Annotated in this window: 190 protein-coding genes, 22 pseudogenes and 2 riboswitches (1 of these 214 cut by a window edge); of the genes and pseudogenes, 116 read left to right on the plus strand and 96 right to left on the minus strand. The window is 63.8% G+C overall.

Annotated features, from left to right (window positions below):
* The 3 genes from AC1Q7H_RS06370 to AC1Q7H_RS06380 form a co-directional block, all read left to right on the plus strand.
* A partial coding sequence (locus AC1Q7H_RS06370) for a coiled-coil domain-containing protein (RefSeq protein WP_492381058.1) occupies positions 1-1,962 on the plus strand: 1,962 nt, incomplete at its 5' end.
* A complete protein-coding gene (locus AC1Q7H_RS06375) occupies positions 1,959-2,606 on the plus strand; it encodes an OmpA family protein (protein ID WP_013952165.1) in 648 nt (215 codons plus the stop codon). The genes AC1Q7H_RS06370 and AC1Q7H_RS06375, both read left to right, overlap by 4 nt.
* The gene (locus AC1Q7H_RS06380; protein ID WP_013952164.1) at positions 2,599-3,294 is read left to right on the plus strand and encodes a DUF2894 domain-containing protein; all 696 of its coding nucleotides are present in this window, start codon (positions 2,599-2,601) and stop codon (positions 3,292-3,294) included. The genes AC1Q7H_RS06375 and AC1Q7H_RS06380 overlap by 8 nt, the downstream gene beginning before the upstream one ends.
* A 16-nt stretch (positions 3,295-3,310) precedes the next feature.
* Here the strand turns inward: AC1Q7H_RS06380 and AC1Q7H_RS06385 are convergent, their stop codons facing one another.
* Complete coding sequence (locus tag AC1Q7H_RS06385; RefSeq protein ID WP_211979665.1) at positions 3,311-4,324, minus strand: zinc-dependent alcohol dehydrogenase family protein; 1,014 nt, start codon at positions 4,322-4,324, stop codon at positions 3,311-3,313.
* A 92-nt stretch (positions 4,325-4,416) separates the two neighbouring features.
* On the opposite strand from AC1Q7H_RS06385, the gene AC1Q7H_RS06390 reads away from it, so the two are divergent.
* Complete coding sequence (locus tag AC1Q7H_RS06390) at positions 4,417-5,337, plus strand: LysR family transcriptional regulator (protein WP_211979664.1); 921 nt, start codon at positions 4,417-4,419, stop codon at positions 5,335-5,337.
* Positions 5,338-5,359: 22 nt separating this feature from the next.
* Here the strand turns inward: AC1Q7H_RS06390 and AC1Q7H_RS06395 are convergent, their stop codons facing one another.
* A complete protein-coding gene (locus tag AC1Q7H_RS06395) occupies positions 5,360-6,214 on the minus strand; it encodes an amidohydrolase family protein (protein ID WP_211979663.1) in 855 nt (284 codons plus the stop codon).
* A gap of 125 nt (positions 6,215-6,339) precedes the next feature.
* Here AC1Q7H_RS06395 and AC1Q7H_RS06400 point away from each other — a divergent pair, with 125 nt between their 5' ends.
* The 3 genes from AC1Q7H_RS06400 (at position 6,340) to AC1Q7H_RS06410 (ending at position 9,147) form a co-directional block, all read left to right on the plus strand.
* Complete coding sequence (locus tag AC1Q7H_RS06400; protein ID WP_035828325.1) at positions 6,340-7,089, plus strand: GntR family transcriptional regulator; 750 nt, start codon at positions 6,340-6,342, stop codon at positions 7,087-7,089.
* A gap of 26 nt (positions 7,090-7,115) precedes the next feature.
* Positions 7,116-8,096: a tripartite tricarboxylate transporter substrate binding protein gene (locus AC1Q7H_RS06405; protein ID WP_013952159.1), complete on the plus strand. Its 981-nt coding sequence runs from the start codon at positions 7,116-7,118 to the stop codon at positions 8,094-8,096.
* 61 nt (positions 8,097-8,157) lie between these two features.
* A complete protein-coding gene (locus tag AC1Q7H_RS06410) occupies positions 8,158-9,147 on the plus strand; it encodes a Bug family tripartite tricarboxylate transporter substrate binding protein (protein ID WP_035828322.1) in 990 nt (329 codons plus the stop codon).
* A 25-nt stretch (positions 9,148-9,172) separates the two neighbouring features.
* On the opposite strand, the gene AC1Q7H_RS06415 is transcribed toward AC1Q7H_RS06410, so the two are convergent.
* The 3 genes from AC1Q7H_RS06415 to AC1Q7H_RS06425 are packed head-to-tail and all read right to left on the minus strand — an operon-like array spanning position 9,173 to position 13,249.
* The gene (locus tag AC1Q7H_RS06415) at positions 9,173-9,676 is read right to left on the minus strand and encodes a TlpA family protein disulfide reductase (protein ID WP_114136060.1); all 504 of its coding nucleotides are present in this window, start codon (positions 9,674-9,676) and stop codon (positions 9,173-9,175) included.
* Positions 9,673-10,893: a sialidase family protein gene (locus tag AC1Q7H_RS06420; RefSeq protein ID WP_211979662.1), complete on the minus strand. Its 1,221-nt coding sequence runs from the start codon at positions 10,891-10,893 to the stop codon at positions 9,673-9,675. The genes AC1Q7H_RS06415 and AC1Q7H_RS06420 overlap by 4 nt, the downstream gene beginning before the upstream one ends.
* A 25-nt stretch (positions 10,894-10,918) precedes the next feature.
* Positions 10,919-13,249 (minus strand): TonB-dependent receptor, encoded by a 2,331-nt coding sequence (locus AC1Q7H_RS06425; RefSeq protein WP_013952155.1) that lies wholly within the window; start codon positions 13,247-13,249, stop codon positions 10,919-10,921.
* Between the two features lie 156 nt (positions 13,250-13,405).
* Positions 13,406-13,504: riboswitch (glycine riboswitch) on the plus strand.
* A riboswitch (glycine riboswitch) is annotated at positions 13,505-13,623 on the plus strand.
* Between the two features lie 11 nt (positions 13,624-13,634).
* On the opposite strand from AC1Q7H_RS06425, the gene AC1Q7H_RS06430 reads away from it, so the two are divergent.
* Entirely contained in the window at positions 13,635-14,948 is a 1,314-nt protein-coding gene (locus tag AC1Q7H_RS06430; RefSeq protein WP_330995911.1) for a D-amino acid dehydrogenase, read from the plus strand.
* 79 nt (positions 14,949-15,027) lie between these two features.
* Here AC1Q7H_RS06430 and AC1Q7H_RS06435 read toward each other — a convergent pair whose 3' ends face one another.
* The 10 genes from AC1Q7H_RS06435 to AC1Q7H_RS06480 form a co-directional block, all read right to left on the minus strand.
* Positions 15,028-16,044 (minus strand): branched-chain amino acid ABC transporter permease, encoded by a 1,017-nt coding sequence (locus AC1Q7H_RS06435; protein ID WP_211979660.1) that lies wholly within the window; start codon positions 16,042-16,044, stop codon positions 15,028-15,030.
* Positions 16,044-16,928 carry a branched-chain amino acid ABC transporter permease gene (locus tag AC1Q7H_RS06440; RefSeq protein WP_013952152.1) on the minus strand — a complete coding sequence of 295 codons (885 nt, stop codon included), beginning with the start codon at positions 16,926-16,928 and terminating at the stop codon, positions 16,044-16,046. Before AC1Q7H_RS06440 ends, AC1Q7H_RS06435 begins: the two co-directional genes overlap by 1 nt.
* A gap of 10 nt (positions 16,929-16,938) precedes the next feature.
* Positions 16,939-17,664 carry an ABC transporter ATP-binding protein gene (locus AC1Q7H_RS06445; RefSeq protein WP_013952151.1) on the minus strand — a complete coding sequence of 242 codons (726 nt, stop codon included), beginning with the start codon at positions 17,662-17,664 and terminating at the stop codon, positions 16,939-16,941.
* A 17-nt stretch (positions 17,665-17,681) separates the two neighbouring features.
* Complete coding sequence (locus AC1Q7H_RS06450; protein WP_492378878.1) at positions 17,682-18,455, minus strand: ABC transporter ATP-binding protein; 774 nt, start codon at positions 18,453-18,455, stop codon at positions 17,682-17,684.
* Positions 18,456-18,504: 49 nt separating this feature from the next.
* Entirely contained in the window at positions 18,505-19,194 is a 690-nt protein-coding gene (locus AC1Q7H_RS06455) for a DUF2848 domain-containing protein (RefSeq protein ID WP_211979658.1), read from the minus strand.
* Between the two features lie 67 nt (positions 19,195-19,261).
* On the minus strand, positions 19,262-20,488 hold the full coding sequence (locus AC1Q7H_RS06460; RefSeq protein ID WP_211979657.1) for an ABC transporter substrate-binding protein: 1,227 nt from the start codon (positions 20,486-20,488) through the stop codon (positions 19,262-19,264).
* Positions 20,489-20,535: 47 nt separating this feature from the next.
* Positions 20,536-21,879: an amidase gene (locus AC1Q7H_RS06465; RefSeq protein ID WP_211979656.1), complete on the minus strand. Its 1,344-nt coding sequence runs from the start codon at positions 21,877-21,879 to the stop codon at positions 20,536-20,538.
* Between the two features lie 2 nt (positions 21,880-21,881).
* Positions 21,882-22,262, minus strand: a complete 381-nt coding sequence (locus AC1Q7H_RS06470; protein ID WP_010812510.1) for a cupin domain-containing protein — start codon at positions 22,260-22,262, stop codon at positions 21,882-21,884.
* Positions 22,263-22,307: 45 nt separating this feature from the next.
* Entirely contained in the window at positions 22,308-23,792 is a 1,485-nt protein-coding gene (locus tag AC1Q7H_RS06475; RefSeq protein ID WP_013952146.1) for a 4-hydroxyphenylacetate 3-hydroxylase family protein, read from the minus strand.
* A gap of 36 nt (positions 23,793-23,828) precedes the next feature.
* On the minus strand, positions 23,829-24,374 hold the full coding sequence (locus AC1Q7H_RS06480; protein WP_013952145.1) for a flavin reductase family protein: 546 nt from the start codon (positions 24,372-24,374) through the stop codon (positions 23,829-23,831).
* Positions 24,375-24,744: 370 nt separating this feature from the next.
* Between AC1Q7H_RS06480 and AC1Q7H_RS06485 the strand changes: the two genes are divergently transcribed.
* Positions 24,745-25,968 carry an IscS subfamily cysteine desulfurase gene (locus AC1Q7H_RS06485; protein WP_013952144.1) on the plus strand — a complete coding sequence of 408 codons (1,224 nt, stop codon included), beginning with the start codon at positions 24,745-24,747 and terminating at the stop codon, positions 25,966-25,968.
* Here AC1Q7H_RS06485 and AC1Q7H_RS06490 read toward each other — a convergent pair.
* On the minus strand, positions 25,965-26,507 hold the full coding sequence (locus tag AC1Q7H_RS06490; protein ID WP_211979655.1) for a MarR family winged helix-turn-helix transcriptional regulator: 543 nt from the start codon (positions 26,505-26,507) through the stop codon (positions 25,965-25,967). The genes AC1Q7H_RS06485 and AC1Q7H_RS06490 overlap by 4 nt on opposite strands.
* Before the next feature lie 111 nt (positions 26,508-26,618).
* Between AC1Q7H_RS06490 and AC1Q7H_RS06495 the strand changes: the two genes are divergently transcribed.
* Positions 26,619-27,200, plus strand: coding sequence for a nuclear transport factor 2 family protein (locus AC1Q7H_RS06495; protein ID WP_211979654.1), 582 nt, complete (start codon positions 26,619-26,621; stop codon positions 27,198-27,200).
* 192 nt (positions 27,201-27,392) lie between these two features.
* Here the strand turns inward: AC1Q7H_RS06495 and AC1Q7H_RS06500 are convergent, their stop codons facing one another.
* Entirely contained in the window at positions 27,393-28,625 is a 1,233-nt protein-coding gene (locus tag AC1Q7H_RS06500) for a CaiB/BaiF CoA transferase family protein (protein WP_492381059.1), read from the minus strand.
* 125 nt (positions 28,626-28,750) lie between these two features.
* On the opposite strand from AC1Q7H_RS06500, the gene AC1Q7H_RS06505 reads away from it, so the two are divergent.
* From AC1Q7H_RS06505 to AC1Q7H_RS06570, 14 genes are all read left to right on the plus strand, one after another.
* Positions 28,751-29,596, plus strand: coding sequence for an IclR family transcriptional regulator (locus AC1Q7H_RS06505; protein ID WP_013952140.1), 846 nt, complete (start codon positions 28,751-28,753; stop codon positions 29,594-29,596).
* Positions 29,597-29,719: 123 nt separating this feature from the next.
* The gene (locus AC1Q7H_RS06510; protein WP_211979653.1) at positions 29,720-30,718 is read left to right on the plus strand and encodes a Bug family tripartite tricarboxylate transporter substrate binding protein; all 999 of its coding nucleotides are present in this window, start codon (positions 29,720-29,722) and stop codon (positions 30,716-30,718) included.
* A gap of 41 nt (positions 30,719-30,759) precedes the next feature.
* Positions 30,760-31,938 carry an acyl-CoA dehydrogenase family protein gene (locus AC1Q7H_RS06515; protein ID WP_153954769.1) on the plus strand — a complete coding sequence of 393 codons (1,179 nt, stop codon included), beginning with the start codon at positions 30,760-30,762 and terminating at the stop codon, positions 31,936-31,938.
* Positions 31,939-32,822: 884 nt separating this feature from the next.
* Entirely contained in the window at positions 32,823-34,115 is a 1,293-nt protein-coding gene (gene cqsA, locus AC1Q7H_RS06520; RefSeq protein ID WP_492378876.1) for an alpha-hydroxyketone-type quorum-sensing autoinducer synthase, read from the plus strand.
* A gap of 8 nt (positions 34,116-34,123) precedes the next feature.
* Positions 34,124-35,446, plus strand: coding sequence for a sensor histidine kinase (locus tag AC1Q7H_RS06525; protein ID WP_013952136.1), 1,323 nt, complete (start codon positions 34,124-34,126; stop codon positions 35,444-35,446).
* Between the two features lie 290 nt (positions 35,447-35,736).
* Positions 35,737-36,762 (plus strand): acetamidase/formamidase family protein, encoded by a 1,026-nt coding sequence (locus AC1Q7H_RS06530; protein WP_013952135.1) that lies wholly within the window; start codon positions 35,737-35,739, stop codon positions 36,760-36,762.
* 32 nt (positions 36,763-36,794) lie between these two features.
* Positions 36,795-37,004: a XapX domain-containing protein gene (locus tag AC1Q7H_RS06535; RefSeq protein WP_010812532.1), complete on the plus strand. Its 210-nt coding sequence runs from the start codon at positions 36,795-36,797 to the stop codon at positions 37,002-37,004.
* 32 nt (positions 37,005-37,036) lie between these two features.
* Entirely contained in the window at positions 37,037-37,228 is a 192-nt protein-coding gene (locus AC1Q7H_RS06540; protein WP_013952134.1) for a DUF1427 family protein, read from the plus strand.
* A gap of 97 nt (positions 37,229-37,325) precedes the next feature.
* Positions 37,326-39,689, plus strand: coding sequence for an acetamidase/formamidase family protein (locus AC1Q7H_RS06545; RefSeq protein ID WP_492381060.1), 2,364 nt, complete (start codon positions 37,326-37,328; stop codon positions 39,687-39,689).
* A 316-nt stretch (positions 39,690-40,005) separates the two neighbouring features.
* Positions 40,006-41,355, plus strand: coding sequence for an IS110 family RNA-guided transposase (locus tag AC1Q7H_RS06550; protein ID WP_492381061.1), 1,350 nt, complete (start codon positions 40,006-40,008; stop codon positions 41,353-41,355).
* A gap of 134 nt (positions 41,356-41,489) precedes the next feature.
* Entirely contained in the window at positions 41,490-41,987 is a 498-nt protein-coding gene (locus tag AC1Q7H_RS06555; RefSeq protein ID WP_013952132.1) for a hypothetical protein, read from the plus strand.
* Positions 41,988-42,302: 315 nt separating this feature from the next.
* A complete protein-coding gene (locus tag AC1Q7H_RS06560) occupies positions 42,303-42,524 on the plus strand; it encodes a DUF1484 family protein (protein WP_211979649.1) in 222 nt (73 codons plus the stop codon).
* Positions 42,525-42,846: 322 nt separating this feature from the next.
* The gene (locus AC1Q7H_RS06565; protein ID WP_492381062.1) at positions 42,847-43,191 is read left to right on the plus strand and encodes a hypothetical protein; all 345 of its coding nucleotides are present in this window, start codon (positions 42,847-42,849) and stop codon (positions 43,189-43,191) included.
* A gap of 115 nt (positions 43,192-43,306) precedes the next feature.
* Entirely contained in the window at positions 43,307-43,915 is a 609-nt protein-coding gene (locus AC1Q7H_RS06570) for a hypothetical protein (protein WP_041228546.1), read from the plus strand.
* Here AC1Q7H_RS06570 and AC1Q7H_RS06575 read toward each other — a convergent pair.
* Positions 43,887-44,093 (minus strand): IS4 family transposase, encoded by a 207-nt coding sequence (locus AC1Q7H_RS06575; RefSeq protein ID WP_080569582.1) that lies wholly within the window; start codon positions 44,091-44,093, stop codon positions 43,887-43,889. The genes AC1Q7H_RS06570 and AC1Q7H_RS06575 overlap by 29 nt on opposite strands.
* Before the next feature lie 371 nt (positions 44,094-44,464).
* Here AC1Q7H_RS06575 and AC1Q7H_RS06580 point away from each other — a divergent pair.
* From AC1Q7H_RS06580 to AC1Q7H_RS06600, 5 genes and pseudogenes are all read left to right on the plus strand, one after another.
* Positions 44,465-45,912: pseudogene (locus AC1Q7H_RS06580) on the plus strand (IS1182 family transposase).
* Positions 45,913-46,331: 419 nt separating this feature from the next.
* A complete protein-coding gene (locus AC1Q7H_RS06585; protein ID WP_041228545.1) occupies positions 46,332-46,859 on the plus strand; it encodes a DUF3455 domain-containing protein in 528 nt (175 codons plus the stop codon).
* 304 nt (positions 46,860-47,163) lie between these two features.
* Positions 47,164-48,057, plus strand: coding sequence for an alpha/beta hydrolase (locus AC1Q7H_RS06590; protein ID WP_041228544.1), 894 nt, complete (start codon positions 47,164-47,166; stop codon positions 48,055-48,057).
* Positions 48,054-49,100, plus strand: coding sequence for an Ldh family oxidoreductase (locus AC1Q7H_RS06595; protein WP_013952122.1), 1,047 nt, complete (start codon positions 48,054-48,056; stop codon positions 49,098-49,100). The genes AC1Q7H_RS06590 and AC1Q7H_RS06595 overlap by 4 nt, the downstream gene beginning before the upstream one ends.
* A gap of 355 nt (positions 49,101-49,455) precedes the next feature.
* On the plus strand, positions 49,456-50,319 hold the full coding sequence (locus AC1Q7H_RS06600; protein WP_211979647.1) for an AraC family transcriptional regulator: 864 nt from the start codon (positions 49,456-49,458) through the stop codon (positions 50,317-50,319).
* Positions 50,320-50,351: 32 nt separating this feature from the next.
* Here AC1Q7H_RS06600 and AC1Q7H_RS06605 read toward each other — a convergent pair whose 3' ends face one another.
* The 3 genes from AC1Q7H_RS06605 to AC1Q7H_RS06615 all read right to left on the minus strand — a co-directional run bounded on the left by AC1Q7H_RS06605 (position 50,352) and on the right by AC1Q7H_RS06615 (position 53,288).
* A complete protein-coding gene (locus AC1Q7H_RS06605) occupies positions 50,352-51,488 on the minus strand; it encodes an acetamidase/formamidase family protein (RefSeq protein WP_013952120.1) in 1,137 nt (378 codons plus the stop codon).
* 70 nt (positions 51,489-51,558) lie between these two features.
* Entirely contained in the window at positions 51,559-52,209 is a 651-nt protein-coding gene (locus tag AC1Q7H_RS06610) for a c-type cytochrome (protein WP_249221167.1), read from the minus strand.
* A gap of 32 nt (positions 52,210-52,241) precedes the next feature.
* Complete coding sequence (locus tag AC1Q7H_RS06615; RefSeq protein WP_211979645.1) at positions 52,242-53,288, minus strand: Bug family tripartite tricarboxylate transporter substrate binding protein; 1,047 nt, start codon at positions 53,286-53,288, stop codon at positions 52,242-52,244.
* A 271-nt stretch (positions 53,289-53,559) separates the two neighbouring features.
* Here AC1Q7H_RS06615 and AC1Q7H_RS06620 point away from each other — a divergent pair, with 271 nt between their 5' ends.
* Positions 53,560-54,348, plus strand: a complete 789-nt coding sequence (locus tag AC1Q7H_RS06620; protein ID WP_211979644.1) for an alpha/beta fold hydrolase — start codon at positions 53,560-53,562, stop codon at positions 54,346-54,348.
* 98 nt (positions 54,349-54,446) lie between these two features.
* Here the strand turns inward: AC1Q7H_RS06620 and AC1Q7H_RS06625 are convergent, their stop codons facing one another.
* The 3 genes from AC1Q7H_RS06625 to AC1Q7H_RS06635 all read right to left on the minus strand — a co-directional run bounded on the left by AC1Q7H_RS06625 (position 54,447) and on the right by AC1Q7H_RS06635 (position 57,845).
* Positions 54,447-54,956: a GlcG/HbpS family heme-binding protein gene (locus AC1Q7H_RS06625; protein ID WP_211979643.1), complete on the minus strand. Its 510-nt coding sequence runs from the start codon at positions 54,954-54,956 to the stop codon at positions 54,447-54,449.
* Positions 54,957-55,041: 85 nt separating this feature from the next.
* Positions 55,042-56,094: a porin gene (locus AC1Q7H_RS06630; protein ID WP_042883042.1), complete on the minus strand. Its 1,053-nt coding sequence runs from the start codon at positions 56,092-56,094 to the stop codon at positions 55,042-55,044.
* Positions 56,095-56,900: 806 nt separating this feature from the next.
* Entirely contained in the window at positions 56,901-57,845 is a 945-nt protein-coding gene (locus AC1Q7H_RS06635) for a hypothetical protein (protein WP_211979642.1), read from the minus strand.
* Between the two features lie 432 nt (positions 57,846-58,277).
* Here AC1Q7H_RS06635 and AC1Q7H_RS06640 point away from each other — a divergent pair, with 432 nt between their 5' ends.
* Complete coding sequence (locus AC1Q7H_RS06640) at positions 58,278-62,285, plus strand: ATP-binding protein (protein WP_492379725.1); 4,008 nt, start codon at positions 58,278-58,280, stop codon at positions 62,283-62,285.
* 135 nt (positions 62,286-62,420) lie between these two features.
* Here AC1Q7H_RS06640 and AC1Q7H_RS06645 read toward each other — a convergent pair whose 3' ends face one another.
* Positions 62,421-62,783: a UTRA domain-containing protein gene (locus AC1Q7H_RS06645; RefSeq protein ID WP_249221165.1), complete on the minus strand. Its 363-nt coding sequence runs from the start codon at positions 62,781-62,783 to the stop codon at positions 62,421-62,423.
* 86 nt (positions 62,784-62,869) lie between these two features.
* Here AC1Q7H_RS06645 and AC1Q7H_RS06650 point away from each other — a divergent pair.
* The 3 genes and pseudogenes from AC1Q7H_RS06650 (at position 62,870) to AC1Q7H_RS06660 (ending at position 66,670) form a co-directional block, all read left to right on the plus strand.
* A pseudogene (locus tag AC1Q7H_RS06650) lies at positions 62,870-64,187 on the plus strand (class-II fumarase/aspartase family protein).
* A gap of 27 nt (positions 64,188-64,214) precedes the next feature.
* Positions 64,215-65,397 (plus strand): annotated as a pseudogene (locus AC1Q7H_RS06655) (cation:dicarboxylate symporter family transporter); the annotation flags it as partial.
* On the plus strand, positions 65,354-66,670 hold the full coding sequence (locus AC1Q7H_RS06660) for a sensor histidine kinase (protein ID WP_492381063.1): 1,317 nt from the start codon (positions 65,354-65,356) through the stop codon (positions 66,668-66,670). The pseudogene AC1Q7H_RS06655 and the gene AC1Q7H_RS06660, both read left to right, overlap by 44 nt.
* A 243-nt stretch (positions 66,671-66,913) precedes the next feature.
* On the opposite strand, the gene AC1Q7H_RS06665 is transcribed toward AC1Q7H_RS06660, so the two are convergent.
* Positions 66,914-67,483 carry a YdeI/OmpD-associated family protein gene (locus tag AC1Q7H_RS06665; protein ID WP_211979640.1) on the minus strand — a complete coding sequence of 190 codons (570 nt, stop codon included), beginning with the start codon at positions 67,481-67,483 and terminating at the stop codon, positions 66,914-66,916.
* A gap of 340 nt (positions 67,484-67,823) precedes the next feature.
* Between AC1Q7H_RS06665 and AC1Q7H_RS06670 the strand changes: the two are divergent.
* Positions 67,824-67,982: pseudogene (locus AC1Q7H_RS06670) on the plus strand (cupin domain-containing protein); the annotation flags it as partial.
* Positions 67,983-68,116: 134 nt separating this feature from the next.
* Here AC1Q7H_RS06670 and AC1Q7H_RS06675 read toward each other — a convergent pair.
* The 6 genes and pseudogenes from AC1Q7H_RS06675 to AC1Q7H_RS06700 all read right to left on the minus strand — a co-directional run.
* Positions 68,117-69,319, minus strand: a pseudogene (locus AC1Q7H_RS06675) (2-isopropylmalate synthase); the annotation flags it as partial.
* 26 nt (positions 69,320-69,345) lie between these two features.
* On the minus strand, positions 69,346-70,443 hold the full coding sequence (locus tag AC1Q7H_RS06680) for a Leu/Phe/Val dehydrogenase (protein WP_492381064.1): 1,098 nt from the start codon (positions 70,441-70,443) through the stop codon (positions 69,346-69,348).
* Positions 70,444-70,690: 247 nt separating this feature from the next.
* Positions 70,691-72,088, minus strand: coding sequence for a branched-chain amino acid transporter BcaP (gene bcaP / locus AC1Q7H_RS06685; RefSeq protein ID WP_211979639.1), 1,398 nt, complete (start codon positions 72,086-72,088; stop codon positions 70,691-70,693).
* 265 nt (positions 72,089-72,353) lie between these two features.
* Positions 72,354-73,448 (minus strand): branched-chain amino acid aminotransferase, encoded by a 1,095-nt coding sequence (locus tag AC1Q7H_RS06690; RefSeq protein ID WP_211979638.1) that lies wholly within the window; start codon positions 73,446-73,448, stop codon positions 72,354-72,356.
* A 183-nt stretch (positions 73,449-73,631) separates the two neighbouring features.
* The gene (locus AC1Q7H_RS06695) at positions 73,632-73,898 is read right to left on the minus strand and encodes a DUF6537 domain-containing protein (protein WP_013952103.1); all 267 of its coding nucleotides are present in this window, start codon (positions 73,896-73,898) and stop codon (positions 73,632-73,634) included.
* Between the two features lie 30 nt (positions 73,899-73,928).
* Positions 73,929-74,136 (minus strand): annotated as a pseudogene (locus AC1Q7H_RS06700) (hypothetical protein); the annotation flags it as partial.
* Positions 74,137-74,252: 116 nt separating this feature from the next.
* Between AC1Q7H_RS06700 and AC1Q7H_RS06705 the strand changes: the two are divergent.
* A complete protein-coding gene (locus AC1Q7H_RS06705) occupies positions 74,253-74,408 on the plus strand; it encodes a hypothetical protein (protein ID WP_211979637.1) in 156 nt (51 codons plus the stop codon).
* 310 nt (positions 74,409-74,718) lie between these two features.
* On the opposite strand, the gene AC1Q7H_RS06710 is transcribed toward AC1Q7H_RS06705, so the two are convergent.
* Entirely contained in the window at positions 74,719-75,489 is a 771-nt protein-coding gene (locus AC1Q7H_RS06710; RefSeq protein ID WP_492381065.1) for an IclR family transcriptional regulator, read from the minus strand.
* Between the two features lie 97 nt (positions 75,490-75,586).
* On the opposite strand from AC1Q7H_RS06710, the gene AC1Q7H_RS06715 reads away from it, so the two are divergent.
* The 5 genes from AC1Q7H_RS06715 (at position 75,587) to AC1Q7H_RS06735 (ending at position 80,220) form a co-directional block, all read left to right on the plus strand.
* Positions 75,587-76,567, plus strand: a complete 981-nt coding sequence (locus tag AC1Q7H_RS06715; RefSeq protein WP_211979635.1) for a Bug family tripartite tricarboxylate transporter substrate binding protein — start codon at positions 75,587-75,589, stop codon at positions 76,565-76,567.
* Between the two features lie 43 nt (positions 76,568-76,610).
* Positions 76,611-77,294, plus strand: a complete 684-nt coding sequence (locus AC1Q7H_RS06720) for an RraA family protein (protein ID WP_013952098.1) — start codon at positions 76,611-76,613, stop codon at positions 77,292-77,294.
* On the plus strand, positions 77,291-78,226 hold the full coding sequence (locus AC1Q7H_RS06725) for an NAD(P)-dependent oxidoreductase (protein WP_249678923.1): 936 nt from the start codon (positions 77,291-77,293) through the stop codon (positions 78,224-78,226). Before AC1Q7H_RS06720 ends, AC1Q7H_RS06725 begins: the two co-directional genes overlap by 4 nt.
* Before the next feature lie 92 nt (positions 78,227-78,318).
* The gene (locus AC1Q7H_RS06730) at positions 78,319-79,284 is read left to right on the plus strand and encodes a Bug family tripartite tricarboxylate transporter substrate binding protein (protein WP_211979633.1); all 966 of its coding nucleotides are present in this window, start codon (positions 78,319-78,321) and stop codon (positions 79,282-79,284) included.
* A 12-nt stretch (positions 79,285-79,296) separates the two neighbouring features.
* On the plus strand, positions 79,297-80,220 hold the full coding sequence (locus AC1Q7H_RS06735) for an SMP-30/gluconolactonase/LRE family protein (RefSeq protein ID WP_013952095.1): 924 nt from the start codon (positions 79,297-79,299) through the stop codon (positions 80,218-80,220).
* 98 nt (positions 80,221-80,318) lie between these two features.
* On the opposite strand, the gene AC1Q7H_RS06740 is transcribed toward AC1Q7H_RS06735, so the two are convergent.
* Positions 80,319-81,587 (minus strand): patatin-like phospholipase family protein, encoded by a 1,269-nt coding sequence (locus AC1Q7H_RS06740; protein WP_049800632.1) that lies wholly within the window; start codon positions 81,585-81,587, stop codon positions 80,319-80,321.
* 717 nt (positions 81,588-82,304) lie between these two features.
* On the opposite strand from AC1Q7H_RS06740, the gene AC1Q7H_RS06745 reads away from it, so the two are divergent.
* The 4 genes from AC1Q7H_RS06745 (at position 82,305) to AC1Q7H_RS06760 (ending at position 84,895) form a co-directional block, all read left to right on the plus strand.
* Positions 82,305-83,003 (plus strand): hydrolase, encoded by a 699-nt coding sequence (locus AC1Q7H_RS06745; protein ID WP_013952093.1) that lies wholly within the window; start codon positions 82,305-82,307, stop codon positions 83,001-83,003.
* 214 nt (positions 83,004-83,217) lie between these two features.
* On the plus strand, positions 83,218-83,946 hold the full coding sequence (locus AC1Q7H_RS06750) for a YoaK family protein (protein WP_013952092.1): 729 nt from the start codon (positions 83,218-83,220) through the stop codon (positions 83,944-83,946).
* Between the two features lie 12 nt (positions 83,947-83,958).
* The gene (locus AC1Q7H_RS06755; RefSeq protein ID WP_013952091.1) at positions 83,959-84,558 is read left to right on the plus strand and encodes a TMEM175 family protein; all 600 of its coding nucleotides are present in this window, start codon (positions 83,959-83,961) and stop codon (positions 84,556-84,558) included.
* Complete coding sequence (locus AC1Q7H_RS06760; protein WP_249221163.1) at positions 84,548-84,895, plus strand: phospholipase D-like domain-containing protein; 348 nt, start codon at positions 84,548-84,550, stop codon at positions 84,893-84,895. Before AC1Q7H_RS06755 ends, AC1Q7H_RS06760 begins: the two co-directional genes overlap by 11 nt.
* Positions 84,896-85,031: 136 nt before the next feature.
* Here AC1Q7H_RS06760 and AC1Q7H_RS06765 read toward each other — a convergent pair whose 3' ends face one another.
* Positions 85,032-85,526 carry an SgcJ/EcaC family oxidoreductase gene (locus tag AC1Q7H_RS06765; protein ID WP_013952089.1) on the minus strand — a complete coding sequence of 165 codons (495 nt, stop codon included), beginning with the start codon at positions 85,524-85,526 and terminating at the stop codon, positions 85,032-85,034.
* A gap of 540 nt (positions 85,527-86,066) precedes the next feature.
* Here AC1Q7H_RS06765 and AC1Q7H_RS06770 point away from each other — a divergent pair.
* The gene (locus AC1Q7H_RS06770; RefSeq protein WP_211979632.1) at positions 86,067-86,420 is read left to right on the plus strand and encodes a hypothetical protein; all 354 of its coding nucleotides are present in this window, start codon (positions 86,067-86,069) and stop codon (positions 86,418-86,420) included.
* 114 nt (positions 86,421-86,534) lie between these two features.
* On the opposite strand, the gene AC1Q7H_RS06775 is transcribed toward AC1Q7H_RS06770, so the two are convergent.
* The 4 genes and pseudogenes from AC1Q7H_RS06775 to AC1Q7H_RS06790 all read right to left on the minus strand — a co-directional run bounded on the left by AC1Q7H_RS06775 (position 86,535) and on the right by AC1Q7H_RS06790 (position 92,172).
* Positions 86,535-87,932 carry an efflux transporter outer membrane subunit gene (locus AC1Q7H_RS06775; protein WP_492381066.1) on the minus strand — a complete coding sequence of 466 codons (1,398 nt, stop codon included), beginning with the start codon at positions 87,930-87,932 and terminating at the stop codon, positions 86,535-86,537.
* Between the two features lie 4 nt (positions 87,933-87,936).
* Positions 87,937-89,681: pseudogene (locus AC1Q7H_RS06780) on the minus strand (efflux RND transporter permease subunit).
* A gap of 4 nt (positions 89,682-89,685) precedes the next feature.
* Positions 89,686-90,924 (minus strand): annotated as a pseudogene (locus AC1Q7H_RS06785) (efflux RND transporter periplasmic adaptor subunit).
* A gap of 54 nt (positions 90,925-90,978) precedes the next feature.
* Positions 90,979-92,172, minus strand: coding sequence for an MFS transporter (locus AC1Q7H_RS06790; RefSeq protein WP_013952082.1), 1,194 nt, complete (start codon positions 92,170-92,172; stop codon positions 90,979-90,981).
* Positions 92,173-92,342: 170 nt separating this feature from the next.
* On the opposite strand from AC1Q7H_RS06790, the gene AC1Q7H_RS06795 reads away from it, so the two are divergent.
* Positions 92,343-92,801, plus strand: coding sequence for a winged helix-turn-helix transcriptional regulator (locus AC1Q7H_RS06795; RefSeq protein WP_238553114.1), 459 nt, complete (start codon positions 92,343-92,345; stop codon positions 92,799-92,801).
* A 126-nt stretch (positions 92,802-92,927) separates the two neighbouring features.
* On the opposite strand, the gene AC1Q7H_RS06800 is transcribed toward AC1Q7H_RS06795, so the two are convergent.
* From AC1Q7H_RS06800 to AC1Q7H_RS06810, 3 genes are all read right to left on the minus strand, one after another.
* A complete protein-coding gene (locus AC1Q7H_RS06800) occupies positions 92,928-93,329 on the minus strand; it encodes a cupin domain-containing protein (RefSeq protein WP_211979629.1) in 402 nt (133 codons plus the stop codon).
* A gap of 107 nt (positions 93,330-93,436) precedes the next feature.
* Positions 93,437-94,417 carry an alpha/beta fold hydrolase gene (locus tag AC1Q7H_RS06805; RefSeq protein WP_249221162.1) on the minus strand — a complete coding sequence of 327 codons (981 nt, stop codon included), beginning with the start codon at positions 94,415-94,417 and terminating at the stop codon, positions 93,437-93,439.
* Positions 94,418-94,914: 497 nt separating this feature from the next.
* Positions 94,915-95,877 (minus strand): LysR family transcriptional regulator, encoded by a 963-nt coding sequence (locus AC1Q7H_RS06810; protein ID WP_211979627.1) that lies wholly within the window; start codon positions 95,875-95,877, stop codon positions 94,915-94,917.
* A gap of 161 nt (positions 95,878-96,038) precedes the next feature.
* On the opposite strand from AC1Q7H_RS06810, the gene AC1Q7H_RS06815 reads away from it, so the two are divergent.
* From AC1Q7H_RS06815 to AC1Q7H_RS06840, 6 genes are all read left to right on the plus strand, one after another.
* Positions 96,039-97,325: an MFS transporter gene (locus AC1Q7H_RS06815; RefSeq protein WP_211979626.1), complete on the plus strand. Its 1,287-nt coding sequence runs from the start codon at positions 96,039-96,041 to the stop codon at positions 97,323-97,325.
* Between the two features lie 12 nt (positions 97,326-97,337).
* Positions 97,338-98,087 (plus strand): creatininase family protein, encoded by a 750-nt coding sequence (locus AC1Q7H_RS06820; RefSeq protein ID WP_013952076.1) that lies wholly within the window; start codon positions 97,338-97,340, stop codon positions 98,085-98,087.
* 77 nt (positions 98,088-98,164) lie between these two features.
* Complete coding sequence (locus AC1Q7H_RS06825; RefSeq protein WP_041228535.1) at positions 98,165-98,629, plus strand: RidA family protein; 465 nt, start codon at positions 98,165-98,167, stop codon at positions 98,627-98,629.
* Positions 98,630-98,743: 114 nt separating this feature from the next.
* Entirely contained in the window at positions 98,744-100,018 is a 1,275-nt protein-coding gene (locus tag AC1Q7H_RS06830) for a M20 family metallo-hydrolase (RefSeq protein ID WP_211979624.1), read from the plus strand.
* 191 nt (positions 100,019-100,209) lie between these two features.
* The gene (locus tag AC1Q7H_RS06835; RefSeq protein ID WP_013952073.1) at positions 100,210-101,553 is read left to right on the plus strand and encodes an MFS transporter; all 1,344 of its coding nucleotides are present in this window, start codon (positions 100,210-100,212) and stop codon (positions 101,551-101,553) included.
* Between the two features lie 161 nt (positions 101,554-101,714).
* Positions 101,715-103,196, plus strand: a complete 1,482-nt coding sequence (locus tag AC1Q7H_RS06840) for an amidase (RefSeq protein WP_041228786.1) — start codon at positions 101,715-101,717, stop codon at positions 103,194-103,196.
* A 311-nt stretch (positions 103,197-103,507) separates the two neighbouring features.
* Here AC1Q7H_RS06840 and AC1Q7H_RS06845 read toward each other — a convergent pair whose 3' ends face one another.
* The gene (locus tag AC1Q7H_RS06845; protein WP_153954757.1) at positions 103,508-103,969 is read right to left on the minus strand and encodes a DUF6130 family protein; all 462 of its coding nucleotides are present in this window, start codon (positions 103,967-103,969) and stop codon (positions 103,508-103,510) included.
* Between the two features lie 242 nt (positions 103,970-104,211).
* Positions 104,212-104,700: pseudogene (locus AC1Q7H_RS06850) on the minus strand (IS3 family transposase); the annotation flags it as partial.
* Positions 104,701-104,975: 275 nt separating this feature from the next.
* Here AC1Q7H_RS06850 and AC1Q7H_RS06855 point away from each other — a divergent pair.
* A complete protein-coding gene (locus AC1Q7H_RS06855; protein WP_013952069.1) occupies positions 104,976-106,640 on the plus strand; it encodes an ABC-F family ATP-binding cassette domain-containing protein in 1,665 nt (554 codons plus the stop codon).
* A 33-nt stretch (positions 106,641-106,673) separates the two neighbouring features.
* On the opposite strand, the gene AC1Q7H_RS06860 is transcribed toward AC1Q7H_RS06855, so the two are convergent.
* The 4 genes from AC1Q7H_RS06860 to AC1Q7H_RS06875 form a co-directional block, all read right to left on the minus strand.
* Positions 106,674-107,555 (minus strand): NmrA family NAD(P)-binding protein, encoded by an 882-nt coding sequence (locus AC1Q7H_RS06860; RefSeq protein WP_492381067.1) that lies wholly within the window; start codon positions 107,553-107,555, stop codon positions 106,674-106,676.
* 34 nt (positions 107,556-107,589) lie between these two features.
* A complete protein-coding gene (locus AC1Q7H_RS06865) occupies positions 107,590-108,162 on the minus strand; it encodes a TetR/AcrR family transcriptional regulator (RefSeq protein ID WP_041228534.1) in 573 nt (190 codons plus the stop codon).
* Positions 108,163-108,393: 231 nt separating this feature from the next.
* Positions 108,394-108,957: a glutathione S-transferase family protein gene (locus AC1Q7H_RS06870; RefSeq protein ID WP_492381068.1), complete on the minus strand. Its 564-nt coding sequence runs from the start codon at positions 108,955-108,957 to the stop codon at positions 108,394-108,396.
* 249 nt (positions 108,958-109,206) lie between these two features.
* The gene (locus AC1Q7H_RS06875) at positions 109,207-110,094 is read right to left on the minus strand and encodes a LysR substrate-binding domain-containing protein (protein WP_041228532.1); all 888 of its coding nucleotides are present in this window, start codon (positions 110,092-110,094) and stop codon (positions 109,207-109,209) included.
* A 135-nt stretch (positions 110,095-110,229) separates the two neighbouring features.
* Between AC1Q7H_RS06875 and AC1Q7H_RS06880 the strand changes: the two genes are divergently transcribed.
* Positions 110,230-111,219: an SLAC1 anion channel family protein gene (locus AC1Q7H_RS06880; RefSeq protein WP_013952064.1), complete on the plus strand. Its 990-nt coding sequence runs from the start codon at positions 110,230-110,232 to the stop codon at positions 111,217-111,219.
* A gap of 21 nt (positions 111,220-111,240) precedes the next feature.
* On the opposite strand, the gene AC1Q7H_RS06885 is transcribed toward AC1Q7H_RS06880, so the two are convergent.
* Positions 111,241-112,509 (minus strand): MFS transporter, encoded by a 1,269-nt coding sequence (locus AC1Q7H_RS06885; protein WP_211979620.1) that lies wholly within the window; start codon positions 112,507-112,509, stop codon positions 111,241-111,243.
* A gap of 108 nt (positions 112,510-112,617) precedes the next feature.
* On the opposite strand from AC1Q7H_RS06885, the gene AC1Q7H_RS06890 reads away from it, so the two are divergent.
* The gene (locus AC1Q7H_RS06890) at positions 112,618-113,505 is read left to right on the plus strand and encodes a LysR substrate-binding domain-containing protein (RefSeq protein WP_211979619.1); all 888 of its coding nucleotides are present in this window, start codon (positions 112,618-112,620) and stop codon (positions 113,503-113,505) included.
* 105 nt (positions 113,506-113,610) lie between these two features.
* Here AC1Q7H_RS06890 and AC1Q7H_RS06895 read toward each other — a convergent pair whose 3' ends face one another.
* Positions 113,611-113,787, minus strand: coding sequence for a hypothetical protein (locus AC1Q7H_RS06895; RefSeq protein WP_211979618.1), 177 nt, complete (start codon positions 113,785-113,787; stop codon positions 113,611-113,613).
* A 127-nt stretch (positions 113,788-113,914) separates the two neighbouring features.
* Complete coding sequence (locus AC1Q7H_RS06900) at positions 113,915-114,799, minus strand: LysR family transcriptional regulator (RefSeq protein ID WP_013952059.1); 885 nt, start codon at positions 114,797-114,799, stop codon at positions 113,915-113,917.
* A 201-nt stretch (positions 114,800-115,000) separates the two neighbouring features.
* Between AC1Q7H_RS06900 and argC the strand changes: the two genes are divergently transcribed.
* Complete coding sequence (argC, locus tag AC1Q7H_RS06905; protein WP_211979617.1) at positions 115,001-115,954, plus strand: N-acetyl-gamma-glutamyl-phosphate reductase; 954 nt, start codon at positions 115,001-115,003, stop codon at positions 115,952-115,954.
* A 280-nt stretch (positions 115,955-116,234) separates the two neighbouring features.
* On the opposite strand, the gene AC1Q7H_RS06910 is transcribed toward argC, so the two are convergent.
* Both AC1Q7H_RS06910 and AC1Q7H_RS06915 read right to left on the minus strand, forming a co-directional pair.
* Positions 116,235-117,200, minus strand: coding sequence for a Bug family tripartite tricarboxylate transporter substrate binding protein (locus tag AC1Q7H_RS06910; protein WP_211979616.1), 966 nt, complete (start codon positions 117,198-117,200; stop codon positions 116,235-116,237).
* Positions 117,201-117,232: 32 nt separating this feature from the next.
* A complete protein-coding gene (locus tag AC1Q7H_RS06915; RefSeq protein WP_492381069.1) occupies positions 117,233-118,213 on the minus strand; it encodes an amidohydrolase family protein in 981 nt (326 codons plus the stop codon).
* 23 nt (positions 118,214-118,236) lie between these two features.
* Between AC1Q7H_RS06915 and AC1Q7H_RS06920 the strand changes: the two genes are divergently transcribed.
* Positions 118,237-118,431, plus strand: a complete 195-nt coding sequence (locus AC1Q7H_RS06920) for a hypothetical protein (protein ID WP_492380003.1) — start codon at positions 118,237-118,239, stop codon at positions 118,429-118,431.
* On the opposite strand, the pseudogene AC1Q7H_RS06925 reads toward AC1Q7H_RS06920, so the two are convergent.
* A pseudogene (locus tag AC1Q7H_RS06925) lies at positions 118,403-119,434 on the minus strand (IS110 family transposase); the annotation flags it as partial. The gene AC1Q7H_RS06920 and the pseudogene AC1Q7H_RS06925 overlap by 29 nt on opposite strands.
* Positions 119,435-119,585: 151 nt before the next feature.
* On the minus strand, positions 119,586-121,094 hold the full coding sequence (locus AC1Q7H_RS06930; RefSeq protein WP_492381070.1) for an integrase catalytic domain-containing protein: 1,509 nt from the start codon (positions 121,092-121,094) through the stop codon (positions 119,586-119,588).
* Between the two features lie 242 nt (positions 121,095-121,336).
* Here AC1Q7H_RS06930 and AC1Q7H_RS06935 point away from each other — a divergent pair.
* From AC1Q7H_RS06935 to AC1Q7H_RS06950, 4 genes and pseudogenes are all read left to right on the plus strand, one after another.
* Positions 121,337-121,846: pseudogene (locus AC1Q7H_RS06935) on the plus strand (IS21 family transposase); the annotation flags it as partial.
* 301 nt (positions 121,847-122,147) lie between these two features.
* Positions 122,148-122,729 (plus strand): annotated as a pseudogene (locus tag AC1Q7H_RS06940) (transposase); the annotation flags it as partial.
* Positions 122,730-123,002: 273 nt separating this feature from the next.
* Positions 123,003-123,269 (plus strand): PepSY domain-containing protein, encoded by a 267-nt coding sequence (locus AC1Q7H_RS06945; RefSeq protein ID WP_492380158.1) that lies wholly within the window; start codon positions 123,003-123,005, stop codon positions 123,267-123,269.
* A 25-nt stretch (positions 123,270-123,294) separates the two neighbouring features.
* A pseudogene (locus tag AC1Q7H_RS06950) lies at positions 123,295-123,810 on the plus strand (cytochrome b/b6 domain-containing protein); the annotation flags it as partial.
* 93 nt (positions 123,811-123,903) lie between these two features.
* Here the strand turns inward: AC1Q7H_RS06950 and AC1Q7H_RS06955 are convergent.
* On the minus strand, positions 123,904-124,842 hold the full coding sequence (locus AC1Q7H_RS06955; RefSeq protein WP_013952049.1) for a LysR substrate-binding domain-containing protein: 939 nt from the start codon (positions 124,840-124,842) through the stop codon (positions 123,904-123,906).
* Positions 124,843-124,991: 149 nt separating this feature from the next.
* On the opposite strand from AC1Q7H_RS06955, the gene AC1Q7H_RS06960 reads away from it, so the two are divergent.
* From AC1Q7H_RS06960 to AC1Q7H_RS06975, 4 genes are all read left to right on the plus strand, one after another.
* Positions 124,992-126,191, plus strand: a complete 1,200-nt coding sequence (locus AC1Q7H_RS06960) for a fumarylacetoacetate hydrolase family protein (protein ID WP_492380159.1) — start codon at positions 124,992-124,994, stop codon at positions 126,189-126,191.
* 133 nt (positions 126,192-126,324) lie between these two features.
* Positions 126,325-127,656, plus strand: a complete 1,332-nt coding sequence (locus AC1Q7H_RS06965) for an MFS transporter (RefSeq protein WP_211979613.1) — start codon at positions 126,325-126,327, stop codon at positions 127,654-127,656.
* A 35-nt stretch (positions 127,657-127,691) separates the two neighbouring features.
* Complete coding sequence (locus tag AC1Q7H_RS06970) at positions 127,692-129,296, plus strand: aldehyde dehydrogenase (NADP(+)) (RefSeq protein WP_492381071.1); 1,605 nt, start codon at positions 127,692-127,694, stop codon at positions 129,294-129,296.
* Positions 129,293-130,849, plus strand: coding sequence for a UxaA family hydrolase (locus AC1Q7H_RS06975; protein WP_211979611.1), 1,557 nt, complete (start codon positions 129,293-129,295; stop codon positions 130,847-130,849). The genes AC1Q7H_RS06970 and AC1Q7H_RS06975 overlap by 4 nt, the downstream gene beginning before the upstream one ends.
* Before the next feature lie 22 nt (positions 130,850-130,871).
* Here AC1Q7H_RS06975 and AC1Q7H_RS06980 read toward each other — a convergent pair whose 3' ends face one another.
* From AC1Q7H_RS06980 to AC1Q7H_RS06990, 3 genes are all read right to left on the minus strand, one after another.
* On the minus strand, positions 130,872-131,189 hold the full coding sequence (locus tag AC1Q7H_RS06980; RefSeq protein ID WP_492381072.1) for a cupredoxin domain-containing protein: 318 nt from the start codon (positions 131,187-131,189) through the stop codon (positions 130,872-130,874).
* 59 nt (positions 131,190-131,248) lie between these two features.
* Entirely contained in the window at positions 131,249-131,773 is a 525-nt protein-coding gene (locus AC1Q7H_RS06985; RefSeq protein ID WP_211979610.1) for a DUF4142 domain-containing protein, read from the minus strand.
* Between the two features lie 153 nt (positions 131,774-131,926).
* Complete coding sequence (locus AC1Q7H_RS06990) at positions 131,927-133,165, minus strand: NADH:flavin oxidoreductase/NADH oxidase family protein (RefSeq protein WP_492381103.1); 1,239 nt, start codon at positions 133,163-133,165, stop codon at positions 131,927-131,929.
* A gap of 78 nt (positions 133,166-133,243) precedes the next feature.
* Between AC1Q7H_RS06990 and AC1Q7H_RS06995 the strand changes: the two genes are divergently transcribed.
* The 3 genes and pseudogenes from AC1Q7H_RS06995 to AC1Q7H_RS07005 all read left to right on the plus strand — a co-directional run.
* The gene (locus AC1Q7H_RS06995) at positions 133,244-133,717 is read left to right on the plus strand and encodes a MerR family transcriptional regulator (RefSeq protein ID WP_013952041.1); all 474 of its coding nucleotides are present in this window, start codon (positions 133,244-133,246) and stop codon (positions 133,715-133,717) included.
* Between the two features lie 216 nt (positions 133,718-133,933).
* On the plus strand, positions 133,934-135,328 hold the full coding sequence (locus tag AC1Q7H_RS07000) for a hypothetical protein (protein ID WP_492381073.1): 1,395 nt from the start codon (positions 133,934-133,936) through the stop codon (positions 135,326-135,328).
* A 242-nt stretch (positions 135,329-135,570) separates the two neighbouring features.
* Positions 135,571-135,663 (plus strand): annotated as a pseudogene (locus tag AC1Q7H_RS07005) (twin-arginine translocation signal domain-containing protein); the annotation flags it as partial.
* Positions 135,664-135,864: 201 nt separating this feature from the next.
* Here AC1Q7H_RS07005 and AC1Q7H_RS07010 read toward each other — a convergent pair.
* A pseudogene (locus AC1Q7H_RS07010) lies at positions 135,865-136,626 on the minus strand (IS256 family transposase); the annotation flags it as partial.
* A 79-nt stretch (positions 136,627-136,705) separates the two neighbouring features.
* Between AC1Q7H_RS07010 and AC1Q7H_RS07015 the strand changes: the two are divergent.
* Together AC1Q7H_RS07015 and AC1Q7H_RS07020 are read left to right on the plus strand one after the other, a co-directional pair.
* Positions 136,706-136,990: a hypothetical protein gene (locus tag AC1Q7H_RS07015; RefSeq protein WP_319609819.1), complete on the plus strand. Its 285-nt coding sequence runs from the start codon at positions 136,706-136,708 to the stop codon at positions 136,988-136,990.
* A 174-nt stretch (positions 136,991-137,164) separates the two neighbouring features.
* Entirely contained in the window at positions 137,165-138,280 is a 1,116-nt protein-coding gene (locus AC1Q7H_RS07020; RefSeq protein ID WP_013952035.1) for a sensor histidine kinase, read from the plus strand.
* Positions 138,281-138,350: 70 nt separating this feature from the next.
* Here AC1Q7H_RS07020 and AC1Q7H_RS07025 read toward each other — a convergent pair whose 3' ends face one another.
* Positions 138,351-139,358, minus strand: a complete 1,008-nt coding sequence (locus AC1Q7H_RS07025; protein ID WP_492381074.1) for an AraC family transcriptional regulator ligand-binding domain-containing protein — start codon at positions 139,356-139,358, stop codon at positions 138,351-138,353.
* 251 nt (positions 139,359-139,609) lie between these two features.
* On the opposite strand from AC1Q7H_RS07025, the gene AC1Q7H_RS07030 reads away from it, so the two are divergent.
* The 5 genes and pseudogenes from AC1Q7H_RS07030 (at position 139,610) to AC1Q7H_RS07050 (ending at position 143,895) form a co-directional block, all read left to right on the plus strand.
* A complete protein-coding gene (locus tag AC1Q7H_RS07030; RefSeq protein WP_013952033.1) occupies positions 139,610-139,954 on the plus strand; it encodes a hypothetical protein in 345 nt (114 codons plus the stop codon).
* On the plus strand, positions 139,944-140,603 hold the full coding sequence (locus AC1Q7H_RS07035; RefSeq protein ID WP_211979609.1) for a Dabb family protein: 660 nt from the start codon (positions 139,944-139,946) through the stop codon (positions 140,601-140,603). The genes AC1Q7H_RS07030 and AC1Q7H_RS07035 overlap by 11 nt, the downstream gene beginning before the upstream one ends.
* Positions 140,600-141,475, plus strand: a complete 876-nt coding sequence (locus AC1Q7H_RS07040; RefSeq protein WP_013952031.1) for an SDR family NAD(P)-dependent oxidoreductase — start codon at positions 140,600-140,602, stop codon at positions 141,473-141,475. The genes AC1Q7H_RS07035 and AC1Q7H_RS07040 overlap by 4 nt, the downstream gene beginning before the upstream one ends.
* Positions 141,476-141,491: 16 nt before the next feature.
* Positions 141,492-142,484, plus strand: coding sequence for an NADP-dependent oxidoreductase (locus tag AC1Q7H_RS07045; RefSeq protein ID WP_041228527.1), 993 nt, complete (start codon positions 141,492-141,494; stop codon positions 142,482-142,484).
* 29 nt (positions 142,485-142,513) lie between these two features.
* Positions 142,514-143,895, plus strand: a pseudogene (locus AC1Q7H_RS07050) (DUF1329 domain-containing protein).
* Positions 143,896-144,137: 242 nt separating this feature from the next.
* Here AC1Q7H_RS07050 and AC1Q7H_RS07055 read toward each other — a convergent pair.
* Both AC1Q7H_RS07055 and AC1Q7H_RS07060 read right to left on the minus strand, forming a co-directional pair.
* Entirely contained in the window at positions 144,138-145,598 is a 1,461-nt protein-coding gene (locus AC1Q7H_RS07055) for a PQQ-dependent sugar dehydrogenase (RefSeq protein ID WP_492381075.1), read from the minus strand.
* 258 nt (positions 145,599-145,856) lie between these two features.
* A pseudogene (locus AC1Q7H_RS07060) lies at positions 145,857-146,478 on the minus strand (MFS transporter); the annotation flags it as partial.
* 2 nt (positions 146,479-146,480) lie between these two features.
* Here AC1Q7H_RS07060 and AC1Q7H_RS07065 point away from each other — a divergent pair.
* The 5 genes and pseudogenes from AC1Q7H_RS07065 to AC1Q7H_RS07085 all read left to right on the plus strand — a co-directional run.
* Positions 146,481-146,987: pseudogene (locus AC1Q7H_RS07065) on the plus strand (LysR substrate-binding domain-containing protein); the annotation flags it as partial.
* 324 nt (positions 146,988-147,311) lie between these two features.
* A complete protein-coding gene (locus tag AC1Q7H_RS07070; protein WP_013952025.1) occupies positions 147,312-147,740 on the plus strand; it encodes a VOC family protein in 429 nt (142 codons plus the stop codon).
* Between the two features lie 91 nt (positions 147,741-147,831).
* Positions 147,832-148,296 carry a YaiI/YqxD family protein gene (locus AC1Q7H_RS07075; protein WP_041228526.1) on the plus strand — a complete coding sequence of 155 codons (465 nt, stop codon included), beginning with the start codon at positions 147,832-147,834 and terminating at the stop codon, positions 148,294-148,296.
* Positions 148,297-148,334: 38 nt separating this feature from the next.
* A complete protein-coding gene (locus AC1Q7H_RS07080) occupies positions 148,335-148,919 on the plus strand; it encodes an FAD-binding oxidoreductase (protein ID WP_492381076.1) in 585 nt (194 codons plus the stop codon).
* Complete coding sequence (locus tag AC1Q7H_RS07085) at positions 148,801-149,160, plus strand: BBE domain-containing protein (RefSeq protein WP_249678751.1); 360 nt, start codon at positions 148,801-148,803, stop codon at positions 149,158-149,160. Before AC1Q7H_RS07080 ends, AC1Q7H_RS07085 begins: the two co-directional genes overlap by 119 nt.
* Position 149,161: 1 nt before the next feature.
* On the opposite strand, the gene AC1Q7H_RS07090 is transcribed toward AC1Q7H_RS07085, so the two are convergent.
* Both AC1Q7H_RS07090 and senA read right to left on the minus strand, forming a co-directional pair.
* The gene (locus tag AC1Q7H_RS07090; RefSeq protein ID WP_211979606.1) at positions 149,162-149,551 is read right to left on the minus strand and encodes a cupin domain-containing protein; all 390 of its coding nucleotides are present in this window, start codon (positions 149,549-149,551) and stop codon (positions 149,162-149,164) included.
* A gap of 261 nt (positions 149,552-149,812) precedes the next feature.
* Complete coding sequence (senA, locus tag AC1Q7H_RS07095; RefSeq protein ID WP_249221155.1) at positions 149,813-151,027, minus strand: selenoneine synthase SenA; 1,215 nt, start codon at positions 151,025-151,027, stop codon at positions 149,813-149,815.
* Between senA and senB the strand changes: the two genes are divergently transcribed.
* The 6 genes from senB to phnE are packed head-to-tail and all read left to right on the plus strand — an operon-like array spanning position 151,014 to position 156,377.
* Positions 151,014-152,009 carry a selenoneine biosynthesis selenosugar synthase SenB gene (gene senB / locus AC1Q7H_RS07100; RefSeq protein ID WP_013952021.1) on the plus strand — a complete coding sequence of 332 codons (996 nt, stop codon included), beginning with the start codon at positions 151,014-151,016 and terminating at the stop codon, positions 152,007-152,009. The two genes, senA and senB, sit on opposite strands and share 14 nt — an antisense overlap.
* Positions 152,006-153,079 carry a selenide, water dikinase SelD gene (selD, locus tag AC1Q7H_RS07105; protein ID WP_013952019.1) on the plus strand — a complete coding sequence of 358 codons (1,074 nt, stop codon included), beginning with the start codon at positions 152,006-152,008 and terminating at the stop codon, positions 153,077-153,079. Before senB ends, selD begins: the two co-directional genes overlap by 4 nt.
* Positions 153,063-153,914: a putative selenate ABC transporter substrate-binding protein gene (locus tag AC1Q7H_RS07110; RefSeq protein WP_013952018.1), complete on the plus strand. Its 852-nt coding sequence runs from the start codon at positions 153,063-153,065 to the stop codon at positions 153,912-153,914. The genes selD and AC1Q7H_RS07110 overlap by 17 nt, the downstream gene beginning before the upstream one ends.
* A 10-nt stretch (positions 153,915-153,924) precedes the next feature.
* Positions 153,925-154,767: a phosphonate ABC transporter ATP-binding protein gene (locus tag AC1Q7H_RS07115; RefSeq protein ID WP_211979605.1), complete on the plus strand. Its 843-nt coding sequence runs from the start codon at positions 153,925-153,927 to the stop codon at positions 154,765-154,767.
* Complete coding sequence (locus AC1Q7H_RS07120) at positions 154,764-155,585, plus strand: PhnE/PtxC family ABC transporter permease (protein ID WP_249221154.1); 822 nt, start codon at positions 154,764-154,766, stop codon at positions 155,583-155,585. Before AC1Q7H_RS07115 ends, AC1Q7H_RS07120 begins: the two co-directional genes overlap by 4 nt.
* 3 nt (positions 155,586-155,588) lie before the next feature.
* Positions 155,589-156,377, plus strand: coding sequence for a phosphonate ABC transporter, permease protein PhnE (phnE, locus tag AC1Q7H_RS07125; RefSeq protein WP_249221153.1), 789 nt, complete (start codon positions 155,589-155,591; stop codon positions 156,375-156,377).
* 162 nt (positions 156,378-156,539) lie between these two features.
* Here the strand turns inward: phnE and ilvD are convergent, their stop codons facing one another.
* Positions 156,540-158,399, minus strand: a complete 1,860-nt coding sequence (gene ilvD / locus AC1Q7H_RS07130) for a dihydroxy-acid dehydratase (protein ID WP_211979604.1) — start codon at positions 158,397-158,399, stop codon at positions 156,540-156,542.
* A gap of 224 nt (positions 158,400-158,623) precedes the next feature.
* On the opposite strand from ilvD, the gene AC1Q7H_RS07135 reads away from it, so the two are divergent.
* Both AC1Q7H_RS07135 and AC1Q7H_RS07140 read left to right on the plus strand, forming a co-directional pair.
* Positions 158,624-158,959: a DUF3175 domain-containing protein gene (locus tag AC1Q7H_RS07135; RefSeq protein WP_013952013.1), complete on the plus strand. Its 336-nt coding sequence runs from the start codon at positions 158,624-158,626 to the stop codon at positions 158,957-158,959.
* 85 nt (positions 158,960-159,044) lie between these two features.
* Complete coding sequence (locus AC1Q7H_RS07140) at positions 159,045-160,067, plus strand: class I fructose-bisphosphate aldolase (protein WP_211979603.1); 1,023 nt, start codon at positions 159,045-159,047, stop codon at positions 160,065-160,067.
* 14 nt (positions 160,068-160,081) lie between these two features.
* Here the strand turns inward: AC1Q7H_RS07140 and AC1Q7H_RS07145 are convergent, their stop codons facing one another.
* Positions 160,082-160,978, minus strand: coding sequence for a LysR family transcriptional regulator (locus AC1Q7H_RS07145; RefSeq protein ID WP_211979602.1), 897 nt, complete (start codon positions 160,976-160,978; stop codon positions 160,082-160,084).
* 114 nt (positions 160,979-161,092) lie between these two features.
* Between AC1Q7H_RS07145 and AC1Q7H_RS07150 the strand changes: the two genes are divergently transcribed.
* Both AC1Q7H_RS07150 and AC1Q7H_RS07155 read left to right on the plus strand, forming a co-directional pair.
* The gene (locus tag AC1Q7H_RS07150; RefSeq protein WP_211979601.1) at positions 161,093-162,064 is read left to right on the plus strand and encodes an NAD-dependent epimerase/dehydratase family protein; all 972 of its coding nucleotides are present in this window, start codon (positions 161,093-161,095) and stop codon (positions 162,062-162,064) included.
* A 221-nt stretch (positions 162,065-162,285) separates the two neighbouring features.
* Positions 162,286-162,984: an alpha/beta hydrolase gene (locus AC1Q7H_RS07155; RefSeq protein WP_153955751.1), complete on the plus strand. Its 699-nt coding sequence runs from the start codon at positions 162,286-162,288 to the stop codon at positions 162,982-162,984.
* Positions 162,985-163,365: 381 nt separating this feature from the next.
* Here the strand turns inward: AC1Q7H_RS07155 and AC1Q7H_RS07160 are convergent, their stop codons facing one another.
* The 4 genes from AC1Q7H_RS07160 to AC1Q7H_RS07175 are packed head-to-tail and all read right to left on the minus strand — an operon-like array spanning position 163,366 to position 166,852.
* Positions 163,366-164,751 (minus strand): efflux transporter outer membrane subunit, encoded by a 1,386-nt coding sequence (locus AC1Q7H_RS07160; protein WP_013952008.1) that lies wholly within the window; start codon positions 164,749-164,751, stop codon positions 163,366-163,368.
* Positions 164,752-164,795: 44 nt separating this feature from the next.
* Entirely contained in the window at positions 164,796-165,974 is a 1,179-nt protein-coding gene (locus AC1Q7H_RS07165; RefSeq protein WP_013952007.1) for an HlyD family secretion protein, read from the minus strand.
* Positions 165,975-166,469, minus strand: a complete 495-nt coding sequence (locus tag AC1Q7H_RS07170) for a DUF3302 domain-containing protein (protein WP_013952006.1) — start codon at positions 166,467-166,469, stop codon at positions 165,975-165,977.
* Positions 166,470-166,522: 53 nt separating this feature from the next.
* Entirely contained in the window at positions 166,523-166,852 is a 330-nt protein-coding gene (locus tag AC1Q7H_RS07175) for a hypothetical protein (RefSeq protein ID WP_041228524.1), read from the minus strand.
* Between the two features lie 268 nt (positions 166,853-167,120).
* Here AC1Q7H_RS07175 and AC1Q7H_RS07180 point away from each other — a divergent pair, with 268 nt between their 5' ends.
* Positions 167,121-167,567 (plus strand): hypothetical protein, encoded by a 447-nt coding sequence (locus AC1Q7H_RS07180; protein ID WP_211979599.1) that lies wholly within the window; start codon positions 167,121-167,123, stop codon positions 167,565-167,567.
* A 94-nt stretch (positions 167,568-167,661) separates the two neighbouring features.
* Here AC1Q7H_RS07180 and AC1Q7H_RS07185 read toward each other — a convergent pair whose 3' ends face one another.
* From AC1Q7H_RS07185 to AC1Q7H_RS07195, 3 genes are all read right to left on the minus strand, one after another.
* Positions 167,662-168,168 (minus strand): glycine zipper family protein, encoded by a 507-nt coding sequence (locus tag AC1Q7H_RS07185; protein ID WP_211979598.1) that lies wholly within the window; start codon positions 168,166-168,168, stop codon positions 167,662-167,664.
* A gap of 308 nt (positions 168,169-168,476) precedes the next feature.
* Complete coding sequence (locus AC1Q7H_RS07190; protein ID WP_492381077.1) at positions 168,477-171,395, minus strand: hybrid sensor histidine kinase/response regulator; 2,919 nt, start codon at positions 171,393-171,395, stop codon at positions 168,477-168,479.
* Positions 171,395-172,045 (minus strand): response regulator, encoded by a 651-nt coding sequence (locus AC1Q7H_RS07195; protein ID WP_211979597.1) that lies wholly within the window; start codon positions 172,043-172,045, stop codon positions 171,395-171,397. The genes AC1Q7H_RS07190 and AC1Q7H_RS07195 overlap by 1 nt, the downstream gene beginning before the upstream one ends.
* 524 nt (positions 172,046-172,569) lie before the next feature.
* On the opposite strand from AC1Q7H_RS07195, the pseudogene AC1Q7H_RS07200 reads away from it, so the two are divergent.
* A pseudogene (locus tag AC1Q7H_RS07200) lies at positions 172,570-173,036 on the plus strand (DUF1697 domain-containing protein).
* Positions 173,037-173,146: 110 nt separating this feature from the next.
* Here the strand turns inward: AC1Q7H_RS07200 and AC1Q7H_RS07205 are convergent.
* Positions 173,147-173,554, minus strand: coding sequence for a PPC domain-containing DNA-binding protein (locus tag AC1Q7H_RS07205; protein WP_013951999.1), 408 nt, complete (start codon positions 173,552-173,554; stop codon positions 173,147-173,149).
* 281 nt (positions 173,555-173,835) lie between these two features.
* Here AC1Q7H_RS07205 and AC1Q7H_RS07210 point away from each other — a divergent pair, with 281 nt between their 5' ends.
* Complete coding sequence (locus AC1Q7H_RS07210) at positions 173,836-174,414, plus strand: DNA-binding response regulator (protein WP_492381078.1); 579 nt, start codon at positions 173,836-173,838, stop codon at positions 174,412-174,414.
* A gap of 147 nt (positions 174,415-174,561) precedes the next feature.
* Here AC1Q7H_RS07210 and AC1Q7H_RS07215 read toward each other — a convergent pair whose 3' ends face one another.
* Positions 174,562-176,160, minus strand: a complete 1,599-nt coding sequence (locus AC1Q7H_RS07215) for a hypothetical protein (RefSeq protein ID WP_492381079.1) — start codon at positions 176,158-176,160, stop codon at positions 174,562-174,564.
* 267 nt (positions 176,161-176,427) lie between these two features.
* On the opposite strand from AC1Q7H_RS07215, the gene AC1Q7H_RS07220 reads away from it, so the two are divergent.
* Positions 176,428-177,546 carry a helix-turn-helix transcriptional regulator gene (locus AC1Q7H_RS07220; RefSeq protein WP_211979594.1) on the plus strand — a complete coding sequence of 373 codons (1,119 nt, stop codon included), beginning with the start codon at positions 176,428-176,430 and terminating at the stop codon, positions 177,544-177,546.
* A 133-nt stretch (positions 177,547-177,679) separates the two neighbouring features.
* On the opposite strand, the gene AC1Q7H_RS07225 is transcribed toward AC1Q7H_RS07220, so the two are convergent.
* The 4 genes from AC1Q7H_RS07225 to AC1Q7H_RS07240 are packed head-to-tail and all read right to left on the minus strand — an operon-like array spanning position 177,680 to position 181,970.
* The gene (locus tag AC1Q7H_RS07225; protein WP_211979593.1) at positions 177,680-177,868 is read right to left on the minus strand and encodes a hypothetical protein; all 189 of its coding nucleotides are present in this window, start codon (positions 177,866-177,868) and stop codon (positions 177,680-177,682) included.
* 57 nt (positions 177,869-177,925) lie between these two features.
* Entirely contained in the window at positions 177,926-180,199 is a 2,274-nt protein-coding gene (locus AC1Q7H_RS07230; protein WP_211979592.1) for a xanthine dehydrogenase family protein molybdopterin-binding subunit, read from the minus strand.
* Positions 180,199-180,687 (minus strand): (2Fe-2S)-binding protein, encoded by a 489-nt coding sequence (locus AC1Q7H_RS07235; RefSeq protein WP_492381080.1) that lies wholly within the window; start codon positions 180,685-180,687, stop codon positions 180,199-180,201. Before AC1Q7H_RS07235 ends, AC1Q7H_RS07230 begins: the two co-directional genes overlap by 1 nt.
* Entirely contained in the window at positions 180,684-181,970 is a 1,287-nt protein-coding gene (locus AC1Q7H_RS07240) for a c-type cytochrome (protein WP_211982241.1), read from the minus strand. The genes AC1Q7H_RS07235 and AC1Q7H_RS07240 overlap by 4 nt, the downstream gene beginning before the upstream one ends.
* A gap of 428 nt (positions 181,971-182,398) precedes the next feature.
* Here AC1Q7H_RS07240 and AC1Q7H_RS07245 point away from each other — a divergent pair.
* Positions 182,399-183,534 (plus strand): annotated as a pseudogene (locus tag AC1Q7H_RS07245) (FAD binding domain-containing protein).
* A 147-nt stretch (positions 183,535-183,681) separates the two neighbouring features.
* Here the strand turns inward: AC1Q7H_RS07245 and AC1Q7H_RS07250 are convergent.
* The gene (locus AC1Q7H_RS07250; protein WP_211979590.1) at positions 183,682-184,797 is read right to left on the minus strand and encodes an amidohydrolase family protein; all 1,116 of its coding nucleotides are present in this window, start codon (positions 184,795-184,797) and stop codon (positions 183,682-183,684) included.
* 407 nt (positions 184,798-185,204) lie between these two features.
* On the opposite strand from AC1Q7H_RS07250, the gene AC1Q7H_RS07255 reads away from it, so the two are divergent.
* The 8 genes from AC1Q7H_RS07255 (at position 185,205) to AC1Q7H_RS07290 (ending at position 198,337) form a co-directional block, all read left to right on the plus strand.
* Entirely contained in the window at positions 185,205-185,693 is a 489-nt protein-coding gene (locus AC1Q7H_RS07255) for a VOC family protein (RefSeq protein ID WP_211979589.1), read from the plus strand.
* 2 nt (positions 185,694-185,695) lie between these two features.
* On the plus strand, positions 185,696-186,919 hold the full coding sequence (locus AC1Q7H_RS07260; protein WP_211979588.1) for an FAD binding domain-containing protein: 1,224 nt from the start codon (positions 185,696-185,698) through the stop codon (positions 186,917-186,919).
* Between the two features lie 97 nt (positions 186,920-187,016).
* The gene (locus AC1Q7H_RS07265; RefSeq protein WP_211979587.1) at positions 187,017-187,379 is read left to right on the plus strand and encodes a DUF485 domain-containing protein; all 363 of its coding nucleotides are present in this window, start codon (positions 187,017-187,019) and stop codon (positions 187,377-187,379) included.
* Positions 187,376-189,007: a cation acetate symporter gene (locus AC1Q7H_RS07270; protein WP_211979586.1), complete on the plus strand. Its 1,632-nt coding sequence runs from the start codon at positions 187,376-187,378 to the stop codon at positions 189,005-189,007. The genes AC1Q7H_RS07265 and AC1Q7H_RS07270 overlap by 4 nt, the downstream gene beginning before the upstream one ends.
* A 165-nt stretch (positions 189,008-189,172) precedes the next feature.
* Positions 189,173-189,847 (plus strand): TetR/AcrR family transcriptional regulator, encoded by a 675-nt coding sequence (locus AC1Q7H_RS07275; protein ID WP_211979585.1) that lies wholly within the window; start codon positions 189,173-189,175, stop codon positions 189,845-189,847.
* 197 nt (positions 189,848-190,044) lie between these two features.
* Positions 190,045-190,968 carry a LysR family transcriptional regulator gene (locus AC1Q7H_RS07280; RefSeq protein ID WP_211979584.1) on the plus strand — a complete coding sequence of 308 codons (924 nt, stop codon included), beginning with the start codon at positions 190,045-190,047 and terminating at the stop codon, positions 190,966-190,968.
* A gap of 290 nt (positions 190,969-191,258) precedes the next feature.
* Entirely contained in the window at positions 191,259-192,371 is a 1,113-nt protein-coding gene (locus AC1Q7H_RS07285) for an alkene reductase (protein WP_211979583.1), read from the plus strand.
* Between the two features lie 467 nt (positions 192,372-192,838).
* Positions 192,839-198,337 carry a trifunctional serine/threonine-protein kinase/ATP-binding protein/sensor histidine kinase gene (locus AC1Q7H_RS07290; RefSeq protein ID WP_492381081.1) on the plus strand — a complete coding sequence of 1,833 codons (5,499 nt, stop codon included), beginning with the start codon at positions 192,839-192,841 and terminating at the stop codon, positions 198,335-198,337.
* Positions 198,338-198,358: 21 nt separating this feature from the next.
* On the opposite strand, the gene AC1Q7H_RS07295 is transcribed toward AC1Q7H_RS07290, so the two are convergent.
* Positions 198,359-198,967: a response regulator transcription factor gene (locus AC1Q7H_RS07295; protein WP_211982239.1), complete on the minus strand. Its 609-nt coding sequence runs from the start codon at positions 198,965-198,967 to the stop codon at positions 198,359-198,361.
* Between the two features lie 520 nt (positions 198,968-199,487).
* On the opposite strand from AC1Q7H_RS07295, the gene AC1Q7H_RS07300 reads away from it, so the two are divergent.
* From AC1Q7H_RS07300 to AC1Q7H_RS07335, 8 genes are all read left to right on the plus strand, one after another.
* The gene (locus tag AC1Q7H_RS07300; RefSeq protein ID WP_492381082.1) at positions 199,488-200,174 is read left to right on the plus strand and encodes a hydrolase; all 687 of its coding nucleotides are present in this window, start codon (positions 199,488-199,490) and stop codon (positions 200,172-200,174) included.
* Between the two features lie 117 nt (positions 200,175-200,291).
* Entirely contained in the window at positions 200,292-201,281 is a 990-nt protein-coding gene (locus tag AC1Q7H_RS07305; protein WP_013951983.1) for an alpha/beta fold hydrolase, read from the plus strand.
* A 6-nt stretch (positions 201,282-201,287) separates the two neighbouring features.
* Complete coding sequence (locus AC1Q7H_RS07310) at positions 201,288-203,234, plus strand: amidohydrolase (RefSeq protein ID WP_371827365.1); 1,947 nt, start codon at positions 201,288-201,290, stop codon at positions 203,232-203,234.
* 28 nt (positions 203,235-203,262) lie between these two features.
* Positions 203,263-203,697: a DoxX family protein gene (locus tag AC1Q7H_RS07315; protein ID WP_013951981.1), complete on the plus strand. Its 435-nt coding sequence runs from the start codon at positions 203,263-203,265 to the stop codon at positions 203,695-203,697.
* Positions 203,694-205,307, plus strand: a complete 1,614-nt coding sequence (locus AC1Q7H_RS07320; protein ID WP_211979580.1) for an MFS transporter — start codon at positions 203,694-203,696, stop codon at positions 205,305-205,307. Before AC1Q7H_RS07315 ends, AC1Q7H_RS07320 begins: the two co-directional genes overlap by 4 nt.
* A 37-nt stretch (positions 205,308-205,344) precedes the next feature.
* Complete coding sequence (locus tag AC1Q7H_RS07325; RefSeq protein WP_013951979.1) at positions 205,345-205,638, plus strand: XapX domain-containing protein; 294 nt, start codon at positions 205,345-205,347, stop codon at positions 205,636-205,638.
* 4 nt (positions 205,639-205,642) lie between these two features.
* Entirely contained in the window at positions 205,643-206,791 is a 1,149-nt protein-coding gene (locus tag AC1Q7H_RS07330; RefSeq protein WP_013951978.1) for a porin, read from the plus strand.
* Positions 206,792-206,824: 33 nt separating this feature from the next.
* Positions 206,825-207,553 carry a YoaK family protein gene (locus AC1Q7H_RS07335; RefSeq protein ID WP_492381083.1) on the plus strand — a complete coding sequence of 243 codons (729 nt, stop codon included), beginning with the start codon at positions 206,825-206,827 and terminating at the stop codon, positions 207,551-207,553.
* A 407-nt stretch (positions 207,554-207,960) separates the two neighbouring features.
* Here the strand turns inward: AC1Q7H_RS07335 and AC1Q7H_RS07340 are convergent, their stop codons facing one another.
* The gene (locus tag AC1Q7H_RS07340) at positions 207,961-209,085 is read right to left on the minus strand and encodes an IS110 family RNA-guided transposase (protein WP_211979578.1); all 1,125 of its coding nucleotides are present in this window, start codon (positions 209,083-209,085) and stop codon (positions 207,961-207,963) included.
* Positions 209,086-209,849: 764 nt separating this feature from the next.
* Between AC1Q7H_RS07340 and AC1Q7H_RS07345 the strand changes: the two genes are divergently transcribed.
* Positions 209,850-210,242, plus strand: a complete 393-nt coding sequence (locus tag AC1Q7H_RS07345) for a response regulator transcription factor (protein ID WP_041228523.1) — start codon at positions 209,850-209,852, stop codon at positions 210,240-210,242.
* Between the two features lie 72 nt (positions 210,243-210,314).
* On the opposite strand, the gene AC1Q7H_RS07350 is transcribed toward AC1Q7H_RS07345, so the two are convergent.
* Both AC1Q7H_RS07350 and AC1Q7H_RS07355 read right to left on the minus strand, forming a co-directional pair.
* A complete protein-coding gene (locus AC1Q7H_RS07350) occupies positions 210,315-211,025 on the minus strand; it encodes a response regulator transcription factor (RefSeq protein WP_211982237.1) in 711 nt (236 codons plus the stop codon).
* A gap of 209 nt (positions 211,026-211,234) precedes the next feature.
* Positions 211,235-212,155: an AraC family transcriptional regulator gene (locus AC1Q7H_RS07355; protein WP_041228522.1), complete on the minus strand. Its 921-nt coding sequence runs from the start codon at positions 212,153-212,155 to the stop codon at positions 211,235-211,237.
* Positions 212,156-212,536: 381 nt separating this feature from the next.
* Here AC1Q7H_RS07355 and AC1Q7H_RS07360 point away from each other — a divergent pair, with 381 nt between their 5' ends.
* The 3 genes from AC1Q7H_RS07360 (at position 212,537) to AC1Q7H_RS07370 (ending at position 214,672) form a co-directional block, all read left to right on the plus strand.
* Complete coding sequence (locus tag AC1Q7H_RS07360) at positions 212,537-212,776, plus strand: hypothetical protein (RefSeq protein WP_013951973.1); 240 nt, start codon at positions 212,537-212,539, stop codon at positions 212,774-212,776.
* Positions 212,777-213,386: 610 nt separating this feature from the next.
* A complete protein-coding gene (locus AC1Q7H_RS07365) occupies positions 213,387-214,085 on the plus strand; it encodes a hydrolase (RefSeq protein ID WP_013951972.1) in 699 nt (232 codons plus the stop codon).
* Between the two features lie 347 nt (positions 214,086-214,432).
* Positions 214,433-214,672, plus strand: a complete 240-nt coding sequence (locus AC1Q7H_RS07370; RefSeq protein WP_013951971.1) for a DUF2789 domain-containing protein — start codon at positions 214,433-214,435, stop codon at positions 214,670-214,672.
* 363 nt (positions 214,673-215,035) lie between these two features.
* Here AC1Q7H_RS07370 and AC1Q7H_RS07375 read toward each other — a convergent pair.
* The 11 genes and pseudogenes from AC1Q7H_RS07375 to flgE all read right to left on the minus strand — a co-directional run.
* Positions 215,036-215,341, minus strand: a pseudogene (locus tag AC1Q7H_RS07375) (SOS response-associated peptidase family protein); the annotation flags it as partial.
* A 1,134-nt stretch (positions 215,342-216,475) separates the two neighbouring features.
* Positions 216,476-216,919, minus strand: a complete 444-nt coding sequence (locus tag AC1Q7H_RS07380; RefSeq protein ID WP_041228519.1) for a GNAT family N-acetyltransferase — start codon at positions 216,917-216,919, stop codon at positions 216,476-216,478.
* 593 nt (positions 216,920-217,512) lie between these two features.
* Entirely contained in the window at positions 217,513-218,742 is a 1,230-nt protein-coding gene (gene flgL, locus AC1Q7H_RS07385) for a flagellar hook-associated protein FlgL (RefSeq protein ID WP_492381084.1), read from the minus strand.
* 46 nt (positions 218,743-218,788) lie between these two features.
* The gene (gene flgK, locus AC1Q7H_RS07390) at positions 218,789-220,714 is read right to left on the minus strand and encodes a flagellar hook-associated protein FlgK (protein WP_211979577.1); all 1,926 of its coding nucleotides are present in this window, start codon (positions 220,712-220,714) and stop codon (positions 218,789-218,791) included.
* Between the two features lie 256 nt (positions 220,715-220,970).
* Positions 220,971-221,926 (minus strand): annotated as a pseudogene (locus AC1Q7H_RS07395) (IS110 family RNA-guided transposase); the annotation flags it as partial.
* Between the two features lie 309 nt (positions 221,927-222,235).
* Positions 222,236-223,279, minus strand: a complete 1,044-nt coding sequence (gene flgJ, locus AC1Q7H_RS07400) for a flagellar assembly peptidoglycan hydrolase FlgJ (protein ID WP_211979576.1) — start codon at positions 223,277-223,279, stop codon at positions 222,236-222,238.
* A 2-nt stretch (positions 223,280-223,281) separates the two neighbouring features.
* Entirely contained in the window at positions 223,282-224,451 is a 1,170-nt protein-coding gene (locus AC1Q7H_RS07405) for a flagellar basal body P-ring protein FlgI (RefSeq protein WP_013951962.1), read from the minus strand.
* The gene (flgH, locus tag AC1Q7H_RS07410) at positions 224,435-225,133 is read right to left on the minus strand and encodes a flagellar basal body L-ring protein FlgH (RefSeq protein WP_153954580.1); all 699 of its coding nucleotides are present in this window, start codon (positions 225,131-225,133) and stop codon (positions 224,435-224,437) included. Before flgH ends, AC1Q7H_RS07405 begins: the two co-directional genes overlap by 17 nt.
* An 11-nt stretch (positions 225,134-225,144) precedes the next feature.
* Positions 225,145-225,930: a flagellar basal-body rod protein FlgG gene (flgG, locus tag AC1Q7H_RS07415; RefSeq protein ID WP_010812663.1), complete on the minus strand. Its 786-nt coding sequence runs from the start codon at positions 225,928-225,930 to the stop codon at positions 225,145-225,147.
* Between the two features lie 54 nt (positions 225,931-225,984).
* On the minus strand, positions 225,985-226,728 hold the full coding sequence (locus AC1Q7H_RS07420; RefSeq protein WP_013951960.1) for a flagellar basal body rod protein FlgF: 744 nt from the start codon (positions 226,726-226,728) through the stop codon (positions 225,985-225,987).
* Positions 226,729-226,754: 26 nt separating this feature from the next.
* A protein-coding gene (gene flgE, locus AC1Q7H_RS07425) for a flagellar hook protein FlgE (RefSeq protein ID WP_013951959.1) crosses the window boundary here: on the minus strand, positions 226,755-227,877 show its 3' portion. It continues 119 nt past the right edge of the window; the window shows 1,123 of its 1,242 coding nt (coding positions 120-1,242); its start codon lies beyond the right edge, outside the window; it ends in the stop codon at positions 226,755-226,757.

A 227,877-nucleotide genomic window follows, 5' to 3' on the forward strand; every position in this document is an offset into this window, starting at 1 on the left:
GACGAGATCAGCACGACGCTGGCGCAGAGCGTGCGCGAGATCTCGGCCCAGACCCAGGCGCATGCCAGCCAGACCCTTGCGGAGATCGACCGCTTGGTGCAAGCCGCTTCGGACGCGCCGAAGGCGGCCGTCGCGCTGCAGGCGGAACTGGCTTCGCGCGATGCACAGCGCTTCGCCGCCTGGACCGACACGCTCGGCACCATGACGGCCGCGTTGCGGCAGGAGTGGGAGCAACTGAACGCGCATACGGTAAGCCGCCAGGACGAGATCAGCACGACGCTGGCGCAGAGCGTGCGCGAGATCTCGGCCCAGACCCAGGCGCATGCCAGCCAGACCCTCGCGGAAATCGACCGCCTGGTGCAAGCCGCGTCGGACGCGCCGAAGGCGGCCGTCGCGCTGCAGGCGGAACTGGCTTCGCGCGATGCACAGCGCTTCGCCGCCTGGACCGACACGCTCGGCACCATGACGGCCGCGTTGCGGCAGGAGTGGGAGCAACTGAACGCGCATACGGTAAGCCGCCAGGACGAGATCAGCACGACGCTGGCGCAGAGCGTGCGCGAGATCTCGGCCCAGACCCAGGCGCATGCCAGCCAGACCCTCGCGGAAATCGACCGCCTGGTGCAAGCCGCGTCGGACGCGCCGAAGGCGGCCGTCGCGCTGCAGGCGGAACTGGCTTCGCGCGATGCACAGCGCTTCGCCGCCTGGACCGATACGCTCGGCACTATGACGGCCGCGTTGCGCCAGGAGTGGGAACAGCTGAACGCGCATACGGTAAGCCGCCAGGACGAGATCAGCACGACGCTGGCGCAGAGCGTGCGCGACATCTCGACCCAGACCCAGGCGCATGCCAGTCGCACCCTCGCTGAGATCGACCGTCTGGTGCAGGCTGCAGCGGACGCCCCGAAGGCGGCCGTTGCGCTGCAGGCCGAGCTGGCTGCGCGCGATGAACAGCGCTTTGCCAGCTGGACCGATACGCTCGGCACCATCGCCGCCACGCTGCGCCAGCAGTGGGAACAGGCCAGCACGCACGCCGCCACCCGCCAGCAGGAGATCTGCGAGGCGCTGGCGCAGACCGCGCGCGCGATCTCGACCGAGACGCAGGCGCATGCCAGCACCACCCTCGCCGAAATCGACCGCCTGGTGCAAGCCGCGGCCGAGGCACCCAAGGCCGCCACCACATTGCAGGCGGAACTGGCATCGCAGGACGCGCAACGCATGGCTGCCTGGACCGATACGCTCGGCACCATGGCCGCATCGCTGCGCCAGGAATGGGAACAGGCCAGCGCACACACCGTCAGCCGCCAGCAGGAAATCTGCGAGACGCTGGCCGTCACCGCGCGCGACATGGCAGCCCAGGCGCAGGCCCAGGCCACCGGCACCATCGCCGAAGTTGCCCACCTGATGCAGGCCGCATCCGAAGCGCCCAAGGCCGCCGCGGAGGTCATCGCGGAACTGCGCGAGAAGCTCACCGACGGCATGGCGCGCGACAACGCCATGCTGGAAGAACGCAGCCGCATGCTGGAAACGCTGGGCACGCTGCTCGATGCCGTGAATCATGCCTCCACTGAGCAGCGCAGCGTGGTCGACACCCTGGTCGCCACCACGGCGGACCTGCTGGACCGCGTCGGCACGCGCTTTACCGACAAGGTCGAATCCGAAACCGGCAAGCTCACCGACATCGCCGCGCAGGTCACCGGCAGCGCGGTCGAAGTCGCGAGCCTGGGCGAGGCCTTTGGCGTGGCGGTGCAGCTGTTCAGCGAATCCAACGGCAAGCTGATCGACCACCTGCAGCGCATCGAGGTCGCGCTGGACAAGTCGATGACGCGCAGCGACGAGCAACTGGCCTACTACGTGGCGCAGGCGCGCGAAGTCGTCGACCTGAGCATGCTGTCGCAAAAGCAGATCCTTGAGGACCTGCAGCAGCGCGCCGGCCAGCAAGCGCCCAGCGCAGAGGCGGCATGAGAGAGGACCTTGACGCCGGCGTTGAGCCGACCGTTCCCGCGTGGGCGGTCTTTGGCGACCTGATGTCGGTCCTGCTGGGCGCGTTCGTGCTGGTCCTGCTGGGGGTCATCGGCGTGCAGATGGAACTGTCGGCCAGGCTGGAAGCCGAGGTGAAGCAGCGGCAGGAGGAAGCACAGCGCCGCGAGACGCTGGAAAAGGCGCTGGCGGGGCCGCTGGCGGCCGGCCGCGTGACGCTGGTGAACGGGCGCATCGGCATCAGCGGCAACGTGCTGTTTGCGCTCAACTCAGACCAGCTGCAACCTGACGGCCGCGATCTGCTGAAAAGCCTGGCGCAACCGTTGTCAGCCTACCTGCGCAGCCGCGACGAGATCCTGATGGTGAGCGGCTTTACCGACGACCAGCAGGTGCGCGAAGGCAATCGCCGCTTTGCCGACAACTGGGAGCTGTCGGCGCAGCGCGCGCTGACCGTGACCCGCACCCTGATCGATGCCGGCATCCCGCCCACCTCGGTGTTCTCGGCCGCCTTCGGTTCGCAGCAGCCTGTGACACCGAATGCCGATGCCGAGGGCCGCGCGAAGAACCGGCGCGTGGAGATCTCGCCGGTGCCGCGCGTGACCGCGGGCACGGTGAAGCCGCATGGCTAGCCTCGACGTGGCAGCCGATATCCGCGCGCAACTGGACGCCTGGCAGGCCAGCGGCGCCGACCAGGCCGATCCCGTGCGCTTCCGCCTGATGGAGGCGCTGGCCCGTCGCTGCGCCGGACACAGTGGCGCGGTGCGGGGCTTGCTGGATGAGCGCCTGCGAGGTCTGGCCGCCGCGTATGCAGCCATCGTGCAGCGGTACACAGGCAACGATAGCGATATTGCCGATGGTGGCGCGCCGTCCACGCCAACGTCCAGCCCGACAGCCAGCGCGCTTGGCGCACTCGTGCACGACATCACCGCGCGCGCCAGGCCCGCCGTCGCGGTCGCCTCGAACGATGCACGGTCGCCCGCGCCGGTGCCGGCACACGCCCCCCAGTCCAACGCGCCGCTGGTCGATGCCCTGGCCGACTACTTCCGCGAAACCTGGGCCAGGGTCAGCGTCGAGCAGCACTTCCGCCTGTCGCTGGAACGCGTGCCGGAGAATGCCGGGCCGCTCAATACCGACCATCTCGTGCATCGTTCGCTGTCGCTGATGCGCGAGACCTCGCCGGAATACCTGCGGCATTTCCTGTCCTATGTCGAGGGCATGTCCTGGCTGGAGCAGTTGGGCGCAGCGGCGGCGGCCGAGAAAGAAGCGGCGCGCGCCGCCGCGGCCAAAAAGAGCGCGCGCGGCAAGGCTCGCAAATAGCAGTCCGGCCCGCGCCTCAGCGCAGCCGCACCACCACCTTGCCGAAGGCCCCGCGTTCCAGGTGGTCGAGCGCCGCGGGCAAGTCCCCGAAGTCATACTCGCGCTCGATCACCGGGCGCAGCCCCAGCCAGTCCACGGCACGCACCAGGTCCTGCAGCGCGCGCCGGTGCGACACGCCGATCCCCTGCACGGTCACGCGGCCATGCAGCACCGGATAGACGCTGGCGCGCAGCTCATCGCCCTGAAGGTTGCCGATCACCGAGATCCGGCCGCCCTGCGCCAGCGCGGCCAGCGACCGGCCGAAGTTGTCTCCGCCAGCCAGTTCCAGCATATGGTCGGCACCGCGGCCGCCGGTCAGCTCGCGCACGGCAGCCGGCCAGTCAGCGGTGCGGCCGCGATGGACGCCATGCGCCGCGCCCAGCTCCTGCACGCGCGCCAGCTTGTCGTCGCTGCCGGACACCACGATCACGCGCGCACCCTGTGCGCGGGCGATCTGCACGGCAAACAGGGCCACGCCGCCGGTGCCGATCACCACGACGGTGTCGCCGGGCCGCGTCACCGTGGCCTCGGCCAGGGCTTGCCAGGCCGTCAGGCCGGCGCAGGTCAGGGTGCTGGCCTGCGCGGCGTCGAGCGTGCGCGGGGCCGACATCAGCGAATCTTCTGCCAGCACCACGTACTCCGAAAGCATGCCGGGACCAGGCACGCCCAGCGGCATGCTGCGGCGCGGCTGAACGCCATCGAGCCAGCCGGTGAAGAAGGTGCTGATCACGGCGTCGCCAGGGGCAAAGTCGGCTACACCTTCGCCAATCGCCACCACCTCGCCGCGCATGTCCGACCCGGGAACCAGCGGCGGCTGCACGGGCATGCCCATGCCGTCCTGGATGATCAGCAGGTCGCGGTAGTTCAGGGCCACTGCATGGACCCGCACGAGCACCTCGCCGGGACCGGGCACGGGAATGGGCGCGTCGACGCGACGCAGGTTGTTGCGGCCGAAAGCGGACAGTTGCCAGCGTTGCATGGAGGACGTCATGGGGTACTCCGGTCTGTTGAAAACGGTGAACCCACTATACTGATTCCCTGACAGATCCATTGGGCAATCGATGTCCTTCCCATGTAGATCCTATGGAACCAATTACCCATGACCGGCTGGCCGGGATCTCCGCCTTCGTGGCCGCCGCGGAGGCCGGCAGCTTTGCCCAGGCCGCGGCGCGCCTGGGGCTGACGCGCTCGGCCATCGGCAAGGCCATCGCCCGGCTTGAGGCACGCGTCGGCACGCGCCTGTTCGTGCGCACCACGCGCAGCCTGGCGCTGACCGACGACGGCCAGGCCTTTTATGAACGCTGTGCCCAGGCGCTGGAAGACCTGGATGCCGCCCAGCTCATGCTCGAAGCCGGGCGCAGGGAAGCGGCCGGCCGGGTTCGCGTGAGCGCCCCGGTGGTGTTCGGCCGCCACCATGTGGCGCCGCTGCTGCTGGAGCTGGCGGACCGTCATCCGGAGTTGCGGCTGGAAGGGAATTTCACCGACCGGCTGGTCGACTTTGCTGACGACGGCATCGACCTGGCCATCCGCAGCGGACGCCTGCCGGACAGCGACATGCTGGTGGCACGTCCGCTGGGCATGCAGGCGATGGTGCTCTGCGCCGCGCCCGGGTACCTGCGCAAGCATGGCACGCCGGCCAGCATTGCCGACCTGGCCTCGCACCGCTGCCTCGTCTACATGCATGGCGGCGAGTCCGTGCCCTGGTCACTTGCCGGTCCCGACGGCAATATCGCGCGGCCGGAACTGGCGCACCGTCTCGGCTTTGACGATATCGACACCATCGCCGCCGCAGCCATACGTGGCGCGGGCCTGGTCAATGTCCCGTTGTGGCTGGTGCGGCAGCCGCTGGACCAGGGCACGCTGGTGCGCGTACTGCCGCAAGCCTCCGTCATCCGGACCCCGCTGCACCTGGTGTGGCCGCGCACCCGTTTCCTGCCGCACAAGCTGAGGGTGACGATCGATTTGCTGGTGGAGGCGATTCCCGGGGTGCTCGCGCTGGACTGACGCCGGCGGCGCAAGTCGCCCGCTATCCCTTCACCGCAAACCCGTACAACGCTGCGGCGTTGCGCCACCGGAGCGCAGCGGACAAGGCCGCGCCGGCCTCCTCGCTGTCACCGGACGCCCCTTGTCCCGGCCATGCGGCAAGCATCCGGCACTCGTCGACCCGAGCCGGCGCCTCGTGATTGGTCCATGGCCAGTCGCTGCCCCACAGCAAGCGGTCATCGCCCACGACTTCGCGCCATCGCTGCGCAAGCCCGTGCCAGTCCTGAGGGGATGCAAGCCGGTACGGCGCGCTGATCTTCACCCAGACCTGGCGGCGCGCGCGCACGGCAGTGGCCACGTCGAAGATCGCATCCGCGGTTCCTGCGGGGCCGGGCCGGCCAAAGTGGTCAAGCACGACCGGCGCGCCGGCATCGCCAAGGGCCGCGTCAAGCTGCGCCAGCACCATGGCGCCATCGCCGTTGCTGGTATGGAGTTCGACATGCCAGCCCAGCCCGGCGATCCGGGAGAACAGCCCGCGCCACGGCGCGGTGGCAATGCGCTGCCAGTCCGGATCGCCATACAGGTTCAGGCGGATGCCCCGCACGCCGGCGCCGTGCAATGTGGCCAGTTCCTGGTCCGTCACTTCCGGGTCGACCACCGCGACGCCGCGCAAGCGCCCGGGCATGGCCTGCAGCGCGGCCAGCAGCGCCGCATTGTCGGTGCCGAGAAAGCTGGGCTGCACCACTACCCCATACAGCTCTCCGAGTTCTGCAAGCCGGACGTGCCAGCCCTTCAGGTCGGCGGCATAGGGCGGCCGGTAGCGGGCCGATGGCGCGGCCACTCCGGCATCGAAGACGTGGAAGTGGGTATCCACCAGCGGCAATGCGCGCTTGCTCATCAGTCAGTCCCTCCGTGGCGCGGCTCAGTGGCGCGGGTATATCCGGATATGGCATCCGAACCCGCGTCAGTATTCTAGTCCTCTAGAGGACATCGGCATTGACATCAATTTAGCACGGGTTCGGCATGCCAGACAACGCGCTGCTCCAGACTACAACCACCGCCGCGGGCCTGAGCCGCTACGGCCAGATTGCGGCGGAACTGCAGGCAAGGATCGTTTCGGGCGCGTGGGCGCCCGGCAGCGCCATTCCTGCGGAAGGCGCGCTGGCCAAGGAGTTCGGCATCGCGCTGGGCACCATCCGGCAGGCCATCGCCGTGCTGGTCCAGCAGGGCCTGCTGGAGCGCGTGCAGGGCAAGGGCACCTTCGTGCGCAAGGGACTGAGCGGGGCCAGCCTGATGCGGTTTTTCCGCTTCGGCGGCGCCGATGGCGCGCCGGCGGTGCCGCGCTCGGAAATCCTGTCGTGCCGCGCCGTGCGCCTGGACAAGGCCATGGCAACCCGCTTCGGGCTGCCGACGGGTGCACGCGGGCTGGCAATTTCACGCCGCCGCTGGCTGGATGACACGCCCCGGCTGCTGGAATCGATCTGGCTGCCGCTGCCGCGCTGCGAGGCCCTGCAGCAACTCCCGCCGGTGCAATGGGGCGACCTGCTCTACCCGCTGCTGGGCAGCGCCTGCGGCATTACGGTCCATCGCGCCGTTGATGAAGTGACCTTCCGCACGCTAGCAGCAGACGAGGCCGCCTTGCTGGACTTGCCGGATGCGCACCCGTGCGCGGTCGTGACCCGGCATGCCTTCGACCTGGGCGGCAGCTGCATCGAATACCGGCTGACGCGGGGCGACGCCTTTGCCTTTCGCTATACCGCGGACGTCCGCTGACGGACCGCACCCGAGGAGACAGACCCATGCACGCACGCCACGCGATCGCCGCCACGATCGCTGCCATGATCACCACCACCACGCTGGTGCAGGCCGCCGACACCGCCGCGGCCTGGCCGGCACGCCCCATCACGATCGTGGTGACGTATCCGCCGGGCGGCGGCGCGGACCTGATGGCACGGCTGATCGCCCCGGGTCTCGGGCGCGAGCTGGGCCAGACCGTGATCGTCGAGAACCGCCCGGGTGCCGGTGGGCAGATCGGTGCAGCCTATGTCGCCAAGGCGGCGCCGGACGGCTACACGATGATGGTCGATGCCTCCTCGTATGCGGTGAATCCCAGCCTCTATCCGCGCCTGCCCTACGATCCGGACAAGGCCTTCCGGCCGGTCGGCGTGCTGGCGCGCTATCCCAATGTGCTGGTGGCCACGGCGAGCTTCCCTGCCAGCAAGGTCAGCGACGTCATGGCCATGGCCAGGCAAAAGCCAGGCTCGGTCGCCTTTGCGTCCTCGGGCAATGGCTCGGCGCAGCATCTGGCGGGCGTGCTGTTCGAGCAGCGCGCGGGAGTCGACCTACTGCATGTGCCCTACAAGGGCGGCGGCCCCGCCATGACCGATGTCATCGCCGGCCAGGTGCCGCTGTTCTTTGCCAACGTGGCGTCGAGCCTGCAGCACATCAAGGCCGGCAAGCTCAAGCCGCTGGCAGTGACCAGCCATGCCCGCACCCAGGCATTGCCGTCCGTGCCCACCATGCAGGAAGCCGGCGTGGCGAGCTACGAGGTCTATGAATGGAACGCGGCTTTCCTGCCCGCCGCAACGCCGGACCCGATCGCAGCGAAGCTCGCTGACGCCCTGCAGAAAGTCATGACCAGCCCCGAGATCCGGCAACGCGTGGCCGAGCTGGGCGGCGAGGTCGTGGCTGCGCCGCCAGCACAGGCACGGCAATTCATCGACGGGCAGACCCGGCTATGGGCCAAGGTCATCCGGGACGGCAACATCAAGCCCGAATAGCACCCGCCAGCACCGCCCCTGCCCCACCACGGCCCAGCTACAGAACCTTCAGGAGAAATACATGACCTCGATCAATCCCCTTCGCCGCCATCTGCTCAAGACCACCGCCGCGCTGGGCGCGTGCGCGCTGGCGCCAACGCTGGCGCGTGCCCAGGCCTGGCCGGCCAAGCCGATCCGGCTGGTGGTGCCGTTCGCGCCGGGCGGCAGCTCGGAGATCGTGGCGCGCTCCACCGCGGCGGAGCTGACCAAGCTGCTTGGCGTGTCAGTCTTCGTCGAGAACAAGCCCGGCGCGGCCGGCAATATCGCGATGGGCGAAGTCGCGCGCGCCGATGACAACCACACGCTGATCCTCGGCCATATCGGCACGCTGGCGGTCAATCCGTTTATCTTCCCGAAGCTGCCCTACGACCCCATCAAGGATTTCCGCGCGATCTCGCTGCTGTCGAAGGTGCCGAGCCTGTATGTGGTCCACCCCGACGTGCCCGCGAAGAACCTGAAGGAGTTCGTGGCGCTAGCCAAGAGCAAACCCGGCAAGCTGAACTACGGTTCGGCCGGCAACGGCAGCGCCGGCCACCTGGCCTTTGAATACCTGAAGGCCGCGACCGGCACCTTCATCACCCATGTGCCGTATCGCGGCAGCGGCCCGCAGATCACCGACCTGCTGTCGGGGCGGCTGGACGCGGCCGCCGTCGGCGCACCGGCGATCATCCAGTTCATCAAGGCCGGCAAGTTGCGCTGCATCGCCACCGGCACGACCCAGCGCATTCCCCAGCTGCCTGACGTGCCGACGGTTGCCGAACAAGGCTATCCCGGCTTCGAAATGACGCAATGGTATGGCCTGCTGGCACCGGCGTCTCTGCCCCAGGCGGCCGCCGACAAGCTGGCGGACGCCACCGTGAAAGCTGTGAAGAGCAAGTCGTCGGTCGAGCGCCTGAGCGCGGATGCGGCGATTGTGGTGGGCGACACGCCGGCGGAGTTCTCGCGCTTTATCGCGCAGGAACAGCAGCGTTGGAAGCCGATCATTGCGCGCGCGGGGATCAAGCCGGATTGAACGGGCAGCCGCTCCCGGCGCAGCCTCAGCCGGCGATGCCGGCCCAGCGCAGGTGCTTGCCCCAGTCGGCGTCGCTGATCACGCCGGACACGCCCTGCCGCTGGCCATCGGCGCGATAGAAGTAGGTGCGCGGCATCTCGCCCATCCAGTCCGGATCGACCGCATAGCGCAACCGCTCCTGCGGCTCGTGCCCGAACACCCACGCGTTGCGCGTCAGCCTGACGCGCTGGAGCAGTTGCTGCACCTGTGGCAGCGCGTCGGGGTTGTCCGTCGCCAGCGTGACGACGCGCAGGTCCCGGTGCTGCGCGCGCAGCTTGCCGATGGCGTCGAAGTTGCGCTTGCAATAGACGCAGTCGAGCGACCACACCACCAGCACAAAGGGCTTGCCCTGCTGGCTGGCTGCCAGCTGGGTGGCGCTGGCCGATGCGAACACGGCGACGCGCTCGGCCGGCGCACTGCCGGCATTGGCGGCAGTCATCGCCAGGGTCAGGACGGCAGCGGCGAGCAGCTTGCGGCGGGATGGCATCATGCGCCCTCCTTGCCCAGCGGGAACACCTGGAAGCCCTCGGCCTCGGTACGCCACAGCACGTAGGCGCGGCCCGCATGCTGCAGCAAGTGCGGCTGGTCCGAGTCGCGCTCCGTGCCGGCAAGCTTGCGCGTCTGCCAGGTCTTGCCGCCGTCTTGCGACAACATCGCCGACAGGCGTGTCTGCTGGCCGTCGAACGATTTCCAGGTCACCGCGATCTCGTTGTCCTTCAGCGCGACGATATCGGCATGCTGCGCGCGCGGGTCGTCCAGCGGGCGCTGTGCCAGCAGCTTGCCGTCCTTCCAGCGCCCCACCGAGACCGTGGGCTTGCCTTCGCGCACGTTGAACCAGACCATATGCACCGTGCCATCGGGCGCCACCGAAGCGCCGGGGCCGTGGTGCGGGCAGGCGTCGATGCGCCAGTCGTCGAAGGTGGCGCGCTGCATCGGCGTGGCCCTGCCGTCGGTGCCCAGCAGCGCCAGCGCGTGGTCGCGCGCGTTGGGCGGGAATACATGGCGCCACAGCGCCAGCATCTTGCCGTCAGGCGTGGGCGACAGCGCGATGCGGCAGCATTCGCACGACTGGTCGGCGATCTTGTAGTCGGCCTGGAAGGTCTTGCCCTGGTCGGCCGAGACCGCGTAGTAGACCGCGGCGCCGGCGTACGGCTGCTTGCGCGCCTCGGCGGCAACCACGTCGCGCTTGTCGATCCAGCTGACGAAGACGCGCCCGGCGTTGTCCACCGCGATGGCGTCGAAGCGGTGTGCGATCTGGTCGCGGTTGGCATGCACCGTCAGCGGTTCGGCAAAGGACTTGCCGCCATCGGTGGAGCGCGCAAAGCGGATAAAGCCGGTCCACGGCTTGGGCAGCGGCTGGGTCCAGGTGACGTAGATCTCGCCGTCGCGCCCCGCGGCCACCTTGGGCCGGCTTTCGTGATCGGCGGCAACCTGCTCCGGCACGCTGTTGACATGCTGCGCCGGCCCGAAGCTGCGGCCGTAGTCGGTCGATGCACGTACCGCGACGTAAGGGCCGTCCTTGTAGGCGACCCACAGCTTGCCCTCGCGATCGAAGGCCGCGCCGGTGCCCAGCTCGCTCATCTTCGCGGTCTTGGCCTGGCTGCCGTGGCCGGCGTGATCGCCGTGCGTTTGCGCGGTCGCGGCCAGCGCGGCGCCGGCCATCAGCCCGGCAACGATCAGACGGAAACTGGGGCAAACGCCTTGCATGGGTGTGGTCAGCCTGTTCACGTGCTCAGAAGGAAAGTTTCGCCTCGGCGTAGAACGTCCGGCCCGGATACGGGTGGTAGACGTAGTAGCGCTGGTCGGTGAGGTTGTCGATGCCAAGCCCGAGGCGCACGTTCTTCGCGGGCCTGTACGTCACCTTGACGTCAAAGGTCAGGAAGCTGCTGGTGCCGCCGAAGGTGTCGGGATTGACGTCGGAATTGTCGAGCGTATTGTACTGCCGCCCCGAATAGGTCATGGCCAGCGTGCCGGCCCAGGCCGGCGTGATGCGATAGGTTCCCATCAGGTTGGCCCGCCACTTGGGGATGCGGTAGAAGTACTTGCCCACCGAGGCCGGGTTGTTGGCGTTCTCAAGCGTCTTCGAATGGTTGTAGGCCCCGCTGGCCGACAGGTCAAAGCCGCTGACGAACACATCGCGCGCGTCATAGGCCAGCTCGATGCCGCGGGTGCGCACGCGGTCGACGTTCTGGAAACTGGTGACAGTCGGGAATACCGTGGTGTTGGTCTGGCTGACCAGGGCATCGCGGATATCGTCCTCATACACCGAGACCCGGAAGTACGACGAATCCAACGTGCGCTCGAAGGTCAAGTCCTTCGAGAACGACCGCTCTGGCCGCAGGTTGGGATCGTTGTTGATCAGCGCGGTCCCGGTGATGCGGCCCTGGAACAGCTCGCTGACAGTCGGGTAGCGATAGGCCTGGCCCAGCGACAACCGGCCCAGCCAGTCCTGCCCGAAGGCCTTCTCCAGCGCCAGCTTGGGCGACCAGTTGGATTCGCTGCGCACCGGGTAGCCGATATCCGCGCCGGGCTGGCTGCGGCTGCCGTCATAGGCACGCCAGTGTTCGTAGCGCACGCCGGGGATCAGCTTCCAGTCCTCGGCAAAGTACCAGGCGTCCTGCGCATACAGCGCCTGGGTCTCGGTCTTGCCGGCAAAGGCGTTGTTGAAGGCGGTGATGGTGGCCGCCTGCCAGTCCGAGGTGTTGTAGGTGGTGTTGCTCAGCCGGTAGTTGTCGTAGTGATAGCCGAACGTGACCCAGTGCCCGCCCTGCAGCTGCTGCGGGCGGTAGTCGGCCTTCAGGTCGAGCGTGCGCCAGCCGGTGCCGTCGCCATAGGTCACCGTGCCCGGCCCGCTGCCAACGGTGTTGGCGCTGCGGCTGATGTCCTTGCTGACGTCGAACAGCGACGCCACGCCCGAGAAATTCCAGCCGGTCTCGTTGCGCGTGCGCAGCGACAGGCCATAGAGCCAGCGCGCGTCCTCGCCATTGCTCGGGGCAAAGGCGTTGGCGGGAATCACATACTCGTAGCCGCCGATATTCACTGGACCGTTCGACACCACGTTGCCACTGGCATCGCGCAGGTAGCTGCCCGTGGCGCTGGAGCGGTCCTGTTGCCAGTAGGCGGCAGTGAACTGCGCCTGCAGGGTATTGGTGATGTCGTAGCCAAGCTTGAGCTTGAGCTGGTCCTGCACGGTATGCGTGACGCCCTCGCTGTTCACGCCCATCACCACGCGGTCGCGGCCGGTCTGGTCCTGGTCGAAGTGGGCGCCGGTGACCGGCTTGTCGGCGGAAGTGGCACGGGCCGTGGAGCGCGCCGCGGTATAGAAGCTCAGCGGCTGGCTCTTGCTGTCCTGCCGGTCCACGCTGACCAGCCACGAGAACGGGCCGACGCGGTCGCCCACATAGGCGTTGGCGTGGACCCCGTTGAAGTTGTCGTGCGTGCCGTACAGGCTGAAGCGCTGCGTGAACAGCTGCACGCTGGCATCGCCCTCGAACTTCTCCGGCGTGCGCGTGGTGATCAGCACCGTCGCACCCAGCGAGTTGCCGGGATACAGCGCCGAATACGGGCCGTACAGCACATCCATGCGCTCGATCTCAGCGCTGTTGACCAGCGACCAGCGCGGCGGGAAGCTGAAGTCCGATCCCAGCAGGTTGGACAGCAGCAGGCCGTCCGCATAGACCAGCCCCCGCGCCGACTGGCGCGAACTGGTGCTGCGCACCGAGATGATCGAGTTCATATCGCCGATGAAGCGCTTGCGTACGGCGAGGTTGGGCGCGTATTTGAGGGCGTCTTCCGTGTTCACCACATTGAAGTCGGCCATGCGGCGGCTGCTGATGCCGTAGGCCGGCGAGGGCGTGTTGGGCGGTATGGCCGGCGTCTCGCCGCGCTCCGACTTGGCCGAGACCACCACCTCCTGCAGCGGCTCGAGCGCGTCCACCACCTGGGCGGCGGCGACGGCGGGGCCCATCAGTACCGCCGAAACGGCCAGTGCAATGCGATTTTTCTTCACTGGAAAGCCTTGTTGTCGTCTTTTTTTTTGGCTCACTCCACCTGAGCGCAGCATACGGCGCTTCTCCCCGAGAGCGAGCGCTGACATTTTATGGGGCATGGGGACGCAGGCCGATGCGACATAGCGACGCGGGCGGCAGGCCGCCTAAGTGTTAACCCGCATATCCAACGTCGGACCTTGTCACTACATTGCCCCGATTGGCGTCAAGCCAATGTGATGCAGGGAGAGACTATCGCGGCGCCCGCCGCGCACAGCGCCGAAGGAGCAACCGCCCCGGAAACTCTCAGGCAAAAGGACCGGCATCACCAGTCAGTGCACTCTGAAGAATGCCGGACGCTATCGTCCGCCGGCATACCGAAGGAGCAAGCGTACCCCGCCCTGGCGGCCGGGTGTCGTGAATCTCTCAGGTCCAGAACAGAGGGGGCGTCCGCCACGCATATTGCGTCCGGGCTCCCACCATCGACGTTCCTGGAACCTGCAGATCATGAAATCAATCGCTGTCATCGGCGGTGGCATCACGGGTGTCACCACGGCCTACGCGCTGGCCCGGCGCGGATTCTCCGTCACGCTGTTCGAGCGGCACCGCTATGCCGCCATGGAGACCTCGTTCGCCAACGGCGGCCAGTTGTCGGCCTCCAACGCCGAGGTCTGGACCCACTGGTCGACCATCGTCAAGGGCATGAAATGGATGCTGCGCAACGACGCCCCGCTGCTACTCAATCCCCGGCCCAGCTGGCACAAGCTGTCCTGGTTCGCCGAGTTCATCGCCGCGATCCCCCACTACCGCCGTAACACCATCGAGACCGCGCGCCTGGCCATCGCCGCGCGTGAGCACCTGTTCGACTGGGCGGCGCAGGAAGGCATCGATTTCGACCTGAAGAAGGAAGGCATCCTCCATATCTACCGCGACAAGGCCGGCTTCGACCATGCCGGCCGGGTCTCAGCGCTGCTGGCGCAGGGCGGGCTGGAGCGCCGCGCCGTGACGCCCGAGGAGATGCGCGCGATCGAGCCGACGCTGGCCGGGTCCTACTATGGCGGCTATTTCACCGAGAGCGATTCCACCGGCGACATCCACAAGTTCACCAGCGGCCTGGCCGCGGCCATCGATCGGCTAGGCGTGCGCTGCCTGTACGGCCAGGACGTGCGGGCGGTGAAGACCGACGGCAGGCGCGCCACCGTGACCGTTCAGGACGGCGCCGACACGGCCAGCTCCACCTTCGACGGCGCCGTGATCTGCGCCGGCACCGCCAGCCGCGCACTGGCCGCGGGGCTGGGCGACCGCGTCAACATCTATCCGGTCAAGGGCTATTCGATCACGGTCAACCTGACCGATGAAGCCAGCCGCGCCGCGGCACCGGTGGTGAGCCTGCTCGACGACGAAACCAAGCTGGTCACCAGCCGCCTGGGCGACGACCGCTTCCGCGTGGCCGGCACTGCCGAGTTCAATGGCTACAACCGCGATATCCGCGCCGACCGCATCCGCCCGCTGGTGGAATGGGTGCAGCAGTGCTTCCCCGGCGTCAGCACGCGCAGCGTGGTGCCTTGGGCCGGGCTGCGGCCGATGATGCCGGATATGCTGCCGCGTGTGGGGCGCGGGCGGACGGCATGCATCTTCTACAACACCGGGCACGGGCACCTGGGGTGGACCTTGTCGGCGGTGACTGCGGATATGGTGGCGGGGATTGTCTACCAGCATCTCGGCGCGAAGCTGGCAGTCGCGCCGGGTGCGTCGCTGGCATTGGCCAAGGCCTGAGCCTGAACTTGCAGATGTTTTCCCCCCTCTCCCATTTAGGGGAGAGGGGAGAGAACTAGGGGCATGGACGGGTTTCGCCTCATTCGGGTCCGCGCCCCAAACTCCCCACAATCCCCTTGCGGAAAGTCAGCACGCACACGATGAAGATGATGCCCGTCACCATCGACACCGATTCACCGAACCCGTTGAACCAGTCGATGCCCGTCACCGCCGCAAGGTAGCCGCCCAGTTCGCCAAGCTTGTTCTCCAGCGCGATCACAACAAACGCGCCGATAATCGGCCCGGTGAGCGTGCCGAGGCCCCCCAGCAGCGTCATCAAGATCACCATGCCGGACATCGACCAGTGCACGTCGCTGAGCGTCTCGAAGCCCAGCACCAGTGCCTTGACCGAGCCGGCCAGCCCCGACAGCGCCGCCGACAGCACGAAGGCGGTCAGCTTGAAGTGGTCGACGTCATAGCCAAGCGACACCGCGCGCGGCTCGTTCTCCTTGATCGCCTTCAGGATCTGCCCGAACGGCGAATGCACCGTGCGCACGATCAGCGCAAAGGCGGCCACGATGATCGCCAGCGCCACGTAGTACAGCGTCAGGTCGTCCGACAGCGGCAGCACCCCGAACAGCTTGCCGCGCGGGATGCCCTGCAGGCCGTCCTCGCCGCCGGTGAACGGCGCTTGCAGGCAGATAAAGAACAGCATCTGCGCCAGCGCCAGCGTGATCATCGAGAAGTAGATGCCCTGCCGGCGGATGGCCAGCGAGCCCACCACGTAGCCGATCAGCGCGCCCGCAGCGGTGCCCAGGATCAGGCCGATTTCCGGGGTCACGCCCCAGACCTTCAAGGCATGGCCGGCGGCATAGCCAGCGCCGCCGAAGAAGGCCGCATGGCCGAACGACAGCAGCCCGGTATAGCCGATCAGCAGGTTGAAGGCGCACGCAAACAGCGCGAAGCACAGCACCTTGAGCACGAACACCGGATACGCACCGGCCAGTGGCGCGGCCAGCAGGCACGCCAGCACCACGCCGTATATCACCTGCTTTGGCAGGCGCCCCGCCACCTGCTGCTGCCGTACGCCGATTGCGGCGATAGATTGTCCGCTCATCACTTCTCCTTTCCGAACAGCCCTGCCGGGCGCAACAACAGCACCACCACCATGATGACGAAGACAACGGTGGAAGATGCTTCCGGGTACAACACCTTGGCCAGCCCTTCGATCACGCCCAGCCCCAAGCCGGTCAGGATCGCACCCATGATCGAGCCCATGCCGCCGATCACCACCACCGCGAACACGACGATGATTAGGTTCTGGCCCATCAGCGGCGATACCTGCATGACCGGCGCGGCCAGCACCCCGGCAAACGCGGCCAGCGCCACGCCGAAGCCATAGGTCAGCGTCACCATCCGCGGCACGTTGACGCCGAACGCCTCGACCACCTTGGCGTTCTCGGTGCCAGCGCGCAGGTAGGCGCCCAGCCTGGTCTTCTCGATCACGTACCACGTCGACAGGCAGACCGCCAGCGATGCCCCAACCACCCACACGCGGTAATTGGGCAAGCGCATGAAGCCGAGGTCGGAGGCGCCCTGCAGCGCCTCGGGCGGTCCATAGGGCAGCCCGGACACGCCATAAACCGAGCGGAAGATGCCTTCGACCACCAGCGTAATGCCCAGCGTCAGCAGCAGGCCGTAGATATGGTCGAGCTTGTAGATCCAGCGCAGCATGGTCTTCTCGATCACCACGCCCAGCGCGGCCACCACCAGCGGCGACAGCAGCAGCATCGCCCAGTAGCTGAGCCCCGCATAGGTCATGCCGGCCCACGCCAGCACCGCGCCCAGCATGAAGAGCGCACCGTGCGCGAAGTTGATGACGCTCAGCAGCCCGAAGATCACCGCCAGGCCCAGGCTCAGCATGGCGTAGAAGGCGCCGTTGACGAGCCCGAGCAACAGCTGCGACAGCAGCGCCGGGAGCGGGATTTCAAACAGATTCATGAGTCGCTCCTTATACGCCCAGCAGTTCGTGCAGCACCGGCATCTTGGCCTGCAGCTCATTGGCCGCGAAGCGCTCGACGATGCTGCCGTGCTCCATCACGTAGAAGCGGTCCGCCAGCGGCGCGGCAAAGCGGAAATTCTGCTCCACCATCACCACCGTGTACCCCTTCTGCTTGAGCATCAGGATCATGCGCGCAAGCGCCTGCACGATCACCGGTGCCAATCCTTCCGAGATTTCATCGAGCAGCAGCAGGTTGGCGCCGGTGCGCAGGATGCGCCCGACCGCCAGCATCTGCTGCTCGCCGCCGGAAAGACGCGTGCCCTGGCTCTGGCGGCGCTCCTTCAGGTTCGGGAACATCTCGTAGATATCGGTCTCGCTCATGCCCTTGCTGGTGTCGGCGCCCTTCAGCACCGGCGGCAGCATCAGGTTCTCTTCGCATGAGAGGCTGGAGAAGATCGCCCGTTCTTCGGGGCAATAGCCAATGCCGTAGTGCGCGATCTTGTGCGTGGGCAGGCTGATGGTCTCGTGGCCATTGACCTTGATCGAGCCCTTGCGCGTGCCGGTCAGTCCCATGATCGCGCGCAGCGTGGTGGTGCGGCCAGCGCCGTTGCGGCCCAGCAGCGTGACCACTTCGCCGCGGTTCACGGTGAGGTCAACGCCATGCAGGATGTGCGATTCGCCGTACCAGGCGTGCAGGTCCCTGATCTCGAGCGCGGGTGTGTTGGATGTCGTCATCTCATTGGTCTCCCGTCTCAGTGCGCGCCCTGCAGGTCCGCGTCGACGGTGCCCATGTAGGCCTCCATCACGCGCGGATCCTTCGAGACTTCCGCATACGGCCCTTCGGCCAGGATCGCGCCACGCTGCAGCACGGTGATCTTGTCGGCGATCGACGAGACCACGCTCATGTTGTGCTCCACCATCAGGATGGTGCGGCCCGCCGAAACCTTCTTGATCAGCTGCGTGACGCGGTCCACGTCTTCGTGGCCCATGCCCTGCGTGGGTTCGTCGAGCAGCATCAGCTCGGGCTCCATTGCCAGCGTGGTGGCAATCTCCAGCGCGCGCTTGCGGCCGTATGGAAGGTTCACCGTCAGCGTCTGCGCGAACTCGGTCAGGCCGACCTGTTCGAGCAGCTCCATGGCGCGGTCATTGAGCACGTCCAGCGAGCGCTCGCTGCGCCAGAACTGGTACGCCGTGCCGAGCTGCCGCTGCAGCCCGATGCGCACGTTCTCCATCACCGTCAGGTGCGGAAATACCGCCGAGATCTGGAACGAACGGATCACGCCGCGCCGCGCGATCTGCGCGGGCTTTTCACGGGTGATGTCGATGCCGTTGAAAAGGATGGTGCCGGTGGTCGGCTCCAGGAACTTGGTGAGCAGGTTGAAGCAAGTCGTCTTGCCGGCGCCGTTGGGCCCGATCAAGGCATGGATCGACCCGCGGCGTACCCGCAGGTTGACGTCGCTCACCGCGGTAAAGCCGCGGAAGGCCTTGCCGAGGTTGCGGGTCTCTAGTATCAGGTCGTGGTGCATGGCCGTGACTCCGTGGCGCTGCCGTGGCAGTGGGGATGGCGCGGCATGCTCAGCCCGCCACGGGCAGCGCAGCGACCGCGTAGGCGTGGCGCAGCGTGCGCCCCAGCGCCGGGTCTTCCAGCTCGATCTCGAAGCGCTCGGCCGGGCGGATGCCGCCGATCGCGGGCAGTGTTCCGCACAGCATCGCAGAGCCTTCCCCGAACTCGCCGCCATGGCCGCAGAAGCGCTGCAGCAGGTCCGCCGGGGAGCGCATGGCGGTCACCGGGCCTTCCTGGTACAGCACGCGCTCGCCGTCGATGGTGGCGTAGGAGCGCAGCACCAGTTGGTCCCAGTGGCCTTCCACCTCGGAAAGGCGCCACAAGGCCGATGCACAGGGCTTCTCGCACATCTGCTTGGACACGGTGATGCCGTAGGTCTCGGCTTCGCGGTCGGTATGGTCCGAGGCAATGCCCACCAGGATGTCATCGCCGTCCCGGACCAGCAGGAACTCGGCTTCGCCGCTGCTGGCCTCGCCGCTGACCTGGATCTCCGGGGCCGGCCCCAGGCGTTGCGCAGCCACACGGTAGAACACCGGGGTATAGGGCGGGCGCTTGACGCCCAGTTCTTCCAGTTCCCGGATGTGGGCTTCCATGGCTTCGACGTCGCGGCCGGTCCAGCCCGCCACGATGAGCTGGTGGATGGTGACGGTGCGTTGCGACTTGCCCTGGCGGCTGTCGAGTTCAAAGGTAAGGGTCTTCATGATCGGTTGCTCTCTGCAATGGGGTGGAGCGCCGGCTGGAATGCCGACCTCGGTGAGGGATATGGGCTTACTTCCTGACCAGCGGGCAGGCGCTGGCGCTGAGCGGGCGGAACGCCTCGCTCGCGGGGATCACGGTCTTGATCTTGTAGTAGTCCCACGGCCGCTTCGACTCCTGCGGCCGCTTCACTTCGACCAGGTACATGTCGTGCACCATCAGGCCATCGGCGCGGATCGTGCCGTTCTTCGCGAAGAAGTCATTGACCGGGGTCTCTCGCATGCGCGCCAGCACGGCATCGCTGTCGTCGGTGCGCGCGGCCTGGATCGCTTTCAGATAGTGAGTGGTCGACGAGTACACGCCGGCATGCACAAGCGTTGGCATGCGTCCGGTCTTCTCGAAGAAGCGCTGCGACCAGGCGCGCGTGGCGTCGTCGCGATCCCAGTAGAACGATGTCGTCAGCGTCATGCCCTGCGCGGCTTGCAGCCCCAGGCTGTGGATGTCGCTGATAAACATGTGCAGCCCGGCCAGTTTCTGCTTGCCCGCGGTGTTGATGCCGAAGTCGGCAGCGGTCTTGATCGCATTGACCGTGTCGGCGCCTGCGTTGGCCAGCCCGATCACCTTTGCGCCCGAGGACTGTCCCTGCAGCAGGTAGGACGACAGGTCGGCGGAGTTGATCGGATGCCTGGCCTTGCCCTTCAGGGTGCCGCCGACACTGGACAGCGCCTCGGTGCCGTCCTTCTCCAGCGACGCGCCCAGGGCGTAGTCGACCGTCAGGAAGTACCAGCTGTTGTCGCCGCGCCGGGCCAGCGTCTTGACCGTGTTGGCGGCAAAGGCGTACGTATCGTACGAATACTGGATGGTGTAGGGCGAGCAGTCTTCATTGCTCAGGCGCGTGGTGCCGGCACCGCTGGCGATGACGATCTTGTGCTTGAGCTTTCCCAGGTTGGACACGGCCAGCGCGACCGAGGACGGCAGCGCGTCCTGGATCACGTCGACCTTCTGGTTGTCGAGCCAGCCGCGCGCCAGCGTGGCGGCGACGTCGGTCTTGTTCTGATGGTCGGCGCTGACCACCTGGATGGGGGCGCCCAGCACCTTGCCGCCGAAATCGTCCACGGCCATCTGCGCGGCCACCACCGAGCCCTTGCCGCCGATGTCGGAGAAGATCGACGACATGTCGGTCAGCACACCGATCTTGACCACGCCGTCGCTGATGGGGGCCGGGTCGACTGCGGAAGCAGTCGCCGCGAACAGGGTGGCGCAGGCCAGTACGGCGGCGCCGGTACGGATATCAGGCATTGTTGTCTCCACTGTAGTTATGGGTACTTCTGTAGTGCTGCGGGGGCTCAGCCCCGCTCGTGCCTCAATGCCGCCTCGATGCCCATGCCGATGGCCAGCAGCCTGCGGTCGGACAGGTGGCGCCCGAACAGCATCAGTCCCACCGGTGCGTCGCCCAGGCGATGGCACGGGACCGACAGCGCGCACAGGTCGAGCATGTTGGCGATGGCCGGGTTGCGCAGCAGCAGCCGGTTGGTGCTGAAGAAGGCTTCGTCGTCGTCCAGGTTCGCGATGCGCGGCGCCACGACCGGCACGGTGGGCAGGACCACGGCGTCGAAGCCCGCCAGCTCGGCATCGGCCTGCCGGCACAGCTCGCCCCTGCGCTGCAGCATGCGCAGGTAGTCGGCGGCACGCTGCCCGTCAGCCAGCCGGATGCGCGACAGCACGCGCGGGTCATAGCGATCGGCCTGCTCAGCCAGCAAGCTGCCGTGCCAGGCACTGGCTTCCGCTGCGACCAGGCCGCCGTTCGCGCCGATGCCGGCCAGCTGGTCCCAGCTGTCGAAGCTCACGTCCTGCAGCAGCGCGCCCGCCGCGGACAGCCGGCGCAGCGTGCGGCTGAAGACCTCGGCCACCTCGTCCGACATGCCTTCCAGCACCAGCCCGCTGGGCACCGCCAGGCGCAGCCCGGCCAGCGGCGCCGGCCCCGCGGGCGGCGCCTCGCCTGCCATCACGGCATCAATGGCGGCGCAGCACGCCACGGTGTTGGCCAGGCAGCCCACCGAGTCATAGCTGGGCGACAGCGGCACCGTGCCCTGCAGCGGCACGCGCCGCGCCGTGGGCTTGAAGCCAGCGATGCCGCACAATGCCGCCGGGATCCGGCACGAACCGCCGGTGTCCGAGCCGATCGCCGCCAGGGCCATGCCGTCGGTCACCGACACCGCAGCGCCTGACGACGAGCCGCCCGGAATGCGGCCGGCTTGCCGGTCGTAGGGATTGCGTGGGGTGCCGTAGTGCGGATTGATGCCGACGCCCGAGTAGGCGAACTCGGTCATATTGGTGCGTCCGACAAACACCGCCCCCGCCGCACGCAAGCGCGCGATGGCCGGCGCGTCGGCACTGGCCGCACGCTCCGGCAGCACACGTGCGCCGGCGCGGGTCACGTCGCCCTGCACGTCGAACAGGTCCTTGACGGATACCGGCACGCCCGCCAGCGGCCCGACCACGCCTTGCTCGCGCAGCATGTCGCTGGCCTGGGCCTGCTTGCGCGCCGCCATGCTCACGCCATGCGGGAATACGCGAGCGCCTTCGCTGCCGGGATTGCAGATACGTTCGACGCATGACGCCAGCAAGGACAGCGCGTTGGCACTGCCCGCGGCAAGCTGGCGCTGCGCGGTTGCGATGGTCGCTTCCATGATCAGGCCGGGTCGTAGTAGTGGATCTCCAGCAGCATGCAGCCGCCGTCGGACTTGAACGGGCCGTGGAAGGCGCCGGGCGGGCGGCAGGCGTAGGTGTTGGGGACGAAGGCTTCGCCGCCCTTGCCATTGGCGTCGTTGCCGACAGTCAGGTCGCCGCTGAGCAGGTAGACCTCTTCCCAGTACTCATGCACGAAGGGCGAGGTGGTGAACACGCCGGGCTGGAAGCGCAGCAGGCGCGTACGGCTGCCGCTGCGGCCGTTCTCGTCCAGCGAGCCGGACAGGATCTTCTGCTGGATGCCCGACGGATAGCCGTGGGGGACCTCCCAGCCGGACTCCAGGTCCAGGGTGTGGAACTCGTCGTGAAGTTTGGTGATTGCCATGTCGATCTCCGTGTTCGATGCGGGAATTGGGAAAGGTGCGGGAAGTCAGGCGGCCTGCGGCAGCTTGGCCAGTTCGCTTTCGAGGGAATAGCTGCCGAGCATGTTGTCGACCAGGCCGGATGCGTTCTGCCAGTCGTAGGTGCGATAGGCATGGCCCTTGGTGACGAAGGTGGCGCCGGCATAGAACATCTCGTACTGGTTGTGGCGCGACGCAAACTCGGAGCCGACCGCGTCCCAGGCGAGCTTGAAGAACTTGACGCGCTCTTCCGGGCTGCACACCGGCGACTTCTGCGTCTTGGCGATGATCCCGGCGAGGGACGGATTGGCGAAATCCTCGATGCTCGACGGCAGCATGATCATGCCGCCGCCGGCCAGCTCGCGCAGCGTGGCCAGCACCTTGCCGTAGAGCTGCTGGGTCACCACCTGCGAGCCGTACAGCATGCTGCGGTCCGGCACGAAGTAGCCGTGCTTGCCGACCTGGCCCTTGGCTTCCATCCCGTAGACCCAGGCCTCGACCATGCCCGCCTCTGCGGCCAGCTGGCCCAGCATTTCCCTGACCTGCGGGAAGCTGCTGGTGCCGTTGATCTCGGTGATGCGGTGCGCCAGGCCCACCAGGAAGCGCAGCTTCACCATCAGCCGCACCTGGCACTGGTAGTTCTGGTAGACGTGCGCCGGCGTGGCGTGGAATTGCCTGGCGCACAAGCCCACGTCGCCCGCGACGAAGATGCGCTCCCACGGCACCTTGACGTCGTCGAAATAGAGCACCGCGTCGTTCTCGTCAAAGCGGCTGGCCAGCGGGTTGTCGAACACCGAGGTGGCATTAGCTTCATACGACTTGCGCGACATCACCTTCAGCCCCTTGGTGTTCATCGGCACCGCGAAGGACAGCGCATACATCTCGTCGCCCTCGCGCAGCGGCTGGATGCAGCTGCAGAAGACCTCGTTGGCCATGATGCCGCTGGTGGCCAGCATCTTGGCGCCGCGCACGGTGATGCCTTCCGCGTCCTGGTCGACGATGCCCACGGCCAGGTACTTGTCTTCCTGCTCGTGCGCGGACTTGGACTGGTTGGCCTGCGGGTTGACGATCACATAGGTGAGGAACAGGTCATTGTCGCGGGCATAGCGGTAGTAGTCGCGCAGCGCGCCGGCACGTGCCGGATCGGCCTGCTCGAAGACATCGATGCCCATGTACATGCCCGAGATGCAAGAGGCCACGTGGTCGGGCGAGCGGCCCATGAAGCCGTAGTGCAGCTCGGTCCAGGCTTCCAGCATCTGGCGGCGTTCGACCAGCTCGTTGTAGCTGGTCGGCAGCTCCCAGATCCGGCTGACGCGCCGGTCGGTGCCCGCTGGCTGGAAGGTCATCTTGTCGACATTGCCGGGCTGCGCCTGGAAGTCGTAGAGGTTGGCGTAGCTGCGGATCGAGTTGCGGAAGGCCGGGTGGCTGGTGACATCCGTCACCCGCTTGCCGTCCAGGTACACCTCGCGCCCATCGCGCAGCATGACAATGTGCTGATTACCGGTCTTGATCATGTCGTTCTCCTGTGCTGACTGTCTGTTCTTGTGGATTCAGGCGGCGGCCGGGCTGTCTTCCAGTGCCCGGTACTTGCCGCCAAAGAAGATGAGGGGCCGGCCGTCCTGGCGGGCCTGGTGACGGACCACCCGCCCGATAAAGATCACGTGGTCGCCGCCGTCGTGCATGGCATAGGGCTCGCACTCGAAGGTGGCCAGCGCGTCCGGCAGCAGCACGTGGCTGTCCTCGTTGCGCTTGCTGAAACCGATGCCTTCCCACTTGCCGGAATTGGCCCTGGCGAAGCGGTTCGAGATATCCTGCTGCGCCTCGGCCAGCACGTTGACGGCATAGCGCCGCGCGCTGCGCAGGTCGCCCAGGCTCAGGCAGCGGCGGTCCACCGAGAACAGCACCAGCGGCGGGTCCAGCGATACCGAGTTGAACGACGCCACCGTGATGCCGACCGGCAGCCCTTCTTCGCGCGGCGCGGTAATCACGGCAACGCCTGTTGCAAACATCGCCAACGCATTCCTGAAGCGGCGGTGCGCTTCTGCGTCCGCTTCGGCGTCCGCTTTGACGCCCTGACCAACAGATGACTCAGCCATCACGACTCCTACACAAGTGTTCTCATCCAACCGGTTATTTTGTTTATTTACCTTTGTAACTTAGGTTTTATTGAATGCTATAAAACAACGCCATTCAAGTTGGTGGAAACCCTAGAGTGCGGAGCCGGACAGCCTCCCGAGGAGACTCAATGAAGTCCGGAAACCGTTGCCGGACAAGGTTTTCCGGCTAGCGGACAGGTATCGCCACGCGGCCGGAATTGCAGCTGTCCGCGCGTCAAGCAACCCTACCGGCAGCATGGCACCGCCGCGAACGGCCGCTACCCGGTGCTAGACTCGGCCCCACTTTCCTTGACCACCGGGTACGCTTTGCCCACGGTCGTCCCCACATCCGCCTCCAGGAATGAGCGCTATGCAATCCGAGCCGAAGACCCTTCCGATCTACATGGACTACAGCGCGACGACACCGGTCGCCCCCCAGGTCGTCGAGAAGATGGTTCCCTACCTGCACCAGCAGTTCGGCAACCCCGCATCGCGCAGCCATTACTACGGCTGGCAGGCGGAAGAGGCGGTCGAGGCCGCGCGCGCGCATGTGGCGGCGCTGCTGAATGCGGACCCGCGCGAGATCATCTGGACCTCCGGCGCCACCGAGGGCAACAACCTGGCGATCAAGGGCGCGGCGCATTTCTATCGCGGCAAGGGCAACCACATCATCACCGTCAAAACCGAGCACAAGGCCGTGCTCGATACCTGCCGCGAGCTGGAACGGCAGGGCTTCGAGGTGACCTATCTCGACGTCGGCACCGACGGCCTGGTCGACCTTGACGCGCTGCGCGCGGCCATGCGGCCGGACACCATCCTGGTGTCGGTGATGATGGTCAACAATGAGATCGGCGTGATCCAGCCAGTCGCGCAGATCGGCGAGCTCTGCCGCGCTGCGGGCGTGGTGTTCCATTGCGATGCGGTGCAGGCCGCCGGCAAGATCGCCATCGACCTGGAAGCGCTGAAGATCGACCTGCTCACCGTGACGGCGCACAAGGTCTATGGCCCCAAGGGCGTCGGCGCGCTCTACGTGCGGCGCAAGCCGCGCATCCGCATCGAGGCGCAGATCCACGGCGGCGGGCATGAGCGCGGCATGCGCTCAGGCACCCTGCCGACGCACCAGATCGTGGGCATGGGCGAGGCCTTCAGGCTGGCAAAGCTGGAACTTGCGGAGGAAGCGCGCCGCGTGGGCGCGTTGCGCGACCGGCTGCTGGCGGGGCTGTCGCGGCTGGACGAGGTCTACGTCAACGGCAGCCTGGCGCACCGTATCCCGCACAACCTGAACATCAGCTTCAACTATGTCGAAGGCGAATCGCTGATCATGGGCATCAAGGACGTGGCGGTGTCGTCGGGCTCGGCCTGCACCTCGGCCTCGCTGGAGCCCTCGTTCGTGCTGCGGGCGCTGGGCCGCAGCGACGAGCTGGCGCATAGCTCGATCCGCTTTACGCTGGGGCGCTACACCACCGAGGCAGAGGTGGACGAAGTCATCCGGCAGGTCAGCGAGACCGTTACCCGCCTGCGTGAACTGAGCCCGCTATGGGAGATGCACCAGGAAGGCATCGATGTCGGCACGGTGCAGTGGGCCGCGCACTAGACTTTCTGCCGGCGCGCCTGCAGGTGTTCGAGATCCAGCGCGGCGCGATCGCCGTTGGCGACCAGCCGGTCGACCACCGAGCACAGCACCTTGAATTCGGTGCGGGAAACGCCGTCGAACAATACGTCGTTGATCTGCTGCTGCACGGGCAGCAGTTCATTGAGCAGACGCGTCCCGGCGGCGGTGATGGTGAGTCGCATCTTGCGCTTGTCTTCGGGATGGGCCTTCTTGTCGATCAGCCCCAGCTTCTTGAGCTTGCCGGTCTCGATGGTGATGAACGGGCCGCTCAGGTGCAGATGGTCGGCGAGCTGGTTGACCGTCACCTCGCCTTGCTGCGACAGGTGCAGGATCGAGCGGATCAGCGAGTACTGGACCCCTGTCAGGCCGATCAGGCCGCCAAAGCCGTCGCGCACGGACAGCAGGCGCGCGGCAAATGGCAGCAGGCCATTCACCAGGTGCCGGAACTCACGGTCCGAGCCGTCGACCAGGCACGCCGGATGCGTTACGGTCAGGTTCTTGTTTGCAGGAGTCGTTGCCATCGGCGGTATGTCCACTTAGCTTTTGATACAAGCTTTGTGCCAAATTCTAACAAACTCGCCGCAACACCTCAGCGCCCCCCCCGCCTTTCAACCCATACCCTTGAGTCCAGCATGAACACAATCCCGCTCGCCACCGCCAAAGCCCGGCTGGCCCAATACGTCGAGGCCAAGGACAACAATCGTCCGACGCTGATCCACGAAGCCTTCGCTCCGGATGCGTCGCTGACCTTCTCGATCGATACCGACTCCATCAGCTTTCCGCCGAGGGCAGAAGGCGCGGATGCCATTGCTGCGACGCTGGTCAGCGAGTTTGCCAAGACGTTCGACCGCTGCCGGACCTACTACATCGGCGACGTTGGCGCGGCGCTGGACGGCAACGCCATGACGATCCCCTGGCTGGTGGTGATGCGGGAAACCGCGGCCAGCGCCTTGCGCGTCGGCAAGGGCTATTACCGCTGGGGCTTTGCCGCCGGCGATGACGGCACGTACCGTATCGCCAGCCTGCATATCCATATCGAACGGATCGACACGATCGCCGATCCCGGCGCGGTCACGCTGGCGGCCTTGCAGGCGGCACTGCCCTATCCCTGGCTGCCGGCGCCGGTGCTTGCTGCCAGCATCGAAGCGCAAGCCAGCGCGCAACCCGCGCTGGGGTTCCTGAATGTGTTCGCGCAAGCGGCCCGCATGCCCTGACGGGCGCGGGTCATCTGGCCGGCAATTGCTGCGCGACCAGCGCCACCCAATACGCCGCGCCCAGCGGCAAGATCCGGTCGTTGAAGTCGTAGTAGGGATTGTGCAGCGGCGGATCGTCCGCGCTCTCGCCGGCGCCGATGCCGATATAGGCGCCGGGGCTAGCGCGGACAGCGTAGCCCCGCGCCCGGTGTGTCAGACCACGCCCTCTGCCCGCAGCCGGGCCAACTCTTCATCCCCGATCCCAAGCTGCCCATAGACCTCGGCATTGTGTTCACCCACATCCGGCCCGGTACGCGGTGACGGCGGCGCATAGCCCGAGAAGCGCGGCACCACGCATGGCGCCGGCACCGAGCCCAGGTCCGGATCGGGCAGCCGCACGATGGCCTGGCGCGCCGCCATCTGCGGGTCGTCGACGATATCGGCGATGCTGAATACCTTGCTGAATGGCACCTGGCACTGCTCCAGCCGGGCCGCCACGGCGGCATAGGGCTGCGCGGCAAACCACTCGGCAATGCTGCCGTCCAGCGCTTCGATATTGCGCACGCGGCCGGCGTTGGTGGCATATTCCGGCGCCTGCGCCAGTTGCGGCGCGCCGATGGCCTCGGCCAGCCGGCGGAAGGTGGCGTCGGAGGAGGCCACTATCGTGACCCAGATCTCGTCCGCGGTGCGGTACATGTTGGACGGCGCAGCATAGGTGGTGCGGTTGCCGGCGCGCTGGCGCACATGTCCCAGCTGTTCATACTCGATGGCCAGCGGGTCCAGCAGGCGGAACAGCGCCTCGGTGGCGGCCAGGTCGATCTCGCGGCCGCGCTGGCCGGGCCTGGCGCGCTGCTCTGCCGCCGCAGTGGCAATCGCAAAGGCGCCGAACAGGCCGGCGATCATGTCCCCCACCGGGTAGTTCATATGCATCGGCCCGCTCTGCGCGGTGCCCGCCAGGTTGGTAAGGCCGCTCCTGGCTTCAAAGATGCGGGCAAAACCCGGCCGCGCCGCATCGGGCCCGGTCTGGCCGAAGCCGGTCAGCCGCAGCACGATCAGCTTCGGGTTGGCCGCATGCAGGGTGTCGAGATCCAGCCCCCACCGCGCCAGCGTACCGGTGCGGAAGTTCTCGACCAGCACATCGAACTGAGGCAGCAAGCGCAGGAAGATCTCGCGGCCGCGCGGCGTGCGCACGTCTAGCGAGATGCCGCGCTTGCCGCGGTTGGTCACCTTCCAGTACAGGGCGTGGTCCTCGGTAACCGGCTCCAGCCCGCGCAGCGGATCGCTGCCGTCGGGCAGCTCCAGCTTGACCACGTCCGCGCCCATGTCGGCACACAGCGTGGCGGAAAACGGGCCGGCCACCACGGTGGCCATGTCGAGGATGCGCAGTCCGCCCAGCGGGCCCGTGCAGTGTGCGTCTGGCGATACAGCGTGTTCCTGGTCTTGCATGGCGGGCCTCCGGCGGCATTGGCGTCTGCTGCAAGGTGGCAGGCGGCTGGCTCGGATGCAAGTACGGTTTCGCTGTGCGGAACGGTCGTGCTACAACATTGACGCCCCCATCCCCGGATCCCAGCATGGAACCCAAGCAACCACCGCACAGCATGGACCGCAACCCGGAACACCTGCCCCTGCCAGGCCTGGCCAGCGAGGACGCACTGGCCACCGACCGCCAGTTCGCCACCAACCTGGCGCGCGGGCTGGAGGTCCTGCGCGCCTTCACGCCGTCCAGCCCGGTGCTGGGCAACCAGGACATCGTGGCGCGCACGGGGCTGCCCAAGGCGACGGTGTCGCGGCTGACCTACACGCTGGGGCTGCTCGGCTTCCTGAGCCGCGTGCCCGGCAACCAGAAGTACCGGCTGGGCGCCGGGGTGCTGGCGCTGGCCTACCCGATGCTGGCCGGGCTGGCGATCCGCCAGGTGGCGCGGCCTTATATGGAGGCCATTGCGCGGGAAACCGGCTGCACGGTGAACCTGGGCATGCGCGAGCGGCTGTCGGTGGTGTACGTGGACAGTTGCCGGCTGGATCCGGGCAACCTCTACCAGCCGGACATCGGCAGCACCCGGCCGCTGCTGGCCAGCGCGATCGGCCGCGCGGTCTTGCTGGCCTGCAGCGCAGACGAGCGCACGGCACTGCTGAACCGGCTGCGCGTGGACGATCCGGAGCGCTTCAACGTTGAGCGCCAGATGTGGGCGGACGACCAGAAGCACTTCCGCGCCCACGGCTACTGCCTGAGCCGCGGCGAGTGGCGGCCAGAGATCCACGCGATCGCGGCACCCGTGCGCCAGTCGCTGCACGAAGACCCGTTCGCGCTGAACTGCACCATCGCCGCATCGCGCAATCGCGACAACATGCTGGAGCGCGAGGTGGCGCCGAGGCTGCGCGAGGCGGTGCGGCAGATCGAACTGAGCTGCGCGCGCTAGCCGACAGGACGCAGCAATGCAGTCTGCCGGTGATGTCGCCGGCAATGACAAGCGGCCCGCCAGAGGCCCGCATGAAAACGCGCCGCGGGAAATCCCCCGGCGCAGGCAACCCAAGGAGACAAGATGGATGCCATCCAACCATTGCGCCGGCTCGCTGCCGGCATGCTGGCCTGCGCCGCGCTGATGCCGCTGCCAGCGCTGGCCGCCCCTGACAATGCGGCGCGCTTCCCGGACCGCCCGATACGGATCATCGTGCCGTTCTCGGCGGGCGGCGTGGTCGACTCCGTCACCCGCATCACCGCGGAGAACATGGCGCGGGTGCTGAAGCAGCCCGTCATCGTCGAGAACAAGACCGGCGCCGGCGGCGCCATCGGCGCGGACTTCGTCGCCCGGTCGCCTGCCGACGGCTATACGCTGCTGGCGGTCAGCCCCAGCTATGTGGTCGGGCCGCTGCTGAACCCGTCGATCCAGGGCAAGGGTGGCAAAGACTTCCGCGCGGTGGCGGGCATTGGTGCCGTACCCAACGTGATCGTGGTGCCGGCCGCGTCGCCGCTGCGCACGCTGCCTGAATTGCTCGACGCCGCGCGCAGCCAGCCCGGCACGCTGACCTACGCCAGCGCGGGCGTCGGCACCTCGAACCATCTCTCGGCGGAACTGCTGGCGCAGATGACGCACGTGAAGCTCACCCATGTGCCCTACAAGGGCCAGCCCGAGGCCATGAGCGACCTGCTGGGCGCGCGCGTCTCGATGATGGCGCTGACCTCGGCCATTGCCCGCCAGCAGGTGCAAAGCGGCAAGCTGCGCGCGCTGGCGGTGACCTCGGCAAAGCGCTCAGCCGTGATGCCCGACGTGCCAACCGTGGCCGAGGCCGCGCGCCTGCCCGGCTATGAAGTGGGCGGGTGGTTCGGCCTGGTCGCGCCGCAGGGCACGCCGGACGCGGTGGTGCGCAAGCTGGCCGAGGCCGCCGCGCAGGCAACGTCCGACCCCGCCACTGCACGCCGCCTGGTCGAACTCGGCATGGACCTGGCACCGCAATCCACCGCCGTGTTCGACCGCTTCCTGGATACCGAAACCAAAAAGTGGACCGGCGTGCTGAAGACCGCCGGCATCACGGCACAGTAGCCGCACACGCCCACGCTCACTCAATCAACCGGAAACCTTCCATGATCCGCGACTCCGCCCGCCAGCAAGCGCTGCTGGCCGATATCCGCCGCTTCGTGCTCGAAACCTGCATTCCCCTCGAGGCGGAGATCGATCGCACCGACGTGATACCCGAGCCCGTGGTCGAGCAGATGCGCCGCCTCGGCCTGTTCGGCCACAGCATCCCCGAAGCGTACGGCGGCGCAGGGCTGACCACCGAGGAACTGGCGCTGGTGAACATCGAGGTCTCGCAGGCCGCCACCGTGTTCCGTGCCCGCTTCGGCGGCAATACCGGCATCGCCTCCGAATCGCTGGTGGCCGACGGCACCGAAGCACAGCGACAGCGCTATCTGCCGCAACTGGCCTCCGGCAAGGTGACCGGCTGCTTTGCGCTGACCGAGCCCGAAGCCGGCTCCGATGCGACGTCGCTGCAAACCACCGCACGCCAGGACGGCGATCACTACGTGCTGAACGGCAGCAAGTGCTTTATCACCAATGCCCCGATCGCGGACCTGTTCACCGTGTTCGCCCGCACCGATCCCGATACGCCGGGCGCCCATGGCATCAGCGCCTTCCTGATCGAGCGCGGCACCCCCGGCCTCAGCACCAGCGAACCGGAACGCAAGATGGGACAGCACGGCTCGCCGGTCGGCGATGTCTACCTGAAGGACTGCCGCGTAACGGCCAGCGCCATCGTCGGCGGCAAACCCAATGTCGGCTTCAAGACAGCGATGAAGGCGCTGAACAAGCAGCGCATCAACCTGGCCGGTTTGTGCGTGGGGCCCGCCATCCGGCTGGTCGACGAGATGGTCCGCTACGCGGCGCAGCGCCGGCAGTTCGGCAAGCCGATCGCGGACTACCAGCTGGTGCAGCAGATGATTGCCGACAGCAATACGGAACTGCACGCCGCCCGCGCGCTGGTGCTCGACACCGCGCGCAAGCGCGACGCCGGCGAGGACGTGACCATGGAGGCGTCGATGTGCAAGCTGTTCGCCTCTGAGATGGCCGGCCGCGTGGCCGACCGCGCGGTGCAGGTATTCGGCGGCAGCGGGTATATGGCGCGCACCGTGGCCGAGCGCTTCTATCGCGATGTGCGGCTGTTCCGGCTGTATGAGGGCACGACGCAGATCCACCAGCTCAATATTGCGCGCAGGACGATGGAGGCGCGGGGGGCGGCGCTGGTTGGTGGTAGCGCGGCTTGAGTTCATGCCGATAGCATGGGTGCCATGCGCTAGCGCATGGCGCCTCGCGCAAAGGCACCTTCGACTATGAGAAGTCCGAGTACCTGACCGACAAAGCAGGCCAGGCGTAAGACGCCCCCGACACAAGCGCCGCCGAGCGCGCCGGCACCGGCAGGCCCGGCGCGTAGGTGAACACGCGCAGCACGCTGCTGCCCTGTACCTGAACGCCAAAGGCACCAGCCTGGAAGCGCCATGGGCAGCGCCCCCCCTCTCCAAAGCCACCGCCACCCCCTCCCCCACACGCCGCCAGACACCCCACGCTGGCGGCGAGCGCCGCCGGCCGCAACCTGCGTACCAGGCAGCCCCTTGTTTCCCGCCCTCGGTGCCAAATCCCATGTTGCCCCGATTCCTGGCTATGGCGCGCTGCCGCAGCCGCCTGCCTGGAAACAGGGCGTGCAAAAAGGGCGTTCTTCACCAAGACTGATGATGAGCATTCGGCAGTCCCGGGCCTGACTAGGTCCCGCCAAGCGCAAGCCACGCCCGGTCCGGGGCTCAAGGATCGGCGCAACAGGTAGCGCAAGCATCACATAAGTGATGGTAAAGGCATTTTTTAGTGAGAAATCGGCCAATCGACTAGCGAAGGATGTGGCCACGACGCGGCTGTCTCAACCCGGCACCCCCACTCCAAACAGACGTTGGATTGGTGGAAGTCCGGTCACAATCGCTGATTAAGGCTGGCACAGTGGTCGCTACGTCAACAGGACTCTCCCGACTTGTCAGCAATGGCACCTCGCCGGAAGGACTGGGTGCGGCCGCCTCGCGCGCGGACGGCATCTGTTGCCGCCCCCGCCATGCAGAGCCTTGCCACCGATCTCACTATTACCCGACCTGTAGAAGGAAAGCCGATGTTCTCCGAAGCCGAGCCTCCGCACTCGATGCGCCACGCCTCCCGCGCCAAAGCCCCCACGCTGCCGCCATGGATCACGGCGCGGATGGCACAACATTTCGACGAGCGGATGGGCAAGCTCTGGGGCGGCGATCATTTGCTTCACGGACGCACGCCCGGGCCCGATGCGTTGCACCTGAGCAGCAACGACTATCTCTGCCTGCTTGGCGAATCCTCGCTGGTACAGGCGCAGGCGCGGGCCTTCCTCAATGAAGAGCCGGAGTTGCTGATGTCGTCCGTGTTCCAGCACGGCGACACCCCTCAGCGGCGGGTCGAGCGCAAGATCGCAGACCTGATGCAGGCCGAGGACGGGCTGATCGCCCAGTCCGGCTGGGCCGCCAACGTCGGCCTGGTGCAGTGCATTGCCGGCCCCGGCATTCCGGTCTATATCGACATGAACGGGCATGCCTCCTTGTGGGAGGGCATCATCGCCGCGGGCGCGCAGGCCGTGCCGGTGCGCCACAACGATTGCGAGCACGTGCGCCGCCAGCTTGAGCGCTTCGGGCCGGGAGTGATCATGGTGGACTCGGTCTACAGCACCACGGGCAGCGTGGCGCCGCTGGAGGACTATGTGGAACTGGCAGAGGCGTCGGGCTGCGTGCTGGTGGTGGACGAGTCGCACTCGCTCGGCACCCATGGGCCGTCTGGCGGCGGCCTGGTGCGCGCGCTCGGGCTGTCTGAGCGCGTACACTTCCGCACGGCCTCGCTGGCCAAGGCGTTCGCCGGCCGCGCCGGCTATGTTGCGTGTTCGACCGATTTCAAGGACTTCTTCGCGGTTGAGTCCCGGCCGGCCATTTTCAGTTCCGGGCTGCTGCGCCATGAGGTTGCGTGGTTCGATGCCGTGACGGATTTCGTCGCCACGGCGGATGAGCGCCGTGCGCGCCTGCACGCCATCACCCGCGACACCCGGGCTGCGATTGCCGAACTGGGCTACAACATCGGCGAAGGCTCCGAGCAGATCATCGGCCTGGAGGCGGGAACCGAGCCGCAAGTCAAGGTGCTGCGCGATGCGTTGCAGAGCCGCGGGATCTTCGGCGCGGTATTCTGTGCGCCAGCAACACCGAAGAATCGGGCATTGATGCGACTTACGCTGCATGCGAAACTTGCCGCCAATGAAATCGACCGCCTGGTCAGCGTGCTCGCCAGCATCCGCGACGAAGTCCGGCTGGATGAGTGGTCCTCGACGCGCCGGGCCCGGCGCAAGTCTCAAAATCCCACAAGCGGGCCGCTGGCAGGTTCCCGCGAGGAGTAGTCCTGGAGATGGATGCAAAGGTAGCGCAAGCGGAAGACGGCCGCACCTCACTTGCCGGCGTCGCCCGCCATGCGTGGCAGACCGTGTTCGAGACCGCCGCGCGGGCCACCCTGCTGGACGAGGAGAGCGTCATCCGGCTACGCCGGATCCAGATGGTGGGCGCGCTGGGCGTGATCGGTCACCCGCTGTACTACGTGATCTGGTCCTACATCTTCCCGCAGCCCTATGAAAACCTCTGGCTGCGCCTGGTCTGCACCGCGCTGTTCGTGCCGCTGCTGTTCGCCTCCGCCTTCTCGGACCGGCGCTGGCTGCCACCCTATGCGCTCTTTGCCATTACCGTAGGCCTGCCGTTCGCCTTCATCTTCTTCTACCTGGAGAATGGCGGCTCCATGGTGTGGGCCGAATCGGTCATCATCGCGGTGGTGATCCTGTATCACTTCAACACCGCGTTCGCGACCATTGCCTTGTTCTCAGGGGCCGCCGCAGCCATCGCGCTGTTCGTGCTGGCGGGCAACTCCATGGGCGGAATCCCGTGGGAGCCGGTACTGCTGCAGTTGCCGGTGATCGGCTTTGTCATCGCGGTGCTGGTGGTGATCAAGATGGACCGCCAGCTGCTGGCCGAACAGAAACGGCGCGGGATGGCCGCCGCGCTGGCCACCGTCGCGCACGAACTGCGCACGCCGCTGACCAGCCTGGCCATGACTGCCAGGGGCCTCAAGGCACGGCTGCCGGCCGCCCTGGACCAGGACACGCCGCTGCGCGACGGTCTGATGCAGGCCGTGGCCCGGATGGAGTCAGACCTGGCCCATATCAGCAACAGCATTGAACTGCTGGTCGCCAACTCCAAGAACCCGGACAACGCCACGCAGGAGCTGTTCGAACTGGGCGGTGTGATCCGCGACGCTGTCGGCCGGTTTCCGTTCGAGCAGAGCGACCTGGAACTGGTCACCGTCGACCTGCCTGGCCCCGCTTATGTGATGGGCAACGCCCAGTTGTTCGGGCTGGTCACGACCAACTTGCTGAAGAACGCGCTGGAAGCGACCAAGCGGGCCGGCAAGGGCACCATCCATATCCGCTGCGAGGTCCGGCCCGACGCCGTCCATGTGGTGTTCCGCGACACCGCCACGGGCGTGCCGCCGCAAGTGCTGGCCCGGATGTTCCAGCCCTTCTTCTCTTACCCGGCGCATCGCGGCACCGGCATCGGACTGGCGTTTTGCCAGAAGGTGCTGAACAGCTGGGGGGCAAGCATCAGCTGCCGCTCCGAGGAACACGTGTTCACCGAGTTCGATATGCGCTTTCCCCGCAAGGGGAAATGGCCCGAGGCGCAATGAACTGAGGCTGTCGCCTGAGAGGGTTTACCTTAGTACGCAGCAACACAAGAGTTTGGGGTGAATCGCCCTACTCCCCCGCAACGCCCTCTTCCTAGTATTGACTCACCGCGCGGCGCGTGAAGGACTGCCGTGCGGTACCAGGCATACCCTGCCTGGCCACGAACCGCCGTTCTCAATCGCGGCGGTTCATGAGCATCACGCATAGCCAGTGTCCCTGATTACCTCAATCAATCCAGCCGCTCACCGGGTGAACGGCTGCGGATACGGCTGCAAAAAACAATGGAGACAACATGCTGCACGACCTGCCCGCCCGCCCCGAGACCGTCCACTGGGGCTACTTCGATGCCGCCAAGGCGCCCGCCCTGACCGTGAAAAGCGGCGACCTCATTCGCGCCGAAGCGGTGACCCACCATGCCGGCGATGCCCCCGACCTGATGATGGATGACGCCATTCGCGAGATCTTCCGGGCGATTCCCCACGACGACCGCAACCCCGGCGTGCACATCATGACCGGCCCCATCTATGTCGAAGACGCCAAGCCCGGCGACGTGCTGGAGGTGCGCTACCTGCAGATGATTCCGCGCTTCCGTTTCGGGGCGAATGCCGCGGCCCACTGGGGCCAGCTGTACAAAGAGTTCGAGAAGGAGCGGGTCACCATCTATGAGCTGGACCAGCGCTCCAACACCGCGCATGCCCTGTACGCCTTCGACTACCCCGGCAAGATGACCATCCCCGGCAAGCTCGTGGATGACCGGGAATGCTGCCGGCAGCCCGCGCTGGCCGGCGTACGCGTTCCCGTGCGCCCGCACCTGGGCACCGCTGGCGTCGCGCCCGACGCGCGCGGTCGCGTCACCACCGTCGAGCCCGGCCTGCATGGCGGCAATATCGACAACTGGCGCATCGGCGCGGGCGCCACCATGTACTACCCGGTCCAGGTCGACGGCGCGCTGTTCTCGATCGGCGACCCGCATATCTCGCAAGGCGACGGCGAAGTCAGCGGCACCGCCATCGAGGCCTCATTGAACGTCCTGTTCCAGGTGGTCCTGCGCAAGGATTTCCACTTCCCGTCGCCGCTGCTGGAAACGCCGGATTGCTGGGTCGTCCATGGCTTCCACGAGGACCTGGATGAAGCCGGCAAGAACGCGGCCCGCGACATGATCCACCTGCTGACCGAGCAACAGGGACTCTCGCGCGACGATGCCTATTCGCTCATGAGCGTCTCGGCTGACTTCGGCGTGACGCAGGTCGTCGATGGCACCCAGGGCATCCATTGCACCATGCCGCGTTCGATCTTTCCGCCCAAGGACAAGGGCTGAGCCATCAACGCAACACCAAGGGAGAGAACCACATGCAATACGTCTACATAGGACGCAACGAGCTGGTTGCACTGATCGTCGGCCTGGTCACCGGCACCCTGTATTCCTGGCTGAACCTGCCGATCCCCGCGCCAAACGTCACCGGCGGGATCTGCGCCATCCTCTTCACCTACATCGGCTATCTGATCGTGCACGCGTGGCGCAGGACCATCGCCTTCGGACGACCGCCGGAAAGCCGCTGAATCACGCGCAATTCATGAGATTGGGGAATGACATGCTCGAAATTGCATTGGGCAGCACCGAGCTGCAGGCCGCAGCCGTTGGCTTGGTGACTGGCGTTATCTACACTGCGGTACGTGCGCCGATACCGGCCCCGAACGTGCTCGGCGGGATCTTCGCCATCTTTGGCACGTTTGCGGGGTTCGTACTGGTGGCCGCGATGCGGGGGCAGTTGCTGTTCGGCTAGCGGATGGCCTGGACTTCGCAAGTAGTGCTTTGGATGCGCGGCGGACAGCAATGTCCGCCCGTTTTCGCTGTTGCAGCGTGATGCCAGGGAGGTTCAATTGCACCTTTTGCGTTTTTCCACCGAAGCCTATCCACGCAACCGACGCGGCGCAGCCTGGCGTGACGAACTCCGCGCCGCACGCCTGCATTGCGAAAGCCTGTGCGCCGATCACACCCTGCACGGCACGATCCAGTCCCGGACCACCCCCGCGGGCATCGAGCTGACCTGCATTGCGTCGGTCCCCCAGACGCTGGCCATCACCAGCGGCGATGGCCGCGGCCTGATGCTGGTGATGCTGACCGAAGGCGAAGCGCACCTCGCTGCGCCGGAACTGCGTGAACCGCTGCGGCCGGGGCAGGTGGTCAGCGTGCCGGCACACGCCGCCCGCATGCTGGCCCTTGCTACCAGCTTCCGGATGCTGATCGTGCATATCGGCCAGGCATTGCTCAGCGCACGCATCACGGCCCCCTTGCCTCGCTCCGCGCTGGTACTGAGCGGCGACTCGGCGGAACTGTTTGCCCGCCTGCTCCAGTCCATGGCGGCCAGCTTCGACACCATCGTGTCCGCAAACGCCAAGGCCATCCAGCCCTTCGACAACACCATCACCGCCTGCCTTGACGCCGCGCTGGCCGACAGCCAGCCCATCGCACCGCCGGACATGACGCCCTCGCGCGCGGCCGTCTTTGCGCGCGTCTGCAGCCGCATCGACGCACGCCTTGCCGAGCCGGAACTCAGCCTCGCCGCCATCGCCGCGGACGAGCGCATGTCGGCCCGCTACCTGCAGAAGCTCTTCGAGAAATCCGGCAGCAGCTTTTCCGCCTACCTGCGCACCAGCCGGCTTGAGCGATGCCGGGCCGACCTGGCGAATCACCAGTACGACAAGCTCTCGGTCTCCGACATCTGTTATCGCTGGGGCTTCAACGACCCTTCGCACTTCAGCCACGCGTTTCGCGAACAGTTCGGGCTCTCGCCCCGCGCCTACCGTGAGCAGACGGCGAACACGCCCGAGCATCGCCCACCGCAGAATGTCTCCCGCGGGCTTCCGGCCCATGCGAAACGTGCTCCCGCCAGTCCTGGCGCGCCCGCGAACGATGTCCCTGCTGCGCGCCTGCAACCGGCGCCTACCATCGTCCCCATCACCCAGGCGCGCTCGCATGCCGCCCGCCCGGAAGGCCGACACCACTGGCTGCAGGCCACGGACAAGACCGTGCACTGGGGCTATCTCAGCCACGACCTGCCCCCCGTGCTCGAGGTCATGCCCGGCGACACCGTCACCATCGAAACACTGACGCAGCACGCCTCTGACGACCGGGAACGCATGATCGAAGGCGACGCCGGCGCAGAAAGCGTCTTTCACTGGACCGCAGAGCAGAAGAACGTCAACCGGCGCGGCGCGGGCCCCATCGACGCCTCGGTCTATGGCCGCGGCGCCGGCGAAGGCTTTGGCGTGCATATCTGCACCGGCCCGGTCGCGGTGCGCGGCGCCATGCCCGGCGATGTGCTGGAGGTGCGCATCCTCGACGTGCGCCCGCGTCCGTGCTGCAACCCGCGCTTTGCCGGCAGGGCCTTCGGCAGCAACGCCGCGACCTGGTGGGGCTTTCACTATCGCGACATGCTGACCGAGCCGCGCGAGCGCGAAGTGGTCACCGTCTTCGAGATCGATTGCGAACGTGCCGACAGCCGTGCGCGCGCGGTCTACAACTTCCGCTGGACGCCGCAGCGCGATCCGTTCGGCGTGCTGCACCCGACCATCGACTATCCCGGCGTGCCAGTCGACCACGACACCATCGTCAAGAACTACGACGTGCTGCGTGATATCGAGATACCGGTCCGCCCCCACTTCGGCGTCATCGCCGTGGCGCCGGCGCAGGACGGCCTGATCGACTCCATCCCGCCCTCCAGCTTCGCCGGCAACCTGGACAACTGGCGCGTCACCCGGGGCGCCAGCGTCTATCTCAGGGTAGCCGTGCCGGGCGCCCTGCTGTCGATTGGCGATCCCCATGCCTCCCAGGGAGACTCCGAGCTGTGCGGCACGGCCATCGAATGCTCACTCACCGGTGACTTCCAGCTCATCCTGCACAAGAGCACCATGATCGACCGCGACGCTCCCTTCGCCGACCTGAGCTACCCGCTGGTGGAAACCGCCGACGAATGGATTTTGCATGGCTTCAGCTCGCCGAACCACCTGGCTGAACTGGGCCAGATGGCGCAGAGCCACATCTACCTGAAGTCCACCCTAGACGACGCCATGCGCGACGCCTTCCGCAAGACACGCCGCTTCCTTATGTCGGTCAAGGGGCTGAGTGAAGACGAGGCGGTCGCGCTGATCTCCGTTGCGGTGGATTTTGGTATCACGCAGGTGGTCAATGGCAACTGGGGCGTGCACGCCATTATCAGGAAGTCGATGTTCACCCGGCGCTAGCAGGCCGCGGCTAAACCTGTCCACCATTCGCCAACGGCTGGCAAGTGCTACAGACTCCAGACAAACCAATGGCGCGCTCCCTCTCCCGCTTGCGGGAGAGTCCCCCGCATGCGGCCCATGCCGGCTTGCCCCAGGAACCGGTCGTATAGTGGTTGATACTCGGCCTTGACGCGCAGTGTGGCCGCGTCCCCTCTGGTGCACTTCTTGTTGCCCGTGGGAGAGACTGGCTCCGGCAGACAGCATTGGGCTTGATTGGTGAGCGTCGTTAGCTTCCCGCTGGGTAGGTTTGTTTCCATTTTTGTGTCTGCCGGGCACGTTGGCGCCGATCCTTCCCAAGAAGAGGAGGCCGCAGATGAAAACGCTACCGGTATTGGATGACCGGGCCACCGGCATCGACGTGGGCAGCGAGAAGTTGCACGTGTCCATCGCGGGTGACACGCCGCGGGTCTTTGGCACCATGACCCAAGACGTGTCGACGCTGATCGACTGGCTGCGGGACCAAGGCGTGCGCTCAGTTGCCATGGAGGCGACCGGCGTGTACTGGCTGTACCTGTACGGTGCGCTGGAGGCCGCCGGCATCACGGTCCTGGTGGTCAATGGCCGGCAGGTGCGCAACCTGCCCGGACGCAAGACCGATATGGCCGACTGCCAGTGGCTGGCCACACTGCATGCGCACGGCCTGCTGCACTCCGGCTTCGTGCCCCCGGCCGAAATCCGGCAACTGCGGGACTATCTGCGCTTGCGCCAAGATCACATCACGCTGGCGGCCAGCCACGTGCAGCACATGCAAAAGGCGCTCGAGCGCATGAACGTCAAGTTCCATGCGGTCATCAGCGACCTCACCGGCGTCAGCGGGCTCAAGGTCATCGACGCCATCCTGGCTGGCCGGCGCGACCCCGCTGACCTGCTGACGCTATGCGACGCACAAATCCGCAAGCACAAGGGCGATCGGGTCAAGGAATCGCTACGCGGCATGTGGAAGGACGAACACCTGTTTGCCCTGCGCCAGGCCTTACAGAGCTGGCAGCACTACCAAAGCCAGATCAGCGAATGCGATCGCGCCATCGAACAGGTGCTACGCGCACTAAGCGGTCCACCCCGCGACGACGACCCGGCCTCGCCGGCCAAGCCGGGCGGCACGCATACGCCCAAGATCGACGGCCTGCACCGCAGGCTGCTGCAGCTGTGTGGCGGCAATGATCCCACCCAACTGCCGGGGCTCGCCGACTACTCGCTGCTGCTCGTGATCGGTGAGGTCGGCACCGATCTGAGCCGGTGGCCCACCGCCAAGCACTTCACCGCCTGGACCGGGCTCGCGCCGGGCTCCCACCAGAGCGGCAAGCGCCGCTCCCAGCAATCGCGCCACCGCAACCGTACCGGCCAACTGTTCTGCACCATGGCCCGTAGCCTGGCCAACAGCGTTGACAAGGCCCTGGGCGGCTTCTATCGCCGCCTCAAGGCCCGCCGCGGCGGCCTCATCGCCAACAAAGCGCTCGCGCGCAAGCTCGCTGCCTTGTTCTGGCAGACTATGGTCAAAGGCTCGGACTACGTCGAACACGGTCTGCGCTACTACCAGACCCGTACCGCGCAGTCCGAGCAACGCGTGCTACGCAAGCTCGCGCAGAAACCTGGCCTTGATCTGGTGCCAGCAAAAACAATGGGTTAGCGATGGTTCCTGGGTAGGGCTGGGGTGAGGGCCGGAGCATCGAGGAATTGACGCGTGTCGGTATGCCACCGCCTGCCCTCTCCTCCGGCCCCTATAGTATCCTCGCGGGTTCCCCGACCCGTACCACGAGATTGATGCACCACACCGACGACGCTCTGCCGGAGCACGAATTCACCGCCATCCACGAACCCCGCCTCTGGCGCGACAAGGGCTGGACCGCCCGCGTCATCAAGAACGAAGACGGCGACGGCTGGGCAGTAGAAATGATCCGCGACGGCAGCGCCGAGCCCGCGCTGGTCGGGCCCTGGACCATGGGGCGAAACAAGGTCGATCCCAAGCCGCTGGATGCCACCGCCCACCAGACGCTGGTCAAGACCGCTTCAGAGGTTATCCGGCGGCATGAGCAGCAATTGCATGCGCAGCTCAACAAGCAGGTCAGTATCGAGTCTGAATCCGGCACTGTGATGGTGAAGCTCGTCATTACGCCGGATGAATTCGAGCCCTTCGGCACGCTCACGGCTGAGGATTCCTTCGGCGATGTGCTGGCGACTGTGAAGGTGCGGCCCGACTTTCGGCTGACGCGCGACAGCGCCGAGCGCTGGGCCGCTGGTGGGTTCGACAGGATTCGCTAGGTAACTGCCTAACAACGAAGCGCCGGAAGATTGCGAATCGTCTGATCGCCACAGACGACAGAGATGGGAACACTAGAGCCATCACCGAAACAACGGTGATCGGGTGTACCAACCCGGATCTCATTCCAGATGGCCGTCTCAAGCGGCCACAGTCGTACGCCCACATCCCTCAGTTAATGGCGGGCCGGGCGGGGCAGCCGCAAGGCTGGCCGGACTACTCTGTGAATGAGCCGGTATTGGTACCCCCGCTGTCAGGCCCGCCACCCTTTTAATGCAGGTATCAGGCGGGTCTTCCAACTGTGATAGGAGCTCGCAATGCAGGAACAAACTGCGTCGAAACAACAAACCGTGTTGGCCGCTATTCCGGAAGAATTTCGGGAATCCATGGATTGCATCAGTGCTGGATTGGACAGGGTGCTGGCGCTGTTGGAAGTGGAAAGCGAATGTTCGGATGCTTGCTTTGGTATCCGGTGCCTGGTGGAGATGATCAAGGCGAAGTTTGATCGAACGGCGGCGGAGATTTGTCCGGTGGAATGAGTGGGGAAGCTGATGTGGCCGGGGGTGTTGCTCCGGTGGGGTGGGATAACCGCAGCTTCGGCTGCGGTTATTTTTTTGGGGCTGGTACAGAGTTGGTTGGTCTGTCCCGTGGGCTGACGCATATCGGCCATGAAGCGTCGTTGGCCCGCGCGATTACTCGGGCGCTCAAACGTCGGCATTCGCCACGCTAACGGACATTCGATGGCCAGCGGCCTCGGATTCGAGTGTAACCGCGAGTGTGGGGCACCGACGCATATGCGCAAGGTTTCTGGCTCAAGGATGCGCTCGTTCGTATCGTTGGGTACGGCGAAGAGGGCTTACCTTGGGCGGCAACGGTATCGAGCAGCAACTCAATGATCGCCAGACCCGCTTTGTGGGCATTTGGACGGAGAAAATCGAGCCCTGGCAGATGTCGACGTTCTTCGGTGCAGGAACGCGCGGCAAAGAATGGATTCAAAGATCAAAATATCGTAGGGTGTTTTACGCAATAGATTCCAAATTTGCCGACCACTTTTTGATTCACTTTTATGCCAGCATTTTGCTGCTCTGCGCGAGCGTTCCTCCTCTGGGAAATAGCAATTCCGGCCACGTCGCATCACTGCGCGACGTGGTCTTTCTTTCGGTTCGACGAGGAACTCCAGGGAAGGTAACCTTGACCTTCAGGTAGAAGTATTCCTCGTCGCAGCAGCCGCAGGTCCCCACACTTGATCACTTTGATGGCCTAATGACGCGCACAGATTCATGCTAATGTAGCGTGCAGCATTCCTAGCCGACTCTAAACTTTGGAGGTCAAATTGCTTCGCCGCAGTTTTGTTGCCCTTGCCGCAGCCGCTCTTGCCGCTTGCGCCGCGTCCTCCATTGATCCACAGACGAAGGCCTCGATCGGCTCCGTCTACGTGGAACCTGTTCAGCTATCCAAGGCTACGGTCTTCGGCCCAAATGCACGCGAGGTGGATACAGTTTCTGGAAAGGTGCCCGCAACGGCGTCGGAGGCCATCTCCCGTATCCAGCACGTACTGGACACGCAAGCCAACCTTTCTCAGTTGATTGAACGTCAGGCAAAGCAAGACCTGGCTATCAGGGGATATCGCCTAACGGATGATGCCTCGCATGCCACGGCCAAGCTGAAGATCACAGTGCGTCATGCGTTGAGCGTCCCTGTCGGCGCCAACGATGTCAGAGGGATAGCAATGAGCGTCGGTACCGAGATGGTGCGGGTATCGGATGGCAAGCAACTGTTTCTAGCCGGGGCAAGTCAGATTAAGGATCCTGGAACGAAGGGTGTTCGTCTGATGCCCTACGCGGAATGGTTCACGAACGAGGGTTTCCTCGTCGAACAGTACCGCTTGGTCGCATGGCTACTCACGGCCCAGACGCTTGAGGGCCTTTAAGGTATTTCCTTATGCAGAAATCACGCTCTTCCCGTAGCGCTTGAATGGTGAGCGCGGCGTCCATGGTTCGCTGCATGCCGATCCAGATCGTCTTGGCGCCGGGCTCGCCATCGCTCTTACGCCCAAGGAACCCTACTGCGCAGTAGCTTCCTTGTAAATAGTGGAATTGTCCGCCCACTCTTTAGAGCTCTCACAATTTCAAGCTTCCATTCGAAAGCGACCTTTCTCTGATTATCGACAGACAAGGGGCACCCCGCGTCATTATGCGGGGCGTTTCGCGATCGCTCAGGTCGATTGCGCCTTCCAGTCCGTTCCGTTCGTGAAGGCCGATGAGTGCTCTATGGATCTCCGAGGCAACCGTCGCTTCCCGGCAATTCTGAGTCTATTGCCTCCAGATCCTCGATTACCGAAGTGGCCGAGCGGATGACTGTTGTATCTGGGAAGCTGCCGTTGGCGATGCGCACGGCCCAGTGGCAACATTGGGTCGAGGGTGTGTGAAAACGTCTCGATCACCTAGACTGGATCAACGCATTCAGATTGGGGGACCGGATGAAGCGATTCATAGAGGGAGAAGGCCGCAAGCAAGCTACGCTGCTTCCAGAATGCCTCGATGATTTCATCGCCGAGGATAACCCCGCTAGGATCATCGACGCGTTTGTTGAAGAGTTGGATCTCGAGTCGCTCGGGTTCGAAGGTGCCAATCCTTCGATTACAGGTCGCCCCTCATATCATCCTGCCGTCCTGTTGAAGATATACATTTATGGCTACCTCAACCGGGTCCAGTCCAGCCGCCGTCTAGAACGCGAATGCCAACGCAATATAGAGCTGATGTGGCTGACCGGCCGACTGGCGCCGGACTTCAAGACGATTGCAGACTTCCGCAGGGATAACAGCACGGGCATTCGCAATGTCTGCCGTCGTTTCGTAGTTCTGTGCGGCGATTTAAAGTTGTTCTCGCAGGCCTTGGTCGCCATCGACGGTAGCAAGTTCAAGGCAGTCAATACTCGGGACCGCAATTTCACTGCTGGCAAGGTCGACAAGCGCCAGCAGCAAATCGAGGAAAGCATCCAGCGGTATCTGAGCGCGCTGGAGACTGCGGATCGCACGCAGCCGGCGGAGATAGAACTCAAGACAACTCGACTGCGCGAGAAGATTGCGCAACTGCGTCAGCAGGTGCATAGCCTTGACCAGATAAAGCAAGAGCTCAAGACGCTGCCAGATGGTCAGATCTCGATGACCGATCCAGGATGCGCGCTCGATGGCGACAAGTGGCAAGGGCTCTGGAATGGTCGGCTACAACGTACAGATGGCCGTAGATGCAAAGCACCATCTGATCGTCGCTCATGAGGTCACCAATATTGGCAATGATCGGGCGCAACTCAGCTCGATGGCTCGAGCCGCTCGCGATGCGATGGGTAAGACCAGGCTTAAAGCCATAGCTGATCGTGGCTACTTCAGTGCGCAGGAGATCAGGGCGTGCGCGGATACGGGCATTGCTGCCATCTTGCCCAAGCCAACGACGTCCAGCGCGAAGGCGGGAGGTCGATTTGATAGGGCGGACTTCATCTACATTGCCCGAGACGACGAATATCAATGTCCCGCCGGCGAACGTGCGATATACCGCTTCACCAGAGAAGAGCATGGACTGCAGTTACGCCGCTATTGGAGTAGTGCTTGTCCTCAGTGCACCATGCGGTCTCAATGCACGCCGAGTCCGTACCGGCGCATCTCCAGATGGGAGCATGAGGCAGTGCTGGAGGCCGTCCAGCCGCCGGCTCGACAAGACGCCGGATGCAATGAAGGTTCGCAGGCGAACCGTCGAGCATGTCTTCGGAACCTTCAAGCATTGGATGGGCTACACGCACTTCTTGACGCGCACGCTACCGAATGTAGGAACTGAAATGAGCCTGCATGTTCTGGCGTACAACCTGAAGCGCGTCCTTCGAATTCTCGGGTTCTCGAAAACAATGAAGGCCATGCGCCTGGTGGGTGCGTAAGCACCCAATTGCGCCCAAAAAATGGGGCTGACGACCACGCTCAGGGGCCCATTAGCGCTGTTCGCACCCGTTCCGACGCCGCCCACGACCGGATTAGCCGAAAATTCGCTAAGACAGGCTACGCCCCGGAGGGGACGCGCATTGGTGCGATTCGAGAGACGTTTCCACCGGCCTCGGTCGGGAAGAGACGCCCCTATAGCCCAGGCCAAGGCCCCTTCTTGGGCCAGAAGCGCCCGTGCCGGCGCTCTCACCACCGCCGCTACCGAAGAGCAAGCCGCCGGATGCTTGCATGTGGGCGCCGGGACTCGTTCGCCGATGGTCTCCACCCGCGGGCCGGCACCGTCCGGACCCGCGCGGACGCAACTGGCAACGTGGCTCGGGAAGTACTATCCTCCCATGGGCTAAGGTAAGGAGGCCAAATGTCGCAAGGTTCTCGGCATTTTCGCAAAGCGAATCTTACTGTACTCTGCATGGCAGGCGTGCTCGTTTCGTGTACCACACCGAGGATATCGGCTCCGCCCGAACTCCAACCCACCGACGCGCGTGGAACGATCGCGGTGCTGCACGCATCCGGTGTACAGATTTATCAGTGCAAGCGTGCGAACGACGGCCGGTTGTTATGGAGCTTTTTGGCCCCGGAAGCAACCCTGAAGGATGACACCGGACAACTCGTCGTCAAACACTACGCTGGGCCAACCTGGGAAGCGCCTGACGGCAGCAAGGTGACCGGCAAGGTATTACGACAGACGCCCAATGCTCAGGAGCCGGACAGTATTCCACTCTTGCTATTGCAGGCAACGAGCACCGGCGGAACTGGCCTGCTTGCGAGGACGCGTTACGTGCAACGGCTGAATACGCTAGGCGGACAAGCCCTCCCTCAGGCCTGCACACAGGAGGGACTGGAGAATCGCATGCCGTATCGGGCGGACTACGTCTTCCTGGAATAGCCAAGGTGACGCTGGCAGATACCGTGCCGGTTTAATACTTCCCGCTGGCGGTGGCCTGCAGGTTGTAAGGAAAGGCACTCCCCACTCTGGCACAGCGATGCCGTTTCATGATGAGGGGGCACGCCTATCTGCCTCGCTTCCCAGATCTGAATGGAACCGCTCCCGCTTCGTGGGGGCGGGGGCGCGTTCATTCCATCTTTTTCTCCCTCTCAAGTAAGCGGACGATCGGGTAAGTCAGTGGATGCTTGGGCAGCCATCGGAAGGCGGATTTCGTACAACATCGTGTGCCACGAAACTTGGAGAAATGAGCGTGCACACGGTTGTGAAATTTGACTCCGACGGGCTTCGCCTGGCCGGAGCCCTGCATTTACCCCCCGATCTTGCCGCAGGCGAGCGACGTCCCGCTATCGCCGTGCTCCATGGGTTCGGCAGCAACAAGGACGACGGCATGGTGCAGTTGGCAACGCGCCTGTTTTCGTCGCTGGGCTATGTGGTCCTGCGCTTCGACATGCGGGGCTGCGGTAACAGCGAAGGTGCGCGCGGCAAGGTACTATGCGAGGACCAGGTGAGCGACACCCGCAACGCGGTCAGCTACTTGCAGAGCCTGCCCGAAGTGGAGCCCGCGAAGATTGCTGTGATGGGTCACAGCTTCGGTGCGGCCGTGGCGGTCTATGCGGCTGGCGTTGACCCTCGCATCGTGGCCTGCATCTCATCGGCCGGATGGGGCGATGGGGAAGTAAAGCTGCGTCAGCAGCATGCCGGTTCGGCCGCCTGGCAGCGCTTCGAGGCAATGGTGGAAGAAGGCCGTGCCCGGTTGGCCACGGGCCAGTCGATGCAGGTCTCGCGCTTTGACATCGTGCCCATTCCCCCCGAGATGCGCAGCAGTCTGCCTGCGGGAAGCTTCATGGAGTTCCCGTTCGAGGTGGTCGAAAGCATGCTGCGCTTTCGGCCGAACGCAGTGGTCGGCAACATTGCCCCGCGTCCGCTCCTGCTGCTGCATCCGGCGGACGACTCGGTCACCCCTACAGACCAGTCGATCGGGCTGTTCCGCAACGCCAGGATGCCGGCCGAACTGCATCTGTTCTCGGAGATCGATCATTTCATCTTCTCCGATGACAACCGGGCCGTCCTGAACCTGGTCACGGACTGGCTGCACAAGTTCTTCCCGGCCCGCCAGGCGTCTTTGGGGGCCGCATGACTGCGCGCCCCTCGACCATGATCAGCGCAGCCGGGCTGCAAGCCTTCGCACAGGCACTACTTGCATCGGCCGGGCTGCACGAACCTGGCGCCTCACTGGTGGCGGAGAGCCTGGTATGGGCTGACCTGCGCGGTTCGCCCGGACATGGGGTTTCGCGCATCCCGCAGTACACTGCGTGGCTGGCCTCGGGCGACATGAATGGCCAGGCACAACCGCGCCCGGGGCTAAGCCTGCCAGCCCTGACCGTGGTCGAGGGCGATCGCTGCGCCGGTGCGCTGGGCATGCGCATTGCCGCCGGGCAAGCTATCGCCGGGGCGCGCCAGGCCGGGGCGAGCCTGGTGCTCTTGCGGGAGACAACGCATACCGGCGCGCTCGGCTTTCACACCGCGCATGTGGCCAGTGCAGGAATGTTTGCCATGGCAATGGCCGCTTCGTCACCGCTGATGGCCTACCATGGCGCCTCGGTGGCGGGCGTCTCAACTGCTCCGCTGTCCATGGCCTGCCCGGGGCTAGGCGAGCCGATCGTGTTCGACATGGCTTCGGGAGCCGTTGCCTTCGGCAAGCTGATGCAGGCTCGGGCCACCGGCCGGCCGCTCGAGCCGGGCTGGGCCATCGATGCCATGGGTAATCCCACCACGGACGCGCGCCAGGCGACAACGCCGCTGCCACTGGGCGGCCCGAAAGGGTCGGGCCTCGCGCTGATGGCCGAGATCGCCTGCAGCCTGCTGACCAACCATCCGATCCTGGCACCCACGCTGCTGGCCCCCGCTGCCGGTCATCGCCACACGCAGAACGCGTGGTTGCTCGTGATCGATATCGCCCAGGTGGTGGACCCTTCCCTGTTTCAAGCGCAGTTGGCCGAGCTCGCTGGGGCCATCCACAACCTGCCGGCCTCTGTCGAAGGTCCTCCGCGGCTGCCGGGAGAACGCGGCTACGCCGAAGCCCGGGAGCGCGGCGCGAACGGGATTGCCTTGGCGCCTGTGACTGCTGACGCGCTGGAGGCACTTGCCAGCCAGGCTGGCATCCGCGCCCCCTGGGCGTAGCGTGGCCGGAAAGTCACCTGCAGGCGCGCCGAGGAATCGTTAGCAACGCCCTGCCCGTTCCCCTTCCCGTGTGGACCTTGTTTCACGTTCGGCCGAATCGACGGGACTGCACTGTCTTTCCCTTGACGGCTGCCACACACATGACATAATCCTGACCGAATGCAAACGTTTGCACTTTTTTGGGGGTTATCGAGTGATTCGCCGAAGCGTGTGGAACTGACGGGTCCTCTGTCTCCTGTACGACTTCTTCGGCATCGATTGGTCGGGCGCCGGTTGACTGAGAGTGAAATCGCGCTCCGCCACCTGCAGCGCATCGGCACGATTCCCCCTTGGCTTGCTTGAGGAGACAACTTGCATGGCAAAGGACCGCCAGATACGCATCGTCCACGGCAGCTTCGGCCGTGCCACCCTCCATCGGATATCGGGGCCGCTCGTCGCGCATGCGCATGCGGAGTTCCATCTGATCTTCAAGATCGGCGGCACAGATGCGACATTCAAGATCGACGGCCAACCGGCGACACTGACCGACGGCTGCGCGCTGCTGATCAATCCCTGGTCGACGCATGCGAAGAGCGCTAAGGAGGGCTCGCCTTCGCTGCTGCTCGCCTTGCTGCTGGAGCCGGAATGGCTCGGGCGCACGCTCGGCGTCGACAATCCTGCCGGCGGCCTGCACTTCAGTAAAGCGCTGGTGCGCATGGATGCGGATACCGTCACATCGCTGACGGCGCTGGGTACCTGCCTGGCTCGGGATCTGGCCGACGATTCGGCAATTGGCTCGGCAGATTGCGAGGCCGCCGTCGCGAATCTGGCGCGCAGGGTGTCGGCCTGCCATCTTCAGCGGCGGTCGATGACCGAAGTGCTGGCAAACACCAGGCCGCTGGACTACCGGATCAAGCGCGCGACCGAGTACATACGCAGCCACGCCGGGGAAAACCCCAACGTTAAAACGGTCGCCAGCGCGGTGGGCATGTCCCGCAGCCGGCTCTTCCACCAGTTCAAGGCCTGCATGGGCATCTCGCCGCAGCAATACCTCGACTGGATCCGAATCGGCATCGCCACACGCCTGCTGGCGGAACGGCATGCCAGCATCGGGGACGTGGCACACCAACTCGGATTCAGCGCGCAAGGACACTTCACGCGCTTTTTCGTCCAGCACCTGGGGCTTAGCCCGTCGGAGTTCCGCCGCACCGGCATGCCGGGCGGCGCGCACGGCGACTGAGGCGCCCCACGCCGCCCGGCATCCGCTGCCGGTCAGCCGCGCAGCGAGCGCGACAGCTTGTCCTGGATGACCGCGTCGAATACCGCCTTGGGCAGCATGCCGTGCACGGTCTTGGCCGGAATCGACGTGTAGTTGCTAGCCGTCTGGTTGGAGTACTGCGTGATGCGGAAGTCCGAGGTGATACTAGCGAGCGAGTACACGTCATGCGGATCCATGCCGGTCGCCGCGCTCACCCAGTTGAGCATCTGCCGCAGGCAGGCGACCAGCGCCTCGTCGAGATTCTTGCCGAAGCCGAGAATGATCCAGTGGCTGGGCGTCTCCGCCATCGGCAGGGCCAAGGGCCGCTGCTTGTGCAGGAAATACTGGATCTGCATGTCCTCCATCGCGGTTTCGATGGCGGTCTGATTGACCACGCCGTCGCCTTGGGCGGCATGCGAGTCGCCGGTCCAGATCATCGCGCCCGGCCGCTGCACCGGTAGGAACAGTGACGTACCCTCAACCAGCTCGCGCAACACGAGATTGCCGCCATACGGACCGCTGAGGATGCCACTGACCGGTTCGTCGCCGGCGGGCTGCACCGCCATCACGCCCTGGAATGGCGCCAGCTTGATGCGGATACCCGGCGCGAACTCGGTGTACTGCCGGCTCTCGTCAAACTTGAAATAGCGCAGGTACGGCTTCGCAAAGTCGTTCGGCAGTGCACCGACCCCTTTTGGTGCCGAGTTCCATCCCCAGCCGATCGGGCGCAGCTTGACCATGCGGCACTCCACCACGTCGCCGGGCATCGACCCGCGCAGTTCCACTGGCCCGACGTTCGAGTACGGCCCTTGCGGAAATCGCTTGCGCACGGGTTCGCGATCCTCGTAGCTCATGCCGTACGAGGCGCCGTTGGCCCAGTTGACCCAGGTATTGGGATACATCACTAGGTCGCCCGACTCGATGCTGGCGACCGGCGCCGCCTTGGGGTCGAGAATGCCGACGCGCACGGTCTCGGTGGCGGACTCGATCCGGTGGATCTTGCCCGGTTTGACTATGGGGAGCGAAGCGGCGTCCGATGCAGCAAGCGGCGTGTTCCGCCCCGCCGTCACCTGCGCCGCCGCCTTCAGCGACGCGGCTCCCAGGCCGAGGGCGCCGGCAGCCTTCAGCCAATGTCTCCTGTCGATCATCATCGTTTTGGTTCCTTTCGATTGGGCCGTCCGCGGCACCACCCCGCTGGACGGCGAAATGCAGCACATCAGTTCAGTGCAGTTGCGCCACATACTGCGCAACTGCGACGATCTCCTCGTCTGTCATCAACGGCACCAGAAGGCTCATCAACTTGCCGGGACCGCCACGCGTGCCGGATCTCCACGCGTGGAGTTGCCTGACCACGTATTCCGGCTGCTGGCCGGCAATGCGCGGAAAGTCGGGCGCGATGCCTTCCCCTTTCGGCCGATGGCATGAAATACAGGCCGGCAGCCGATTGGACGGATTGCCCTTCCAGTAGATGGCCTTGCCCGCCTCGACCAGGTGCGGCAAGGCGGCCTGTCCGCGCGCGGGTGGCTGGCGACTAAAGTAGCGCGCCACCTCGCGCATCTCCGTCTCGCTCATGCTCTGCACCACGGCGGCCATCCTGGCGTCCTGGCGCAGTGCTGGCTCGCCGGCACCGGCCTTGAACTGCCGCAGTTGCTTGAACAGGTAGTCTGCGTTCTGGCCCGCCAGGCTGGGATATTCCTTCTGCGTGCTCTGGCCAGTGTTGCCGTGGCATGCCGCGCAGACCTGCTCCACCATCAGCCGCGCGGGCCGTGATTCGCCTGCCTCCGGTGCCGGTTGCGCCAGCGAAGGCACGGCCAGCGCGCACAACGCGAGCATGCAGGCAGACAGCCGGCGGCGCTCCATGGGATGTTTCACGTCGGAATTCTCACAACAAGGCATTGCCCGACCTAGTTCAGGTAGCCACCGGTCTTGGCGACGATCTGGCGCGCGCGCTGCGTTTCGCTGGTCAGACGGGTGCTCAGGCCGGTCACGCCGGTCTGGCTGAAGGCGGTGTCAACACTCAGGCCGGTCAGCTTGGCGCGGATCCCGGCATCGCTCATGATGGCGTGGATCTCGCCGCGCAGCCGCTCGACCACGGGCGCCGGCGTGCCCTTGGGGGCAAACACGCCATACCAGACGGTAGTGTCGTAGCCGGGAATACTCTCGGCCACAGTGGGCACGTTGGGCAGAGCCTTGAGCCGGCTCGCGGTGCCGACGGCCAGTAGCTTCAGCTTGCCGGAGTTCACATGAGGCATGTACTCCAGCAGCGGTCCCGTCGCCAGGTCGATGTGGCCGGCGATCATGTCGTTGATCGTCGGGCCGCTGCCCTTGTAAGGAATATTGGTGATGTCGACACCGGCCATCGTCTTGATCATTTCGAGCGGATAGCTGGTCGGGCCGCCATAGTTGATCTTGCCGGGATTCGCCTTGGCATAGGCGATCAGTTCGGGGACGGACTTGTATGGCGTGTGCGGGTTCGTAACCAGCACCAGCGGTGACTCGCCCAGCGGCGCCACAGGTACCAGGTCGCGCGTCACATCGTAGGGCAGCTTGCGGTAGAAGGCAGCGTTGACCGCGTGGATGCTGTTCAGGATGCCGATCGTGTGACCGTCCGGCGCCGCGCGCACGAGCGCCTCCGCGCCAATATTGCCGCTGGCGCCCGGCCGGTTCTCCACCACGACTGGTTGTCCCAGCGCGTTCGACAGGCGCTGCGCCAAGGCCCTGGCCAGCACGTCGTTGATGCCTGCCGGCGGAAACGGCACGATGAAGACGATAGGCTTCGAAGGCTTCCAGCTGGCCTGTATATTCGTGTCCGCTGCCGCTGCGTTGGCGGCGACGGGCCGCAGGCCTGCGACAGCCACGGCGAGTGTGGCGGTGATGGCCGCAGTGATGGCGGCAAGCGTGGCCACGCGCCGAGGGGCGGTCAGGAATGACGGAGGCTTCCGGCTTTGCATTGACTCTTGTCTCCTTGTGAATCGCGATGCGTGGGCGACAGGGTCAGCCCGGGCTCATACTCTACTGATTCGGACACAAGGCGCTTCCCCATTTGGGGAGCCGTTTACCAAAACGTCCTCCGTTCTGCGGTATTACGGTACGCTGGCCGACGATCGCAGACGCCGCACGGCGCCTGCTTACCGGATTGTCCAAGAACTTGACAGGCACTCCGCTCGCGCCGCAGCTCCTCATGCAATATGGAGCGCCACATCGACGACCGGAGGAAACGCAATGCATTACAACCAAGACGGCGCCGTGGTCACCATCGGCAACGGCCCGAACCATGTCATCGCCTTGCACGGCTGGTTCGGCCATGCACGCGGATGGGGGCCCTTTGTGGACGTGCTCGACGGCGACCGCTTCACCTACGCCTTCATCGACTATCGAGGCTATGGTTCCCGGCGAGGGATCCAGGGCAGATTCGACATGCGGGAGATCGCCGCCGACGTGCTGGCGCTTGGTGACGAACTGGGATGGCAGCGCTTCTCGCTGATCGGGCACTCCATGGGAGGCAAGGCCATGCAGGCCGTCGCCATGCTGGCCCCTGCACGCGTCACGGCCATGGTCGGCGTCACACCAGTACCGCCTACGCCTGTGCCGTTCGACAAGCCAGCACGCGCTCTGTTCGAACGTGCCGCCGGCGAGCTCGCGGCAAGAATCGCGGTCCTCGACAATTCGACGGGCAAACGCCTGAGCCGGCATTGGGTGGAAAAGATGGTCCGGGCCTCGACGCAGCATGCCGATGCCGACGCGTTTGCCGCCTACTTCCGGGCATGGGCCGACACCGACTTCTCTGCTGAAGTTGCCGGCACCAGCGTTCCCACGCTGCTGCTGGTCGGTGAGCACGACCCGTCGCTGACTGCTGACATCATGGAGCAGACGTACGGCAAAGCATTCCTCGATCTGGCCATCGACGTTATCCGCAACGCAGGACACTATCCGATGGACGAGACGCCGGTGGACCTCGCCACGCGGATCGAGCGCTTCCTGTCGGACATCCAGAGCCGTAGTGAGCCCTGACGCCCTGGCGTGCCCCCACAGCGCGCCTGCCGGTGTCATACGCCGGCAGGCGCGACCATGACGCAAGCATGAACGATGCGCCCAGGCGCATGCACCACTCAGGGTGCCTCAGTCGCACCGATCGCGGCCACGCCGCGGCGCCCGATCTCCTCGTCCACGTCCGATGGCCCCCCGCTGACGCCGACGGCCCCGACCAGCCGGCCACCGACGTAGATGCCCAGGGAACCTTGCGACGGAAAGACCGGCCCGCCATAGACCAGCGAACTCATCTGGCCGAAGACGATGGGATTGGCCTGATAGCGCTTCACGAGCTCGGCGCCGGAGGCGCCTCCCGTTGCCGCCGAGGCGATGGCTTTGCCGCGCGCGACGTCAAAGGTCGCAAACGGGGCGCCATCCATTCTCACGCCGCTGAGAAAGTGGCCGGAGACGTCGACCACGACGATGCTGACGGCAAGTTTTCGGTCCTCGGCAAACCGTTTGGCGGCATCAGTAAGCCGGACCGCGGCGTCCGCGCCCAGGGTCTGCAGCTGGGTTACGCCTGCCGCAGATGCGATCGGCGCGCAGAACAGATGCAGCCCGAAGGCCACGGCGAGAGTAAAGCGCTTCATGGATTCTCCTATGCTTGACGGGATCGCGGCGCGCCGGCACCTGGCCGGCAACGGCGACCGGCCGGTGCGCACGTCCGTGCGCACATCAGAAGAGATGGCGCATGCCCATCATGACCCCGCGCGGGTCGGACACGCTGCTTGCCGTGACCTCATTGGGGATGTTCGAGAATGTGTAGTTGGCCTTGTTCGTGTTCCAGATCTTGCTGGCGTTGGCATAGAGCGTTGTGCGCTTGGACATCGAGTACTGGTAGCCGATCGAAGCCTGCTGGCCGCGGTTCGGCGTGCCGACCGATTGCTGCATGCCGTATGCCAGCAGTACCAGTCCAGCGCCTCCCACGGGAATGGTCGTGCCGACGTGGAAACCGCGGTCCTTAAGAGTCGCCTGCCCTGGCACCCATCGCGTGGCCTGGCGTACGTTGGCGAACAACTTCACCCAAGGGAATTCGTAGGTGGCGCCGATCGCGCGCTCGTCGCGGTCGGCATCCGTTACCGCGCCGATGCTGTAGGTGCGTTCGTAGGCAAGGCCCAGCCACAGCGGACCGCGAGCATAAGTTAGCCCGCCGGCCGCCAGCCGGTCGGCGTCGCGTGGCGCGCTGGTCCGCTCGGCGCCGAATGAATAGATTACGCTGCCCTGCAGCCCGGCAAGTTCGGGACTTTCGTACCTGATGGAATTGTCTGCGCGCGCGGTCAGGCTGCTGCCTGCGGGGCCGCCGTTCTGCAGGCGACCGAGCGGGCCATACGGCGAGAAGCCGAAGGCCGACGCCTGCCCTTCGATGTAGTAGATCGGCGTGTTCTGCCGGCCAAGCGTCAGCGCACCCCAGTCCTTGCTGCTCAGGCCGACCCAGGCCTGGCGGCCAAACAGGCGTCCTCCCTGCTGGGCGGTGCCGCTGTCCAGTGCAAGGCCGGTCTCCAGTGTAAATACCGTGGACAGTCCCGGCGCCAGTTCCTCCTTGCCCCGCAAGCCCCAGCGCGATTGATACAGCCCGCCGTCCTCGACCCGCGCGACATGATTTGCCCCGGACTTGACATACTCGGTGTAGAGATCGGCTACGCCAAAAATGGTCACCCCCGATTGTGCCGCCGCTATGCCCGGCACCGCTGCCACCGCCACTACCAAGAGCGCTCCCATTCTTTTCATGCGTTTCTCCTCGCTGTTCCGTCCTGTTTGACGATATGGTTCTTGCACGGTCTTGCACCGGCGCAGCAAGGGTATGGGTTCGCGCTGGGAAAGCGCTAACCCAATCGTCCCGCCAATTGGAAAGGTGTCCGGAATGCGGAACCGGGGCGGGTCAGGAGGGCAGGTTCACGCGCAGGGTGCGGGGGGGACAGGCCTGGAAGTCCGCGGGGAGCGCTGGCGGATTCGGCAAGCCGATGGAGAGGCGCAGCGGGAAGGTGGTAGGAACGCAGTAGGCTGGCCGGGCTGAACCCGGCCTCGCATGAAATCGCCCTCCCCCAGCGGGCGCCAACCGTCCTGGCAAGTGTCGCGGCCGGCTGGCGGCTGGGACGCCGCGCCGGAAACGCGCTACAGGTTTCGACTGAACTCGTAGTTGTAGGGATCGCTGTTGAAACGATGCGTATTGTCGGCACCCATCTGCGGGCCGGCGCAACCGAACATGCTTAGCGTTAATCCGCAGAGTATTGCGGCAGCCAGGAATCGGATCATGATGCACCTCGCGTCGAAATCGTCCGCCAGGGTACGGCGGAAGCGTGAGTTGAGTCTATACCACCCCACGAAGGTGCCTTTCTGAATCGAACGGGCCATTGCCGGCAAGCGTGGGCGTGGCAGCTTTTCCCGACATGGCGCGTTTCCAGCAGGAAGCCTTGACCGGGGGCACGGTGCTGCTAACGCTGTTTCCAGCGATTCTGGCTCCGCCTTTTCGTCGCGAAGCTCACGATGCTTAGCGGCTGCGAACGTGTAGTTCGCAGCCGCTAATATCGCGCACGCTAGCTCATGATCGGTGCCATCGCAGTTTCGATTCTGAATAGCTGGCTCCCGGTGATCATGCTACCGAGAGCCTGACTGAAGCGGGGCTCCTGCACTCCGGAAATGATGTATTGCCACCTGTAAGCGGCAAGCAGGCCGATGCGCACGGAATCTTTGTCAGCCATCGACAGCGATCGTGGGCAGATCATCGCAAAGTAGTCTGCGTCCGCATTAGCCTGAGTTTGCAGAATGCCGTCCACGGCGGCGACCAATTCGATCAGATCGTTGACAGCTGCGTCACGTTCTTCAGGCGAAAGCCTCGCATCTTCGCGTTGCCATTCGATTTCATCGAGAATCGCGTGCTGTGATTCCTCGCGCCAGTGATAGAGAAAGACGTCTTTCCATAGTTCAGAGGAATTCATGTCGCCGTCGATGCTGCCTCGATAGTGCGCGAGCACGAAGAGTTCGATGTGACAGGTTAGAGCGAGCACTGCCCAGGTGGACTTTGCGAGGACGAACGAGGCCACACTATTTGCGTCCGGCAAGAACGAATAACCAGCTGGCATGCCTTCGGCGCACATGCGCTCGATGCGGCGAAATAGCTCCTGATGCTTGATTTCCTCATCACTGAACCGGACAAGTGCTTCAAGCGCGCTCTGATCGCCGAGTCGGTATGGGCCGCTCATCTCCAGTACCTTCGCCGCGATGAAGCGTTCGACGAGACCGAACATGTTCGCGTACGTACGGCCCTGAATCTGGCTGAGCAGACGCTGCTCGTCGTGACCGAGAAAGGCGAGAGAATCGACCTTTGATAGAGCGTCTGGCAAAAACTTCTTCGTGAAATCGAAGCTTCGGCCGCGAATTACGTCGCGGTCGATGTCCCAGCGGACGCGCTTGGATGCAGCGATGCACTTGGCGTAGCGGTTGGTAGTAGTCACCCTATGCCCATCAGTCATGATTTCCATTGAAACGCTCCTTCAATACGTCACACGTCCCGTGGCCGCCGCGAGCGACGACTATCCTTCCACCTTGCACGGTTCGAACGCCGGGCGGCGGTTTGAGGCACTGGGTACGTGATCTGCCGCCTGGCATACGTGTTGGTGCCGCCCGGATTTCCCATCCTTTCGAACGGGTAAGCCACGTTTGGAGTACGGCAACATCACGATTCCAACTATCGTTGCCTGACGTCATCAATCCGTGAACTGCGGGCGGGGTCGCGTAAAAACGCCGTAAAAAAAATTCTCATGAAAGCGGCCGCATCTTGCCGGGTAGCCTGCACATGAGGCCGGATTCGAGTCGGCAACCAAGCCTATGCCTACCCCGACCCATTTCAGGACGAGGTGAACCTGAAGAAGTGACCTGCAAAAGACCGGTGGGAGGGCAGTCTTCATTGATGCGTGAAAGTCGCGCCGGGCGGACTAGACTTTTTGAGAGCGACGCTTCACCTCACGCACGACATGGCCCGGCTCAAGATAGAAGTCCTCGGAGGCTTGCAAGTCCGGCTTGCCGGACAGCATGGATCGCTCGCTTTTCCCACCAGGAAAAGCAAGGCCATCCTGGCCTACCTTGCCCTGTCGCCGGGGATGCTGCGGTCGCGAGAGCAACTGGCAAGCGTGCTTTGGGAGCGCAGTGCGGAAGAGCAGGCAAGGGCCAGTTTGCGGCAGACTCTGTCGAGCTTGCGCCGGGTCCTGCCGAACGCGCCCCCAATCTTGAACGCGGAGCCGGATGCCATATGGCTTGACGGACAGTTCGTGGAAGTCGACGCGCTGCAATTCACGAGCCTCGCGACTGAACGATCTCCTGACTCCCTGTCGAAAGCTGTTGCACTCTATCGGGGCGCCCTACTCGATGGTTTCAGCCTTCGTGAAGAACCGTTCGAGCAGTGGATGATCATCGAGCGTCGCTGGTTTCATGAACGCGCCGTGGAAGTGTTCACCGAACTCGTCGGCCATTACGAACAATCTGGCGAATTTGATCGTGCAATTGCGACGGCAAGCAGAGTATTGGCCTTGGACCCGTCACTCGAATGGGCCCATGCGCTGCTTATGAGGCTGTATGCGAGGACGGGACGCCGGAACGCTGCTGTCCGCCAGTACCAGGAATGCGTCCGAGTGCTCAATACCGAACTCGGCATTGCCCCGGCCGAGAGCACTCAACGTCTGGCTGCTCAAATCCAGCAGGATTCAGGCGGAGCTAGAGAGCCTGCAGGTCCGGCCGTGGCTGTCGGGGAACCGGCTAAGCAGTCCGGGATTGCGTCGCGCGCTGGCTACGCAGCGGATAGCGCAACGGCATTCCCGGCGGAGCGCAAGCACCTGAGTGTGCTCTGCGCCCGCGTGCGCGAACCCATCAGCGTCATCGATCAGGAGACGGCACTTGAGCGCGTCGACGCTGTATTGAAGGCAATGGTCGACTCCGTTCAGCGATTCGGCGGCCTCGTCACCCAACTCAGAAGCGATGGTGTCACAGCACTATTTGGAGCGCCCGTCGCACACGAAGAGCATGCGGTGGAAGCCTGTTATGCAGCGCTCGCGATGCGCGCACGCATTTCGGCACTCATTGAGCGATCCCTGGATGTGCGAATTGGCGTACATTCCGGCGAGGCTGTCGTCCGGACGATTGGCGACGAGGGGTCGCAGCACTATGACGCGCTCGGCTCCGTACCGCAGATCGCGAATCAGATCGATGTCGCGCTCGCGGCCGGAGAGATCGGCGTGAGCGCGGACACGGCGAGATGTGCCGAAGGGTTCATCGAACTTTCGGATCTTCGCGCGAGATCGCTTCCTGGTGCGACGCCCCCCCTCGAGATCTTCACGCTGGGGACAAAGTCCGAGTTGCGTCTTCGCTGGAACGCTCGTACCGTACGCGGCCTCACGCATTTTGTCGGCCGCGACACAGAGATGGCCAGTTTGCAGGGGATGCTTGCGCGTGCCGGACACAGCGCTGGCCAGGTATGCGCCGTCGTCGGGGAACCGGGCGTGGGAAAGTCTCGCCTCGTGCATGAGTTTGTCAACTCGGAACAGGCGGCCGGGTGGACAAAATTCGAAACGGGCGCGACATCGCGCGACACGAGCGCGATCTATCTTCCCCTGGCCAATCTGCTCCGGACGTGGTTCGGCATCGGGACGCATGACACACTGGATGGGGCCGCCGAGAAGCTTCGTCGCGGCGTCGACGCGGTCGACCCGGCGCTCGCCTGGACGTGTCCTGCGCTGGCTGCAATGCTGGACCTACCGCCGGATGATCCGCAGTGGGACATGGCGACTCCGCCGCAAAGGCGCAAGCGCACACTCGAAGCGATTGCCTCTCTCATGATCCGAGCGAGTGAGCACCGCCCATCGATCCTCGTTGTCGAGGATCTGCACTGGATCGATGACGGCACGCAGGCCGTGCTCGATCATCTCGTCGACTTCATCGGTGCGTCACGCGTGATGCTTCTCGTGACCCATCGACCCGAGTATCGGCACACATGGTCTGGCAAGAGCTATTTTGCCCAGCTGCACGTGGACAGTCTCGGCACCGAAGGCGCGAAGCAGCTGCTGCAGTCGCTGCTCGGCGACGGCAGCGAGCTTTCCGCCCTTAGGCGTCACCTGATCGAGCGCACGGGATGCACACCGTTTTTCCTGGAAGAATCCGTTCGTGCGCTCGCAGATTCGGGCGCACTGGTTGGCCAAAAAGGCGCATACCAGATGGCGCGAACGATAGACACGTTCGATATTCCATCAACCGTGCATGCAGTTCTCGCTTCGCGGATCGATCGCCTGTCCGCGCAGCAGAAGGCCCTTCTGCAGATGGCGGCCGTGATCGGCCATGAATTTCCCGTCGATCTTCTTGAGCCGATAGCCAATCTCGATCGCGAGCGGCTACTCGATCTGCTCGCCGATCTGCAAGCGGCTGAATTCCTCTATCAGACCCGCTTGTTGCCGCATCAGCAATATACCTTCAAGCATGCGCTCACGCATCGAGTCGCATATGCAAGCGTACTCAAGGAGCGAAGACGCCCTATTCACGTGCAGCTTGTGGGCGTCATCGAGCAACTTTACACGCAACGTCTTGACGAGCATGTCGAACTCCTCGCGCATCACGCGCTTGCTGGCGAACTTTGGGACAAGGCTGTTCACTATCTGTACCAATCCGCGGGCAAGGCGCTGCAGCGGTTCGCGTATCAGCAGGCCGTTGATCACCTGAACAGAGGGCTCGAGATCATCCGGATGTTGCCTCGTTCTCCTGCGCTGCTCAGGCAAGAGCTCGAGTATCAAAAGGTCCTTGGCGTGACCATGATGGCAGCGAAGGGTTGGGCGGCAAAAGAAGTCCTTGACGCGTATACGCGAGCAAGGGCGCTCTGCGAGGAGCTTGGAGACGAGAGCGAACTGTTCACCGTACTGCGGGGAGAAGGACAGTATCGGATGATCCGTGGTGAGTCAGAAATCGCCCGCGAACTTGGTAACCGGTGCACAGCTCTGACCGCGGGCTCGCATGATCCCGGGATGCAAATCGAGACGCATCATCTTTTCTGGACGAACAGCTTTTTCATGGGGGAATATGCTGCTTCAGAGTTTCATAGCAGAAGCGGAATGGTCCTTTACGAGCGAGAGCGAGACCACCCGCTGACATTCAAATACTCTGGACATGATCCTGGTGTGTGCTGCCGGTGCTTCACCGCGCTGGTTCAGTGCCTGCGTGGATACCCGGACAAATCACTGGCGATCTGCGACGAGGCGCTGGGGCTCGCGCAAGAACTCCGTCATCCACTGACGACCGCTTTGACCTATTGGGCATGCAGCTTCGCGCATATCTTGCGGGGCGAGCCTGAACTGGCGAAGCAGTGGGCTGCACGGGAAATTGCAGTTTGCGATGAGTACATGCTGCCCTTGCTGCTGTCGCAAGGTAAGTTTCAGCTGGGTTGGTCGCTGGCGCAAATGGGCGATCTCGACGAAGGCATAGAAAGGATGCGGGAGGGAATTTCAGCAATCAGCGCAACCGGTGCGGAAATGGGGCTGCCATACTTCAATGCGCTGCTTGGCGAGGCGCTTGGCTGCGCGGGCAAACCAGAGGCAGGGCTCGTCGAGATCGATCGGGCGCTCGCCGCTGTCAATCGTCACGGCGGACGCTTCCAGCTATCGGAAATGCTGCGCCTGAAAGGCGAATTGCTTGCGACTCGGCACCCCATGCAACGAAACGAAGCACTAGCGACCCTTCACGAGGCAATCGCCGTTGCACAAAGACAGGGCGCGGGTCTTCCCGGGCTTCGGGCGGCGATCAGCCTTGCCCGTCAGTTGGCAGCAGCGGGCGACATTCAGCATGCATGCGCCGTGCTACAGCCCGCCTGCGACAGCATTAGGGAAGGAAGTGACCTCACCGATGTGCGCACCGCGCAGACGCTCCTGGCTGAACTGAAGAATCGCTAGCGCAAGACACTAAACTTCGCTACACCGGCTGAACGATTCCATCAAGCTGTTGCATCGACCGGTTGAATCTGCAGTGGGGAAGCGCCACCCAAACCGAAGATGCAAAGGCCGCTCCCCGCCCAAAGCAGCATTCGCCTACGAAGTGGAACGCTTCAATCGCATCAACACTGAAAAGCTGTCCGCCGGATGCACCGTCGCCGTAACCTCGAAGGTCTGCCCGTCGGCGTCCAGATAGCGCCGGACGATTTTCAATACCGACGCACCCGGTTCGAGCCTCAGCGCCTTCGCCACGGTTTCGTCGGCGAGGGTCGACGCGCTTACGTCCTGCTCGATCTCGGCGATCTGCCGCCCGTAGCGCGACTCGATCAGCGTGCTGACAAGTGTGTCCGGCGACGCGCGCACCATGTCGCCAATGTCCGTGTAGGCAGGATCGATATAGACATCTGTCCAGGCTATCGGCATATCGGCGCGGCCATCGCGACCATCGTTCAGGCGCACGCTCGAGACACTCCATTCCTGCGATTCCCGCCGCCAGCACCGTTGTCGACTCCGCCCTCTTCCGCGATGCCTTTGGCACGAAGAAGATGCGCCAGATCTTCTCCGACGGTGCGCTGGTGCAGCGCTATATCGACGTCGAGGTCGCGCTGGCCAAAGGCCGAGGCCCGGGCAGGCGTGATCCCGGCGGAGGCGGCCGAGGCCATTGCCCGCGAATCGCGCATCGAGCGCATCGAGCGCATCGACTTCGACCACATGCGCGAGGAAACCGACATCGTCGGCTACCCGATCCTGCCGCTCGTGCACCAGCTCGTGGCAATGTGCGGGGAGGCCGGACGCTACGTGCACTGGGGCGCCACCACGCAGGACATCATGGACACCGCCGTGGCACTCCAGGTGCGCGACGCGCTCGACAGCATCGACGCCGACATCCGCGAGCTGCGCGCCATTCTCGCCGATCTCTCGGCCAGGCACCGCAACACGCCGATGGCCTGCCGCACCCACCTGCAGCAGGCGCTGCCGGTGACGTTCGGCTACAAGACCGCCATCTGGCTGGCCATGTTCGACCGCCACCAGCAGCGTATCGCCGAACTGCGCCCGCGCGTGGCGGTGGTGGAGTTCGCCGGCGCGGCCGGCACGCTGGCGTCGCTGGGCGGACAAGGCGACAACAAGGGCTTCGCGGTGCAAGAGGCGCTGGCTGTCGAGCTGGGCCTGGGGGTGCCCGCCACCACCTGGCACGTGGCGCGCGATGGCTTCGCCGAGGCGGTCAACCTGCTGGCGCTGGTCACCGGCTCGCTGGGCAAGATCGCGCTCGACATCATGATCATGGCCTCGACGGAATTCGCCGAAGTCTACGAGCCCTTCGTCAAGGGCCGCGGCGCGAGCAGCACCATGCCGCAGAAGCGCAACCCGATCTCGAGCGAACTGATGCTCGCAGCCTCGAAGGCGGTGCGCCAGCACGCGGGCCTGATGGTCGACGCGATGGTGCAGGACTTCGAGCGTGCCACCGGTCCCTGGCACGCCGAATGGATCGCCATTCCGGAGAGCTTCATCCTCACCTCGGGCGCGCTGCACCAGGCGAAGTTCGCGCTGGGCGGGCTGATCGTCGACGAAGCCCGCATGCAGCACAACCTCGGCATCTCGCGCGGCCTGATCGTGGCCGAGGCCGTGATGATGGGCATGGCCCCGTACATCGGCCGTCAGCAGGCCCACGATGTGGTCTACGACGCCTGCCGCGCCGTCAACGAGAGCGGCGGCAGGCTGGCCGACGCGCTCGCCGCGCTGCCGGAAGTCACGAAGCACTTCGACCGCGCCGCCATCGAGCGCATGACCGACCCGGCGAACTATCTCGGTCTCGCGCCGCAAATGGTCGACCGCGCCCTCGAATTGTCCCGCAAGGTAGCCTGACACAGGCCCACGGTGGAGGAAGACATCATGCACAACGAAACCATCCAGACTCCCGCTGTTCCGCCCGCACCGCCTGTGGCCCCGCGACTACCCTGGTACCGCAAGCTCGGCATGCAGGTGCTCGTCTCACTGATCCTCGGCATCGCCGTCGGCTTCGCGTTTCCGAAGTTCGCCTCGCAGCTCAAGCTGCTGGGTGACATGTTCCTGTCGCTGATCAAGGCCGGCGTGGCGCCGCTGGTGTTCCTTACCGCATCGCCTCGGCGGGCGACGTGAAGAGCGCCGGGCGCGTAGGCTGGCGGTCAATCCTGTACTTCGAGGTGATCTCCACCATTGCGCTGGTGGTCGGCATGTTCGCCGGCAACCTGCTGGAGATCGGCACGGGCATGTCGCACGTCGCCGGCACGCCGCCACGCCGGTCACGGCCAAGACCGCCGCACCGCAGGGTTTCCTCGAGTTCATGATGCACATCGTGCCCGACAACTTCGTCGGCGCCTTCGCCAAGGGCGAACTGCTGCAGGTGGTGGTGCTCGAGGTGATGGTGGGCATCGGCATCCTCGCCATTCCCGAGGCACGCCGCGCGAAGATCAACGACGGCCTCGCCTCCATCTCGGAAGTTCTCTTTTCATTCATCAACCTGGTGATGAAGCTGGCGCCGATCGGCACCTTCGGCGCGGTGGCGTACTCGGTGGGCAGCAACGGCGCCGCCGTGCTGGTCGCGCTGGCGCAGTTCGTGGTGAGCTTCTATGCGGTGGTGGTGCTGTTCATCGCCGTGGTACTCGGCATCGTCGCGAAGGTGGCGGGCTTCAGCCTGTGGCGCTTCCTGCGCTACATCAAGGACGAGATCCTGATCGTGCTGGGCACAGCGTCGTCGGAAAGCGCGCTGCCGCGCCTGCTGATCAAGCTCCAGCGCCTGGGCTGCGCCAAGCAGACCGTCGGCCTGGTGCTGCCGACCGGCTATGCGTTCAACCTCGACGGCACCTCGATCTTCATGGCGATGGGCGTGATGTTCATCTCGCATGCTTACGGGGTGCCGGGTCGTTCGTGGTGTTTGCGGCCACGGTGACGTCCACCGGGATGCTGCCGGTGGAAGGGCTGGCGGTGATCTTCGGGCGTATACCGCTTCCTGTCGATGGCCATCGCCACTTGCAACACCATGAGGGCTCGCTGTGCTGTCGCTCGCGGCCGCGGCCGCTTCATTCTACGTGCTGCGCCACGAAGTCGATCGGATGTCGGACAGTGCGTTGCAAGAAACGGCGCAGCGCCTGTTGCCGCTCGCTATCATGGATATCGTCGGGCGCGATGCGGATGGCGATGACGATGGCAGCCGCCGTATCGCAGCCGTTCGCCCGCACGACGAATTGCTGACCTACGCGGTTCGCGATGACAGGGGCAGGCTTCTGCTGCGATCGCACGACGCCGATATCGCCATCTTCCCGCCTGACCTGAAAGCGGGCTTCACTTCTACGGCGTCGCACCGGATTTACGCCGAACCGGGCTTGCAGGGCACGATCTCCCTGATCATCGCCGAGCCGCTCGCCACGCGCCGGCATGCAGTGATTGAAGCCGCGCTCGCGGTCGCCAGGGTCCTCATCCTGTTTCTGCCGGTGGGCCTGTGTGGCATCTGGCTGATTGTCCGCACCGGGCTACGGCCAATCCGGCGTTTCTGCGGCAGCATCGCTGCACGCGGCCAGAACGACCTGACACCGCTCGAAAAGAAGGAACTGCCGACGGAGGTCGCTCCCGTTGCCGACGCGGTCAATGACCTGATGGCTCGCCTGGAGCGCGCGCTGGCTGCGGAGCGTAGCTTCACTGCCAATAGCGCACACGAGTTGCGCACCCCGATTGCCGCAGCCCTCGCGCAGACGCAGCGCCTCATGGCCGAAATGCCTTCCGCCGCCATGCGGGAACGCGTGCAGAATGTCAAGAGAGCCCTGCACGCCCTGTCGCGGGTCAGCGAAAGGCTCATGCAACTCGCGAAGGCCGAAAATGGACGCGTGCCCGGGGACGCGCCGCAGGATCTGCGCCCGGTACTGGAGCTTGTCGTCGAGGATTTTCGGCGCGTTGCATCTGCGAAGCCGATCCAGCTCGACCTGCCCGACCAGCCCGTGCCGTCGTGGATCGATCCGGACGCATTCGCCATAGTCGTGCGCAATCTGGTTGAAAATGCGCTCAAGCACGGTGCGCCCGGGAGATCGGTGGGGATTGTGCTGTCGGTCACCGGTACGCTCAGTGTAAGGAATCAAGGACCAGTGCTGCCGGACGATGAACTTGAGCGCCTGACGAAACCGTTCGAGCGCGGCGCGACTACAGCCAAAGGCAGCGGGCTTGGCCTGGCGATCGTCGAAGCGATTGTCCGCGGCGCGGGTTCGGTCCTTACGCTGCGCTCACCGGTTCCCGGCTGGCAGGACGGCCTGCAGGTGACCATCGATGGTTTGCCGCTTGCGCCCGCGAGGCCGATGCGCGAGAAGGCCGGTCCAGCGTAATCAGTTGGGATGATCTGCATCGAACTTCGGTCGTTCGCAGATGGGTCCGCGAATGACCGTGACGGGTCGAATACGGAAGCTGGCCGTGGGATCGCCAGCATGGCCGGCACCCGGCTTCAAGCTTCCGGGCTCGGCCAGTCTCTGTCGCTTACCCGTACGCGCTGCACGCGGCGGCCATCGGCCAAAACGGTCAGTAGAGGTGACATGCCCATGTGGCGAAAATTCCGCCAGAAGTGAAAGGCTCTAGGGATAGAAGGCCTCACCGCGATACAGCATGTTGACGAACTCTTCGATTTTGCGCGCCCGGGTTTCTGGCTTTTTGGCATTCTGTACGCGAAACAGGATGGCATAGCGGTTGCGGCTATCCAATGTTGCAAAGAACTTCTTGGCTCTCGGATTTGCGTCCAACGCTACCTGTAAGTCGTCCGGCACTATCGACTTACTTGCTGACGCGTAAGCTGCCTCCCAGCGGCCGTCCTTCTTAGCTCTCTCGATCTGCGTCATGCCAGGCGGGCGCATCCTCCCTGCGGCGATCAGCGCTTCAGCCCTGTCTTTGTTTAGCTTTGACCAGATGCTTTTTGCCGAGCGTGGCGTGAAGCGTTGCAACCAGTATTTCTCGCTCTCGGCCTGTTTTTTACCATCAATCCAGCCATAACATAGAGCGCCTTCTAACGCCTGTTCGTACGTTACGGTTGGCTGTTCGGCTCCTTTCTTCGCCAGGCGCAGCCATGCTCCGGTCGAAGTGCCGCCGTTTTGCGCCAACCAGCTTTCCCATTCGATCTGGCTGATAAACGTTAGAGGGAATTCAGTCATGTCACTATACCGGACGGTTGAATTCTGAGCGAGGGGCTTCGTCCGAAGTCTAGCAGCGTTTATATGGACCTCAGCATCCAGGTCGGCCGAAGGCCGGTCGCCTTTGGCCCGGACGTGACAAGCTTCTAGCGGCGGGCATCGGTCCGTTCAAGGCCACAAGCCGCCATTCACATGCGTCGTCATTCGGACGTTCACGCGTCGGCTCCGCCCCGTAACCGGTCATCCGATTGTTAGAAGCGCCTCCCTTCATTGGCCTGCCCGATCACCCGGGCGCGGCATGCCGATAGCGGGTCGTGGAGGGCGATGTCGGAAGCGGGCATGGGACCCCCTGGGGTAACCCGAGCACCTGTCGGTCCAGTCAGGGTCAATGACGGTGCGCTCAGGCGGGGAAGAAGAGAGGCTGAAACATGGGTAGACCGCCCGCTATGGCGCGGACGTCGCCCATGCCATCACCAATCCGGGCAAGACGGTGGCGACGGCGCTGCTGGTGGTCAATCATGCTGCGCGCCTCGCGCGGCTACCGGAGCTTTGGCGTCGGCTTGTCCCGACGTTCGGGAAGCAGACGGCGCTGTCTTGAGCGCCGCCTGCGGTAGCTCCCGGCGGCGTGGCCGGGAGCGCTTATGAAGCGCCGACCGTACTGGATTCCGCCACGCCGAGGGCAATGTGCCTCAGATCGTCATCGGTAATCGCGGCCTTCGTATCCGCCAGTCCCTTGAAGCGGGCGAAGGCAGCGGACAGCCCTTCGTCGTCGGGAAAATGCAGCCCGAGTTCCTGAACCCTGTGCTTGAAAGCATTCCGGCCGGAAAGCTTGCCGAGCACGAGCGCGCCCTTGTCCCATCCAACATCTTCCGGCCGCATGATTTCATAGGTCTCACGGGCTTTCAGGATGCCATCCTGGTGGATGCCTGACGCATGTGCGAAGGCATTGGCACCGACCACCGCCTTGTTCGCCGGAACGATGAACCCCGTGGCCTCGGCAACGGCCCTGGAGGCAGCGACCAGATGCGTGGTGTTCACGCCAACGTCAAGTCCGAACAGGTCACGCCTGGTCTTTACCGCCATGACGACCTCTTCCAGGGACGCGTTGCCTGCGCGTTCGCCAAGCCCGTTGATGGTGCACTCGATCTGCCGGGCGCCACCGTACTTGACGGCCGCCAGCGAATTGGCAACCGCCAGGCCGAGGTCATTGTGGCAATGCACCGACCATATGGCCTTGTCGGAGTTGGGAATGCGCTCGCGAAGCTTCCGCAGTCCCTCGGCAAATTCGACGGGCATGGCATAGCCAACGGTATCGGGGACGTTGATCGTGGTCGCCCCTTCCTTGATGACCCCTTCGATCACGCGACAGAGGAAATCGGGGTCCGATCGACTCCCATCCTCGGGGCTGAATTCCACGTCGTCCGTAAACTGGCGCGCGAAGCGGACGGCAGTGCACGCCCGCAGATACACCTCCTCCGGGGTCATGCGCAGCTTCTTCTCCATGTGCAACGCCGACGTGGCGATAAAGGTGTGGATGCGGGATCTTCTCGCGCTCCTCAACGCATTGGCGGCTCGCTCGATATCGCGCTCATTGGCACGGGCGAGCGAGCAAATCACGCTGCCCTTCACTTGCCCGGAAATCTCCCGGATGGCGTCATGGTCCCCATCCGAGCTGGCTGCAAAGCCAGCTTCGATGACATCGACGTTCAGGGCATCGAGATATTCCGCGACCGCGATCTTCTGCCTGACGGTCATTGCCGCGCCAGGCGACTGTTCGCCATCGCGCAGGGTGGTATCAAGGATGACGAGCTTGTCGCTGGCGCTGGTCGAACTGTGGGGCTTCGGGAATTCGTTCATCGGCTTCCTCCTGGTCGACGTGACGCTCAGTTCGGCCCGATGCCACGCGACAACACCTCGTGCGCCCATGTCACCGCCGCGCGCGCCGGCGCCTGGCCGGTCGACTCCACGCGTTGCGCCAGCCTGAGCACCCGTTCGCGGATGCCTGCCACTTCGTCGCGCAGGGCCGATTCGTCGACACCGCCGAGGTATTCCCGGGCGCAACTCACGATGCCGCCGGCATTGATGAGGAAGTCGGGGGCATAGAAGATCCCGCGCTGGTGCAGGGTGTCGCCTTCGGCGAGCGAAGCGAGTTGATTGTTTGCCCCGCCGGCGACGACCCGGAAGCGGCAGCTTTCGGCCACGGCCGGGGTGATGACGGCACCCAGCGCGCAAGGCGCGAATACATCGGCGTCGACGGCTGTGATGGCTTCCGGCGATACGACGCGGGCGCCAAACTGCTGTTGCGCCTGCGTCGTGCGGCCGGCGTCGATATCGGCCACGGTCAGGGTGGCGCCCGCTTCATGGAGACGGCGGCAAAGCTCCCAGCCCAACGAACCCAGTCCCTGGACGGCCACGGACAAGCCGGCGAGCGACTTGCGGTCCAGGCGATACAGCGCCGCCGCCTCGATGCCGACGAACACGCCGTATGCCGTCCACGGCGAGGGATTGCCGCCGAAGCCGCCGTCGCGCGGCATGCCGCTGACGTAGCGGGTCTCGGCCTGGACGGCACGCATGTCGTCCACCGTCGTGCCGACGTCCTCGGCCGTAATATAGCTGCCTTGCAGCGACTCGACCATGCGGCCGAAGGCGCGGAAGAGTTGCTGGCGGTCGGTCTGCGCCGGGGAACGCAGGATCACCGCCTTGCCGCCACCGAACGGCAGCCCGGCGAGGGCGTTCTTGTAGGCCATGCCCTGTGACAGGCGCAGCGCATCGGACAGCGCGTCGACTTCGGCGGGATAGGCCCAGTACCGGCAGCCGCCGAAGGCGGGGCCCAGTCTGGTGTTGTAGATGGCGATGATGGCCTGCAGGCCGGATTCCGGATCAGTCGCGAGCGTCACGCGCTCGTGGGACAGGCCTTCGCAGGTGCCGAAAAGGCGGACAGCGGCCGCCGCGTGGGTACGGTCGTTCAACTTCTTCTCCATGACGTGGGGAATGCAAAGCTGTAGCTCTGCCTTCCTTGACACACCGCCTGGGTTACAGTGCGGTGCGGCGTTGATGGGGCGGGGAGCCCCAATCCCGTTCGGCTGCGGGCGATCTTGTCGCGCCGGCGCCGGGTTGGCATCTTACCCAGTTTCTCGGTGCGGGCGGGGCTGGGGTTTTCGCTTACTCCAAGGTCGGCTTCCACATCCGCTTACCGTGTCTCGGGACTCTTACGGCCAGCACCGCGTGCTACCTGGTGCCACCGTGCAGCACCGCGTTGCGGCGCGCGTACAGGAAGTAGATCGACAGGCCGATCCCCAGCCAAATGAGGAAAGCGATCCAGGTCAGCGCTTGAAGGTGCGCCATCAGGAACAGGCAGAAGCCCACCGATAGCAGCGGAACCACCGGCACGCCGGGACAGCGGAAAGCTCTCGGCAGCTCGGGACGGGTCCGGCGCAGCACCAGCACCGCGATCGAGATCAGCGTGAAGGCGGAGAGCGTGCCGATATTGATCAACTCGGCCAGCACATTGAGCGGCACGAATGCGGCGATCATCGCGAACACGATGCCGACGGTCCAGGTGGCAAAGAATGGGGTGGCGTGCACCGGGTGGACCGACGACAGCTTGGCGGGCAGCAGGCCGTCGCGAGACATGGCAAAGATGACGCGAGTCTGGCCAAAGGTCATTACCAGGATCACCGTGGTCATGCCGAGAATGGCGCCCAGGTCGACAAAGCCAGCCACCCAGTTCTGTCCCGCGTACTGCAACACCAGCGACACGGGATGGTCGATGCCGGCGAACTTGGCGAAGGGAACGACGCCAGTCATGATGGCCGCGACTATCACGTATAGCACTGTGCAGACCGTCAGCGAGCCGATGATGCCGACCGGCAGGTCGCGGTGCGGATTGCGCACTTCCTCGGCGGCTGAGGTCACCGCATCGAAGCCGATAAAGGCGAAGAACACCAGCGCCGCCGCATTGAAGATGCCGGATACCCCGAACGGCGCGAATGGCTGCCAGTTGGCCGGCTTGACATGCCAGACGCCGACCGCGATGAACAGCACCACCACCGAAATCTTGATTGCCACCATCAGGTTGTTGAGACGGACCGACTCGCGCACGCCGCACGACACCACCCAAGTGGTGATCAGCATGATTAGGAAGGCCGGCAGGTTGAACAAGGTGTGCACGCCCGGCACAGCCCCCGGAGCCGCCGTCAGCGCCGCCGGCAAATGCAGACCGAAACCCGCCGCCAGCGACTGGAAGTATCCCGACCAGCCCACCGACACCGCCGAGGTAGCCAGGCCGTATTCGAGCAGAAGGTCCCAGCCGATCATCCAGGCAATGATCTCGCCCAGAGTCGCGTAGCTATAGGTATAGATCGATCCCGACACCGGGATGGCGGAGGCGAACTCGGCATAGCACAGCGCGGCGAAGCCGCAGGCCATGGCCGCGATGACGAAAGACACGGTCAGCGCCGGGCCGGCGGTCAAAGCGCCGGTGCCGGTCAGCACGAAGATGCCGGTGCCGATGATGGCGCCGATGCCCATCAGCACGAGGTCCACCGGACCCAGCACCTTCTTCAGGCTGCAAACGCGTCTGTCCACCAGCATGGCGTCAATGTCTTTGGTTCGGAACAAGCTCATATAGGTGTCTCCTGCATGTGCTGCCGAGCGATCGCACGGGCCCGCGCCGGAGATGGCGACGAGTCATGCGGGCGCGAAGGCATCCGGGCAGCGTGCTGCCGGGGTCGACGGCACGGCTTGCCGGCACGCAGGTCGCGCCCCGGTCCCGGTATTTGTTGGAATTACCCGGACCGCCCAGGCCACGGGGACAGACGTCAAACCGAATCAACGCGGCGCGCACGGCCCTCCGATTCCTTGCACGCCGCTGATGTCAAACACGCCGGTCTCAATCGACGTGATGAACCCATCCGAACGGGTCGGCGATCTTGCCGCGCTGGATGCCGGTCAACAACGAACGGAGGCGTTGCGTAACTTCGCCTTCCCCACCATTGCCGATCGTGAACTCCCCACCAGCGTGACGTACCTGCCCGATGGCGGTGACGACCGCGGCCGTGCCACAGGCAAAAGTTTCCTTAACCCTGCCACTGGCTGCATCTGTGCGCCACGTCTCGAAGTCGTATGCTGTTTCATTGACCGGAATACCCTCGTGCCTGGCCAGTTCGATGATCGAAGCGCGCGTAATGCCCGGCAGGATTGTCCCTGTTAATGGGGGCGTGCGCAGAGAGCCGTCATCCATCACGAAAAAAACATTCATGCCCCCGAGCTCCTCGATCCAGCGGTGCTCCGCAGCGTCAAGGAACACGACCTGGTCGCAGCCATTGGCCGAGCCCTCGGTCTGCGCGATCAGGCTGGCTGCGTAGTTGCCGCCGCACTTGGCCGCGCCGGTGCCGCCTGGGGCCGCTCGGGTGTAGCGATCCGAAACCCATACGGTCACCGCCGACTTGCCGGCCTTGAAATACGGGCCGACCGGGCAAGCAATCACGCAAAATACAAATTCGGCCGACGCGCGCACGCCGAGAAAATTCTCCGAGGCGAACATGAATGGACGCAGGTAGAGGCTTCCATCGCCACCTGGAATCCAGGCGCGGTCAATATCGACGAGCGCTTCCACGGCTTGCAGAAATGTGGCCTCGGGCAGGTCGGCCATCGACATGCGGGCAGCAGAGGCGCGAAAACGCCTTGCGTTCTCCTGTGGTCGGAACAGCGAGATCTTGCCGTCCTCGCCACGGTATGCCTTCATGCCCTCGAAGATTTCCTGCGCGTAGTGCAGTACTGCGCAGGCGGGATCGATTTGGAAAGGACGGCGTGCTTCGACCTTGGCGTCATGCCAGCCGCGACCGTCGGTCCAACGGATCGTGACCATGTGATCTGTGAAAATGCGTCCGAACGTCGGATTTGCCAACTTGGCAGCGATCTCATCGGCGGGGGTGGGCCCGGGATGAGGCTCTACAACGAACTGTAGTTGATTTTCCGTACTCATTTTTCAGTGTTCCGAGGATGTTGGGCCATACGGCCCTGGCCGCCGCGGTAGTGTCGCCGGGGCGGGTGCCTTACAAGGGTGGAGTGCTACTTGCCAAAGAGCGGCGCGCCTTCGCAAGCCCCACCACCGCCAAGCCGGACGCGCTCGATCCTGCCACAGGAAACTGTTCTGCTGCGGCCGGAGTCAGGCAGCAGCACTCAACGCGCCACTGCGAAATTGGCCCAGCAACGCCGTCCGCCGCTGCGCCGTCTTCTGCATATTGACCTCCTTCACATGGCCGAAACTGCGAATATCGTCTGGTAGTGAAGCCATTGCGACAGCAGTGTCAAGTTTGCCGTCGCTCAGGGACTGCGCAAGCTCCTCCACCGTGGCGAGATACTCGGCAATCAGTTGCCGCTCTGCGCGCCGTTCGGTAGGCCTGCCGAATATACCGAAGGCGGTGTCGCGCAAGCCCTTCAGCCGCGCCAGACGGCCGTCATGGAGCCCGCCCAGCGGCGAGCTCCGGTACCCGGAATAAAGCCGGCGGTATTCAATCCCGCGGCCCGGTCGCGGGCCTATTGCCGCAGTGGCAGTCGCCCCAGCGCCTGGGTGCCGCTCAAGTAGACGCGGCCTCTTTTGAGGGTGTCCTTGTCGTCCAGGCTGGCCGCGGCCAGGGATTCGCGCAGGTTGGCGATAGTGGGGTATTCACGATGTCTGTCTCCGCATGCTTCTTTTGTCCGGAGGAGTGTAGGAAGCGCCCGCGCCATCGTAAAATCAAAAATTCCAAAACCTGATATCCACAAAACATATAGCGGAGGGATGGACATGGCCAGGTCTCGCGAGGCACCGGAAAGGATCGCCGACGAGACTACGCTGCTGCAGTTCCGCTACTTCGCCGCAGCCGCCGAGACCATTTCTACCAGCACGCACCTGCCCAGCCTGCTGGCGCGCTTTCGCACCAAATACCCGGACAGGGCGTGAATCTGAAATGACGAGTCGTGGACGAAGATGGGGCTGCTGATCGACGCCCCGATGCCAGACCGTCATGGACGAGGACCACTTGGGCAATTGGTCGCTGTTCACCAGTATGTGGCAGCCGAACAGGGTAAGAGCAGAGTTCCGCCGCATCGACTAACGCGTCCCCGCTTGAACGGCGGCTAGGCTATGAAAGCGGACTTTGCCGTCACGGAGGCCTGAGCGGCGGCAACGGGTCGAAAAGCGACGACCGGCTCGCGACTGACAGAGGTCATCTACGATTTCTATCGGCTCTTCATGCCCCACATCTGCAATATCAAGGGTGCCAGGTCGACGGCCTTTCAATTTGCATCGCAGGCCGTTGACTGCCTGCCATGGCATACGAAAGCTTGTTCGCCGCGTCGACGACTGTCTGTGCCAGCTCCAGCAAACGCTCTTCGCTTAGCCGGGAAGTCGGTCCTGAAATACACATGGAGCCAAGCAGCCGCCAGTGCAATCCGAACACCGGTGCAGACACACTCGAGACTTCGGCCTCGCGCTCGCCAAGCGACAGATGAAATCCACGGCGGCGGATCATTTCATAAAGCTCGCCCGGCTCGCCTGAGAACGCCAGGATGACGCGGCCTGGCGAACCGCTGTCCAGCGGCAGTGCCGCCCCGATCCTGACGTGATGCCGGATGGCCTGCGGTCCTTCGACCCGGACGAGGCAGGTTCGCTGTTGTCCCTCCCGGACGTAGAACGAAGCGCTTTCGCCGGTCTTGATCGTCAGCTCCCGCAGCACCGGCTCCACCACTTCCTGAACGTTGAAGGTTGCCTGGTAGCACGCGCCCAGCCACCCTGCTGCGCGGCCGAGCCGCCAGTTGCCGTCTTCCTTCTGCACCAGATAGTTGTCCGCCGCCAGCGTGCGCGCCAGCCGCAGCACGGTGGTCTTGTGGATGCCGGTCCGCCGGCTCAGTTCGGCAAGTGAGAGCTGGGGGTCGTTCACCCCGAACGCTTCGAGTACGCGCAGGGCGCGGGTGACCGCAATGACGCCCCCAGCGCCATCGTCGCCCCTTGAAGAGCCCTTTGGGTCACTATTCGCATTCATAGAACGAAACGGGGTGCACAGTATGAAACGCCATTGTATGCCGTGAAACGGTCGATCACAATCGGAATCACAACGAAACCGAGATTCGGAGACAGTAATGAAGGCAATTTCCCGTCGCTGCATATTCGTGCTTGCAACAGGTCTGGTTCTGGCGTCCGCCACGACCCAAGCCGCGCCGCAGTACCCCACCAAGCCCATCCGGGTCATCGTGCCTTTTCCCGCCGGCGGGGGCACGGACATCATTTCGCGAGAAGTCACCAATACGGTTGCCAAGTCGACCGGCTGGGTCTTTGTGGTGGAGAACAAGCCAGGGTCCGGTGGCAACCTCGGGGTGGACGCGGCAGCCAAGGCGCCGGCCGATGGCTACACCATCGTCATGGGGCAGACCAGCAACCTTGCCATCAATCCCTCGCTGTATGAACGGTTGCCATATGACCCACTGAAGGATCTGACACCCATCAGCCTGGTGGCATCCGCGCCGCTCGTGCTGGTGACCCATGTCAATTCGCCTTACAAGACGCTGAAGGACGTGATCCAGGCGGGCAAGGCAAAGCCCGGCGCCATCAACTTCGCCTCTCCGGGCAACGGAACGGTGGCGCACCTTGGCGGTGAGCTGCTTCAAACGACCGCAAAGGTGAAGTTCACCCATGTCCCTTACAAGGGCGCAGCGCAGGCGGTCAACGACCTGATGGGCGGACAAGTCGATCTCTACATGGCCTCGGTGCCTACGTTGCTCGGGCATATCAAGAACAACCGGATGCGGCCGCTCGCGGTGACGTCTCCCAAGCGTTTGCAGGACCTGCCTCAGGTGCCGACCGTGGCCGAGTTGGGCTATCCCGGCTTTGATACCGCGACTTGGTTCGGCTTCGTCGCGCCTGCCGCGACACCGAAGGACATCGTGGTGCGCCTGAATACCGAGTTCAACAAGGCGCTCAAGTCTCCGGCGCTTGCCACCAAGCTGGACGAGCAAGGTGCATCGGTGCTGACTGGCACGCCTGAGGCGTTCAGTGCGCTGATCAAGCAGGACATCGGACGCTGGGCATCGGTCATCAAGGCCTCCGGCACGAAGCTGGATTGACGCCCTTATCTACCCATCTATTTCATATTGCCTGGAGTCCATCATGACCTTGCCCAACATCATCAAATCGTTTGAGCGCGTGCCTGCCGAGATCGTGGCGCGGGCTGCCAAGTTCCAACCGGCGATCCTCTCCGATGTCGGCGGACGCCGCGGTGCGTTGCATGGCCGGATCAGGGCCTTGCGCCCGAGCATGAAAGTCGCCGGGCCCGCCTTCACTGTCGAGGTTCGCCCCGGTGATAATCTGATGATCCACGCAGCGCTGGCGCTGGCGCAGCCGGGCGATGTTCTGGTCGTCGACGGCAAAGGTGACCAGACCTCTGCGCTGATGGGAACGATCATGATGCATGCCGCTCGCCAGCGCGGCCTTGCTGGTGTCGTCATCGACGGCGCGGTCCGCGACAGCCTCGAGCTGGAGGAAATGCAGTTCCCGGTCTTTTCGGTGGGCACGAACCCTAACGGCCCCACCAAGGAAGTTGGCGGGCGCATTGGACACCCCATTTCTGTTGGTGGCGTCACGGTGAACCCCGGCGACTACATCTGCGGCGATGCCGATGGCCTGGTAGTGGTGGAGCGCGAGAAGATTGAAGCCTTGCTCGATGCCGCGGCAAAGAAGGAAGACGCGGAAGCCCAGCGCATTGCCCAGATCAAGGAAGGCAATACCACCGCGCCCTGGCTGCTGGCATCGCTGGTGACGGCGGGCGTCCTGAAGCAGGGAGAAGCACTGTGACGAACAAGCAAGTCATTATCGTCACGGGTGCCGACCTCGCGCCGGAAGCCCTCGCGCTGTTGGATGACCATGAGATCGTATTCGCGGGGAAAACGCCCCAGACCGCCGATATTGCAGCACTGGCAAAGGAGCACAACCCGGTCGGCATTATCGTGCGCTACGGCAGCATAACCGCTGAAGTCATGGACGCCGCACCAGCCTTGAAAGTGATTTCGAAACACGGCACTGGAACTGACACCATCGATAAAGCCGCCGCGCAGGCGCGCGGCATCAAGGTGGCCGCCGCGGCCGGGGCCAATGCCGCCGCCGTGGCTGAACATGCCTGGGCGCTGATCCTTGCGTGCGCCAAAGCTGTTCCACATCTCAACGATCGCATGCGCCAATGTCATTGGGACAAAGCAACTTACAAGGCCGTCGAACTGAACGGTTGCACGCTCGGTATCGTGGGGCTCGGAGAGATCGGCCGCCGCGCCGCCGTGATTGGTGTGGCGATGGGCATGCATGTCACCGCTTTCGATCCTTATGCGACGACGGTCCCGGAAGGCGTAACGCTTGTCGACCTGCCTCGGCTGTTCAGGGAATCGGACGTGGTGTCGCTGCACTGCCCATTGACGGAAGAGAACCGTGGCATGCTGAACCGTGAAACACTGGCGACGTTCAAGGACGGCGCGATCCTCGTCAATACGGCACGAGGCGGACTCATCGACGAGCCTGCACTGGCCGAAGCCCTGCAGAGCGGCAAACTGTATGCCGCTGGCCTGGACAGCTTTGCCGTGGAACCGATGCCCGTGCCGCATCCGTTCCGCGACATTCCCAACCTGATCCTGTCGCCGCACATCGGCGGCGTCAGCAACGCGGCGTACGTGAACATGGGCGTTGGGGCAGCAAAGAACGTCCTGGCGGTGCTGCAAGGCGTGGCTACGCCGGCCTGACCGACGCACGGCTGCGTCATCAACTAGAACAGAAGTGTCGCGGGAGGACCCGACGGACAGTTAGGTCTCTCCCGCAGCACAAGGAGACAAAGGTGTTTTCTCGAACAATTGGCTGCCTGGTGGCAGCAACGACGCTGCTTGTCAGCCTGTCCGCCGTGGCGGCGTACCCGGACAAACCGGTCCGCATCATCGTGCCGAATCCTCCCGGCGGCGCCGTCGACGTCGTGACGCGCAAGGTCGCACAGAAGCTCACCGTGCAGACGGGGCAGAGCTTCGTCGTGGAGAACAAGCCGGGCGCGTCCGGCACGATCGGCACGTCCCAGGTTGTCAACGCACCCGCCGATGGCTACACGCTTCTGGCGAACGACAACTCCTATACCACGCTCCCCTATGTCTTCAAGAAGCTGAACTGGGACCATCAAACAGCTCTGGTCCCTATCGCGCCGTTCGCATTTTCGCCGGTGGTGCTTGGCGTCAAGGCCGATTCGCGCTTCAAGGACCTGGCTTCCCTCGTCAGCTATGCCAAGGCGCATCCGGGAGAGGTGACGTTTGGCACCGGCGGCCCCGGTAGTTCGCCGCATTTTGCTGCCGAGGCGTTCCAACAGGCCGCAGGTATCAAGCTGATGCATGTGCCGTACAAGGGGGCTGGTGAGGCCATGGTCGGGCTGCTGTCCGGTAGCGTGGATCTGCTGGTCGTGTCGACCCCGACCGCGCTGGCGCCGGTCAAGGGTAATCAGATGCGTCTGCTGGGCATCAGTGGAAAGACCAGGGTGGATGTGTTCCCGAGCGTCCCTACGTTCGCTGAAGCTGGTGTACCCAACTTCAGCCTGTTCAACTGGTCAGGCCTTGCCGCGCCAAAGGGCACGCCGAACGATGTCATTACGCGCCTGCAAACGGAAATCCAGAAGGCGCTCCAGGCGCCCGACATGAAGACGTTCCTTGCGCAGATGGGGTCGCAGCCAGGCAACCTGGACAGCCCCGCGTTCGCGCAGTTGATTCAGCGCGAAACCGCACAATGGGCAACGGTTGCGCAAAAGGCGCATATTGAGAAGCAATAACCAGGAGCGGCGATGTTCCTACTTCAGCAACCGGCCGTACGCGATGCACAGGTGCTCACGCGGCTTCCGGAGTCGTTCCGTCGGCACGACCCCGACAACGCGTGGGCGCATGCCAATCGCGGCGGGGCGACGATCGACTCATTCCTGGAGGGGCCGGTCTGGGCCGATGGCAATCTCTGGGTGACGGACATCCCCTACGGTCGCATTTTCCGTGTTTCGATGCAGGGCGACTGGGAGCTTGTTGCCGAGTACGACGGTGAACCGAATGGCATGAAGCGCCTGGTCAGCGGTGATTTCCTGATCACTGACTATCGCAACGGCCTGGTGCGTCTGTATGCAAAGTCGGGAACCGTAACCCCGTTTCTTGAGCGTAGGAATTCGGAACGCTTCCGAGGCGTCAACGACCTGACCTTCGATTCGCAGGGCAATCTCTACTTCACTGACCAGGGCCAGACCGGCTTGCACGATCCGACCGGCCGCGTCTATCGGCTGACGCCCGACGGCAAGCTGGACGTCCTGCTGGACAACGCACCGAGCCCGAACGGTGTCGTCCTCTCGCCTGACGAGAAGGTGCTGTTCGTCGCGATGACCCGCGGGAACAGCGTATGGCGCGTGCCGTTGCAGGCCGACGGTTCGGTCAGCAAGGTCGGGCAGTTCTTTACCTCTTACGGCCCGAGCGGCCCCGACGGTCTGGCAATGAGATCGGATGGCCATCTGCTGGTGGCGAATCCTGGACTTGGTTATGTCTGGGTGCTCAACCATCGCGCCGAGCCTGTGGAGGTGATTCGTAGCCCCGGCGGCACATCGCTGACCAATCTGTGCTTTGGCGGCACCGAGGGCACCACGCTATTCATGACCGAGTCGACCACCGGGACGATTCTGTGCGCCGACATGTCGGTGGGCGGTGCACCGGTGCACGGAGGACGGCTGGCATGAACGGAATATCGGGCGTTCTCGCCATGCCGGACACCTCCGCCAGAGCGCCGCGGCCGAGCAGCAAGAACGCGGCCTCACCCACGCCGCGTGCCGCGGGACTATCGCGCCTCGGTCGATTCGCGCTCGAACTCACGGATCACCGGGTTGCCAAGGATGGCATCCCTTCCCGCCTCGATCAGGCGATCGACGTCCTTCTCGGGCAGACGAAGTCTGGTCGGCAGATCGTTCAGACTTGCAGCACGCTCCTTGTCGAGGGCCTCAAACGAGATCCGCGTGACGAAGAATTCGACTTCATCGCACCGCCAGCCTGGGCGGCGTGCAGCGATCTCCTGCTGCCGGGAATGCGGCATCCCACACCGATACGCCACGAGGTCGTCGCGCCACTGCCGCATCATGGGAACGAAGGCGTCATAGCTCATTCGAACGTTGGTCGCCATTGCCGCGTCGATGGCCGCGCTGGCGACTTCGATTCCGGATGGGCCACCCTGGCTTCGGTTCCAATCGCCGCGCGGGCCCTGACCGGCGTCAACAACGATGAAAAGCAGCCGCCGCACATTGATCGCGTCGTTCTCGCTCATGGGACCGTAAGCCGTGCCCAGCAGCAGACGCGTTTGCAAAATGGTGGCCAGGCCGTAGTTGTCGGTCACCCCGCCGTCGACCAGCTTGATGTACTTTCCCTTTGAAGTGTCCCGGTGACCGCGAACGGCGGTTGCCAACGCGCCAAGCAGCAGCGATTGCCCAGGCCTCTGGACGTGGTCAAGGCTCGGCAGCGGTGCACTACAAGCCTCGGGATATTTTTGAAGGACGATCGGTGCGAAGAAGAGCGGGACCGCCATGGATGCGGCGACGGCCTCGGAAACGGGAAAGCTCGCGAGATCACTGCATAGCGCATCGAATGCCAGCTGGCTGAACGGGAACGCGACCCGGTAGTAGACGTTTGTGGCGTTGATCCAAACGATTGGCTTGCCGCGGCGGAACATGTCGGCGTACGTCGCGCCCTTGAACACGTCTTCGTCGAGCCATGTCCGGAGATCTTCCCGATCGTTGAGGCCCCCCGCGAAGAGGCGCGCAAGGTTGACCGGATTCAGCAGACTGAAGCGAAGTCCCGCCTCTCCGTCCTTCAAGAGCACTGATCGAAAGGTCGCCAGGCTGTCCTTGCCGTGCAGACCGTAGTACGCCGCGGTGATGGAGCCTCCGGACACGCTGCTGATGAACGCGATGTCGTCGAGCAGGGACGCGCCCCCAGGACTTCTCATGGCGTCGAGCCCCTGCAGAGCGCCGAAGGCGAAGGCTGCGGCTCGCGTGCCACCGCCAGAGAACGACATGGCGACGGTTGTCTGGCCGGCGATGTCGGTGGGTTCGCGCAAGGCCGCGGATGCGCTGCAAGCCGCGGCCTGAGGCAGATTGCGCGGAGCATTGTGAGGAAGCGACCCGCAGGCACTGAGTCCCGCAAGTAGAAGCAGCATCAGAGTGCGGTAGGCCCTGCCGCAGGCGTGTCGCTCTCTCCCTGCCCCCCCCACTCGCCAAGGCAGGCCGCTCTTGCGGCGAAGAGTGTGGTCATGTCGAAACTTGCACATTGGACTAGGTCAGGAACGGGTTCGGCGTGGTGGCGGCCCGCAGGAAGGGAAGGTCGAGTTTCGTTGCCGCCAGGACCCAGTGTGTCCGGGTCCCTCGGAATATTACGGCATCTCCATGGGGGCCGCACGACCCGCAGATGGCGCCTGAGTAGCTTCGGAAGAAGGTTGGAGGGCGGGCGAAGATCAATCCGGTACCGAATGCTAACTTGACCGACTTTGATTGGTTCGTTTGGTGCCACGCCGCTAGCGGTCATCTTCAATCGACTCCAAGTTATCGGAGCCGCCACGCTCGCGAGTTCCAGGAATCAAACCGCTCACCGGAGCCAGGATCTCACTCCACAGATCATCAAATTTTTTGAACTATATTTACAATTCAGGCTGGCTGTTTCCGCACTTTCCTTCGTTATAGTTCTTCACATTGATGGCGCGACAACGCAACAGAGCGGACAAAGCGTCGCCACGCAAAGAACCCAGAATCATTGAATAAATTTCATCTGAGAGAGCACCATGTCGAACGCCAAACTGGAAGTCCTGACCCCGCGCAACAGCCAACTGATCATCATCGACCACCAACCCCAGATGGCTTTTGGTGTGCAGTCGATGGACCGCCAGACCATGAAGAACAACGTCGTGGGCCTGGCCAAGGCAGCGAAGATCTTCGATGTGCCGACCACCATTACCACGGTCGAAAGCGATTCATTCTCCGGCTATACCTACCCCGAACTGCTCGACGTCTTCCCCGGCAAGAAAACGCTCGAACGCACCTCGATGAACTCCTGGGACGACCAGAAGGTGCGCGACGCGCTGGCCGCCAATGGCCGCAAGAAGATCGTCGTGGCCGGCCTGTGGACCGAGGTCTGCAACACTACCTTCGCGTTGTGCGCGATGCTTGAGGGCGACTACGAGATCTATATGGTGGCCGACGCATCGGGCGGCACGACCAAGGAAGCCCATGACTACGCCATGCAGCGCATGGTCCAGGCAGGCGTGGTGCCCGTGACCTGGCAACAGGTCATGCTGGAATGGCAACGCGACTGGAAGAACCGCGAAACGTACGACGATGTGATGGCCGTGGCCAAGGAACACTCGGGCGCCTATGGCATGGGGGTCGACTATGCCTATACGATGGTCCACAAGGCCGCGCCACGCACGGCAACCACGCACGAATCGCTGGCTCCCGTGCACGCGCCGGTCGTCGAGCGCTGATGCATGTCTGCCACCAGTCATCCCTCGGAGCGCACAAGATGATTCCAGGTCGAAGCGTAGCCAACGGCGCCCTCCTGCTGGGATGCTGGCTGGCCATCAGCACGTCCAGAGTAGCGGCGGCAGCGATCGTCGCCAACGCACTGATCGCATGATCGCCCCCTCCGCGGGGGCCTTCCCCCGCGGGCATGCCCCTGCTACAGGATGGATCTCAACCATGAGCGCAAACGTCAACGCATCAGACAATACAGAAACAAACGAAAACCCCAGTCTCTGGGAAATATGCAAAGCACCAATCCTTCTTACTATTGTGGGCGGCGCCATCGACACGATTGGCTTTATTGCGCTGCTGGGCTTCTTCACCGCACACGTCACCGGAAACCTCGTGCTCGCGGGAGCGGCATTCGTCAAAGGTGGGGCCGGCTTATGGATTAAGCTCGGCGCCATACCACTCTTCATTGTCACTGTCATCATCAGCAAAATGCTGATTGACCGCAACCAGCGGACCCACCAGACCCACCAGACCTTAGGTTGGCTGTTTATTGCTGAAGCGACCTTCTTGCTGGGTTTCATGGTCGCCGGCCTGTATCTCGAACCGTTCGATAATCCGGATGGCGCGGGCCTTGCTTTGACTGGAGGCCTCGGCCTTGTCGCGCTTGCCGTCCGAAATACTGCCAGCAAGACACTGATCAAGTACATCAGCCCCAGCACCATGATGACCGGGAACACCACCCAGTTGGGTATCGATCTGTCGAATTACCTGCGTGCCAGGACACGCACCAATTTCCAGGATCTTCTCAAAAGCGCAAGTGTTGTGATCGGCTTTGTGATCGGGGCTTTCCTGGGTGCATCCCTCTATGTGACGATCGGATTCTGGAGTGTCCTTCCATTTATACTTCCCGTCGCATATATGGCGCGCATGGCATTTCGCAACCAATTCAGATGAGTGAATGACATCATGAGCATCAGCACAAACAGGCTTGAATCATTCAGCGATGGTGTCATTTCCGTAAGCTTGACACTCATGTTGTTTCAACTACAGGTTCCGGAAGGCTTTTCGCTTAAAGACATTCTTAATAATTCCTCTAATTTTTTCGGCTATGTACTAAGTTTTGTTTACGTCGGAATATACTGGAACAACCATCATCACCTGTTTAAAGTTGCCCGTGGAATTAACGGCAAAATTATGTGGGCGAACCTCCACTTGCTGTTTTGGCTAAGCATGATTCCATTCACCACCACCTGGACCGGAAAGTCTGCCTTCGCGCAGACACCGACGGCAATGTATGCATTTGTCCTGTTCATGTGCGCCGTCTCTTACTCACTGCTCACGAGACTCATCATCAAGTATGACGGCGAACATTCCGCACTTGGGCAAGCCATCGGAAACGACCTCAAAGGGAAGCTCTCCATCCCTATCTACGCATTAGCGATCCTGGCCAGTTTTTTCAGCAGCGTAGCTTCGTTTTTCATACTGACCTTGATGGCTGGTATATGGTTTTTTCCCGATTCTCGCATTGAAAAATATCTGCTCGGTAGCAATACCCATGAACTCTGACGGTATGGGGCTCAGGATTGAGCCAGATGTACGGGCACCAGAATACGGAGCATGCCACGCTCCGTTGGCACATCTGGAACACAAAGCAGCCATGGGCTTCGTGACCCGTAACGGTGTGGAACTGCGGACCAACGACGATTTCCACATCCATCACGACAAGACGACTATCGTCGACGGCAACACGGTCGAAACGGGCTCCTTCAATTTCGCGCCGTCCGCCGAGACCGCCAACTCCGAGAATGTGGTCGTCATTCGAGACATGCCGGAAGTTTCACGCCAGTACATCGAGCATTGGCAATCACGCTGGGATCTCGGGAAGGCATATCCCACATACTGACTGGCGCCAGCTTGTAGGATCGCCGCGACAATCGGGCTCTTCCCGGCCAGTTGCTGCCGGTGATGTTCGCGCTGCCAGCGGCAGCAATACACGGGAAGAAGCCGCTCGCCGCCATTTGTCAAAGTGGCTAGGCGGTTTACTTTGTTGGCGCAGCAGGTGCTGGTACTGCGGACGAGTGATGATCCACAATCAGCCATCGCCCGTTGCGATACCGATAGACAAAACTGAATCGCGCAGGACGACTCACCGGCTTACCAGCCGCGTCGACGGCCGGTCCAACGAAGGTATATGTGCCGGTGTTGATGGCCATGTCATCATGCACACGGATACGTTGCTCACCAAGGATTCCCTTGTAATAGGGAGGCGCCGTACGCAGGAAATTGAAATACTCGCGAACGCTCTCAGGATTGTCACGAATCGTAGGAGACGTGGTGCCCCACAGCACGGCCTCGGGGTCGTACAGTGCGAGAACTTGTTCCTGATTGTGGCTGCTCATCGCGTCGATCCAGGCGCGCGTCGCCGCGGCAACCTGCTCTTTTGCGACATTGTCATCAGTTGTGGTCGTTGCACAAGCCGACAGTACTGTGCTGAGGACAAAAACAATGCTTAACGATGCTGAGCGAGCGGACATGCTGGGTCCCTTTTTGTACGTTACCAATCGATCCGTATCGTGCCGTAAGCTCGCACTACCAGCTTCGGTTTGTACGGAACGTATTTCGTACGGTTGTACACGTCGAAGTTACCCGCCCTTTTGCAGCGCGTCAATTAAACCAAGCAGACGAAATAACGCTATCGCGCGAGGGACTTCTTCGTTTTAACGTCCGCAATCGCGGCATTGCTGCCGTCGGAAGTTCGAAGCTTAACGGCAGCAACGGGTCGAGTACGGCCTTGGGCTAGCTCGCTAGCACCACGGCAAAGAGCAGCACGCCCTTCCCCACGCGCAATCCGATATTCAGGTTGACCAGGAACGACGACGCGGAACGGACGCCGCTGATCTCGCGCGGGAGGCAAAGCCGCTGCTCCTTTGCCTTCGGGCCGCGGTTCAGCCCCGCTGGAATCGCAGGCGCGGTCCTGACACGGGCGCATCCATGGATGTCGGTTCGAAAGTGAACGGAAGCGGGCGAGAGGCCGATGCAGACTTATCTCCCTACTGTGCCGCTGGGGAATCCTGATGTGCACCCACCTCCCTTTGCTTCCAGCTTTCGCCGCGCTGATCGTTGCCGGGTGTAACACGGCGCCAATTCCGCCAGGCAAACCGGTTGATATCCCCACCGCCCTGCAACAAGTCGCCGCCGGACTGTGCGCATTCAAGAAAGATGCTGAGGCAAGAAAGCAGGGCTCCTTTGACTCGGTCACCGTGGAGCTCGACCTGACCATCGATGGCGCGAAGGACCCGCCGGTGGCTGTGGCACCTGACATTCAGTTCATGCCGACAGTCAGCTATGGACAGACCATTTCTGTAACCAAGGGAAGCAAGCTGACCCTGACGCTGAAGAATGTCGATGTCTGCGACATGTCCAAGTGAGCTAGCAAATTGACTTCATCCGAGCTCTATGGGTTGGCTTAGATGCCACTAACCGAATTCCAATAGAGCGCCGTTTCTACCCAGCACGGAACGGTGACCGCTGGCGCAACGAGTTTAGTGGGTATCTTCTTCAACCTCCCAACCACCGCCCGCAGCAGCGAAAATTCGCACGAGGTTCGTCCGCAGGCTCGCATCGGACGTAGCCCGTCGCGACTCTGCGTCGAGAAGATCACGTTCGGCCACCAACACGTCCAGCAAGCCCACATAACCGAAACGGTACTGCGCTCGCGCCAGTTCGGCCGCGCGCCGATTCTGGGCCACGCCCGCTGCGAGCAACGTGTTTCTCGCCTGCTCGTTCAGGTAGGCCGACATCGCGCTTTCCATGTCCTCCAGTGCATCGAGCACTGCCTGCTGGTATGCCAGGAAGGCTTGCGTCTGCCGCGCATCGGCAGCGTCAATCTGTGAGCGGATGCGACCGAAATTCAGCACCGGCTGCACCAGCCCGATGCCGATCCCCCACGGCGTTGACGAGAACGGCATGGCGTCCTGCACGCCGAACAGCGCGCTTAGCGAAATCTTCGGGAACAGTTCTGCGACCGCCGCCTTTCGTGCGGAGATCGAAGCGGCGAAGCGTCGCTCCGCCACCCGCACATCCGGCCGCGTGGCGATCACTGAGGCCGGGGCCGAAACCACGATACGCCCGTCGAGCGGCGGCTGCGGCGCTGCGGCCACCTCCTTCAGGTTGCCCGGCGTCCGACCGAGTAGCGCGGACAGCCGGTTAGCCGCGGCGTCCCGCGCAGCCCGGAGCGACGGCACGCGTGACTCGGTCGTCGAAGTCTGCGCGGCCGCGCGCTGCACGTCCAAGTTGCTCACCAGCGCGCCGCGCAGCTGGGCTTCCACCAGCTTCAGCGTCCTGCGCTGCGTCTCCAGGTTGCTGGTCGTCAGTTCGATCTGCCGGTCCAGGTTGCGCAACTCGAAGTAGGTGCGCGCCACCTCCGCCAGCAGCGCCACGCGCACGGCCTGCTCGCTGGCTTCGGTCGATTGGAGGATCGCTGTCGCTTGTGCCGTGCGGGCCTGGTTGCGGCCAAACAGGTCCAGTTCCCATGCCGCCGATAGGGCCACCTGGTTCACCGTGACCGACTTGTCGTTGGTCAGCAGCCCGCGATTTCCGCGCTCGCTGCTCGCCACGGCGGTTACCTCCGGGGCCAGCGCAGATTGCGCCTGCAGCCGCGCTGCCCGCGCCTCTTCTACCCGTGCCCGCGCAATTCCCAGCGACTTGTTTCCGGCAATCGCCTCACGGATCAGCGCCTCCAGCGCGGCGTCGTGGAAATGCGACCACCATTGCTGGTCGACCTGTGCATCGTCGTGGCTGACGACTAGGTCGGCGTCCGCCTGCGCGGGCGCCAGTGTCTGCCAGCGCGGCGCGACGTCGACACCGGAGCTTTGCGGCCCTACCGGGCTCGTGCAACCGGCTACGACAGCCGCAGCGGCAGCAAGGACCGAGGCAGCCAATCGCTCAAGCTTCAACATGCTTCTGCACCATTTCCTTCCGCGTGATGCGCTTTTCCAGGTTCCGGATCAGGACATAGAAGACCGGCGTCAAGAACAAGCCAAAGAACGTGACGCCGATCATGCCGAAGAACACGGCCACTCCCATGGCGTGGCGCATCTCGGCGCCGGCACCATGTGACAGCACCAGCGGCAGCACCCCCATGATGAAGGCGATCGACGTCATCAGGATCGGCCGCAGGCGCAGGTGCGCAGCCTCGATGGCTGCCGCAAGCGTGTCCTTGCCCTGCATTTCCAGTTCTCGGGCAAACTCGCATATCAGGATCGCGTTCTTGCAGGCCAGTCCTATCAGCACAAAGCACCCTATCTGCGTGAAGAGGTTGTTCTCCCCGCCGGTCAGCCGGACCCCCGCGATGGCCGAGAACAGGCACATCGGGACGATCAGGATGATGGCCAGCGGCACGAACGGGCTTTCGTACTGCGCGGTCAGCACAAGGAACACCAGCAGAATGCAGATGGGGAACACGATCAGCGCAGTGTTGCCGGCCAGGATCTGCTGGTAGGCCAACTCGGTCCATTCAAAGGCCATGTCGCCCGGCAGCGTGTCATTCAGGATGCGCGTGATTGCCGCCTGCGCCTGTCCGGTGGAGTAGGCGGGTGCCCCGCGCGCCAGGTCTGCAGGAAGACAATCACCACCAGCACGATGGCTTCGAGCAGCGTATGGATAACCGCCTTGATCGAATCGTGTACGAACGTCGTCGGGTCATAGGCAATGCGGTACTCCAGGCCATCGGGGAAGTGCTTGTTCAGTTCGGCCATCTTGGCGCGGACGTTGTTCGAGATGTCGATAGCGTTCGCGCCCGGGGTCTGGAAGATCACCAGCGCCAGCGCCTGCTGGTTGCCGAGGAGCGCGCGCAGGGCGTACTCGCTCGCGCCCATCTCCACGCGCGCTACGTCCCTGAGGTAAGTGACCACGCCCCCCTCGCGCTTGACGATGATGTTCTCGAACTGGTCCAGGTCGGCCAGGCGGCCCTGCACGTTCACGGGCAACTGGATCTCGACGTTGTCCTTGTACGGCGGCCCGCCCACTACGCCAGCCGCCACCTGGATGTTCTGCTTGCGGATCGCGGCCACTACCTCGTCGGGGTTCATGTTGCGCGCGGCGATCTTCTGCGGATTGAGCCAGACGCGCATCGCATAGTTGCCCGAACCGTACAGCTTGATCTGGCCGATGCCGGGAATCCTGGACAGTTCGTCCTTGACGTTCAGCAACGCGTAGTTGCGCAGGTAAAGATTGTCATAGCGGTCCGACGGCGAGATGAGGTGGACGACCATCGTCAGGTCCGGCGAACTCTTGACCGTGCTGACGCCGAGCTGCCGGGTCACCTCGGGCAGGCGCGGGAGCGCTTCGTTGACGCGGTTCTGCACCAGTCGCGCGGCGAGGTCGGGGTCCGTGCCAAGCTTGAACGTGACCGTCAGCGTCAGCACGCCGTCGCTGGCAGCCTGCGAGGACATGTACAGCATGTTCTCGACGCCGTTGATCTGCTCCTCCAGCGGCGTGGCCACGGTTTCGGCGATGACCTTGGGATTTGCGCCGGGGAACTGCGCGCGCACGACCACCGACGGCGGCACGACTTCCGGGTATTCGGAAATCGGCAGCTTCGGAATGGCCAGCACACCGGCAAGGAAGATAAGGATTGAGATGACCGCCGCGAAGTTGGGCCGGTCGACAAAGAACTTAGACAAATTCATGCGACTACTCCGCCCCGCGTGGTGCCGTCGACGCGGCGGTCTTCACTTCGTCTTCAGCCAGTTCCTTCGGCGTAACTGTCGCATCGGGCTTCGCGAACTGCAGCCCGCGCGCGATCACGCGCTCGCCTGGCTTGAGGCCGCTCGCGACCACATGCCTGCCGTCGAGCCCCGCGCCGAGCGCGACTTCCCGATAGGCCACCTTGTTGTCCTGGCCAACCACGTACACGAACTTCTTGCTCTGGTCGCTGCCGACGGCCACGTCCGGCACCACCGGGGCCGACGTGTCGCCACTGCCGGCCAGCCCGATCGAGACGAACATGCCCGGGACGAGCGCCCGGTCGCGGTTCTCGAACTTCGCCCGCGCGCGGATCGTGCCGCTGCGGGTGTCGATCTTGTTGTCGAACGTGTAGATCACGCCCTGGTAGATGCGCTCCGTATCGCCCTGCACGCGCATTTCCACCGGGATGTGCTACTCCTTATTCTGGGTCTCGGCATGGCGGCGGATAGACTGGACGTAGGCCTGTTCGTCGACGTCGAAGTCGGCATAGATGCCGTCATTCGACACGATGCGGGTCAGCACGGGCGCATTCGCGCCGGGCTGGACCAGGTTGCCGAGGGTGACTTCCGCCCGGCTGATGCGGCCGGCAATTGGCGCCTTGACGTAGGCATAGTCGAGATTGATCTCGGCCTGGCGCAACGCGGCTTCGGCCGCCAGGACGGCCGCCTTGGCCATGCGGTCTTCGCTGGTGCGCTGGTCGTGCAGGCTCAGCGGGATCGCCTCGGCGTCGATCAAGCCCTTGGCACGCTCACGCTCGGCGGCTGCGAATTCGGCACGCGCTCGGGTCGACGCCAGTTCGGCGCGGGCACGGGCCACGGCGGCCTCGTAGGGACGCGGGTCAATGACGAACATCACATCGCCCGCCTTCACCGTTTTCCCGTCGCGCACGCGGACTTCCACGATTTTTCCGCCCACTTCGGGCCGGACCAGCGCTTCGTCCACCGCATTGAGGCGGCCAGAGAAGTTGGCCCAGACGCGCACGTTCTCGGGCGCCAGTGTCTTCACCAAGACCTCGGGCGCGGACGCCGCCGGGGCTGTTGCCGCACGCGTGTCCTTCAATGCCATCGTTGCGACCAGCGTGCCAGTCGTCACGACCAGTACCGCACCTGCCAATAGCCACCGCCGCCTAGCGGCCCGGCTTTTCTGTCTGCCATGCTCTGCTGCCCAATCCATCGATTGATTCATCCGTGATTCGATCCACTCACGCGCCGCGCGCCTGTCGGGGTTCGCTCCTCAGCTTCAGCGCGCCGAACCGGACGTGGCGCCGCCCACGCCGGTCGGTCGCACTTCCGGCCGGGCGATCCGCTGTCGCGCCCATTCGGCGACAAACAGCGCCACTACCAGAAAGACCGCACCCACGAGGCCGAGGGCATGACGGTCGAACCAGGCGATAGCCGCGCCGCCGATGACGCCTGACATCGATACGCCGATGTAGATTGCCGCCGAATTCAGCCCCAACAACAGCGGCGCGGCAGCCGGCGTGATACTGATGAGCCGGTGCTGCTGCGGGACCAGCACACCCCAGCCGCACACGCCCCAAACAATGAGTGCGGGAACGGCGCTCGCCAGAGATGCCGACGTCAGGGGCAACAGCGCGAAGTCGATGACCAGGGCGGCGATGGCAACGTTGATGATGCGGCGGCTGCCGTAGCGATCGGTCAGGCGGCCGGCGGCGAGATTGCCGGCGGTCGCCGCCACACCCCACAGCAGCAATAAGGCCGCCAGCACGCGTGAGTCGCCACCAGTGGCGCGGTCGAAGCTCAGGGCGATGTAGGTGTAGACGAGGAAGAGGCCCGCATAGACCATCCAGGTGGTCAGCAGCGTCAGCAGCACGCGAGTGTCCGCCAGCGGTGCGAGCCGGCGCGACAGACTGATGGCCGGCGGCGTCGGGATCTCCGGCAGGCGCCAGGCCACGCCCAGCCCGGCCAACGTGCCGACGGCGGCCACGAACCACATCGTCGCCCGCCAGTCCAGCGCACCGCCGATGAAGGTGCCCAGCGGCGCGCCTAAAGCCGTCGCGCTGGACAGCCCACCGATCACGATGGCAAGCGCCCGTCCACGCTGCTCTGGCGGCACCAACGACGCCCCTGTGGCGGTCGCGGTCGGACTGAACATCGCCGCGCCGAGGCCCGCGATCAGCCGGCTGGCCAGCACCAATTCGATGTTCGGCGCCAGGGCGGTCACCACATTGCCCACCACGAACACGGCGAGCCCGGCGAGCAGCAACCGCTTGCGCGGCCAGTGGGCTGCCGCCGCGGCGATCACGGGCGACAGCAGCGCATAGCTCATCGCATACAGCGTGACCATCTGCCCGGCCAGCGCCACGGATACGCCGAGCGAGGCCGAGACCTGCGACAGAACGCCGGCAACAACGAAGCTGTCCGTGCCAATCGCGAACATGCCGCTGGCGAGGACGATAAGACGTCTATCCATGTGAGAGTCCTTCGCGGCACACCCGGCCGCCTATTGAGGGAATTGCAGGACCACAGCCCGCGTAAGTTTCTTGATGAAACTTACGATAGCGCATTAAGTTGCATGATGCAACTTAATCATCTATGATTGCGCTTATGCACCGTAAAACTTTCACAGGAATGAACTGCTCCGTGGCAGGCGCCCTCGAGCAAATCGGCGAATGGTGGAGCCTGCTCATCGTGCGTGAGTGCACGTTGGGGACGACTCGTTTTGACGACTTCCAGCAACGCCTCGGGATCGCGCGAAACGTGCTGACCACGCGACTGAACACGCTGCTCGAGCATGGAGTGCTGGTGAAGGTGGTGGCGGAGGGCAGCGAACGGCGCACCGAGTACCGACTGACGGAAAAGGGAGAGGCCCTTTATCCGATCATCGTGGGGCTAATGCAATGGGGCGACGAATGGTGCAGCTCGCGAAAGCCCATCCGCCTCGTCGAGGACAGCACCGGCAAGCCGGTCGAACCGGTCAGCCTGCGCGTGGGTCCGCGCACGCTTGGCTTGCGCGACGTGCGTCTGGAAGCCGGCGAGGGTGCGACGGCGCAAACGGCCGAGATCATCGACGCCCGCAATAAGGCCATACTCGGCAAATAATCATCCAGTCACTCACATCTTGGCAAGGCCTCCGCGTCGCGCGGGCCCGGCGGCCGCCGCACACCAGCGGCGCGTTTCGCCATGCGGTCCGGGGTTGTGGTACTTCGCGCGCCCGCTGCCCTCCCCCTACTTGCCAGGCACGACGAGTGGGGCGCCCTTCGTGACGATATAGGTCGCGAGTTCTGACGCCTGCCCTGTGCCGACGTTCCTAGCTGAATGTGGCGTGCCTGCGGGAATGAATAACGACTCGCCCGCGTTGAGCCTGACCGGCTGTTGGTCGGCAAGCTGGTACTCAAGTGTCCCCTGCAGCACGTGGGCGATCTCTTCGCCGGGGTGCGAGTGTTTCGGTGCGAACGCGCCGCGGTCGAAATCCACGCGGACCTGAATGCCTTCCCGACCCGGGACGCTAAGGTCGTGGCTGGCCAGATCGGTTCGATGGACTTCAGGCGTCTGTGCCTGCGCGCTGTGGAGATGCGCGGCAAGGCTGGCGACGACCAGGGCACCCATCGTGATTCGGACGATATTCATTTCACTTTCCTTGATTGTCTTTCGAAGCGAGCAAGCGATTCGTGCGGGGCCGGCTGGCTGCATCCGCAACGATTCATCGCGTGTGAGAGATGCTGGAGCGGCCTCGCCTACTCCGCGTCGAATGCGGCGCGCACCTCTGAAATTGTCGCGGCCTTGTCCTGGAGATGCGGGTAATGGCCGATGCCGGGCAACAGCTTCAGATTCAGATGCGCGCGGCTTGCCAGCTCCTCGCCCATCTCCTTGCGAATGTAGATGTCCTTCTCGCCCCAGATCACCATGACGTGCGTTTTCAACTTGGCCAGGTTCGCTTCGAAATCGTCCTGGTCGCGTGTGAACCGGGTGTAGTACTGATAGAACGCGTCAGCAGAGGTCAGTTCACCGTTCTGCCATCCACGGGCCATGTCTGCCTTGAACTCCGGCGAGACTTCATAGTGTGAGGACTCGGGAAGCCCACGCGTGAATGCGTTCTGCAGGATCTCGTCGCGGGTCCGGTTGAACGCCGCATGCACAGCATCCGCGGTGGCGGGATCCTTGAGCCCCTGCAGTCGCTCCTGCATGAACTGCGGACGGTTGAACGGTGCAAAGTCGCCAACAATGATCCGTCTGGCGATGGCTGGCTCATTGACGGCAGCCATCAGGGCGGGCAGCGCCCCGATATCGGTCGCGTAGATCACCAGCCGCTGCTTATCGATTCCGGTCGTGGAGATGTAATCCACCAGCACCTTGGCATAGTCCCTGGGCGCATAGGAAAACTTGTCCACGCCGGGACGAGACGATTCGCCATAGCCGGGCCAGTCGAAAGCGTGAACCTCATAGTCCTGGCCCAGGGAAGACGCCACGTCTTTCCACGCGTAGAGCGTTTCAGGAAATCCGTGCAGAAACAAGACCGTGCCTTTAGCGCGCGCATTGTGCACAACCAGACGCCTTAGCTTGATATCGGGATTGACTTGCACGAACCCGATCTCGGGCGTCGTGTTCGGCGTTGCCGCGTGTGCGTTGCCAATGAGCAATGTGGCAACCAGGGCGGCTGCAGGACCGGCGGCACCTGTGAACCGAAGCGCGCTGCGAACCGTGGTTTTCATCGTCATGTCTTTCACCATTTTGCTTGACCTGCAAGCACCCAAACCGACGCGGCGGGTTTCTGTTGCATATGCAGCATTGAAGAATGGATTTGTATTCCTACTGTAGTGAATCGCCGGGGCCAACGTATTTGTTCGTACCTGCCGCTGCCATCGATACGTTGGCATACAAAAATCCCTCAGTGTGCAGTTCTACGTCTGCTCAAATGCAAATGCCCATCGTCAAGTTGCACGCGAAGTGGTCGGCCTCATAGTACGCAGCTGAAGGCCTCAGGATCCATCTCGGGCATTGAGGCGATTTGTCCGGCGCTGACACGTTCCGTGACAAATCAGGACAGACCGCAATACAGACGGGACACAAGCCCTGTCTTAAATGGGTTTTGATGCAATTAGCTATGTTGACCGCCAGAATGGCTGCATATGCAACTCAATCACCATGAAGACTTCTGACTCCAGCACCGCAAAAAAGGACAGCGCAGGCAGTGAAATCCTGCGGAGCTGCCTGCTTACCCGTACCCGTCAGATTTCCCGTGTGCTGACAGCAATCTATGGCCGCCCTGCGCAAACATCGGCATGTCCCGCAGGATATGTTCGAGCAACTTGAGCGCCGCCGCCGGTAGCGGCCGTCCGGCCTTGGCCAGCAAGCGCGCCTGGGTGCCCCTGAACAGCGGATGATCGATCGGCACTACCGTGAGCGTGCCGGCAGCGATTTCGCGATACGCGGCGAACTCGCCGCCGATCAGCGTCATGTAGTTTTCGTAGGCTACAAACTGCTTGAGCGCCGTCAGTGAATTGGTGACCAGCGTCGCCCGGATCCTGATGTTCTCCGCGAATTCGAGCATCTTGGCGGCGTGCCCGACGCCGAAGGACGCCGGCATCATGGCCAGCGGCCAGGACAAGATGTCCTTGACGCTGGCCGCGCCGCCACGCAATGCCAAGGGATGGTCGGGCCGCACCAGCAGCCCGACCGGCTGCGACGAGCTCGCCAGATACTCGATGCGCGGATGTGGCGGCGGATTGAAGGCAAGTCCGATGTGCGCACGACTTTCGGCCACGGCGTCGAGCACCTGATCCACGCCGAGGATCTCCATGCCGATGTCGAGCTGCGGGTACTGCGCACAGAACGGCGCCAGCACTTCATTGACCAGCCCATCCACGTACCCCTCGCTCAGGACCAGCTGGACCTGCCCCTGCTGCAGGCCCTTCAGTGCATGGAGCTGGTCCTCGAGCTTTTCCTGATGCGATCGGTAGCCGCGCCAGAACTCAAGCAGATGCGCGGCGGCCTCGGTCGGCCTGACGCCACGCGCCTGTCGCTCGAACAGCGTCGTGCCGAGTTCGTCCTCGAGCAACCGGATCTGCCGGGTGATCACCGATGGCGATGTGTTGAGACTCTCCGCAGCCCCGCGAATGGTGCCTTGCTCAAGCACTTCGCGGAAGTAGCGCAGCCGCTGCTGATTGATTTCACGCATGTCGAATCATCCACTTGGCCAATGACAGACTCACACCATACCCGATGCGTTGCCCGGAAGACAACGAAGTGTGGACATGGTTGCTGTTGGTGATTGCCCTTGCCGCTGCCACTATCCGATCCATCCACGCGGTACCCACATAAAAGACATTGGAGACAGGCATGCTGGTGATCCCGAGCGAAAGCGCAGTAGACGGCGCCTCAACCCTCTACAACAAGATCAACTGGCGACTTCTGCCCTTCCTGCTGATCTGCTACCTGTTCGCCTACCTCGATCGCGTCAACATCGGCTTTGCGAAGCTTCAGATGCAAGGCGACCTCGGCTTCTCCGATGCCGCATATGGCGTGGGCGCGGGGATCTTCTTTATCGGCTACGTGCTGTTCGAGATACCGAGCAACCTGATGCTGCCGCGCATCGGCGCACGCAAGACCTTCAGCCGCATCCTCGTGCTCTGGGGCATCACCTCGGCCTGCATGCTGTTCGTGCGCAACGTGCCGATGTTCTACGCCATGCGTTTCCTGCTCGGCATCTTCGAAGCAGGCTTTGCCCCGGGCATGATCTACTACCTGTCCTGCTGGTACGGGCCTCAGCGCATGGCGCGCGCCATTGCGATCGTGTTCCTTGCCGGCCCGCTCGGCGGCATTGTCGGCGGCCCGGTCTCGGCATGGCTGATCACCGCGCTGTCAGGCACCGGTGGCCTGGCCGGCTGGCAATGGATGTTCCTGGTCGAAGGCCTGCCCTGCATCGTGCTCGGCGCGCTCGCCCTGTATTTCGTGCCAAACCGTCCCGCCGACGCCGCCTGGCTGACCGAGCAGGAAAAACGCCAGCTCGCCAACGAAATCGGATCCAGCGCGGCGCACAATCATTCCTTCCTGGCCGTGGCTCGCGATGTCCGGGTCTATGTGCTGGCCCTGGCGTACTTCTGCATCATCGCCGCGATCTATGCGATCAGCTTCTGGCTGCCGACCTTCATCAAGGCCCAGGGCGTGAACGACACCGTGCAACTCGGCTGGTACTCGGCCCTGCCCTATGTCGCCGCGGCCTTCGGCATGTACTACATGGGCCGCCGCTCGGACCGGGTCGGGGAGCGCCGTTTCCACAGTGCCGTGCCCGCAACCGTCGGCGGATTGCTGCTCGCTGCGTCCATCCTCGTCGACGGCAATCTTGCGGCATCGCTAGTGTTGCTCACGCTCGGTACCTGCGCGCTGTGGATGGCCTACACGGTGTTCTGGGCCATGCCCTCCGAATACATCAAGGGCCCGGCGGCTGCAGGCGGCATCGCACTGATCAACACGATCGGGCTATCGGGCGGCTTCTGGGGCCCGGCCATCATCGGGTGGGCCAAGACCGCCACCGGCAACCTTCACCTCGGTGTGCTGATCCTGGCCGCGCTGCCAATCATCGCCGCACTGATCATCCTCGCCAACAAGCTTCCCGCGAAGCGGTAACAAGGAGTCGTCATGCTTCTACATCTCTCCACCTGGTCCGAAATCGAGCAGTTCCTCAAGCGCAGCCGCACGATCGTCGTGCCGATAGGCTCCAACGAACAGCACGGTCCCACAGGGCTGCTGGGCACGGACTGGCTCTGTCCCGAAATCATTGCGCGTGAAGCGGAAAAATCCGCCGATATCCTCGTGGCCCCCACGTTTAACATCGGCATGGCGCAGCATCACCTCGGCTTTCCCGGCACCATCTCGCTGCGCCCGTCCACATTCATCGCCGCGATCGGCGACTGGACCCGCTCGCTGGTGGTACATGGTTTCGAAAAAATCCTGTTCCTGAACGGCCATGGCGGCAATGTCTCGTCGATCGATGCCGCGTTCTCCGAGTTGTACGCCGAAGCAAGCTTTGCGCGTCGTCGTGCCGGCTTCGCACTGAAGCTCTGCAACTGGTGGGATCTCGCAGGGGTGGGCGAACTGGCACGAGACCAGTTCCCGACCGGCCACGGCGCGCATGCTACGCCTTCGGAAATTGCTATCACGCAGTACGCCTTCCCCGATTCGATCAAGTCGGCCGACTATGCGCCGCCCATTGCCCCGACCGGCCCGATCCGCGAAGCCCTCGACTTCCGTGCCCGCTTCCCGGACGGACGCATCGGTTCCGATCCAGGCCTGGCAACGCGCGAGAAAGGCCGCGCACTGGTCGAACTGGCCGCGCAGTCCCTGGCGCGCGAACTCGAAGCCTTCGGCCGCGAGCCGATGCCGGACTGAAACCGGTCTGCTGGCGCCACATGACTCGCGATGACTCCCCGTGGCGCCAGCCATATTGCCCTCCATCGACAAACATCATGCAATCACACGATATCCACCAAAGACTGAAAGCACTCGACATCGAGCTGTCCCCTGCAGGCGCGCCGGCTGCCGCATACGTAATGAGTGCGCAGAGCGGCAACCTTGTCTACCTCTCCGGCCACATTGCGAAGAAGAACGGCAACGTGTGGGTTGGCAAGCTCGGCGCCACGATGTCGACGGACGAGGGACGCGCCGCGGCCCGTGCGGTCGCGATCGATCTGCTGTCGACGCTTCAGGCCCACACCGGCGATCTGAATCGCGTCAAACGCATCGTCAAGGTCATGAGCCTGGTCAATTCAACGCCCGACTTCACCGGGCAGCATCTGGTCACCAACGGCGCATCGGAGCTGTTCGTCGACGTGTTCGGCGATGCCGGTAAGCATGCGCGGTCGGCATTCGGTGTCGCGCAGATTCCGCTGGGGGCCTGCGTGGAGATCGAAGTCTGCGTCGAACTGGACTGAGGCATCAGATCGAACCAAACAGTGCACGCAGATGAACTCTTAATATCCGCGCGACAACTTTCAACGCGGCAACCCGTTGCTCATGCGAAGCGACGCAACAAGGCAAGTAGCCAGATGAACGCCCCCACTCCTTCCTCCTCTCTTACCCCCGTCGGTCCCCGCATCAACAGCCCGCGGCTCTGGGAACATGTCAACGCCATGGCAAGGATCGGCGCCACGGCCAAAGGCGGCGTCAACCGCCAGGCGCTCACCGCAGAAGACACCCAGGGCAAGATGTTATTGCTCCAGTGGGCATCCAGGCGTGGCTATCAGACCTCGATCGACCCGATCGGCAATCTGTTCATCCGCCGCCCCGGAAGGAATCCGGGCCTCAGCCCGGTATTGACGGGTTCTCATCTTGACTCCCAACCGACCGGAGGCAGGTTCGACGGTGTCTACGGCGTGCTTGCAGGTTTCGAGGTACTCGAGACACTTGACGATCACGGCATGGAGACCGAACGCCCGATCGAGCTCGTTGTGTGGATGAACGAGGAGGGCTCAAGGTTCCCACCCCCCACGATGGGCTCCGCCGTTGCGGCCGGCGCGCTGCCGCTGACCGATGCATTGGCAATCAAGGACGTCAACGGGATCGATGTGGAAAGCGCATTGACGGCCCAGGTCGCCGAGCTGCCGGTTCTGGAGAAGCGCCCGCTTGGCATGAGCGGCTTTGCCTATATCGAAGCCCACATCGAGCAGGGCCCCGTGCTCGAGAACCAGGCATGCGATGTGGGCATTGTCACGGGCATTCAAGGGCTTCATGCCTACGAGATCCAACTGCTAGGCGCCGAGGCCCACGCGGGCACGACGCCGCTGCGGCATCGCAAAGACGCGTTGGTGGCCGCCACCACGCTCATCGGATGCCTTCGCGCCGCGATAGACGACCCCGAGGATATCCTGCGCTTCACCGTCGGAAGGCTGGAGGTTTATCCGGGATCGCCCAACACCGTGCCAGGCAGGGTGACATTCAATATCGATCTGCGGCATCCCGACCCCGATTCCCTCCTGCGTGCCGGCGAGACGATCCTTCAGCTTTGCTCCGGCGAGATTGAAGGCTGCCCGGTGTCAGCGAAGGTTCTGTTGAGGTCCACACCGATAACGTTCGACGATCGCGTGGTGGCAACCGTGCGCAAAGCTGCTGGTGGTCGGGCCATGAAATTCCTGAACATCGTTTCCGGCGCGACCCACGACGCCAAGTACACCGCACAACATATTCCCACCGGAATGATTTTCGTGCCTTGCGAGAAGGGCATCAGCCACAACGAGGCCGAGAACGCGCGCGAAGTCGATGTCGCGGCTGGGGCGCAGGTCCTCTGCGACGCCATGCTTGCGATCATGTCCGAACCACTATAAGCAGTTCCAACTGCCCACATCGATTTCGGACTGACGGCACACGGGCAGCCATCGGACGCGCGACCACCGCGAAGTGTCGGTCGACACAAAGCGAAGTTGCCATGCAGTAACGCCAAAACCATTTCGACCACGGATGCCGGCGCCGACGCGCACCGTGGCGACGCTATGCACACCAACCAAAGGAGAGGTCTGTGTCTCAGAAGGACCAAATTTCAGGGAGCAGGAGGGACGGTGCGTCCCTCTATCGAAAGGTAGATATACGCCTGCTGCCGCTGCTGTTCATTGGCTTCATGTTCGCTTATCTGGACAGAGTCAATGTAGGCTTTGCGAAGCTTCAGATGCAGAGCGACCTCGGCTTCTCCGACGCCGCCTACGGCATCGGGGCAGGAATATTTTTCGTGGGCTATGTCTTGTTCGAGGTGCCAAGCAATCTCTTGCTGCCCAGGGTTGGCGCCCGGCTTACCTTCAGCCGCATCATGGTGCTCTGGGGTATCACCTCGATGTGCATGGTGTTCGTCAATAGCGTTCCGGTGTTCTACGCCCTGCGCTTTCTGCTGGGCGTCTTCGAAGCCGGCTTCGCGCCGGGCGTCCTCTTCTACCTGTCGCGCTGGTATGGTTCGAGCCGCATCGCCGGCGCAATTTCGATAGTTTGGCTTGCGGGTCCTTTCAGCGGAATTGTTGGAGGTCCGCTGTCGGCGTGGATCATGACGGCTTTCGCCGGTACGGCCAGCCTCGCCGGTTGGCAATGGATGTTTCTCATTGAAGGCGCCCCCACCCTCGTGCTTGGCGTCGCGGCCTACTTTCTGCTGGTCGATGATCCATCCAATGCGAAATGGCTCAACGACACGGAGAAACGCGCGCTGGCTGCGGAAACGAACACGGCTGCAGACCGGCGGCACGAATCGTTTCTCATGGTACTGCGTGATCCCAAGGTGTATGTCCTGGCGGTAGCCTATCTGTGCATCATCGCGCCGATCTACGCCTTGAGCTTCTGGCTGCCGACAATCATCAAATCCGCCGGTGTCACCAGCACACAGACCCTCGGTTGGTATGCGGCCATTCCTTATGTGGCAGCGGCGTTTGCCATCTTCTTCGGCGGCCGCAGCTCCGACAGGCGTCAGGAGCGTCGAATCCACATCGCCCTGCCGGCTGCCATAAGCAGTCTTTGCTTCATTGGCTGGTACCTCGCCGACGGCAATCTCGCAGTGACACTGGTATGCGTTAGCGTCGCCACCGGCCTGATGTGGATGGCCAACATCGTCTTCTGGGCCGTCCCGCCCGCGTACATCAAGGGCAACGCACGAGCGGGAGCCATTGCCCTGATCAATACGATTGGCCTGTCTGGCGGCTTCTTCGGCCCAAGCATCATCGGCTGGTCGAAATCCGTGACCGGCAGCATCTACCCCGGGTTCCTGCTGATGGCAGCGATGTTGCTGATGTGTGCATTCATCATCCTGTTCCTGCGGCTGAAGCCCGGGGGCGATACTGCGCTTCGCCACGAGTCATTGCCGGCCAGTGTGGGTCAAGCTAAGTAAGCTCCTCTGGCCATTGATCACACATGCCTGTAGGCACTCGACTATGAAGTCCCCGGGGGGCCATGCGGGACAAACGTCTTTCGTTGCCTGCGGTCAGACCAGACAGGTGCGCAGCCCTTGCGATGCGCGCCCTCCCGATGTCCCTGAATGAGAACGTCCACATGAAGCTCGCCGAATACACCGCCCTTGACGGCATGGGGCTGCATCATCTCATCGCCACGCGAGAAGTGACCGCAATGGAAGTGGCGCAAGCCGCATTGGCTGCCATCGAGGCCGTCAATCCCCAGGTAAATGCTGTGCTCGATTACTGGCCCGAAGAGGTGGAGATACAGTCAGCTGGCATCGTGAGCGCCGATCCGAGACCGCTCGGCGGCGTGCCGTTTCTCCTCAAGGATCTCGGCGTCACCATGCAGGGACGCAGGAGCGAAATGTGCAGTCGCCTGGCGATGGGAACCGTCGCAAAGGAAGACTCGTACGTGATGACGAGCTTCCGTCAGGCAGGCCTGATTACGCTCGGGCGAACTGCCATGCCGGAACTGGCGGTTAGCACGACGACGGAACCCGTGCTGTACGGCCCGACGAGAAATCCCTGGAGTCTGCAGCATGGCGCGGGCGGATCGAGCGGCGGTGCAGGAGCGGCGGTGGCCGCCGGTATCGTTCCGATTGCGCATGCGACGGACGGAGGCGGATCGATACGGGTGCCGGCCTCCTGCAACGGGCTGTTCGGTCTGAAGCCGACCAGGGGACGCGTGTCGAACGGGCCCCACGTGGACGAAGTATGGAATGGTCTGGGCGTGCATTTTGCCGTGAGTCGAACTGTGCGCGACAGTGCAGCGCTGCTTGATGGCATCCACGGCGGCGGCGTGGGCGAGCCCTACTACATTGCCCCACCCAAAGACAGCTATCTGTCGGAGATCCGGCAGCAGCCGGGAAACCTGAAGATCGGGTTCATGATGAATCCATTCAGTGCCGCGCGTGCTGACACGGGGGTTGCTGATGCCTTGAGCAAGGTGGCCAGGACACTCGAGTCCTTGGGTCATCATGTCCATGAAGTAGCGCCAGACTTGGGTGTGAGCTGGGACGCCTTTGTGCAATGCAACGCGAAAATCTGGGCTGCCAACGCAGCGCTCCGGATCAACGGCATTGCCGCAGCCACCGGACGAACTGTGGATGAAAAACACCTTGAACCTGCAACGCTCGCGCTCTATCGATACGGCATTGAGATTGGCGCCGTAGAGCTCCTGTCGGCATTGCAGGTCAGAAATACGGTCACACGGGCGCTGGGTCGGTTCTTCGGCGACTACGACATTCTGCTGACACCGACGTTACCCGGACTTCCGCCTCGGATTGGTGAATACAACCGGGTGGAAACATCGGTCGATGGGCTTGGCTGGATCGCGCACGTTTTTAGCCAGTCACCGTTTACCGCGTTATCGAACGTGACGGGAACGCCAGCAATGTCAGTGCCGCTTTCCATCGACCCTCAAGCGGATCTGCCAATCGGCTCGCATTTTATGTCTGGCTTCGGGCGGGAGGACACGCTGTTCCGTCTGGCCGCACAATTGGAAGCGGCATGTCCTTGGCGCGAACGGCGGCCACCGGTATGGGCAGGATCAATCGTCAACAAGACGTCGAAACAGTAGCAGCCGCTATCCTGGCACCAAGTGGCGGAATCACAGCAGTGCATGCGGCGGCGCCGTCAACACCCATCAGGATTCCATGGGTCGCGCATGTGCGCTTGGCGTGCTCGCTGACTCGGGCTCTAAAGCGCGATGCATGGCTTGGCAACCCGTAAGCATCTTCGTTGCAAGGGCGCTGGGGCGGTTTCGGCCTGAGCGCCATCAGAACAATGGAGATGGAGCTCGCGGCTGAGAGTTTACGTTAGGTGAATTAAAGCAGATTCGTCATTGAAGCAGTCCGCGCGCCCGCCTGAGAGAGGCGGGCGCGCAATACATCAATGCTCATGCGGTTTCGAAACTCTCAGATCTGGGACCGTGACGGCGACCACCTCGGTAGCCAGGATCTTGTGGCTCGGATCAGCCAACTCTAGCCGAAGCTTGTGCGGCCCCGGCGTGAGCCCGACGACGATGATCGGGTCTTCACTGGTATGTGCCCAAGTGCCACGAACGTCGTCCACTGTTACGTGCAAATGCCCGATGCGTGGCGAGATATCGACTGCTGGCTTGCCAAATACCGGCATGACGCGGAAATTCTCCGTCCGGAATTGGACGATGACTACGCCGCGCGCAAGCGGCTCGGCAAGTGCCGGGTACGCTATCAGCTTGGGCGCTGGCTCGCCGCTGAGCGGAAGAATGGCAGGTGGCCGCACGGCATCCTGTGCTGTTTGCGCGGATGCGCCAATGCAGAGTGTCGCCGCAATCGCGGCCGTCGAAAGGTATTTCAGGTTGGAGCGCATGACATATCCATTTTCGCAGATGGGTTGCCTCGATGCGCGGGCCATGCAGAGCGATCGCGCGCAGTTTGAGGACAGTCTCCACATTTCATCACACGCCGGTCGACCGTTGTGGTGATGTTGTATGGGAAGGTATCGCTTGCCATTCCTGATACATAGCAATACACCATTCGTCGGTATTCCTGCCGGCAGGCTTCAAGTTGAACTGAGCTTCCCTCTGTTTTTGGCCTTCCAGAGGCCGCCGGTTATGCAGCCGCATCCTCGGTCTGTTGAGCCTTGAGCCAGTTTTGCAGGAACTGAACCGGTGATACAAAGCCCAGCGATGAATGACGGCGACTGCGGCTATAGAACACTTCGATGTATTCGAACAAGTCCGCCATTGCTTCCTGGTGCGTTCGGTAGCGCGTGGCGTGTACTCGCTCGTTCTTCAGGCTATTGAAGAAGCTCTCCGTAGGGGCGTTGTCCTGACAATTTCCTTTGCGGCTCATCGAGCAGCGCATGCCATATTCCGCCAGCACCTGGTTCGGCGCCGTCGGCGTGAAGCTGCGTGCCAGTAGATTCTCTGCAACGGGCAGCTTGTGCTTCGAGTCCGTCGTCACCTTGTAGCGCCGTTTGTGCCGGGCCCGGATGCCGTTGTCGCGCATGAGCCGCTCAACCCGCTCTTTGCTGGCCGGAAATCCACTTGCGACGAAGTCATGCACATACTGGGCCGCCGCCAAGCCACCAGACACTTCTAGCTCATAGTCGTGGCGGCGCAGCAGGAAATCAGGCCCAAAGTAGAAATCCTGAACGGCACTGTGGCTGGCGATAGCCGGGGGGAACTTCGCACGCAGAACCCGCCAGATTTCACCGTACTCGGCCGGAACGCCGGGTGCGCCAGGGACTGCCTCGCCTTGTGGCCGGTGTGCGCCGCAAAGCGCAAACGGCTCTTCACGCGCGCGGCCAAAAAAAGAGACAGCCCTGCACGTCCGGTCGGCTATCATGCGAATCCTCTCTGAAGTAGCTCCCTATGATTTCCGTCCGTAATGTCACGCTGCGTCGCGGCGTCAATGTCGTACTCGACCGCGCGTCCGTCACCTTCAACCCCGGCGAAAAGATTGGCCTTGTCGGCCGAAATGGCGCCGGCAAGTCATCCTTCTTCGGCCTTCTCAACGGCACGCTGCACGAAGACAGCGGCGAGTTCTCGATTCCCGCTGCATGGAAGATGGGCCAGGTCGCGCAGGAGATGCCGGAGACCGAGCAGAGCGCGACCGACTTCGTAGTCGAGGGGGATACCGTGCTGTTGGCCGCGCAGGCCGAAGTAGCCGCCGCCGAGGTCAGCGACGACGGTATGCGCATGGCGCACGCCTACATGGACCTGCACGACGCCGGTGCGCACGATGCCCCCGCACGTGCCCAAGCGCTGATCCTCGGCCTTGGCTTCAGTGCTGCGCAGCTTAGTCAGCCGGTCAACAGTTTCTCTGGCGGCTGGCGCATGCGACTGCAACTGGCACGCGCGCTCATGTGCCCGTCGAACCTGCTGCTGCTCGACGAGCCGACCAATCACCTCGACCTCGACGCGCTGGTCTGGCTGGAAGCCTGGCTCAAGCGCTATCAAGGAACCCTGGTAGTGATCAGCCACGACCGCGAATTCCTCGACGCGGTGACGCAGGTGACGGTGCACGTCGACAACGCCAAGCTCGTGCGTTATGGCGGCAACTACAGCAAGTTCGAAGACATGCGCGCTGAGCAACTCGTACTGCAGCAGGCCGCGATGGCCAAGCAGGCGGACAAGATCGCCCACCTGCAGAAATTCATCGACCGTTTCAAGGCCAAGGCCTCGAAGGCGAAGCAGGCGCAGAGCCGGGTCAAGGCGCTCGAACGCATGGAGAAGATCGCACCGGTACTTGCCGACGCAGAGTTCAACTTCGAGTTCAAGGAGCCGCTCAACGTTCCGAACCCGCTGTTGTCGATGCTGGACGCGAGCTTCGGCTACCCGGCGCCGACCGGCGCGCTGCCGGGCACGCCGCCCACGGTCATCGTGCGGGGCATCAACCGTTCCGTGCTGGCCGGGCAGCGCATCGGCATTCTCGGTGCCAACGGCCAAGGCAAGTCCACGCTGGTGAAGACGGTGGCGCACGCGCTGGCGCCGATTGCCGGCGAAATCAGCGAAGGCAAAGGCCTGAATATCGGCTACTTCGCACAGCAGGAACTCGACGTGCTGCGCCCGCTCGACACGCCGATGGAACACATGATCCGCCTTGCCAAGGACACGCCGGCGCACATGCGCGCTCCCGGCCAGAGTGGCACCGAACAATCGCTTCGCACCTTCCTCGGCACCTTCAACTTCAGCGGCGACATGGTCCATCAGGCGGTTAGCACGATGAGCGGCGGCGAGAAGGCGCGGCTCGTGTTGTGCATGATCGTGTGGCAGCGTCCTAACCTGCTGCTGCTCGACGAGCCTACCAACCACCTCGACCTGGCCACCCGCGAAGCGCTAGGCATGGCGCTCAACGAATTCGAAGGCACAGTGATGCTGGTCAGTCACGACCGGGCCCTGCTGCGCGCCGTATGTGACGAGTTCTGGCTGGTCACCAAGGGCGGCGTCGAGCCCTTCGACGGCGATCTGGACGATTACCAGCAGTTCCTGCGCGATGAAGCCCGTCGCATGCGCGAGCAGGCGCCCACACAATGAATGGATTGTGTGGGCTCCAGCTCCGGGTCGAGTTTATGCTTCGAAGACCTCGCGATTGGCCTCTACAAATTCAGCGACCGTCTGCGGCGCCTTGCCCGTGATCTCCTTGATGACGCCGTCAGTACCGGAGAAGATGCCGTTCTGATAGTCGACCGCGGTAGCCAGGAAATGCTGGATCACGAATTCCGGCAGGTTGTACTTCTCCAGATGCTCACGATATTGCTCAAGGGTCGACGGCGCATAGGTGATCTTGCGTCCCAGCACCTTGCCAATCTCATCGGCGATTTCTTGCTGGTTCAGCTCGACAGGACCAAAGAGGGAGTAGGCCTTGCCGATATGATTCGAAGGCTCAGCAAGGATATTTGCGATCAGACGGGCTTGGTCCTCGGCGGCAATCGGTGCATGACGACCGGCACCATAGGGCAACGTGATCTTTCCTTCCTGCACGAGAGGGTCGAGTACCCACGGAAAAGTCAGCCATTCGGAGAAGTAGGTCGGGCGAATATGGACGGCCGGCACACCGGACCAGTCGAGCACGCGCTCGGCGATCCAGTGGTCGCGGGCGGCATGGCTCTCCGAATCGTCCCGCGCCGAGATTTGCGACATCTCGATGACGACGTCTACGCCGGCGCGCTTTGCGGCATCGGCAAAGTATGAGGTGGCCTGAATGTAGCCCGGGCGAACCGGATAGCAGAGATACGCTCCCGCAACGCCTTCCATGGCGCGAATCACGTCGTCATGCTCGAGAAGGTCACCCACGAAGATCTCGGCGCCTTCATTGCGCAGCGCAGCGCTGCGCTCATCTTCCTGGTGTACGAACGCGCGAACCGCGTGCCCAGCGTTGAGCAGAAATCGGGTGGTGTAGATCCCGGTCTTGCCGGTGGCGCCAGTGATGAGATATTTGCGCCGTTCCATGTATTGCCCCAATCTGTGAATGTGTCCGACAGGTTTACATCGCCCCGAGGTGCTGCTTCACATCCTCCAGAATCGCCGCTGAAGCGTCGGAATCTTCAACGACTCTTGACATCGTTACGGCCCCAATCATGGCCGCCGCTGCAAACACAGCCGAGGACCTTGCCGCCTTTGGCGACTTGCCGTCCATTCGCTTCGCCAGTACATCGACCAGCTCTTCAAAACCTTGCGTGGCTGCCGCCCGCGTCTGCGCATCAGCCCTGGCGAGTTCGCTCCCCATAGCCGCCAGCGGACATCCGCCTGTCCGTGTGTCGCGGTGGTGCTCAGACACATAGGCATTGACGACGGCGGCAAATCCGTTGTCCGCATCGCTATCTCGCGCGGCGGCTTCCAGCCCGTCGATGACCTCGGTCATCGCCTGGGAACACGCTTCTGCGATCAGTTGATCCTTCGAAGAGAAATGCCGATAAAAACCGCCCTGCGTGAGGCCTAACGGCGACATCACGTTGTTCAATCCCGTCGCCTGGATGCCATGGATCCGGAACTCTCGCGCCGCGACCTCTACAATGCGTCGGCGGGTATCCGCTGTTTCAACCTTTGATTTCCGCATCACCTTTCTCCGTACCTTTGTGTGTGGTCGCTAACCATCTTATTTAGATGGTATGTAACATCTAAATGGAAGTCAAGGAAGAGAATTGCGGGGTGCCGGTGGACTTTTCGGCAGAAAAAAGTTACCCCTGCGGCGCTTCTGCTGCGCCGCGGGCAGGAAGATAGGGCCGCAAGTGAATCCTTATTCGAATGCCTTCAGTCCCTTCACTACGGCGGGACGTTGTGCGGCTGTCTAAAACCACCGCATAAGGGCCGGGTGATCCGACCACTGAATATTGCCGCTGAAGGTACTTGCGATGGTGAATGCCGCAATGTCGGCAAGCGAAAACGTATCGCCAGCCATGAACTCTGTCGACGTCAGGAATTGCTCCGCTTCGATGAGTGAGGCTCTTGCCAGTTCATGGATGTGCGAGGCGTGAGCGCCTGCGCCGATCTGCTCAAGCCGGAACGCACAGTGACTTACCGCGATCACGTCAGTCAGAAAATAGAAAAAACGCTCATAGACCTTGGCGCGTGCCACCGGATCGGCGGGCAGGAGCTTGTTCCTGGAGCGCTCGGCCGCAAACAGCATGATGGCATTCGACTGCGTCAACACGAAATTGCCGCCGTTCCGGTACTCGACAAGTACCGGAACCTTGCCGAAAGCATTCAGGACACGATGTTGCTCGCTGCGCTGTTCACCCGCAGCCAGATTGACCCGCGTGACCGTATAGGGGATGTCCGCCTCGTCAAGCGCGATCGCGGCACGGATACAGTTGCCAGTCAATGCTCCATACAGTTCGATCGAACCTTGCATGCGTCCTGCCTCATCCATGCGAGCCTCACACTAGGCTACCGGTAGATACGGGCGTGCCGGCTCAGCGGTCGTCTCCTGAAGCACCAATCGGACGTTCGTCTTCGTTACCAAGTTGTCGACGTCTAATAGTAGTCGGTGGATCTACCGGTCGCTCGTGACAACTCGCCGTCCATGCCCTGGCGTGCCCGGCTCGGTACGCCCGAGGCGGTGACCTGGATATCTGCGGGCCCCGAGCAAAGCATAAGCCCATTAGACGCCTAGTTCCTTCAACCGAGCCTTCAATCGTGGCCCGGCGAAATCAAGAAATGCGCGCAACTTCAGCGGCAGAATCCCCTGTCCAGGGTGAACCAGGCTGATGGGCCACGGCGCTGGCTCGAACGCTTCGAGCGTGGTCTTGACCGCACCGGCACGGATCGCGTCCGCCATCTGGTAGGACAGCACGCGAGTGAGGCCGACCCCGGCCACCGCCGCGTCGATTGCGGCTTCGGCAGTGCTCACGACAAGCCGCGAGCGGATGGGCACCTCCACCTCCGCCTTGCCCGACAGGAAAGTCCAGACTTGCCTGGATGCAATCTGATCCATGGTGATGCATGCATGGCCGGTTAGCTCAAGGGGGTTCGTCGGCGTGCCATGTTCATCGAAGTAGGCTGGGCTCGCGCATACCACCCGACGCGTTGTGCCAATCCGCGTCGCTATGAAACTGCTGTCGGGTAGTTCAGCGATCCGCACTGCGACGTCGACTTGCTCTTCAAGAAGATGCATCACACGGTCGGTCAGCACCATCCGCACATCGATGTCCGGGTAAGTCTTGAGGAATTCCGCGACCACCGGCAACAAGTGCAAGCGTCCGAAGACAATGGGCGCCGTCATGACAAGTTCACCTTTAGGCGCCGCGTATTCCCCCGATGCGGCACGCTCTGCTTCTCCAACTTCATCGAGAATGCGCCGGCACGCGGCGACATAGGACTGTCCGGCTTCTGTGAGCGCAAGTTGCCGGGTGGAGCGATGCAGGAGTCGGGTTTTCAGGTGTGACTCCAGTTCTGCGACCTTGCGGCTGACCGTTGCAAGCGGAATCTCGAGCTGCCGGGCAGCTGCAGAAAAACTGCCTGCGTCGACCACGGCCACCAGAATCGACATGGATTCGAAACGATCGGCCACGTTCTCATTTTTTGGGAGGGTGATTCTTGATGATGGCAGATTATCTTTCTGGGTGGAAGCGCCTACTATCCAGGCATTCCTCGGCGAACGCGTCGAGAGTCTGGAGAATGTGCTGTGTCAACACTATCGAGTACCCAACCGCAGGCTTTGCAACGGAACGCTTCCATCAAAAACTTGCCCGTCAACCTGTTTGCGTCCGTGATGGGCATTGCCGGGCTCTCGATCGCGTGGCGCCAGGCCAGCCAGGAATTTGGGGTAACGCCACTGATATCCGCGGCAGCCGGGATCCTCGCTATCGTCGTGTTCCTGGCGCTGAGCGCGGGGTATCTCGTCAAGGCAATCCAACATCCGGACGCGGTCCGCGGCGAGTTCCGACATCCCGTCGCTGGCAACTTCTTCGGCACGATCACGATCGCTATCCTGCTGCTCTCCTCGGTCGTTGCTCAACTTAGCCAGCCGCTCGCCGAAGTCATCTGGATAGTGGGCACAATTGCGACGATCGCGCTCTGTTTCACGATTGCGAGCCGGCTGCTGCAGGGCAAGATTGACGCTGCACACGCGGTTCCTGCCTGGTTTATCCCCGGGGTCGCCACTTTGGATATCGCGGTTGCAGGTGGAAGCATGCCAATGCCGTGGGCCCATGAAGTCAACATGTTCGCACTGGCCGTTGGGACAATGATTGCCCTCTTGTTCTTTACGATGATCATGTCGCGAATGATTCATCACGAGCCCCTGCCCGCCGGCATGGTTCCTTCCCTGTTGATCCTGATGGCACCCTTCGAAGTGGGCTTTCTCGCCTACACCAACTTTACGCAACGCGTCGACACTTTCTCCGGCTTGCTGTTCTACTTCGGCCTCTTCATATTCCTTACGCTGGCGCCTAAAGTCTTTCGCAAGGGAATTCCGTTCGCTTCCGGTTGGTGGGCCATCAGCTTTCCGATGGCGGCCCTCGCGAGTGCCGCGCTGAAATACTCGATGTTCGCCCAGGCCTGGCCCGTGACGGTGATTGCGATCCTCCTCCTCGCCATGCTGAGCATCGCGATCGTGGTTCTCCTTGTCAGAACCCTGCACATGCTTATAAATGGGAAGCTGCTCGCCGGTTGAAGCAGTGACTGGAAACGTCGGTCAGTTGCTGGGACGATCGCCAGCCCGGGGAAAAAGCGGCCACGCCGTCGCCGCGCAGGCCCCCGCCAGGAGCCAGACGCCGGCCCAGCCGCCGCGATCGAGCAGTAGCGGAATCGCCGCAGGGGCAGCGAAGTACGCGGCAAAGACCAGCGTATTGGCCAGGCCGAGGGCCGTACCCGCCCGCTCCGCGCCCGCCTGCGTCGCCAGTTCGGTGTAGGCAACCCCATGCCAGGCCGAAACCGCGATGCCAGCCAGCACGACCGCGACCATGGTCAGCGTCGCAGGAACACTCTGCCCGACCGCCGCGCAGAGGGCCAGCGGCACGAACATCAGCGCGGCGATCAGCGTGCAATGGCGCAGCCATACACGGCGGTTGCCACGCCGATCGGTATGGCGGCCGCTCCAGATCCGCATCGCCATCGCGCCAAGCTGCACAGCGCAAAGGGTGGCGGCGATGCCCGACACACCCACATGGGCCGCATCGTGCAGGAACACCGAGGCGAAGCTCAAAACCGCGAATTGGGGTGCGCACAGGATGCCGATGGCCACGGCAATGCACCAGACCCGCAGGCTGCGCAACGGGCTGGCATTGTCGTGCGCATGGCGTTGTGCCGACGTGGGGGAAGCGAGATGCGTGGGTTCGTGCAGCCATCGCCAAGTCAGCCAGGCAGAGGCAAAGCAGAGCGCGGCCAGGACTGCGTACACCCAGCGAAAGCCCATGGCAAAAGCCAGCCACGGCAACACGAGCGCTCCTAGCGCGCCGCCCAGGGGCACCGCCGTCTGGCGGATACTCATCGCCAGGCCGCGCTCGCCTTCGGCGAACCATCGCATCACCGCCCGCCCGCTGGCCCCGTTGACGCTGCCGCCCGCCAGTCCCAGCAGCGCCATGCAGGCCATCGCCACCGGCAAGGGCGGCACGCGATCCGGCCTTGGGGCCAGAAACAGTGCCATCACGGCCAGTATGACAGCGGTCGCGCCGAGCCCGTACAGCAGGACGCGACGGTCGCCCCACCGGTCGGCCGCTGCGCCCCATGGCAGTTCGGACAACGCGGCGCCGATGCCCAACGCACCAAGCAGCAGGCCAAGCCCCCCGTTGTCGATCTGATAGGCGCTGCGCAGCCACACCGCGGTGGCGGGCAAACCGTTGGCTGCAGCGATGAAGCTGGCGTTCGCGGCAACGCCGACGCCCAACACTTTCCAGCGATGCGAAGCGGCGGAGGCGGCGAGGGAATTACCACCAGGGCGGGGAAAACAGACGGACTCGGCCACGACGGCCCTCCGATAAGGCAGTTGACAGAGCGTCAGTATTGCAACCAATATTCGTCTTGAAAATCAGAAAGTTTTGGACCAATTGTTTCGTTTTTCCGCACGATTGCCATGGCGTCGAATCTTGATATTGCCGCGCTGCGCAGCTTGATCGCCGGCATCGACCTCGGCAGCTTCGCGCGCGCTGCAGAGCAGGTCGGCCGCTCCACTTCGGCCGTCAGTGCGCAGATTCACAAGCTCGAGGACATGGCCGGCACGCCGCTGTTTCGCAAGGCCGGCAGGACCCTGGAACTCACTGAGGCGGGGAGTCTGCTGCTTGGTTACGCGCGCAGAATGGTTGCCCTGAACGACGAAGCTGCCGCGGCCGTGCGAGGGGTGGACCTGTCCGGCGGCGTGCGATTGGGACTGCAGGAAGAGTTCGGCGAGGCAATGTTGCCAGAGGTGTTGGGGCGGTTTGCGCGAGCACATCCGAAGGTCCGGGTCGAAGCCATGGTGGCGCGCAATCACGATTTGTTCGCCCGCATCCAGGCGCGGACGCTGGATCTCGCGCTGGTCTGGGGTAGCGCGGATGGCGCTCGGACGGCAAGAGAACCCGGCGCCGATATCGCCGTGGTCGGCGAACCACCGATGTGCTGGGTCGGACCGGCTGCGCTGCCGTGGCACATCGTACCTGGCGAGCCGATACCACTGGCGGCGTTCGACCGGCCCTGCCATTTCCACGATGCCGCCACGGCGGCATTGGACCGCGCCGGAATTCCCTGGCGCGTCTCGTTCACCAGCCCCAACCTTGGCGGCCTGTGGGCCGCAGCGGCAGCCGGACTTGGGTTGGTAGTCCGCACGCCCTACGGCTTGCCGGCATCGCTGCGGCAGCTTGGGGCTGCCGAAGGATTGCCGCCGCTCGGCAAGATGCCCCTGATGCTGCTGCGCGCGCCGGGGCCCGCGTCCGAGGTATCACAACGCCTGGCCGACATCATGCTGCAGGCGTTGCGTCCGGTGTGATGGCTTGTCACGCCCTATTGGATCGGCTCCCGGGCAGATCACCACGGCAACGGCGATGCCGCCATCGACGACATCCTGTTCGCTTTCAGCGACGGTTGCAGGTGCCTACTTGCCGCCGACGCCGACCTTGCCGCGCCCGACCTTTCGATGCGGCACACTGGGGCGCAGCCTCTTCCTGGAGTCAGCCGTCAACGTGACGTGCTCCGCAGGGTAGCGGGTCGTCCTGTGCGGCGCGGCCTGATAGGCGGAATGGCCCGGATCGATGCGCTTGATAGCGGACATGACTGACACCTCCTCAGAGGATTCTAGTCCGAAACGGCACGGCGCTTATGCCGCCCGTCGCTAGCAGCCCAGGCTGGCTGCACGCCTACCCTCGGCGCCGCAGCACCGATAGCGCAGGCCAATGGCGCTACCCCGCCCGCAGCGCCCACAGGGCCTCCAGTACGTATTCCGTGGCACGTTCTACCCGTTCCCCGCTGTGCGCCAACCCCAGTCGCCGCCACAACGCCGGCCGCAGCGGCCGCATCACTACGCGCGCATCCGGCGCCGGCGTGGTGACCTCGTGTGGCAGCAGGGCCGCGCCATAGCCGGCCGCCACCAGGCTCTTGATGGCGTCGTTGTAGTTGAGCTGAATACGCGGCGCCGGCCTGTGGCCACCGCTGGCGAACCACTCGGCGGTCAGGCGCGACAGGCGCGTGGTGCCGTCATTCAGGATCAGCGGGCGCGTTGCCAGCCAGGCCGGCGTGATGCGCGCCGGGCAGGGCCAACTCGCTGGCAGGAAAGCCCGTACCGGATCGCGCCGCCAAGGGCGGATGGTCAGCCCCGCCACGCGCGCCTGTGGTAGTGCCACCAGACCGACCTCCAGCGTGCCGGCGGCCAGCCGCGCCAGCGTCTCCTGCGAGGTAAGCACAGCCACCTGCACGTCGATATCGGGATGCCGCTCCGCCAGCATGGCCAGCGCCTGCGGCAGCAGGTGGGCGATGGCCCCGGTCGAGGCGCCGAGGCGCACGCGGCCGGTCAACCCTTGCACCTGACGCTGCACGTCGTCCAGCGCAAGGTCGGCATCGGCCAGCAGGCGGCGGGCGCGATCGACCAGTGTCTCGCCAATGGACGACGGACGCACCTCGCCGCGCCTACGCGTCAGCAGTACCGCACCGACGCGGGCTTCCAGCTCGGCAATGTGAAGGCTGACGGTGGGCGGAGCCAAGTGCAACGCGCGCGCAGCTTCGGCGAAGGAACCCAGATCGGCGATGGCGACGAGGGTACGCAGGCGGTCCAGGCTGATCTCGCGCATGGGGCGGAACTCCGGTTAAGGGCGTATCTGCTGACGAGGATATCGTTCAGGAAACATGAATTTCATCGTCATGAAATTCAACTTCTTCGATTCTATCCGGTGGCGCAAGATGGCGCTTCCTGTAACCGGCCGCACCAACGTAGAGCTGATGCTGCACCGGCCGGGGCCGCCACTTTCACGCCACGTCCAAGGATCCATCCCATGCGCTACCCTCTTGTTTTCATCGACGGCGACCAGGGCACCACCGGCCTGCAGATCCACGAACGCCTCCGCGGACGCGACGATCTGCGCCTGCTGACACTGCCCGCCGGCCAGCGCAAGGATGCGCGCGCGCGCGCCGACGCCATCAACGGCTGCGACATCGCCATCCTGTGCCTGCCGGACTCCGCCGCACGCGAGGCGGTGACGTCCATCGTCAACCCTGCAGTGCGTGTGATCGACTCCAGTTCGGCACACCGCACGCAGCCCGGCTGGACCTACGGCTTTCCGGAGATGGCCGCCGGCCAGGCGCAGCGCATCGCGGGCGCGCTGCGCGTCAGCAATCCGGGCTGCTATCCCACCGGGGCGATCGGCCTGCTGCGCCCCTTGGTGGAGGCCGGCCTGCTGCCGCACGACTACCCCCTCGCCATCCACGCGGTGTCGGGCTATTCGGGTGGCGGCCGCACCGCCGTCGATACCTACGAGGGACCGCAGGCCACCCGGGCCCTGCCCTTCCAGGTCTATGGCCTGGGCCTGGCGCACAAGCACACGCCTGAAATCCAGCAGCACGCGGGCCTGGCACGGCGCCCCGCCTTCGTGCCGGCCTACGGCGCCTTCCGGCAAGGTATCGTACTGACGGTGGCGCTGGAGTTGGACCTGCTGGCATCCGGCACGGACGTCGGCAGGCTGCACGCCTGCCTGCTCGACCACTACGCCGGCGCCCGCCATGTCGAGGTGATGCCGCTAGCCGAATCGGCCGCCGCCACTCACCTCGACCCGCAGGCACTGAACGGCACCAACGCCCTGCGCCTGGGCGTGTTCGCCAACCGCGAGCACGGGCAGGTGCTGTTGGCAGCGGTGTTCGACAACCTCGGCAAGGGTGCTTCGGGGGCGGCAGTGCAGAACCTCGACCTCATGCTGGCCGGGGTGGCGGCGGAGGTTCGCCGGGCCGCCTGAGGCACTACCCAGCGTCGAAATAAGAAGCGGGCCGGCAGCTTCCCGGCTTCCGGCCCGCCTGGTGCGATCGGGTCAATCAGGCGTGATTCGGCGCGTCAGTGAATCTGCATGCCACGCATGGCGTGGATGCGTTCGTGATAATTCTGCATGCCCTCGTACTGACGCAGTAGCACCGAGCGAATTTCCTCTGGCATGTCTCTCGTCAGCGCCGAGCGGTACTCGCGCCTGGCGGCCCTCTTCCTCGCGCTCGCACAACTGCAGCACCGCGTCGACGGCAACGTCACTCGGCCTTGTAGCCCGATGCTTTGATGGGCCGTTCCCAGCGCCTGAGCTCGGCGACCTGGGTCTCGCCGAGTTGCTGCGGGCCGGCGTAGTTCGCATTCGGGCCGATCTCGCGGACGCGCGCCTGGAGATCGGGCGCCTTGAGCACTTCGGCGATCGCGTCGGACAGGCGCTTGACCTTATCGGCCGGCAGGCCTGCCGGGGCGAACAGGCCGACGAAGGCCTCCGCTGTGGCATCGATTCCGGACTCCTTGAGCGTGGGCACGTCGGGCAGCGCCGGCGATCGCGCGTTACCCGTGACCGCGAGGATGCGCAGGCGGCCCGCGCGGTGATGCTCGATGGTCTCCGATATCGTGTCCACCATGATAGGAATCTGTCCGCCCAGCAGATCGGACACCGCCGGCGCGCCGCCCTTGTAGGCCACGTGCGTGAGCGGCACGCCTGAGGCCTGCGACAGCAGCACGCCCGCAAAGTGGGGCACGGTACCCGCGCCCGAAGTGCCGTAGTTGGCGCGGGCCGGGTTGGCCTTGAGCCAGTTCAGCACCGCGCGGATGTCACCGGACGGCGCCACCGGACCCGCCGTCACCGCAAAGTCGAAGGTCACCACACGCGCGATGGGCGTGAAGTCCTTCACCGGGTCGTAGTTGAGGTTATAGAGCCATGGCGAAATCACCAACGCGCCGCTGGGCGAAATTACCAGCGTGTTGCCGTCGGCCGGCGCGCGCTTTACTTCCCCAAGCACCAGCCGACCGCCAGCTCCGGGCTTGTTCTCGACGACCACCTGCTGGCCGAGCGGCAGGCGCAGGCGCTCGGCCAGCAGCCGCGCCACGACATCGACCGAGCCGCCGGGCGCGAAGCCGACCAGCAGCTTGAGGGGCGGCTTGTCCTGGGCGAGGGCGCCCATGGGCAGCACGGCGGCCAGCGCCATGGTTGCAACCCGATTGAAAACGCGTCGCTTCATCATGGTGATGAGTCTCCTTGGTCAGCCGAAGTCGATCAGAAGCCGAATACTCGCTTGGCATTGCCCGAACGCACGGCGTCGCGCTGCGCGGCGGACAGCCGCTCGGTATTGGCGAAGGACCCGCGCGTGTCGTGAACCCGGTGCGGCCAGTCTGTGCCGAACATCACGCGGTCGGCGCCGACGACGGAGATCAGGAACTCCAGCGAAGCCGGACTGTACGAGATGCAGTCGTAGTGGATGTGGCGCAGGTAGTCGATGGGCGTGCGCTGCATCTTGCGCCGCTGGGGGATCTCGACCTCGTGGCCCTTCCCGAAACGGCCGGCCAGGTAGGGCAACGCGCCACCCGCATGCGAGGCGATGATCTTGAGGTTGGGGTATTGGTCGAAGAAGCCCTCGAAGATCATGCGCGTGATGGCGAGCGTGGTGTCGAACATGAAGCCCACGGACCAGCTCAGGTCGAACTTGGTCATGTCCATCAGGTCGGCGCCCGGCGGATCGGTGGGGTGCACCAGCACCGGCAGCGCGCGACGGTCGATTTCGGCCCAGATGGGTGCGAAGGCCGGGTCGGTCAGGCTGCGGCCGGCGATGTTGGCTAGCACCATGACGCCGCTCGCACCGTTGTCGCAGGTGCGCTTGAGCTCGTCGAGCGCGCGCTGCGGGTATTCCCACGGCAGCGAGGTGAACCAGCGCAGCCGGCTCGGGTGAGCCGCCTGCGCCTGCGCCAGCGAATCGTTGGATTCACGCGCCGCTTCGCAGCTGGTTTCCTCGTCGCCCCAGAACACATTGGGGCAAGTCAGCGACATGACTGAGATGTCGATGCCGGCCGCGTCCATGTGCTGGATGCGTAGATCGTAGTCGAAGTGCCCCTTCTGTGGGATGACCACGGGCGTGTCGCCACGGAATACCTCGTGCTGGCCGTCGGGGCGCTGCTGGATGTTGTAGAGGCCGCCCTTGCGCTTGAGCAGCTCCAGCCAAGGTTTTGTGAAGATGTGGGTGTGAACATCGATGACAGGCATCAAGGGGGCTCCTGTGGTGTGGAGTGACGGATGTTCGGCATCTGGGCAAGCGCGCGCTGGACTGGCACGAGCTCGCCACCATGGACTGGGTCCTGCCGCCCGCGGGCACGGCGCTGGGCGCCTCGGTGCTGGACCTGTTCCTGCACGTGGGCGAAGAGCCACCGGTGCCGGCCATCGAAACCCATTCGCTCAAGATCGTGGGCCGCATTGCCCAATGAGTGGCGAACCACGCCTCTTCAAGGCGTTGAGGTACAGGCCTTCGTCGTACCTGGTTCCTGTCTGCCAGCAGCGGTACAGGATACGTATCCATTTGAATGCTAGTGCGCGGACGGCCGCTTGGTACGAACTGCCCTTGGCCCGCTGTTGGCGGTAGTAGGCCCCAGCCCAGGACGATTTGTTGATGGTCTGTCCCGCCCATTCGACGAATGTCTGCCGCAGGAAAGTCGGGCATTGCCAGCGCCAATGCACCCAGCGCTTCTTACCGCTGCGCTCAGTGACTGGCGCAATGCCGGAGTACTTCTGCAGTTCCTCCGCCCCGTTGTAGCGATCACGTTGCTCACCAAACGCGGCTAGCAGCCGCGGCGTCAAATGCGGCCCGGCGCCAGGCAAACTATCAAATAGGTCGAAGTCAGGCAGTGTGCGTGCTATCCTCGCAATCTCCTTGTCGAACACGTCGATCGCTGCGAGCACTTTCCGTAGCTGAGCTACCAACATCAACGCGAGCAAGCGATTGGGTGCGACAACGCCGGGATCGTCCGTCATAGGCATAGCACCCCGGATAGACGCCAAACGCCTCTCGATTAGTTGGGCCCGTCGACAGTTGTGCGCATGGAAGAAGTCTTCGAGGGTCGTCCTCCGCGCGCGTTTGGCTGCTGGCAGCGTGGGCCAGCGAGTGAGGAAATCACAGAACTGTATGGTGTCAATGTCCTCAAACCATTCCAAGGCTTGAGGATAGTACTGCTTCAGAGCATGGGTCAGTCGGTTGGTGAATCGAATCTTATCGCCGACCAGTTCGCGACGCTGCTCAATCAAGCTCAGCAAAGAGCGCATATCAGCGCTCTGCGGATTAAGTGCACTGAACCGATCAGGATGACGAAGCAAAAGGTCAAGTGCCAACTCTGCATCGGTGGGATCGTCCTTGGCTCGGCTCGGTTTGAACGCCTCGCGGTACTTTGCGAGCATTGAGGGGTTGATCGGAAACAGCGTCAAGAATGAATGTCTGGGCGGCGACAATCATTTTGTCCGGCCGTGTTGCCTCACGAAGGAATGTTACCTGACGAATTGTTGTCGTTTCGCTTTCTTTCTTCTCTTCTTTCGTGGTTTGCCGGGCGCGGAGCGCCCGGCCCCCGGCGACTTTTAACTTTTCCGTAACTCACACTTCGGCTGACGCGTCAGCGGACTTTCGCAGGTCACCCAGAATTAGTTCTTTCACGCGCTCTGCTCGCCACGCCTTGACCCGGCGCTGCAGCGTTCGTAGTTGTGCCTTACTCGCGTACGCTTCTGGAAACATCGAGGCCAACCGATCCATCAATACGTTGGCCGGCACTGAGGGCTCTGCAATCAGCCATCCTTCGATTAGCGGCCACGCGTCGGCGAACGGATCCACCCGACTTCGCCACCAGTGCTTTGCCTTCGGATGCTTCCGGTGTGTTGGACGTGCCTCACCTTCCTTCCATGCCGAAGAAAGGCCGGCGAGGAAGACCGCAACGTCTGACTCACCGGCTGGCGCTGCTTCAGCACACACACCGTGAGCTGCGAACTCGCTCAATGTTTGCTGAGCCATTCGCATCTCCTGCAGCAGCCGCACAGGATCGAGGCCTTTGAACTGTGCCTTCAGCTTCTCCTTGATAGCGGGGGCGACGCTGTCGTGTGCCAGAAGCCGATCGCACGGCGTCGCCGGCGCTAAATAGACCTTGTGTACGCGCGCGCCGTCACGCGTCTTGGACTTCAGCTTGAACGAAGGCTGGAAGAAGTTAATGTATAGCCGCGATGAAGCGTACAGCTGCACCAGCGCGTTCGTGGCATCGACACCGCTCAGCCGGCCATAGCCGGCAAGCCTCCGCACGACGGCGCCGTTCTTCTGCTCCACCCAGGCCTGGTCGTTCTTCTTGTAGGCCCTCGAGCGCGTCTGCACAAGGCCACGGCCCTTGCAGTAGTCGAGGACGCTCTGGTTCATGAACGCACTGTCATTATCCGAGTCAACTCCAAGCATCGCGAATGGCAGATCGGCAGCCGCCTTCTCAAATCCTTCAATCACCAGCATCTGGTTACGTACTCGCATGGCCACACATTCTGTCCAGCCGCTGGCGATATCAGTCAGCGTGAGGGTGCGGACAAATTCACCGTCTATCTTCGATCCGCCGCAGTGTTCGACCATGTCGATCTCGAAGAAGCCAGGTGGTGGATCGCGCCAGTCGGCGAAGGTACGCACTGGAATGCTGCGCCGGATGCCCGAGCCCACTCCCGTACGCCGTTTGCGCTGCCCATCGATGTGCGCACGCGCATTGGCTAGCATGCGATCGATGGTCGCCGCGCTGATCTGCAGGAGTTTGGCCTTGACGACTGGATTCAGGTCGAGATGGCCGTGCCGCTCCATGGCATCAACCAGCTTCGGTATCAGCGCTTGTAGTCGCTTGCCGCAGACCCGGTCGGCAGCTTCCCACAACACTGTCAGTGCCTGGCGTACCGCTTCGTCATATAGCCGGTTGCGCTCGCTCGTCCCCTTTGCCGCGCCGGGCTTTTGTCGTAACAACCGGATGGCGTGTTTGCGGTGATACCCGGTCAAAGCCACGAACTCGTCGAGGATCCTGACCCGGTCACCGAACGTCGCGCTGCCATACCGCAATTGCAATGCTGCGACCAACTCCTTGCGTGTCGTCATGCTGATTTGCCTCGTCACCTCGTGCCGCTCCCGCCGGACAATCCGACGGGTAGCAAACTACGTGAGGCAACAGGTCAGCGCGAGTTGCAATTCTGATGAGTCAATGCGCCGGCGTAGCGACAATCATCTTGGCCGGTGGCGGGAACTCGGAGGCGGCGTAGCCGCCGGAGAGTTTCCGCCACCGGCGGCGCCGAGTTGGCCGGGTTCTACGATGGCTGATCGCATCAATAAGCGGTCAGTCCATGTCTGGAACCCGTATTACCGACCAACAGGTTCGCCTCTACATGTCCAAACGCAAACAGCATACCCAGGAGATTGCCGCTGCCAAGGCCGGCATCAGTGTGCGAAGTGCCCGGCGTATCGAACGTGATAGCCAACTGCCTTCGCAGAAGCCCCGCCGTTACTGGCGCTCGCGGCCCGATCCATTCGTCGAGGTCTGGGACACCGAAGTCGTGCCGATGCTTGCTAGCGAGCCGCGCCTGCAAGCCATCACCATTCTGCGCAAGCTTCAGGACGACCATCCCGACCAATACCCTGACAGCATGCGCCGCACGCTCGAACGGCGCATCAGCAAGTGGCGGGCTGTGTCCGGGCCAGCCAAGGAAGTCTTCTTCCCACAGGAACACGCACCGGGGATCCGGGCACTGTCGGACTTCACCGATATGCAGGCGCTGGGCATCACCATCTCCGGCGTTCCATTCCCTCACCGCCTGTATCACTTCGTGTTCGCGTTCTCTCGCTGGGAGTACGCCCTTCACTGGCGAAGCTGCCAGTCCCAAAGTATCGATGAAAGCGGGACGGACTACCTATAATGGGTCGGGAAGAAACAACCGGCGCCCTTCACACAGTTGAATCCGCAGCGGTGGCCGGATCATTCCCCCACTCTCAGCCGCCTCGCAGGTCAGCGATGAATCGGGAGACGGCAATTTCAATACGCCAGCCATCACTGAAAGTCTTGCGGAAAAGTTTTGCAACGCGCTAGACTTGGCTTGTCAGACCTGCAACAGGCTGATGTGGTGCCAGTACGATCGATTCGGCTGGTTCCCGTGTATGGAGGGCACGGTACGCATGCGTGTTTCGCCGCAGGCACGCAAGAAGTGTCCGGCGCTGCCGGAGTTCTGGCAGGCGCGGGCGATCCGCACCATCGATGCACGCGGACGTAGCCGAATTCTGCTGACTTCGCTGTTCGATCGCCGACGCTTCAAACCTGCTGATATCGTCGCCTGTTACGAACGCCGCTGGCAGATCGAAACGAGCTACCGGGAACTGAAGCAGTCGATGCTCGGCATGGAACTGACGCTGCGCAGCCGAACCGTCGATGGGGTATGCCAGGAAATCTGGGGCGCCTTGATCGCCTACAACCTGATTCGTCGCGAGATGGCCTGCGCCGCCCGAGAAGCGAAGCTCGCGCCGACCGACATGAACTTCGTGCGCGCCTTCCATGTCATCCAGCACGAGATGATGTGGGCAGCCGTCACGCCAGCCTACGCCAAATTGCCCGCCTGCCTGCGGCGCCTACGCGAGCGCCTAAAGTCGCTGCCCAGTGTGAAACGACCCGGCCGCTCATGCGACCGGGTCGTCAAATCCCGCCCTTCACGCTACGCCGTTCGCTTCCTCAATAGGGATCTTAACTGAACGGCATTACGCCACCGGGCGGGTTTTGCACTCTGGCCAGACGCGCGCTACCCACCGAAAGATCGGATGGCGCGAATAATCAGCAGTGCAGGAGCGTATGCGTACGACATGCCACCTATTCTGCCACGGGTTCCGATTGACATGCTGTTGATCACCCAGACGCCACAGGCCATTGCCAGCAGAACCTCAAGCCCCGCCAAGTAGTGCTGTCGCTGATTGCGAATCATTATTGGGTGCACTATGCTGATTGCTCCCACGATACGGAGACGTCTCATGCTTAGAATTGGCGCGCTGATGGCAATGGTCCTGGTGTCCGGTTCCGCGCTGGCCAGCGCGAAATGTCCCGCGCACCCCAAGAGCGATTGGATGAAGGAGAGCGATGCCCGCGCCAAGATTGAAGCGCAGGGCTACAACATCAAGAAGTTCAAGGTCGACGGGAATTGCTACGAGATCTACGGCACGACCACGGAAGGAAAGAAGGCGGAGATCTACTTCGATACCAAGACGCTGGACATAGTCAAGGCGGAAATCGAGAAGTAACACCGCACCTCCCTGCCGCCGCGCCATGAAGCCTTCGCGCCAGTCTGTCCAGATCTGGGATCCCATTGTCCGTTTCACGCACTGGGGCGTGGCGGCACTGGTGCTCTGGGACCTGTATGAGGATTCCGGCGGGCCGCTGCACCGCAACCTTGGCTACGCGGCCGCGTGCCTGGTGTTGGTCCGCGTAGAGTGGGGCATGGTGGGCAACGGTGCCGGGAATATCCGCGAATGGCTTCCCGGCCGCGGCGGCGTGGTTGCCTATGTCAAGGCCGCCATTGCCGGGCGTCCGCCCCGCCACCTTGGCCATAATCCGCTTGGCGCGCTGATGATGCTCGTGCTGTGGATCCTCATCCTTTCACTTGCCGCCACCGGCTGGATGTCGAGACTGGATATGTTCTGGGGCGAAGACTGGCCCAAGGAGCTCCATGGCATCCTCGCCGACGCGCTGTTGGCGCTGGTGAGCGTGCATGTTGTCGCCGCGATTCTGATGAGCCGGCTGCACAGGGAGAACCTGATCCTGTCCATGGTGACCGGAAGGAAACCGGCGGCGCCGGATCAACGCAAGCCATCTGCCGGGGACGGCGAACCGGCCAGCTCATCGGACCCGCCTGCTATCTCCGATCCCCGTGCCGTCTCACCGGGCCGCCGCCCGTAGCGCCGCCATGAACTGCAACATGGCCTCCGACGGCAGCTCATTCTTGCGGGTGACAATGCCGTAGCTCGACATGGCGCGCCGGATGGGCACCGGCACGTGTGACAGCATGCGTTCCGCGACGAAGCGCTCGACCACGGCGCGCGGCTGCAGCGAAAGCATATCCGTCGCCTGCAGCAGTTCCAGCGTGGAAAAGATTGACGGTGTTTCCACCATGCCGACCAGGCCCTGGATGCCTGCTGCCGCAATGGTTTCATCGAACAGTTGCCGGATGGCGGTGAGCTGCGGGTAAAGGATCCACGGCCATGCGCCGATGTCGGCAATTTCCAGCCTGGGCCTGTCCAGCAAGGGATGTCCCGGCCGGCAGACGACCCATACCGGCTCTGGCGACAGTGCCTCGAAATCGAAGATCGCCTGGTGCCGTGGCTCGGTCAGGCGCCCGACCATGATGTCCAGCTTCCGGTCTTCCAGCCAGACGGCGAGCTGGTCACTGCTCTGCTCGATCAGCTTGACGACCAGCCGCGGGCGCTGCTGCAGGATCTCGCGGATCGCCGTGGTCACCACCTGCGCGGCCGACGCCGAAATCGCGCCAACCGTGAGGTGGCCGTGCCCGCCGGCCCGCAGCGCTTCCAGTTCGCTCACAAACTTGCCGAGTTCGGCCAGCGCCGTCGATGCGTAGCGCAGCGCGAACTCGCCCAATTCGGTCGGGCGCATATCCCTTGGCAAGCGATCGAACAACCTGGCCTGCAGAGTGTCTTCAATGTCGCTCAGTATCTTCGTGGCAGCCGGCTGGGTGATATGCAGCTGCTCGGCCGCGATGCGCAGGTTGCGGCTGCGTCCCAGCACATCCAGCAGCTGCAGGTGCCGGAAGCGCAGCTTGGCTAGCACGGCGGAAGGGGCGGAAGCAGTTTGTCTGGCCATGAAGGGGGTAAACCCGGCTGAATCAATAACTAAACGGAATCGATTCTACCCAATAATCGATTGGATGTTTATCGGACTGCCACATAGAGTTCCACCCAACGCTGCGGTGGTCGCGGCGCTCATGACAACTACATCAGTGGAGACAATCGATGGCATTGCCGCTCACGCTCAGCGCTACGCAAACGCTTCCTGCCGACGGGCTGGCGGGGACGCTGGTCGGCCGCGCATGGATCCCGGCCGGTGACGGCGTTCCGGCCGGCCCGGCTGTCGTGGTCTTGCGGCCGGATGGTGTATTCGACATTTCCGATGTCGCCCCGACCATGAGCACCCTGCTCGAACAGGACGACCCGCTCACGGTGGTGCACAATGCGCCCGGGCGCTGGATCGGCAAGCTGGACGACCTGCTGGCCAACACGGCCGATCCGCACGGCAGCGACGGCGTGGCCCGCCTGCTGGCGCCATGCGACCTGCAGGTGATCAAGGCGGCAGGCGTGACCTTTGCCGGCAGCTTGGTCGAGCGTGTCATCGAAGAGCAGACCAAGGGCGACCCGCAAGGCGCCGCCGAGGTCCGCAACCGGATCCAGGCGCTGGTGGGCGAGCGCCTGTCCCGGATCCGGCCGGGTTCCCGCGAGGCGGGCGAACTCAAGGCCTTGCTGATCGAGCATGGCATGTGGTCGCAATACCTTGAGGTGGGCATCGGCCCGGACGCCGAGATCTTCACCAAGGCACCGCTGCTTTCGGCGCTTGGCACCGGTACGGAAATCGGACTGCATCCCGGCTCGGCATGGAACAATCCGGAACCCGAGATCGTGCTGGCCATCAACAGCCGCGGTGATGTGCTCGGCGCCACGCTGGGTAATGACGTCAACCTGCGCGACTTCGAGGGCCGCAGTGCGTTGCTGCTGGGCAAGGCCAAGGACAATAACGGCTCCTGCGCGATCGGTCCATTCCTGCGCCTGTTCGACCAGAGTTTCTCGCTCGACGACGTGCGGCGGGCGACGGTGGTTCTGCGTGTCGATGGCCTGGACGGCTTCGTGTTGTCCGGCACCAGCTCGATGGACCAGATCACACGCGACCCGCTGGAGCTGGCCGAGCAGGCAATGGGGGCGACCCACCAGTATCCCGATGGCGCCATGCTGTTCCTCGGCACGCTGTTCGCGCCGGTGGAAGACCGCGACACCGCGGGCGGCGGCTTCACCCACAAGGGTGGTGATCTTGTCACCATCTCCAGCCGCCAGCTCGGCAGCCTGGTCAACCGCGTGGGCCGCAGCGACCGTATCGCTCCGTGGACGTTCGGCGTACGCGCCCTGATGGCCAACCTGGCCGCACGTGGCCACACCACTTTCTGAACGGCGATTTCTGAACGGGCGCCACGGCGCCCCGCCCTGAACACCGCAGCAACCCTCGCGCAAGCAAAAGACGGGGATGCCGCAATCCATGACATGAGGCCGCGACGCGCGGCTTCGTACCGGAGACAAACCCATGCAGACTCAAGCTGCCAACCGCGATCCGCTCGCAAGCGCGGTAAGCAAGGCCCGCCTGCGCCTCGCGCCTTTCCTTGCACTGATGTTCGCGCTGTCAATGCTCGACCGCTCCAACGTCGGCTTCGTCAAGCAAGCCCTGATGGTCGATTCCAATATCGGCAACGCGGCCTATGCGCTTGGCGCCGGCATTTTCTTCATCGGCTATGCCGTCTTCGAAATCCCCAGCAACCTGATTCTGCACCGGGTCGGCGCCAGGGTCTGGCTCAGCCGCATCATGGTCACCTGGGGGCTGGCCTCGGCGGCCATGATGTTCGCGCATGACGAGACCTCGTTCTACGTGCTGCGCTTTATCCTTGGCGTCGCCGAAGCGGGCTTCTCGCCGGGCGTGATCCTGTACTCGACCTACTGGTTCCCGGCCAGCCAGCGCGGCAAGGCGCTCGGCGTCTACTACTTCGGCTTGCCGGTGGCACTGGTGCTGGGCGGGCCGGTCTCGGGGCTGCTGCTCGATGTGATGGGTGGCCAGCTGGCCCTGCGCAACTGGCAATGGATGTTCATCATCGAAGGCCTGGCGGCGTCGGTGGTGGGCGTGATCGCCTTCTTCTACCTAGTCAGCAAGCCGCGCGATGCCAAGTGGCTGAACGCCGACGAGAAGACTGCGCTCGAAGCCGCTATCACCGCGGAAGACAACCAGAAGACCGCGCATGGCCCGGCAACCGCACTGAGCGCGCTGGGCAACTGGCAAGTGCTGCGTTTCGTCGCCATCTACTTCGCCATCCAGGTCAGCGTCTACGGCGTCATCTTCTACCTGCCGACGCGTATTTCCGAGCTGACCGGCACGGCGATTGGTGCCAAGGTCGGCCTGCTCACCGCGATTCCGTGGCTGTGCGCGCTGGTTTCCCTGCGTCTGATCACCGGCATCGCGGACGCCAGGGGCAAGCAACGGGAATTCGCCATGGCCATGCTCGCGATGGCGGCCACCGGCATCGCACTGTCGACGCTGGGGCACGAACTGGTGCCCGTGCTGATGGCGTTCTGCCTGGCTACCGTCGGCTTTGTCGTGGTCCAGCCGCTGTTCTGGACGCTGCCCACCGCGTACCTGAGTGGCACCGCTGCGGCCAGCGGCATCGCCCTGATCGGGGCGCTGGGCAATCTCGGTGGCTTTATCGCGCCGACGCTGAAGACCGCTGTCGAATCCGCATTCCATAGCCAGCAAGCGGGCATGCTGGCCCTGGCCATCGCAGGCGTGGTCGGCGTGCTGCTGCTGATGAGCATCGGCGCACGGGCCCGCCGCGATTCGACGTTGCGGCTTGGCTCCTCCGAGGCGGCCTGACCGCGTCCCGTATTCCCTGCATCCAAACACCTGACATGACCATCCTCGGACTTCACTACATCGGCGGCGAACGCCGTGCCGCCGGCACCCCGCTGTACAGCGTTGACGCCGTGACCGGCGAGCGATACCCGGTCAGCTTCCACGAAGCCACCGGAGCCGAAGTTGCAGCAGCCGCGCTGGCCGCGCACCAGGCCTTCCCCGCATTCCGCGCCAGCAGCCCGGCCGAACGCGCCGCGCTGCTGGAAACCATCGCCGATGAAATCGATGCGCTGGACCAGGCGTTCATCGCGGCGGCCAGCCGCGAGACCGCCCTGCCGCCGGCGCGGCTGGAAGGCGAGCGCAAGCGCACCAGCAATCAGCTGCGCATGTTCGCGGCCACGGTATGGCGCGGTGACTTCCTCGATGTCCGCATCGACCGCGCGCAGCCTGCGCGCCAGCCGCTGCCGCGGCCCGACCTGCGGCAGTACCGCGTCGGCGTGGGTCCGGTGGCGGTCTTCGGCGCCGGCAATTTCCCACTCGCATTCTCGGTGGCCGGCGGCGACACGGCTTCGGCGCTGGCAGCGGGCTGCCCGGTGGTGGTGAAGGCGCATCCGGGCCACATGGTCACGTCTGCATACGTGGCCAATGCAATCGAACGCGCGATCGCGCGCAGCGGTGCGCCGGCGGGCGTCTTCAACATGGTGTTCGGCACCGCAGCCGCCGGCGCGGCACTGGTACGGGCGCCGCACATCAAGGCCGTAGGCTTTACCGGGTCACTGGCTGCGGGCCGGGCGTTGTTCGATCTGGCGCAATCGAGGCCGGATCCGATTCCGGTGTTTGCGGAGATGTCGAGCGTGAACCCGGTGTTTCTGATGCCCTCGGCACTGTCCGCTCGCGGCGCGCAGATTGCGCGCGAACTGGCAGCCTCGGTGACCTTCGGCTGCGGCCAGCTTTGCACCAACCCGGGGTTGGTGCTTGGCATCCGCTCGCCGGCATTCGATGCGTTCGTCGCCGAACTCGGCACGGCACTGGCGCTGGCCGAGCCGCAGCCCATGCTGGGCGCCGGCATCCGGGACAATTTCCAGCGCGGGCTGGCCGGCTTGCGCGAAGTCCCCGGCGTGGAAGTCCTGGTGTCAAAGCAAGCGGACGGCCGCATCGGCGGACATCTGCTGAAGGCCGATCGCAGCGTGCTGTTTGCGGAAAATCGTCCGCTGGAGGAGGAGGTATTCGGCCCGTCGACGGTGATCGTCGCGCTGGATTCCGAAGATGACTTCCTGGCCTTTGCCGAACGGATGCGCGGCCAGCTTACGGCCACGCTGATGGCCGATGACGGTGACCTCCATCACCACGCCGCGCTGATCGCGCTATTGGAAAGCAAGGTCGGCCGTTTGCTCTTCAACGGTTACCCGACCGGCGTGGAAGTCAGCGACGCCATCGTCCACGGCGGCCCCTACCCGGCTACCACCGATGCGCGCGGCACCTCCGTCGGCAGCGCTGCCATCGAGCGCTTCCTGCGCCCGGTGTGCTACCAGAACTATCCCGATTCCGTGCTCCCACCGGCCTTGCGCGACCGTAACCCGTGGCAGCTGCCGCGCCTGGTCGACGGCGTGCCGACACGCGCCGCGCTGCAAGGCGCGCACGATCTGGCGGCCGCAGCATGAGCGTCGTCCTGGAACAGGAAGCAGCAACCGCGGCCGAACTCGTCATACGGCTGCATCCGGATGACGATGTCGTCATCGCGCGTGCGCAACTGGTGGCAGGCGCGCGCCTCGGCGCAGGCCTGGTGGTGCGCGGCCTGGTGCCCGCAGGGCACAAGCTGGCAGTGCGCGCCCTTGAAGCCGGCGCGCCGGTGCGGCGCTACGGGCAGATCATCGGCTTCGCTACGCGTCCGGTCGCACCGGGCGAGCACGTCCACACCCACAACCTGGCCATCGGCGAGTTCGAGCGCGACTACGCGTTTGGTACCGCGACGCGCCCTGCCGCCGTGGCGCCGCAGCGCGCGCAGTTCATGGGCATCGTCCGCGCCGATGGGCGGGTCGGCACGCGCAACTACATCGGCATCCTTACCTCCGTCAATTGCTCTGCCACCGCGGCACGCGCCATCGCCGAGCATTTCCGGCGCGAGCTCAATCCGCAGGCGCTGGCAGACTACCCGAACGTGGATGGCGTGGTGGCGCTGACGCACGGGCAAGGCTGCGCGGTGGATGGCGAAGGCGAAGGCCTGGCGCTGCTGCGACGCACGTTGGCGGGCTATGCGCGCCACCCCAACTTTGCCGCCGTGCTGATCGTCGGGCTGGGCTGCGAAACCAACCAGATCGACGGCCTGCTCGACAGCGAGGGACTGGCGCGCGGCGCCGCGCTGAAAACCATGACCATCCAGGCCACCGGCGGCACGGCCCGTACGGTGGCGGCAGGCATCGAGCAGATCAAGGCGATGCTGCCCGACGCCAACCGGGTGCGACGCGAGCCCGTCGATGCCAGCCACCTGGTGGTCGGACTGCAATGCGGCGGCTCCGACGGCTATTCCGGCATCAGCGCCAATCCCGCGCTCGGCGCAGCCGTCGACCGGCTGGTGGCGCACGGGGGTACCGCCATCCTGTCGGAGACGCCGGAGATCTATGGCGCCGAGCATTTGCTGACGCGCCGTGCCGTCTCGCCGGAAGTCGGGCACAAGCTGCTCGACCGCATCCGCTGGTGGGAAGCCTACTGCGCGCGCATGAACGCCAGCCTGGACAACAACCCGTCCGCCGGCAACAAGGCGGGCGGACTCACCACCATCCTGGAGAAATCGCTCGGTGCCGTGGCCAAGGGCGGCACCACCAACCTGGTCGACGTATACCGCTACGCAGAGCCGGTGGAGGCGGCTGGCCTGGTCTTCATGGACACCCCTGGCTACGATCCGGTCTCGGCGACCGGACAGGTGGCCGGCGGCGCCAACCTGATCTGCTTTACCACCGGGCGCGGCTCCGCCTATGGCTGTGCACCGTCCCCGTCCCTGAAGCTCGGCACCAATACCGCCTTGTGGCAGCGCCAGCAGGAGGATATCGACATCAACTGCGGCACCGTGATCGACGGCACGCAGACGATCGACGCGCTTGGGGAAGAGATTTTCCGCCTCATGCTGGCGGCAGCGTCGGGACAGCGCTCAAAGAGCGAATTGCACGGTTACGGCCAGAACGAGTTCGTTCCCTGGCAGCTTGGCGCGATCACCTGACGGGGCATCCGCGCGGCTGGCGTCATTCGCCACTGGCCTTTGCATTCGACCCCACGCTGAGCGTGCCTGTCATGGTCGGATGCAAGGTACAGGTGTACGGGAACACGCCGGTCTTCCTTGCCGTGTACGTCCACGACTTACCCGGGGCGATGGCCTTGGAATCAAAGCCGCCGCCCGACGCGGTCACGGTATGCGGAAACGGGTCCTTATTGACCCACACCACAACGTCACCGCGCCGTACGGCGAGTGTCCGCGGTACGTATGCAGTACCGTCCATCAGCACGGTATGGGTAGCCGGCCGGCCAAGCGCCGGCCAACTGGCACAACTCCTCGCCACCATAAGCAGCGGAATCCAGGCAGCAAGCCGATGCCGGCTCCCGGTGCGATCCACGCGCTCTGTCACTTCTTGCCCAGCGAACCCTGGATTTGCTTGGCATGCTCAAGATGCGCCACGAAGGCCGGACGAACCTTCACCAGCAACGCCTTCAGCTCTTCGTTCTTGGCGCCGGGAATCAACGTCTTGTCCATCGCGTCGATCACGGCCTGGTGATAAGTCACCTCATTGTCGATATAGGCGCTATCGAACTCCGCACCCTTGAGGCCTTTGAGCTTGCTGAGATTCTTGTCGCCATCCGACTTGAGGCTTGTGCTGGTCGGATTGCCCTCTGGCTTCACCTTCAGCTTCTTTACCAGGGCGGTGGCCGACTTGTTGACACCGGTGTGATCCGTGATCATCTGTCGCGCGAACGCCTTCACGTCCTTGCCAGATGCCTTCCTTTTTGCCAATTTCCCGGCGTCGATATCGACCTGATTTGCTGTGACCACGATCGAGGCGATCTGCGCGTCGTTGACAGCATCCTGGGCAAACGTCGTGCCTGCCGAAAACAATATGGCCGCAGCCAAGGCGAAATTTGCAAGTTTCATGGCGTCACATCCTATTGTTCGAGTCGAAAAATAAGGAGTATAGAAAACTCTGTCACGTTGTGAACTAATTGTGTCGCGATCGCCTGCCCGGCGGTTGACGTCACGCCGCCCGCCTTGGCGCACGCGATTCCCGGTGGCCCCGCACAACCACCACTAACGGGCACCGGCCCGCTGCGTCGTCCATCGGCGATACCGCCGCGTCTGGCACGAAGTGGACAGCTGCTGCAACACTAGCGCCCTGACGGGCGAGATGCGTGGGTCCGTGACACGTCCCTCACTGAGCCGTTTGAGCTGGAACTTGACGACGGCCATATTGGCCAGGGAGCCCAGCGTCTTGTTCTTCCAGGTGATCGATCGCAGCGCGGGCGCATTGTTCTTTCCTGCATGCCAGTTGCGCGGCAGGTTCGGGTCGATGGACAGCGCTGTGGCGATGCCCGCCATGGCGATGCCACTGTCGATCACCTGTTCGGCCACGGCGCGGCGGCGGATGCCTCCGGTGACCATCAAGGGCATGCGCGCGACGGACGCGATGTCGCGCGCAAACTCCAGGAAGTAGGCTTCCCGGGCCAGCGTGCGGCCATCACGGGCTTGCCCCTGCATTGCCGGCGCCTCATAGCTTCCGCCCGACAGCTCGATCAGGTCGACGTTGAGCGGGTTGAGCATCTCGACCACCCGCCTCGCGTCATCGGCGCTGAAGCCGCCGCGCTGGAAGTCAGCCGAATTCAGCTTGACCGAGACCGCGAACCGGGGCGATACCGCGCTTCGTACGGACCGGACGATGCCGAGCAGCAGGCGCGCACGGTTCTCGATACTGCCGCCCCACTGGTCCTGCCGCTTGTTGGCGATCGGTGACAGGAACTGGCTCAACAGGTAGCCATGGGCCGCATGAATCTGCACCCCGGTAAAGCCGCTTCGTTCCGCCAGTTGGGCGGATCGTGTAAAGCGCTGCTGTACGTCGGCGATGTCCCGGCCGGTCATTTCCCTGGGCACGGGAAACTGCTTGGACAGCGCCCCGAGGTCCAGCGGAACGGCCGACGGCGCCAAGGTGGTCTGGCCGAGTGCCGCAGGCATCTGGCGCCCGGGGTGGTTGATTTGCATCCAGACATGGGCGCCGCCGGCCCGTGCGGTGCGGGCCCAATGCCGGAAGCGGTCCAGGCGGGTGTCGTCTTCCAGGACCACACCGTTGGGCCCGGTCATAGCACGGTGATCCACCATGACGTTGCCGGTCAGGATCAGGCCTGCCATGCCGTTGGCCCAGGCGTCGTACAAGCGCAGCAGCGCATCCGATGGGGCGTGGTCCGCATCCGCCATATTCTCTTCCATGGCCGCTTTGGCGAGACGGTTGGGAATCACAGCGCCGTTGGGCAGGGCAAGGGGTGTGAACAGCTTCATGGGAGGCATCCTGATTTGACCAGAGCCCGACTTTAAGCTTAAAGTCAACTTTAAGGTCAAGGCCTCTGGAGAATGCGGATGAAAATCGGAGAACTGGCTCGACTGAGTGGCATTGCCGCCTCACGCATCCGGTTTTATGAAGCGAGCGGCCTGCTCGAGCCCGCGCAGCGGCAAGCCAACGGCTATCGCGAATACGCGCCGGAAACGTTGACCAGGCTGGAGATCATCATGTGTGCGCAAGGCTCGGGCTTCTCCCTGGAAGAGATTCGAGCCATCCTGCCACCAGACCTGGACAAGTGGCCACATGACCAACTCCTCCAAGCCCTGCGGCGCAAGGTCGATGAGATCGAGTTGCTGGAGCAGCGTCTGGCGCAGAGCAAGCACCGCCTCGTCGCACTGATCGACGAGATCAACGGCACCAGGGAAGGCGAAGATTGCGAGGGCAAGGCCAGGCGGGTCCTGGAGCGAATGAATCAGGATGGCAACGGTGGTGCCCCGGCGGGTCTCCCAGGTCGTAGGACGAGGACGTCAAGAAAAGGAATTCCTCTGTAACGAGGCGTCAGGTTCGCCTATGCTGTCCAATGCGGCAGATGCAAAATCCGCACAGGTCCCATGGATCTGAAAACAAGAAGGGGGAAGTCCCCGGAACGGAAGGCGCCATCAGGATTGCGCTTTCCGTGCGCTTGCTTGGCCGAGTCACGGGGTGGTGACCCATCGCACACGAGGCATGTTGCCAGCTCGTGGGCGGGATACTCCGTTGACGACAACATGACAGACGCCTTCCTGTTTAGTAAGCCGTTCACGTTTCTCGCCTGCGCCGGCATGTCGGAAGTCAGGGAAGGGGTTGATGTACTGGAAGCCCTCCCCGGCCACTTGCTCTGGCTCGAGAACGAGGACTACATCCGCCGGGTCTACGTGCCCGATTTCCTGGAACAGAGCCGCGCTGCCCTTGAGGCGGTGATGCCGGGCGGGCCAGCGCAGATCGATGCCATGGCCGACGAGATCCGGCACAGCCCCCGCCTGATGCCGGATCTGCAGCGGCTCTCTCCGGAGATCGCCGCTGCCGCCCACTCGTACTGCTATTGGCGCTACAGCGCAGACGTGGTCGGGCGCGCGCAGGGCATTCCGCGCAGCGCCATCGAGCGCCAGTTCGACCGGGCGGCGCGACCTCGGGACGGCGCGCACAAGCTGCAATGGATCTGCCCGTGCTGCGACGGACCGGCGCACTATCAGGTCGACGGGCTGCTCGCCTCGCAGCGGCCGGCACGGCAGGGCGGCTTCTCAATCGAATGCGCACACTGCGGACACCAGGAACGGCTGTACGCCGGTTTCCTGCATGCGGGCCGCCTGGAATGCCGCTGCGCGCATTGCACGGGTTTTATCAAGACGCTGGCCGGCCAGCTGGCCAGGCCCGCGCGCAGGCTGTGCGCGGCGCTGGAGGACTATGCATGGATGCATGCTGTGGATACCGCGGCAGAAATCCGCGAACTCTGGGAAGCGTCATTGCAGATGCTGGCAAGCGGAGCCAGGCCGTCCGACAACACGATGGCATTCGCCCTGGCCATCCAGTCAGACAAGGCGCGCCCCATCCCGGACATTCTCAGCCAGATCGACCCGACGCTCGAAGGCCGGCTCGACAAGAATCCAAGGGCCTGGGTACTGCTGTGCGAGCTGCTGCGCGAAGGCGTGCTGGACGCCGACTGCGCGATCTATGACCATGACGGCCGCCAGCACGTGGCGCTTGAGCTTGCCCTGCTAGAAGACGACCAGGCAGCCGACAGCGCCACTGCGCAAGACAGCCTGGCTACCTTGCTGAAGGGCTACCAGCCACCGGAGCGCGATGCCTTCATCAACTGGCTGAAGGCGCTGAAGCGCTTGCGGCTTTGCACCGCCAGGTTCAATGCCGCCGTGGACGTTGCCTGGAAGCCCAACCTGGAGCATTGCCGCATCCTGACCGCGCGATGGTCTGACGGCCAGCCAGCGCCCGCCGCGCAGGCCAGCGCCGCATGGCTGCCGGCCGCGCCGCGCCCGCGCCGCCCGGAACGGCCGGTGTACCTGGACGCGGAGCTGGAGGCGGTGCAGTTGCTGAAGTCGCTGGGCTATATCGTCCTCAGTCCGGAGGAGATTCGCTCGCAACGAGATCCCATCGAGGATATGTTGTGAAGCGGCAAGCGCAGTCCCAGGGTGTGGGGAATCTTGTCCGCACTCCGATCATCTGCGAAACGTAGTTCGACTGCCTGAACCGCGAATGTGTGTGGTTGCCAACCATCGCCTCCTGCCGGCGCCGCACCCAGCCTTGGCGGCAGAAAACGTGCTTGCTAGACTGCCTTACGCATGCCTGGGCGGGCCTGCAGCAGCGCAGCGTCCACCCGCCATGGGCCGCGCAAACAGGCAGGGAGAAGCCAATGAGCAACGACAACAAGCCTGGCGGCACATTGACGCGGCGCGATTTCCTCCAGACTGCCGGGGTTGGCACCATGGCATTGGGTCTTGGCGCAGGCGCGGATGCCAAGGATGCCCCTGCCGGGGCAAGCGACGCGGCCCAGGCCACCGGGAGCCCGGCATCGGGACCGTACAACATCCTGTTTATCCTTGTTGACCAGGAACGCTACTTCCGACCTGGCGAGTTGCCCAAGGGCTATGGCCTGCCTGCACATGAACGCTTGATGAAGCGCGGTACGACCTTTTTGACATCCTTATACGATCTTGCGCAACTGCATGTGCATGCTTTCAATGGCGTTGGTCGTGTAGATGATCCTGCGTACTTCGGGCGGGTAGACGAAGAACGGGATGACCTGTTCCCATTGGCGGCGCCACATGTCGGCCACCGTGGGGAATTTCCGGCCCCAGTCGCTGGCGGCGAACGCCTGCAGCGCGCCGGCGGCGGCGTCGGCCGTGGCAGCCTGGTAAATCGGCTTGAGCGCGGCCGCCAGGCCCTTGCGGTCCTTCCAGCTCGCCAGGTTCAGCGAGTTGCGGATCAGGTGGACGATACAGGTCTGGATTTGTGCGCCCGGGTAGACGGCCTCGATCGCCTGGGGGAAGCCACGCAGGCCGTCGACGACGGCGACCAGGATGTCGTCCAGGCCGCGGTTCTTCAACTCGTTGAAGACCTTGAGCCAGAACTTGGCGCCCTCGGTTTGCTCGATCCACAGCCCGAGCACCTCCTTGCGCCCGTCGGCGCGGATACCCAAGGCCAGGTAGACGGCCTTGTTCCTGACGGTGCCTTCGTCGCGGATCTTCAGGCGCAGCGCGTCGAAGTAGACGATGGGGTACATCGCCTCCAGCGGGCGCTGCTGCCATTGGTCGACCTCGGCCAGCACTTCGTCGGTGATGGTGGAAATCAGGTCAGGCGAGACCTGCAGCCCATACAGTTCCTGCAAATGGCCCTGAATCTCACGCACGCTCATCCCGCGTGCATACATGCTGATTACGTGGTCGTCGAAGCCGGACAGCCGGCGTTGCAGACTCACCTTGAAACTTTGGCCCGGTAGTGGTTACGCGGACAAGCTGGCGAAGTACCGGGACTACGTGTCGCAGCGCATGAAGTTCTGGGCGGTGCTGCTGTTCTGTATCGCGGTTCCGTCGGAAATTCCCGGTTATCTGTTCGGCTCCATGCATTACCCCTTCCGCAAATTCCTGGCCGCGATGGCGATTGCCGAAGCGGGCTATGCATTTGGTATCGTCGTCGCCGGGGAAAGCCTGGCAATCGATCGGCCCTTACCTTTTCTTATCGCCGTCGGCATCCTGGCGGTCGTCGCGGTGCTGGCGGGCCTGGTGCTGCGTGCGGTCAGGAAGCACAAGTCGGGCGGCCTGCAGCGGCGCTGAACGGGGCCGCCAGGGGTCTGCGGGAGACCACTTTCGCCCCATGGCCGGTCAACCGACGTTTGTGCCGAATCGGTCATGCAAGTCCGTTCCCAACGCTGCTGGAACCGCCGATTACTAGCGTAAGATAAATTCTCAAGCGTGCATTTCCGGGGCTCGCTCTCTCCAGGAGAAGACATGCGACTAGCTGACTTCATCTTGCGGGATACAGGCCGCATTGTGGCGGCGTGGGAGGAGTTTGCGACCACCCTGCTGCCAGCCGCAAGAAACATGGACTCCCTCGCGCTGCGTGACCACGCACCGCAGATCTTGCAAGCCGTGGCGAAGGATTTGTTGACCCCGCAAACGAGGGAAGCTCAACGCGAAAAATCCATGGGACAGGCTCCCAAGCTACTCGGTGCGCCGGAGACCGCTGCACAAACGCACGCCCTCCTGCGGGCGCGCGGTGGCTTCAACATCAATCAACTGGTCGCTGAGTACCTGGCGCTGCGCGCCAGCGTGCTGCGTTTGTGGATTGACGAATGTCAGCCGGCCGCCCCTTATCTGGACGACGTGATGCGGTTCAACGAGGCTATCGATCAGGCAGTCGCGGAATCCGTGGCATTTTTCCATTCGCAGGTAGAGCAGGCTCGCGACCTGTTGCTCGGCATGGTTGGGCACGATATGCGCAGCCCACTGCAGACCATCCAGACGACCGCCTCATATCTGGCGGCGCTGAACGCTGGGGAGAAGGTATCGGAAGCTGCAGCCCGACTGATTCGAAGTGGTTCCCGCATGAATTCTCTTCTGGATGATCTGTGCGATTTCAACCGAACGAAACTCGGCTTGGGCATCAACATCACGCCTTACGACGTCGATCTGGCTGAATTGGTCGCCGATACCGTGGACCAGTTGCGTGCAGCTCATCCGACCCGCCGCATCGAGCTTGAGGTGAAGGGCAACGTGCAGGGTATTTGGGACGGCCTGCGCCTGCAGCAACTGCTTTCCAATCTGGTGCTTAACGCGATAAGGTACGGCGCGCCGGACGAGCCGGTCTGCGTTGCAGTCACCGGCCATGACGCGGAAGTCAGTCTCGAGGTCAGGAACAGTGGTCCCGCCATTGACCCGCTGTCGCTGGAGCGCCTTTTTGATCCGTTGAGGAGAGGCCCGGATCAGGAGAACAAAAATGCGGACGGCCTCGGACTCGGGCTGTACATAGTGAGCGAGATTACCAAGGCCCATCAGGGATCGATCGAGGCGCGCTCCGACCAGACAGGGACCACGTTTGACGTGCGTCTGCCGCGTCGCACGTAACGGGCGCGGGCAGCCTGTTCTCTATTGCCGACAGCTGGATTGACCGCATCACCAACTCCCGTTCACCGCCTCACCCCCTGCTTTCCCGCCTGAAGCGCGTCGGCGCATGCCCGGTCCAGCGCTGGAACGCCCGCCGAAACGCTTCCTCGCTGGCAAAGCCAAGCTGCTCCGCGATTCTTCCTACCGACCAGTTGGTCGTGCACAGGCATTGTTCCGCGTACTCTTGCAGGCTGTGTTCGCGCAGTACCCGGTAGCTGCTGCCGTCGGCAGCGAGACGGCGGCGCAGGGTCGGCTCGCTCACATCAAAGCGCATGGCCAGCTCAGCCAGCGTCGGCAGCCGCGCGCCATGCACCAGCGCTGCGTGCAGGATGCCGTGCACCTGCTGGCTCACTGATACGACCTCGACCGGCGCGCCGATCAGGCGGTAAGGAAAATCTTCCAGGAAGGCGTCGAGCTCCGCGGCCTGGCGCACGACCGGCCGGTCGAGCAAGGCCTCATCGAATTCGAAGCCGTAGGTCTGGGCGCCAGACGTCACCGCGGCATGGAACAAGCCCAGGAAAGGCATGGCGTCCTCGCGCCGGGGATGCGCCAGGTAGACGTGGGTCGGGCGCAGCGGCTGGCCGACCAGCCAGCCGAACAGCAGCATATAGAAGAAGAGCCCGGTCAGGTCCACCAGGCAAGCCGCGGAGGAGTTCGCACGCCGCAGCGAATCCATGCGGAACACCGCCTGCCCTGCGCATTGCCCGAGGCTGAGCGCCCCGGCGCGCGGATACAGCATCGCGCAGAAGTCGGCCGCGCAGCGGATCGCCTCCCTCAGCGTCTGGCTGCTCAATACGCAACGGCACAACAAGTCCACTTCCTGCTTGCGCATCGGGGGGTGGCCGTTGCCTTTGGCGACCAGGGCTTCCAGCCGCTCGATCGCGGCGCGATAGAGCGCGGTGAACCGGGCCGCCGGCGCATGCCCGGATGCGCCGGCGGCAGGTGGAACCTCGACGCCCTGCCGCTTCAGTTCGTCCAGCAGGCGCTGCACCATGCCGTGCGGAACAGGTACGGGATTCCCCGGTATGTGGGCATTCATGGTCGCTGGTTCTGATTGCTTCGGTAGCGATGGTTGATCGTTCGGGTGGGGACTCGGTGCGGCCTGGCCTCCCATAATCATCCCGGCACTTCCACCCGCGCGACAGCTTGCGCACGGCCTGGGCGATGGAGGTTGCCATGCCCTGAACACCATGCCTATACGGGACAACCCATGACCGCGCTTCTCTCCCGCAAACCCCCGGCTCCGGCATCGCAGCCCTGCTGCCCTGCCTGCGCCGCTTGAGACACACCATGATCCACATCCTCGATGAAATCGTGCTCGCGCCCGGGCACCTGCCCACTGTGCTGAGCCTGCTGGAAAGCCAGTACCTGCCCGGCAGCGCCGCCAGGGGCCTGGCGCTGCTGCAGCGCTGCGTGTCGCCGCCCGTGGCGCTGGAAGATGCACCCAATACGTTGTGGCTGCTGTGGCAAGTGGCGGATGCGCCGGCTTACTACGCCATGCGCGCCAGCATCGATGCCCCGGTGCTCGCCTTCTGGTCGACAGTCGACACGCTGTGTGAAGCGCGCCGCCGCCATGTGATGGCCGATGCGACAGCTACGCTGCCCCAGCGCAAGGAGCATTGCGATGCGGCTTGAGACAGCACAGGTGCGATTGCTCGCCGGCTTCTGCTCCGGGACGTGCACACAGGAGCAAGCCCTGCTTGCCCGCATTGAAACGCTGCCGGGCCTGAGCCATGTGGCGATTGGCAGGAACCTGGCGGGAAGCTGGGGCGCTGGCGACTACACGCTCGACCTTCTATTCGACCCGACTGCATCCGGCTCGCCCGGTCACGACATCGGCCTGGTTGCCGCGCTGGACGGCATGGCAGAGGTGGATAGCGTCGCCTATCGCCCGATCTCGGACGGACTGCGCGCCCCTCCACTGTGCCACGGGATCTGGCGCACGCTGATGTTCCGGCTCCGGCCTGAAGCGCCGGACTGGCAGGTCCGCGCACTTGAGCAAGACCTGCTGCGGATGCCCGAGTACATGCCCGGCATCCTCAACTGGCGGCTTGCCCGCGTCCTGTCGCCCGGCACCTGGACCCATGTCTGGCAGCAGGAGTTCGCCAGCACAGACGACCTGCTGGGCGAATACCTGATGCACCCCTTTCATTGGGGCCATGTCGACCGATGGTTCGACCCCGAGTTTCCCGAATGGACAGTCCAGGCGATCTCCCATGCCTTCTGCCCGCTCGCGACAAGCCTGATTGCCAACCACAACCGCACCGAGGAATACGCGCCATGACCGCACACAGAAAACTGACAGGAAAGATTGCGCTGGTAACCGGCGCCAGCCGCGGCATCGGTCGTGCCATCGCGCAGCGCTTCGCGGCGGAGGGCGCGCTGGTGGTTGCCACGGCACGGCGCGCAGGCGAGTCCGAAGACGAACCTGGCACGCTGGCTGAGACGGTTGGCCAGATCCGGCGGCAAGGGGGCAGTGCCATCGCGCTGGCGGCGGATCTCGAGGATCCCGCGCAACGCGACGACCTGGTGGCGCAGGCGGCAAGTGCTGCGGGCGGTCTCGACATCCTGGTCAACAATGCCGGCATGGCGGAATACAGCCGCATCGAATCGATGCCGCTGGAAATCTTCGACAGGACGGTCAAGCACTACCTGCGCATCCCCTTCGTGCTCAGCCGTGCAGCGATCCCGCTGATGCGCACGCGCGGCGCGGGGTGGATCCTGAACCTGGGCTCCGTCACCGCCCTGTCGCCTGCTCGCCCATATCAGGACTTTGACCGGGCTGGCGGGGTCACGGCCTACGCCGCGGTCAAGGCCGCCATCAACCGGTTCACCGAGGGCCTGGCAGCGGAACTGGAGGCCGACAATATCGCGGTCAATTCCGTAGCGCCGAGCACGGCGATCCGCACGCCAGGCAGCGAGCGCTATATCCCGGACGGCTATCCCACCGAGCCAGTGGAGTACCTGGTGGAAACGGCGCTTGCACTCTGCAGCGTGCCGGCCCGGCTGCGCACCGGCCACATCGCCCATAGCCTGCACTTCCCCCTGGCGCACGGGCTGAACGTCCGTACGCTTGATGGCCAGGGCATGCTGCCGCCGCCCGTGATTCCGTCCTGGGCACATCCTGGTTTGAACCACGAACTGTCCGCAAGGTGAGGCCATGGAGAAGAGCATGCGCGCTGTCGTCATTGATCGTACCGGCGGGCCCGACGTACTCAGGCTTGGAGACCTCCCGAGGCCGGAACCCGCTGCCGGCGAAGTCCTGGTCCGCGTGGCCTGTGCCGGCGTGAATCCCGCTGACTGGAAATGCCGCGAAGGCTATCTGAGCCACTTCATGCAGTACAGCTTCCCGTTCGTGATCGGCTTCGATGCCAGCGGCGTCGTGGCAGCGGTGGGAAGCGGCGTCAAGGACTTTGTCCCGGGACAACGCGTGTTCGCGCAGACCGCGGTCGGCGCAGGCAAGTGGGGTTCCTATGCCGAGTACGTTGCGGTCAGCCAGGATTGCGTGGTGCCGATTCCCGACAACCTGGGATTTGCCGAAGCCGCGGCCGTCCCCACCCCGGCGCTGGCCGCCTGGACGGGACTCTTCGACGAAGGCGGACTCAAGCCAGGCCAGACGGTGCTAGTCCATGGCGGTGCCGGCGCGGTCGGCACGTTTGCCGTGCAACTGGCAAAGGCGGCCGGGGCAACCGTCGCAGCCACCTGCAGCGCGGCACGCCGCGACGAACTAATGGCGCTCGGGTGCGACCTGGCAATCGACTACCGGGGCGACGACATCGCTGCCGCCATGCGGGCATGGGCGCCGGCTGGCGTCGACCTGGTATTGGACGCGGTTGGCTGCGGCACCCTGCCGAACGGCATGGACCTGCTCAGGCCCGGCGGCATCCTTGTCGCCATCCTGACGCTGGTCAGTGGCGACAACGGCCCGGATCCTGCCGCAGCCGCGCAGCGCGGCGTCCGCACCGCCGTGGCGTTCAGCAAGATGCCCAGCGGCGCGCGGCTGCGCGAGATCGCAGCGCTGCTCGGCAGCGGGCGCCTGCGACCGCCCCGCATCGAATGCCTGCCACTGGAGCAGGCCGGGCGCGCACTCGATCTGGTCCAGTCGGGCAAGGCGGCAAGCAAGCTGGTGCTGCGTATCGCCGAGCCAGCCAATGCTGGCGCATGACCATGACACCATCGAACGGAGTAAAGACAATGAAGAGCAAAGCTCTCCTGCTATGCACGCTTGCCGGTGCGGTGCTAGCCGTTTCACAGATCAACGCACCTTCCCTGGCCGCGATGACGCCTGACGAAGTCAAGCGCCTAGACGGTCCCCTCACGCCCATGGGCGCGGAACGGTCCGCCAACAAGGATGGCAGCATCCCCGCGTGGAGCGGCAAGTGGCAGGCCACGCCCGCAGGCCTGGCGTTCCGGCCGGGCGATGCATATCCCGACCCCTACGCGTCGGAACAACCGCTGGCAACGATCACGGCCCAGAACCTGGAGCAGTACCGTGCCCGCCTGAGCGACGGGCAGCTCGCCATGTTCAGGCTGTACCCGGCAACCTTCAAGATGGCGATCTATCCCAGCCATCGCGACTTTCGCTATGGCGATGCCGTCTACAAGGCGATCCAGCACCACGCCCCCGGCACGCAGCTGACGAGCGACGCGAACGGCCTCAAGGACTATCCGCCCACCGCGCCTTTTCCCGTTCCCAAGAATGGCCTGGAGCTGATGTGGAACCTTCGCTTCTCTTCCGCCATTGCCGAAGAGGCCGCCGTCTATGACCAGGCAGTCGTGTATCGCGACGGCAAGATCGCGTGGGGCAAGTGGAAATACGACATCTGGTCGCCGGTCAACGGCACCGCATTCGAAAAAGGCTCGCCCCTGATCAACCGGACTTTCGCCCGCGTTGAAACCGAACTGCCCTTACGCGAACGCGGCAATATCATCGTCTCCCACAATTTCTGGGATCGCGAAGGTTCGGATACGGCCAGGACCTGGCAATACAATCCCGGCACGCGCCGGGTCCGGCAGGCACCCGAGTTCGGCTTCGACCAGCCGCTCGGTCCGGGCGGCTTCCGCACCGTGGACGACGATCGCCTGTTCAATGGCTAGGTGAGCGCTACGACTGGAAGATTGTCGGCAAGCGGGAGATCTATATCCCCTACCACAACTACAAGCTGGCCGATCCCGCCGTCAAGTACGCCGAGCTGCTGGGCGCCAACCACGCGGCCCCCGACCTTGTCCGCTACGAACTGCACCGCGTCTGGGTGCTCGAAGCCAAATTGAAGCCAGGCTTCCGGCATCAATACGCGAAGCGCGTGCTGTACCTGGACGAGGACACCTGGATGGCCGTGCTTGCCGACAACTACGATGCCCGCGGCCAGTTGTGGCGGACCAATCTGCAATCGTCGCTTTTCGCCTACGATGCACGGCGCTATTACCCGGCGGTGGCGTTCTATCACGACCTCACCGCTGGCGCCTATCTGGCGGACCGGCTGACCAATGAAGGCAAGCCGGTACGCCTGAACAGCAGTCCGCAGTTCAGTGAAGCGTATTTCTCGCCCGATTCGATCCGGGGGGCGGGGCATTGACTCTCGCACCCATGCAGGCATCCGGATGACTGAGGGAGGATGCCTGCTGTTGGGGCTTGTGGTCGTGCATTGATTCCATCCCTGGATGTTCCCCATGCATAAGTGCTGGAGCTCGACTGCTCCAGTGGCTTGCGCAAGCGCTTGCCTCAGCGCGAGCTCGATTATCGCGTTCATGGGCGACGAGGCGGAAACCAGCGGCGTGACCCCTGCCCGAAGTCGCAGTACTCCCCTAAGCCCCGCCGTTACGGCGTGCCGCCCGACACATCGACCCGATACACCCGCCCGCTCGTCGTCGACGTGCCCGGATCGGCCAGCACGTACAGCGCCTGCCCGTCATCCACGCCAAAGGAGAACACACTGCCTGGGACAGTGACCTTCCAGTCGACCTGTTCGACGACAACGCCGTCGCGATACATGAAGCTCAGCAGCTTGCCCGTGCAAAGGTCGGTATAGAAGTACCGCCCCTGCAGCGCCGGACTGGCACTGCCCCGGTACACATAGCCGCCGACGATGGCACAAGCGCCCGCGTCATGGCCGTATTCGAAGACCGGCATAGTCAGCCCGGTCTTGTCGCACCCGGCCGCACCCACGCAGGCGGTGCCCTCGGTCCGGTTCCAGCCGTAGTTCAGGCCCGCGCTGGTGGCCGGCGCCACGTCGACTTCCTCGCGCTGGTCCTCGCCGACATCGGCGATATACAACAAGCCGGCGTCGAACGAGAACCGCCACGGGTTGCGCAGGCCGAGAGCCCAGATTTCGCCGCGGCTGCCGGACTGGCCGACGAACGGATTGCCGGCAGGCAAGCCGTAGCCGGACGCGCCGCTGACGTCGATGCGCAGCATCTTGCCGAGCAGCGTTCCCGGGTTCTGGGCGTTGCCCGAAGGATCGCCACTGCCGCCGCCGTCGCCCGTGCCGATATAGAGCATGCCCTCCGGGCCGAACGCGAGCTGGCCGCCGTTGTGGTTGGAGAAAGTGCCGTGCGGGATCGACAGCAGCACGGTGCCGGATGCATTGGCGATATCCGGATTCGCGGCCGACACGCTGTAGCGGGCGATGGTGATGGCGCCATTGGCGTCGGTGTAATAGACGTAGAAGCGGCCGTTGGTCCCATAGTTGGGATCGAACGCCATCGACAGCAGCCCGCGCTCGCCGTCGGTCGTCGTCAGCGCTGCGATATCGAGAAACGGTGTAGCGACCAATGTGCCGTTGCGCACGATCCGGATGCGGCCGGCCCGCTCGACCACGAACAGGCGCGAATCGCCGTGGGGCGCGGTCAGGAAGATAGGCGCTGATAACCCGCCGGCAACCTGCGTCAGCGACAACTGCACGGTTTCCGGCGAGCCGTAGGCCACGCTTGCCGAAGCACGGCCGCCCGCGGTCACCGCCACGGTCTGCGAAGGCGGCTGGGGCTTGAGGAGCGTGCTGCCCGTCAGCACGCTGGCGGCACTGATGGCGTAGCTGCCAGCAGCCAGGTTGGACAGCGTAGTCGACTGGGTCACGGTCTGGCGGAATTGGCCAGGCCCCGATACCGTGATGGCCGCCGACGTCCCGGACGGCAGGCCGGAGATGGAGAGCGTCAGCGTGCCGGTGCCGGTGCCCGTGGCGCTGTCACTACCCCCGCCGTCCCCGCCCCCTCCGCAGGCCGCGAGACCCAGGTAGCAGGCGATGAAGAAACGGCAAAGCGAATATCGAAGTGCTTCGGACATGGCGCGCTCCTGTCACGGCTCAGGCACAGCCTGCCATGCAAGAACCGGTCCACGGCCCTGGCACAAGTCCGGCCGGGCTTCCAGCGGCAGGCGCGCCTCGCCTTTGTAAAAGGTACTTCATGCGCGTGGCATCGGCGATACATGCGGGCGCCTGGATCAGCTATGGTGGCCGGATCCGCAAGCTTCCCCCGGCCAGCACTTCATCGGGAAACAGCGCATCCGTCGCCAGGGACGTCCAGTACTGCTCCGGCTTCTGACTCAGGCGGCCTGTGCCATGCCCGAGCGCGAGGCAAGGAAAGTCAGGAAGGCTGCGACGAGCAACAGCGCGGCGCTCGCCACGAACGTGGTCTGGTAGCCGCTGATGTCGAACAGCAGGCCGCCAAGGGTGGAGCCCAGTGCGATGGCCAGCTGAATCACGGCCACCATCGACCCGCCGACGGCTTCGGCGTTCTTCGGCATGGTCCGGGCGATCCAGCTCCACCAGCCAACCGGAGCCGCAGTAGCCGCCAGCCCCCAAAGACCCAACAGCGCCGCGACGGCTGCGACCAGCCGCCAAAGGGGATCAGCGCCAAGGCGATAACCGCCATCAACAGTGGGATGGAGATCAGGGTGCGGTACACCCCCCCGCTTCAGGAACATGACCAATGAGCGTGGTGCCGATGAAGCCTGCAACACCGATGGTCAGCAGAACGAGCGACAACGCGGACATGCTGACATGCGTCACGCCTTCAAGGAACGGCCGCACATACGTGAACAACGCGAACTGCCCCATGAAGAAGGCGCCGCAGGCAGTCATGCCGAGAGCCGCACCGCGGCTCTTGAACAGCCTGAGGACGTTGCCAGAGGCGGCTGCGCGCGATTCAGCCTGCATTGAAGGCAGGCAGGGATATCGTGGCGGATCGCTTCAACGCAGGGGTGCGGCTGGGCGACACCATCGACAAGGACATGATCGCCGTGCCCATCGGCCCCAGGCTGCGCGTGGCCGTGGTGGCCGCGCCGTCTTACTTCGCCGGGAATCCGGCTCGCAAGACACCACGTGATCTGCCAGCGCACCGCTGCATCAATCTCCGGTTTCCAACGCACGGAGGCTTGTCCGTCTGGGACTTCGAGCGCCGTGGCCGTCAATTGAAGGTGCGCGTCGACTGCCAGGTCGTTTTCAACACCACGCCGCATATCGTGATGGCCGCGCTTGAGGGGCTGGGCGTCGCCTTCCTCCCGGAAGAGGAATTCGCACCCCACGTCGAGGCAGGGCGGCTGGGACGCGTGCTGGAAGACTGGTGCCCTCCGTTTGGGGGCTACCACCTGTACTACCCCCGCCGCCGCCAGGCATCGCCAGCCTTTTCGCTGGTGGTGAACGCACTTCGCGTTGGCGGGTCGGCCCGCCGCTAGCGTCGAAGGGAGCGCGGCGGGCGACAGCCGGCTGCCAGGCCACAGTGAAACGACATGCATGCGATGCCGCGAGCGCTCCTGAATCCGCCTGACCGCCGGTCGCCGCGCGGGAGTAGCGGCTACAAGTCAACCGAAACAGGCCTTACACTTATCCAGGACCAGTCCCCCCATGAACCGGCCTCTATGCCAGGCCAAAGCTCGATCGGCGTGGACAGTCATGCTCGTCAGGTAGTCGGCCATTGCGGTCACCCACCCGCTCGCATCCCGTACTTGTGGCCATTGCTTCCGAGCCAAACCGCTCATTCCCAGGGCAAAGGAGAAGCCATGGAAGAGATCGCAAATACCACAGTCTTGTTCATCGCAGGCTTTGGCCCGATTGTTCGTGAAGCGGAGGCAAGCCGCAAGCTGTACAGCCAGACCTTCGGCATCCCCTTCAATGAGGAGAAAGGCGGTTACCTTCATACGGAGGCTCTGCAAGGAGCGAACAGCTTCGCCCTGTGGCCGCTTTCTGAGGCAGCTCAGTCCTGCTATGGCAGCGATTCGTGGCCTGGTGACGTTCCTATCCCGCAAGCCTGGATTGAGTTTGACGTTGATAACGTCGAAAGGGCTACGGCAGAGCTTGAATCACGAGGGTACCGAATGCTGGTCAGGAACAAGAAAGAGCCGTGGGGCCAGACCGTCAGTCGTTTCATCGGGCCGGAAGGGTTATTGGTAGGGATCACCTTTACCCCATCGATGCGAGAAGAGAAATAATGCTGGCCGCAATCAAGGCCGACGTTCCTTCCCATCGAGACGCGCGCAGGCAGTAATATGAGCGTTCCCTCCCTCCATTGGAAGTACCGTGATGCAAGTACTGGTTGACGCAGACGCCTGCCCGGTTGTCGTCAAGGAAATGTTGTATCGGGCCGCACAACGTGTCGAAGTGTGCGTCACGCTGGTTGCCAACCAGTACATGCGCACGCCGCCTTCGCGCTTTATCAAGGCACTGCAAGTGCCTGCGGGCTTCGACGTCGCCGATGACCGTATCGTCGAACTGGTGAGCAGCGGGGACCTCGTGATTACCGCGGACATCGTTCTTGCCGCCGCCGCCCTTGACAAGGGCGCCTATGTGCTCGACCCGCGAGGGAGCTGGTTTAGCCGTGAGAATATCCAGGAGCGCCTGACGATGCGCGAGGTGATGGAACAACTCCGCAGCTCGGGCGTGGATACCGGCGGACCGGCACCGTACGCTCCGCAGGATAGCAAGGCGTTCGCTGGCCAATTGGACCGCTTCCTGGCACGCCATGCGCCGCCAGGTGCCGTCGCCTGAGACTTGCTAGCCATAGCAACGCAGTAGTGGGGCCGGCGATGATCGTCTATTGCGCCGATGCCGCCGATGTCAGCCGTGCCGTGACGTTTGCCCGGTCTGGCGGCTATCTGGTGGCGGTGTGCAGCGGAGGCCATAACGTCGCCGGCTTGTCCGTCTGCGACGACGGCATCGTGATCGATCTGGCGCGCCTGAAACGGATCGAAATCGATCCGGTACACCGCATTGCGCGTGCGGGTGCAGGCCTGAGCCTGGGCGAATTCGACCGCGCAACCCAGTCGCACGGGCTGGCGACGACGATGGGGGTCAACAGCGATACTGGTATCGCCGGGCTGACGCTTGGCGGCGGCTTCGGCAGGCTAGGCCGCAAGCATGGCCTGGCATGCGATAACCTGATCGCGGCCGAGATCGTGCTGGCCGATGGCCGCATGCTCAGAGCCAGTGCCACCGAGAACGCGGACCTGTTATGCCTACGCGAACGCGCCTGGCGGCATGCCACTGCTGGTTTTGAAGCAGGTTGGCGGGGCGATCGCCCGGGTCCCGAGGACGGAGACACCCTACGTAAACCGCGATGCGCTCTACGACTGCTTCCCCATCTCGATCTGGGACGATCCGGCAGACGATGAAGCGAATGTACGGTGGGCGCGCGAAACGTGGGACGCTATCCGGCCGTTCTCGACGGGCGCGGTTTATGCGAATAATCTGGGCGGGGAGGGAGAGGACAGGGTACGGGCCGCCTATGGGGAAAACTACCAAAGGCTCGTCGAGATCAAGAACAAATACGACCCGGCCAACTTCTTTCGTCTGAACCAGAATGTCCGGCCCGGGCCGGTGCGCGGGCTCAACATCGAATCCACCGACATCTGACTCACGGCGCCGGCGATGCCAGCGGCTTCCCCTTCTCGACCACGTACACGCCAAGCACCCGCGTCGCCGTGCTACCGCTGTTGTGGGCGTCATGCACCACGCCGGCAGGCACTACGAACGATTCACCGGCCTTCACCGTGCGTGGCGACTGGCCGTCGATCAGGAGTTGCGCCTCGCCTTCCATAACGTAGCTGATCTCGTCTCCGGGATGCGTATGACGCCCGGCATAGGCGCCTGGCGCCACCTCCACGCGCGCGACCACGGCTTCGCGACCTGGCACGGATACGTCGGCCCGTCCGACCAAGGTGCGGGTCAGGCCCGAACTCTGCGCCAGCGCGCTAGCTGCCATCAATGCCACGGCGCCGAACATGGCCAAATGCTTGTAGTGCATGACGTCTCCTCGAAATTATTTCGGATTTTCGGAGATGGGTATCCCATCTAGTCCCAGCGGACTTTCATATACAGCGATTCGCTAACGTGATGCATGTCTTGGTCCCTGCGTCGGCCTGGCAGCGGCGAAGCCGTCAATTGCGGAGAGTCTTTTCGCCAAAGCCTTCATGGTATGTACGAAACCGAACGGAATTGGCGACGCAACGTGAGACCGTAGCGCTCAGCGCAAGCATTGATATCACCGTGGAGACGCCCTCCCTCCTCAACCGCAGCAGCGGAATCCGACAAAGAGGTCGCCGCGGTGCGGCAGGTAGAAGTTCCGGTAGCGAGGATGCTGCATGCGGGCATGGGTGGCGAACGATCCGCCGCGAACGGAGCGATGCGTGTGAAACCAGGGGGCGGAATATTCCTGGTAGGGGTCGGGCGAGAACCCTGCATAGGGCACGAAAGGATCAGCCGTCCATTCCCACACGGCGCTACCCCAGCGGATCAGGTCATGCGTTGCCGCATACTCCCATTCGGCTTCCGTGGGCAAGCGCTTGCCGGCCCAGCGGCAATAGGCTTCCGCCTCGTAGGCATTGATATGACACACCGGCTGTTCGGGCGGCAGCGGCACCCACTGCCCGAACCAGCGCAACGCCCATTGCCCCGCGATGCCGCCGGCTGTCCGGCGCCAGCGCAGCGGATGCGCCAGCCCGCTCTGTTGCAGCCATGCGCGTCCGTCGTCGGACCACCATTGACGGTCGCGGTAGCCGCCTGCGGCCACGAATTCCGCAAATGCGGCATTGCTTTCGCAAGTGCGATCGATGCGGAACGGGGCGATGTGGACCGGGTGGGACCACTTCTCATTGTCGAAGACGAACCCGTCGCCTCCGATGGGTGACCCCATCTGGAACGTGTCGCCGCCTGCGGCTGCCGAGCCGGCGCCTGGCGCAATGGAAGGCATGCCGAGCGGGGCATGCAGCGGATAATCGAGCGTCTGGCGCATATAGGTCAGCGCCTCCGCATGCATGTCTTCGTGGAACAAGGCGAGCCGGAAAAAATAGAGCGCAGCGTCGGTATCGTCCGACGTGGCGAGCCTGGCGCGAACGTGCTCCAGCACGGCGGCTGCGTAGTCGCGAATCTCGGGGAGCCGGGGCAGCGCAAGATGCCATCGATCCCGGTGGGCGACGCGCATGGAATCGAAGAGGCGGTCGGCGTCCGCCAGCATGGACGGGAGGCTGGCCACCCAGCGGCCGTCCTGACCGGCACGCGGCTCCCGCAGCACCCATAGCTCCGTGAACCAGGCGATATGGGCATACTCCCACAAGGGCGGATTGATTCCTGCATCGTAAGGAACCTGCCATTGGGACGGCGATAGCTCCTGAAGCAGGCCCCACGTGCGCCGGTGCGCCTCGGCAAACGCCGCATCCAGCTCGAACTTGTTTATCCTTCTTGCTGCTGCCCCCTCAGAACCTATCGTCATGCGTCCTCCCAAGGCCACCGTCGCAATTATCAGTCCGGCGCTGCGCAAAGCCAACAATGGCAACTGGCAAACCGCCAATCGCTGGGCCCGGTTCCTGCAGGGGGACTACGATGTCACACTGGCCGCTGAATGGTCGACGGCCAGCCAGGGCGGCGCCCTGCCCGACTGCCTGATCGCCCTGCACGCCCGACGCTCGGCCGAGTCCATCGCCAGGTTCGCCGAGGCTTGTCCGGATCGTCCGCTAATCGTCGTGCTGACCGGCACCGATCTGTACCGCGACATCCGCACCGATGCATCAGCCCAGCGCTCGCTCGCACTCGCCACCCATCTGGTGGTGCTGCAGGACGAAGGGCTCGCCGAACTGGCGGCCGCGCATCGCGCCCGGTGCCGGGTGATCTACCAGTCTGCCCCGGCATGCGCACCCGCGGCGCCCAGCCAGGATCACTTCGACGTCGTGCTGGTCGGCCACATGCGGGCGGAAAAAGACCCGCTGACGCCCATGCGCGCCCTTTCGCTGCTTCCCCACGATTCGCGCGTGCGCCTGATCCATATCGGTGGCGCGCTGGATGACGCATATCAGCAGGCGGCCCTGGCGCTGGAAGCACAAGCCTGGCCCGGCGTGCGGCGCTATGTCTGGCTCAGAAACCTGCCCCATGACCAAACCCGGCAGCACATCCGACAAGCACAGGCCATGGTGATCTCCAGCGCCATGGAAGGCGGCGCCAACGTGATCACCGAGGCCGTCGCCAGCGGCGTGCCGGTGCTGGCCAGCCGCATCCCGGGCAACTTCGGCATGCTGGGCCGTGACTACGAAGGCTATTTTCCGTTGGGTGACGCCGCGCAATTGGCGCTGGTGCTGGAACGCACCAGCCGGGACGCCGGGTTCCTGAACCGCCTGCGGCAGCAATGCGCACTTCGCGCACCGCTGTTTGCGCCGGCGCGGGAACGGGCGGAAGTGAGTAAACTTGTCGCCGACGCCTTGAAACCAGAATGACCCGGAGCCCCGCAGTGGACCAGCCAAACAACGCAAAGATCAAGCTCACCGCCTTCTCCCACGGCGGCGGGTGTGGGTGCAAGATCGCCCCCGGTGTGCTTTCCGAAATCCTCAGGAATTCGGTCGGCTTCCCTGCTCCGGCAGCACTGCTGGTCGGCAAGGAAACCAGCGACGACGCGGCGGTCTACCAGCTCAATGACAGCCAGGCCCTGATCGCCACCACGGACTTCTTCATGCCGGTGGTGGACGATCCGTACGATTTCGGGCGTATCGCCGCCACCAACGCCATCTCCGACGTCTACGCCATGGGCGGAACCCCGATCATGGCGCTGGCGCTGGTCGGCATGCCTATCGAGAAGCTGCCGCCTGAGGTCATCGGCAAGATCCTCGAAGGCGGGGAATCGATCTGCGCCCAGGCGGGCATCCCGGTCGCGGGCGGCCACACCATCGATTCCCTTGAGCCGATCTACGGGCTGGTGGTCCTTGGTCTGGTGCACCCGAATCGGGTCAAGAAGAACAGCGGCGCCGAGGCGGGCGACAAGCTGATCCTCGGCAAGCCGTTGGGCGTGGGCGTGTTGTCCGCCGCGGTGAAGAAGGACAAGCTCGACGCGGCCGGCTATCAAGACCTGATTGCCTGCACCACCAAACTCAACACGCCCGGCCGACTGCTGGCCGAAGTGCCGGGTGTCCACGCGCTGACCGACGTGACCGGCTTCGGCCTGCTCGGCCACCTGCTGGAACTGTGTCGTGGCGCGGGCGTCGGCGCCCGGCTGGACATGGGGCGGATTCCGCTGCTGCCGCGGGTTGAGCGCATGGCCGCCGAAGGGCTGGTGACCGGCGCATCGGGGCGCAACTGGGTCAGCTACGGCAGCGAGGTGGACCTGTCCACGTCGGTCACGCCAAGCCAGAAGGCACTACTGACCGATCCCCAGACCAGCGGCGGCTTGCTGGTGTCGTGCGCACCGGAAGCCGTGGACGAGATCCTGGAGATCTTTCGCCGGGACGGCTTCGCAGACGCTGCGGTGATCGGTGAAATGACGCAAGGAGCCGCCCGTGTTGCCGTTGCTTAAGCGCCTTGCCGCGCTGACCCTGCTGGGCTTTGCCGGCCTCGCCGGTGCCCAGGCTGTCCTGAAGGTCTCGGCCATTCCCGACGAGTCCCCCACCGAGCTGCAGCGCAAGTTCGCGCCGCTCGGCAACTACCTGGAGAAGGAAACCGGCATGAAGGTGAAGTTCGTGCCCGTCACGGACTACGCTGCGGTGGTCGAATCGCTGGCCACCGGCAAGATCGACATGGCGTGGCTGGGCGGCTTTACCTATGTGCAGAGCAAGATCCGGACGAAGGGAGCCACCATCCCCATCGTCCAGCGCCAAGAAGATGCCGCGTTCACCAGCAAGTTCATCACCGCCAACAGCGCGATCAAGTCGCTGGCCGACCTCAAAGGCCACACCTTCGTCTTCGGCGCGCCGTCCTCTACCTCCGGCCACCTGATGCCACGGCACTTCCTGCTGCAGGCCGGCATCGACCCGGACAAGGACTTCAAGACGGTCGCCTATTCGGGCGCCCACGATGCGACGGTGGCTTTCGTGCAGGCCGGCAGGGCCGACGCCGGCGTGCTCAATGCCTCGGTGTGGGACAAGCTGGTTGAGCAGCATAAGGTGGATCCCGCCAAGGTCAGGGTATTTGCCGTCACACCGCCCTACTACGACTACAACTGGACCGTGCGCGGCGGGCTCGATCCGGCCTTGCGCAAGAAGCTGACCGAAGCGTTCCTGCGACTTGACCCGGCCAATCCCGAGCAGCGGGAAATCATGGCATTGCAGCGAACCGCCAGGTACATCCCCACCCGACCGGAAAACTACGCCGGCATCGAGGCCGCAGCCCGCGCCGCGGGCCTTATCCAATGATGCCGGTCTGATGAGCTTCCGCCTGGACGCCGCCAGCGTCAGCTACGCCAACGGACAGCGTGCGCTCAGCCAGATCACACTGGCGGCCAGCCGCGGCGAGCCCATCGCCGTCATCGGTCCGTCGGGAGCCGGCAAGAGCTCCTTGCTGCGCTTGCTGGCAACGTCGCTGCGGCCAAGCGAGGGCCGTGTGGAGGTGCTGGAGCAAAGCCCCTGGGCGGTGTCCGCCGCACGCCTGCGGCAATTGCGCTGCCGCATCGGCATGGTGCACCAGGCGCCGCCGATGCCGCCGCGCCAGCGGGTGATCACCGCCATCCTTGCCGGCCGCCTGGGCGTCTGGCCCGGCTGGAAATCCTTGCTGTCGCTGGTCTATCCGGCAGACATCGATGGTGCCGGTGAACAGCTCGCCCGCCTTGAGCTGGCCGACCGCCTGTTCGACCGGTGCGACCAGCTCTCGGGCGGCCAACTGCAGCGCGTGGGCGTCGCCCGCGTGCTTTACCAGCGCCCGGAATTGATCCTGGCGGACGAACCGGTATCGGCAATGGACCCGGTGCTGGCCAACCTTACCCTGGGCGAGCTGCGCAGGGAAGCGGATACACGCGCGGTGCCCCTGGTCGCCAGCCTGCACGCAGTGGATCTGGCGCTGCGCTGGTTTCCCCGCATCGTCGGCTTGAAGGCGGGCGAGATCGCCTTCGACCTGCCGGCCGAGCGCGTGACCGACACGCTGCTGCGCGAACTCTATGCCTCCGAAAGCGCGTCACCCCCGGTACAAGGCAGCCAGGCCCTGATGAGCATCGCGGCAGGTGCGAGCGCCGCCATCGATGGCGATACCCCATCCAGGCCGGCGTGCCGATGACCACCCACCCGCGCGATCCTCAGGCGCTGCAGCGCGCAAGCGGCCTGGTGCTCGCGCTGCTTCTGCTGTGGCCATTGTTGCGGCTGTCCCGGTTCAGCCCTTCAGCCTTGTTCGACACCGAAAACCTCAAGGTGATGGGCGCCTTCGTGCGCAACTTCCTTCCGCCCGAGGTTTCGCCCGGATTCCTCGGGCTTGTGGTCAACGCCACGCTGGAAACGCTGGCGATCGCCACCGCGGGCATTGCGCTCGCCTTTGTGATCGCAACACCTCTGGCCGTGGCCATGACGGGCAGCCTGTCGGTGTCGCGCATCGGCCCCGGCCGGGGACGCAAGCCGCGCATGGCGGTTCGCGCTGGCGTGCGCACCCTGGTGCTGCTGCTGCGCGGGGTGCCGGAACTGGTGTGGGCGCTGGTCTTCGTGCGTGCTCTCGGCCTGGGGGCGGCGGCGGGCGTGCTCGCTCTGGCCATCACCTATGGCGGCATGCTGGCAAAGGTCTATGCGGAAATCCTAGAATCCAGCGACAAACGCGCCGTGGATGCCCTGTTTGGCAGCGGAAGCGGGCGCCTGGCGGCACTGTTCTATGGGCTGCTTCCCCATGCCGCGCAGGAGCTGGTCTCGTACACCGTCTACCGCTGGGAATGTGCCATCCGGGCTTCCGTGGTTATGGGTTTCGTTGGCGCCGGCGGGCTTGGGCAGTTGATGGACCAGGCCGTGAAACTGCTCAACGGCGGGGAAGCCGCGACCATCCTGCTGGTGTTCCTGCTGCTGGTTCTGCTGGCGGACGCGCTCAGCGCGCGCCTGCGCAAGCTGATCGACTGAATCATGGCGCACAAGGTCAAGGCCGCTCAATTCTGCATGCGCTGCCTGCTCACCCTGATCGCGTTGGCCGCCGCGGTTTCGGGCAGCTTCGCGTATCTGTCGCTCGACCTGAGCCAGCTCTTTTCCGCGGACGCTGCAGCCGAGATGGGGCGTTTCCTGCTGACGTTCTTCCCGCCGGAGCTGTCATCCGCTTTTTTGGCCAGAACCGCTGGCGGCATGCTCGAAACGCTCGCGGTTTCCGCCGTGGGCACGCTGTGTGCGGCGGTGCTGGGTTTTGGCCTGGCACTACCGGCTTCCGGGCTCTACGGCGATGCGCTGCGCACGTTGTCGCGCTTGCTACTGAACGTGTTGCGCTCGATTCCCGAGCTGGTATGGGCAGCCCTGACCGTGCTCGCCGTCGGCCTTGGACCGTTTGCCGGCACCCTCGCCCTGGCACTGCATACCGCGGGCGTGCTCGGTCGCCTGTTCGCCGAGGCGCTGGAGAATGCGCCGCGCGCACCCGCGCGCGCGCTGACGGAAGGGGGCACTCCTGCCGTGCTGGTCTTCATGTATGGGACGCTGCCCTGCGTATGGCCCCAGTTCCTGGCCTACATCCTGTACCGCTGGGAAACGAATATCCGCGTGGCGGCAATCCTTGGCTTTGTCGGCGCCGGCGGGCTTGGGCAGATGCTGTATTTCGAGCTGTCCCTGTTCCATCTGCCCCAGGCTTGCACGGTGATCATCGCCATGCTTGCCCTGGCGGCCGTGGTCGACACAGCCAGCGCGATCATGAGGGCTGGCTGGCATTCGTGAAGAGCGCCGGCGACGCTTGCGGTTACTTCCTGCGTCCAGGAATCCATGCCGCTCGCGCCTGGAAGAATTGCCAGATCCCACCGCGCAGATCGGCGAAGAACAAAAAAAAGCCGCTCCTAAGAGCGGCCTTCTCGGCAAACGGACTAGCGCTTCACCCCGGGATCAGTCATCCAGCAACGACAAGTCCCGCACCGCACCCTTGTCCGCCGACATCACCAGCTTGGCGTAGGCCTTCAGCGCAGCAGACACCTTGCGCGGACGCTGCTTGGCCGGCTTCCACCCCTTGGCGTTCTGCGCCTCGCGGCGGCTCGCCAGTTCCTCGTCGGGCAGCAGCACGTTGATGGTGCGATTGGGAATGTCGATGCGGATCTTGTCCCCATCGCGCACCAGGCCGATGGCGCCGCCGGCCGCAGCTTCGGGCGAGCAGTGGCCGATGGACAAACCCGAGGTGCCGCCGGAGAAGCGGCCGTCAGTCAGCAGCGCGCAGGCCTTGCCCAGGCCCTTGGACTTGATGTAGCTGGTGGGGTAGAGCATTTCCTGCATGCCGGGGCCGCCCTTGGGGCCTTCGTAGCGCACGATCACCACGTCGCCGGCCTTGACCTTGTCGTTGAGGATGTTCTCCACCGCCTCGTCCTGCGATTCGGTGACGTGGGCCGTGCCTTCGAACACGAGGATGCTCTCGTCCACGCCGGCGGTCTTCACCACGCAGCCGTCGAGCGCGATATTGCCCGTCAGCACCGCCAGGCCGCCTTCCTTGGAGAAGGCGTGCTCGTAGGAGCGGATGCAGCCCTCGGCGCGATCCAGGTCCAGGCTGGGCCAGCGCGTGTTCTGGCTGAACGCCACCTGGGTGGGAATGCCCGCCGGGCCGGCCAGGTAGAAGTTCCTGACGGCTTCGTCCTGGGTGCGGCTGATGTCCCACTGCTCCAGCGCGTCCTTGAGCGTGGGGGCATGCACCGTGGGCACGTCGGTGTGCAGCTTGCCGGCGCGCTCCAGCTCGCCCAGGATGGCCATGATGCCGCCCGCGCGGTGCACGTCTTCGATGTGGTACTTGTTGGTGTTGGGCGCCACCTTGCACAGTTGCGGCACGACGCGCGAGAGACGGTCGATATCGGTCATGCTGAAGTCGATGCCCGCCTCGCTCGCGATCGCCAGCAGGTGCAGGATGGTGTTGGTGGAGCCGCCCATGGCGATGTCCAGCGTCATGGCGTTCTCGAACGCCTTGAAGCCTACCGAGCGCGGCAGGACGCGCGCGTCTTCCTGCTCGTAGTACTGGCGGGCCAGTTCCACGATGCGGCTGCCAGCGCGCTTGAACAGCTGCTCGCGGTCCGCGTGGGTGGCCACCACCGTGCCGTTGCCGGGCAGCGACAGGCCCAGCGCCTCGGTCAGGCAGTTCATGGAGTTGGCGGTGAACATGCCCGAGCACGAACCGCAGGTGGGGCAGGCGGAGCGCTCCACCTCGGCCACATCAGCGTCGGAATAGGCGCTGTCGGCGGCGATCACCATGGCGTCCACCAGGTCGAGCTTCTTGAACTCCATGGCCTTGGTGACGGGGTTGGCCAGGCGCGTCTTGCCGGCTTCCATCGGGCCGCCGGAGACGAAGATCACCGGGATGTTGAGCCGCATGGCGGCCATCAGCATGCCGGGGGTGATCTTGTCGCAGTTGGAGATGCACACCATGGCGTCGGCGCAGTGCGCGTTGACCATGTATTCCACCGAGTCCGCGATGATGTCGCGGCTGGGCAGCGAATACAGCATGCCATCGTGGCCCATGGCGATGCCGTCATCGACCGCGATGGTGTTGAACTCCTTGGCCACGCCGCCCGCGGCTTCGATCTCGCGCGCGACCAGCTGGCCCAGGTCCTTCAGGTGCACGTGCCCGGGCACGAACTGGGTGAAGGAATTGACCACCGCAACGATGGGCTTGGAGAAATCTTCGTCTTTCATGCCGGTGGCGCGCCACAGGGAGCGCGCCCCCGCCATGTTGCGGCCGGCGGTGGAGGTTTTGGAACGGTATGTGGGCATTTTATTGCTGAAGAAATATCGCAGAAAGGAAGCGGGCCACGGGAATAAGGGCCCTTGCGCGCCCGTGCGAACAACCTCTTGAGCTGCGCCCTGGGCAAAGGGGCAATTATCCCACACCGCCGGGGCTGTCTTGCCACCACGCACCTGTCCCGCCTGAGCCCCCACTGACGGCGAGAAGTTGCCTAGGCTAGACGGATCCCGATAACGCTGTGGGAGGACCGGACATGGCTGCCACGAAATCCACCCGCCGGCCGGCAAAGGGCCGCGCCAAAGCTGGCACCAGCAAGGGACGGCGCTGGTCACAGCAGGTAACCGAGCACAGCGACGCGCTGGACCTCGAACCGCACCTCTTCGCTTCGGACAATCCCGAGGAAATTGCCGCTTCGCTCAAGCGTTCCGCCGTGAGCAGCCGGCGCCGCAAGGGCACGGCGTTCCAGTCGGCAATGTCGATGCTCAATTTCTACATCAATCGCGCCGGCCGTCATCTGCCAAAGGCGCGTCGCGCCACGCTGGAAAAGGCCAAGGGCAAGCTGCGCGAAGCGTTCGGGCGGCCACCTTGAGCGGGCACTGCGCGCCCCGCCTTGCTTGCGCGACGGCATTTTCGCGCCAATGCTTGTTCCTATGTCACCTGCACGGAGCCTGATCATGGACAGAAAAAGCGAACTGCAAGCCACCGTGGACGCCCTGGCACAAGCGGGCAGAGGGTTGCTGGCAGCCGACGAGAGCGGCCCGACCATCGCCAAGCGGTTCGAACGCATCGGGGTGGAGTCGAGCGAGGAAAACCGCCGCGCGTGGCGCAACCTGCTCTTGTCGACCCCGGGTCTTGGCGAGTTCATCAGCGGCGTGATCCTGTACGAGGAAACCCTGGGCCAGCGAGCCGACGATGGCACGCCGCTGCCGGAACTGGCGGCGCGCCAGGGCATCGTGCCCGGCATCAAGGTGGACAAGGGCAAGATCGCGCTGGCCCTGGCACCCGGGGACGAGGTCACCGAAGGTCTCGACGGGCTGGCCAAGCGGCTTGCCGGCTATCGCCAGCAGGGCGCGCGCTTTGCCAAGTGGCGTGCGGTCTACAACGTGTCGGACAAGTTGCCGGGGTGGGCTGCCGTGCAGGCCAATGCGGAAGCACTGGCGCGCTATGCCGCGATCTGCCAGGAAGCGGGCGTGGTACCCATCGTCGAGCCCGAGGTGCTGATGGATGGCGCGCACTCCATGGCCCGTTGTGCCGAGGTCACCGAGGCCGTGCTGCATGCAGTCTTTCATGCCTTGCACCGGCATGCGGTGGTGCTGGAACACATGCTGCTGAAGCCAAGCATGGTGCTGCCCGGCAAGGACGCCGGGCACGCGCCGCCGGCCGAGGTCGCCATGCAGACCGTCCAGGTGCTCAAGCGCACGGTGCCGGCAGCGGTGCCGGGCATCTTCTTCCTGTCCGGCGGACAGACTCCCACCGAGGCCACCGTCAATCTGGACGCCATGAACCGGCTTGCCCCGCTGCCCTGGCGGCTGTCCTTCTCCTACGGGCGCGCCTTACAGGAACCGCCCCTGCTGGCCTGGCGTGGCGATGCCGCCAACGCGGCGCAAGCGCAACGGGCGCTGCTGCAGCGCTCACGGCTGAATGCCATGGCCTGCCTGGGGCAATACGACGCGGCGCAGGAGAACGCTGCGGGCTGAGCTTGCCGATGCGCCTACGCCCCTTCGGCGTAGGCGCGCAGCCCCGCAGCCAGCGCGGCAAACGTCACCGCGCATCGCGCGCTCTCGCGCAGGTCCTCGTGCATCGCCACCCAGGTATCCATGGTCATCGAGAACTGGTTGGGCAGAACCCTGACCAGCCGCGGGTCCCGCGCCGCCAGCGCTGACTGGCACACGCCGATGCCAAATCCCGCGCGTATCGCGCCCAGCTGGGCCAGGTCGCTATCGGCACGGAAAGCCAGGGCGTCGCGCGAGAAGGCCTTGAACCTGGCCTGCAAGCGGCGGATAAAGGCGTTCTCCTGATCGAAGCCGATCGCCGCAAAACGGGACAGATCCGCCAGCGACTTCGGCACGCCATGGGATGCCAGATAACTTTCGTGGGCATGCAGACCCAGTTCGATCCCGCCGACGCGCGTGGCCACCAGCGCTGCCTGCTCGGGCCGGAACATCCGGACCGCGATATCCGCGTCGCGGCGCAGCAGGTCGTCGGCCTGGTTCGACAGCACCAGTTCGATTTCCAGTTCCGGATGCTCGTTGTGCAGCGCCGCCAGTATCGGCGGCAACACTTCGACGCCGATGACTTCGCTTGCCGACAGGCGCACCGTGCCACGCACGCCCGCGCCGTGGCCGCTGGCGACCCGCCGCATCGCCGCGGCCATCGCGGCAATGCCGGCGGCATAGGGCTTCAGCTCATGCGCCGCGTCGGTCGGCGCGAATCCGTCGAATGAGCGGGTGAACAGCTTCAGCCCGAGGGCGGCTTCGAGACTGTCTATATGCCGGCCGACGGTCGGCTGCGTCAGGCCCATTGCCCGCCCGGCTGCGGACAGCGAGCCGGTTTCCAGCACATGAAGGAAGGCCCGGTACCACTCCCAGTCTGGTTCGCGCTTGGGCATGGCTATGCATTTATTTATAGTGACCAGCCGACTATAGGCAATTTCCTTTTAGCCCACGAGCTTGCAGACTGAAGCCGCTTTCAGCACTGGTGCCAACTCAAAAGGAGATTCGTCATGTCCAAAGTCGCTCTTTTCGGCGCAGCCGGCGCGATCGGGCAAAGCGTGGCCGCCGCGCTGCGCAGCAAGGGCCGGCCCTATCGCGTGGTCGGCCGCAGCGCGGGCAGCCTGCGCACAGCCTTCGGGACGGACCCGCTCGCCGAGGTCGTCACCTGGAATCCCGATTCGCCCGAGTCGGTGCAAGCCGCCGCCAGCGGCATCGAGACGCTGATCTACATGGTCGGCGTCAACTACTGGCAGTTCCAGCTGCACCCCGAGCTGATGCGCAAGACCCTGGATGGCGCCGTGGCCGCTGGCGTCAAGTACTTCATCCTGATCGGCACCGTCTATCCCTACGGCCGGGTCCAGACCGGCAACCCGGTCCGCGAAGACCATCCGCCCGAGCCGCACACGTTCAAAGGCCGCATGCGCAAGGCCCAGGAGGATCTGCTGATGCAGGCCGATGCCAGCGGGCGGATCCGCGCCACGGTGCTGCGGCTGCCTGACTTCTATGGCCCGGGCGTGCAAGCCAGCCTGCTGCACCGCGCCGCGCAGGCGGCCGTGAATGGTGGCACGGCTGACATGATCGGGCCGCTCGACCAGCCGCACGAATTCGTCTATGTGCCCGACGTGGGGCCAGTGGTGGCGCGGCTGATCGACACGCCGGCGGCCTTCGGCAAGATCTGGCACCTGGCGGGCGCCGGTGTCACGACGCAGCGCGAGCTGGTCTCGGAAATGGAACGGCAGACCGGGCGCACGCTGAAGCTGCGCGTCGCCGGCAAGACGATGCTGCGCCTGCTGGGCCTGTTCAACCCGTTCATGCGCGAGCTGGTCGAGATGCATTACCTGATGACGGACCCGCTGGTCATGGACGACTCCGCGCTGCAGCGGCTGGTCGGGCCAATTCGCAAGACACCATATGTCGAGGGTATCCGCCAGACACTGGCCGCGGTACGGGAGACCCAGCCCACGGCAATCGCTGCCGCCTGACAGGCCATCATGAGCTACCCCCTGCCAGGGGCGCCGTATTCCGCATACGTCAACGCTCGCGATCATGGCTCGCTCCGCTGCGCCATTGTTTCTATAGTCGTATGGGGCGCCAGGCCGAGCCTTCGTGGCATCGGTTGAAGCACGGGCCGCGCCGCCGAAAGACCCACGGCGTGCCGCCATGATCGGCGAGCCGTATTCATCCACGAACAGGAGTCCAGGTCATGAGCAACAAGCCTACGGTTGTGTTGGTGCACGGGTTCTGGGGCGGCGCCGCGCATTGGCGCAACGTCATCATTGAGCTGGCACGCAAGGGCTATACGTCCCTGCGCGCCGTGGAGCTCCCGTTGACCTCGCTGGCTGACGATGCCGAGCGTACCCGCAAGATGATTGCCCAGCAGGCAGGCCCTGTCCTGCTGGTGGGGCATTCATACGGCGGCGCCGTGATTACCCAGGTGGGTGACCAGCCGAATGTGATCGGGCTTGTCTATATCGCCGCCTTTGCTCCCGACGCGGGAGAGAGCCCCGGCGCAATCACGCAGCAGCATCTTCCTGCCGCAGCGCCGAACCTGGTGCCCGACAGCGATGGCTACCTGTGGCTCAACCCCGACAAGTTCCACGAGAGCTTCTGCCGGGATCTGTCGCCCGACGAAGCCCTGGTGATGGCGGTGACGCAGAAGGCGCCGCTTGCCAGCACCTTTGGCGATACCATCACTGCGCCGGCGTGGAAGAAAAAGCCGTCCTGGTACCAGGTCTCCAGCGAAGACCGGATGATCGCCCCGGAGAACCAGCAGAAGATGGCGGCCCGGCTCAATGCCAGGAAAGTCGTGACTCTGGCGGCAAGCCATGCTTCGCTGGCGTCCAAGGCAGCAGAAGTCGCGGCCTTGATCGACGAGGCTGCAAGCGAGGCCATCAAGGCGTAGCCACTGCCGACTCTACTTGTCCACGTATGGGGCGGTGTTGATCAACAGGATTTTCTCGTACTCACTGATCTGCGCGACCCGGTGCAAAGTCGTTGAGCGAATCGTAGCCAACACTCGTGTAGAGATGGGGGCTGATGGCCAGCACCCCGACGTGGGCAAGCCCGATCGTAGAGACGTCCGTCAGTGCGTGCGCGCCATCGCCTCGGAATGCGAGGTGCGAATGTCCGTGGCGTTGAAATTTGCTCAACGATTTCTCTTCACCGCAGTCATGGCTTCGGCAAGCGCTTGGGAAAATATCGCGGCCGACTTCGTTCGGCTACAGCCAGGCCCCGGCCCATCCTCTGGTGCAAGAATTTTCGTCTGGAGGCAAGCACAAGCCCTTCATGCACCGGCACCCGCCTCGTCCTTCCAATCACCACCCAACGCCAACAATAGCGCAATGCGCTGGTTAAGATGGTTGGCCTGCACGTTGATAAGATCCATCTCGGCGGCCACGAGTGCCTGCCGCTGCTTCAGCACGCTCCGCGTATCCGAGGCGCCGATACCCGCGCGCGCCTCCTCTCGCAGCACCAGTCCACGGCTTTCATCCACCCGCTCCCGCAGTTGCCTGGTGCGCTCGTCATAACCGGATTCGGCCTGCAGTCCCGCCTCCACCTCGCTCAGTGCCTGCAGCGCGGTGTTGCCATAGGCGATCAGGGCGGCTTTCTCTTCGGCGCTGTAGTAGTCCGCCCTGGCCTTGAGCTCTCCACCCGTGAAGATCGGTGCGAAGAACGAACCACTGAGTCCCTTGATCGGGCTGCCGGCCTGGTTGAGCAGGAACACGTCGCTCCGGATGCCGGTGATGGCTGCGCTGATGGAAATGCCCGGCAGGCGCGCTGCCTCCGCCGACTGCCGCATATCGAAGGCCGCCGCAACACGGTGCGCCGACGCCGTCAGGTCGGGCCGACGCTCGACCAGGTTCGCCGGCAAGCCCGCAGCCGGGGCCGGGGGCATGGCCGGCAGTTCCGGCCCGGTCGCGATTTCTCCGGCGGGATAGCGGCCCAGCAGCAGTTCCAGCGCTTGCGCGGCCTGGCTTCTGGCCAGTTCGGCTTTCCCGATTGCGTCGCGTTGCGCGCGGAGCGCATTCCGCGCTTCCAGCAGCTCGGTCTCCGGTGCTATCCCGATCTCGACGCGCTGGCCGGTGATCCGCACCAGTTCATCCTGAATGGCGGCGATCTGCCGCAGTCGATCCTCCAGCGTCGCGTTCTGGATCAGCGTGAACCATGCCCTGGCAGTGGTCGCCGCGACCACGCGCTGGGCCCAGAGATAATCGTCCCTCGTGGCCGCATATTGCGATTCCGCAGCGCGCGACTGGGCGCGGATGCGTCCCCAGAGGTCGATCTCCCAGCTCGCGCCGATCGATAGGATCTGCGTTTCCGAATTGCCCGCCCTGCCCTTCACGCCTGCGCTCGGGAGCATACCGCTGCGCTGGATGGCGACCAGCGCCTGCGCCTGATGCACGCGCACCGCGGCCAGCCGGAGATCGCCGTTGTACGCAATGGCCTCCCGCACCAGCCGCTGCAGCTCGGCATCGTCGAAGGTCGCGAGCCAGCCATTTGCGGCGGCGCCGGCCGTTGCCGCGTTCGCCCACGTGGCCTGTCCTTCGAGCGCCGGCACGGCCTGGCGTCGAAGGGCCGCGCCCTCGGGCGGTGTCTGCAGGGCGCAGCCGCAAAGCATGGCGACCGGAAGCGCCAGCAGCAAGGTCTTCTTCAGTTGAAACGACGACACGGACTTCCCTCTTCCAAATCTCTGGCAAATCGAATCGAGTGAGCCTAGTGAAGCTTGAACACCAGGTAGTTCAGCTTGGAACTGACGCGCAGGAAGACCATGCGGATAATGTGAAACATCTCCATATGCTCCGTATAGATTGCGCCCGCTCCGACTGCCCCAACCGGAAGCATCAGCCCGCTAGATTGGTCGCGCAGATCGAGCTTGACCGCGAACCGGTTCGGCACCACCTCGGTGGCCCCGGTGTTCGGGATCATGCCGCCCTGCGCAATCTGGCCTTGCGATTGTGCCCAGACGATCGAATTGACTTTCGCCTTGATGATCTCGCCCGGATTCGTCGGCAGATAGATCTCGGCGCGATCGCCCTCCTTGACGTTGTAAAGCTCGTTCTGGTTGTAGAAGGCAACAACCTCCTGCGAATCCTCGACAAAACTGAACGCCGGCGAGAACGGGAACGGCACGAGCATGGTGCCCACGCGCACCTGCAGGTTCACGACCTTGCCATCGGAGGGCGCCCGGTAGACGGTCTGCTCAAGCTCCCATCGGGCGTTCTCGAGCATGACTTCGGTTTCCGCCCGCTTCGCGCGTGCCGTTGCAATGGCGGCAAACTCCCCCTGGCTTCTGGCCGACAGCTTCTGCCGGGCCTCATCCTCGGTGGCCTGCGCGCTGACCAGCTCGCCTTCCAGTTCACGCTGGCGGGTCAGTGCATCTTCCCGGTCGAACTTTGACCCGGCCCCCGCCGCAAGCAGCGCGTCATGCTCCTTGGCCCGCTGGCGGGCGAGCGACAGCCTGGCCTGCACAGTGCTGACCCGTCCAGCCGCGCCGCGCACCGATTCGCTGAGCTGGCGCGCCGATGCCTCGGCTTCAGCCAGCGCGGCATCGTCGGCCATCAGCCTGCCTTCGAGCTGCCTGACCGAGGCCTGATAGGGAGTCGGATCGATCCGCAGCAGGACATCGCCCTTCTTGTAGCGCCGGTTGCCTTCGGCCGGCAGTTCGACGATGCGGCCGCGGACCTGTGGCACCACCTGCAGGACCTTGCCCACCACCCGCACGTCATGGGAAGACGGGGCCACCACGTTGAGCGTAAGGACCAGCATCGTCATCGCAACCACGGGAATCGTAAACACGATGACCATCGACGTCGTGTTCCAAGGCAGCCATCTGAACTTGAAGAAAATCAGCCAGACGGCGAGCGCGTAGACACCAAGCAGCAGCGCATCCATTCAGATCTGCTCCTTTCCGGCGTGCTTGCCGCTGGCGATGTCCATCGCCGTGGATGCCCGCAAGGTGACGATGTTCCTCGGCCCGTAAGAGACTCCATGCCCAGCTACCTGCGTCGACGGCACCTTGTCATGGCCTGGCGCGTCATCGTCTTCCGGTGCCTTGTCGGTGCCGTACGCGGCCCGGTAGAACACGGGTTTCGTGTGCGCCCAGAGCCAGGCCAGTGGCCACAGCAAGCCCCCAAAGAAGAGCGACAGCAGGCATAGCGAATGGATGGCCTCCTTTTGCGGATGGCGCTTGCGATGTGCGATCTTCTCGGGCCAGATATGCAGCATCCAGAACAGGTAGACCCCTGCCACCGGCACGAAGAACAGAACCACCCAGGAGATGGCATTGGCCGCGGTCTCCAGGGCCTTGCCACTGAGTACGGATGCGAAAGCAGGTTCGCTCGATGCCAGCAGGCCGATGCCCGCCAGTAGATAGGGGCGCAGTTTCATCGAATTTTTTTGAGATGGAGCGTTGGCGCTCGGTTGCACAATGCACGGGCCGGTCAAGAGCCGGTTGCCTCGTTGCGCGGGCCGCCCCGGTAGGCGTCATCGCGCGCGTGTCCCGCGTGCCGGTGGGATGGTGATTCGTCCTCGCCTTCGTCCGCTGACGCAGCGTCGGCGTACAGAAGGTTGTACTTGCTGCTGGCGGGCTCGCCGGCAGCGCGGCAGACCGCGGGCTTCGAGGCAAGTCCGGCTTGCGCGCACGCATCGGGCTGATCTCGCAGACCCTTTGACTCCAGTCCGCGCGGGAGCTGCGCATACGCTTGCCCGGCGCCCGCGATCAGCAGCGCAATGCCAAAGGCCCGGACGGCCGGGCGGCAGTTGTTGATCATGTCTGCAGGTTCCTTCGATTGGATTCGGATGCCGACGACGTGCACCGGCGCAGCCGGTCACGTCTCGATGAGGCCCACACCTTATGGCAGCGGGCCGGTCGCGGCTATCAAAGAACTTCGAAAGTCCGGGTGCGCGGCATGGATCCGCTTTCGGTACGGCGGCGCTTTTCGAATTCCTTTGATAGCCCCCACGGCGTGACCGACCTACCCTGTTCCCCGTCGTACATCGCTCGGGTGTAGTCCAGGCTCGCCCGACCCGCAGAGCCCAATGAATGCTGTTTCCCCTATCGTTGCGGGCCTCGTCGCCGTCGCAGCCGCCAGCGCCCTGTCCGGGTGCGCAATCCCAACCGCCGAGACCTTGAGCCCGTTCCAGGAGCCGTGGCCATGGACGAAGCTCGTCGCCGTCAATCGGACCGATCACGATGTGCTGGCGGTGCGCGCCGGCCATTGCGAGACCGGGCCCTCGTTGCGGCAATCGCAATCCGCGCCTTCGTTCTGCTTCCTCGGCAAGAAGCCCGAGCGGCCCATTGCAATCACCTGGAACGATGCCGGCGCCGGTGCGCAACACGCCTCCACGGTGCCGCTTCCGCCCCTGTGGCCAGAAGATCCCCGCCCCGAGGACTTGACAGGCGGCTACCTGTGCGTGCTGTTGCGCAATGATGCGCGAGTGAGCCTGACCGTCACCGCCAGCGCGCAAGCCTGCGCTGTTCTGTAGCGGATCGCGATTGCAGGATTGCAGGGCTCCACAGGCTGGCGCACTGAGCCACCGTGGACCGGCCATTTCAGCACGGTCCACCTGACAACAGCGCTTACTGCACCGAGTAGCCGCGGCCCGTCATGCAGGCCCGCCAGGCTTGCCAGTACGACGTCATGGCCCAGTCATTGCTGGCTTGCACCTGTGCACTGGCGGCAACGGCCTGGCGGCGTTGCTGGCGATGCGCCACGCCACCCGCGATGGTTCCGACTGCCGCGCCCGCCGCGGCGCCCTTGCCTGCGTCGCCGCCGATCGCGCCCGCCACGGCGCCAGCAGCAGCCCCGCCCGCCGCGCCGCGTATACGCTCACCACCGGGCACGATGACCGGAACCGGCGTGCTTGCCACCCGGTACGGATTGATGCCGGTCTGCTGTCTGGCCCAGCCGTAGCAGGCGCCATCGTCATTGGTCTGCTGATACGCCGATTGCCCTCGCGCCGGATAGGCGTAGGGCTTCTGCAGCATGGTCTGAGCCCGCGCCGTTGCGGCCGTGCCGGGTACCGCGCCCGACATCAGAACGAATGCCGTACACGCGGCAAGCGCAAAGTCTGGACGATTGCTCATAAGCTCTCCTGATGAGGTGCCAGGTCCGGGGCACCCACGGGCGTCGGTCCGTCATGCCCCGGTGATACCGGCGCACGCCCAGGCGTGACGGCATCCGGCGGTGGCAGCCGACGCTGCGCCGCTTGTCCCTGGCCAAGGAAGAAATGCCCGCCGGGGAGGCGGGCAAACTGCGAGGTCTTGCCTGGGGAAATACCCAAGACGGGTGCCTGCAAGACGGTCAGTACCCGTCCCCTCAATGCTGACTGCGCAGGGGTGCGTTCGCAATCACAGGAATTAGAAAGAGGCGGGCCGGCGTGCCGGCAATGCTGCTAGCCAGCGGACAGGCACTGGCACAACTGCCTGAGGCTTTGTGCGATATACGCGGACTGAAGCTCGATCTCGTCGTCCCAGCCGTCCGCATCCGCGGCGTAGTCGCGCAGGTCTTCGCACAGCTCGGCCAGTTCTGACGGCCCGACGACCGCCAGGCCGCCCGCGATACGGTGCAGCAGTTGCGCCAGCCCAGTCATGTCCCGTCCGGCCCGAATCGCGTCGTACTTGTCGAGATCCGCTCCGGTCTGGGCGAGGAATGCTTCGACATATCCGGCAGGAATCCGTGGCAACTCGGGGAGAGCATCGTCACCGGGCGATGCGGCTGTCTGCTCCACGTCCTCATGGCCGACGCCATCGTCACCGCGTGCAAGAACCGACGCCAGCGCGGCGAGAGACATCGGCTTGGTCAGATAGCCAGTGAATCCCCTCGCCCGCCCTTCGGCGACATCCTCGGGCCGTGCGCTTGCGCTCACGGCATAGACGGGGATGTCGATGCCGGCGTGCCTCATTTCCCGAAGCAGGTCGAAGCCGTTCATGACGGGCATGTCGATATCGGTCAGGACCGCGTTCATGCGATTCCCCCTCAGTGCCGCCATGGCCTCGATGCCATTGCCCGCGACGATGACTCTCGCGCCCAGCGCGCGAAGCTGGTCGCGCAGCAGATTCCGGTTCAGCAAGTTGTCTTCCGCGATCAGCACGGCGTGGCCCACAAGCGGCGATGTGGGGCGCCCGACAAGGCCTTCCTCGCTCCGCTTCGGTGGCTGTGCTCCGGTGATGACCGCCAGCGCTGCTGCATGGATGCCTGCGAGGCTATAGCTGGAAACCTCGCGGCCGCCATCCGGCCGTGTCGTCGCAACCAGCGGCCCCAACTGCTTCAGCCAGACGACCGAGGCCGGCTTCGGCCACCAGGCCATGACGTGCCCAGGATCAAATGCCTCGGTCACCAGCAGGCAGTCATAGCTGTCTGCATCCACGGGCTCATCCAGGTTTGAGCGCGCCGACGGCTGGCACGCGCCCCAGTCGAAGTGGTTCAACAATCCCTCGATGCACTCGGGTTCGCGGGACAGCACCAGCGTCCGGTTCGGCGGCAAGCCTGGGCGCACCGGGGGCGGCACCGCGTCGGACACGCCCAGCGGCAGACGAACCGTGACGCGCGTTCCCACGCCCAGGGTGCTGTCCAGCATGATGCGGCCACCCATCCGTTCCACCAGCCGCATGCAGATCGACAGGCCCAGCCCGGTTCCCCGCGCCTGGGCGATCCGATTGTCGGCGACCTGGGAGAACGGCTGGAAGAGCCGGTCCTGGTACTCATCCGGTATGCCGATGCCGGTATCGGCGATGACGATCTCCAGATTCCATTCCAGCCATTGCGCGCGCAGGACGATCTTGCCCGCCTGGGTGAACTTGAACGCGTTGCCAAGCAGGTTGTTGACGATCTGGGTCAGGCGCACGGGATCGAGATCGAGCTGCGAGGGAATGCGGCTGCTGTACACCGCCAGGAAGCTCAGTCCGCGCTGCGCGGCAAGCGGGGCATGGGCGATCGCGATGCGGCCGAGAAGCTCCGTGACGGATACGGGCTGTACCTCGATGCTCAATGCGCCCACGTCGATCTTCGAGAAATCGAGCACGTCGTTGACGATCTGCAGCAGTCCCTCCGCCGACACCTGCATCGCGCCCACCCTCATCCGCTGCTCCGGCCCCAGAGGCCCCATTGCGACGAGTTCCATGTTACCCAGCAGCGAGGCAAGCGGCGTGCGAATCTCGTGGCTCATCGACGCGAAGAAGGCCACCCTGGCCCTGGCGGCCGCTTCGGTCGCGAGCCGGGCTTCATGCAGGAGCCGCTGTGCACGTGCCGCTTCCGCATAAGTGCCGGTCAGGAAGCGATAGTTCCAGTAGCGGTACATCGCGAACAGCAATGCAATCAGCACGGCTGTGATTGCGCCGATGACAATCAGTTCCTCCGTCATCCCCCGAATCTGATGCCCGATCGGGAGCGCGAAGATCAGGTGCCCGAAATCTGCCACGAGTGGCGGGCGGCGCACTGCCCAGCCATAGTCCGGGACCCAGTGGAATAATCCGTCCGGCCGCGCTTCCAGCCTGGCATTCAGGTGTTGCGCGTTGGCCCGTGCGCCGGCCGCGACCAGCGGAGTGCCAAGGCTGTCGAACACGATCGGTTCGGGGATCGACAGGTTGGGCCCGGCAGGCCGCAGTAGCTCGTGCAGCGGGATGCGTGTCAGCACGACCGCGTAAAGCGTGTCTCCCTTCGCGACCAGCGATGCGCCAACCATCTCCGGATCGGTGCCTGCCGCACTGGCCGGGACGCCCAGCCATTCGACGCGTTTTTCCCTCGCGGCCTGCAGAACATCGATATCGCGGCTCCGGAAGCGATCGAGGATCGTCCTGGTGATGAGTGCCGGCGGCATCGGCGGCGGTATCGACCGCGCCGCCGATCCCGATGCATCGGGCGATCCATAACGATACGTCGCACCGCTGGCGATCGAGATCATTTCGATCGACGGCCTCTGGCTGGCGGCAATCAGCGTGCCGACCGACTGGTCGCAGCTCTGCTGCAGCACGTCGTCGGCCGGCGCGGACGGAAAAACCTGCGTGCAGAGGCCGCCCTGACTGCCCGGTGAGAGCGCAAGCGTGCCATTGGCACGCAGTTCCAGGATCAGGTTGCTCGCGGCCAGTGTACTCCGGCGTTCGAGGACGGCATCGACGACACCCTGCTCATACAGGCGGGCCACCTGCTCCTGGGCGCGCAGCGAGCCATTTAGCTGAACGAACACGCCCGTGGAGGCGATTGCCACGGCAAGCAGCCCCAGCAACACAATCACCAGCGAGAAGACCCGGCGTTCCCGCTGCAGATTCCGCTCAACCGCGCGGAGGTCGGGCGACGGCTCGAACGTGCCCTGCATCAGGTCAGACCGTTGTCGCGCGCGTACGCGACGAGGTCCGCGTTGCTGGTGATGTTCAGCTTGCGCATGGCCGAGCGCTTCTGTGTCGCCACGGTTGCCAGCGTGCGGTGGAGGTATCCGGCGATTGCGGTGACGGTGCTTCCCGCGGCGAACATCCGCACGACTTCGATCTCCTTCGGAGACAGCGCGCTGGCGCTTGCGCCTGCCAGCGCGCCGGCGCTCGACATCCTGGCCGATATCCCCGGCGACAAACGCAGGCCCTGGCCGCCGATCGCATCAATGCAGATCTGCCGCAGGATGCCTGGGTCCTCGTTCTTGCCCACGATGCCGGCGATACCGGTCTCCTGGATGCGCGTGAGCAGACCGCCGTTGGTCAGCATCGTAAAGACGACGATCGGCGTGTCGGGGCTGGACTGCTTGAGTCGCCGGATCAGGCGAAGTCCGTCATCGCTCTCTTCGGAACGTCCCATTGTGAAATCCGTAACAATGAGATCGGGCCGGTGCGCCTCCAGCGCAGCGAAAAGCTCCCTGCCGGAAGCGCACATCGCAGAAACCTGGACATTCGGGATCTCGCTCAGGGTGGTCTTGACGGCGAGTTGAATCACCGGGTGATCGTCCGCGATCACGGCGGAGATGGTACGTGGTGGCATGCGCGTTAATTCTCCACACCCCGGATCGGCTCCGGGAGGGTATCTGCTACTACAGCCTGCAATGGATGGTCCGGCCTTGAGGCGAGAAATGCCTTCGCTCGCTCAGCGGCACAATGAATGAATCGGGGTGGCGCGACCAGCCGGGGGACCAGCCTGCATAGGGCTCGCGATTGTATCAATTGGCCCACACATCCATTTGACGAATCGGGTCAGTTGCTTGACTGATCGTCCCACGGGCCGCACAGGCCGCAAACCACTGACGGTGCCGACGGCGTCTTGGGTGACGCCCCGGTCCAGGTAAGCCTTGCCGCCGCGGCCTGCAGGATTGATGGGCAGCGGGGACCTCGTAACTACTGCGGACATAGCTCCATTGACGAGCCGCTGCGCTGGCCAATTGGCCAGCGAACGCCTTACTATCAACATCACCCTGCATTTACCGTTGACCGCAAGCCGTGTAGCGGTTCGCCAGCAATTACGAGATAGCCATGCCCCGATACGTTGCCTTTCTTCGCGGCGTCAGCCCGATGAACGCCCGGATGCCCGAACTCAAGCGCTGCTCGAGGCCGCGGGCTTCTCCGAAGTGAAAACCTTGCTCTCCAGCGGCAACGTCGTGTTCGACGCGCGATCGTGGTCACTGGCCAGCCTGGAGCGACGCGCCGAGAAGGCGATTCAGTCTGAACTGGGCCACAGCTTCGACACCTTCGTCCGGCCGGCCCGCTATCTCCAGGACCTCATCGACTCGGACCCTTTCGCCGAGCTCAGCCTTGCGCCTTCGGCCAAGCGGATTGGCACCTTTCTCCGCAGCCCGGTGCCGCCAGACGTGAAGCTGCCCATCGAGCGCGACGGCGCAAGCATCGTCAAGGCCGGTGCCACGGAGGTCTTCAGCGCCTACGTGCCCGACCCGAAGAAAGGCCCGGTGTTCATGCGCCTGCTCGAACGCTCGTTCGGAAAGGACATCACCACTCGCACGCTCTACACGGTCATCAAGTGAGCCAGGGCATAGGCCTTATGCGTAAGGCGATCGCCCGGACACTCGCACCGACTGGCTGAAACGGGTCGAACGACCTCATTCATCTACGCTGCCCGGGTGTTGTTTCGAGGCTACTCCATGGGCTGTTCAGTCCGTACCACCAGTTCCATGAACCCTGAGTTCTGGTCGTACTCCCGGGCAAAACGATGTTCGGGAAGCAGCGCCAGCAATATCTCCGCGGTTGTACGGACCGTGCAACCGCGTGCCACATGACCACCGAACACTCGCCCGCGCGAGTCCGCAACCGACATATGCAGGTGCGCTCCATCCGATGACAGGGATCCGGCGAGCGTCAGGACTTCCAGATTGCCACGCAGTTCGGTAGGGCCTTCCGCCCCGGCAAATCGCAATTGGGCAACGCTGAGGCTCCCGATGCCCTGGATGACGAAGGCCGCATGCAGCTTGAGCTGACTCAGCACGTCTTCGAGTGCGGCACGCAGATCGTCGCCGGGAGAGAGGCGTAAGGGATGTGCTTGCATCACGCGGCTCCAGGTTGGGGCTTCGTGACAGGTTAAAGCGAATTGAGACCAATCGCAATTGAGCACCAGCTTTCGCTCATTGGCGTCGTGCTCTGCGCGGCACGAGGGTTTCGACGGCCGCCAACTTCCGGCCGGGGTCGGTCGCGTAACACGTTACGTTACACGTAACGCCTCCCCCGCGGCTGCCAGTCGCCCGCAAAGGCCGGCAGGTCTGCGTCAGCCTCCCGGAAACCCGCAGCGGGCCTGGCTCCCGCGCTTGCGCGCGATGGCACGAGGCTGCCTTGCCAGAGTTGGCATTGCCCTTGCTGGTTCTGGTGCAGGGCGCTGGCCACGAAGCCAACGCCGGCAAACCGGAGGAGACAAGGATGAGCTGGACGAACCGTGGAGCGGCCGCCTGGGAGCAAGTCCTGGGGCGCAGCCGCGAGGCACATGCCGTGGTGATCGATGACATGCCGGTGTACCGGCACGGAGTCATGCGGCTGCTCGGGGAAATGCCGGGCATTGGCCGGGTCGAACTCGTGGAGACGGATGCGCTGGCGGCACGCAATGCGCGCCTGCCGGCTCCGGCATTGCTCGTGTTCGGCATGCCGCCGGATCTTGCCGACGGCTGGCACCTGCTGCGCCTGGCCAGCCTGGTGCTGAAGCCAAGGCGCCTGCTGCTGGTCTCGGATAATATGTGGCTGCGTCTGCCGCCAGGCCTCGACGGCCGATTTGCCCGCTCCCTATCCAGGTCCGCTTCGCTCGCAACGGTCGAACGGGACGTGCGCGCGCTACTGGAGCTTCCGTCCGCTGCGGAAGCCCCGCCCGGGCAAGACGCCGGGTCCGTAGCCTTCCAACGCCCGTTCCACGTGCTCGCGTAAGCCGTTCATGCGGCCACGGACTGCCTGCAACGGCCGCGCACTACTTATAGAGCTGCGGCGAACCCAGCACGAAAACTCTTGCGCTCCGGAGAAATAAGAAGGCCCCACGGGTTACGTGGGGCCAGACGGAACTGCAGGCAAGTCGCCTTACGGCCGGTCAACCGAAATATCGTAGAAACTATTGGCCGGATTGACGCTGATCGCCACGGTCAGGCCTGTGTTTGCCACGTTCATGCCGATAACCTCAGCGGCATTTGGTGCGGCAGGGCGATAACGCAGCCCATCCGACGGCATGTTGTTATGCCAAAGATCGACGCGACCGTCGTTACGTTGACGAGTATAGGTATTTGCTGCCGTGTCGACGGACGTCACCGTGTTCGAATACTCCGAGATTTCGGTCCCCCCGTTGATATTGATCACAGCATCCCAGTAGGCGTTGACGGCCCCCACGGCCGGCAGACCACGCGGCGTCGGCCGCTTTGCGATCATGAAGCCGCCCTGGTGCACGATCACAACCGCGACGCCGCCATCGACGCCCTTGAAGGCGAACGCTCGGGCCGTTCCTGTCGAATCCGGGACATTGAATCCGCCATCCGCGTTGACTGACACGACCGGAAGGTCTTCCGCAGGCCAGGGCGAGCAGCCGCTCAACCCGCAGTCGGCACCGCTGGCGAACTTTCCAGTGCTGTCCACGGTGAACTTGATCAGCCCCGGCGCGAGCGTGCCGCCGCCCTCGGGCCGTTCGAAGCCCATGGCGATCCAGTCTCCGGTGATTTCGCTCAGCGGAATGGTCTGGTCAGGAATCACCAGGCTGGATGGGCCGTTGCGGCGCTCAAGGCCGATACCGGACTTGGAGACCAGCAGCCTGGCGTCGGTGTTGCCGAAGCGGCAGGCCTGCGTGTCGTTCGCCTGGAATTGTTCGACCGCCCCGGTCGTATCGTTCGTCTGCGTCAGCTTGACCGCATCGATTGTGAACCTCTGCACGCTGTTGGCAGTGAGGCCAACCTTCTGGTACTTGCCGCTGCGGAACGTCGCGCAGGTTGCCGACGCGGGCTGGAGAATGGTTTGCACGCCGGCTGCCGAGCCGCTATTGGACGCGACAGCAGCAGACAGCTGGGAAAGGGAGGTTTGCGACGACTCGAGCGCGGCGCCGAGCGTATCGAGCTTCTGGTCAAGCGCATTGCCCGGCGTGTCGCCGTGCGCGGCGACCAGCGTGCCCTTGAGCGGGTCCACACCAGCGAGATCGACCGTCCCGGAAAGGATCAGTTTGACGGACTCCACCGCAGTGGCTACACCGTCCGTGGTCAGCTTCGCCTGTGCCTGAGCGTCAAAGCTGTTGAAGAAGTCCTGGGTGCTGCCGCCTGCGATCGACGCAGTGATCAGTTCGGTGAGAGGCGTGATATTGGCGGCGGCAGTCGTGCCGGTTCCAGCTTCCACGACGGAGTGAAGGATCGTGCCGTCGGGGGTCGTTACGCTGAGCACGCACGGACGCGTGGCGTCGGGAATGCTGATGGTAAACGTCCCGTCGGCGGCTGTGGTGGCGGTACCACTGCCGTTGGCGCACTTGGCCTGGACCGTGGCATTGGGCAACGCGGAACCCACGGCGGCCGTTCCCGCGATGGTGGTGGCCGGTGTGCCAGGCGTCGACGGCGTCGATGGCGCCGACGACTGGGTGTCCGAGGACCCGCCTCCGCACGCGGTCAGTGCTGCCGCTGCAATAGCGGATATTAGAAGTCTGATTTTCATGGTTTTGATTTCCCCCTGTCGTATGAATGAATGCAAGCTCGTTGCCTCACCCGTTCCCTGTGGGCGATCGAAACCACCCGGGGGCGATTCTGCGAAGAACGCAGAGCGACGCGCATCATTCATTCAGATGAAAATCTGCAGATACCCCCAATGAGAGGGGCATAAATCCCCTGACAGCTTGGGCAAGCTAGGCGGGTCCGTAAGAGACCGTCAGCGTCGCGACAATCAGGCAATCGCTGAATTAGAGAGCTTTGGGGAGAAGGGGAATTGCCAAGGGATCATCTCATCGGGGACCTCTATGAGGCCGCAGTCCGGGAGGACGGCTTTCTGGAGGTGTTTCAGACAGTCGCCGAATCATTGGGCGCCAATGTATTCCATATGTTCAGCTGGGATGCACTGCGCAACGCCCCGCGTCTGTCCATCTACACGCCCGACAGGGACTGGGATGCCATCGTCGAGAGTTACGATCAGTACTACGGCGCATTGGATCCACGGCGCAGCTTTGTCGAATCCGCGGCCCTAGGCGAATTTGTCTGCTGCCAGGACCGCCTTACCGAGCAAGACGTTGCGCGCAGCGAGTTTTTCCAGGACTACCAGCTTCCGTCAGGGTTGCGCTATCTGCAGGGCGTACGCCTGGCTCGCGCCGGCAGTGATGACATTCTGCTGGGCTTGCTGCGAGCGAAAGACAGGCCGCCATACACACTGGAAGAGCGCGCCGCGGCGGCGGGCCTGGTCGGGCACCTGCAGCGCTCCATCAACCTCTGGCAGGACGCCAGGATCCTGCATCGCGACGCCGCGCTTGGCAATGAACTGATGGAGCAGCTGGGCCTTGCGGTGTTCACGCTGGACAGGCGTTTTCGGCTGGTCTTTGCCAACCAGGCTGCCGAAACGATGCTGCGCGCAAGCGCCTGTTTGAAACTGGAGCATGGGCGCCTGGCCGCGGCCACAGCCGCCGAGAATGATGGCCTGCAGGCGGCCATGGCGCGCGTGGGAAAGACGCGCAAGGGCGAAAGCCCGGCGTTGCGGGCCGCATCGGGAGCCTCTCCCGAAATATTCCTCAACATCGCATGCGTTCCCGGCCAGGACACGCGCGCGGCGTTTGGCGATGCAACCCTCCTGGTTACAGCCAGGCGGCGCGGCACGGCGCCGCTGGTAACCGCAAGACAGTTGCAGGGGGCCTTCAGGCTGTCAGCGGCCGAGGCGGCTGTGGCTGAAGCGTTGATTTGCGGCAAGACCCCTGACGAGTACGCCGCCAGCGCCAGGGTCTCGCTCGCCACCGTGCGTACGCAGTTGCGGGCGATTTTCGACAAGACAAACACGCGATCCCAAGCGGAAGCCGTTGGGGCAATGCTGTGGGTGCTGTCGCAGGCGGGGGGTGATCGCTAGGATGGCCTGATGCCGGGGCGCCCGCATCGCCGCGCGTGCCTCCTTCATCCATGTAAAAGAACCGACACGCCGCTCGCCAGAGTAAGGGGGCCCGAGACTCCCTTGCGCAATCCGTTGGAAAAAGCCGTCCGCCCTATCTTTCCAAGCGAGCGCCAAGCAGAACCCCGATTGCTGCGATAGCAAAGTACATCAGGTTTCCGATACGCAGGCCGGCTGCGCCCACCGAGAGGAATAACCTGCTGGCGGACAGGAAGAACAACGACAGGAAGAAGAGGTTCTGCGCACCCGCACCGCCGTGGCGCGCTGACAGGTAGAAGTTCATGCGTCAGGCAGGAACGTTCGAGCCAAACCGGTGCGAGAATAGCCGTGCCGCATTGATTCAGTGGTCTGAATCCAAAATTAACCTGCGCAGACTCTCTCCGGCCAGTGGCATTTCGTGAAGCCGCTTGCCCGTCGCATCAAAAATCGCATTGGCGATGGCACCGCTGGTCGGCCCCATTGCCGCCTCGGCGACGCCCAGGAACGGACTACCCGACCGGTCGATCAGATGAGTGTTAATGCTCGCGGGCACGGCCGAGAAGCGCATGATCGGGTAGCTGCTCCAGTCAAAGCTTCTGATTTTTTCCTGATCGTATTTCAGCTCCTCATAAAGCGTCCAGCTGGCGGACTGAATAATACCGCCCTCGATCTGGTTGTGGATGCCGTCCGGATTGACGATCTGGCCGCAATCGACCGCCACCTCCGCACGCTCGAGTCGCACATCGCCGGTGGCCTTCTCAACGTAGACTTCGACAGCAATCGCGACATAGCCCATCAGATTCTTGTACTTCGCAAAGCCGAATCCAACCCCGTATCCAGGCTTGCGTGGTGGGCGAGGCCATCCGAACTTTGCTGCCGCGAGACGAATGACATCCTGTGCCCGTGAATCGTCGAGATGCTTCAGGCGAAATGCCACCGGATCGATGTGCGCCGCTGAGGCAAGCTCATCCATGAAGCTTTCGATGGCGAACACGTTGGTATGCGCCCCGAGTGATCGCATCGCCGACGTGTTGAGGGGCATGGTCGGCGAGAAATTGTTGACTACCTGAATGTTCGGGAGCTTGTAAAGGGGTATCGCATTTCTGTCCCCTCCCCCTTCCGGCTGACGCATCGGCACGGAAGGCGCCGAGACAAAAGGCCTGGCAAGCAACCGCGCCGGGACCAGACGTCCGGCATTCACTATACGCTCGTTGTGGGAACTGCTCCAAAGCGCATACGTCCAGTTTACGATCGCACCACTGGCGTCAATCGATGCGCTTAACTCACTGACCATCGCCGGTGTGAAGTGGTCCCACATATGCTCCTGGTCTCTCATCCACTGGAGACGCACCGCCCTGCCGGGCAATTCGCGGGCGAGCAGCGCGGCATGCGCCGCCGCATCATCGGCGCCATTGTGCCCATAGCAGCCGGATCCCTCCACATGGATGCAGCGCACTTTGTCCTTCGGCATGGAAAGCATCTCGGCTAGCGCGTCGCGCAACGGATAGACGCCTTGCGAGTGCGTCCATACGGTCATACGACCGTTCTCGAAGCGCGCAATGGAGCAGGACGGCCCGATCGAGCCATGCATCAGGTAACGCTTGGCAAACCTGGCGCTAAGGGTTTTTGCCGTCGGGGGAGATGGCGACTTTGTGTTGGCGACCTCTATCCTTTCGGTTGCAATTGACTTGAGCTCTTGATGCACGGTGGAAGGGTCGGGAAGCTTCCGACCGGGACTCCAACGGCTGCCCGCAGACAGCTTCCGCTGCGCCTCCACGGCCTGCCATTCGCCTTTTGCCACCACCGCCAGCAGATCGCCGTCCCTGACGATTTTGAGCACGCCAGGCAGGCGCATTACCTCGTCTTCGTTTATCCCGAGCAATCTGGATCCATAGGAAGGCGGCAGCACGGCACGGGCATGGATCATGTTGTCCATTTGCATATCCTGGACGTAACTGGCAGCCCCGGTGACCTTACCGGGGATATCCAGTCGTTGCACGGACGTGCCTATCACCCGAAACGTCGAAGGGTCCCTTAGCGGCGATGTCCTGGTGGCCTTCCGGTGCAGGTTCACGGTCTGCACGAGTTCACCGAAAGTGAGTGAGCGTCCGTCCGGGGCGCTGACCCTGGCATCCGCCACGGTCAACCTGGCCCGGTCCACGCGAAGCCGCCTGGATGCAGCCTCGACAAGCAGTCCCCGCACCTGGGCCGCGGCATTCAGCAGCGCGCTGCCACTGTCGGCCATCGTATGGCTGCCAGCTGTCAGTCCCTCGTCCGGGGAGGCGCCAGTGTCTGCCGTCAGGAAGGTGATCAAGGATGGCGCCATATTCAGCTCTTCCGCGGCGACCTGAAGCAGTGCCGTGCGCACCCCGGTACCAAGCTCGACCTTTCCTGTGTATACGGTCACCTTGTTGTCCGGCGCGATCTTGATCCACGCATCGAGGAACGGATTGGTCTTCAGGCTCCCGGCCAGCGTCTCCAGTTCTCTGGATACGTACACCGCCGCGCCTTCGTCGGCAATGACTTTCTGAGCCCTGGAATTAGCGCCCGGCAGGAGACTGAAGCCGACAACCAGCGACCCCGAGATCAGGAAGCTCCGCCGACTTTGATCGAAATCGTTGTCGTCGGTACTCATCACGCGCCTCCCACCTTGCCGTGGCGCCCCTTCCCCTGCGTGTTCACAGCGGCTCGGATCGCCGCCAGAATCCGCATATGCGTGCCGCAACGACAAAGGTTCGGTTCCATATGCGCCCGCAACTCCGCTTCCGTCGGCCTGGGGTTCTGCTCGAGCAGTGCCTGTGCGCGCATGATCATGCCCGCGATACAGTAGCCGCACTGCGCTGCCTGATGATCAATAAAGGCCTTTTGCAACGGCCCGGGCTTCTCTTTGGTGCCGAGGCTTTCAATGGTTCGCACCGGCCGGCTGCCAATGGCGGAAACGGGCATCAGGCAGGAAAAGACCGGACGGGCGCCCACGATCACAGTGCATGCGCCGCATTGGCCAAGGCCACAGCCGAACTTCGCACCATGGAGTTGCAGTTCATTACGCAGGGCGTAGAGCAGCGGCGTGGACGGATCGATGTCGAGATCGTGCCGAACCCCGTTTACGGTGATATTAATCATCTCGAATTGTTCTCCATTCTGATCTCGGACACCGTTTTCGCGACTTCCGTCCATGCCGGCTCCTGAGAATAGGCGGCACGCAGATAGCCCGCAAGATCAGCAAGCTGGTCATCACGCAAGGACTCAGAGAACGGGGGCATGAAATGGATTGACCCCGCGCCTTGCCAAGGGACGCCGTTCATCAACATCTGAATGACATTGCGTGGGCTTCGCGCATTCACGGCCGTGCTGGAGGCAAGCCCTGGACGTCCGCCAATCGCCTGCATCGGTGCGCCATTGCCATGACAGGCGGCGCATGCAGCATTGAAGAGCGCTTCGCCGCGACGCACGCTATCGCCTTCCGGCGGCCTTCCCACATTGGAGACTGGCTGCATGGCGGCCACAGTGCCGGGCTTTTGAATAGAAAGGATGTAGGTCGCGATTGCTTCGACATCGCTCACGGGCACAGTGGCGAGCTCCTGCGTCACCGGGAGCATTGGACCTGCTGCGGCACCATGCTCGCTGGCGCGGCCGGTGCGAAGGTAAGTCACGAGCTGCGCCTTGGTCCAGGGGACTACCGCACTGCCCAGCGCATCCAGCGCCGGTGCCTCCCAACCGTCGACCAGCCCTCCCCCGAAGGCCTTTCCGGACTTCTCGCCACCAATCAGGTTGAGGGGCGAATGGCACGCCGCGCAATGTCCGGTGCCGTCGACCAGCATGCGCCCCCGGTTCCACTCTGCGCTCTCGGATGGCTCGGGCTTTTGTTCCCCTGGTTTCAGGAACAGGACGTTCCAGAAGGCCACAAACGGCCGAAAGTTAAGGGGAAAGATCAGATCATTGTCCGGAGCTTTTGCTTCAACCGGATCCAGGCTCATCAGGTAGGCATAGGCTGCGGCAATGTCGCCGTCCGACATCCTGGTGAAGTGAGTGTATGGGAATGCCGGATAAAGTTGATGACCATCGCGCGCTATGCCACGACGCATCGCTCGCGTAAATGCCTCCAGGGACCACGAGCCAATGCCCGTGGCGGCGTCAGGGGTGATGTTGGTCGAATAGATCGTGCCAAAGGGCGTCTCCAGCGGCAAGCCACCAGCAAACGGTTTCCCGCCCTTGGCGGTATGGCAAACGAAGCAATCACCAAGTGCGACGACCCGAGCGCCATAAATCCTCGTCTGACTGTCCCATGAACTGACCGGCGGTGCAGGCACGCTGGCAAGGGTCGGCTCCCACATGTTTACTGCTGCAGCACTGCAGGCCACCACCGTGGCGCTCAGTGCAGCTATTAGCAGATTCCTCTTTCTCATCGCTGCACCATTGGAGATCAACACTTCACTCGATGTCAATTTGCCGGCAGCACCCCCGATGTGCCCGCCATGGGCCAGCAACGATACGCGCTGTCGCTCAAAGGGAGGACGGGCGCCTCAGACACCCGCTCGCCTGACACAACCCTGGGCGCGCCTCCCGAGCGAGCTTTCAGCCATTCTAGTAGCGCACCGCGGCTGCAAAGCATTGCTTGGCACGCAAAGGTCGGTTGCGCGGGCACCCTCTTCCGATCTGTCATGACCATGCCTATGCTTGCCCCCACACTCCCTTGTCAGGGGCAGCCGACTTTCTGGATGAGATTTGACATGACCGACGATCTGATATGCCCATGGCCCCCAGGCGCGCTCGCGAGCTTGACTCGCATACGCGCTGGCTTTCGCTTCAGTGCCGGCGCGGTGAGGTCCGTGCTATGACTTCGCACAAGCGTCGACGGGCCATTGTGATCGGCGGCTCGCTGGGGGGACTGTTCACTGCATCTGTGCTGCAGGCGATCGGGTGGGAAGTGGCCGTATTCGAGCGCTCTCCCGGGCAGTTGGAAAGCCGGGGCGGCGGATTGGTCCTGCAACCGGACGTACTGGAAGCGTTTCGATTTGGCGGCGTCCGGAGGCCGCCGGAAATGGGAGTTCGGTCGAAGTATCGAATCTTCCTGGACCCTCATGGCGAGATTGTCGAGCGGCTGCTTATGCCGCAAACGCAGACTGCATGGAGCATCCTGTACAGTCTTCTCAAGGAATCGCTGCATCCCGGCCTGGTTCATGCTGGCGAGGCACTTGTCCGTCTCGAGCAGCTTGGAGATGAGATGCTGGCAACCTTTGCGAGTGGCCGGGTGGAGCGTGCTGACCTCCTGGTAGGTGCCGACGGGCCCCGTTCCACCGTACGGCAATGGTTGTCACGGGGCGATGCGCCGGCCTATGCGGGCTATGTCGCGTGGCGCGGGCTGCTGCCTGAGGGAAGCCTCGATCGGGAGGTTACAGCACGCCTTACCAATGCGTTTGCATTTCAGCAAGGCCCGGATCATCAAATGCTGACCTACCTCATTCCAGGCGAAGACGGCTCCATACGCCCGGGCGAGCGGCGCCTGAACTGGGTGTGGTACCGCAACCTGGCCGCAGGGCGATGCTGGATGCGGCCCTGACGGACCGGGACGGCCGTCGGCGCTCCCACTCCATCCCGCCGGGCGCGCTGAAATATCTCCATGGCGACGCGTTGAGGAAGGCAGCAAGCCTGAGTCTGGCGCCCGTCTTCCAGCGACTGCTGCTGTCGACAAAGGAGCCCTTCATGCAGGTCATCCAGGATTATCAGGCTCCAAAGATGGTCTTTGGACGCGCGATCCTGCTTGGCGACGCAGCCTTCGTCGCCCGGCCCCATACCGGGGCCGGTGCGGGCAAGGCAGCCGCCAATGCCCTGGCACTCGGCAAGGCGCTGCGTGATACAGGAACGGACATAGATATAGGCCTCGCGACTTGGCAGCAAAGCCAGTGGGCAGAGGGCAAGCGCATGGCCCAATGGGGCATGTCGTTGGGCAGCACGATCATGGGGTTGTAGCAGGTAGCGGGCCACACGATGGCCAGTAGACGGGGCGCTTAGCCTGAGCCTACCACCATGCAACGGCTCGTCATTGGTGCAATCCGGCGACCGCGTGAGCGTGCCGCCAGCATGGACTACATTCAGCCAGTGGCTATGCCTGAGAACTCAAAGGTTCAGCAGACGTGCCGCGTTGCCCCCAACGACCATGCGCTTCTGGTCATCAGGCAGAGCGAGACGATCCAGGAAGCGCACGGGTTGCTCATAGCCCATGTCGAAGCAATAGTCGCTGCCCAGCACGAGGCGGTCCGCCCCAATGTTCCGAATGAGAAAGTCAAGGGTTGGGCCGGAGTGCGAGATCGTATCGTAGCTAAACCGGCGCAGGTAGCTGCTGGGCTTCTGTGCCAGGCGCTTCGTTTCCGAACGCATCGACCAGCCCGCATCTATCCGCCCGACAAGGATTGGCAGAGCGCCACCCGCGTGAGGCAGAGAGAAGTGCAACGCGGGATACTTGTCCAACACCCCGCCCAGAATCAGATGGGACGCAGCGATCGCGGTATCAAACGGATTGCCGAGCAAGTTGCTCAAATAGAAGTCGGCCAGTCGCGCGCCGCCGACTGTTTGCTGGGGATGAAGAAAGATCGGCAGATTCAGCTGCTCGATGCGCTTGAATATCGGCGAAAACAACGGGGCATCGAGGTCACGATTGTTGATGTTCGTTCCCATGTAGATGCCGCGCACGCCCGGTAATCCCGCCGCAAATTCAAGTTCATCGATCGCGTCGTTCGCATTCAGCATCGGCAGCGTTGCCAGTACGACAAACCTGGTGGGATGCTTCCGGTGGACATCGGAGGCCGCGGTGTTCCATGCTCTGGCGAGCTTTGCATTGAGTGTGCGATCGGCCCAGTAGACCATTGGCACACTCAGGGAGATGGCCTGGACGTCGACCCCTGAATTGTCCATGTCCCGGACGCGTTGCTCCACGTCGATAAATTTCATGGGCAGGGGCCCCAGTCCGCCGGCAGGCGTCTGGAACGTGAAGGAGTCGTCGTTGCGGAAAAAGTGGCCGCCGAACTGCTTCCCTTCACCACCCAGAAGCCCCAGGAAGCTTTCGGAATAATAGTGCGCGTGTATGTCGATCGAAAGCGGTTTGCCGGTGCTCGCAGCGGCCGTGGACGGCTGCGAAGCCAACGCTGGCAATCCTGCCATCATGCCCGCGGCGATTGCACTCACCGAACCAAGCAGTCGACGCCGGTTGGGCGATACGCAGCAAGGACAATCCATGTCTCTGTCTCCTTTTATTGTTGAAGTTTCAAGCACCACTTGCCTTCATCCGGCCTATTCCGGCGTGTGGCCAGCGCGACTTGGAGGGCGCTGACCATGCATACGCGGAGTACAACGCCAGTCAATTTATCGAATGATTATTTGCGTGGCAGTGTAGGACGGTGGGCTCCAATCAGAAAGCGCAGAAAGATCGGGGATTACCCTATTGTCGCGGCTCGATGTGCGCCGGCGGCGGGGATCGGCGCCAGGACGCGGCCCGATAAGAGTCCAGCTACGCTCTCTTGGTCGCACACCAGCCGATAGCACCTAGGGTAAATCCTCACACGCATCACGCTTGGCCCTCCGAACCAGCTCGCCTACAATTTATCTATCGATCACTTATCGCTCGATAAATAGCAGAGGCAACCATGGCAATTACGAAACTAGCGCACTACTCGATCCGCACCACGGACCTCGACCGGTCGTGCGCCTTCTATCAACGCATTCTTGGTTTCCGTCAGGGATATCGCCCGCCGTTCGATTTCCCCGGCACCTGGCTGTACCTGGGAGATGACGAAAGCGAGTTCGGCGTGGTGCACATCATCGGCGTCGATCCAGACAACCTCGGCGGCCTGAGTGCCTATCTGGGTGACCGTCATCTCCCGGTTTCCGGCACCGGCACCGTCGACCACATCGCCTTCCTTGCCACCGGTGTTCAGGAAATGTGGGCGAAGCTGAAAGCCGAAGGCATGGCCTGGCGCGACCGCACGGTGCCGAGCCTCGGCCTGCACCAGGTGTTCATCGAAGACCCGTCTGGCGTCACCATCGAGCTGAATTACCCCGCCGCAGAAGTCGCGGGCCTTGACATCCCAGGTGGCAGCGCGACTGCGCACAGCATGGCAGTGACAGGAGAATGATCATGACAATGTTTTCCAGGCAGCCCAAGGCGATCGTAGTGGGTGGCTCGCTGGGCGGGCTCTTTGCGGCCAATCTTCTGTCTCGCGACGGCTGGGACGTCGAAGTCTTCGAGCGTGTTCCTGAAGCGCTCGCAGGCCGCGGTGCCGGCATTGTCACGCACCCCGAGTTGTTCGAAGCGCTGGCCGCGGCAGGTGTCCAGGTCGACGATTCGATCGGTGTGCGCGTGCAGTCGCGCCTGACGCTGTCACAGGACGGTTCAGTGCTCTCGCAGCGAGAAATGCCTCAGACGCTGACGGCGTGGGGCAAGATGTATCAGGTGCTGCGCGCAGCCTTCCAATTGGGTTGCTATCGACCGGGGGGAAACGTGGTTTCCGTCGAGAGCGAGCCGGGTCGTGCCGTCGTGACCCTCGATGATGGCTCCGCGCATTCTGCCGATCTTGTCATTGCCGCCGACGGTTTTCGCTCCGCGCTGCGCGAGCGTCTGCTGCCTCATGTCCAGCTCCAGTACGCGGGCTACATTGCGTGGCGCGGCCTGGTGGACGAAATGGCGCTCAGCGAGTCCACGCGGGATGCGCTGTTCGAAAAGTTCGCGTTTTGCCTCCCACCGCACGAGCAGATTCTCGGCTACCCGGTGGCCGGCCAAGACAACAGCACCCAGCCCGGCGAGCGACGCTATAACTTCGTGTGGTATCGCGCCACCAGCGAGGACATCGATCTGCCCAATCTGCTGACCGACGCCAGCGGCAAGCGCTGGTCGGGTGGTATTCCCCCTACGCTGATCCGCCCCGAGGTGCTCGCGGACATGGAAGAAGCGGCGCTGACCCTGCTCGCGCCCCAGTTTGGCGAAGTCGTGACAAAGGCCGCGCAACCGCTGTTCCAGCCAATCTTTGATCTTGAAGTCCCGCGCATGGCGTTCGATCGCGTCGCGCTGTTGGGCGATGCCGCCTTCGTGGCGCGACCCCACTGCGGTATGGGTGTGACCAAGGCTGCAGGCGATGCCATGGCACTGGTGAAGGCGCTGCGGGCTCACGACACCGTGCCGGCGGCGCTCGAAGGCTACAGCGCTGAGCGCGTTCAGGTGGGGGCGGCGATCGTCCAGCACGCCCGCCACCTCGGCGCCTACATGCAGGCCCAGCTCAAGGACGAGACCGATCGCCAGATGGCCGAGCGCTATCGCACGCCGGAAGCAGTCATGCGCGAGACGGCGGTGTCGACGCGATTCTGATCGCATTACCGCATACCGCTATCCCCGGCGGCGGTGCTCTGCCAGCCAGTTACGCTGCCGCCAACAATAGAGAAGATCCGTCCAAATGGAGACAAGCATGGAACACCTTGCCGCAACGTATCCGCCAAGCGGTGATGAGGCAACATCGACGCCGCTTCCCCCACCCAATCCGGTGCTCAGCAACCCGGCATTCCAGGCGCTGGTCCGCGCGCGCCGCAGCTTCGCGTATACGCTTACGACTCTCATGCTGGCGGTGTACTTCGGGTACATCCTCACGCTCGCCTTCAACCCGGCGCTGCTCGGACGTCCATTGACGCCGGGACAGCCAATGTCCATCGGCATTCCGATCGGATTCGGCATGTTCGCGATCACCTTCTTCCTCGTCGCCCTGTATGTCCATCGTGCCAACACCGTGCATGACGCGATGATTCACGCGATTCGCGAAGGGGCGGAAAAATGAAGCGACTCTCACTGTTCATTGCATTGTTTTCGGCCACCTTGCCAGCCATCGCCGCCACACCGACGGTCGGCCAGGGGCTGAACGTCATCGCCATCGTGATGTTTCTGGTCTTCGTCGCCTCAACGCTGCTGATTACGCGCTGGGCCGCCAGGAACACCCACAGCGTTGCAGATCACTACGCCGCGGGGGGCAAGATCACCGCCATGCAAAACGGCTGGGCCATCGCCGGCGACTATATGTCCGCCGCGTCCCTGCTCGGCATCTCCGCACTTGTCTTCACCAGCGGCTATGATGGTCTGATCTATTCGATCGGCTTTCTGGCAAGCTGGCCCATTATCCTGTTCCTGATTGCAGAGCCACTGCGCAACCTGGGCCGGTTTACCCTGGCCGACGTGGTCTCCTACCGCTTGCAGCAACGCCCGATCCGCGCGTTCTCGGCGTCGAGCTCGATCGTCATCGTGCTGCTTTACCTGGTTTCGCAAATGGTGGGCGCGGGCAAGCTGGTGGAGCTGCTGTTCGGCTTCAACTACACGGCGGCAGTAGTGCTGGTCGGTGTGCTGATGGTCATCTATGTCTTTTTCGGCGGCATGCTGGCGACGACGTGGATCCAGATCATCAAGGCTGTCCTCCTGCTGGCAGGCGCGGGATTCATGGCGTTCATGGTGCTGGGCCGCTTTGGCTTCAGCCTCAATACCTTGTTCGCCGAGGCTATCGCGGCCCACGGCAAGCACGCCGCGATCATGAGTCCGGGAGGCCTTGTCTCCGATCCGGTCTCGGCCGTCTCCCTCGGGCTCGCGCTAATCTTCGGCACAGCGGGACTACCGCATATCCTGATGCGCTTCTTTACGGTCGCTGACGTCAAGGCGGCGCGCAAGAGCATCCTGTATGCGACCGGCATCGTCGGGAGTGGCTACGCGCTGATCATCATCATCGGCTTCGGCACGATTGCGCTCGTTGCCAACGACCCGCTGTATCACAACGCCTCGGGCGCGGTAATCGGCGGCGTCAACATGGTCGCCGTGCATCTGGCGCATGCCGTAGGTGGCAACGTCTTCCTTGGCTTCATCTGCGCGGTGGCATTCTCTACCATCCTGGCGGTGGTTGCGGGCCTGACGCTGGCTGGCTCATCGGCCATCTCCCATGACCTTTATGCCAAGGTGCTGCGCCAGGGCACGGCGACGGACAAGGACGAAATGCGGGTGTCGCGCATGACGACACTGGTGCTCGGGGTGTTGTCGATCCTGCTGGGCATCCTTTTTGAGAAGCAGACCATCGCTTTCATCGTCAGCCTGACGTTCTCCATCGCCGCCAGTTCTAACTTTCCCGTGCTGCTGCTCTCCATTTACTGGCGCGGGCTGACCACGCGGGGTGCCGTCGTCGGCGGCTCGCTCGGCTTGTTGACTGCGGTGCTGCTGACGGTGCTGAGCCCGACGGTCTGGGTCCAGGTGCTGGGACACGCGAAGGCGATCTATCCCTACGAATATCCGGCGCTGTTCTCGATGCTGGTCGCGTTTGCGGGAATTTACGTCTTCTCTGTGACTGACAAATCCGCTCGCGGCGCGCGGGAGCGCGGTGCCTTCCGCAATCAGCTGGTGGATTGCGAGCTGGGCTTGATCAAGCGTCAATAAGCGGGGGCTGCGGCGGAGTGTCCGGCGCCAGTTCCGCCGGACTCCCATCACCGCGGCGGAGGGCTAGCCGTGCACGCCCGGGCTGATTCGGCATATTCCAATTTATCACTTGATTGGTACAATGGAAGCGGCAACCCCCATCCGGGGCTCTGCACAGGTGAACAAATGGAACGAGGCGCCACCACAGCCAAGCACGGCATACCGGCCAAGCCCGGCAAACGGCTGCTCCCGGAAGAGCGGGAACAGCAGATTGTCCAGAAGGCCATCGAGCATTTCACCCGGAATGGTTTCTCCGGCAGCACCAGGGAGCTGGCGAAGCAGATCGGCGTTACGCAGCCGCTGCTTTACCGCTATTTCGAGAGCAAAGATGCCCTGATTGAGCGCGTCTACAATGAGGTCTTCCAATGGCGGCCAGATTGGGAGCGGCAAATCGCCGACCGGTCTACTCCGCTGGCGCAGCGGCTCTACGCCTTCTACCTCGACTATGCGTCAGTGATCTTGCGCGAGGAGTGGATCAGGATCTTCATTTTCGCCGGCCTGACGCGCGAAGGCATCAACAACAAATACCTCAGCAAGCTTCGCAGCAAGGTCTTCCTGCCCGTGCTGGCCGAAGTCCGGGCAGAGTACGGTATCCCGGAACCGCGCAGCGCCGCCGAGCTTGATGCCGAGGTCGAGATGATCTGGAGTCTGCACGCCGCCATCTTCTATCTGGGCGTGCGCAAATGGGTCTACGGGCTCAAGGTCCCGGCTGACCTGGGCGGCGTTGTGCGCCAGAAGGTCGATATTTTTCTGCAGGGCGCGCCCGCCGTCATGCTGAGCCTTCGGCGTCCGGTCGCCTGATGCCGTCGCATGCCGCATAGCGTAAGCGCATTGCCAGTGCGGATGTCTGAACCGCCTGAACGCCCTCCCGTCAGACCAACGCTTCGTGCAGCCCACCATCAACGAGACGGGAGGCAGGATCTTGTCAACGGCGACAGGCGGCGTGATACGCTTTCCTGAGGGTCCACGCCGATCCCTGCCACCCGGAGTGCTCTGACATGGACAAGCTGCTGGCATTGAGAGTTTTTGTCGAGACTGTCGACGCCAAGGGCTTCTCTTCTGCGGCCAGACGGTTGAGCCTTGCCACCTCGTCCGTGACGCGCATGATGGACAGTCTCGAGGAAGATCTCGGTGCGGTCCTATTGAACCGGTCGACCCGGCAGGTCACGGTATCCGCAGCCGGTGCCGCCTACTACCAGCGCGCGCGAAAGATCCTGGATGCCGTTGCGGAAGCGGACGCCCAGATCGCCGACCGCGGCGACACGCCAGTCGGCCAACTGCGCGTCTCGCTGCCGGTTGCGTTCGGGCGGCGTTGCATCGCGCCTTTTCTGGGCGGTCTGCTGGCACGTTATCCCAAGCTCGAGCTGGAAGTGACGCTGACGGACGAGATCGTGGACTTGCTTAGCGAGCGTATTGACTTGTCCATCCGGCTTGGCAGTGCGGCATCGTTGGATGATGTGGTTGCGCGCCAGATCGGCACGTTCCGCCGCAAGGTAGTAGCCAGCCCGGGCTATCTCCTGCGCCACAGCCTGCCCGCAGCACCACTGGACCTGGCGGGGCACGAGTGCTTGCGGTTCAGCTATGACGTGGGGCAGCAAGTCTGGACCTTTGTCCGTGACGGCGAAGAGATGCAAGTCCCCGTTCGTGGCAACTTCAGAAGCAACAATTCCGAGGTACTGCGCGAGCTAGTGATGTCCGAAGCAGGTATCGCGCTGTTGCCGGACTGGCTTGTCGCAGAAGACATCCAACGCGGAAACCTGACGTCGCTCTTCGATGACTGGTCCGTCAACCCGAACCGCGCCACTTCCGCCATCTCAGCACTCTTCCTGCCCAACCAGCGCGGGTCAAGGCGTATTGGCGCGTTTCTCGACTTTCTTGGCGAGATTCCCGGGCCGACTTATCGGGGCAATACCGCACGGTAGTCCCCCGCCACTGCCAGTGCGAAACACTGGCCATGGTGGCACGGAATCCTGTGATGGTACCCGTACCCGGCGCCTGAACCATCGTGCGCCGTCAAGCACTCATCCGGCAGCCGGGGTACCAACCAACGCAACCTCACCTTGCCGCCCACGCAATGCTTCTTTGCGCGGCAGACCGATTCTCCCCGGATGCACCGGCCCCTACTCTGTGAACCATCTCTTCCGAGATCAGGGCACGCCAGGCATCGCCCTGCCGCCCCGCACTGATCGTACCGACTTGATGGAGATTCACCGTGACCAAGCATCTGATGACCCCCGTTCGCATTGGTAACCATACGCTCTCGCACCGCGTCGCGATGGCGCCGTTGACGCGCTCCCGGGCAGGCCAACCGGGCAACGTTCCAACCGCGATGAATGTCGAGTATTACCGCCAACGCGCCAGCGCAGCACTGATCGTCACGGAAGCAACGCAAATCTCACAGCAAGGCCAGGGCTACGCCTGGACGCCGGGGATCCACTCCGAAGAACAGGTGCAGGGCTGGCGTGCCATCAGTGATGCCGTGCATGAGGGCGGCGGCACCATCTTTCTGCAACTCTGGCACGTCGGTCGCGTATCTCACCCGGTCTTCCAGCCTGATGGTGCGCTGCCCGTGGCACCCAGTGCGCTGCCTGTGCCTGGAAAGACGTTCATTCTGGACGAAAGCGGCAACGGTGTCTGGGGCGACGTACCGGTTCCCCAGCCGTTGACCACCTCGGGCATTCGCGACATCGTGGAGGACTACCGGCGTTCCGCCCGCAACGCCATCAGGGCAGGCATGGACGGGGTCGAGATCCACGCCGGCAACGGTTACCTCCTCGACCAGTTCATCAACTCCAACAGCAACACGCGTACTGACGCCTATGGCGGCAGCATCGAGAACCGGTCTCGTCTGCTGCTCGAAGTCGTCGACGCCGTCATTGCGGAAATCGGGGCTTCGCGGGTTGCCGTGCGGCTGACGCCAATGGGCCGCTTCATGGGCATGGGCGATGACACCCCAGAGGCCACCTTCGGCCACATTGTGCGCGCGCTGAGCGAGCGGCGCATGGCCTACTTGCATCTGGTCGAGCCGGCCATGGTCGGAACCGACAAGGACGATGACACCGATCCGCGCTGGGACGCGATCATTCGGCAACTGCGCACGGAATACCGCGGCGTGCTGATGCTCGCTGGCGGCTACGACCGCGACAGCGCGGAACAGGCGCTTGCCGACGGACGTGCGGACATCATCGCCTTTGGCCGTCCGTTCATTGCCAACCCTGACTTGCCAGCGCGCTTCCGGAACGGCTTGCCGCTGAATACGCCCGACACCGCTTCCTTCTTTGGCGGCGGGGCCAGTGGCTACATCGACTATCCGAGTGCTACCTGAGCCAGGCCTGCGTGGGATGCCTGCCCACGCAGGGAACGCGCGCTACCGGGTATCTTTCAGCTACTGCCCGGGCCGGCGAGTCCGCCCGCCGCCGTGACGCCTCGCGCTCGGCAGGTCGACAACGCCCATGCCGGATATTCCCTGGCGCACTGCGTCGACAAAGAGCCGAAGTCTTGCTGGGAGAAGCGGGCATAGGGATAGATCAAGTACATTGGCAAAGGCTCCGCCTGCCATTGCGGCAGAAGGTGCAGCAGCTCGCACTCTTTGTGAATCGGGCTTCGTGGCGTGCCTGGTGGAAGACATGTGGCGCAAGGCAGACACGCGAACCGTTAAGGCGTCCACGTGGCAAAATTGCTTCACTCGGCCGCCGTGACCAGCTCACTGGTACGACAGTTGCGGAGACATTGGTTCGATGCATCCGGTCCGGAAACACCGGCAGTTATCGACTTGAGAGCGGAACACGGCAGATGAACTCATTGTTTTCCTTCGGCACTGAGACGGGCGTCGGCTTCCAGGTCGCATGGGAGGACGGCGATCGCGTTGTCGGTCGAGGCTGGCTCCTCGGTCCGGAAGGCGAGCCGAAGGCTATGCTGGCTGTGTGGCCCGCAGCCGAGCACCCGCCCCCCTCTACCCTCGCTCGCCTCGCACACGAATACGGCTTGAAGGGTGAGCTGGACGGCAGTTGGGCGGTGCGGCCGCTAGCGCTTGTGCGGGAACATGGTCGGACTGTTTTGCTGCTTGAGGACCCCGGCGGCGAGCCACTTGCCGGGCTACTGGGCGCCCCCATGGAGATAGGTCGTTTTTTGCGCCAGGCGATCAGCATCGCCGCGGCCCTGGACCAGCTCCACCAGCGAGGTCTTATTCACAAGGACCTCAAGCCGGCCCATATCCTGGTGAATGATGCCCTTGGCGAGGCGCGGCTGACAGGCTTCGGCATTGCCACGCGCCTGTCGCGCGAGCGCCAGGGACTGGCGCCACCGGAAGAGATCGCCGGCACGCTGGCCTACATGGCCCCCGAGCAGACCGGACGCATGAACCGGCCAATCGACGCGCGCAGCGACCTGTATTCGCTCGGCGTCACGCTCTACCAAATGCTCACGGGCGCGCTGCCCTTTGCCGCCGACGACCCGATGGATCTGCTGCATAGCCATCTCGCCCGGCGGCCAGTACCGCCGGCGGAGCGGGTACCGTCGATCCCGGCCTTGCTCTCCGCCATCGTGATGAAGCTGCTCGCCAAGACGGCGGAGGAACGCTACCAGGCGGCAGCCGGACTGGAGGCCGATCTACGGCGCAGCCTGACCGCATGGGAAAGCCTGGGACGCGTTAACACCTTCCCGCTTGGCGAGCATGACCTGCCTGATCGGCCGTTGATTCCGGAACGGCTCTACGGACGGGAGCGCGAGATTGAGACCTTGCTCGCTGCCTTCGACAGGGTAGTAACCCAGGGCACGCCGGAGATTGTGCTGGTCTCCGGCTACGCCGGTATCGGGAAGACCTCGGTCGTGCTTGCGTTGCGCAGCGCACTGGCTCTCAGGAATGGCCTCTTTGCCTCGGGCAAGTTCGATCAGTACAAGCGCGACATCCCGTATGCGACGTTGGCACAGGCTTTCCAGAATCTGATCCGCCCACTGCTGGGCAAGAGCGAGGCCGACTTGGCGCCCTGGCGCGCCGCACTGGCGCAGGCGCTGGGCCCGAATGGCGGCCTCATGGTGCCGCTCATACCCGAGCTCGGGCTGATTCTGGGGCCGCAGGCGCCGGTTCCGGAGCTGCCGCCGCGCGACGAGCAGCACCGATTCCAGATGGTTTTCCAGCGCCTGCTTGCCGTCTTTGCCCAACCCGCGCATCCGCTGGCACTCTTTCTCGACGACCTGCAGTGGCTGGACGCGGCAACACTCGATCTGCTCGAGTATCTGGCGACCCAGCCGGAGGTACGCCACGTGCTGCTGATCGGAGCCTATCGGAATGACGACGTCAAGCCCGGACATCCGTTGCTACTGCGATTGTCGGCAATCCGCCAGGCCGGGGGGCGGGTAAATGACATCGCACTTTCCCCCCTTGGGTTCGAAGATGTAAGCAGACTCATCGTCGATGCCTTGCATTGCGCACCTGGGGACGCCGCACCTCTGGCCCGCCTGGTGCAGGAGAAGACTGGCGGTAACCCATTTTTCGCCATCCAGTTCCTTACCGCCCTGACCGAAGAGGGGCTGCTTGTTTTCGATCATCGTGGCGCGCGCTGGTCTTGGGACCTTGAGCAGATTCGGTCCAAGGGCTTCACCGACAATGTGGTCGATCTCATGCTCGCCAAGCTGAGGCGCCTTCCAGCGGCGACCCGTAGCGCCCTGAAGCAGTTGGCGTGTCTCGGTAATGACGCGGCGATCGCTACCCTGGCCATGGTCCAGGATGCCAGCGAGGCGGTGCTGGACGCGGCTCTGTGGCCGGCAGTACGCGCCGGACTTGTGTTGCGTTTGGGAAATACCTACCGATTCCTGCACGATCGTATCCAGGAGGCGGCCTACGCGCTGATTCCTGAAGACGCGCGGCCGGCAGCGCACCTCGCTATTGGCAGACGGCTCGCTGCGGGCACGCCGCCTGAGGCAATAGCAGAGCGTGTCTTCGAGATCGTCGGCCAGCTCAACCGTGGCGCCGACCTTATCACCGCGGCCGAGGAGCGAGAGCAAGTGGCCGAGCTGAATCTGCTCGCCGGCCAGCGCGCCAAGGCGTCCACGGCCTACGCCTCGGCGCTGACCTATCTCACCGCCGGTGCAGCGCTCATGCAGGAGGACGCCTGGAAGCGCCGGCCCAAGTTTGCTTTCGCGCTCGAGTTCCACCTCGCCGAATGCGAATTTCTGACCGGCGCGCCGGCCGCGGCGGACGCGCGCCTGGCCGAGCTTGGTGCCGCCAGCCTCCCCGATCTGGCCTCCGTCACCCAGCTGCGGCTGGAGCTGTTTCTGGCCCTCGGCCAGCGCGAGCGCGCCGTCGAGGTGGGCCTCGACTACCTGTACCGCGCCGGCGTCCAGTGTTCGGCACACCCGACAGATGAGGAGGTTCTGCAGGAATACGACCGGATGTGGCGGCAACTTGGCGACCGCCCGATCGAGGCGCTGCTCGACCTGCCGATGATGACCAATGCGGTCGCGTGCGAGACCATGGATGTCCTGACCGCGCTGATGCTCCCGGCCTGGTACACCGACGTGAACCTGGGCTCCCTCATCATCGGGCGGATGGCAAACCTCAGCCTCGAGCATGGCAACAGCGACGCGTCGTGCCTCGCCTATACCTGGCTCGGCATGCTCCTGGGGCCTCGGTCCGGCGACTACAAGGCGGCATTCCGCTTCGGCCAGCTCGGCCTGAACCTGGTCGAGCAGCGCGGGCTGGACCGCTTCAGGGCCCGCGTCTACCAGGCTTTCGGCGGCCACGTGATGCAATGGACGCAACCCATCCGTGCCGCGCGCAGCCTGGTGCGGCGCGCTTTCGACGTGGCCAGCAAGCTTGGTGACCTTACCTACGCGTCCTTCGCACGCAACAACCTCATTACGCAGTTGCTCGCCTGCGGCGATCCGCTTGCCGAGGTGCAGAATGAAGCTGAGGCCACGATCGGCTTCGCGCGCCGCGCGAGCTTCGGTCTCGCCGTCGACCGGGTCACCCCCCAGCTCCAGCTAGCGCGAACTCTGCGCGGACTGACCCCGGTGTTCGGCGTCTTCGATGATGATGATTTCAACGAGGAGCAGTTTGAGCGGTATCTCGATGAGGCTCCGGGCCCCGCCCTCGCCACCTGCTGGTACTGGATCCGAAAACTGCAGGCACGCTTCCTCGCCGACGACCACGCAGCCGCCATAGCGGCGGCGGACAAGGCGGAACGTCTCCTCTGGACATCGCCATCGTTCTTCGAGCAGGCGGAATACCACTTCTACGCAGCGTTGGCGCGGGCCGCATGTTGCGGCACGGCCGCCGCGCCAGAACGGACCCGGCACCTGGAGGCATTGGCCGCCCATCATCGCCAGCTCCTTGTCTGGTCCGAGCATTGTCCGGAGAATTTCGAGAACAGAGCCGCATTGGTTGGCGCGGAAATCGCCCGCCTCGATGGGCGCGAAGTTGATGCAATGCGCCTCTACGAGCAGGCCATCCGCTCCGCGCAGGACAATGATTTCATCCATAACCAGGCACTCGCCAACGAGCTGGCCGCGCGATTCTATGCTGCGCGTGGCTTCGAGAAAATTGCCCGCGTCTATTTGGAGGATGCCCGCCATGGCTATCTCCGCTGGGGCGCCGGCGGCAAGGTGCGGCAACTCGATGCATTGTATCCGCACCTCCGGGGGGAAGAGCGAGCACCCGCACCGACGACGATCGGGGCGCCGGTCGAACACCTGGATCTCGCCACCGTGATTGCCGTGTCGCAAGCCGTGTCCGGCGAGATCGTCCTGGACAAATTACTCGACACACTCATGCGCACCGCGATTGAACAGGCCGGCGCGGTACGGGGACTGCTGATCCTGCCCCGAGGGGCCGAGCAGCGCATCGCAGCAGAGGCTACGACCAGTGGCGATATTGTCACGGTGCAGCTGCGCGACGAGAGCGTGACTGCGACTGCGCTGCCGGTATCGATGCTCCACTATGTCTTGCGCACCCGCGAGAACATCATTCTCGACAATGCCGCGACACAGAATCCGTTTTCCGCCGATCCATACATTCTGCAGCATCATGCCCGATCGATTCTTTGCCTGCCATTGCTCACACAGGCCAAGCTCATCGGGGTGCTCTACCTCGAGAACAACCTCTCGCCACGCGTCTTCGCGCCGAGCCGAACCGCCGTACTGAAGATGCTCGCCTCGCAGGCCGCGATCGCCCTGGAGATTACTTGTTTGTATCGGGATCTCGCACAACGCGAAGCGAAGATCCAGCGCCTGGTTGAGGCCAACATCATCGGGATCTGCATCTGGCACCTGGACGGCCGAATCCTCGAGGCCAATGACGCGTTCCTCCGCATGCTGGGCTACGATCGCGAGGACCTCGCCTCGGCCCCCTTGCGCTGGACGGACCTGACGCCCCCGGATTGGCGCGAGCGTGACGCACGGTTGCTCCAGGACCTTCGGATCAGCGGGACCTTGCCGCCGTTCGAAAAAGAGTTCTTCCGCAAGGATGGAAGCCGCGTGCTCGTCCTGCTAGGGTGCGCGACATTCGAAGAGGGTGGGGACCAAGGTGTCTCCTACATACTTGATCTAACCGAGCGCAAGCGCGCCGAGGAGGCGCTGCACCAGGCACAGGCCGAACTGGCACACGTTACCCGCGTGACGACGTTGAACGCGCTGACCGCGTCGATCGCGCACGAGGTCAACCAGCCACTGGCCGCCATCGTCACCAACGCCAATGCGGCCCTGCGCTGGCTCGCTCGCCAGCCGCCCGATCTCGCCGAGGTGCGAGAGACGTTGGGGCGCATCGTTCAGGATGGCCATCGGGCTGGCGCAGTGATTGGAGGCATGCGTGCGCTGCTTAAGAAGACGGCCGCCGTCACGGCGCGCCTTGACATGAACACCCTTATCGAAGACACGATTGCCCTCATCCAGGGAGAGGTAGGCCGCCATCAAGTCCTGCTCCGGACGGAGCTGGCGCCTGACCTGCCGCCGGTTGTGGGTGACCGGGTGCAGTTGCAGCAGGTGCTCCTGAACCTGATGATGAATAGCATCGAGGCAATGAAAGAGGTGGCAGAGCGGCCGCGGGAACTGCTGATTCGGTCGCGCCTCGACGCATCGGGGGCTGTGCTGGTTGCCGTTCAGGATGCTGGCATCGGGCTGGAGCCGCAAGATCTGGAGCGGGTTTTCCAGACCTTCTTCACTACCAAGGCGGAGGGTCTGGGCATGGGCCTGGCGATCTGCCGGTTGATCGTCGAGGCACACGGAGGGCGGCTGTGGGCGAGCCCCAATGTGCCTTGCGGGGCCGTGTTTCAGTTCACCCTGCCGCCTCAAGACTAGACCGCGGGAGGCTACAGGGGCTCAATGCGGCGCCTCGCAAATGCCGAGTTGCTGTGCCATCAATACAAGCTCGGCAAAGGTGCGCGCCTTCATCTTGCGCATGGCCTGGCCGCGATGAATTTTCACTGTGACCTCGCTGATACTTAGCTCGCTGGCGATCTGCTTATTCAGCAGACCGGCCACCACCATGCGCATGACCTCGGCCTCACGCGGCGTCAGGCTCTGGTAGCTGGCTCGCAGTTCATCCAGCTTACGCATGCCATGGCGGCGATGCTGATCCTTTTGCAAGGCGGCGGCCACGGCATCGAGCAGGTCCTGCTCGCGGAATGGCTTCGCCAGAAAATCCTCAGCACCAGCCTTCATAGCGGCAACGGTCATGGGGATGTCGCCGTAACCAGTCATAAAAATGATTGGGACCTGGATGCCCATTTGGGACAGCCGGGCCTGCAGGTCCAGGCCACTCTGCCCGCGGAGCCTGACGTCGAGCAGAAGGCAAGTGGGCGCGTCCGGGAACGCGAATGCTAGCAGTTCGGCAGCGGATGCGAACAGTGCGACGCGCATCCCGACTGATCGGAAGAGGTTCTCCAACGCGCCGCGAAGCATCGCGTCGTCATCAACGATCAGCACCATCGCTTCATCCCTCGCACTGGTGTCCGCGGTTACGAAGCTGTTGATTGTCAAAGTCTATCTCCAGTGCACTCATCGGTGCGCGGGGTCTGGGCAGGCCCACTCTCGCCACCATGACCTGACCCCGCAAAACTCTCCATTACATCACATAACCGGGATCATGGACTACTTATACCATGGGGTTAGTTCAGTGTGACTGTAGGCGGCTGCCCCGGCCGGCCAGTTTGCAGGCTAACGAACCCGCACGCAGCCCCAATGCCTTCCTACGCCCCAAAGGGTTGGCGAAGCCACTCCCTATTTGCTGTAGCACAGCCTGGCGGCTTCGCGATGAAACCAAGGCAGCGGACGGCTAATACGAATCGACAATAGCGACGGCCGACAGCGCCGACTATTCTTCCCTCAGGTTGCGTTCCGGACACAAACGCCGGTCGCGGCCCTTGTGCCAAGCCGCCCCGACGCGGCTCTGCCCTGGCGGTGATGCCACGGCAGCCTTACTCTCGCCCCCCCAAACAGGAGCAACGCAATGTCGAACCCCAAGCTTGAAGTCCTCACCCCGCAAAACAGCCAGCTGATCTTCATCGACCACCAACCGCAGATGGCGTTCGGCGTCCAGTCGATGGACCGCCAGGCGATGAAGAACAACGTCATCGGCCTGGCCAAGGCGGCAAAGATCTTCAATATCCCGACGACGATCACCACCGTCGAGAGCGAGTCGTTCTCTGGCTTCACCTATCCGGAACTGCTCGACGTGTTCCCGGACCAGAAGACGCTGGAGCGCACCTCGATGAACTCGTGGGACGACCAGAAGGTGCGCGATGCGCTCAAGGCCAACGGCCGCAACAAGGTGATCGTGGCCGGCCTGTGGACCGAGGTCTGCAACACCACCTTCGCGCTGTGCGCCATGCTCGAAGGCAACTATGAGATCTACATGGTGGCCGACGCTTCGGGCGGCACCAGCAAGGAAGCCCACGACTACGCCATGCAACGCATGGTGCAGGCCGGCGCCGTGCCGGTGACCTGGCAGCAGGTGCTGCTGGAATGGCAACGCGACTGGGCCCACCGCGACACGTATGACGCCGTGATGAAGCTGGTGAAGGAACACTCCGGCGCCTATGGCATGGGTGTCGACTACGCCTACACGATGGTCCACAAGGCCGCCCAGCGCACGGCTACGGGGCACGAATCCATCGCCCCGGTGCCCGCACGCTAAACAGCTGATCAGGAAGAAGATAGTCATCGGCCTACGCACGATTTCCGTGCATAGGCCGATGCAACCAGCGATCTCATTCATCCAGGATTTCGAGCCAACTTTCAGCTAGCCCTAACCATGCAAATAGAACACACCCAGGAACAAGGTCACAACATCGATGCATCGCGCCGGCAACTGCTGGTAGGCAGCACTGTTGGCGCCGCGGCCGCATCGGTGGCGTCGCTTGCCGCACTGACGCCCACGGCCGCGGAAGCCGCGCCGGCCAGCAGCCGCGCCACGAATCAGGGCCACTACGTCACGACCAAAGACGGCACGCGCATCTTCTACAAGGACTGGGGCACGGGCAGCCCGGTGGTGTTCTCGCACGGCTGGCCGCTCAATGCCGACGCCTGGGACGCCCAGATGCTCTTTCTGGTCCAGAAGGGATTCCGGGTGATCGCCCATGACCGTCGCGGCCATGGCCGTTCGGACCAGCCCGCGCAGGGCAACAACATGGACACCTACGCCGACGACCTGGCCGCGCTGCTGGACGCCCTCGACATCAAGGGCGCCACGCTGGTCGGCCACTCCACCGGCGGCGGCGAAGTGGCGCACTACATCGGCCGTCATGGCACGAAGCGCGTGGCCAAGGCGGTGCTGATCGGCGCGGTGCCGCCTATCATGCTCAAGACCGCGGCCAATCCGAACGGCCTGCCGATGGAAGTGTTCGACGGCATCCGCAAGGGCGTGGCGGAAAACCGCTCGCAATTCTACAAGGACCTGACCACGCCGTTCTTCGGCTTCAACCGGCCCGGCGCCAAGGTTTCGCAAGGCACCATCGATGCGTTCTGGGCACAGGGTATGACCGGTGGCCTCCTGGGCCAGTACGCCTGCATCAAGGAATTCTCGGAAGTGGACTACACCGGGGACCTGAAGAAGATCACCGTGCCGACGCTGATCCTGCATGGTGACGACGACCAGATCGTGCCCATCGACAATTCGGCCCGCCTGTCGGCCAAGATCGTCAAGAACGCCACGCTCAAGGTATATCCAGGTGCATCGCATGGCATGTGCGTGATCAACGCCGACCAGGTCAATGCCGACCTGCTGGCCTTCCTGAACGCATAAGCCGAGATGTCCATTACCCGCCGGCACTTCATCGCCTCGGCTGCCGCCCTCGGTGCGGCAGCCTCTTCGGAACTATTCGCCATGTCACCGAACCCGACTCCCGACCTCATTCTCGTAAACGGCAAGTTCGCCACGCTCGACCGTGCCAATCCGCAGGCCGACGCCGTGGCCATCCAGGACGGCCGCTTCGTCGGGGTGGGTACGCGCCAGGACATCATGAAGCTGGCAGGAACGCAGACCAGGGTGATCGACCTGAACGGCCGGCGGGCCATTCCCGGGCTGATTGACAGCCACATGCACATCATCCGCGGCGGCCTGAACTACAACATGGAGTTGCGCTGGGACGGTGTGCGTTCGCTGGCCGATGCGATGCGCATGCTCAAGGATCAAGTGGCACGCACCCCCGCACCGCAATGGGTGCGCGTGGTGGGCGGCTTCACTGAGCACCAGTTCGTGGAAAAGCGCCTGCCGACCATCGACGAACTGAACGCCGTGGCGCCCGACACTCCCCTGTTCATCCTGCACCTCTACGACCGCGCCATTCTGAATGGCGCCGCACTGCGTGCCGTTGGCTACACCAAGGACACGCCGAACCCTCCGGGCGGCGAGATCGTGCGCGATGCACGCGGCAATCCCACCGGCCTGCTGCTGGCCAAGCCCAACGCGACGATCCTCTACGCCACGCTGGCCAAGGGCCCGAAGCTACCGCCCGAGTACCAGAAGAACTCGACGCGCCACTTCATGCGCGAGGTGAATCGCCTGGGCGTGACCGGCGTGATCGATGCGGGCGGCGGCTACCAGAACTATCCCGAGGACTACAGCATCATCGAGGAACTGCACAAGGAAGGCCACCTCACGGTGCGCCTGGCCTACAACCTGTTCACGCAGAAGCCCAAGGAAGAGCTGAGCGACTTCAAGACCTGGACGTCGACCGTGAAGCCAGGCCAGGGCGATGACCTCTATCGCCACAATGGCGCCGGCGAAATGCTGGTCTACACGGCGGCCGACTTCGAGGACTTCCGTGTCGAGCGCCCCGACATGGCGCCGTCGATGGAAGCCGATCTGGAGCCGGTTATCCGCCTGCTGGCCGAAAAGCGCTGGCCGTGGCGCCTGCATGCGACCTATGACCAGACCATCACGCGCGCGCTCGACGTCTACGAGAAGGTCGCCAAGGACATCCCGTTCAACGGCCTGAACTGGTTCTTCGACCACGCCGAGACGATTTCCGACCGCAATATCGACCGCATCGCCGCGCTCGGTGGCGGTATCGCCGTGCAGCACCGCATGGCGTACCAGGGCGAGTACTTTGTCGAGCGCTACGGTGCCAAGGCCGCCGAAGCCACGCCGCCGATCAAGAAGATGCTGGAGAAGGGCGTCAAGGTCGGCGCCGGCACCGATGCCACGCGCGTGGCCTCGTACAACCCGTGGGTCTCGCTGTACTGGCTGACCACGGGCAAGACCGTCGGCGGCATGTCGATGTATCCACAGGCCAACCTGCTCGATCGCGAAACGGCGCTGCGCCTGTGGACCGAGGCCAACACGTGGTTCTCATCCGAAGTGGGCAAGAAGGGCCAGATCAAGGTGGGCCAGCTGGCCGACCTGGCCGTGTTGTCGGCCGACTACTACTCGGTGCCCGGCGACGACATCCAGGACATCACGTCGGTGCTGACCGTGCTCGGCGGCAAGGTGGTCTATGGCGACAGCGAATTCGGCAAGCATTCGCCCGAAATCCCGCCCGCGATGCCCGACTGGTCACCGGCCCGCCATGGCAGCCAGTACCAGCCGCGCCCGCAGGCCCAGGCGCGCGCACTGGCGCTGAACACCGCGTGCGGCTGCGCCAGTTCGTGCGGCGTGCATGGCCATGCACATGCCAATGCGTGGACCTCGAGCGTGCCGACGTCGGACGAAAGCACGTTCTGGGGCGCGCTGGGCTGCTCGTGCTGGGCATTCTGATCTACGTTGACCACATCGGAGAGCGGCCATGACCATCTCGACGCCCCCGCTAGCCACGGCCGGCAACAACACGCACCGGCTGCCCCGCTGGCTGCGCTGGATCGCCCTGCTCTTGCTGTGCGCAGCCTACCTGCAGGGCGGATTGGTCAAGCTGTTCGACTTCTCCAGCGCAGTGACAGAGATGCAGCACTTCGGCCTGTCGCCCGCCGTGCCGCTGGCTGCGGCGACGATTGCGCTGGAGCTTGGTGCGTCGGCAATGATCCTGACCGGCTTCTGGCGCTGGCTAGGCGCACTGGCGCTGGCGGCGTTCACGCTGATGGCCACGTTCCTGGCCAACCGGTTTTGGAGCGCACCGCCCGAGGCGCAGTTCATGATGGCTAACGCGTTCTTCGAACATCTGGGCCTGGTGGGTGGGTTCCTGCTCGTGGCGTGGGATGACCTTCGCACGCGGAGACAACCATGACGCAATCTGCCATCTCGGCGGCCAAGCCTGCATCGGGAGGCACGTTTGCCCCGCTGGCCCAGCGCACGTTTGCGGTACTGTGGGTGGCCACGATCCTCGGTAACATCGGCAGCTTCATGCGGGATGTGGCCAGCGCATGGCTGGCAACCGATCTTTCCACTTCACCGGCAGCGGTCGCCACGATCCAGGCGGCTGCCACGCTGCCCGTCTTCCTGCTAGCGATTCCGGCCGGTGTGCTCTCCGACATCCTCGACCGGCGCCGCTTCCTGATCGTGATCCAGATCGGACTGGCCATGGTCAGCGGCACGCTGATGCTGCTGGCGTGGCGCCAGGCGCTGACGATCGAAATCCTGATTGCGCTGGCGTTCGTCGGCGGTGTGGGTGCGGCGATGATGGGGCCCACGTGGCAGTCGATCGTGCCCGAGCTCGTGCCGCCGAGCACGCTGCGACAGGCCGTGGCGCTGAACTCGCTGGGCGTGAACGTCGCCCGTGCGATTGGACCGGCTACCGGGGGTCTGCTGCTCGCGGCATTCGGCGCGGCTGCCACGTATAGCGCAGACCTGCTCAGCTATGTGTTCGTCATCGCTGCGCTGATCTGGTGGAAGCGTCCCGAAAAGCCAAGCGATCCACTGCGCGAACACTTCTTCAGCGCTTTCAGAGCAGGCTTACGCTTCACGCGCGCGCACAGCAAGCTGCACGTAGTATTGGCGCGCGCCGCCGTGCATTTTGCCTTCGGCAGCGGCGTATGGGCGTTGTTGCCGCTGGTGGCCCGTCAGCTGTTGCATGGCGGCGCCGGCCTCTATGGTGTGTTACTGGGCGCAGTGGGCGCTGGCGCGATCCTTGGCGCGCTGACGATGTCCAGACTGCAGCAGCGGCTCGATGCAGATGGCATGGTGCTGTTGTCCGCGATCGTCACGGCGGTCGTCATGGCGGCGCTGTCGAGCGCACCACCCATATGGCTGGCATTGCCGCTGCTATTGCTGCTTGGCGCGGCATGGATCATGGCGCTGACCACGCTCGGCGGCGCGGCGCAGGCGATCCTGCCGAACTGGGTTCGCGGCCGCGCGCTGGCGGTCTACCAGATGGTGTTCAACGGCGCGCTGGCCGGTGGCAGCCTGGTCTGGGGCTTTGTGGCGCAGGCACTGGGCACACCGCACGCGCTGCTGATCGCCGCGGCGGGGCTGGTCGTTACCGCGCTGATCCTGCACCGCATGCGGCTGCCGGGCGGCGATGAAGACCTCGGTCCCGCACGTCACTGGCCCGAACCGGAGATGGCCGGCGAGATCGCGCAGGACCGTGGTCCGGTGATGATCCTGATCGAATACTGCATCCCGCCCGCCAACCGCGATGCGTTCCTGCATGCGGTCCACAAGCTGTCGGAAGAGCGTTTGCGTGACGGTGCGTTCAGCTGGGGCGTGATGGAAGATCCGGCCAATCCCGAACTGCTGACCGAATGGTTCCTGGTCGAGTCGTGGGCCGAGCACCTGCGCCAGCACCAGCGCGTACCGCATGCCGATGCCGATGTGCAGCGCGACGTAGCCAGCTTCCACGTGGGCGCCGAGCCGCCCCACGTAAGACACCTGCTCGGCCTGGGCTTGCCGCCGGCGTGACGTCGCACCGATTTCCCCCTCTCCAACCTTGTCACATATGAAGCTCTATCTCATCTCCCTTGGCGCCGGCATCCTGGTCGGCATTATCTATGCACTGATGCAGGTCCGCTCGCCTGCGCCGCCCGCAATTGCTTTGATCGGGCTGCTGGGCATGCTGATTGGCGAGCAGGTTGTGCCGCCGGTCAAGCGCATGCTGGCCGGCGAGCCAGTCACCATTGCATGGTTCCGCGGCGAATGCGTCCCGAAGATTACGGGTACACCGCCCAATGCGGACACGGCCGTTGAACCGTCGGCATCCCTCCCCGCGCGTAGCAAGGAAGGGAACCAATAACAGCATGAGTCGCTCCCGAAAGCAGCCCGAAGCACTTGCCAGCCGTACTAACGCAATCGCGCCCCGGCGCATTCACGTCGCCCTGGCAGCGTCTTTGTCCGCGGCCGCGGCACCTGCCGTGGCGGACAACAACGTCGCGATCTATGGTCGGCTGAACACGGCAATCGAGTATGTGACCGTGACCACCGCAACCGACGGCACCAGATTGGGCAATACGGCGCGCCTCACGAATAACCGCTCTGTGTTCGGCATGCGGGGCGAGGAACAGTTGGCCAATGGGATCAAGGCGATCTGGCAAATCGAAAGCGCCCTGTCGGTTGACAACGGCGCTGGGCAAATCGCCGCGCGGGATACCCGGCTCGGCCTTCAGAGCCCGTACGGCACCCTCTTCATGGGCAACTGGGACACGCCATACACAAGTGCAACCAAGAGCTACGACCCGTATTACGCCACCACTGCGGGTTACATGGCGCTGATAGGCAATGGCGCTGCGTCTACCAGCGACAATGTCCAGAACACCAGCTCATTTGATCGACGGCAGAAGAACTCGCTGCACTACCAGTCGCCGACGTGGCACGGCTTGAGCGGCGCCATTGCCTGGGGATTGCCGGAGGAAAAGACCACGGTGCCGCGCAATCCAGCGTTGTATTCCTTTGCCACGGCCTATGGTCACGGCAACCTGAACCTGACGCTTGCCTATGAAATCCACCAGCACTATCAGACCAGCGGACGCAACGACGACGCAATCAAGGCAGGAGTTTCCTACCAGTTCCCATCGACGCGCATCAGTGCCCTGTATGAACGCCTGCACTATCGTACCGCCACCGGAGACCTTACGCGCAATGGCTACTATGTCTCGCTGATACAGGAGTTTGGCCCCGGCAGCATACGCGCCGGCTTCGCCTTTGTCGGCGATGGCACCGGCACAGCTATGGAAACGATTGGATCCGTCCGAAGTGGTTCGGATACCGGCGCATTTCAGGTGACCGTCGGCTATGACTACCCCCTTTCCAAGCGAACCGCGCTATACGCCTACTACAGCCGCATCAACAACCGCAGCAATGCGAACTATGACTTCGCCATCAACAACCTCGGTATCAAGGCTGGCGCAGACCCGCAGACGTTCGCCATTGCGATGCGGCACAGCTTCTGACCGTCCGCTGACCAACCAACGTGAGAGACCGCATTGACACCCACACAGCTTCCTGACGCCGGTCGCCGCGCGGATCTTTCAGGACCGGCGTTCGGCTGCATCCTGGCCTTCGTCGCCGGCTATGTAGACGTGGTCGGGTTCATTTCACTATTCGGCCTGTTTACTGCGCACGTGACAGGAAACTTCGTGATGATCGGCGTCGACATCGCCGGTGATTCTGCGGGCCTGCTCGCAAAACTGCTTGCGCTTCCGACTTTTGCCTTGGCGGTTGCCGCCGCCAGGCTGACCGAGTCACGCATCGTACGGGACAAACAATCGGCACCCTCGCTGTTGCTGTTTGCCGAGGCCTTGGCGCTGGTTCTCTTCATAGTTGCAGGGTTCCACGCCTCTCCCATTTCCGATCCAAGTACGCCTGCAGCCGTCGGCGCCGGCATGCTTGCCGTAGTGGCCATGGGTATTCAGAACTCACTGTCCCGGACGTCCTTGTCAGACCTCGGCCCCACCACGATCATGACCGGAAATACGACGCAAATTATCATCGACCTGGTGGACCTGCCATCCGCATCTGAGGCGGAAGGCAAAGCCATACGCGGTCGGCTCAAAAAGATGGTACCGGCGCTCGCGGGTTTCGCATCGGGCGCCGCTCTCGGCGCCCTTGGCTATTCGATGCTTTCGCTCTGGTGTGTAATGCTGCCAGCCGTATTGCTGACGGCGCTCAGTTTCCTGACTTGGCGCAATGGCGCGAACAGCCTGCAGAAGTGAATTGGCAGACGTGTGAATTCGAGACGCCCTCGCCTTCCTCGGTTCACCGCTCTCACATCGCCGCTACCAGTGCCGAACTGAGCAAACAGCATTCCAAAGTCCGCGACCAGGCCGAAGACCCAGCCAGCTGATATGACTCCCGGTGTCAATCGAGATTGGTTTGGTTCAGTTTCACAGTTCCATATTGAGGGGGCCCAATTTCCTGAGGGCGACGTAGCAGTAAGTCTCGACGGTGGATCAGGCTGATATCCGCGGGTTGGCTACCGCATTACAGAGGTCCGCCCAATGAGCCTGCCGCTATCTAATGCCGCAAGTCGGATGAAGTCCGTTGCCTAGCTGGAGCGCGGGTTGCTCGTGGTGCCGGGCTACGCCGCCTTCAGGAAACTGAGATGTTGCTAGGTGCTGGGTTACGTTGCCTCGTTCGGTTCGGCAAGCGACATCGCAAGCCGGCTGATGTCCCAGATGAACCCGCTCAGTTCGCGGGCCACCGCGACCACCGCAATGTTCGGGTTCTTGCCGCGTGTGGCAAGTTTCCGATAGCGCCGGCACAGTCGAGTCTGGGCGTCCCAGGACCGGTCAACGATGGCCTTAGGGATGCCTTCGTGCCGGCGCTGAATCTCGGGGCTCACGCGTGCGGGGTGCCAGTAACTCCAAGCGGCTTCGATCAGTAGCTTTCTTGCATAGCTATTGCCGTTCTTGGTGATGCTGCCCCGCCGTCGTTTTTCTCCCGATGAGTGTTCAGCGGGTGTCACCCCGAGCCAGGCCATCAGTTGGCGCGGATGGACAAAGCGCGAGAGATCGCCCAACTCGGCGAGGATGCCTATCGCCGTGGTGAACTGCACACCGCGCATGGCCTGCAGCCCCAGTACGGCCGGATAGAAGTGCCAGTTGACCACGGCTTCGCGCAAGGCCGCTTCGAGACGGTTGCATTGGGCGAGCCGATCCTCGATGGTCCGTCGATATTCGTCAAAGGCAAGTTGTTGCCACACGGCGTCGAACGCAAAGGCACTGATCCAGCGCCGGTGCGCCGGTCCCCAGTCGGCTCTGCCGGTGTAGCGAACACCGTGCGAGAGCAGAAAAGCTTTCAGCCTTTGTTGGGCCCGCTTCAGATCGTCCTTGGCGCTGACCCAGGCGCGTGACAGATCCCGGAATGCTTCGTCTTCGACGCTGGGCACGTACACGGCCGAGAGGTCACCGGCGCGCAGCGATCGCACGAGCTTGACCGCATCGCGACGATCGGTCTTGACGCGCTCGCCGGGCTTCTTCGGGATCAGCGACGGCGCGCACACCATGCACTCGAATCCCTTCCCTGCAAGCTGCCGGTAAAGGCCATATCCGCATGGGCCCGCCTCGTAGACGATGCGGATCCGGCGCGCTTTGGACTGCAGGCGCTTGCACAGGCGATCGATATCGGCCTTTGAAGTACCGATCTTGCTAAGCAGCTCGACCTCACCCATGCCGATTGCATAGGCGACCGTGATCGAGTCCTTATGGACGTCAAGACCTACATACAAAGTGCTATCGTGTTCCATGCTGGCCTCCGCGCTGGAAATCGCCGGGTGTGGCACTGTCCACACCATGCGGCTCTGGCAGTGATGCTAACCCGCGTTTGATTCCTCGCGGCGGGCCAGCCCTCTTGCCCCCAGGGGAGTCATACTGACTAATACGAACAGACAATGGCCACATCCTGCATCGCCATTTAATCTCTCCTGGCTTTGCAGGATCACGACACGCTGCAACTGACATTGACCTCAATCGGCGTTTGGAAGCCTGTCCGGTCACCTTGCTGTACGGGTCCGGAGTTCGCCCCCAAACAAGTGGTCGGCCATAGCCAGGTCCTGTGTAGCCGGATCAGTGCACTGTGCGACGGACAGTCCTGCGCATCCTGCGCGGGGAAGGGTGACTCATCGGCTGCCCCCTCTGGTTTCGCATCCGTGTACTGATCGCCGGCACGAAGCCCCCCAATCTCCTTCACCAACAAGAAGAATCACGATGAACAGAGACACTCTCACCACGGCTGCGGGCGCACCGGTCACCGACAATCAGAACTCCCAGAGCGGCGCCATTTCGACGCAGCTATGCATGTAATACCTTGGTATGACACGGACAGAATAGCTGGCTGCCTCACTATCGCGGGGGGACTGATTTTCCTGGCCAGCGTGACTTCATCGCAACGTAGCGTGGGACGTGCACCCGAGGAATCGGCGATACCATCGTATGATAGGGTGTGCACAGGTTCGGCGTTACTCTTCCAGCAGAGCAATGCCGGCGCTCAGCGCGTGTTCAAGGAGTCAGTGTGATAGCTCGCCCCACGATCGCAATAGTTGACGACGATGTCGCCGTCCGAAATGCCATGGGGGGGCTGCTGCGTTCGCTCGATTTTGGCGTGCAGTTGTTCGGAGGCGGCCAAGAGCTACTGCGGTGCACTTCGCTGCCTTGCATGTCCTGCGTGATCACGGACGCGCAAATGCCCGGCATGGACGGCTTCGCTTTGATAGAGGCCTTGCGCGCACGCAATCTCGATATGCCTGTCATTTTCATGACAGCATTTGCGCATGAGGGATTCGATCAGCGTGCCAAGGCAATGGGTGCGACGTGCGTTCTTTACAAGCCATTTCAGGACACGGACATGATCCGATGCATTGAAAAAGCAATTCGTCCTCGCAAGACGGACTCTCCTCCATCGTGAGTGTGTCGTGCAGTGGATCGATGAGACGTCCTTACATCACCTTCATCCTCTGCACGCTGCCCGACGCCGTCCCTACGCTATGGTTGCGGTTCCAAGCTGTCTAGGCTGCAGCCGGATGGCAGGCTGCTCATCAGCTTCGGACTCAGAGGGAAGCAGCACGAGACCGAGAGTTTGCGCAAGAAGCACCAGATCGGCGAAACTCCGAGCTCTCATTTTTCGCATTGCCTGGCATCGATGAACTTTGACAGTCACCACGCTGATGCACATGGCGGCGGCAATCTCCTTGTTTGTCAAACCTGATGCGGCATGCGCCATGACCTCACTCTCCCGCGGCGTCAGGGAACGGAAGCAGTCGCGCACTGCAGCCAATCGGCACAAGCGCTCACGCCGCGAGCCCTCCTTCTGTAGTGCCTCCGTGACGGCATCGAGCAGTTCCTGTTCACGGAACGGCTTGGAAAGAAAGTGTTCTGCCCCCGCCTTCATGGCAGCAACCGTCATCGGAATGTCCCCGTAGCCGGTCATGAAGATGATGGGAATATGAATGCCGAGCTCTGCCATGCGGGCTTGCACATCCAAGCCACTTTGCCCCTTCAGGCGCACATCGAGAACCAGGCAACAAGGCGCATCTGGGAAGCCGAAGGCAAAAAGCTCGGCCGCCGATCCGAGCAGCACGGCGTGGATGCCGACTGAACGAAATAGGCTTCCCAGCGCGTTTCGGACCTGCAAGTCATCATCGACAACAAGGACCACCGCGTCGTCCTGCGGCGCTGATTCGGCGCGCATCGGTAATACAGCAGTCACGGTAGGGCCCTCCACGTAGCATCGACATCAGAGGCGCGATCACCCCATGACTCCATGTGGGGAGATACGACGCACCCGACAGCAATGTAGTGTTACGCCAGCCCTTTGGCTTGAACGCGTGTGCGCTCCATTGTCTTTTTGTGCTCAGCGCGGGCCAGATAATGGCTGGCAAGTGCTGGCACCAGGCGTGCCTAGTCCTGCCGACCGCTCCGCCAGTCACCCGGCGTGAGGCCAAGCTTCTTAGAGAAGCTGCGTGTGAGATGGCTCTGATCCGCAAAGCCGCACGACGCGGCAATCCCAGCTATCGGCAAGTCCGTGGTGCGCAGCAGTGCCGCCGCGCGCTCGAGGCGACGCTCCAGCAGCCATTCATGCGGTGTTTTGCCGGTACTCTGCCGAAATGCCCGGGAAAAATGACTTCGGGACAATTGACACGCATCCGCAACCTCGGCAATGGACACGTTTCCGTCGTCCAGCCGCGCCGCGAGGAACTCCTGCGCCCGCGCAAGTATGCGAGGCGAAAGTCGGCCAATGGAGGGAATGCGTCCCCGATTGACACCTCCATAGTGTTCGACCAGGTATGTGCCGATCACGTGTCCGAGTTGATCGATAAACAACCTGCTCGCGCCTTCAGGCCGCGCGAGCGCGGGTAAGAGTGCCTGGGCGAGATGGGCCAGCACGGCGTCCGTCTGCGCCGCGGCATGCCGCAGTTCAAGACCTGCGGGGCAGCCAAGTTCCAGGGCTGTACGCTCCATGAAGGGGCGCGGCAGTTCGATGAGTACGAAATCAAACGTCCCATACATGTCCGCCTTGTAGTCATCCTGGAAGTTCCGCAGATAGATGGAACCTGCCTCGAATGCATGCATGTTCGCCTGATTCGGACGAAAAATGCGTCGACGATGGCCTTCCATCAGAGAGACGCCAACCAGAAACCCTCGTGCTGAAGCTGGGGTCACTACCTGACTCATCCGCTCAATCACGGAACTCTTGCGGTAGAAATTGAGATCGCCGGCGGCAAGCGCCTGATCGTATCGCAATGCCTCCGACAAGCACCCCAATGAGTCGCGCTGAATGGCCGGCTTGGCAGATTCGTGAGTAGATGTGGAGAGTCGCATGGCCAGGTAGTCATGATCGTCGCGCCAAGCCAGACACGACCGGGCGACCTTGCGTTACTGAAAATACCATTGACGCTGGCAGCTCGAAAAGCGCCCGCCTTCCTGCAGTCAGACGACTGCCTGGAGAACATACTATCATCGCCAACTCCGAAGGAATTAAGGCTGCTGATATCGCCCCCCGATCTTCAAGCAGATCGCGACATGCTTGCCGGCCTGGATGCCGAATACGTTACAGACGCGCCAAGCGTGTAGGCCAGTCATACCAGAAGACGATGGAAACTGTGGGCTCATCCGAATAAAGTGCACAAGCCCCAAGTCAACATTTGGCCGCGCTAGCCCGGCACTTGAGACAGACACGGGATGAGCAAACACGGAGATTCCATGAATGGCAACATCTGCTTAAAGACGGCCCAGCTCCAGGCAGCGGCCCATGCCAATGAACAAGACGCGACGTTGTGGCGCTGGTTCTCAGATCAGATGGAAGACCAGATGATGAGCTGCGAACGCAAAAGGGGAGACTGGATCATTTGCGTGGCCGGTCGCGAACTGGCGCGTGACCCGTCCTTCGACCTGGCGGTTCGCGCCGCTCACTTCCTTTGCCGCGCACTGAAAGCCTTGTAGACGAGCCGGTGACGATGTACGCGCTGCGGCTCACAGGGTCGACAATTGGCGCTCTTGCCGCTGCCGGCACCCATTAAGGCCATCGCCTAGTACAACGAGGCAGTACTTTACGGCTGCCGCCGCTACTTCGAAGCTCTCGACGTGGCGTATCGCCGGTGGCCGGTTGCACTTCTTCGGCGGCCACTCTGGCCATCCGGCTTCACCCAGTGCCTTGCATACGCACATGTGATTGGGCGGTCTACGCCGGTCGTCCATTCGTAGGAACCTGCTCTCTATTTGTCGCGCTATATCGCTCGCGCGGCGATTTTCAACAAACGGCTGGTCACCCAGCGACCTTAACAAGGTACGCACTTGCAAGACGATGACGCTCGACGCCGCGGAACTCATGTTGCGCTTCTTCCAAGGGCGATGGACCCACCAGGACAGGGTTCTCTCGCGTCTCGACGAACGGAATTCAATTTTTTTGAATAACTATTGCGGAGATAGGCCGCTCTCTGGGATGTGTCGATCGGTATAGTTCTGCACATGGACAGCGCAACAACGCAGTGTTGCGAATTCGCGCCGGCAACCAAAACTCAAATCGTTGAATCAAATTTTTTGGAGAGAAATCATGTCGAACGCCAAGCTGGAAGTCCTGACCCCGCACAACAGCCAACTGATCATCATCGACCATCAGCCCCAGATGGCCTTTGGCGTGCAGTCGATGGACCGCCAGACCATGAAGAACAACGTCGTGGGCCTGGCCAAGGCGGCCAAGATCTTCGACGTGCCGACCACCATCACCACGGTGGAGAGCGAGTCGTTCTCCGGCTATACCTACCCAGAGATCCTGGACGTGTTCCCCGGCAAGGAAACGCTGGAGCGCACCTCGATGAATTCCTGGGATGACCAGAAGGTGCGCGACGCGCTGGCCGCTGATGGCCGCAAGAAGATCGTCGTGGCAGGCCTGTGGACCGAAGTCTGCAATACCACCTTCGCCCTGAGTGCGATGCTCGAAGGCGACTATGAAATCTACATGGTGGCCGATGCCTCGGGCGGCACGACCAAAGAAGCCCACGACTACGCGATGCAGCGCATGATCCAGGCCGGCGTGGTACCGGTGACTTGGCAGCAGGTGCTGCTCGAATGGCAGCGTGACTGGGCACACCGCGATACCTATGACGCCGTGATGAAGCTCGTCAAGGAACACTCTGGCGCCTACGGCATGGGCGTGGACTATGCCTACACGATGGTCCACAAGGCCGCGCAACGTACTGCAACCACGCACGAGTCGATCGCGCCCGTGCATGCGCCAGTGATCGAGAACTAAACAACTCCAGTCTGCGCCGAAAGCTTTCTGTAGTTTTCGGCGCCATACAACCTTCGGCTGCAACGCCGCCACGGCTCACTGAAAAATGACACACGACAAGAAGATCGCCACAAAGTGGGAAATGGCGGCGTTTGCATTCCTTACCGGCTTTAATGCACACGCCCACACGTCTTCGTCACTGGGCGTTGTCTCAGGCACCCTCGCCGTTTGCGCGCTGATTGCGCGGGCCATGCATAGCTGGGCAGAACAGCCCTTTAACGCGAGCGCCGCTCCCTGGTAAGAAAAGCGCAGTCCTACGGCCACACTTTCATTTCATCCGCCAAAACCCTGCTTCCCGGACGTTTCCCATGGACACCCCATTTCACCAGTTTTCTGACCTGTTCGCCCAGCTCGGCTTGCCATCCAGCAAAGCGGACATCCTTGCGTTCATTGCAAAGCATTCGCCGTTACCGCAAGACATCAATCTTTGGGAAGCACCATTCTGGACGCCGGCCCAGGCAGCCTTGCTGCGCGACGAATTTGACGAGGATGCAGACTGGGCACAGGCCGTGGACCAATTGAATCTTGCGTTGCGCACAACTGCTTGACGGAACGGTGCTGGAGACCTGCTCCAATTCCTGACTGAGGCCAATGCTGTTGCTGCACGGAACCGGTGTATTGACACGAATGCTGCTCCGCTCGCCGCAGGACCCGGCGGCGGTCGAACAGTCGCCGCGCTGTTTGTTTCAGTCTTGTAGCGGTCAAGCAACCCAGGTCCAGGCCACCGACAAGACAAGCGCAACAGCAACGCCTGGTACGGTGGCCCCGACTTCCTTCGTTTCCGAACCCGAAGCCCCATCTGCTTTGCCAAAGGAGAAAGTGAAGAAGACCAGCAAGTAGTAAAGCGCGTCCTCTACCGCAAATGCCATGGCCGAGAGGAAAAATCAGTCGTATCTGTCCCCAGGGACTGCTCAAACTGCGGCAACGCTCCGTATCAGTTCCTTGCCCTGATTCAGCACGTTGCCGATTGCCACGCCTACTTCCCACCACTGGAAGGCTTCGGCGGGGAGGCAATGCTGGTGCATCAACACTGACGCTCCCCGAGGCGTTAACTCTGGGTCTACCCATGCTGCGGCATTCACGCCAGACAGTACGACAGGCCGGCTGTCATTGACATCGGTTAGACCTCCTTTGGCATCGTCGGTAATGAGGACAAAACCTGCCCCCTCAGGCTGAACGGATACGCCAGGTGCCCAATATGCCAAGGCTGCTAGGAAACAAGGTCCATCTTTGCGACCGGTTTTGGGGTTCTCTGTTCTTCAGGCCTCCGGCCAGTTGGCGCGGAGAAGGAGCTAGGGCAATGCGCCCTGGCGACTGGATTTGCCGAAAAATAAAGTTCGTGGTTGGGCCGCTCGAGTACTACGGCACACGTGCATTGAGCCATGCAGCCTCCGTCATTAAACGCTGGCCAAGTGCCCGGATTCGTCCACGCGCTCGCCGCGCGCACTGCGGTGCGCTGTGAGGCGTCGGCATCCGTTGGATGCCTCGACGAACTCGCCGAAAAATGAAGTCAATCTCATTCTCAGTGAAGTCGCCATAGTTGCGGTAGGCGGTGCGCATTTCTCTTAGATACGCCTCCAGCTCGACCTCCGCCGCCAATGCCAGCGAGTTAGCTAGCAGCGACCGCGAATGCAAGCGCAACCAGCGACGCCGCCAAGGCTTGTAGCCCTCGTCGTCCATTTGACCCCCGATACCCGAGCGCCACCTCCATATGCGACCAAGGCGACAGTAGCCATGACCAGATACCTGTGTGGTGCAATATTTGCAATCCATCATAGGCCGCTGCGGCGTGAGCAGCAATCGACAATGCCCGAAAATGGGTCCCACTAACGAGGGGGGCGGGGGAATCTAAAATGTCCACTGAGATGTCGCATGAACCCGACAACCTCGGTCGCTCCATTCAAATCAACTCGTTGTTAGGGCACGCAAGCAATGAGGCCAATCAGGTCCTGATTTCGCAGAACCAGCGGCGCACGTTCGGGAATTGTTCCCGGCAACTCTCAACTATCTCGTTTGACGGCCTGTTCACTCGGCGGTTGTATAAGACGACAGCGGAAATGTAAGTCGACTTTCAGTCGTGGCTGCATCTAAACGTTCCTCAGAACCATGTTGCTGCGAGCGTCATGGCGAAGTTCGGGCTGCGTTTCAAGATTGAACGGTCCGCATGCCTAGCAATTTGCTTCGGCTTGCCTTACTCTTAAACAGCTTGGTTGGGTATCTCCGCAACAGTTGCAATCTCCTTCTCTGCGTGGTCGAAAGACCGATTGATAGTGCCCGCTGAGGTTCGCGCCTCACGGGCCTTCTTTTTGCCAGGCTGATTGAGCTTGATGCAAGCTCTACCAATGAATTCGTCAATCGAGTCGCCGGCACATGCAATGCGTTCTCGCGCCGAAGCGTCGAACGAACTCCTTCGATAGCTGCATTTCTTGCGGCATCTCGCCGACGGCGGTGAGTGTGAACCCAAAGCGGGCAAAGAATGCGGGATATTCAGACGTGAGCACCGCAGCCTTGGTGCAGCCATGGGCGCGGGCACGCATCAAGACAGCCCCGACAAGATGAGTGGCAACCTGGTGGCCCCGACACTCCGCTAGAACCGCAACGGATTGGATGATGACCGTCTCGCCATATATTTCACCGCAGGCGCAACCGATTACCTTTTCCCCTAGGACCGCCAGACTGAAGAGGCGGGACAAGTGGTCCATATCGCTGATGGGCAAACCGCAGGAGTGGAGCACCTGCGAGACGGCCTGCATATCTGCAGGGACGGCTGCCCGGATTCGCATGTCTTTTATCATTCTTTTTATCCTGGCCTCCCGACGTGCGTACGACCGATTGAGCGTATCACCTCACAAAGGTGCGCCGTGCATCCGCGCGTCTTCCCGATTTGCTATATCGGCCAGTGTCATACGTCAATGACTGAGGAATATACTGTCACATTTTCTGCCTCTTCATCAAAAGGCGGTCCTGCTAACCACAATAAAAGTCCCCCGAAAGCGCGTCGTGCTAAAGGCTCGCTCTTCTAGACAGTATGTCCTAGTGGAGATAAATTCTTTCACCCGACTGAGTCATCAATGTTCTTCAACGCACATTGCCACTCTTAACTCTGATATAAGTCAGATTAATTTCACATCATAATATCGACGAAGGGCCACATAACAGTTTGCAAGCACTCACTGCGATGAAGAAATAGGAATCTACATTGAGCGCTGCGGAGCCGCGGGTGATGCTCCGGAACGTCTAGTGCGCATCATCGCAAAAATATAGCTGCCAGCCTTACTGGACAAGGAATACAGCCTGATTGGGATGTGCTGAGCACCTATTTATTTGTGGTTTTCGCAGTTATGTATTTTTCATTGCCACTTCCTCAATATCGGGCGCCCCACCCGCCTTACAAATACTTAAACAAATTCATTCCCTGAATCTGCATAAACGACTGCTGCGCCCCCTGCAGCGCTGTCTGCCGCTGGTAATACTCGGTGATCGCCTTCGCGTAATCCAGATCCTGCAGCCCCGACAGCGTCTGCGCATAGGTCAGGTCGCGATTGGACCCCACGTCGTCCAGCGCATCCAGTTCATTCATGCGCGAGCCCACCGATGCGCGCACGGTCAGAACGTTGTCGAGCGAGTTGGAGAACTGGCGCGTGGCGGTGGAGATGACGTTGCCAAGATGGGCCCGATCGCTGTTGTTGGGGATGGGCTGGCGCAGCGTGTCGATCACCGTCTGCAGGTTGGCGAACATGTCGGTGCCGGCCTTGCTGGCGGGATCCATGGTCATGGTGTCGCCGTCCTTGGGGTCGCCGGTCACGTTGAAGCTGACGCCGGCGACGTCGATATGGGCTGGCGACGTGTAGGCAACGGGGCCCTTCACGACCGGTGCGGGGGTCGTGCCTGCCGACAGGTCGGTGATGGTGTATTCCATCTGGCCGCTGGCATTGGTCGCAAACTTGACCTCCATCGAGAGCCCATAGTTGGGATCGCTGGGGTTCGTGGTCGACACCGTGCCGAACGTGGCGCTGCCGGTGTTGTTGGCATTGCCCTTGACAACATAGCCGGCGCCGCCGGTCACGCTCATGAACACTTCCCGCCCGGTGTTGCCGGCGGGCATCTGGCGCGCCACATCGACCTGCAGCAGTTGCTGGCCGTTGTCGCCGATGTAGGTGCCGGGGCCCGTGCTCTGCGTGAACGGCGCGCTGCCGGAGCGGGTGCCGCCGAACAGGTACTGGCCGTTGCCGTCGTCGGAGTTGGCCAGTCCCGCCAACTGGTTATACAGGCCTTCCAGCGCCGTGGCCAGCGAGCCGCGGTCGGCATCGCTCATGGTGCCGTTGCCGGCCTGGACCAGCAGCGTCTGGATGTTCTGCGTGACGGTGGTCACGGACTGCAGCGCGTTCTCTTCCGCGGCCAGCGCGATATTGGCCTGCTTGCGCGAGGTTGCGTACTGGCCGTTGACGGCCTGTGCCTGGCTCACGCCCAGCGCGCGGGTGGCGCCGACGGGATCGTCGGACGGCGTCAGGATGCTGCGGCCGGTGCCGAGCTGCTGCTGGATATGCAGCAGCGAGCCCTGCTGGTAGTTCATCGAAGCCAGGCCTTGCTGGTACAGGGTGGAGCTTGCAACGCGCATATTGGTTACCTCTTCTGACTCTGCTGACGCTTTTGGGTGCCGCCGCTTACCTGCCGATGCCGATGATGGTGTCGAACAGCGTGCCGGCCGTCTGGATCACCCTGGCATTGGCCTGGTACAGCTGCTGGAAGCGCAGCATCGACACAGTCTCCTCGTCCATGTTGACGCCGGACACCGATTGCTGCGCGGTCTTGATCTGCGTGGTGATGCTGTCCTGCGAGGCCGAGGCGATCTTGACCGACTTGGCGCGCGTGCCGACGTCGTTGACCAGCTGCGCGTAGCCTTCGCTGAAGCTGGACACGCCGCCGATAGTCTTGGCGTTCTGCAGCTTGGCCAGCGCCAGCATGTTGCCGTTGTCCTTGACCGCGCCAGCGTTGCTGACCAGCGTGAAGGTGTCGCCGGCCTTGGGCGTGCCGCCGAAGCTGAAGGTCAGGCCGTTGAGGGTGAAGTCGGTATTGCTGCCGTTGGCTACGCCCACCGGCTGTGGCGCCATCACGGTGCCGCCAACCTTGAAGACGTACTTGTTGAGGCTGCCGTCGAACTCGGCAGTGATATTGGCGGCCGGCAGTGTAAAGCCGGGCGCGACGTTGCTCAGGCTTGCCGTGCCGCTGCCCTTGTTCAAGGCTCCCGCTTCGACGTGTGCCGGCGATGCCGCGGCGATCCTGGCCGGGTCGCTGATCGCCATGTCGAAGCCGGTGGCGGCATTGCGCGTGGGCTGGATCGTGAACGAATCGTTGGTGCCCATCGCCGCATTGATCTCGACGGTGAAGCCGTCGGCGCTGAACTGCAGCGGATAGCTGGCGCCGCCGGCGGGCACCGGCGCGACCACTTGCTGGTTGTCGGAGAGGCGCGTCAGCGTGTAGTTGGTGCCGTCGAACTGCAGCTTGTAGTCGCTGGTGGTCAGGGCCGAGGCATTGGCGATCTTGGCCGTTGCCACCGTGGTTTTCACGGTGTTGTTGGCGTTGGGGATGGCGGTGGCACCACCCAGTGCAAACATGTCGGTGCCAATGGCGCCGTTCAGGTCAATGCCCAGCTCGTGCTGCGCATTGAAGCTCTGGCCGATCGCCAGCGACAGCCGGCCGATGGCGCTCTGCGCCGCGTCCAGGGATTCGGTGCGGAACTGCAGCAGGCCGCCCAGCGAGCCGCCGGTGATCGCGCCCGGCTCGCTCTCGAACACATTGCCGTTGGGCAGGGTATAGGCCACCACGGTACGGTTGGGATCGGCCGCCGAGGCAACCGCCTTCAGCGCGTACGCGTCATTGCCCATCACCAGCGGCTGGCCGTTACCGACGAAGACGTTGTAGGTGCCGCTGTCCTGCACCACCACCTTGGCGCCGACCAGCTTGGTCAGCTCCGCCACGGCCTGGTCGCGCTGGTCCAGCAGATCGTTGGGCGGCTGGCCGCCGGAGGCAGCCTTCAGGCGGGTGATTTCCTGGTTCAGGTTGGCAATCTGCTTGGTATACGCGTTGACCTGCGTGACGGCGGTGCCGACCTGCTCATTGACGCCCGCTTGCAGCTGCTTGAAGTAGTTGCTGGCCGAGCGCACCTGCCCCACCAGCGCCTGTCCGGCCGATAGCATGCCCTGGCGCGCTGCCGGATCGGCGGGGGTGTCGGCCACGGCCTGCACCGCCGCGAAGAACTTCTGCATCAGCGGCGCCAGGCCGCCCTTCTGGTCGGCGAGCAGGTTGTCGATCTGGGCGATCTGGTCCGAGTACGCCGCCAGCGATGCGCTGGCCGAGGTGGCGCCGCGCAGCTGGCCGGTCAGGAACTCGTCATAGACGCGGATCACCGTGGTGGTGTTGGAGCCGAAGCCATAGAAACCCTGGCTGGTGTACTGGCCGCCGGCCGAGGCCACGATGGTGTTCTGGCGCGAATAGCCTTCGGTCGCCGAATTGGCAAAGTTGTGGCCGGTCGTCGTCAGCGCGTTCTGCGCGGTGTTCAGGCCGGAAAGACCAATACTGAAGAGAGACATTGTGCTCTGACCCCGGATGGATGGGACTGCCGCGGCGAGGGCCGGCGGTGGTGGATGTGGAAGTTATCGGCTGGTTGGGGGCGGGACTTTAGGTGTGGAAGTGGCGTTCTCCAGATCCTGCAGGTTTGCTCCCCTTATATGAACACCGCCCGGATGCCAAGGTTTGGGTTAAGTGTTTTGACGTGTTAGGTATCGGCTGCGGTCTTATATCCGGCCTTGTGCGGTGATATGACCGCGGCCTCGATGGAAGTAGCTAGGAACGTCCTAATCTCTCATGGCGGGCTTGGTGGCCCAATGGGGTGGGGCGACGTGCCAGCAGGGCTTCAGCCCAGGCCGGCCGTTTTCTGGATCGGGTCAGCACGATGCGAGCCCCATGGATGAGCAGGCGCCGCAGGTATGGGTCGCCCCGTTTGCTGATCCCGCCCAACTGTACTTTGCCGCCAGAGCCCGACTGTCTTGGCACCAGACCCAAGCTTGCCGCGAAGGCTCTGCCTGAGCGGAAGGCTTGGGCAGAGCCCATGGTCGCCACCAGGGCCGAGGCGGTAATCGGACCAATGCCCGGAATCTCTTCGACGGTCTGCCCCGCGGGATGGCTGCGCAGCCAGTTGGCGATCTCGCGCTCTATTTCCAGGATTTGCTCATCCTCACGCCGGATTTCATCCAGTTGCCGGGCCAAGGCCGACCACAGCACAGGCGGCACGGCGTTCTCAATTTCTTCCCGACGGGCGCGTATTTCGGCCAACCCGGCGTGGCGACCTGCGGTGAAGTGCAGCCCGAATTCGCCCAGCAATCCGCGAAGCTGATTGACTCGCCGTGTACGCGTGTCGACCAGCTCGGAGCGAATCCGGTGCAAGCCCAGCAGAGCCTGCTGGGCCTCAGTCTTTACCGGCACGCCGGGCATCCCCGGTTGGAGTGCAGCCGTCCATATGGCACGCGCATCGGCAGCATCAGTCTTGTTGGTGCGTACGAACGAGCGGACATAGCGCGGATTGAGCATGGTGGCTTGATCCCCAAACTTTGGATCTTGCGCGCCCACCAGTGTGAGCCGCCGCAAGCTTCCAGGGCAAAGTGACCGGCCGGACAGTTGGACAGAAACTGAATCAGCCGGGGCTGGGAGAAGCGTTGGTTATGGATCTGGCCAGTGGAGGGGTCTACCCAATACATCTGGAAAACCGACTTTGCAATATCCAGTCCGTATGTCGTAGCATTCATTCGGGCTCTCCTTACCTCAAGTGATTGGTCGAACTTTCACCTTGGCACATCGATGCCGTCGGTCAAGCGAGAGCCCCTTTGCATTTCCGGCCGAGTGCCTACGCTAGCCCCGAAGGGCGGCGGTGTTCATACCATCTCTCCCGCTTGCGGGAGAGGGGCCGGGGGAGAGGGTAGGCCTGTGCCTCGCGATATCCTCTCTTGCAAGGGACGCTCCTGCCCTCTCCCCCACCCCTCTCCCGCCAGGCGGGAGAGGGGTGCCGCGACCATACGGTGTCAGCTACGGCCGGCGCTAGGGCAACACCCCTGCCCTCAGGCCGCCACCTTCTTCATGATCTTCACCAGCTTGTGCCCGTACGCCGGATCGGTGGCATAGCCCGCGCGCTGCAGGCCATGCGCCGCCTCTTCAGCAGACGCCGCGCTGACCACGCCCGCGTAACGCGGGTTGTTCGTCAGCAGGCGGGCATAGTCGGCACAGGCCTCGTCATACGAGCCATAGGCACGGAACTTCGCCCGCACCTTCTGCGGCTGCCCGTCGACATATTCCGTGGTGGTGATCTCCGCCACGCGCCCCTTCCAGCTGGCGCCGGCCTTGATGCCGAAGACATTGAAGGTGGTAGAGCCGTCGGCGTGCGTGATCTCGCGCTGGCCCCAGCCGGATTCCAGCGCGGCCTGGCCTACGATCAGCCGCGCCGGCACGCCGCTGGCGCGCGCGGCGGCTTCCGCGGGTCCGGCCATGCGGGCGACAAAGGCGCTGACGTGGGCCGGCGCGTCGTCCGGCAGCCGTCCCAGCTTGTCCTCACCCTGGCCGCGGTCCGCGTACCACTGCGGCTGGTACTGGCGCAGGCCGGCCGTGGGATTCCAGTTCTGCCCCGGCACGATGGTACCGAGCGCCGGCAGGTCGGCCTGCTCGCCGGCGTCGGCCGGGACCGCCCCGGCGCCGCGGCTGTCGAGCAGCCTTGCCATCTCGGCATCGGCCGCCTTGCCTGACTCGGCCGGGCTCATGGCGCTCATGCCGGCCGGCATCGCCGTGCCCGTGGCACGCGCCAGCTGGCGCACCATCACATCGGCCAGGCCGATCCCGCGCGACGACATCTGCTGCGCAAGCTGCTGGTCCATCATCGACATATAGAGCTTGCTCTGCTCGTTGTCGAAGAGGCCGTCCTGCGGCGTGGCATCGCGCATGCTCTTGAGCACCATCTGCGTGAACACCGCCTCGAACTGCTTGGCGACGGCTTGCAGCGTATTGGCGTCGGCGCCGCCGCGCGCGCTGTGCTTGAGCGCCTCGAAGCCCTGCGTGTCCAGCGCGAAGCGCTGCGTCAGCTCCGCCGCCTGCGGGGGTCGTGCCGTGTTCATGGTCAGATCACTTCCAGCTCGGCACGCAGCGCCCCGGCCGCGCGCATGGCTTCCAGGATGGTCTGCAGGTCGGCCGGAGTTGCGCCCAGCGCGTTCAGCCCCTTGACCACGGCGGCCAGCGAGGCGCCCGCCTTGACGATCTGCAGCGAGCCGCCCTGCTGCTTCATGTCGATCTGCGACACCGGCGCCACCACCGTCCGCCCTTCGCTAAATGGCGCGGGCTGGCTGATCACGGGTTGCGTGTTGATCACCACCGACAGGTTGCCGTGCGCGACCGCACAGTCTTCCACGGTCACGGCCTGGTTCATCACGATGGAGCCGGTGCGGGCGTTCAGGATCACCTTGGCCGCGGCCTTGGCCGGGGTCACGTCGATGTTCTCTATGCGGGCCAGGAAGCCCACGCGCGCGGCCGCCGACGCCGGCGCACGCACCTGCACCACGCGCCCGTCCAGCGCCGCGGCAACGCCGCCGCCCATGGAGCGGTTGATGGCTTCCACCACGCGCTCGGCGGTGCCGAAATCGGTATCCTTCAGTTCCAGGTTGAGCACGCCGCCATCTGGCTGGAACGGCGCCACCGCGCGCTCCACGATCGCGCCGTTGGCGATGCGCCCCACCGCCAGCTGGTTGATCTGAACCTTGCTGCCGTTGGCCGACGCCCCCGCGCCGCCCACCAGCATATTGCCCTGGGCGATGGCATAGACCTGGCCGTCGGCGCCCTTGAGCGGGGTCATCAGCAGCGTGCCGCCGCGCAGGCTCTTGGCATTGCCCATCGACGACACCACGATGTCCAGCTGGCTGCCGGGCTGCGCGAACGCGGGCAGCGAGGCGGTCACCATCACCGCCGCCACGTTCTTGAGCTGCATGTTCTTGCCGGCCGGCAGCGTGATCCCCAGCTGCGAGAGCATGTTGGTCAGGCTCTGCGTGGTGAACGGCGTCTGCATGGTCTGGTCGCCGGTGTTGTCCAGGCCGACCACCAGGCCGTAGCCCACCAGCGGGTTCTCGCGCACGCCCTGGAACGTGGCCAGGTTCTTCAGGCGTTCGGCCTTGGCAACGGTGGCAAAGGCTCCGAAGGCCACGCCCAGCGCCAGGCTGATCACGCTCAGGCGCAGCAGGCGGGACAGAAAACGGGCGAGCATGGGAGCGGACATGGCGCGGTCAGAACGGAGAAACATTGAGGAAGAAGCGCTGCAGCCAGCCCATGTTCTGCGCTTCGTCGATCACGCCCTTGGCGGTGTATTCGATGCGCGCATCGGCGACCTGCGTCGACAGCACGGCGTTGTCGCCGGTGATCGTGCGCGGATTGACCACGCCGGAGAAGCGGATGAACTCGGCGCCCTGGTTGATGGCCATCTGCTTTTCGCCGGAGACCACCAGGTTGCCGTTGGTCAGCACCTCCAGCACGGTCACGGTGATGGTGCCGTTGAAGGTATTGGCCGCGCTGGCGCCGCCGCTGGCCTTCATGGTGTTGGCGCCGTTGATGCTGGCGTTGCTGCTGCTGTTGAACAGGCCGCTGAGCGCGCGCGGCACGGCGTCGAACGCCAGCGCGGTGTTGCCGGTGCGGCTGGCATTGGTGCCGGAATTCTTGCTGGCGTTGACGTTCTCCGTGATCAGGATCGTCAGGATGTCGCCCACATTGCGCGGACGCCGGTCCTCGAACAGCGGGTTGCCGGCGTAGGACGACTGGTAGATCGAGCCGGAAGCCGGGCCCATCGGCCGCGGCTCTGCGCGCGCGGTGGTGGGCAGTTGCACCAGCGGCTCGCGCGGCATCAGCGCGCAGCCGCCGCTGGCCAGCATTGCCACGCCGGCCAGGCAAACCAGCGCATGCGCGCCTAGGCGGGAAAGCAAGGTGGCCATGTTCACACCAATCAACCCAGTTGCGACAGGCGCTGCAGCATCTGGTCGGATGCCTGCACGGCCTTGCTGTTGATCTCATACGCGCGCTGCGTCTGGATCATGCTGACCAGTTCTTCCACCACGTTCACGTTGGACGCTTCCACGTAGTTCTGCTGCACCACGCCAGCGCCGTTCAGGCCCGGCACGGTGGTGTTGGGCGCGCCCGAGGCATCGGTCTGCACGTACAGGTTCTCGCCCATGCTTTCCAGGCCGGCTGGGTTCATGAAGGTGGCCAGCTGCAGCTGCCCCACCTGCACGTTGGCGCTGGAGCCCGGCTGCGTCACCGACACGGTGCCGTCGCGCGCGATGGTCATCGACAGCGTATTGGCCGGAATGGTGATGGCGGGCTGGATCACGAAGCCGCTGGAGGTCACCAGCTGGCCGTTCTGGTCCACCTGGAACGAGCCGTCGCGCGTGTATGCGGTGGTGCCGTCGGGCAGCGCCACCTGGAAGAAGCCCTGGCCCAGGATGGCCACGTCCTTGGCATTGCCGGTCTGCTGCGGGTTGCCCTGGGTGTGGATGCGCTCGGTGGCCACGGGGCGCACGCCGGTGCCCAGCTGCATGCCGGAAGGCAGCGTGGTCTGGTCCGACGACAGCGCGCCGGGCTGGCGGATGGTCTGGTACATCAGTTCCTCGAACACCGCGCGGCCGCGCTTGAAGCCGTTGGTCGACACGTTGGCCAGGTTGTTCGAGATCACGTCCATCTGCGTCTGCTGCGCATCGAGGCCGGTCTTGGCAATCCAGAGAGAGCGGATCATGGTGGTCCTTGCGTTGGTCCTGGCACGGCGCGCCGTGCCGGTCAGTCATTCAGGTCAGTTGGTCGAGAGCAGCTGGTTGGCGCGCTGCTCGTTGCCGTCGGCGCCCTGGATCATCTTCATCTGCATCTCGAAGCGGCGGGCATTGGCAATCATCTCGACCATGGCTTCGGTCGGGTTGACGTTGCTGCCTTCCAGAGCGCCCGAGATCACGCGCACAGTGGGATCGGCCTCCAGCGGCTGGGCGCCGGGGCGCAGGCGGAACAGGCCGTCATCGCCGCGCGCGATGGCGTCGTTGGGCGGGTTGACCACGCGCAGCCGGCCCACCGGCGCCAGGCCGGCGGAGGCTTCGCCGGGGCCGCGCGCGGTGATGGTGCCGTCGGTGCCGATGGTTACCTGCGAGCCTGGCGGCACCGCCAGCGGACCGCCGTCGCCCATCACCGGCAGGCCGGAGATGGTCTGCACCTGGCCGTCCTGCGCCACCTGCAGCGCGCCGGCACGGGTGTAGGCCTCGGTGCCGTCCGGTGCCTGCACCACCAGCCAGCCATTGCCCTGCAGCGCTACATCCAGCGTGCGGCCGGTGTAGGTCAGCGGACCGGCGCGCATGTCGGCGCCGGGGGTCGAGGCCAGCGTAAAGGCGCGCGTCCCCGCCTCCGGCCCCACCACCGGCACCGCGCGGTACAGGTTGACCTGCGCGCGGAAGGCCGGCGTGGAGACGTTGGCGAGGTTGTTCGATACCGCTGCTTGCTGGTCGAGTATCTGCTTGGCGCCCGACAGGGCAGTGTAGATCATGCGGTCCATGGCGGCGGCTCAGCTCAGCGTGGCGGTCACAGGTTGACCAGGGTCTGCATGACCGTGTCCTGCGCCTTGATGGTCTGCGCATTGGCCTGGTAGTTGCGCTGCGCAACGATCAGGTTGACCAGCTGGCCGGACAGGTCCACGTTGGAAGCTTCCACCGCATTGGAGCGCAGCGTGCCCATGCTGCCGCCGGCCGTACCGACCAGCGCCTGGCCGGAGGCACCGGTGGCCGACCACACGTTGTCGCCCTCCGGCTTCAGGCCTTCGACGTTGCCGAATGCGGCCATCACGATCTGGCCGAGCGGCTTGGTCTGCTCGTTGGAATAGCTGCCGGTGATGGTGCCGTCGCCATTGACCGAGAAGCCCAGCAGGCTGCCCGAGGTGTAGCCGTTCTGGCTGAGCTGCTTGACGTCGTTGTCGGCGCCGAACTGGGTGGTGCCGGTCAGGTCCAGCGCCATCGTCATGGCCTGCGCGCCGTTGGCGGCCGGCTGGGTCAGGGTCACGGCATTGGCCGCGGGCGACTTCAGCGCGCCGGCGTTGTCGAACGCGAGCGTGAGCGGTGCGCCGCCGACCGGGTTGCCGTTGACGTCGGTGACATACATCTTCCAGTCAGTGCCGCCGCCAACAGTGGGCGCGCCCCCTGACTTGGCGAAGTACGCCATCAGCTGCTGCTTGTTGCCCAGCGAGTCATAGACGTTGATCGCCGTGCTGTAGTTGAACATGCTGCTGTCGGGCGCGGGCGTCGTCGCCGGCGGCACGGCTGCCGTCGGGAACGGGTTGGCCGGCACCTTGCTGCGCGAATCCAGCTGGAACTTGGCCGTGATGTTGCTGGTGGCCTTGGGCTCCATCTGCGCGTTGCTGACCACCAGCGGCTGCGGCTGCACACCGGCACCGCCGGCCACGCCGGCGGGATAGCCGGTCACCTGCAGGCCCTGCATATTGGTGATGCGGCCGTCTTCCTGGCGCTGGAACTGGCCGTTGCGCGAGTAGTAGACCGCGCCTTCCGGGCTGGTCAGGCGGAAGAAGCCGTTGCCGTTGGTGATGGCCACGTCCAGCGCACGCCCGGAGGCTTCGATATTGCCCTGGTTGAAGGACTGCACCACCGAGTTCACGCGCACGCCCAGGCCGATCTTGGTGCCCGCGTAGATGTCG

Source organism: Cupriavidus sp. GW823-FHT06D04, from assembly GCF_058795055.1.

Excerpts from the sequence above, each read along its gene's own strand:
- AC1Q7H_RS06375 (WP_013952165.1), top strand. The coding sequence starts at position 1,959 with ATGAGAGAGGACCTTGACGCCGGCGTTGAGCCGACCGTTCCCGCGTGG.
- AC1Q7H_RS06380 (WP_013952164.1), top strand. The coding sequence starts at position 2,599 with ATGGCTAGCCTCGACGTGGCAGCCGATATCCGCGCGCAACTGGACGCC.
- AC1Q7H_RS06385 (WP_211979665.1), bottom strand. The coding sequence starts at position 4,324 with ATGACGTCCTCCATGCAACGCTGGCAACTGTCCGCTTTCGGCCGCAAC.
- AC1Q7H_RS06390 (WP_211979664.1), top strand. The coding sequence starts at position 4,417 with ATGGAACCAATTACCCATGACCGGCTGGCCGGGATCTCCGCCTTCGTG.
- AC1Q7H_RS06395 (WP_211979663.1), bottom strand. The coding sequence starts at position 6,214 with ATGAGCAAGCGCGCATTGCCGCTGGTGGATACCCACTTCCACGTCTTC.
- AC1Q7H_RS06400 (WP_035828325.1), top strand. The coding sequence starts at position 6,340 with ATGCCAGACAACGCGCTGCTCCAGACTACAACCACCGCCGCGGGCCTG.
- AC1Q7H_RS06405 (WP_013952159.1), top strand. The coding sequence starts at position 7,116 with ATGCACGCACGCCACGCGATCGCCGCCACGATCGCTGCCATGATCACC.
- AC1Q7H_RS06410 (WP_035828322.1), top strand. The coding sequence starts at position 8,158 with ATGACCTCGATCAATCCCCTTCGCCGCCATCTGCTCAAGACCACCGCC.
- AC1Q7H_RS06415 (WP_114136060.1), bottom strand. The coding sequence starts at position 9,676 with ATGATGCCATCCCGCCGCAAGCTGCTCGCCGCTGCCGTCCTGACCCTG.
- AC1Q7H_RS06420 (WP_211979662.1), bottom strand. The coding sequence starts at position 10,893 with ATGCAAGGCGTTTGCCCCAGTTTCCGTCTGATCGTTGCCGGGCTGATG.
- AC1Q7H_RS06425 (WP_013952155.1), bottom strand. The coding sequence starts at position 13,249 with ATGCTGCGCTCAGGTGGAGTGAGCCAAAAAAAAAGACGACAACAAGGC.
- AC1Q7H_RS06435 (WP_211979660.1), bottom strand. The coding sequence starts at position 16,044 with ATGAGCGGACAATCTATCGCCGCAATCGGCGTACGGCAGCAGCAGGTG.
- AC1Q7H_RS06440 (WP_013952152.1), bottom strand. The coding sequence starts at position 16,928 with ATGAATCTGTTTGAAATCCCGCTCCCGGCGCTGCTGTCGCAGCTGTTG.
- AC1Q7H_RS06445 (WP_013952151.1), bottom strand. The coding sequence starts at position 17,664 with ATGACGACATCCAACACACCCGCGCTCGAGATCAGGGACCTGCACGCC.
- AC1Q7H_RS06450 (WP_492378878.1), bottom strand. The coding sequence starts at position 18,455 with ATGCACCACGACCTGATACTAGAGACCCGCAACCTCGGCAAGGCCTTC.
- AC1Q7H_RS06455 (WP_211979658.1), bottom strand. The coding sequence starts at position 19,194 with ATGAAGACCCTTACCTTTGAACTCGACAGCCGCCAGGGCAAGTCGCAA.
- AC1Q7H_RS06460 (WP_211979657.1), bottom strand. The coding sequence starts at position 20,488 with ATGCCTGATATCCGTACCGGCGCCGCCGTACTGGCCTGCGCCACCCTG.
- AC1Q7H_RS06465 (WP_211979656.1), bottom strand. The coding sequence starts at position 21,879 with ATGGAAGCGACCATCGCAACCGCGCAGCGCCAGCTTGCCGCGGGCAGT.
- AC1Q7H_RS06470 (WP_010812510.1), bottom strand. The coding sequence starts at position 22,262 with ATGGCAATCACCAAACTTCACGACGAGTTCCACACCCTGGACCTGGAG.
- AC1Q7H_RS06475 (WP_013952146.1), bottom strand. The coding sequence starts at position 23,792 with ATGATCAAGACCGGTAATCAGCACATTGTCATGCTGCGCGATGGGCGC.
- AC1Q7H_RS06480 (WP_013952145.1), bottom strand. The coding sequence starts at position 24,374 with ATGGCTGAGTCATCTGTTGGTCAGGGCGTCAAAGCGGACGCCGAAGCG.
- AC1Q7H_RS06485 (WP_013952144.1), top strand. The coding sequence starts at position 24,745 with ATGCAATCCGAGCCGAAGACCCTTCCGATCTACATGGACTACAGCGCG.
- AC1Q7H_RS06490 (WP_211979655.1), bottom strand. The coding sequence starts at position 26,507 with ATGGCAACGACTCCTGCAAACAAGAACCTGACCGTAACGCATCCGGCG.
- AC1Q7H_RS06495 (WP_211979654.1), top strand. The coding sequence starts at position 26,619 with ATGAACACAATCCCGCTCGCCACCGCCAAAGCCCGGCTGGCCCAATAC.
- AC1Q7H_RS06500 (WP_492381059.1), bottom strand. The coding sequence starts at position 28,625 with ATGCAAGACCAGGAACACGCTGTATCGCCAGACGCACACTGCACGGGC.
- AC1Q7H_RS06505 (WP_013952140.1), top strand. The coding sequence starts at position 28,751 with ATGGAACCCAAGCAACCACCGCACAGCATGGACCGCAACCCGGAACAC.
- AC1Q7H_RS06510 (WP_211979653.1), top strand. The coding sequence starts at position 29,720 with ATGGATGCCATCCAACCATTGCGCCGGCTCGCTGCCGGCATGCTGGCC.
- AC1Q7H_RS06515 (WP_153954769.1), top strand. The coding sequence starts at position 30,760 with ATGATCCGCGACTCCGCCCGCCAGCAAGCGCTGCTGGCCGATATCCGC.
- cqsA (WP_492378876.1), top strand. The coding sequence starts at position 32,823 with ATGTTCTCCGAAGCCGAGCCTCCGCACTCGATGCGCCACGCCTCCCGC.
- AC1Q7H_RS06525 (WP_013952136.1), top strand. The coding sequence starts at position 34,124 with ATGGATGCAAAGGTAGCGCAAGCGGAAGACGGCCGCACCTCACTTGCC.
- AC1Q7H_RS06530 (WP_013952135.1), top strand. The coding sequence starts at position 35,737 with ATGCTGCACGACCTGCCCGCCCGCCCCGAGACCGTCCACTGGGGCTAC.
- AC1Q7H_RS06535 (WP_010812532.1), top strand. The coding sequence starts at position 36,795 with ATGCAATACGTCTACATAGGACGCAACGAGCTGGTTGCACTGATCGTC.
- AC1Q7H_RS06540 (WP_013952134.1), top strand. The coding sequence starts at position 37,037 with ATGCTCGAAATTGCATTGGGCAGCACCGAGCTGCAGGCCGCAGCCGTT.
- AC1Q7H_RS06555 (WP_013952132.1), top strand. The coding sequence starts at position 41,490 with ATGCACCACACCGACGACGCTCTGCCGGAGCACGAATTCACCGCCATC.
- AC1Q7H_RS06560 (WP_211979649.1), top strand. The coding sequence starts at position 42,303 with ATGCAGGAACAAACTGCGTCGAAACAACAAACCGTGTTGGCCGCTATT.
- AC1Q7H_RS06585 (WP_041228545.1), top strand. The coding sequence starts at position 46,332 with ATGTCGCAAGGTTCTCGGCATTTTCGCAAAGCGAATCTTACTGTACTC.
- AC1Q7H_RS06590 (WP_041228544.1), top strand. The coding sequence starts at position 47,164 with ATGAGCGTGCACACGGTTGTGAAATTTGACTCCGACGGGCTTCGCCTG.
- AC1Q7H_RS06595 (WP_013952122.1), top strand. The coding sequence starts at position 48,054 with ATGACTGCGCGCCCCTCGACCATGATCAGCGCAGCCGGGCTGCAAGCC.
- AC1Q7H_RS06600 (WP_211979647.1), top strand. The coding sequence starts at position 49,456 with ATGGCAAAGGACCGCCAGATACGCATCGTCCACGGCAGCTTCGGCCGT.
- AC1Q7H_RS06605 (WP_013952120.1), bottom strand. The coding sequence starts at position 51,488 with ATGATGATCGACAGGAGACATTGGCTGAAGGCTGCCGGCGCCCTCGGC.
- AC1Q7H_RS06615 (WP_211979645.1), bottom strand. The coding sequence starts at position 53,288 with ATGCAAAGCCGGAAGCCTCCGTCATTCCTGACCGCCCCTCGGCGCGTG.
- AC1Q7H_RS06620 (WP_211979644.1), top strand. The coding sequence starts at position 53,560 with ATGCATTACAACCAAGACGGCGCCGTGGTCACCATCGGCAACGGCCCG.
- AC1Q7H_RS06625 (WP_211979643.1), bottom strand. The coding sequence starts at position 54,956 with ATGAAGCGCTTTACTCTCGCCGTGGCCTTCGGGCTGCATCTGTTCTGC.
- AC1Q7H_RS06630 (WP_042883042.1), bottom strand. The coding sequence starts at position 56,094 with ATGAAAAGAATGGGAGCGCTCTTGGTAGTGGCGGTGGCAGCGGTGCCG.
- AC1Q7H_RS06635 (WP_211979642.1), bottom strand. The coding sequence starts at position 57,845 with ATGGAAATCATGACTGATGGGCATAGGGTGACTACTACCAACCGCTAC.
- AC1Q7H_RS06665 (WP_211979640.1), bottom strand. The coding sequence starts at position 67,483 with ATGACTGAATTCCCTCTAACGTTTATCAGCCAGATCGAATGGGAAAGC.
- AC1Q7H_RS06680 (WP_492381064.1), bottom strand. The coding sequence starts at position 70,443 with ATGGAGAAGAAGTTGAACGACCGTACCCACGCGGCGGCCGCTGTCCGC.
- bcaP (WP_211979639.1), bottom strand. The coding sequence starts at position 72,088 with ATGAGCTTGTTCCGAACCAAAGACATTGACGCCATGCTGGTGGACAGA.
- AC1Q7H_RS06690 (WP_211979638.1), bottom strand. The coding sequence starts at position 73,448 with ATGAGTACGGAAAATCAACTACAGTTCGTTGTAGAGCCTCATCCCGGG.
- AC1Q7H_RS06705 (WP_211979637.1), top strand. The coding sequence starts at position 74,253 with ATGGCCAGGTCTCGCGAGGCACCGGAAAGGATCGCCGACGAGACTACG.
- AC1Q7H_RS06710 (WP_492381065.1), bottom strand. The coding sequence starts at position 75,489 with ATGAATGCGAATAGTGACCCAAAGGGCTCTTCAAGGGGCGACGATGGC.
- AC1Q7H_RS06715 (WP_211979635.1), top strand. The coding sequence starts at position 75,587 with ATGAAGGCAATTTCCCGTCGCTGCATATTCGTGCTTGCAACAGGTCTG.
- AC1Q7H_RS06720 (WP_013952098.1), top strand. The coding sequence starts at position 76,611 with ATGACCTTGCCCAACATCATCAAATCGTTTGAGCGCGTGCCTGCCGAG.
- AC1Q7H_RS06735 (WP_013952095.1), top strand. The coding sequence starts at position 79,297 with ATGTTCCTACTTCAGCAACCGGCCGTACGCGATGCACAGGTGCTCACG.
- AC1Q7H_RS06745 (WP_013952093.1), top strand. The coding sequence starts at position 82,305 with ATGTCGAACGCCAAACTGGAAGTCCTGACCCCGCGCAACAGCCAACTG.
- AC1Q7H_RS06750 (WP_013952092.1), top strand. The coding sequence starts at position 83,218 with ATGAGCGCAAACGTCAACGCATCAGACAATACAGAAACAAACGAAAAC.
- AC1Q7H_RS06755 (WP_013952091.1), top strand. The coding sequence starts at position 83,959 with ATGAGCATCAGCACAAACAGGCTTGAATCATTCAGCGATGGTGTCATT.
- AC1Q7H_RS06760 (WP_249221163.1), top strand. The coding sequence starts at position 84,548 with ATGAACTCTGACGGTATGGGGCTCAGGATTGAGCCAGATGTACGGGCA.
- AC1Q7H_RS06765 (WP_013952089.1), bottom strand. The coding sequence starts at position 85,526 with ATGTCCGCTCGCTCAGCATCGTTAAGCATTGTTTTTGTCCTCAGCACA.
- AC1Q7H_RS06770 (WP_211979632.1), top strand. The coding sequence starts at position 86,067 with ATGTGCACCCACCTCCCTTTGCTTCCAGCTTTCGCCGCGCTGATCGTT.
- AC1Q7H_RS06790 (WP_013952082.1), bottom strand. The coding sequence starts at position 92,172 with ATGGATAGACGTCTTATCGTCCTCGCCAGCGGCATGTTCGCGATTGGC.
- AC1Q7H_RS06800 (WP_211979629.1), bottom strand. The coding sequence starts at position 93,329 with ATGAATATCGTCCGAATCACGATGGGTGCCCTGGTCGTCGCCAGCCTT.
- AC1Q7H_RS06805 (WP_249221162.1), bottom strand. The coding sequence starts at position 94,417 with ATGACGATGAAAACCACGGTTCGCAGCGCGCTTCGGTTCACAGGTGCC.
- AC1Q7H_RS06810 (WP_211979627.1), bottom strand. The coding sequence starts at position 95,877 with ATGCGTGAAATCAATCAGCAGCGGCTGCGCTACTTCCGCGAAGTGCTT.
- AC1Q7H_RS06815 (WP_211979626.1), top strand. The coding sequence starts at position 96,039 with ATGCTGGTGATCCCGAGCGAAAGCGCAGTAGACGGCGCCTCAACCCTC.
- AC1Q7H_RS06820 (WP_013952076.1), top strand. The coding sequence starts at position 97,338 with ATGCTTCTACATCTCTCCACCTGGTCCGAAATCGAGCAGTTCCTCAAG.
- AC1Q7H_RS06825 (WP_041228535.1), top strand. The coding sequence starts at position 98,165 with ATGCAATCACACGATATCCACCAAAGACTGAAAGCACTCGACATCGAG.
- AC1Q7H_RS06830 (WP_211979624.1), top strand. The coding sequence starts at position 98,744 with ATGAACGCCCCCACTCCTTCCTCCTCTCTTACCCCCGTCGGTCCCCGC.
- AC1Q7H_RS06840 (WP_041228786.1), top strand. The coding sequence starts at position 101,715 with ATGAAGCTCGCCGAATACACCGCCCTTGACGGCATGGGGCTGCATCAT.
- AC1Q7H_RS06845 (WP_153954757.1), bottom strand. The coding sequence starts at position 103,969 with ATGCGCTCCAACCTGAAATACCTTTCGACGGCCGCGATTGCGGCGACA.
- AC1Q7H_RS06855 (WP_013952069.1), top strand. The coding sequence starts at position 104,976 with ATGATTTCCGTCCGTAATGTCACGCTGCGTCGCGGCGTCAATGTCGTA.
- AC1Q7H_RS06860 (WP_492381067.1), bottom strand. The coding sequence starts at position 107,555 with ATGGAACGGCGCAAATATCTCATCACTGGCGCCACCGGCAAGACCGGG.
- AC1Q7H_RS06865 (WP_041228534.1), bottom strand. The coding sequence starts at position 108,162 with ATGCGGAAATCAAAGGTTGAAACAGCGGATACCCGCCGACGCATTGTA.
- AC1Q7H_RS06870 (WP_492381068.1), bottom strand. The coding sequence starts at position 108,957 with ATGCAAGGTTCGATCGAACTGTATGGAGCATTGACTGGCAACTGTATC.
- AC1Q7H_RS06875 (WP_041228532.1), bottom strand. The coding sequence starts at position 110,094 with ATGTCGATTCTGGTGGCCGTGGTCGACGCAGGCAGTTTTTCTGCAGCT.
- AC1Q7H_RS06890 (WP_211979619.1), top strand. The coding sequence starts at position 112,618 with ATGGCGTCGAATCTTGATATTGCCGCGCTGCGCAGCTTGATCGCCGGC.
- AC1Q7H_RS06895 (WP_211979618.1), bottom strand. The coding sequence starts at position 113,787 with ATGTCCGCTATCAAGCGCATCGATCCGGGCCATTCCGCCTATCAGGCC.
- AC1Q7H_RS06900 (WP_013952059.1), bottom strand. The coding sequence starts at position 114,799 with ATGCGCGAGATCAGCCTGGACCGCCTGCGTACCCTCGTCGCCATCGCC.
- argC (WP_211979617.1), top strand. The coding sequence starts at position 115,001 with ATGCGCTACCCTCTTGTTTTCATCGACGGCGACCAGGGCACCACCGGC.
- AC1Q7H_RS06910 (WP_211979616.1), bottom strand. The coding sequence starts at position 117,200 with ATGATGAAGCGACGCGTTTTCAATCGGGTTGCAACCATGGCGCTGGCC.
- AC1Q7H_RS06915 (WP_492381069.1), bottom strand. The coding sequence starts at position 118,213 with ATGCCTGTCATCGATGTTCACACCCACATCTTCACAAAACCTTGGCTG.
- AC1Q7H_RS06930 (WP_492381070.1), bottom strand. The coding sequence starts at position 121,094 with ATGACGACACGCAAGGAGTTGGTCGCAGCATTGCAATTGCGGTATGGC.
- AC1Q7H_RS06945 (WP_492380158.1), top strand. The coding sequence starts at position 123,003 with ATGCTTAGAATTGGCGCGCTGATGGCAATGGTCCTGGTGTCCGGTTCC.
- AC1Q7H_RS06955 (WP_013952049.1), bottom strand. The coding sequence starts at position 124,842 with ATGGCCAGACAAACTGCTTCCGCCCCTTCCGCCGTGCTAGCCAAGCTG.
- AC1Q7H_RS06960 (WP_492380159.1), top strand. The coding sequence starts at position 124,992 with ATGGCATTGCCGCTCACGCTCAGCGCTACGCAAACGCTTCCTGCCGAC.
- AC1Q7H_RS06965 (WP_211979613.1), top strand. The coding sequence starts at position 126,325 with ATGCAGACTCAAGCTGCCAACCGCGATCCGCTCGCAAGCGCGGTAAGC.
- AC1Q7H_RS06970 (WP_492381071.1), top strand. The coding sequence starts at position 127,692 with ATGACCATCCTCGGACTTCACTACATCGGCGGCGAACGCCGTGCCGCC.
- AC1Q7H_RS06975 (WP_211979611.1), top strand. The coding sequence starts at position 129,293 with ATGAGCGTCGTCCTGGAACAGGAAGCAGCAACCGCGGCCGAACTCGTC.
- AC1Q7H_RS06980 (WP_492381072.1), bottom strand. The coding sequence starts at position 131,189 with ATGGTGGCGAGGAGTTGTGCCAGTTGGCCGGCGCTTGGCCGGCCGGCT.
- AC1Q7H_RS06985 (WP_211979610.1), bottom strand. The coding sequence starts at position 131,773 with ATGAAACTTGCAAATTTCGCCTTGGCTGCGGCCATATTGTTTTCGGCA.
- AC1Q7H_RS06990 (WP_492381103.1), bottom strand. The coding sequence starts at position 133,165 with ATGAAGCTGTTCACACCCCTTGCCCTGCCCAACGGCGCTGTGATTCCC.
- AC1Q7H_RS06995 (WP_013952041.1), top strand. The coding sequence starts at position 133,244 with ATGAAAATCGGAGAACTGGCTCGACTGAGTGGCATTGCCGCCTCACGC.
- AC1Q7H_RS07000 (WP_492381073.1), top strand. The coding sequence starts at position 133,934 with ATGACAGACGCCTTCCTGTTTAGTAAGCCGTTCACGTTTCTCGCCTGC.
- AC1Q7H_RS07015 (WP_319609819.1), top strand. The coding sequence starts at position 136,706 with ATGAAGTTCTGGGCGGTGCTGCTGTTCTGTATCGCGGTTCCGTCGGAA.
- AC1Q7H_RS07020 (WP_013952035.1), top strand. The coding sequence starts at position 137,165 with ATGCGACTAGCTGACTTCATCTTGCGGGATACAGGCCGCATTGTGGCG.
- AC1Q7H_RS07025 (WP_492381074.1), bottom strand. The coding sequence starts at position 139,358 with ATGAATGCCCACATACCGGGGAATCCCGTACCTGTTCCGCACGGCATG.
- AC1Q7H_RS07030 (WP_013952033.1), top strand. The coding sequence starts at position 139,610 with ATGATCCACATCCTCGATGAAATCGTGCTCGCGCCCGGGCACCTGCCC.
- AC1Q7H_RS07035 (WP_211979609.1), top strand. The coding sequence starts at position 139,944 with ATGCGGCTTGAGACAGCACAGGTGCGATTGCTCGCCGGCTTCTGCTCC.
- AC1Q7H_RS07040 (WP_013952031.1), top strand. The coding sequence starts at position 140,600 with ATGACCGCACACAGAAAACTGACAGGAAAGATTGCGCTGGTAACCGGC.
- AC1Q7H_RS07045 (WP_041228527.1), top strand. The coding sequence starts at position 141,492 with ATGCGCGCTGTCGTCATTGATCGTACCGGCGGGCCCGACGTACTCAGG.
- AC1Q7H_RS07055 (WP_492381075.1), bottom strand. The coding sequence starts at position 145,598 with ATGTCCGAAGCACTTCGATATTCGCTTTGCCGTTTCTTCATCGCCTGC.
- AC1Q7H_RS07070 (WP_013952025.1), top strand. The coding sequence starts at position 147,312 with ATGGAAGAGATCGCAAATACCACAGTCTTGTTCATCGCAGGCTTTGGC.
- AC1Q7H_RS07075 (WP_041228526.1), top strand. The coding sequence starts at position 147,832 with ATGCAAGTACTGGTTGACGCAGACGCCTGCCCGGTTGTCGTCAAGGAA.
- AC1Q7H_RS07080 (WP_492381076.1), top strand. The coding sequence starts at position 148,335 with ATGATCGTCTATTGCGCCGATGCCGCCGATGTCAGCCGTGCCGTGACG.
- AC1Q7H_RS07090 (WP_211979606.1), bottom strand. The coding sequence starts at position 149,551 with ATGCACTACAAGCATTTGGCCATGTTCGGCGCCGTGGCATTGATGGCA.
- senB (WP_013952021.1), top strand. The coding sequence starts at position 151,014 with ATGCGTCCTCCCAAGGCCACCGTCGCAATTATCAGTCCGGCGCTGCGC.
- selD (WP_013952019.1), top strand. The coding sequence starts at position 152,006 with ATGACCCGGAGCCCCGCAGTGGACCAGCCAAACAACGCAAAGATCAAG.
- AC1Q7H_RS07115 (WP_211979605.1), top strand. The coding sequence starts at position 153,925 with ATGAGCTTCCGCCTGGACGCCGCCAGCGTCAGCTACGCCAACGGACAG.
- AC1Q7H_RS07120 (WP_249221154.1), top strand. The coding sequence starts at position 154,764 with ATGACCACCCACCCGCGCGATCCTCAGGCGCTGCAGCGCGCAAGCGGC.
- phnE (WP_249221153.1), top strand. The coding sequence starts at position 155,589 with ATGGCGCACAAGGTCAAGGCCGCTCAATTCTGCATGCGCTGCCTGCTC.
- ilvD (WP_211979604.1), bottom strand. The coding sequence starts at position 158,399 with ATGCCCACATACCGTTCCAAAACCTCCACCGCCGGCCGCAACATGGCG.
- AC1Q7H_RS07135 (WP_013952013.1), top strand. The coding sequence starts at position 158,624 with ATGGCTGCCACGAAATCCACCCGCCGGCCGGCAAAGGGCCGCGCCAAA.
- AC1Q7H_RS07140 (WP_211979603.1), top strand. The coding sequence starts at position 159,045 with ATGGACAGAAAAAGCGAACTGCAAGCCACCGTGGACGCCCTGGCACAA.
- AC1Q7H_RS07145 (WP_211979602.1), bottom strand. The coding sequence starts at position 160,978 with ATGCCCAAGCGCGAACCAGACTGGGAGTGGTACCGGGCCTTCCTTCAT.
- AC1Q7H_RS07150 (WP_211979601.1), top strand. The coding sequence starts at position 161,093 with ATGTCCAAAGTCGCTCTTTTCGGCGCAGCCGGCGCGATCGGGCAAAGC.
- AC1Q7H_RS07155 (WP_153955751.1), top strand. The coding sequence starts at position 162,286 with ATGAGCAACAAGCCTACGGTTGTGTTGGTGCACGGGTTCTGGGGCGGC.
- AC1Q7H_RS07165 (WP_013952007.1), bottom strand. The coding sequence starts at position 165,974 with ATGGATGCGCTGCTGCTTGGTGTCTACGCGCTCGCCGTCTGGCTGATT.
- AC1Q7H_RS07170 (WP_013952006.1), bottom strand. The coding sequence starts at position 166,469 with ATGAAACTGCGCCCCTATCTACTGGCGGGCATCGGCCTGCTGGCATCG.
- AC1Q7H_RS07175 (WP_041228524.1), bottom strand. The coding sequence starts at position 166,852 with ATGATCAACAACTGCCGCCCGGCCGTCCGGGCCTTTGGCATTGCGCTG.
- AC1Q7H_RS07180 (WP_211979599.1), top strand. The coding sequence starts at position 167,121 with ATGAATGCTGTTTCCCCTATCGTTGCGGGCCTCGTCGCCGTCGCAGCC.
- AC1Q7H_RS07185 (WP_211979598.1), bottom strand. The coding sequence starts at position 168,168 with ATGAGCAATCGTCCAGACTTTGCGCTTGCCGCGTGTACGGCATTCGTT.
- AC1Q7H_RS07190 (WP_492381077.1), bottom strand. The coding sequence starts at position 171,395 with ATGCAGGGCACGTTCGAGCCGTCGCCCGACCTCCGCGCGGTTGAGCGG.
- AC1Q7H_RS07195 (WP_211979597.1), bottom strand. The coding sequence starts at position 172,045 with ATGCCACCACGTACCATCTCCGCCGTGATCGCGGACGATCACCCGGTG.
- AC1Q7H_RS07205 (WP_013951999.1), bottom strand. The coding sequence starts at position 173,554 with ATGCAAGCACATCCCTTACGCCTCTCTCCCGGCGACGATCTGCGTGCC.
- AC1Q7H_RS07215 (WP_492381079.1), bottom strand. The coding sequence starts at position 176,160 with ATGAAAATCAGACTTCTAATATCCGCTATTGCAGCGGCAGCACTGACC.
- AC1Q7H_RS07225 (WP_211979593.1), bottom strand. The coding sequence starts at position 177,868 with ATGAACTTCTACCTGTCAGCGCGCCACGGCGGTGCGGGTGCGCAGAAC.
- AC1Q7H_RS07230 (WP_211979592.1), bottom strand. The coding sequence starts at position 180,199 with ATGAGTACCGACGACAACGATTTCGATCAAAGTCGGCGGAGCTTCCTG.
- AC1Q7H_RS07235 (WP_492381080.1), bottom strand. The coding sequence starts at position 180,687 with ATGATTAATATCACCGTAAACGGGGTTCGGCACGATCTCGACATCGAT.
- AC1Q7H_RS07240 (WP_211982241.1), bottom strand. The coding sequence starts at position 181,970 with ATGAGAAAGAGGAATCTGCTAATAGCTGCACTGAGCGCCACGGTGGTG.
- AC1Q7H_RS07250 (WP_211979590.1), bottom strand. The coding sequence starts at position 184,797 with ATGGATTGTCCTTGCTGCGTATCGCCCAACCGGCGTCGACTGCTTGGT.
- AC1Q7H_RS07255 (WP_211979589.1), top strand. The coding sequence starts at position 185,205 with ATGGCAATTACGAAACTAGCGCACTACTCGATCCGCACCACGGACCTC.
- AC1Q7H_RS07260 (WP_211979588.1), top strand. The coding sequence starts at position 185,696 with ATGACAATGTTTTCCAGGCAGCCCAAGGCGATCGTAGTGGGTGGCTCG.
- AC1Q7H_RS07265 (WP_211979587.1), top strand. The coding sequence starts at position 187,017 with ATGGAACACCTTGCCGCAACGTATCCGCCAAGCGGTGATGAGGCAACA.
- AC1Q7H_RS07270 (WP_211979586.1), top strand. The coding sequence starts at position 187,376 with ATGAAGCGACTCTCACTGTTCATTGCATTGTTTTCGGCCACCTTGCCA.
- AC1Q7H_RS07275 (WP_211979585.1), top strand. The coding sequence starts at position 189,173 with ATGGAACGAGGCGCCACCACAGCCAAGCACGGCATACCGGCCAAGCCC.
- AC1Q7H_RS07280 (WP_211979584.1), top strand. The coding sequence starts at position 190,045 with ATGGACAAGCTGCTGGCATTGAGAGTTTTTGTCGAGACTGTCGACGCC.
- AC1Q7H_RS07290 (WP_492381081.1), top strand. The coding sequence starts at position 192,839 with ATGAACTCATTGTTTTCCTTCGGCACTGAGACGGGCGTCGGCTTCCAG.
- AC1Q7H_RS07295 (WP_211982239.1), bottom strand. The coding sequence starts at position 198,967 with ATGGTGCTGATCGTTGATGACGACGCGATGCTTCGCGGCGCGTTGGAG.
- AC1Q7H_RS07300 (WP_492381082.1), top strand. The coding sequence starts at position 199,488 with ATGTCGAACCCCAAGCTTGAAGTCCTCACCCCGCAAAACAGCCAGCTG.
- AC1Q7H_RS07305 (WP_013951983.1), top strand. The coding sequence starts at position 200,292 with ATGCAAATAGAACACACCCAGGAACAAGGTCACAACATCGATGCATCG.
- AC1Q7H_RS07310 (WP_371827365.1), top strand. The coding sequence starts at position 201,288 with ATGTCCATTACCCGCCGGCACTTCATCGCCTCGGCTGCCGCCCTCGGT.
- AC1Q7H_RS07315 (WP_013951981.1), top strand. The coding sequence starts at position 203,263 with ATGACCATCTCGACGCCCCCGCTAGCCACGGCCGGCAACAACACGCAC.
- AC1Q7H_RS07320 (WP_211979580.1), top strand. The coding sequence starts at position 203,694 with ATGACGCAATCTGCCATCTCGGCGGCCAAGCCTGCATCGGGAGGCACG.
- AC1Q7H_RS07325 (WP_013951979.1), top strand. The coding sequence starts at position 205,345 with ATGAAGCTCTATCTCATCTCCCTTGGCGCCGGCATCCTGGTCGGCATT.
- AC1Q7H_RS07330 (WP_013951978.1), top strand. The coding sequence starts at position 205,643 with ATGAGTCGCTCCCGAAAGCAGCCCGAAGCACTTGCCAGCCGTACTAAC.
- AC1Q7H_RS07340 (WP_211979578.1), bottom strand. The coding sequence starts at position 209,085 with ATGGAACACGATAGCACTTTGTATGTAGGTCTTGACGTCCATAAGGAC.
- AC1Q7H_RS07350 (WP_211982237.1), bottom strand. The coding sequence starts at position 211,025 with ATGCGCGCCGAATCAGCGCCGCAGGACGACGCGGTGGTCCTTGTTGTC.
- AC1Q7H_RS07355 (WP_041228522.1), bottom strand. The coding sequence starts at position 212,155 with ATGCGACTCTCCACATCTACTCACGAATCTGCCAAGCCGGCCATTCAG.
- AC1Q7H_RS07360 (WP_013951973.1), top strand. The coding sequence starts at position 212,537 with ATGAATGGCAACATCTGCTTAAAGACGGCCCAGCTCCAGGCAGCGGCC.
- AC1Q7H_RS07365 (WP_013951972.1), top strand. The coding sequence starts at position 213,387 with ATGTCGAACGCCAAGCTGGAAGTCCTGACCCCGCACAACAGCCAACTG.
- AC1Q7H_RS07370 (WP_013951971.1), top strand. The coding sequence starts at position 214,433 with ATGGACACCCCATTTCACCAGTTTTCTGACCTGTTCGCCCAGCTCGGC.
- AC1Q7H_RS07380 (WP_041228519.1), bottom strand. The coding sequence starts at position 216,919 with ATGATAAAAGACATGCGAATCCGGGCAGCCGTCCCTGCAGATATGCAG.
- flgL (WP_492381084.1), bottom strand. The coding sequence starts at position 218,742 with ATGCGCGTTGCAAGCTCCACCCTGTACCAGCAAGGCCTGGCTTCGATG.
- flgK (WP_211979577.1), bottom strand. The coding sequence starts at position 220,714 with ATGTCTCTCTTCAGTATTGGTCTTTCCGGCCTGAACACCGCGCAGAAC.
- flgJ (WP_211979576.1), bottom strand. The coding sequence starts at position 223,279 with ATGAACACGGCACGACCCCCGCAGGCGGCGGAGCTGACGCAGCGCTTC.
- AC1Q7H_RS07405 (WP_013951962.1), bottom strand. The coding sequence starts at position 224,451 with ATGTTTCTCCGTTCTGACCGCGCCATGTCCGCTCCCATGCTCGCCCGT.
- flgH (WP_153954580.1), bottom strand. The coding sequence starts at position 225,133 with ATGGCCACCTTGCTTTCCCGCCTAGGCGCGCATGCGCTGGTTTGCCTG.
- flgG (WP_010812663.1), bottom strand. The coding sequence starts at position 225,930 with ATGATCCGCTCTCTCTGGATTGCCAAGACCGGCCTCGATGCGCAGCAG.
- AC1Q7H_RS07420 (WP_013951960.1), bottom strand. The coding sequence starts at position 226,728 with ATGGACCGCATGATCTACACTGCCCTGTCGGGCGCCAAGCAGATACTC.